Below are 230,686 nucleotides of genomic sequence, written 5' to 3' on the forward strand. Positions count from 1 at the left end.
CATCATCGGTGGCCTGTTCGTCATGGAAACCCTGTCGGTGATCATCCAGGTCTTCTGGTTCAAGCGCACCGGCAAGCGCGTCTTCCTGATGGCGCCGATCCATCACCATTTCGAAAAGCTCGGCTGGACGGAAAGCCAGGTGGTTATCCGCTTCTGGATCATCGCCGTCATCCTCGCCATGGTCGGCCTTTCGACCCTGAAGCTGCGGTAAGAGACTATGATCCCGGTCACCACATTCAGCGGCAAAAAGGTCGCATTGTTTGGTCTCGGCGGATCAGGCCTTGCGACCGCACAGGCGCTGGTTGCCGGTGGCGCGATTGTCACCGCCTGGGACGATAATCCGGACAGCGTGGCAAAGGCTGCGGCTGCCGGGATCGGTAACGGCGATCTCCATCAGGCGAATTGGGCTGATTTTTCCGCCTTCGTTCTGTCGCCAGGCGTGCCGCTGACGCATCCGAAGCCGCATTGGACGGTCGATCTCGCCCATGCCGCCGGTGTCGAGATCATTGGCGATGTCGAACTGTTCGTGCGAGAGAGGCGGGCGCATGCGCCCGATTGCCCGTTTATCGCCATCACCGGCACCAACGGCAAATCGACGACCACGGCGCTGATCGCGCATATCCTGAAATCCAGTGGCCGCGATACGCAGCTCGGCGGCAATATCGGCACGGCGGTGATGACGCTCGATCCGCCAGCGCCTGACCGGTTCTACGTCGTCGAGTGCTCGTCCTACCAGATCGATCTGGCTCCGACGATCAATCCGTCGGCCGGCATCCTGCTCAACCTGACGCCCGATCATCTGGACCGGCATGGTAGCATGGAGCACTATGCTGACATCAAGGAACGGTTGATTGCCGGTAGCGACACGGCAATCGTCGGCGTCGATGACGTTTACACCGAAGCAATCGCCGACCGGGCGACATTGGCCGGTCAGCGGGTCATGCGGATCGCCCGCCACCGCGCGCTTGGCGAAGGACTGTTCGCGGATGGCACGCGTGTCATGCGTGCCGAGGGCGGACTGGCGGCAGAGATTGCCGATCTCGACGGTATCGCCACGCTGCGGGGCAATCACAATGCCCAAAATGCGGCGGCGGCCATTGCGGCCTGCCTGTCCGTCGGCGTTTCCGAAAGCGAAATCCTTGCCGGGCTATCTTCGTTTCCCGGATTGAAGCACCGCATGCAACCGGTTGGCCGCAAGGGCAGCGTCGTTTTCGTCAATGACAGCAAGGCGACCAATGCCGATGCGGCTGCACCGGCGTTGTCGAGCTATGAGCGAATCTACTGGATCGCCGGCGGCCTTCCCAAGGAGGGCGGGATCACGACGTTGGCACCCTTCTTTCCGAAAGTCGCCAAGGCCTACCTGATCGGCGAGGCCGCGCCGGCCTTTGCCGCGACGCTTGGCGAGGCGGTTGCGTTCGAGATTTCCGGAACTCTGGAGCGGGCGGTTGCCCATGCTGCCGCCGATGCGGCCAGCGACACGGCCGAACTATCGGCGGTGATGTTGTCACCGGCCTGCGCAAGCTTCGACCAGTACAAGAACTTTGAAGTGCGCGGCGATGCCTTCGTCAGCCATGTCGCTGCGATCGACGGCGTGACGATGCTGATATGAGGGCGATGGCCCTGACTTTGAGAGATTGGCGCCGGACGCGCCGTTGAAGGGGACGAACAAATGGTAAGCCGTGCCGAACGTGGCCCCGTGGCCGACTGGTTCTGGACGATCGACAGGTTCTTTCTGGCGACCTTCATTCTGTTGATGGGCATCGGTTTCATGCTGTCCTTTGCGGCAAGCCCGGCGGTGGCCGAGCGGCTCAATCTCGACAGCTTCCATTTCGTCAAGCGTCACGCGGCTTTCCTTTTGCCGTCGCTGGCGGTGATGGTCGGCATCTCCTTCATGTCGCCGCGGCAGGTGCGCCGCACGGCGATGATCCTGCTTTTGGCGTCGCTCGCCATGATGGTTCTGGCGCTGTTCTTCGGGGCAGAGGTCAAGGGATCGCGTCGCTGGATCTCGCTGGCCGGCTTGTCGGTGCAGCCGTCCGAATTCATGAAGCCGGCTTTTGTTGTCGTCTGCGCCTGGCTGTTTTCCGAGCATGCCCGCCAGCCGGAAATCCCCGGAAACCTGTTTGCCATCCTGTTGTTCGGCATTGTCGCCGCACTTCTCGTTGCTCAGCCTGACCTTGGTCAGACGATCCTGACCACCGCCGTCTGGGGTGGCATGTTCTTCATGGCCGGCATGCCTTGGCTGTGGATTGTCGTGCTGGGAGGTTCCGCTGTCGGTGGCCTGGTGGTCGCCTATACTGTTCTGCCGCACGTGGCCGGACGTATCGACCGGTTCATGACCGGTGAGGGCGACACGTTCCAGGTGGATACGGCCCTGCAGGCGATCATCCGCGGTGACTGGTTCGGACAGGGACCGGGTGAGGGTGTCGTCAAGCGGATCATCCCTGACAGCCACACCGACTTCATCTTCTCGGTTGCTGCGGAAGAATTCGGTATCGTCTTCTGCATGGTGATCGTGCTGATCTTCGCCTTCCTCGTCATGCGTGGTCTGAGCCATGCGTTTCGCGAGCGCAATGATTTCACCCGCTTTGCCGTTGCGGGCCTGGTGCTGCAGATCGGCATCCAGTCGATGATCAATATCGGCGTCAATCTGCAGTTGCTGCCGGCCAAGGGCATGACCCTGCCGTTGATCTCCTACGGCGGTTCGTCCATGGTGGCGATCTGCGTGACGGCGGGATTCATCCTGGCGTTGACCCGCCATCGTCCGGAAAAGCGCGCTGTCGAGCGTAGCCTGTTTCGTTCCGGCATGGGCGTTCCGGCCGAATAGGCCGATGGAATAAGGACTGAACATGACCAAAGGCATTATCATGCTCGCCGCCGGTGGTACCGGCGGCCATCTGTTTCCGGCGGAAGCGCTGGCGCACGAACTGAAGGCGCTCGGCTACTCCATTCATCTGGTGACGGACAGCCGGGCAGAACGTTTCGCCGGCAAGTTTCCGGCCGATGAAATCCACGTCGTTCCATCGGCGACGATCGGATCGAAGAACCCGTTGAAAGTCGCATCGTCGCTGTGGACGCTCTGGTCGGGTATCCGCGTTGCTGGCCGTCTGATGAAGAAGGTACGGCCGAAGGTGGTCGTCGGTTTCGGCGGTTATCCGACCATCCCACCACTGCTGGCCGCCGTACGTGCCGGCATCCCCTCGATGATCCACGAGCAGAACGCCGTCATGGGCCGCGCCAACAAAGCTTTGGCCAACCGTGTGCGGGCGATCGCCGGAGGGTTCCTGCCTGAAGCCGATGGCCCCTATGCGGCAAAGACGGTGACGACGGGCAATCCGGTGCGTCCGGCCGTTCTGGAGGCCGCGAAGGTTGCCTATCAGCCATCCGGAGAAGGCGAGGAGTTTCGTCTCGTGGTGTTCGGCGGCAGCCAGGGCGCCCAATATTTTTCGAAAAGCGTGCCGACGGCCATCAGTTTGCTCGATGACAATCTGAGGCAGCGGTTGAAGGTGACGCAGCAGGCGCGTGCTGAGGACATGCCGATGGTCGAAGGCTGTGTTGCCAAGCTTGAGATGACCGCCGATATTGCCCCTTTTTTCAACGATATGGCCGAACGGATTGCCAAGGCGCATCTGGTCATCTGCCGCTCGGGCGCCTCGACGGTTTCGGAAATCGCGGTGATCGGACGTCCGGCCATCCTGGTGCCTTATCCCTATGCACTTGATCACGATCAGGCGGCGAATGCGGCGGCGCTGGCTGCGACCGGTGGTGCCAAGGTGATCGCCCAGGCCGAACTTTCACCGGAGAAGCTGAGCAAAATTCTCGCCGGGGCGATGACCAGCCCGGAGAAGCTCGCGACAATGGCGGCAAACGCCAAACAGGCGGGCAAACCCGATGCCGCGCGCTTGCTTGCCGCCATGGTTGAAGCTATTGCCAGCGGTTCGACGATTGCACAGTTCAAGGAAACACGCTCATGAAAATGCCGCAGACAATCGGCCTGGTTCATTTCATCGGTATCGGTGGTATCGGCATGAGCGGTATCGCCGAGGTGCTGCACAATCTTGGCCACAAGGTTCAGGGCTCCGACCAGTCCGACAGCGCCAATGTTCAGCGCCTGCGTGACAAGGGCATCGAGGTTTTCGTTGGCCATAAGGCCGAGAATATCGGTGATGCGGAAGTCGTCGTGGTTTCCACCGCGATCAAGAAGAGCAACCCGGAACTGATCGCCGCGCGTGAAAAACTGCTGCCGGTGGTGCGCCGGGCCGAAATGCTCGCCGAACTCATGCGCTTCCGCAATGCCATCGCCATCGGCGGCACGCACGGCAAGACGACGACGACCTCGATGGTCGCGACGCTTCTCGAGGCCGGTGGTCTCGACCCGACCGTCATCAATGGCGGTATCATCAATGCCTACGGCACCAATGCCCGCATGGGCGAGGGTGAGTGGATGGTGGTCGAGGCCGACGAATCGGACGGCACCTTCCTGAAATTGCCCGCCGATGTTGCCGTCGTCACCAATATCGACCCGGAGCATCTCGATCACTACGGCAATTTCGATGCCGTGCGCGCCGCGTTCCGCCAGTTTGTCGAAAACGTGCCGTTCTACGGCTTTGGCGTCATGTGCCTCGATCATCCCGAAGTGCAAACGATGGTCTCGAAGATCGAGGACCGTAAGGTCATCACGTATGGTGAAAACCCGCAGGCCGACGTGCGCTTTTCCAATATCCGCATGGACGGCGCTACCTCGGTCTTCGACGTCGAAATCCGCCGCCGCCGCACCGGCAAGGTGATCCAGTTGAAGGATCTGCGCCTGCCGATGCCGGGCCGTCACAATGTCTCCAACGCCACCGCCGCTATTGCGGTTGCCCAGCGCCTCGGCATTTCGCCCGAGGATATTGCCAAGGGGCTGGCAGCCTTTGCCGGCGTCAAGCGCCGCTTCACCTTTACTGGCGAATGGAACGATGTTCGCGTCTACGACGATTACGGCCACCATCCCGTCGAGATCAAGGCGGTGCTGAAGGCCGCGCGCGAAGCCTGCCAGGGCCGCGTCATTGCCGTGCATCAGCCACATCGTTTCTCGCGTCTGCACAGCCTGTTCGAGGATTTTTCCGCCTGCTTCAACGAGGCAGATACGATCCTTCTGGCGCCGGTCTATTCGGCCGGTGAAGAGCCGATCGAGGGCATCAATTCCCAGGAGCTCGTCTCCCGCATCAAGGCCGGCGGCCATCGTGACGCGCGCTTCATCGACGGTCCGGAAGCAATCGCTCCGATTGTATCAGCCATTGCACAACCGGGTGACTTTGTGGTTCTCTTGGGGGCTGGCAGTATCACGTATTGGGCTGCGGCACTTCCGAAGGAACTCGCAGGCATTTCAGGAAATTCCGCATGAAACAGGTACACGGAGAAAAATTGCTGGCCTCGCTGGGGGATGGCGTCAAGGAATTGCGCGGACGTTTGACACCGGATGCGCCGATGGACCGCGTCACCTGGTTTCGTGCCGGCGGACTTGCCGAGCTGATGTTCCAGCCGCATGACGCAGACGATCTCATCACCTTCCTCAAGATGCTTCCCGCCGAGGTGCCCGTGATGGTTGCGGGCGTCGGCTCTAATCTTCTGGTGCGCGATGGCGGCATTCCGGGGGTTGTTATCCGGCTTTCCGCTAAGGGTTTTGGCGATGTCGAGCTGGTTTCGGAAACGCGGGTCAAGGCCGGAGCGATCTGCCCCGACAAGAATCTTGCGGCAATGACGCTCGATCATGGTATTGGCGGTTTCGCATTCTACTACGGCATTCCCGGCACGATCGGCGGTGCACTGCGCATGAATGCCGGCGCCAATGGCGGCGAGACGCGCGAGCGCGTTGTCGAGGTGCACGCGGTCGATCGCCAAGGCAACACGCATGTGCTGTCGAACGCCGACATGGGTTACAGCTACCGCCATTCGTCGGCGCCGAAGGGGCTGATTTTCACCCACGCCGTTTTCGAAGGCTACCTTGAAGACAAGGCGAAGATTCGCGCAGATATGGATGCGGTGCGCCAGCATCGCGAAACCGTACAGCCGATTCGCGAGAAGACCGGTGGTTCGACCTTCAAGAACCCGGAAGGCCATTCAGCCTGGAAGCTGATCGATGAGGCAGGTTGCCGCGGTCTGATGATCGGCGGCGCGCAGATGTCGCCAATGCACTGCAACTTCATGATCAACACCGGCCAGGCGAGCGGCTACGAGCTCGAATATCTCGGCGAAACCGTGCGCCAGCGCGTGTTTGAAACATCGGGCATCTCGCTCGAATGGGAAATCAAGCGTGTCGGCACGTTTATGCCGGGCTATGAGGTCAAGGAATTCCTCGGCGAACTGACAGCCTGAGCCGTTGCCAATGAATTGATATGAAGAAGCCGCCGTGGAGTGATCCGCGGCGGCTTTTTGGTGTTTGATGTTTGCTAAGCCTCAGACTTCATCCTTGCCGGAAAGCAGGATGCAGACCAGCGTGATCACGGCTGCTGCGCCGAGATAATAGCCGACATAAGCCATGCCGTAGTTCACCTGCAGCCATGTCGCGGCATAAGGAGCAAGCGAGGCCCCGAAAATGCCGGCGAGGTTGAAGGTGATCGACGAGCCGGTGTAGCGCACGTTGGTCGGGAAGGGGGCCGCAAGCGCCGTGCCGATCAGGCCGTAGGTCAGGCCCATCAAGGCCATTGCAATGATTGCAAAGACGAAGATGGCGGCTTCACCCGATGTCATCAGGATGTTCAGGAAGAACGAGAAGATACCGATAAGCACCGTCGTTACGATCAGCACTTCGCGCCGGCCAAAGCGTTCTGCCAGCTTGCCGGCGATCGGAATGAAGATACCGAACATGATCGAACCGACGATCTGGATTTCCAGTGCATCGAGGAACGGGATCTGCAGAACCTTGACGTTGTAGGAAAGCAGATAGGCCGAACCGATGTAGAACAAGACGAAAGTCGCCAGGGCTACGAAGGTGCCAAGCAGGAGGCTCCGCTTGTGGCTGCGGAACAGTTCCATCACCGGCACCTCGACGCGCTCATGCTTGTCGATGGCCTTCTGGAACGCCGGCGTCTCGGTGATCGACAGACGTACCCAGAGACCGACGGCGATCAGGATGATCGAGGCGATGAACGGGACGCGCCAGCCCCAGCTCAGCAACTGCTCCTGGGTCATCAGGTGCAAAAGCAGCCAGAAGACGCCCGAGGACAGGAACAAGCCAACAGGGGCGCCGAGCTGCGGGAACATGCCGTACCAGCTGCGCTTGCCTTCCGGCGCATTTTCCGTGGCGAGCAGGACGGCGCCGCCCCATTCGCCACCGAGACCGAAGCCCTGGCCAAACCGGCACAGCGCCAGCAGAAGCGGTGCGATGACGCCGATCTGCGCGTATGTGGGGAGCAGGCCGATGATGACCGTCGAAATGCCCATGGTCAGAAGAGCCGCCACCAGGGTCGTCTTGCGGCCGACCCGGTCGCCGAAATGGCCAAACACGACGGCGCCCAGCGGGCGCGCGAAAAATGCGATCGAGAAGGTCGCGAAGGAGGCGAGAAGTGCGGTGGTGGGATCGCTGTTCGGGAAGAACAACGCCGGAAACACCAGCACGGCGGCCGTGGCGTAGACGTAGAAGTCGAAGAATTCGATGGTCGTGCCGACCAGGCTTGCGAGGAGAACGCGGGCTGGCGAATTGAGTGGGCCCTTGTTCAACGGCTCTGCCGTCGGCGACGACGTGGAGAGTGTGTCGCTCATTATCATATGTCCGTCTTGGGAATGTTAGTGCCGTCTTGGGAGGCAGCCGCCCGGCTTTAACGCAGACGAACCGGCAATAAAACCCTTCAAGCGCAACTATCGGCAAGATTTCGGGGTGGATAGATTGTAAAAGTGTCGTCTGAGATGCAGCTTTATCGCCCTCTATTTCGTCAGGTTGATTAAAAATGCCACCTGATGCGCTCCTGGCGTGCTCAATCCTTGACCAGAATCGAATTGTCGCAAATCTTGGGTTGTGCACCCGGTGACCGGGTGCGGCAAACAGGCTGGGGTGCGCATGCGTTTCCTTCAGGGGGTCTGATGGGGCGCTGATGATGCGCATCGGGCACTTTAGGGGCATTTGCTCCGTTTGAAGGGGAAACCATGTTCAAGAAGCTTTCTGCTGAATTTTTAGGAACATTCTGGCTTGTGTTTGGCGGTTGCGGCAGCGCGGTGTTGGCAGCGGCCTTTCCGGACGTCGGCATCGGCCTGCTCGGTGTTTCGTTTGCCTTTGGTCTCACCGTCCTGACCATGGCCTATGCGGTCGGCGGCATCTCGGGCGGCCACTTCAATCCGGCTGTGTCCGTTGGTTTAACGGTTGCCGGCAAGTTTCCTGCCTCTTCGCTTCCCGGCTATATCATTGCCCAGGTGGCGGGCGGCATCGTCGCAGCCGCAGCTCTTTATCTGGTTGCGAGCGGCAAGGCTGACTTCCAGCTCGGCGGTTTTGCGGCCAATGGTTATGGTGAACACTCGCCAGGCGGATATTCGTTGACCTCGGCTCTGGTGATCGAAGTGCTTTTGACCGGCTTCTTCATCTTCATCATCCTGGGGGCCACTCACGGCCGCGTGCCGGTCGGCTTTGCGCCGATTGCCATTGGACTGACATTGACGCTCATTCACCTGATCTCGATCCCGGTCACCAATACATCGGTGAACCCCGCCCGTTCCACCGGTCAGGCGCTGTTTGTCGGCGGCTGGGCGTTGCAGCAATTGTGGCTGTTCTGGCTTGCCCCGATCGTTGGTGCTGCCATCGGTGCCATTATCTGGAAGGTTGTCGGCGAAGACGACTGATACGCTGCCATCCGACATGTTCCGCTTACGAAAGGCCCCGCAGAAATCGCTGCGGGGCCTTTCCGTTTTATCGGCCCCGTCAGCAGCCTTTTTCCTTGCGTTGAGAGTAACACTCTGATTCTAGGCGATGAATCTGAGCGCCGGCATGAATCGGCGGGAAATATTTTACCCATGTCTTGGATAGGGTTAACCAAAGTAAACGGTTCGTTAACCATAATGACGCTCTATGGGGGTGTGCCTGAAAGACGCGACTCGTCTGTGTCAACAAGCTAGGCGCAAGCAGCGATTTGTAAGGCTGGCGTAATGTCGGGGGTTTTTATGAGCAAGCATGTGGCTGTCCTAATGGGCGGATTTTCTTCGGAGCGGCCGGTGAGCCTGTCTTCCGGGGCTGCGTGCGCCGATGCTTTGGAGGCCGAGGGCTACCGCGTCACCCGAATCGACGTCGATCGCAATGTCGCGTCCGTTCTGGCGAATCTGCGTCCCGATGTTGCCTTCAACGCCCTGCATGGCCCTTTCGGTGAGGATGGTACCATCCAGGGCATCCTCGAATATCTTGAGATTCCGTATACCCATTCCGGCGTTCTTGCTTCGGCTCTCGCCATGGACAAGGCGCAGGCTAAGCTTGTTGCCGCTGCTGCCGGTATTCCTGTTGCTGAGGCGCGCGTCATGGATCGCCATGATTTCGGCTCGGCTCATCCGATGAAGCCGCCCTATGTCGTCAAGCCGGTTCGCGAGGGCTCGAGCTTCGGTGTGGTGATGGTCAAGGAAGATCAGTCGCATCCGCCGCAGATCGTTACGTCCAGCGAGTGGCGCTATGGCGATCGGGTCATGGTCGAGCGCTACGTGCATGGCCGCGAGTTCACCTGTGGCGTCATGGGGGATACGGCGCTTGGTGTCACTGAAGTGATACCGCAGGGACACGCCTTCTACGATTACGATTCAAAGTATGTGAAAGGTGGCTCAAAACACGTCATCCCGGCAGATATTTTACCAAATATTTACCAAAAAATACAAACACTCTCAGTCATGGCGCATCAGGCGATTGGATGCCGCGGCGTAAGCCGCTCCGACTTCCGCTTCGACGACCGTTTCTCTGCAGAAGGAGAGCTTATCTGGCTGGAGGTTAACACTCAGCCCGGAATGACTCCCACCTCTCTGGTCCCTGAAATGGCCGTTCATGCAGGCCATACGTTTGGTGAATTCCTCAAGTGGATCGTGGAGGACGCGTCGTGTTTGCGTTGAAGGGCAGGAAAGCAGCAAGAGGACGGGCTCCGCTGGAGGCGGTTGATCTTGATGGTCAGCGCGTTCTGCCGCGGCCGCTGCGCCGTGTTGTGCGTTTCCTTGTCAGTCTTGGAACGGGCCGCATCCACTTCATGCCGTATACCGGCACAGTCTCCGCTGTGGCGTTTTTCGCCGCGACCGGTTTTTATGGCATGTCGCTCGGCGGTCACAGTCAGGATTTTGCCCAGACGACCACCACGGCCGTTGGTTTTGCGATCGAGGACGTCAAGGTGTCTGGCAACGACCAGACCTCGGAAATCGACATCCTGCAGCAACTTGGGCTTGATGGTGCAACTTCGCTGGTTGCCCTCGATATCGGCGTGGCGCGCAAGCTGATCAGCGAAATGCCCTGGGTCGAAGACGTTGCCGTGCGCAAGGTCTATCCGGGCACGATCGAGGTTAGTCTGAAGGAGCGCAAGGCGTTCGGCATCTGGCAGCATGGCACCGATCTGTCGCTGATCGAAAAGAGCGGCAGCGTGATTGCGCCGCTGCGCGACAACAAATTCTCCGAACTGCCACTGTTCGTCGGCCGTGACGCCGAGACGACAGCCGCCGCGTTTTACGCCCGGTTCGAGCAATGGCCGGAAATCAGCAAGCGGGTCAAAGCCTATGTTCGCGTAGCTGGCCGCCGCTGGGATCTGATGCTCGACAACGGCATCACCATCAAACTGCCCGAGCACGATCTGGACCGCGCCATGCAGGTGCTCTCGACGATGGAAGAGGGGCAGCAACTGCTTGAACGTGACATTGCTGCGGTCGATCTGAGGCTGGAGGATCGCACCACGATCCAGTTGACCCCGGAAGCCGCTGCCCGCCGTCAGACTGTTCTGGAAGCCCGCACGAAGTTGTTGAAGAAGCAGGAAAAGGAAGGCCGTACATGAGCATCTTCGGCTCCTCGAATTTTGGGCTGCCGCGTCTGAAGCCGCTTTCTTCCAAGCGGTCGCATGTCGTTTCCGTGCTCGATATCGGCTCGACCAAAGTGGTCTGCATGATCGGCCGGCTGACGCCGCGCGCCGAAAGCCAAATCCTGCCGGGCCGCACCCATTCGATCGAAATCATCGGTATCGGCCACCACAAATCGCGCGGCATGAAGAATGGCGTGATTGCCGATCTCGACGCCGCTGAAAGCGTCGTCCGTCTCGCCGTCGATGCCGCTGAGCGTATGGCGGGGCTGACCATCGACAGCCTGATCGTCAACATTTCTGCTGGCCGTCTGCAAAGCGATATCTACACCGCTTCCATCGATCTCGGTGGCCAGGAAGTCGATTCGGCGGACCTGAAGAAGGTTTTGGCGGCTGCCGGCCAGCAGTCGCTGCGCCAGGACCGCGTCATCCTGCATTCGCTGCCCACGGGCTTCTCGCTCGACGGCGAACGCGGCATCCGGGATCCGCTCGCAATGTTCGGCGATGCGCTGGGTGTCGACATGCACGTGCTGACCGCCGAACGCGCTGCACTGAAGAACCTCGAACTCTGCATCAACCGTGCGCATCTATCGGTCGAAGGCATTGTCGCGACACCGTATGCAAGCGGTCTTGCGGCTCTGGTCGATGACGAGGTTGAACTCGGTTGCGCCGCCATCGACATGGGTGGCGGCACCACGACGATCTCGGTCTTTGCCGAAGGTAAGCTTGTTCATGCCGATGCGATCAGCCTTGGCGGTCACCATGTCACCACAGACCTTGCACGCGGTCTTTCGACCCGCATCGAAGATGCCGAGCGCCTGAAGGTCGTTCATGGTTCGGCACTGCCCAATAGCGCCGACGAGCGCGACATCGTTTCCGTTCCGCCGATCGGCGAGGACGACCGCGATCAGCCGACACATGTGCCGCGCGCACTGGTTTCGCGCATCGTGCGGGCTCGCATCGAGGAAACACTGGAACTGATCCGCGACCGTATCCAGCGGTCCGGCTTCTCGCCGATCGTCGGCAAGCGTGTCGTTCTGACGGGCGGCGCTGCACAGCTGACCGGTCTGCCCGAATCGGCACGCCGGATTCTCGCCCGCAACGTCCGCATCGGCCGTCCGCTCGGCGTTTCGGGATTGCCGGCAGCGGCAAAAGGCCCGGCCTTTTCGACGGCCGTTGGACTGATGATCTATCCGCAAGTCGCGGACATGGAAACACATGCGGCGCAGGGCGGTCTGCTCTCGTCGCTTGCAGGAAACAACAGCCGTATCGCCCGGATGGGTCAATGGCTGAAGGAAAGCTTTTGAGCCCTTCGGCTTCATGCTGACGGGATGCAATACGGGATTTAGTGATTTGGCCGGCTCGGCAAGGCGGCCAGAAACCAGGAAGGAACGGGAACAATGACGATCAACTTGCAAAAGCCGGATATCACCGAGCTGAAGCCCCGCATCACCGTCTTCGGTGTTGGCGGGGGCGGTGGCAATGCTGTTAACAACATGATCACGGCAGGCCTCGAAGGCGTCGATTTCGTCGTCGCCAACACCGATGCCCAGGCGCTGACCATGACCAAGGCTTCGCGCATCATCCAGATGGGTGTTGCCGTGACCGAAGGTCTGGGTGCCGGTTCGCAGCCTGAAGTCGGCCGCGCGGCGGCTGAAGAGTGCATCGATGAAATCATCGATCACCTCAACGGCACACATATGTGCTTCGTCACCGCCGGCATGGGTGGCGGTACCGGTACCGGTGCTGCTCCCGTCGTTGCCCAGGCTGCCCGCAACAAGGGCATCCTGACGGTCGGCGTCGTTACCAAGCCGTTCCACTTCGAAGGCCAGCGCCGCATGCGTCTCGCCGACATGGGCATCCAGGAACTGCAGAAGTCCGTCGACACCCTGATCGTCATTCCGAACCAGAACCTGTTCCGGATCGCCAATGACCGCACCACGTTCGCCGATGCGTTCGCAATGGCCGACCAGGTTCTCTACTCCGGCGTTGCCTGCATCACCGACCTGATGGTCAAGGAAGGCCTGATCAATCTCGACTTCGCGGACGTCCGCTCCGTAATGCGCGAGATGGGCCGCGCCATGATGGGGACCGGCGAAGCATCCGGCGAAGGCCGCGCAATGGCCGCTGCCGAAGCTGCAATCGCCAACCCACTGCTCGACGAGACCTCGATGAAGGGTGCTCAGGGCCTGTTGATCTCGATCACCGGTGGCCGTGACCTAACGCTCTTTGAAGTCGATGAAGCAGCAACCCGTATCCGCGAAGAAGTGGATCCGGACGCCAACATCATCCTCGGCGCGACATTCGACGAAGAACTCGAAGGCCTCATCCGCGTTTCGGTTGTGGCAACGGGTATCGATCGGACCGCTGCGGAGGTGGCCGGTCGCAATGCCGACTTTCGTCCGGTAGCAGCCAAGCCGATCGTTCGTCCGTCCATCGCAATCCCGGCAGCGCCAGTCCAGCAGACGGTTGCCGTTCAGCAGCCGGCTCCGGTTGCCCAGCAGCCAGTCGTTCAGCAGCAGCAGGCCGCCCAGCCGGTTCAGCAGACGAGTGATTCGATTGCCGAAGCCATCCGTGCAGCCGAACTGGAACGCGAACTGTTCCTGTCGATGCCGCGCGGTGGCGCAACTGCGCCGGTTCAGCAGGCTCAGGACGATTTCCGTCCGCAGAGCAAGCTTTTCGCGGGTGCTGCACCGGTTGAACAGCAGCCTGTCGTCCAGGCCGCCGCTCCGGTTCAGCGTGCGATCGAAACGCCGGTTTACCAGCAGCCCGTCGCCCAGGCTCCGGTTCGCCAGGAGCCCGCCGCTCCGGTAATCCGCCAGCAGGCCGAGCAGGTTCGCATGCCGCGCGTCGAAGACTTCCCGCCGATGGTCAAGGCCGAAGCCGAACATCGCGCACAGCCGGTTCAGCAGGAAGAGCGCGGCCCGATGGGCTTGCTCAAGCGGATCACCAATTCGCTCGCACGCCGCGAAGAAGAAAGCCACGATGTGGCTGCCGACATGACCTCCGGTGCGCCGGCCGCTGCCTCGCAGCAGCGACGTCCGTTGTCGCCCGAAGCCAGCGTTTATGCGCCGCGCCGGGCTGCTCCTCTCGATGACCGTGCCCGCGCTGCCTCGCAGCCGCGTGCACATGAAGACGATCAGCTCGAAATCCCGGCGTTCCTGCGCCGCCAGTCGAACTGATTTTTCTACCCACCTTCCTCCTTGCCGAAATGCCCGGGTTTGCGCCCGGGCATTTTTTATGAATTATTGAATTCTTCCAATATCTAAGCACCTTGTGTGCGTCGCGTAACAAAGCGAAAGAAACAGTGATTTGGAATGACGGACCACAGCAATTATCTTCACAATCAGAACTGATGGGACAGCATTGCGATTCTAAACGCGAAAGCTTGCATATTGGACCGGGCGGTGACGGCAAGACCTCGCTTCCCGACGGTGTGGCTTGCGGCTTTGGAAAGCGCACAACTCTTGTCCTATCGAGACATTCGGCGGCAACGCCACGTAGCATTTGAAGGCGATAGGCATGGGACTGGGAATTGGACTGCTTGGATTTCAGACAACGATTGCACACTCTGTAACTCTGAGCGGCACGGGCGTACATTCTGGCGCCGAGGTAGCGATCACCTTTCATCCAGCGGAAGCAGACAGCGGCATCGTTTTTCAGCGCGTCGCCGGTGAGCAGACGATCAGCGAATTCAAGGCGGTCTCTTCGCAGGTCGGCAACACCGATCTCTGCACCATCCTCGGCTTCTCGCCTGCCACCTCGATCGCTACGATCGAGCATGTGATGGCGGCCATCTATGCGCTCGGCCTCGACAATCTTCTGATCGAAGTGCACGGCGCCGAAATGCCGATCATGGATGGAAGCTCCGCGCCGTTCATCGACGCTATCGAGCAGACCGGTATCAAGGCGCTGGGCGTCAAGCGCCGTTATATCCGCATCCTGAAGCCAGTGCGTATCGAATCGGGTGCCTCCTGGTCGGAATTCACGCCCTATGACGGCATGCGCTTCGAAGTAGAGATCGATTTCGATTGCCCGCTGATCGGCCGTCAGGCCTGGAAGGGCGACATTACTCCGGCGGTCTTCAAGACGGAATTGTCGCGCGCCCGCACATTCGGCTTCATGCGCGATGTCGAGCGTATGTGGGCTGCCGGTCGCGGTCTCGGTTCGTCGCTGGAAAATTCGGTCGTCATTGCTGATGACAACACCGTCATCAACATGGAAGGCCTGCGTTACAAGGACGAGTTCGTCCGCCACAAGACGCTGGACGCCGTGGGCGACCTGGCTTTGGCAGGTGCGCCGTTCATTGGCTGCTACCGGTCCTATCGCGGTGGCCACAAGATGAATGCCAACGCGCTGAAGGCGCTGATGAGCGATCCGACCGCCTATGAAATCGTCGAGACAGCAACACAGCGCCAACGCTCTGCGCCGCGGGAAGTGATTGCCGTCAATGCGCCGTAAAGCGCAGCTACTTGTTCCTGAAAGGGAAAATCTGGTCTGATGTTTGATGAGAGCCGGTCTTTTGACCGGCTTTTTCATGACGGGACTGCCACAAAATTGCGTTAATCAATCATCATGACGTTGCGGTCTTGTTGCATCTTGATCTAAAACGCGGTTCATAGGCGGCGGTATTCTTACCGGTGCGGGAGTTGGGATTTACGAATGGTAATTGCAGGCCAGTTTGAATTGAAGAAGATGGCACGTGTTGTTGTCATTACGCTTGCGGCTTGTGCGGGTAGCGTTTTGATCACCGCCTGCCAGAACGATCCCGACATCGACATTACAAAGCTGGCCGCCGAGACAGACCCGCCGGAAGTACTCTACAATCAGGGCCTTGCCAACCTGAACGCGGGCAAGACGACGGAAGCGGCGCGCAAGTTCGACGCGATCGACCAGCAGCATCCCTTCTCGGAATATGCCCGCAAGGCGCTGGTGATGCGCTCCTTCATCAACTACCGCAACGGTCAGTACCAGGACGCTATAAATGGGGCGAGCCGGTACCTGAACCTCTATCCCGAATCCGAAGATGCAGCCTACGCGCAATATATTGTCGGTCTGGCCTATTCGAAACAGATCCCGGCGGTGACGCAGGACCAGAAGCCGGCCTTCAAGACGATCGAGGCGATGCAGGCGGTCATTACCAAATATCCTGATTCCGAATATGTCGAGGACGCGCAAGCCAAGCTGCGCTTTGCCAAGGACCAGCTGGCCGGCAAGGAAATGCAGGTTGGCCGCTACTATCTCGAGCGTAAGGAATATCTGGCCGCAATCACGCGCTTCCGTTCGGTCGTCGAATCCTATCCGAACACCAACCAGGTCGAAGAGGCGCTGGCGCGTCTGGTCGAAACCTACTTCGCCATGGGTATTACCAGCGAGGCGCAGACCGCCGCCGCCATTCTCGGACACAACTATCCTGACAGCCAGTGGTATGCCGACAGCTACAAGCTCCTGCAGACCGGCGGTCTGGAACCGCGTGAAAACGGCAACTCGTGGATTTCGCGAGCAGGCAAGAAGCTTCTGGGCGCCTAGAAACAGGACCCAAGACGAAGAGATTTGAACCGGGATGCTTTCACAGATCTCGATCCGCGATATCGTCCTGATCGAACGGCTTGACCTGTCCTTCGATGCTGGCCTGTCCGTATTGACCGGCGAAACCGGCGCCGGAAAATCCATTTTGCTTGATAGTTTGTCGCTGGCGCTCGGTGGGCGCGGCGACGGTTCGCTTGTTCGCCACGGTGGCGACAAGGGGCAGGTGACGGCGGTCTTCGATGTCGGCATGGGACATCCGGCCCGGCTTCTCGTTCGCGAAAACGGTATCGACGATGACGGCGACCTGATTTTCCGCCGGGTGCAATCGGCCGATGGCCGCACCAAGGCCTATGTCAACGATCAGCCGGTTTCGGTGCAGTTGATGCGCCAGGCAGGCCAGTTGCTGGTCGAAATCCATGGCCAACATGACGACCGCGCCCTTGTCGACACTCACGCCCACCGCACCCTTCTTGATGCCTTCGGTGGTCTTGCCGAGGAAGCGCAGGCGGTGTCCGGGCTTTACCGCATCTGGAAGGATGCCGAGCGGACGTTGAAGAAGCACCGCGACAAGGTCGAGGCAGCTGCCCGCGAGGCCGATTATCTGCGCTCCGCCGTCGAAGAACTCGAAGCGCTGTCGCCACAGGATGGTGAAGAAGACGATCTTGCCGAGCGCCGTTCGCGGATGATGAAGGCCGAGCGCATCGCTGTCGACATCAATGAAGCGAGCGAGTTTCTCAACGGCAACGGTTCACCGGTTCCGCTGATTGCCTCTATGGTGCGCAGGCTGGAACGCAAAAGCCACGAAGCGCCAGGTCTTCTTGAAGAGACTGTCGAGCTTTTGGACGCAGCCCTCAACCAGCTTTCCGACGCCCAGATGGCCGTTGAGGCGGCGCTGCGCAAGACCGAATACGATCCGAAGGAACTGGAGCGTGTCGAGGAGCGGCTGTTTGCGCTGCGCGCCGCAGCCCGCAAATATTCCGTACCGGTGACGTCGTTGCCGGCGCTGGCCGTGCGGATGATCTCCGATCTTGCTGATCTGGATGCCGGCGAAGAAAAGCTGAAGCAGCTGGAAGCTCAACTTGGCCTGACCAAGGGTGCCTTTGACGCGGCAGCCGTGGCTCTGTCGGCCAAGCGTCGCAACACGGCGACGGCACTGTCCGACGCCGTCATGGCAGAGCTTCCCGCGTTGAAGCTCGAGCGTGCCCGGTTCATGGTGGAAGTGACCTCCGATCCCGATGTTGCCGCCGCCGAAGGGATCGATGTGGTCGAGTTCCACGTTCAGACCAACCCTGGCACGCGGCCCGGCCCGATCATGAAGGTAGCATCCGGCGGCGAGCTGTCGCGCTTTCTGCTGGCGCTCAAAGTGGCGCTCGCGGATCGGGGCTCCGCGCCGACGCTCGTTTTTGATGAAATCGACACCGGGGTTGGCGGTGCGGTGGCGGATGCCATCGGCCAGCGGCTCAAGCGGTTGTCGAAAACCGTCCAGGTGCTTTCGGTCACCCACGCGCCGCAGGTGGCAGCGCGGGCCGCAACGCATCTCTTGATTTCCAAGGGGCCTTCGGCGGAAAAGTCCGAAACGATTGCCACCCGTGTGGCCCGCATGGACGACAAGGCCCGTACCGAAGAGATCGCCCGCATGCTGGCGGGGGCCTCGGTGACGGATGAGGCAAGGGCGGCTGCGGCGAGTTTGTTGGCTGGGAATGGGTAGTTCTACCCTCCGGTGAAGGATAGGGAGCATCTTCCCATTCCCCCAAAATTCTCTAAAACGACTCTCAAATCAGGAGTCCCAGCATGTCGACCTTATCCATTGCCGTTGAAGATTTGACGCTTGAAGATGCGGTAACAGAGTTGGAACGGCTGGCGGCCGAACTGGCGCGACACGATGCGCTCTATCACGGCAAGGATGCGCCGGAGATTTCGGACGCGGACTATGACGCGCTGAAGCGGCGCAACGAGGAGATCGAGGCGCATTTTCCGGAGCTGGTGCGGGCCGACAGCCCGTCGCGCAAGGTCGGCGCGGCACCCTCCGGCATTTTTCAGCAGATCACTCATGCGCGGCCGATGCTGTCGCTCGACAACGTGTTTTCCGACGTGGATGTGCAGGACTTCATCGGCAGCGTATACCGGTTCCTCGGGCTTTTGCCGGATAATTCGATCGCTTTCACTGCAGAGCCGAAGATTGACGGCCTGTCGATGTCGCTGCGATACGAAAACGGCAGGCTGGTCAGTGCTGCGACACGCGGCGACGGCACGACCGGTGAGAACGTCACAGCCAATATCCGCACCATCATGGAAATCCCGCAGACCCTGCCGGCCGGTGCGCCTGCAATCGTTGAGGTTCGCGGTGAAGTCTATATGGGCAAGAGCGACTTTCTGGCGCTGAACGCGCAGATGGTTGCCGAGGGCAAGCAGACCTATGTCAACCCGCGCAACACGGCCGCCGGCTCGTTGCGTCAGCTTGATCCGACCATTACCGCCAGCCGCAAGCTGAAATTCTTCGCCTATGCCTGGGGCGAAATTTCGGAGATGCCAGCCGATACCCAGTTCGGCATGGTCGAGGTGTTCAAGCGCTGGGGGTTCCCGGTCAATCCTCTGATGCAGCGTTTGTCGTCGATCGATGCGATTCTTGCGCATTACAATGACATCGGTCTCAAGCGCCCCGACCTCGACTATGATATCGACGGTGTCGTCTACAAGGTCGACCGGCTGGACCTGCAGCAGCGGCTGGGCTTTCGCTCGCGTTCGCCGCGCTGGGCAACCGCACACAAGTTTCCGGCCGAGCAGGCATTTACGACAGTCGAGAATATCGACATCCAGGTGGGGCGTACCGGTGCGCTGACGCCGGTGGCGCGGCTGACGCCGGTCACGGTCGGCGGTGTCGTCGTCACCAATGCGACGCTGCACAATGCCGATTATATCGAAGGCATCGGCAATGGTGGTGAGCGTATTCGGGAAGAGGACCACGATATCCGCATCGGCGATACCGTGATTGTCCAGCGGGCAGGGGATGTCATCCCGCAGGTGCTCGATGTGGTGATGGAAAAGCGCGTAGCAGCGGCGGAGCGCTATCAGTTTCCGAAAGTTTGCCCGGTTTGCGGCAGTCACGCCGTGCGCGAGAGAAACGAGAAGACCGGCAAACTCGATTCCGTCACGCGCTGCACCGGCGGCTTCGTCTGCCGGGCCCAGGCGGTCGAGCACTTGAAGCACTTCGTTTCGCGCAATGCCTTCGACATCGAAGGGTTGGGATCGAAGCAGATCGACTTCTTCTTCGAGGCCGAGGACCCGGCATTGTCGATCAAGACCGCGCCGGACATCTTCACGCTGGAGAAACGGCAGAATGGCTCGACCCTGACCAAGCTCGAAAATATCGACGGGTTCGGCAAGGTCAGCGTCCGCAAACTTTATGATGCTATCAATGACCGGCGCCAGGTGGCGTTGCACCGGCTGATCTACGCGCTCGGTATTCGCCATGTCGGCGAAACCACGGCAAAGCTTTTGGCGCGTTCCTACGGCAGTTACACAGCCTTCGCTGACGCGATGAAGGCGGCCAGCGATATCACCTCGGAGGCGTGGAGCGACTTGAATACGATCGACGGCATCGGTGATGTCGTTGCGCGGGCCATCGTTGAATTCTACAAGGAGCCGCGCAACATGGATGTCGTGTCGCGCCTGCTTGATGAGGTGACGCCGCAGGATGCGGAGGCACCGGTGGCAAGTTCCAGCCCGGTTGCGGGCAAGACTGTCGTGTTCACCGGATCGCTGGAGAAGATGACCCGCGACGAAGCCAAGGCCATGGCCGAGCGGTTGGGAGCCAAGGTTGCGGGCTCCGTGTCGAAGAAGACCGATCTTCTGGTCGCAGGCCCCGGCGCCGGCTCAAAACTGGAAAAAGCCCGCGAACTCGGCGTCGAAACCACCGATGAGGATGGCTGGTTCGTCCTAATCGGTGGGTAATCGCCCTTCCGTTGCCTTAAAATGCTTTCCTCGATCCCCTGTCTTCTCTATGAGGGCTGCCAGATTATGACAGTTTCGTGACAACGCGAAGATAGGTGGATGAACAATGCTGGGTTGGTTTCGCAAGCTGATGCCGCGCGAGGACAAGTTCTTCGAGCTTTTCGAGGCGCATTCGCGCACGGTCGTTGGCGCGGCCGAGGCGATGAAAGCTCTGCTTGCCGGCGAGGGTGATCTTGATGCCCATTGCGACCGGATCATCGCCCTGGAAGACCAGGCTGACGCGATCACCCGTGACGTCCTGCTTGCGGTCCGGCTGAGTTTCATCACACCGTTCGATCGCGGTGACATCAAGGACCTGATCCAGTCGATGGACGATGCCATCGACATGATGCACAAGACGGTGAAGACCATCCGGCTGTTCGAGCAGAAGACTTTTGATCCCGGCATGCGCGAAATGGGCGTTCTGATCATCGATTCTGCCCGGCTGGTTGCCGAAGCCATTCCGCTGCTCGACCGCATCGGCGCCAACGTACCGCGGCTGACCGCCATTGCCGAGGAAGTGACCCGGCTTGAGGGGCGTTCCGATCAGCTGCATGACGAGGGCCTCAAGGACCTGTTCCGCCGCCACGGCACCTCCAACCCGATGGCCTATATCATCGGTAGCGAAATCTATGGCGAGTTGGAAAAGGTCGTCGACCGTTTCGAGGACGTCGTCAATGAAATCAGCGGCATCGTGATCGAGAACGTCTGATGGACGCGACCCTCGCCTTGCCGTTGCTTATCGCCCTGATCGGCGTTGCGCTGTTCTTCGATTTTCTCAACGGCCTGCATGACGCCGCCAATTCGATCGCCACGATCGTCTCGACGCGGGTTCTGCGGCCGCAATATGCCGTCATGTGGGCGGCGTTCTTCAACTTTATCGCCTTCTTGTTCTTCGGCCTGCATGTTGCCGAGACGCTCGGAACCGGTATCATCGATCCGTCCATCGTCACGCCGCAGGTGATCTTTGCCGCCTTGATGGGGGCGATCATCTGGAACATCGTCACCTGGATTTTCGGCATTCCCTCCAGTTCGTCTCATGCGCTGGTGGGCGGGCTGGTTGGTGCGGGCCTTGCCAAGACCGGGGGCGACGCGATCGTTCTGACCGGCCTTCTGAAAACCGTCGGTGCCATCTTCATGTCGCCGATGATCGGCTTCATGCTGGCGCTGCTGCTTGTGCTGATCGTGTCCTGGGTTTGCCTGCGCCAGACGCCGTTTGCCGTCGATCGCAGCTTTCGCGGCCTGCAGTTCATTTCCGCCTCGCTCTACTCGCTCGGCCACGGCGGCAACGATGCGCAGAAGACCATGGGCATCATCGCGGTGCTGCTGTTCAGCCAAGGCTATCTCGGCGACACGTTCTTCGTGCCGTTCTGGGTGGTCATCACCTGCCAGTCGGCCATGGCGCTCGGCACACTGTTCGGCGGGTGGCGGATCGTCCACACGATGGGCTCGAAGATCACCAAGCTCAATCCGATGCAGGGGTTTTGCGCGGAAACCGGCGGGGCGATCACCCTGTTTGCCGCGACATGGCTGGGTATTCCGGTCTCGACCACGCATACGATTACCGGCGCCATCATTGGTGTCGGTGCGGCACGACGCGTCTCGGCAGTGCGCTGGGGGCTGGCGGGCAACATTCTGATCGCCTGGATCATCACGTTGCCAGCGGCAGCGCTGATCTCCGCGCTGTTCTATTTCGCGGTGGGGCTGCTCTAGTCGGCGAGGCGATTGACCATAGCCGTCGAAAGGCGGCTATGGCTTCCCGATCGCAAATTCGGCGCGACACCCGCCGCCAAATAGTATCCTATGGGGCAGGCGGTCAAAGAACTGCCGGTGTCAACCAGAACCCGAGGAACACGCAAGCGATGAAACTGGCCACTCTGAAAGACAGTACCCGCGACGGCAAACTCGTCGTCGTTTCCAAGGATCTGACCCGCTGCTCGGAAGTCGGCCATATCGCCCGCACCCTTCAAGCCGCGATCGATGACTGGGCGCACGCCGGACCCCGGCTGGCGCGGGTTGCCATTGGCCTCGAGACCGGCGCGCAGCCCACCATGCGGTTTCATGAACACGACGCTGCTTCACCGTTGCCGCGCGCGTTTTTCTGGGCTGGCGGCTCCGGTGGTTTTACCGGCCCGCGCGATCCCGTCACGATCAGGGAGGGGGCTTCGAAACTGTCCACGACCGCTCAACTCGCCGTCATTGTCGATGACGTGGGTGTGCAGGCGGATGCCGAGGCGGCAAAGCAGGCTGTTCTTCTCATCCTGCTCGCCAACGATGTTTCGGCTGATGGTGCCGGTGCTGTTTCGTCGTTTTCGCCGGTGGCAGTTACGCCGGACGAACTGGACGAAAGCGCGGATCTTTCCTTGCTTGTTCGTCTCAACGGCAAGCCGGTCGAGGGTGGCAAAGGCAGCGTGAAGGACAGTGCCACCGCTGTGGCAGCGGCTGCAGGTAAGCGGCCGCTGATCGCGGGTAGCATTGTTGCAACCGGCTCCTGCCTCGTCACCTCGGCCCTGTCTTTGGGCGACGTCGTTCGCGTCGAGATGAACGACCGTACGGGGCATTCTATTTTCGGTGCGATCGAGCAGACGGTCGAAACCCGCAGCAAATGAAGGGGCGGGCTCCGGGGCAACCGGAGCCTGTTTCTCTTCGTGACAATTCCTGCCTTCAATTCTTGAATTGTCTTTTTGCACTGCACACGTTAGGAAAGCCGCGCCGGGTTTCATGCGGATGCTCGCAGCGAAAACCGGCAAGGCCAGCCGCCGTGAACAAGGTGGCATGCTTGCGGATTGGAGGATCCCGAGATGGAAACAATCACAACCATTGCCGATCTGCGCGCCCGCCTGAGCGGCCATCGCCGCGCCGGAAAAACCATCGGTCTCGTTCCGACCATGGGTTATCTGCATGTCGGCCACACGGAACTGGTCGCCCGCGCCCGCGCGGCAAACGACATCGTCGTCGTCAGTCTGTTCGTCAATCCGCTGCAGTTCGGCGCCAATGAAGACCTGACCAAATATCCGCGCGATCTTGCTCGTGATCAGGCGATGCTGGTTGAAGGCGGCGCTGACTTTCTCTTTGCACCCGGTGTGAGCGATATGTATCCGCGGCCAATGGAAACGGTCGTCGATGTGCCGACGCTTGGCAGCGAGCTGGAAGGCTCGGTTCGCCCCGGACATTTCGCTGGTGTCGCCACGGTCGTTACCAAGCTGTTCAATATCGTCCAGCCGGATCGTGCCTATTTCGGCGAGAAGGATTTCCAGCAGTTGCAGATCATCCGCCGCATGGTCGAGGACATGGCGCAGCCGGTCGAGGTGGTCGGCGTGCCGACGGTGCGCGAAGCCGATGGTCTCGCCTGCTCGTCGCGCAACGTCTACCTGACGCCGGCCGAACGGGCGGCTGCGGCAATCGTGCCGAAGGCGCTCGATGAGGCCGAACGGCTGATTGCCGGTGGCGTGATGGATGTGGCAGCACTTGAAAAGGCAGTAGGCGATTTCATCGCATCCGAGCCTTTGGCAAAGCCCGAGGTGGTCGCTCTGCGCGACCCCGAAACCCTTCATGAATTGACGGAAATCAGCGAGAAACCGGTTCTTCTGTTGCTTTTTATCCGCTTCGGGAGCACCAAGTTGCTCGATAACCGGGTTTTCAGCCCAAAAACCGCAAAATTTGCAAAGGTGGCATAAGCATGAGTGTACAGGCAGTAAAGCGGCGCCTGAGCCCCGGCAATATCGAAGCATTGAAGGGCGAGCGGCCGATCGTCAGCCTGACGGCCTATACGACGCCGATTGCGCGATTGCTGGATCCGCATGTGGACTTCATGCTGGTTGGCGATTCCCTCGGTATGGTTCTCTACGGTCTTGATTCGACCGTCAGCGTGACCCTTGATATGATGATCGCTCACGGCCAGGCCGTCATGCGTGGGTCCGAAAAGGCCTGCGTCGTCGTTGACCTGCCGTTCGGTTCCTATCAGGAATCCAAGGAGCAGGCGTTCAAGAGTGCCGCCCGCATTCTCAAGGAAACCGGCTGCAGCGCCGTCAAGCTCGAAGGCGGCGCGGAGATGGCGGAAACCGTCGATTTCCTCACCCAGCGTGGTATTCCGGTGCTCGGCCATGTCGGCCTGATGCCGCAACTCGTCAATACGATGGGCGGTTACCGTTCGCTCGGCCGCAACGACAAGGAAGCAGCCAAGATCAGGCGCGACGCAAAGGCCATCGACGATGCCGGTGCCTTTGCAATTGTCGTCGAAGGTACGGTCGAGCCCCTGGCACGCGAGATTACAGAAGCGCTACGCGCGCCGACCATCGGTATCGGCGCATCGCCAGCCTGCGATGGCCAGATACTCGTGACCGACGACATGCTCGGTATTTTCAGCGATTTCAAGCCACGTTTCGTCAAGCATTTCGTCGAACTCGCACCGCAGATGTCAGCCGCTTTCGAGGCCTATGCCAACGAGGTCAAGGCGCGGACGTTTCCCGGCATCGAGCATACGTTTCAGGTCAAGCGCTGAGGCGTTGAAGGACGGGCCGGGCGTTGCCCCGGCTTCCGTCTGATCAGAAATTTGGATCACTGCATCAATCTTATTGAATTGTTCGATAGGTCCGCCGGACCTATCTGTGCGTTCCATCATGAACGCATCTCGGCACGTGTGACCTAGCCGATGGCTGCCGTCACTCCGGAAAGTTTCCTTCAATGACAAAAGATGATTTCTGGCAGGGCGTTCGTGGCGGGTTTCCCGTCATGGTGTCCGCCGCGCCCTTCGGGGCACTGTTCGGAGCGCTGGCGGTCGATAACGGGTTTTCCGTTTTCGACGCGGTGTTCATGAGCGCCACGGTTTATGCCGGTGCCAGCCAGATGGTTGGCCTGGAACTGTTCGGTCACAATGTTCAGCCCTGGCTGATTGTCCTGTCGATATTCGCCGTCAATTTCCGTCATATTCTTTATTCAGCGTCGATCGCCCGGCATATCCGCCATTTCTCCGGACTGCAGAAGTTCTTTGCTTTCTTCCTGCTGGTCGATCCGCAATATGCCGAGACGGAAAAGCGGGCGGAGCGCGGCGAGCCGGTGACTTTTGCGTGGTATCTCGGGTTCGGGATGATCATCTATCTGCCCTGGCAGATCATGACGCTGCTTGGCGCGATCTTCGGGCAGATGATCGGCGATCCGAAGGCCATCGGTCTCGATGTGTTGCTGCCGATCTATTTCATGGGGCTGGTTCTCGGGTTCCGCAAGCGCGACAACTGGCTGCCGGTCGTTGCGGTCAGCTCGCTGGCTTCGATTGCGGCCATGCATGTCGTCGGCTCGCCCTGGCATGTCAGCATCGGCGCTATCGCCGGTATCCTGCTTGCCGCCTGCATGCCGCTGTCGAAACGGCATGAGGAACCGGTGACGTTGGAGCATGAGGTCTGATCATGGATAATGCAGAACACATGCACCTGATCTACGTGATCCTCGCTGCGGCTGTTGCGACGTTTCTCACCCGCATCGGCGGCTATGTGATGATCACGCAGATGAAACGTATCCCGCCGCGCATGGAAGCGGCGTTGAACGCGGTGCCGGCAGCCGTGCTATCGACACTGGTTGCGCCCGCCTTCCTCTCCGGCGGCTGGGACGTGGCTGTGGCCATGCTTGTCGCTCTGGCCGTGGGTTTGCGCTACTCATCGCTCTGGATGCTGCTGGCTGGCTGGCTCGTCGTCATGGCGATCCGGCATCTGCTGGTCTAGTAAAAAGGCCCGCTCCTTGCGAAGCGGGCCGGATTTTTTTAGCGATTGAGCGGTGCCGTCGCCGCTTTCAGCCAGGTTTGCGCCGCCTCATCCGAAATCAACGGCAAGAGCTTTTCCTGCGTTTCCTGGTGGTACGCGTTCAGCCAGGACAGTTCCTCGTCTGTTAGCAGGGCCGTAACGACCAGGCGGCGATCGATCGGGCAGAAGGTGAGTGTTTCGAAGCCCAGCATAGGCAGGTCGCCGCCCTCGATTTCGGTGGCCGCAAATACGTGCATGAGATTCTCGATGCGGATGCCGAAGGAGCCGGGGCGGTAGTAGCCGGGCTCGTTGGAGAGAATCATGCCGGGCAGCAGTTCCTGCATCGAGGCGCGGGAAATGCGCTGCGGACCTTCGTGGACCGACAGATAGGAGCCAACGCCGTGGCCGGTGCCATGGGCGAAATCGGCGCCCGCCTTCCACAGGGCAATGCGCGCCAGCGGATCGAGGTCGATGCCGCGCGAGCCTTTCGGGAAGCGGGCAACGCTGATGGCGATCATGCCCTTCAGGACCAGCGTGAAGAAGCGGCGCTGCACGTGCGGTACGGTGCCGATCGCGACGGTGCGGGTAATGTCTGTGGTGCCGTTGACATACTGGCCACCCGAATCGATCAGGAACATGGTGCCATCGGCGATGGTAAGGTCGCTTTCGGTGGTAACCCGGTAATGCATGATCGCCGCATGCTCGCCAGCGCCCGAAATGGTGTCGAAGGAAACATCCTTCAGCGGGTTCTGCATCCGCTGGCCGACAGCCGCGCGGCAGGCTTCGAGCTTTTCAACGGCAGCGATCTCGGAGATCGTCCCCGGCTGTGTCTGGTCAAGCCAGGCGAGGAATTCGACCATCGCGGCACCGTCCTGCAGATGGGCGCGGGCCGAGCCTTCAAGCTCGGCAATGTTCTTGCAGGCGCGGGGCAGGCGGGCAGGGTCGATGGCTTCGATGATCGTACCACCGCTGACGCGGATGCGTTCGGCCAGCGCGAAAGGTGCATGGTCTGGATCGATCATGATCGTCTTACCGGTTGCCGCAAGGGCTGCGACCTTGTCGTCGAAGGAAGACGGTGCCTCGAGGCTGGAGAGTTGGGTGAGGTAGGCTTCCTCCTCGATCCCGGCCTTGCGCTTGTCGAGGAACAGTTCGGCCGTTGCATCAGCATGGACAATGGCACGGGCGAGGGGATGTGGCGTATGTGGCACGTCGCTGCCGCGGATATTGAAGGTCCAGGCGATCGACGATGGATCGGTCAACACGACAGCGTCGGCACCGGCCTTGGCGATCTCTGCCGCCATTGCTGTCAGCTTGTCCTTGGCAAGAATGCCGGAATGATCGAGCGGCTGGATCTTGACGCGGCCAAGCGGTGCGGCCGGCCGGTCCTTCCACTGGCGATCGAGAGGATTGTGGTCGAGGAAGACCAGCGAACCGCCGAGCCCTTCCAGGGCCTTTTCCAGCTTGCGGACTTCGGCACCCGTATGCAGCCACGGATCGATGCCGAGGCGGAAGCCTTTTTTACCATTGTGTTCCAGCCACAGATGCGGCGGTTCGCCGACGAGGTCCCCACCGGTGAAAACACTGCCGTCGACCTGCTCCTTGAGTTGCGTGACGTAGCGGCCATCCACAAAGACAACCGCTTGACTTTGCGTCACGAGAACAACGCCGGCGGAACCGGTAAATCCGGTGAGCCAGGACATGCGTTCGGCCGATGCAGGCACGTATTCGCCCTGGAATTCGTCCGCGCGCGGAACCAGAAAGCCATCGACGTTCAGGGCGGCAAGCGCGGCGCGCAGCGCATTGACACGCTCCTTGCCAAACTGAGGTGTGGAAGTGACTGCGAAAGACTGGAACATGGATTTTTCCTGCGATGGGAAGGAGCCGGGACCGGGATCGCGCTATGCGAGGCAGATCGATTCCTCAAGAGGGTGCGGACAGTCTAGCGGAAACAACCAGCGCTGCGAAAGCCCGTCTTTCTTGCCTAGTTTTTGTTGAACGATTTTTCCGTGTTGTGGAACGTATGCAGCATGTGCATGGCACCCATGCTGCAATGCGGCTAGACCTGCTTTCAAAATAGTCTATAAACCCACTCAACGAACACGGACGCAAATCTGTTGTTCACGCGAATGCCGAAAGGCAAGAGCTGCACGGTCTGAACATGGTTGGTCATCCTTCTCCTCCTCCCTCCCGGGTGGCCAATTTCAGACTGTGAAGAGTCCGCTTGAGCGCTCCTCCTCCTCAAGCTCGCGGACATGACCGGCTTGCCGGTCAGCGGGCGGTGCTTCGGCATCGCCTTTGTATTGAAAAACCCGCTTGTCCATGACGGACAGGCGGGTTTTCCTTTTTAAGGCTTTAGAAAACCCTCCGTCACGGACGGTCAAGATGAATCGTCACCCAGCCGTTGCGCCAGATGGTGCGGACATGGCGCAGGTGCTGGCCGTTATAGGCCGACAGCACCTTCCAGCGTTGTGACGCAAGAATGCCTGAAAGAATGACCGAACCACCCGGTGCCAGATGGCTGGCGAGCTGCGGTGCCATCTTGATCAGCGGACGCGCCAGGATATTGGCGATAATCAGGTCGAACGGACCGTGCTGTGCAAAGGCCGGCGAGTGGAAGCCGGGCGCGGTGATCGTGGTAACGCCGGTGGCGATGCCGTTGCGCTTGACATTCTCGGCGGCGACGCGCGTGGCGATCGGGTCGATATCGGTTGCCAGAACCGGGACGGGCTTGATCTTGCGGGCGGCTATGGCCAACACACCGCTGCCAGTGCCCAGATCGAGCGCGTTGCGAACTTTACGGGCGCGCATGACGGTTTCGATCACTTCAAGGCAACCCGCCGTCGTGCCGTGATGACCGGTGCCGAAGGCCTGGCCGGCGTCGATCTCGATAGCGATATCGTTCGGCTTGACCTTGTCGCGGTCATGGGATCCGTGCACGAGGAAACGTCCGGCGCGCACCGGCGACAGGCCCTCCAGCGATTTGGCAATCCAGTCGACATCCGGAATGACTTCCCGCTCGATCACCGCATCCGGGAACTGATCTGCGAGAACCCCTGCAAAGCGCACCCGCATTTCATCTTCTTCGTCGAAGTCAATATAGAGCGAGGCTTCCCAGATATCCTTCTTCTCGTCCATTTCCATGGTGGCGATGGCATAGCCTTCGTCCTCGAAGGCATCGGTCATCAAATCCAAAACGACTTCCGAGAGCTTTTCGGTCGTGGTGATGAAGAGGCGCAGGTCGGCCATGTCTTTGTCCTTGTCGGCAAGTGCTTGCCGTCGGGGCGGCTTGCGGCGCTCTAGCATGCCGGGCGATGCGAGGTAAAGCGCAGCGCCTATTGCGCGCCGGGAATCCAGGGGGGAGGCGGGGTGTCCTGACCGGCAGCATTGCGCAGAAAGGCAGTCGAAACGCTGGGAAGGTGATCGACCAGTGGCAGCAGGCGCGAGCGCAGTCCTGTCAGGACCGGGTTTTTCAGCGTGATGAAGGCCGTATTGCGCCGGGTATCCTTGAGCACGGTTTTGACCGCCGGAATCCGCAGGCTGGAATATTCCTGTTCGCGGCCTTCCGATATCAGAAAGGCAAGCCAGCAGGCGTCCTCGATGCCGAGATTCATGCCGCGTGCGCCAGCCGGTGAATGCACATGGGCGGCGTCTCCGGCCAGAAATACATGGCCACGGCTCATGGTTTCGACGTGGCGGAAGCTGATCCGGAATTCGGAACTCCAGGTTCGCTCCAGCACCATCGCTGGATGTTCGATGCGGGTTTCGAAATCTGCGTCCGTTGAAAGGTAGCGCAGTGTATCCTCGTTCACTGGTAACCGGCCGAGCACGCCGGGATTGAGGAAATTCAGTTCGATGAAACCGGTGTCGACCGGCTGTGCATAGCGATAATCCGCGAGGAAAAAACGGCTTTCGATGGCATTGCCCGGAAAGCCAAAACCAAAGGCTTTGCGCACGGCTGAATGGGCGCCGTCCGCGCCGACCAGCACGTCCGGCTCGGCCGTTTCGACCCGGCCGTTGGCATGCTGCAGGGTGATTACCGGCTTTTCGACGTCGCCGGACACAGTGGTGAGTTCGGTCGACCATTCCGGAAAGATGCCGAATGCTGACAGTCTTTGCAGCAGCAGCCGTTCCGTTTCGCCCTGGGCCAGGATCTGGATTGGGCAATAGCGGCTGCGGAAACTTTCTGTCTCGACCGTCGCCAATGGTTTGCCGGCGGCCAGTATCTTGAATTTCGTAAGTCGCCTGGCCTTGGCAAGGATCAAAGCGCTGACGCCAGAGGCTTCCAGCAGTGTCAGGGTCCTGGCATTGACGCCAAGCGCGCGGCTTTCGTGGATGGGGGTTGGCCCGGCCGCCTTTGCCACGATACGGGATTTCAGGCCCCGCCGCGCCAGTTCGAGTGCCAAGGTCAGCCCGGTTGGGCCGGCCCCGGCGATCAGAATGGACTTTTCGCTGCGCTCACCCATCAGGCCCTCGTGGCGACCCTTTATCTCTTGGTCAGGTTTTCCAGTTTCTTGACTGCGGTTTCCGGATTTTCCTCATAGGCGATCGTGCCGCTGAACTTGCCTTTGGAATCGAGCAGGAACACCGATGCAGTATGATCCATCGTATAGTCGCCGCCAGGGTTCTTTTCGTCCAGCGGAACTTTCTTGGCATAGACCCGGAAACCCTTGACCATTTCCATGACCTGGGCCGGCGGACCGGAAATGCCGGTGATGCGCTTGGAGACGTTGGAGACATACTGCCCGAGGACTTCCGGCGTATCGCGTTCCGGATCGACGCTGATGAAATAGGCCTGCAGTTTGGTGCCGTCGGGATCGACCTTTTCCAGCCAGCCGTTCAGCTCGAACAGGGTGGTCGGGCAGACTTCCGGGCAATGGGTGAAGCCGAAGAACAGGGCTGTCGGCTTGCCGGTAAAGGCTGCCTGCGTGATCGGTTGTCCGGTCTGCGAAACCAGTTCGAAGGGTACCCCGAATGGACCGGCGGCGATCTCTTCCTTGCCGGTGGTCATCTGATAGCTGATCCAGCCAAGTGAAGCTGCGACGACGGCAACGGCCGCCCAAAGAACGATGCGAAGTGTTTTCATGATGATGTCCGCTCAAAACCTGCCAAATATCGCTGTTCAGATAGCGGTTTGGTTCTGAGGTTGCAAAAGATTACGCCGCTAGCGTCAAAATGCGGCAGGCTTCGTCAGAAACACCAGGACATGCCGTTTTCGGCCATCGTGAGCAAAATTTCCGGCCCCTGGACGATCCATCCGATAAAGGCGGCAAGGCACAGGAGCAGGAAAACACCACCAATAGCGGCGATCATCAGGTTCTGCGGCTGTTTCCTGGCTTCGTCATGCATGCCGAGATGATATCCTGCCAACGCCAATTTTGAAAGTCGTTTCGCCAAGGGGCGGCAATGCGCCGCGAGGCCTGCCAGAGCTATTTTGCCCAAGAATTCGGCAATCATTTTAGCAAAAGTTTAATTTGTGTTTGCCATGTTCTAGGCGCGTGAAGGGGTGCCTATCCCTTGCTGACATGACGTCGCCGGTTTTTATCCAGTCCGGTCCTGCGCATCAACGCTCTCCCGAATTTGTGCGCTCACCGCTGCATTCAAGAACTGGATCAATGCCGCATGATGTCTCCTGCAATGATCGATCGCAAACTTTCCCTCAGCCAGCGGCTGGCCACGCTGGGGCTCGCCGCCTTTGTCGGCTTCGGTTCGATGCTCGCCGTCGGCTGGTATGAAAATTCACGGGTGGATCAGGCGTTGGACCGCGCGATCGTTGCCCAGAACGCGATCAAGAATGCCAGCACCATGCGGCTGACAAGCGTCGAGCTGACGCTGGTGGCGATGGATGTGATCGTTGATCGTGGCGATCGCCAGGTGTCGCAGGAGCGCCAGAAGCTGATTGCTGATTCGATCGCGGTGCTGGAGGCCGGAAAACCGGCGGCGATGGAGTTGGCCGCCTCGGTCGGCAAGCCAGAGATCATGGCGACGTTCGATGCTGATCTCACCGAGATGACCAAGGTCATTCAGACCGATTTGAAGAAGATGGTCGAGGACGGTGCAGCGCCGGAAGCGTTCGATGCGGTCGATGATGCGATTGATGGGGCGGGCGAGCGCATGACCATGTCGCTCGGCAAGCTCTACGATGAGGCGGGGATTGCGCTTGGCGCCCGTGTCGCCGAAGCAACGGTACGGTCGGCTCAATCCATCCAGTTGCAGCTCGCGCTTGGGCTTCTCGCCATGGCGTCGCTCCTGGCGCTGCTTTGTTTCCACGGCAACATTCTTCGCCGGGGTGTCTTTGCTATCCGCGACAGCATGCAGCGGATTCTTGGTGGCGATTATCAGGCGGCTGTTGAAGCCGTGAGACGCGGCGATGAAATTGGCGAGATGGCGCGTTCGGTCGAGATGTTCCGGGCTGCTGCCGTCGAAAAGCGCGAACTTGAGCAGGCAGCGGCGGCAAGCCGGACTGAAAACGAGATCGAGCGTGAAGCGCGCGAAGCTGCCAGTGCTGAAGAGGCGCGCCAAGTTCAGCGCGCAGTCACCGCACTGGGGCAGGGGCTCAACCGCCTGTCCGATGGAAACCTGACCGCGACGATCGATCAGCCCTTCCGCCACGACCTGGAGACACTGCGCCGGGACTTCAACCACACAGTCGAGAAGCTTCAGGGCGTCTTGTCCAACGTTCAGGAAAACAGCAACTCGATCCAGTCGAACAGCCGGCAGATGCGTGGTGCGGCCGACGATCTCGCCAAGCGGACCGAACAGCAGGCTGCCTCGCTGGAAGAAACATCCGCGGCGCTCGACCAGATCACCGTGACTGTGCGCACCGCCACGCAGCGCGCCGAAGAAGCGAGCCAGATGGTCGGCGAAACCCGCAGCAATGCCGAGGAATCCGGCCGTATCGTCCGCGAGGCTGTCGAAGCCATGGCCCGGATCGAGAACGCCTCCTCCGAAATCGGCAAGATCATCAATGTGATCGACGAGATCGCCTTCCAGACCAATCTGCTTGCGCTGAATGCCGGTGTCGAGGCAGCACGCGCCGGCGAGGCGGGCAAGGGGTTTGCTGTCGTCGCCCAGGAAGTGCGCGAACTTGCCCAGCGCGCGGCTGGTGCTGCCAAGGATATCAAGGTGCTTGTCGGCCGTTCCAGCAGCGAAGTCGGCACCGGCGTCAAGCTGGTGCAGGCAACCGGCGAGGCGCTTGGCCGGATCGGCACCGATGTGGCGCGGATCAACGGGCATATGACGTCGATCGTCAATGCCGCTCGTGAGCAGTCGGTCGGCCTGCAGGAAATCAACACGGCGATCGGCCAACTCGATCAGATGACCCAGCAGAATGCTGCCATGGTCGAACAGACCAATGCTGCCAGCCATACGTTGGCACAGGACGCTGAAGGTCTGACCGTTCTGATCGGCCAGTTCCAGCTCAGCGGTGCGTCTGCCCGCCCCATTCCCCAGCCTATTCGCGTCGCCACGCCAGCGACAGCGCGTCCAGCACCATCTCCCGCCAAAGCCCTGATGGGCAAGCTGGCGGGTGCCTTCAACAGCCCCGCGTCATCCGTGCCGAAGGCATCGGGTTCCGCCGAAAATTGGGAAGAGTTCTGATCATGTCAAACGCAATCAAGCAGTCCGGTGCCTATCTGGAAATCGTCTCGTTCCACCTGGGCGATCAGGAATTCTGCATCGATATCATGGCGATCCGCGAAATCCGCGGCTGGGCGCCGGTCACCCCTATGCCGCACACGCCGCCATACGTTCTTGGCCTCATCAACCTGCGCGGCGCGGTGATCCCGGTCATCGACATGGCCTGCCGTCTCGGCATGAAGATGACGGAGCCGTCGGAGCGCTCGGCGATCATCGTCACTGACATTGCCGGCAAGCTGGTCGGTCTCCTGGTCGAACAGGTCTCCGACATGATGACCATCAAGAGTGAGGCCTTGCAGCCGGCGCCGGAAATTATTCCAGAAGCACAGCGTGCCTTCTGCCGCGGCATCGTGGCGCTGGAAAAGACCATGGTCTGCTTCCTCAATCTCGATACGGTCATCGCCGACGAACTGGCGCAGGCCGCTTAAACAAGCCACGCTGAATGGAACAAGGACGCCATCCGTGAACCGGGTGGCGTTTTTTGGCGTTTGGACAGGCGGTACGACTTGCGAAACGCGTTACCTCATTGTGCGCTTTAGCCGTTGCGAATAGCATGTCTGCGCGAAGCCTAATTTCAGGAGATGACCCGTGAGATGCCTGCTGCTCGTCGATATCCAGAACGGTTTTTGTTCAGGAGGAAACCTTGCGGTACCTAATGGTGAGGAGGTCGTGCCGATCATCAATCGGCTGATCGCCGAAGGCCAATATGATCTCGTCGTCGCCTCGAAGGACTGGCACCCGGCCGATCATGGCAGTTTCGCATCGCAGCACCCGGGCAGCAAGCCCTTCGACACGGGCACGCTCAGCGGCAAGCCGCAGGTGCTTTGGCCGGATCATTGCGTCCAGGGAACCCTTGACGCAGACTTCCATCCCGGCCTCAATATTGCGGGCATCGACCACGTGCAGCGCAAGGGCGAAGATCGCAACGTCGACAGCTATTCCGCTTTTCGCGACAATGATCAGTCGGCGCTAACAGGACTTTCGGATTATCTCACGCGGGCGGGTGTTGGCACGCTCGATATCTGCGGTCTAGCGACTGATTATTGCGTCAAGGCTTCGGCGCTTGATGCCAAGGCGCTGTTGCCCGCTGTCAGCGTCCGCTTCATTGCCGATGCAAGCCGCGGCATCGATGCGGCCGGTGTTGAAGCTGCGATTGACGAGATGAAGGCCGCGGGCGTTCACGTCATCGCATCCAGGGACGTTTTCGCAAAGGAGTAGAATCGACTATTTCGGCGTACCGTTTGTCCAGGTAACCGGCTGCTCAAACAGCGGAATGGTGGAGATCGACATCTTGGCGGAGCCATCGGTCAACTCTCTCGAATGGGCGAGATAAATCAGCGTGTTGTTCTTCTTGTCGTAAACGCGGGTGACCACCAGCTTCTTCCAGACGAGGGAGAGACCCTCGCGGAACACTTCCTCGCCTCCCTGGCCAAGCTCGATGTCGCCGATCGTCACCGGACCGGTCTGGCGGCAGGAGATCGAATTGTTGGAGGGATCCTCGAACCAGTTGCCGTTCTTGAGGCGATCGATGACGCTGCGGTCGAAATAGGTGACATGGCAGGTGATGCCCGCGACCTTGGGATCGCTGACTGCATCGATGGTAATGTCATTGCCGAGCCAGTCGACGCCGACTTCCCCGACCGTTTCGGCTTGCGCGGAAAGACCGGCGAGGCTTGTCGCGAGAAAAGCGCAGGCGCTGATGAAGCGGATGGGAAGTGGCATTGTTGGTTCTCCGGATACGATGCCACTGAAATAGGATAGGCAGCCGCCAATGCAAGCGGCCTGCGCGCATATCAACCCGTGCTAGAAAGCGGTTGGCCCGGTCCTATGGCAGCGCGCATCTGGGCTGCGGCGCCGGCAAGGGCGCGGGCGCTGGCAACAGATGCGGCATGAAGGCTTCCGGCCATGCTCAGCCCGTCACGTCCCAATGCCTTTGCCTCATAAAGTGCCACGTCCGCCTGTACCATGGCATCGGACAACGAGCCGCCGGGATCGACCATGGCTATGCCGATGCTGACCGTCAGGCCAATTTCCAAGTCACTGTTGGTCTGCACGGGGGTCGTTCTGACAGCGGTGCAGATCGCCTCGGCAATCTCCGCCACCTCCAACCGGCCAGCGCCGGCAAGGGCGATACCGAATTCTTCGCCGCCCAGGCGCCCGAGGATACCCCGGCCTGCCAATGTCGCGTGAGCGATCCGGGTGAAGTGGACAAGGGCTGCGTCTCCACCGGCATGCCCATGAAGGTCATTGATCTGCTTGAACCTGTCCAGATCCAGCAGCATGAACGCCGTCTGCTGCCGGGATCCCGTGGCCGCCGCAAACATGCGCTCGAACGCGGTCATGAAGGCGCGGCGTGACAGGGCACCGGTCAGGTCGTCATGGGCGATCATGTGGCGGAGATTGGTGATCATCCAGCCATGCAGCATCAGGATGATGCCCAGAAAGAACAGCGGCATGATCAGCAGGCGTGCCGCAAGGAAGGCTGTCGCCCACATCGGCGGAGCAAGCATACTGTTCACAAGGTCGAAGCCGGTCATGGCCGTTACGACCCGAAAGGCATGAAGGAGAGCGACCAGGAAAGCCATGACGCAGCAAAACAGCATGTATGGTGCGATCGCCCGTTCCTCTGGCCAATGGCGCAGGATGGTCGCGCCGATGAGAACGCAGATGAGGCTCAAAAGCCCGTTGCCGATCACGATGCGTGCCAGGTGACTATGAGCGCCGTGGCTGAAGAACAGTAGTGCTGCGGAGACACCTGCAAGGCTGACGGCGATCAGCCATGCTCCGGGGAGCGTGCAGCCCAGGAACTGCCGAAAGCCGCTGAGCATCACAAGTCCGGCGGCGACTATCAGTATCCCGCCGGCTACCGTGTGAAACCACACAGGAACGATGCTGGCCGTCAGGGCCACAGATGCCGCAAGTGCTGTCAAAAAACACGCTGCACTGAAGCTTGCGACCCCCGGCACGCCGGTTTTGCGCAGCGACAGGAGCACGGGAAATGTGACCAAAAGGGAAATGACTGCAATAGCGGAAAGAAAGCTCATAGGCGCGGATTCCTGCCGGGTGGTGCTCAAAAAAGTTTGGTCCGGTGAAGCGGATAAGGCCAAATTCGTAGTCTCAGCGACTTAATTTTTTTAATCGAAAATCGCAGCAATTTTAATCAGTCCGGCAATAGGGTGCAATTTCCACGGGTATACGTTGCGTGAAGCGGGAAATGCCTCCGGGCTCCTCAAATCCAGGCTGCCCCGATGTTCCGTCAGGCTCCAAAACGCCCCGGCGGCAGGGGATAGAGGAAAAATCCAGCGCGTAAGAAACGGGTGGCGCGAATGCGCAACTCAAAGGATAACTGTGACCCTAAGCTGCAGAAATCGCCATGCCGAAGGCGGCGCCGTCTCCTCGTTCCAGGCGGCCTGGATCACGCATGTTGCCGGGCCAGGAGCAGGCTGCTGCCGATAAAAACCACGGATCATGTGAGCGTCTCCTTATTCTCGCCAAAAATAAAAGCTCTGAGACCGGACGCAAATGCAGTTTTTTGAGCTTCAGGTTGAACGCAGGCGTTGATGCGCCGGAGTTCCAACTGATTGCCAGACCATGATGTCCTGGGCGGGGAGGGTTGTCCTCATCGCTTTTTTGCCTGCGGCAGGTGCCGCTCTCCTGTGCCCACCATGCTCCCTGATTTTCTTGGAGCCCGTGTAAAGGAATTGGTTACCATACTTTGTCATTCTTTTGATCGACCGGCAGGCCCCGGCAAGCGCGCAATTTGGCGCAAACTGGGCTTTGGACCGGCCTCGGCGGCAATGTGCCTTGTTGCTCTCCGATTGAGTAATGCGTTTCGGGTAACGAGTATCATGGCGTTTGCAGCAGAAAAATGCAGTCATCCCGCATCTTCCGGCCGACCGGGCGCGCGTTCCAGGCCGTTGTCGCGTTTGCTCGCGGGGGCGACCGTTACCGGCATCGGCATTGCCGCTTCCATATGGATGGTCGCGACTTTCGCGGCGATGCAGGGCATGGGCTCGTCACTGCCGTCCAACAAAGGTCCGCGGCTTGAGGCTTCATTGGGGCTCAAACCGATCATCCACGCCACCCCGCAACAGCGTGTTGTACATCTTTCCAAGTTTTCGCGGATCACCGTTCTGCCGCGTATGAATCTCGTCGCCACGGCGGTTCCGCAAAAGAGCCTGGCCGCAATCGCGATGGCCAAGCCCGCTGTGGATTTTGCCGAAAAGACGCAGGTTCTGGCGCTGGCGACGGCTGCTGCGGCCAGAGGCGATGCGATCATTACCGGCTCGACGCCGGTCACGGCCAACGCGCTTGTCGAGACCGTGTCATTGAAAGAACAGGGACTTGGCAAGCCCTTCAGTCTGGTCATGCCGGAACCGGCATCGTCGCTGAACGGCATGCTTCCTGATCTCGGACCGGTGCCATTGGCGAAACCGCGCGGCATCGCCGATGCCGTCCGCAAGTCCGATGACAAGGCAACGAAGCCGGCAGCCAAGGAGCTTGCCTACGCCAAGCCTGATTTGCCGATGGACGACGACAACGAGGTTCGTCCGTCGTTCCGCGGCAAGCGAGGGGTGGCCTACTATGACATCTCGGCCGGCGTCGTCTACATGCCGAACGGCGAGAGGCTGGAAGCGCATTCCGGTATCGGCAAGATGCGCGACAATCCCGATTACGTTCACGTCAAGATGAAGGGGCCGACACCGCCCGGAACCTACAAGGTGACGATGCGCGAGTCGCTCTTTCATGGTGTCGCCGCAGTTCGCCTGACCCCGGTGGATGGCGTCGCGCCGCATGGCCGTGACGGCCTGCTCGCGCACAGCTATCTCCTGAGAAACCGCGGCGATTCCCATGGCTGCGTCGCCTTTGAGGAATATCCCCGCTTCCTGAAGGCGTTCAAACGCGGCGAGATCACTCATATGGTCATCGTCAAGAGCATGAAGGGTTTCTCAGCTCCCAAGCGCACCTTTGCTTCGCTGTTTTCCAAGGGCGCGTAGACCGGCGCGCTTCGATTTTCGGCAAAATCTGACGATACGCATCCAGGCCGCGAAATCTGAATGGTTTCGCGGCCTGGATGCGTTTTATCACACCATCCCCTCGCCAACGGTTTCACACACAGGGCCAGCCCAGCTTTGCCCCTCGTTTCTACGCCTCCATCTACCCATTACAGACCGAAAGACATGTCATTTAAGATATGCTAATATAAGGTATTGGGAGGGGGAAATGTTTGCTCCTTATCGAGTAGGCGTCATTGCGTTTGGTTTGCTGGCCTTCGATGTTGCGCCATTGAAGGCTGTTGAGTCGATCGGCAAGGCGGTTGAAATCAAAACTGCCGTGACGGGCACGCGTGGCGACCTGTCAATCAACGACCCGGTGTTCCAGGACGAGCGGATCCGAACGTCAAAATCGGGCCTCGGCCAGTTTATCTTCCGGGACGGGACCAAGCTCGCGGTTGGATGGGGCTCATCCGTCGTGGTCGATAAATTCGTTTTCGACGGCTCCAATTCCGTGAAGAAGCTGACAATCAAGGCTGCCAAAGGGACTTTTCGCTGGGTCAGCGGAAAATCCAACCACACAGCCTATGAAATTTTGACGCCGGCCGGGACGATCGGCGTGCGAGGAACGGCCTTCGATTTCTATATCGGTGGGGATGGGACGACGGCCGTGGTGCTGCTCGGCGGCGCGGCGAGTTTTTGTGGGGCGGGTGGTTGCCGGCAGTTGATGCGGCGTTGCGATTACGTCGTCGCCAGACGCAGCGGTGCCGTGACCGATGTCCGCCGGGTTGATCGCGGCATCTTTACCACACTTGGCACCACCAAGGCTCTGCCATTCCTGTCCGGCAGTCAAAAGCTTACCGCCAGCGGCGGTTACGGCGGTTGTGGTCTTGCGAGAGCGGTCGATATCAAGCCGAACGATGTTCCCAAGCAAGTGCGACCAACGCCCAAGGAGCAAAAACCGGACCGCGACAAGCCAGATCGTGATAAACCGGACAAGGATAAACCGGACAAGGACAAACCAGACCGGGACAAGCCGGATCGTGATAAGCCAGACCGTGACAGACCGGATCATGACAGACCCGACCATGACAGGCCGGATCATGACCGTAACCACGACAAGAACGATAGGGGCAATGGCGATCGTAACGAGCCTGACAGGCCCGGTAACCGATGACCAATGGCGCTATGACGGGGCCAGGACGACTGGGACCGGATATTCAGCGGGTAGGGCTGGAGGACGGTATTTCCGGGGCGCCACTTGCGTAGATGGGGCCATCGTCTTCCTTTTGAGCCGCGCTGTGCGAAAAATGTTCGGTCCGGCGTGAGATGCGGCGATAGAACTCTGTCAAATTGACCGGTAGTACAGTTGCCTTCACTTTTGCGGCCTGCAGGAGTTTTCGTATGACCGGGGACTTGGACGCCAGTGCTTCGATCATCTGCAGATGGATGCTTTTCAGATCGTGAAACTCTGCGGAGGCGGCGACACGGTCGTCGCCGATCACCGCGAAGGTGCGCGTCCTTGTACTCTTGCCCTTGAGCGGCAAAGCGCCGGCTTCCAGCAAGGCATAATGCGACGCGCGATCCGCGGTGCTCTCCGAGATGAGTATGTCGAAACAGACCTCCTTGCAGGCTGTTTCAATACGCGCTGTGACGTTGACGGTATCGCCAACGGCGGAATAGTTGAAATGCGTCTCCGCGCCCATATTGCCGACGCAGGCGAGGCCGGTATGAATGCCTATGCCAATACCAACGGTCCGCTCGAGTCCAAATCCGAAGGCGTCCTCGGCATTGAGACGGGCAAGGGTCTCCCGCATACCCAGCGCCGCACGGACCGCTTTCCCAGGATGATCGGTGACATCGACGGGTGCATTCCAGAAAGCCATGATCGAGTCGCCGATAAACTTGTCGAGCGTGCCTTCGTTGGCGATGACGTGACGGCTTAGCGCGTCAAGAAAGGTGTTCAGGAAGCCGACGACTTCGGCGGGCGTCAACCGTTCGCTGATCTCGGTGAAATTTCTGACATCGACAAACATTACCGTCAGTTCCCGGTCATCGCCGCCAAGACGTAGGGCGTTCTGGGTGTGCTCGATGCGATAGAGCAGTGATGGGGAAAGGTAGTGACCGAAGGCCAGCCGGACTTCGCGCCGCTCCCGGTCTATCACCAGAAACCGGAATGCCGTTGCGGCGAAATGCGTGATGGAGCCGCTGACAATGGGTGCCAGCGGGTCGAAGAGAAGCCCGCCATAGATGAATGCACTCCATGATGCGGCAAGAGCGAGCGCTGTGATCGAAAGGCCGCAGGCCAGCGCAATTGCCGGACTGAGAAAGGTGGTCAGGAAAACCAGCAGGCTGCCCGCCACCGCGATAGACAGGATTTCAAGTCCATCGGCCCAATCGGGGCGCGACAGAAAATGCCCTGACAGAATCTGCTCAACGATCTGGGCTTGAAGCGAGACACCAGGGACATTTTCGCCGAGCGCCGTTGTTCTTATGTCCTGAAGGCCGGCGGCGGACGTGCCCACGAAGATGATGCTGCCGTTGATCTTGGCTGCTGTCCCTTCCGGGATATCGCCGTCAGCCAGCAGTTCCCGCGTTGAAATATAGCGGCCGGCATTGTCAGGCGTGACATGGAGCCACAATTCTCCCGCGGCGGTCACCGGAACGACGAAGTCGCCAATCTTGATCCTGGTTATCGTGTCGGGCACATCGGCCGCATCTGCGAGCAGATAGGTGGAGGCGCCCTGGGCGACGCGCAATGCTTCCAGTGCAAGGTTTGGATAGAGTTGTTCGCCGTCGCTGAGCAGCAAGGGTACGGTGCGCACCACCGACGACGGGTCGCCGGGCGTCAGGCTGATATGCCCGAGACCTGCGGCATTGGCCTCAAGTTGCGGCCGCAGCGGCGTTGAACCGAGGATTTGCGGGGGTGCATTGAACGGCGGCTCACCGGTAAAGGCAAAGCCGGCCTTCATTTCGGGGCGGCTGTTTCCTTTGTTCGACAGTGCAAACCCGAGCACGACGGGTTTCCCGGCAATCGCTTGCGCGAAAATTTCGTCATTGTCCGGCAGTCGCGCAAGCAGCGACGGGTCGATCCCCGCGATGTCGCGAATGACGGTGCGGGGCGAAAGACGGTCGGGCTCTGAAAAGAGGATGTCAAAGGCGATCGCAGAAGCGCCCATGGCGGAAAGGCGGACGACCAGCTTAGCCATCCGATCCCGTGGCCACGGCCACTGGCCGAACTCCTCAAGCGAAGCTTCGTCTATGTCCAATACATGAACCGGCATATCCTGAAAGGTACGCGGCGCGATGCGCTGATATTCATCAAATGCGACTTCGCGGGCCTGTCGCAGCAGCGGCGGGTCGCTTGCCCGCAGGATCGTAAGGATCGCGACAATCACCAGACCGACAATGACGCCAATTTGCTGCGCGCGTGTCATGACTATGCCATCCACCCCTAAGACCGGTTGAACTTAGCACAAGCGATGACAATGGGGAAAACAGGCATATCTGGCTTTGGGAGTGCCTCCTTATGAGACAGCGGGTCAGCGCGCCCGTGTGCGCAAGGTTGGGGAATTGCCACCGCGAGCACCGTGCTTTAATCCCGTCTACACTCTCTGGGGGTGGCTTTCATGCGAATCAATGCGATCACGAATTGGGCCTACGGCGTGACAGTCGTCCTGACCGTGCTTTCGGGCGGCGCTTTCATCCTGTCCACCAACAGTGCCAACGAGGAGCGGTTGGCGGTCGAAGAGCATCTGGCGCTGGATACGCTCGCGGAAGAATTGGCGCTCGGGGCCGAGGAGCGAAGCGACGAAGCCCGTCTGTATGTCATGCGCGGTGACGAACGCCATCTGGAAGCGTTTCACGCGAAGGAAGGCGAGGAGCGCCGCCGTGAGGCGGCGATCAAGAGTATCAAGGAACAGGGCGCCTCATCCGCAGAACTGGCAGCGCTTCAAGAGGTCGAGCTGGATGCCGAGGCACTGGACAAGATCGAGGCTGCCGCTATTGGCACCTATCGCAACGGCGATCAAGCGGCAGCACGGGAGGCACTCTTTGGTGCTGAACATGAACGCCTGCAGACGGATCTGCTCGATAGTGTCGGGCGGTTTCGCGATCTGACCGGGGCCCGTACCGGCGCTGCGCTGAATGCTGCGCGGTTACGAAGCGACTGGTTCGGTGTCGTCGCCAAGACGATGCTGGGGCTGACGGCGGCACTGTTCCTCGGTGTTCTCTATTTCGTCCTCAAGCGCCGCATCGCCATGCCGCTGACGCGTATGACCGGTATCGTTACACGGCTGGCAAAGCAGGATTATGCCGTGGACGTTCCGCTGGATCAGCGCCGCGATGAAATCGGCGAAATGAACGAAGCCATCCATATTTTTCGTGCCAATGGGCTGGAACGCGACCGGCTGGATGCGGAGAGCCGGCTCGACCAGCAGACCAAGGATTTGATCCTGCAGATGATGCACCGGCTGCAAGCTTGCCAAACGCAGAGCGAACTGGCCGACGTGGTGGCGCGGTTCGCACCGCAGATATTTCCCAATCTCGCCGGTCACCTCTATGTCTTGAACGAAAGCCGGACACTGCTGTCGACCGTTGGAAGCTGGCTCGATCCGCAGCAATCGGCAGCATCCTTTGCGTCCAGCGCCTGCTGGGGACTGCGGCGGGGCCGTCCGCATCTGAGCAACCGCGGTCACAGCGACATTGCCTGCCAGCATCTCGAGGAGACCAATGTCGCCGGTCTTTGCGTACCGCTGACGGCGCAGGGCGATACGATCGGGCTTCTGTATTTCGAGGAGCGTTCCGGGGCGGTGACGGACGTCGAAACCTCACGCCTCTATCTGGAGCTGATTGCAGAAAACATCGGCCTTGCCGTTGCCAATCTTCAATTGCGCGAGAAGCTCACCCATCTTGCCGTGCGCGATGCGCTGACGGGGCTGTTCAACCGGCGCTGGCTGGATGAGACCCTCAACCGCCACGCACGCGAGGAGGCAACCGATCCGCTGGCCTGCCTGATGATCGATATCGATTATTTCAAGCGCTTCAACGACGAGTTCGGGCATGATGCCGGCGATGTCGTCATGCAATATGTGGCGCAGATCGTCATCGACACGGTGGGGGAATCCGGTAGTGCCTACCGCTTTGGCGGCGAGGAATTCACCGTGCTCCTGCCGGGGATGACTGAGGCGGCAGGCTTCGAATTTGCCGAACAGCTAAGGACCAGGATCGCGACGGCGCCCTTGTCGCACCGCGGCCGAATCCTAGGATCGGTGGCCGTTTCCATCGGCGTTGCATCCGCTCCCGCAGGCGGAACGGTGCCGACATTGCTGACGCGGGCAGATGCAGCGCTCCTGAATGCCAAGGCGAGCGGGCGCAACATGACGGTATCGGCCGGAAAATTGATCCTGGGCGACATGCAGGATTCCGCGTAGAAGCAGCTTATCTGTCACAGGCTTTCTTCACGCCGTTAGGCGGCCTGCAAAACGCCTGCCAGGCGTGGCGTTCACCTCTAAACGCAAAAACACTTTCAAAAAAAACGCATACAGTCAAAAATCGTTGGCCCGCTATGGTTTCACAACGTGCATTCGGGAGAAATGCATGGAAGCACGAACGTATTCTGGGAGGAGTGGTTTTGCTGCAGAGAAATGTTGAAACTGCACCCTTGGTGAGGCCCGAAGACGAACGGCTGGGGGCTGGCGCGACTGTGGTCTATGGACTGCAGCATGTGTTGACCATGTATGGCGGTATTGTCGCCGTGCCGTTGATCGTCGGGCAGGCCGCCGGTCTTTCACCAGCTGAAATCGGCCTTTTGATCACCGCATCGCTGTTCGCCGGTGGTCTTGCAACGCTGCTCCAGACGATCGGCCTGCCGTTCTTCGGCTGCCAGTTACCGCTGGTGCAGGGCGTTTCCTTTGCCAGTGTCGCGACCATCGTCGCGATCCTCAGCGGTGGCGGCGAGGCGGGCGGGCTGCCGGCGGTGCTCGGTGCCGTCATGGTCGCATCGTTTGTAGGTTTGCTGATCACGCCAGTGCTGTCGCGGATTACGAAGTTCTTTCCGCCACTGGTCAATGGCATTGTCATCACCACGATCGGGCTGACGCTGATGCCGGTGGCGGCCAATTGGGCGATGGGCGGAAACCGCAATGCGCCCGATTTTGGCAGTATGTCCAATATCGGCCTTGCGGCGCTGACGCTGTTGGTCGTGCTGTTGCTGAGCAAGCTTGGCAGTGCCTCGATTTCGAGATTGTCCATCCTGCTTGCGATGATCATCGGGACGATCGCCGCCGTGTTTTTCGGCATGGCTGATTTCTCCAAGGTTGGAGACGGGCCGATTGTTGCCCTGCCGTCGCTGTTTCACTTCGGCCTGCCGGTGTTTCATCTGGCTGCTGTGATTTCGATGTTGATCGTCGTGATGGTCATTCTGGTGGAGACTTCAGCCGATATTCTCGCTGTCGGTGAAATTATCGAGACGAAAGTGGATTCAAAACGGCTTGGCAACGGGTTGCGCGCCGACATGCTGTCGAGCCTGATCGCGCCGGTGTTCGGTTCGTTCACACAGAGCGCCTTTGCCCAGAATGTCGGACTGGTGGCCGTGACGGGCGTGAAAAGCCGTTATGTCGTCGCGGCTGGAGGTCTCATCCTGGTGACGCTCGGTCTCTTGCCGGTGATGGGACGGGTGATCGCCGCCATTCCGCCGTCCGTTCTCGGCGGCGCAGGTATCGTGTTGTTCGGCACGGTGGCGGCAAGCGGCATCCGGTCGCTCTCCAAGGTCGATTATAACAACAACATGAACCTGATCATCGTTGCCACCTCGCTCGGTTTCGGCATGATCCCGATCGCCGCACCGCATTTCTACCATCAGTTCCCCGGCTGGTTCGAGACGATCTTCCATTCCGGCATCTCGTCCTCGGCGATCATGGCGATTTCGCTCAACCTGTTGTTCAATCATTTCCGGACGGGAAATTCGGACCAGCAGTCCGTCTTCGTGGCGGGAACGGAACGCAGCCTGCGGTACCAGGATATTTCGGAGCTGCACGACGGCGACTATTTTCAAGGTGGCAAGCTTTACGATGCCAAGGGCAACGAAGTGCCGGTTATGGCGCAGCCGGGAGGGGCGCACGGGCATTAGGCCAGCCGGTCAGGTTTTTGAGCGGCCTTGCTTCAAGAAAGAAGCGGGCCGCGCTCTGCCGATATGGATCCTCGGGCTTGACCCGAGGATCCATTCCGAATCATGATTGCAACCATGGCGGGCTATGTCTACATCGTCACCAATCACAGGCGAGGAACGCTTTACATCAGTGTGACTTCCGATCTCGAACGCCGTATTTTCCAGCATCGAGAAGCGATGACACCTGGGTTCACCGCCAAATATGGCTGCAATCAACTCGTCTGGTACGAAGAACATTTATCCATCGGCACTGCGATCCAGCGCGAGAAATCGCTCAAGCGCTGGTACCGGCAGCGGAAGATAGAATTGATCGAGGCGATGAATCCGGACTGGCGGGATTTGTATCACGAGCTTTGGTAGGTTTGGGCGTGGATCCTCGGGGCTAGCCCGAGGATGACGGACTTGGTGTAGTCTGCGAAGATACTCAGTGTAGCCGCGGAGTTGATGAACTTGGTTGAGCCAGCGGATAGTGGACTGGTCGGTCCGGGTGCCGTTCAAGCTACCGCATCCCCAAAGCAGTCATCCTCGGGCTAGACCCGAGGATCCACCCCCACGCCTATCGGTCACACCTTCTCTACAAACCCGTCGAGCACCCGCTTCTGTCCGGCCCGATCAAAGTCAATCGTCAGCTTGTTGCCTTCGATCGCCGCAATATTCCCATTGCCGAATTTGATGTGAAACACCCGGTCGCCGACGGAGAATTTCGAGGGTTCATCGACCTTCGACTTGGCGATCAGTTCGCCGTCGATGGTACGGGCTTTGGGGCCACTTTCGCCGTAACCGATACGCTCGATGGACACGCCGGAGCGGTTGCCCCAGTTGTCGCGGGTGGCGTCGGTCTTGTTGGCCTGGGCGCGTTTCCAGCCGGGGGTGGAATAGGTGTTGGCGAACGGCTCCTGCTTGTCGAAGCGCGACTGGCCGTAGCCGCCGCGATTGTAGCCGCCGTAGGACTGTTCGGCTTCAGAGACTTCGACATGGGCCGTCGGCAGTTCGTCGAGGAAGCGTGAGGGCAGCGTCGATTGCCACAGGCCATGGATGCGGCGGTTGGAGACGAACCAGATATGGCAGCGGCGTTTTGCCCGGGTCAGGCCGACATAGGCAAGGCGGCGTTCTTCCTCGAGACCGGAACGGCCACCTTCGTCGAGCGCACGCTGGTGTGGAAACAGGCCTTCCTCCCAGCCGGGCAGGAAGACAGTCTCGAATTCCAGTCCCTTGGCTGAATGCAGCGTCATGATCGAGACCGCGTCGAGTTCGGCATTCTGCTCGACATCCATCACCAGCGCGATGTGCTCGAGGAAGCCGCGCATGCTCTCGAACGCTTCCATCGAGCGGACGAGTTCCTTCAGGTTTTCCAGTCGGCCCGGCGCTTCGGCGGATTTGTCGTTCTTCCACATATCCGTATAGCCGGACTCTTCGAGAATGGTTTCGGCGAGCTCGGTATGCGGTGTGTTTTCAAGCAACCCCTGCCAGCGCTGGAACATCGAGACGACGTCGAACAGCGACTTTCGGGGCTTGGGCTTCATTTCATCGGTTTCGATGATATCAGCCGCGGCCGCCAGCATCGGGATATCGCGCTTGCGGGCATAATCGTGCAGGGCGCGCACCGTCGTGTCGCCAAGGCCGCGCTTGGGCGTGTTGACGATACGCTCGAAGGCAAGATCGTCGGCCGGTTGGCAGACGAGACGGAAGTAAGCGAGCGCATCGCGGATTTCGAGGCGTTCATAGAAGCGCGGGCCGCCGATGACGCGGTAATTCAGGCCGAGCGTGACGAACCGGTCTTCGAACTCGCGCATCTGGAAAGAGGCGCGCACCAAGATCGCCATGTTGTTGAGCGGATGCTTGGTGCGCTGGAGTTGTTCGATCTCCTCGCCGACGGCGCGGGCTTCCTCTTCGGAATCCCAGGCGGCGTGGACCTGCACCTTGTCGTCGTTGGGATCGACGCGGTCAGTGAACAGCGTCTTGCCGAGGCGGCCTTCATTGTGGGCGATCAAATGGCCGGCGGCACCGAGAATATGTTCGGTGGAGCGATAATTGCGCTCGAGCTTGATCACCTTGGCGCCCGGAAAATCCTTCTCGAAACGCAGGATGTTGTCGACCTCGGCACCGCGCCAGCCATAGATCGACTGGTCGTCGTCACCAACGCAGCAGACGTTCTGCGGCACGCCCTTCGGCCGTTGGGCGAGCAGTCTCAGCCACATATACTGAGCGGTGTTGGTATCCTGGTATTCGTCGACGAGGATATAGCGGAATTTGTCGTGGTATTCGCGCAGGATATCCGGATTGGTGCGGAACATGCGGATCGGATGCAGCAAAAGATCGCCGAAGTCGCAGGCGTTCAGCGTCATCAGCCGGGCCTGATAGGCCGCATAGAGTTCGCGGCCCTTGCCATTGGCAAACGAGCGGGCGTCGCCTTCGGGGATTTCGGCAGGGCCAAGGCCCTTGTTCTTCCAGCCATCGATCATCTGGGCGAACTGTTTGGCAGGCCAGCGCTTGTCATCAATGCCATCGGCCTGGATCAACTGCTTGACCAGCCGCACGACATCATCGGTATCGAGGATGGTGAAGGAGGATTTCAGGCCGACCAGTTCGGCATGGCGGCGCAGGAGCTTGACGCCGATTGAGTGGAATGTGCCCATCCACGGCATGCCTTCGACGGCGCCACCGACGAGAACGCCGACACGCTCCTTCATCTCGCGGGCGGCCTTGTTGGTGAAGGTCACGGCGAGGATCTGAGAGGGGAAAGCGCGGCCGGAGGCGAGGATATGGGCGATGCGGGTGGTGAGCACGCGGGTCTTGCCGGTGCCCGCACCAGCCAGCACCAGAACCGGGCCGTCCAGCGTTTCCACGGCTTCGCGCTGTTCCGGGTTGAGGCCGGAAAGATAATCGGGCGCACGGTGCTGGTCCCGGGCGGCCATGGCACGCGCAGCGATGCCGCTAGCAGGGGCAGGCGGGGCCGGTTGCGGGCTCAGGCCACGCTGTGGACGCGGCGCCGGTTCCTCATCAAAGAAGGGAATATCGTCAAAACCATTGCTCATGCGGCTCAATGTAGTGATTCGGAGCCGAAAGGCCAGAATTCCGTTCTGCTTTTATTCCAGAATGTCCAGCTTGCCTGTGGAGACAACCGCTTTTTGGCCGCGATCAGGGTCGATGATCGGCATCGAAGGTTGGATCGACGGGGAGCTGCAGAGCGGTCGCGAGCTGGTTGGTCTTGGCGGCCAGGGCGATGACACGCAGCAGATCGGCGTGCTGTTCGGCCGTCATGCCCTTGGCTTTGGCGGCTGCCGTATGCGAATGTGCACAGTAGCCGCAGCCATTGGTGACGGAGACGGCGATGTAGAGCATCTCTTTCACGAGCGGATCGAGCGCCGACGGCGTTGCCATCACGGCTTTGACCTCGGCCCAGGTGGTTTCGAGCAGATCGGCATCGAAGGCGAGATAGTGCCACATATTGTTGATGAAATCGGATTTGCGGGTCGCGCGGATGTCGTCGAAGACGGCTTTGACGCGAGGATTGGATTCCGAATCGTGGTGTTTTGCGATGGTGCTCATGAGGCCCTCCGATCAGCCAAGGTTAGAGCCGCGAGGACGTGCTGTCGAGCGCCGGGAAGGGCGCGAGGGACCGAAAAGGGCTTTTGTTACAATTGCGTAATGAAGGCATTCTAGCATTGCCTGCAATGCAGCAAAAAGGGATAGTTGCCGCAGGAACGGGGTTCGCGCGCCAGTGTGGCCGAAACCCGCTTAATCAATTGGAGTTTTGCATGCGGCTTTGGAAGCAGCTTTTGATCTGCCTGGTCATTCTTGCCGTCGGCCTTGGCGTCTGGGTTCGCTTCGTGCCGGGTGCCACTGCAATGCTGGCCAAGGTGGGCGTGCCCGAGCAATTGCTGGCTTATGTCGCGAAACCGGCGGACGGTGCCAAGCAGGGTGAAGCACAAGGGCAGGCTGGCCGGAGCCAGGGGCGCGGTCAGGGCGGTGGTGCGCCGCTTGTCGTCACCCAGCCAGCCGATACGGCTGTTGTCAACGATCGGCTGAATGCCATCGGCACCGGCGAGGCCATCCTGTCGGTCAGCGTCACACCGCTTGCGACCGGTAATCTGACGGAAATTCTGGTGAAATCCGGCGACCGCATCGAAAAGGGGCAGGTCATCGCCAAGCTTGACAGCGACGAGCAGAAGATCGCTGCCGCGCAAGCCAAGGTCGCCCTTGATAGCGCCCGTGAAAAGGTCGAGCGCAACCGCAAGCTTGGCAATGCCGTCTCGGTTGCCATCCTGCGTGAAGCCGAATTTGCCATGCAGGCGGCTGAGCTTGCGCTGCAGACGGCGGAACTCGACCTGAAGCGCCGCGACATCGTTGCACCTTCCGGCGGTATCGTCGGTATCATCACTGCCCATCCCGGGGACTATGTCACCACCTCGACGCCGATCGCCGTGGTTGATGACCGTTCGCAGATTCTCGTCGATTTCTGGGTGCCGGAGCGGTTTTCGACCAAGGTCTCGGTTGGCCAGGATATTTCGGCTACTGCCATCGCGCTGCCGACCTCGGAGCTTTCGGGCGTCATCGACGCGATCGACAACCGTGTCGATCAGGCGAGCCGGACGCTGCGGGTCCGGGCGCGGATCGACAATCCCGATGATACGCTGCGGGCCGGCATGTCATTTTCGGTGTCGGTTCGGTTTCCCGGCGATCACTATCCGACGGTCAATCCGCTGGCGATCCAGTGGAGCGCCGACGGATCCTTCGTCTGGCGTGTCGAAGATGAGAAATCGCACCGTGTTCCGGTCAAGATCATCCAGCGCAATTCCGACAAGGTTTTGGTCGATGCAAAACTGACCAAGGGCGATGATGTTGTGGTCGAGGGCGTGCAGCGGTTGCGTGATGGCGGCACCGTTCGCCTTGCCGGAGAGCCGCGCCAACAAAAGCAGAAACCACAGCAGAGTGATCAGGAACAGAAGATCTCCGAGGCGGAGACTGCGAAATGAGTGGCGGTTCGCAGCATAAGGGTGCGGGTAGTACAGCTGGCTTCACGGCACTTTTTATTCGTCGGCCGATTTTTGCGCTTGTCGTTAATACCTTGATCATCGTCGCGGGTCTTGCCGCGTTGAACGGTATTGAAATCCGCGAATTGCCACAGGTGGACCAGCCGGTGGTCTCGGTCAGTACCCACTTCGACGGTGCCTCACCGGAAACGGTGGACCGCGAGCTGACGTCGGTGATCGAAGGCGCGGTTTCGCGCGTGCAGGGCATCAAGGATATTTCCTCGACGTCGCAATATGCGCAAAGCCGCGTGACGTTGCAGTTTTCCGACACGACGGATATCGGCCAGGCTTCCAACGATATCCGCGATGCACTTGGCCGGGTCAGCAACCAGTTGCCGGAGGATGCCGACGAGCCGCGCATCGTCAAGGCCGATGCCGACAGTCAACCGATCATGCGCCTGGCGCTGACGTCTGACACGCTGTCGATGGAAGATCTGACGCTTTTGGCCGAAAACGAGATTACCGACCGGCTTGCCGCCGTCGAGGGAGTCGCCGATGTGCAGATCAACGGCGATCAGGAAAAGATTTTCCGCATCGACATCAATCAGTCGAAGCTTGCCAGCCGTGGCCTGACGGTTGCCAATTTGCGCTCAGGCCTTGCCAGCGCGTCGCTTGACGTGCCGGCGGGGTCTTTGACCAGCGCCAATCAAGACATTTCGGTGCGCGCCACCGCCGACCTGCAAACGCCGGAACAGTTCGAAAACCTCATCCTCGGCGACAATGTCCGTCTCGGCGATATCGCCACGGTGACGCTCGGCCCGGACATAGGCACGTCGTCATTGCGCTCGGACGGTCGTCAGGGCATCGGCCTTGGTATCATCCGGCAAGCGCAGTCGAATACGCTCGATATTTCCGAGGGCGTGAAGCGGACCGTGACGACCATTGCCGAAATCCTGCCGGCAGGCACGCAGCTCAAGGTCACCAGCGATGATGCGGTGTTCATCGAAGGGGCGATCCACGAAGTCGAAATCGCACTGGTTGCATCGGTGATCATCGTGACGCTGGTCATCTACATGTTCCTGCTCGACTGGCGGGCGACGCTCATCCCGACGCTGACCATGCCGATCGCACTGATCGGCACCTGTGCGGCGATCTACCTGGCCGGCTTCTCGATCAATATCCTCACGCTTCTCGCCATCGTTCTGGCAACGGGACTGGTGGTGGACGATGCGATCGTGGTCCTGGAAAACATCGTGCGGCGGCGGGGCGAGGGCATGGGGCCGCGGGCTGCCGCCGTGCTTGGAACGCTCGAAGTGTTCTTTGCCGTTATCGCCACCACGGCGACGCTTGCGGCCGTGTTCGTGCCACTGTCATTCCTGCCGGGACAGACCGGCGGGTTGTTCCGCGAATTTGGCTTCGTGCTGGCTTTTGCCATCCTCCTATCAGCCTTCGTGTCGCTGACGCTCTGCCCGATGCTGGCATCGCGTATGCTGAAACCGCATGCCGAGAACCGTGGCCATACCGGTTTCATGGGCCGGATCGGTGCGCTCGCGGCAGCCTTCTACAAGCGCACGCTTCGCGCCTGTCTCAATTCGCCGCTGATCGTCTTCATGGTCGCGATCATGGTGACGGCGGCCGGTGGTGGCGCCTTTACGCTGTTGAAATCCGAGCTGACGCCGACCGAGGACCGGTCGCGCATCATGGTGCGGATCCAGGCGCCACAGGGCGTATCGCTGGAGTATACCCAGGCCCAGATGCGCCGGGTCGAAGATGGCCTAAAGCCGTTGGTCGATAATGGCGAGATTGCCAATGTCTTCTCCGTGTCCGGCCAAGGTGGCTCGGTCAATACCGGCTTCATGGTGCTGACGCTGGCGCCCTGGGGCGACCGCGACCGCACGCAACAGCAGATTTCCGCCGATATTACCAAGATAACCGCAAATATTCCGTCGATCCGCGCCTTCCCGATTCAGCCGAACAGCCTTGGTATTCGCGGTGCAGGCAATGGCCTGCAGGTGGCGTTGGTTGGTAACGATTACGCGAAGCTGGGTGACGCGGCGTCCAAGCTGGTGCGGCAGATGGAAGACAGCGGCCGCTTCGAAAACGTCCGGCTGAACTACGAGGCCAACCAGGCGCAGCTGTCGGTAACGATCGACCGCGAAAGGGCATCCGATCTCGGTATCGATATTGTCGGCCTGTCGGCGGCGCTGCAGGCCATGCTCGATGGCAATAGCGTGCTCGACGTCTATGTCGATGGCGAAGCCTACCCGGTCAAGCTGTTGTCGACGACCAATCCGGTCAATGACCCGACCGACCTGCAAAACATCTTCCTGAAGACCGGTGACGGCAAGATCGTGCCGATGTCGACCATTGCTACCGTCGAGGAAAAAGCCGTTGCGCCGCAATTGTCGCGCGAACAGCAGCTTCGTTCCGTGTCGCTGTCGGCCGGGCTCACCTCCGGCATTGCGCTCGGCGATGCGTTGACGATGGTCGAACAGATGGCTGAGCCGTTGCTGCCGCCGGGATCGCGCGTTGTACCGCTCGCCGAAGCCGCGACCCTGGACGAAAATGCCAACGGCATGTTTGTGACCTTCGGGTTTGCGCTTGTCATCATCTTCCTGGTGCTGGCCGCGCAGTTCGAAAGCCTGATCAGCGGTCTGATCATCATGTCGACCGTGCCGCTCGGGCTCGCCTGCGCCGTATTCGCCATGTTGCTGACCGGCAATACGCTCAATATCTACAGCCAGATCGGGCTTGTGCTGCTGGTCGGTATCATGGCGAAGAATGGCATACTGATCGTCGAATTTGCCAATCAGTTGCGCGACCGGGGCGAGGATCTGCGCTCCGCAATCGAGAACGCGGCCAATATCCGGCTGCGCCCGGTGATGATGACAATGATCGCCACTATCGTCGGTGCCGTGCCGCTGGTGCTGGCAAGCGGAGCCGGTGCCGAGGCCCGCGTGGCGCTGGGCTGGGTTCTGGTCGGTGGTCTCGGGCTTGCAACCGTCGTGACGCTCTATCTGACACCGGTCGCCTACCTGGTCATCGCCCGGTTTACCAAGCCGCATGTCGATGAAGAGCGGCGACTGCAGAGCGAGATGCAGCATGCCGAGACGTTGCAACTGGCGGAAGCTGCGGAATAGGTGTTCGGCGGTGGCCAGCACGGTCACCGCCAACTTCCCCATCTTGCGCCCAAGGACGGCTAGGCTATTTTTCCCCTGTGTCCGGACTGTCTCACTTTGTCGCAATTCTTTGCTAAACCCGCTACGTAGCGGATGAGGTTCTGGACAAAGTGATTCCGATTTGCACAGTAGAGCGTTGAAATCTAAGAATTTCCACGATGCTGAGCGGTCGTTCGGGGAAGAGATATGGCGCTGAAAGCGATCAGGGCGGGCAGCCGCAACGAAACCGGTATTCATGCAGCATTGCCGCTGATGGCTGCGCGGTTCGGTGATCGATTCCAGACTGGGCAAGCCATTCGTGCCCAGCATGCCCATACAACCACCTATATTCCAGCGCAGTTGCCTGACGCCGTCGTTTTTCCGGAGAGTTCGGAAGAGGTCGAAGCGATTGTCGCCATTGCCGTTGAGCATGGCGTTCCGTTGATCGCCTTCGGTACCGGTTCGTCGCTGGAGGGCCATATCAACGCGCCACATGGCGGCATCAGCGTCGATATGAGCCGCATGGACAAGGTGCTGGAGGTCAATGCCAGCGACTTCGATTGTACCGTCCAGCCGGGTATCACACGGGAGGCGTTGAACGTCTATCTGCGCGATACCGGCCTGTTTTTTCCGATCGACCCCGGTGCCAACGCCTCGATCGGTGGCATGGCATCGACGCGCGCTTCGGGCACCAATGCGGTGCGGTACGGCACGATGAAGGACAATGTGCTGGCAGTGACTGCGGTCACGGCCGGCGCCAAGGAAATCCGCACCGCACACCGCGCCAAGAAGTCGTCGGCAGGTTACGATCTCACCCGCCTGTTCGTCGGCTCTGAGGGCACACTTGGCATCCTGACCTCGGTCACGCTGAAACTGCAGGGTATTCCCGAACTGATCGCCGGTGGGGTGTGTTCGTTTCCGTCGGTTGGTGACGCCTGCAACACGGTGATCCTGACGATCCAGTCGGGTATTCCGGTAGCGCGCATCGAACTGCTCGACGCCTTGCAGATGAAAGCCAGCAATGCCTATTCGGGGCTGTCCTTTCCCGAAGCGCCGACATTGTTTGTCGAATTTCATGGAAACGCGGAAAGTGTCGCACTGCAATCGAAGCAGTTTGCCGAGATTGCCGCTGAATTCGGCAGTTCCGAATTCCAGTGGACCGCCAATACCGAGGAGCGCAATGCGCTGTGGAAAGCGCGGCACAACGCCTATTGGGCACAGAAGAGCCTGGCGCCGGGGCTGGCTATCCTGTCCACCGATGTCTGTGTGCCGATTTCCCGGCTTGCCGATTGTGTCGAGGCGACCCACGAAGACATTGCCGCGCATGGCCTCATCGCCCCGATCGTCGGCCATGCGGGCGATGGTAATTTCCATGTCGGGCTGCTGTTTGATGACAAGGATGATGCCGATATTGCCAAGGCGGAGGCTTTTGTCGCGCGCCTGAATGCGCGGGCTCTGGCCATGGATGGCACCTGCACAGGTGAACACGGCATTGGCCAGGGCAAGATGCCGTTTCTCGAAGCCGAACTTGGAGATGCGCTGGATTTGATGCGGCAGGTGAAGCGCGCGCTCGATCCCGGCAATATCTTCAATCCCGGCAAGATTTTTGCCATGTGAAAACGGCGGGTGGGTGTTAAGGAGTGGTAGGTGCCAAGAACGGCGCTAGCTTCCTCGGTCGAATGGGATAGGATTTTCAACTGGTGCTTTCGCGAATTCTGGTCTTTGTCGGTGGTCTTCTGGTCGTGGCGCTGTTTGCCGCGCTGATTGCGCCTCTGTTCGTGGACTGGACCGACTTCCGCAAGGATTTTGAACGCGAGGCAAGCCGGATCATGGGTAAGCCTGTTGTCGTTCACGGCAGCGTCGATGCCCGCCTTATTCCGTTTCCCTCGGTGACGCTCAACGACGTCCGTGTCGGCCAATCTGAAACCGGCGAGCCACTGATCCAGGTCGCGCATTTCTCGATGGATGCGGAACTTGCGCCCTTTCTTTCCGGCGAAGCGCTGATCTTCGACATGCGGCTGGAGCAGCCCAAGGCGAAGATCAGGTTGCTGCCCGATGGTACGCTCGATTGGGCGCGGGGGCGCAAGGCGTCCATTCCCGCCAAGACCGTGATCCTTGAAAACGTCGCCATCACCGGTGGCCAGATCGATTTTATCGACGAACAGACCGGCCGTACCCGGCATGTCACCGGGCTGGAGGCTGATCTCTCGGCCCGTTCGCTGGCCGGTCCGTGGAAAATGGAGGGCCGTGCTGCGCTTGATGGCGAAGCCGGCAGTTTTGCGTTTTCCAGTAGCGCAGCCGATGAAACCGGCACGCTTGGCCTTCGCTCGCGGCTGACGCCGGATAAGCGGCCTTTCGGTGTGGAACTCGACGGCGACCTGAAGATCGTCGATTTCAAGCCGGTCTATCAGGGCAAGTTCACCCTGACGGAAAACAAACCGGCGGAAGCGCAGAAGCCGCAGGACCAATCGGCAGCGCTACGGGTGACGGGCGGGTTCGAACTCACCAATGAACGCATCCGTGTTCCGGACTACCGGCTGGAAATCGGACCCAAGGACGATCCCTATCTGGTCACCGGCGAGGCAACGCTCGATACCGGCAAGGAGCAGGAATTCCTGCTTCTGGCCGACGGTCAGCAGATCGATGTCAGCCGCATCGGCAATGCGGGTGCCGCCGGAAAGACTGGCCGGGACCCGGCAATTTCGGTGCGCCAGCGGCTTGCGGCGATCATGGCGATCGCAGCCGATATTCCGATCCCGCAGGTGCCGGGAAGGGCGAGTTTGAAGCTGCCGGCAATCGTTGTCGGCGATACGACCGTACGCGATGTGCGCCTTGACCTGCGGCCTGACGGGGCAGGCTGGATGGTGGACAATGCCGTTGGTCAACTGCCCGGCCGCACGCAATTTGAGGCAAAGGGACGGCTGCAGCTGACAGGGGTGCGTGCCTTTCGCGGTGAGATGCTTGTCGCGTCCAATCAACCCTCCGGCCTTGCATCCTGGCTTGCAGGCTCTGTCGATCCAGCCATCCGCAAACTGAAGACTGCCGGTTTTTCGGCGACGGTGAACCTGACCGACATATTGCAGCAGTTCGAACGGCTGGAAGTTGCAGCCGGTCCCGCCGTGCTGCGCGGCCGTATCGAGCGGCAGGCGCTGGAGGGCGTGCCGCCAAACCTGTCATTGCAACTCGCAGGCAACAGTATCGATCTGGAAGCACTGCAGGCGCTGGCTGGCCTCGTGGCAGGAGACGCGTCCACCGCGACCCTTCTGTCGCACACGATCGCGGCAGACCTTTCGGCGGAGAAGTTCTCGGCGTTCGGCGAGGATGCCAGCGACGTGCAGCTGGTGGCGACGCTGAAGAATGGCCAGCTGCAGGCCGAACGCGTATCGATCGGCAATATCGCCGGCACGCAGCTTGCCCTGTCCGGACGGATGAGCGGCGAGATGACCGCGCCGGTGATTTCGGCCAAGATGAAGCTGGCATCGCCGGACCTTACACCGTTTCTGAAGATGATCGAGCGGCATGCCGAAGCGCACCCGGCATTGGAACGGCTGGTGAAGAGCGGTCCCTATTACAGCAATGCGGCACTGGACCTGACGCTGTCGGCGGGCAGCCAGGACGGCAAGGCACCGGTGACGTTCGGTATTGTCGGCTCAGCCAACGGCACCAAGATCGCCGCCAATTACCAGGCGCCCGATATCGCTCAGGCGCTTGCCGGGCAGGGCATCCTCTTGGAGGCGACGATGGAAAATCCGTCGGCGCCGGTTCTTCTCGGGCAGGCGGGTTTTGATCCGCTGCCGTTCGATGCCGATGAGAATGCCATTCTGTCGGTAAAGCTGCAGGGCACTGACGGCCAGAAAGCCAATGCCGGTCTGACCTTCACGACGGCGCGCACGGCACTTTCGGCGAACGGCGATATTGATCTTTCGCGCGACAATTTCCTGTCGGGTCAATCGAAGATCTCGCTGGAAAGCCAGGATTTCGAGCCATTCCTGCTGCTGCAGGGAATTGGCCTGCCACAAATGGGAACCGGCTTGCCGCTGGCACTGAAGGCAGATGTCGCCACGACGGCCGATGCGGTGACCTTTTCGGCAATCGAGGGCAAGGCGGATGGCAACGCATTTTCCGGCACGTTTGCTGTCGACCGGAAAACGCCGGGCAAGGCGACGGGACAGATTGCACTCGACACGCTGGATATGGCCTGGGTCGGCGAAGGTATCCTTGGCGCCGTGCAGGATGGCGCCAGCGGGGATTTGTCTGAACTGCCTGTGGTCCAGCCGGCCTGGAGCGGGTTTGATGTCGCAGTCGATATCTCCGCCAAGCGCTTCTGGCCTGGCGTCTATGGGGCTGTCTCCGACATGTCGGGCAAGCTTGCCTGGAAGGGCGACCAGATTTCGATCGACACGATTGCCGGCAACTGGCTGGGCGGAAAGATCGAAGGCCGTCTGCTGCTCGGAAATGGCGATGGCTCCGGCTTCTTCCAGACGCGGCTCAACCTCAAAGATGGCGACCTCGCGGCTGCTGTCTGGAAAACCGGCGGCGCAGCCGTTGCCGAGGGGAAGTTTGACCTGACGCTTGCGCTTGAGGCATCCGGCAAGACGGCGAAAGCCATGGCTGAATCTGCCAGCGGTTCGGGGACGGCGACGTTACGCGACACTGTCGTGCACGGCCTGAACAGCGCAGTGCTGCCCGATATTATGGCGGCCGCGGACAGGATCGAGGGCGATATCACGCCGGCATCGGTGAAGCCACTGGCCGAGAAGCTCGTGCTTTCCGGGCAGACGGCCCTGGGTGCGGTGCCGGTGCCGTTCAGCATCGCCGGCGGCACGTTGCGGGCTCAGAACGTGACTGCGGGCGATGCCGCTGCCAATCTGTCTGGAAATCTGGAAATCAGTTTTCCCGATGAGCGGATGACTGGCGGTGTCACGGTCGATTTCCGCCCGGGCGAGGAAGCGTTGACGGGCGCAGAAGCACAGGTGAGCCTTGATTATGCCGGGCTCCTGCATTCGCCTGGCCTGACCTTCGACGCAACCGACCTGTCCAACTTCCTGTCGCTCAGAGCGTTCGAGCGCGAGCGCCGCCGTGTCGAGACGCTGCAGGCAAACGTGCTTGAAAAGCAGCGGCTGCGCCGGGAAGTGGCGCTCTACAAGGCCAATGCCGCCGAGCGTGAGGCGGCACGCCTGCGGGCGGTTGAGGAGCAACGCCGGCGCGCGTTGGCCGCGAAGGAGGCCGCGCGGCAAAAAGCGGAAGCTGACAAGAAGGCGGCCGAGGAGGCTGCGCGAAAAGCCGAAGAACAGAAAAGCCAGAACCTGCCGCCGTTCGATCCGACAGGCGGCGTGATCCGGGGCGAGGAACTCAGCGCGCCGCAGGATGGCACGACGCCCGCCGAACAGCCTCCGGTCATCCAGACACCGCAGCAAGGGCTTAATTTCGAAGTATTGCCGGGTGTGCGGCCACAGTAAATTTGCAATGGCACTGACAGGCGAGGCGGCGCCGATGCCTGGCTCACCGCCTGCTGGCTTTGATCCAGGTCAGGACATAAACCCTGAGCGCCGAGGAAAGATTGCTCTCGGCTGCGCGTCCATCATCGATCTCGGCAATCAACTGCGCAAGCGGGATTTGGCGGTCTTCGGCGATCGTCTTCAGTTCCTGCCAGAATGGTTCCTCCAGCGAGAAGCTGGTGCGGTGGCCATGCAGTGTCGCCGAATGCTTGCGGATCACAATGCGCCTCAGAAGTTGAATCACATCCGTCTGAAAGTGATTCCGGAAAATGGGCTTATCTGTTGATTTTCAAACGGATTGTGGGTTTTCGTGCGGGCGAGGCGGTTACTTCCCGTTGTCCGGTTCCGCCGGTGTCTCGCGCTTTCCCTGGTCGAGCGCTTTATTGGCCTTGTCGTTGAGCGCCTTGGTCAGTTGCTTTTCGGCTTTCGTCCGCCCAAAGGAAATCCGGTTCTGATCCGCCGACTTGTCCTTCTCCGTCCGCGCCTTTTGCTTGCGGAACTGACGGAGATTAACGACGTCGCCGGTCATGATGAGCCTGTCCGAAGTTGGGTTTTCAGTTCTTCTTGCGGAAGGAATCCAGTGAAACCACCGATCCGCCTTCCTTCTTGCCGTCATCGCCGGTCTTGCCAGCGTCTCCAGCATTGGCTTCGGTATCCTGCTCGCCGGATTTTTCTGCGGCTGCGACAGGGTAGGCGGTGATTTCAGCGGTCTCTTCTTCGTCGAAGGCCGCGACATCGAATTCAAGCTCGAAGTTGACGGACGGATCGTAGAAGCCGCGGATCGCGTTGAACGGGATCACCAGCTTTTCCGGCGTGTCCGAGAACGACAGGCCGATTTCGAACAGCGTTTCGGTGACCTTCAGGTCCCAGAACTGATGCTGCACGACGATTGTCATCTGCTCGGCATACTTGGCCTTCAGATGCTGGGAAATGCGCACGCCGGGCGCGCCGGTGAGGAAGGTGATGAAGAAATGATGGTCGCCGGGAAGGGCACCGGTGGCTGCGACTTCGATCAGGACCTTGCGAATGACGCTGCGAAGCGCATCCTGCGCCAGAATGTCGTAGCGGATATGGTCTTGGCCCATAAGATCCCCGTCTTTCTTGTAACTCAACTCTGTCACACTTATGCCATTTGCTCTGTACGCAGGAAAGTCCTGATATACGAGTCATTTGCATCATTTATAGATCATTTCAAGGCAGCCGAGAAGGCGGCGTCGAGCGGGAGAGGAATGGTGTCAAGGTGGGAGAAGTGGAGGTTTCTGTTGCCAGGTACCTCCGAACCCCGCCTTACGGTGCGAACCGGAAGGGCTTGATTTGAAGTGTCACACTGCGATTAAGCAGCGAGACGAGCTTCCGCATAGTTGTCGTTTGCAACTACAATTTTAGCCCGATAACGGTGGTACAATGCCGAGCAAAAAGTCGATCTTTACACCCTTGTCGATCCTATTTCGCCCCCATCAAAAGCCGGTCTGTCGTCTGTGGCACTGAAGCCGTTTCGACCGGTTTTTGGTGGAGGCGCCGGGTACCGCCCCCGGGTCCAATAGGTTTATTTCATCGCCTGTTTATCGCCATAGCCGCCCGAAGACGGCAACTGTCATATAGGTCTTAAACTGCGCCAAGAAAAGGGCCTTTTCGAAAATACAATCGGCCTTTGCACGCATCGGGGCCAGATGATCCTTGACATGCTCGCCAAGCGTGAAAAAACTCGTGTAGCGTCCCTTTAATCAAGAAAAGGACGCGGCCTGAAGCCAAACCGTGTGAGGAGACACCATGACGGATTATCTCGCAGATGTGAAAAAATACGACAGCGCCGCCGACGAAGCCGCCGTGAACAAGATCGTCAAGCATCTGGGTATCGCATTGCGCAACAAGGATTCCTCGCTTGTTTCTGCTTCCGATCCGACTGAACTCGACCGGGTCAAGGAAAAATGGTGCGGCAAGAAACTTGGCGTTACCGGTCCGGACGCCGACGCAGCTGTTGATGCCGTGGCCAAGACGATGGCCGGGGATCGTTCGAAGTCGCGTGTGACCTTCTACTACCTGGTGGCAAAACACCTCGGCAAGCTCGCGACGCTTTGATCGTTCGCGCTTTTTGATGAGCCGTGCCTGGGGAAACCCGGGATTTACCGATTGGTTCGCCGCCGCCTTGCGCCTATTTTACCGCAAAACGAATCGGCGGCGGACCCTATGAAACAGTATCTCGACCTCTTGCGTCACGTGATGGAGACCGGCTCGGACCGCGGCGACCGCACGGGCACAGGCACGCGCTCCATCTTTGGCCATCAGATGCGTTTCAATCTGGCTGACGGTTTTCCAGTCCTGACGACCAAGAAGCTGCATCTCAAGTCGATTATCCATGAGCTGCTGTGGTTCCTGAAGGGCGATACCAATATCGCCTATCTCAAGCAAAACGGCGTCCACATCTGGGATGAATGGGCCGATGCGAACGGCGATCTCGGACCGGTCTACGGTTACCAGTGGCGCTCCTGGCCAACCCATGACGGCCGGCATCTCGATCAGATCGTTGCCCTCGTCGAAGGCCTGAAGAAAAACCCGAATTCGCGCCGCCATATCGTCTCGGCCTGGAACCCGGCGCTGATCGAAGAAATGGCGCTGCCGCCGTGCCATTGCCTGTTCCAGTTCTATGTGTCCGACGGCAAGCTGTCCTGCCAGCTCTACCAGCGCTCGGGCGACGTGTTCCTCGGTGTACCCTTCAATATCGCTTCCTATGCGCTTCTGACCTTGATGGTGGCGCAGGTCTGCGATCTCCAGCCGGGCGATTTCGTCCATACGTTCGGCGACACGCATATCTATCACAACCATTTCGACCAGGTTCGCGAACAGCTGTCGCGGACGCCGAAGGCATTGCCGAAGATGGTCATCAATCCGGATGTGAAGGACCTGTTTTCCTTTCGTTTTGAAGACTTTGAGCTGGTCGGCTACGAACCGGATTCACATATCAAGGCACCGGTTGCGGTGTAACCGCAATGATGACACTGTCACGGCACAGGATGACTTGAGGTTGAACGGTCGAGGAGGACCCCATGCTGACGTTGATCCATGCGCCCCGGTCGCGTTCATCGCGCATCATCTGGCTGCTTGAGGAACTGGGGGCGGACTACGAGATCCGCTATGTCTCCATTCGCCGCTGGGATGGTTCGGGCGGGCCGGACGAGAACAATCCGCATCCGCACAAACAGGTTCCGGCGCTTCTTTATAACGGCGCGCTGATCACCGAATCGACGGCGGTCGTCCAGTATCTGACTGAACTCTACCCGCAGTCGGAACTCGGCCGCGCGCCCGGCCATCCGGAGCGCGGTGCCTATCTGTCCTGGCTTGCCTATTATGCGGGCGTGATAGAGCCGTCGGGCAGCGCGTTTCTCTCCGGTGTTGCCGCCGGTCATCCGCCGCTTTTGAAGGTTTACGAGGGCATGTGCCTGCATGTCATCGAGACACTGACGAAGCAGCCTTTTCTACTGGGCAACAACGCGAGCGCCGTTGATCTGTTGCTGGTCAGCGCGCTGACCTGGATGCGCAAGTTACTGCCGGACAGTGCGGTGGTCGATCAATATATTCAGTCGATGGTAGGACGGCCGGCGCTTGCGCGCGCCCGTGCCGTTGACGTCAAGCCGGATGGATTTCATGACTGAGCCGAAAGTTAGCATTGTTGTCGCAGTGTCCGCCAATGGCGTGATCGGCAGGGACGGTGGGTTGCCGTGGCATCTGCCCAGCGACCTCAAGCGTTTCAAGGCTCTGACACTTGGAAAGCCGGTGATCATGGGGCGAAAGACGTGGGCCTCGATCGGACGGCCGCTTCCTGGGCGCCCCAATATCGTCATCAGCCGGGACGCGCATTTCGCGGCCGCGGGGGCTGTCGTCGTTCAATCGCTTGAGGCGGCGCTTGGTGAAGCGCGCCGGCTGGCAGTCGATCTTGGCATCGATGAGGTCTGCGTGATCGGCGGCGGGGAGATTTACCGTCAAGCGATTGATCGCGCCGATCTCCTGCATGTGACCACGGTCGCCGCCGAGGTCGAGGGCGATACCCGGTTTCCCGCGATCGACCCCTCTGTTTTCGAAAAGATCGTCGATGAACCCTTGCCGCAGGGCGAGAAGGATAGCCACGCCATGCATTTCTCCACCTGGCGGCGGAAAAGCTGAGCATTGCTAACTATTTTGCCGGATTTACGGTGAAGTTGGATGCGTTGCGTTGAAAGCCGTTCTGGACATACCTATAACGGATTTACGTCATGGCCCGCGGCATGTCCGCGGGGCATTGATCTCGGAATTTTTCTATAGAAGAGGTATGAATGCCCTGGAGCAATCAGAACGGCGGCGGCGGTGGTCCTTGGGGCGGCGGCAGCGGCGGCGGTGGAAACAAGGGCCCTTGGGGCCAGGGGCCGAACCGGCCGCGTGGCGGCGGCGGTGGCCGTGGCAATGGTGGCCCTCCGGATCTCGAGGAAATTTTTCGCCGGGGACAGGACCAGCTGAAGGGCGTGGTTCCGGGTGGTTTTAACGGCGGTGTCGTCGCTATCATCGGCCTGCTGATCGTCGGCTTCGTGCTGATGAATTCGATCTATACGGTCCAGCCGGACGAGCGTGGCGTCGAAATGCGGTTCGGCAAGCCCAAGGAAGAGATTTCCATGCCGGGCCTGCACTATCATTTCTGGCCGCTTGAAACGGTCGAAATGGTCAAGATCACCGAGCAGCAGCAGAATATCGGCAGCCGTTCAGGTGCTGGCGACCAGTCAGGTTCGGGCCTGATGCTGACCGGCGACCAGAATATCGTCAACGTTCAGTTCTCCGTCCTGTTTTCCGTGACCGATCCGAAGGCCTATCTTTTCAACGTCGAGGATCCGTCCGATACGTTGCAGCAGGTTGCCGAAAGCGCCATGCGCGAGGTCGTCGGCCGCCGTCCGGCACAGGACATTTTCCGCGATAACCGTCAGGCAATCGCAGCCGACGTCAAGACGACGATCCAGGCGACGATGGACACCTACGGCGCTGGCGTTTCCGTCAACACGGTCGCCATCGAAGACGCAGCACCGCCGCGCGAAGTGGCCGATGCGTTCGACGAAGTGCAGCGCGCCGAACAGGACGAAGACCGGTTCGTCGAAGAAGCCAACCAGTATGCTAACCAGGTGCTCGGTAAGGCCCGCGGTCAGGCAGCCCAGTTGCGTGAAGAAGCGGCAGCCTACAAGGACCGTGTCGTCAAGGAAGCACAGGGTGAGGCGCAGCGCTTCATCTCGGTCTACGACGCCTATGCCAAGGCTCCCGATGTAACGCGCAAGCGGCTCTATCTCGAAACAATGCAGAGCGTTCTCGGCAAGTCCAAGAAGGTCATTCTCGACGAGAAGAACGGCCAGGGCGTGTTGCCCTATCTGCCGCTCAATGAAATCGTCAAGCCCGCGCAGTCGGGAGGGGCTCAGTAATGACCAATCGTCTTCCTTATATCCTCATTGGCTTGGCACTCGTGCTGATGGCCGTCTATTCGTCCGTGTTCATCGTCAACCAGCGTCAGCAGGCAATCGTCGTGCGTTTCGGTCAGATCAAGGACGTCAAGACCGAACCCGGTCTTTACTTCAAGCTGCCGTTCGCCTTCATGGATGCCGACCGCGTTCAGTATGTCGAAAAGCAGGCCCTGCGCTTCGACCTCGACAACATCCGCGTTCAGGTCTCCGGCGGCAAGTTCTATGAAGTCGATGCCTTCGTGATCTACAAGATCGCCGATGCCCGCCGCTTCCGCGAAACCGTGTCCGGTGATCGTGCATCGGCCGAATCGCGCCTTCGCACCCGTCTCGACGCTTCGTTGCGCCGGGTCTACGGTCTGCGTGGCTTTGAATCGGCACTTTCCGAAGAGCGTGCATCGATGATGCGTGAAGTTCGGGCCGATCTGAAGAGTGATGCCGAATCGCTCGGCCTCAATATCGAGGATGTTCGCATCCAGCGCACGGATCTGACGCAGGAAGTCTCGCAGCAGACCTTCGAGCGGATGAAGGCGGAACGTCTGGCGGAAGCCGAACTGATCCGCGCCCGTGGTAACGAAAAGGGCCAGACCCGTCGCGCCGTTGCTGACCGTCAGGTTGTCGAGTTCGTTGCCGAAGCGCAGCGTGATTCGGAAATCCTGCGCGGTGAAGGCGAAGCCGAACGGACCTCGGTGTTTGCCGATGCCTTCGCCCGTGATCCGAAGTTCTTCGAGTTCTATCGGTCGATGACGGCTTACGATCAGGCAATTGGCAGCCCTGATACGACGCTGGTTCTGTCCCCGGACTCGGAATTCTTCCGTTATTTCAATAGTTCAGATGGTGCATCCGCTCCATCTGCCACTCAGCCCGCTGCAGGAAACTGATCTGCGAAATGAGTGACTTTCTGACGGGAATTGCTTTTTTCCTGATCATCGAGGGGCTAGTGTACGCACTGGCCCCTTTGGTTTTGGTGGAAATGGCAAAGCGTTTGCCCCATATACCAGAGCAACAGTTGCGGCTGTTCGGGCTCGTATCCGTCGTTATCGGCGTCGCACTTGTCTGGATGGTGCGAGGATAAGACATGACACAGAAATTGCTCATTCGATTGGTGGACGCAGAGTATGCGATCACAAGGCTTAACATCGGAACGCCGCTGCCGGATTGGCTGCCGGGAGCCGGTTTCTGGGCCGTCTCAAGTTCACGTGAGGAGATGACGCTTGTTTGCCGGGCAGCGCGCATTCCTTCCAATGTTCAGTCATCCGGCGGCTGGCGCTGCTTCCGCATCGAACAACACTTCACCTTCGATGTCCCGGGCATTCTTGCTTCCGTGCTGAACCCGCTTTCAGAAGCCGGCGTTGGCATCTTCGCCAATTCCACCTTCAGCACCGATTACATTTTCATCATCGGTTCCGATCTCGACAAGGCTGTCGCAGCGTTGAAGGCACATGGTCACGAACTGATGAATTGACGGCTTGGGGCTTAGCATTGAAACGCTAACGAAAAGATGACTGGACGCGTCCCAAATCCGCCTTATCTTCGAACAGATTCTGCGCCAACTTGCACGGCATAGAGGTTGACGAAAAGCCAACCTCGCAGCGGTGACCGTCCGCATGACGAACATTTTTTGACGGCCGTTTTGCAGCGGCTCGCCTTCCCAAATCGAGAGGACCCCATGGGCTTGTCCATCCGCGCTTCCTTCTTCCGGTCCGTGACGCTCGCTGCAAGCGCTGCTCTGCTGATGAATTCCGTACCGGTCCTGTCCGTGGCGCATGCTCAGACCAAGGCGCCGGCAGCGACGCAGCAGGGCCCGGAATCCGTTGCCGATCTTGCAGCGGGCCTGCTTGATGCGGTCGTCAATATCTCGACTTCGCAGAAGGTGAAGAACGATGACGAGGCGCCGATGCCGCAGGTGCCGGAAGGGTCTCCATTCCAGGATTTCTTCGACGAGTTCTTCAAGGGGCAGAGCGGCGAGGGCGGTGGCCGGCAGCGCACCGTCGATTCTCTTGGTTCCGGCTTCGTCATCGACCCATCGGGCATCATCGTCACCAACAATCACGTGATCGAGGGCGCCGACGATATCGAAATCAATTTCGCCAATGGCTCCAAACTCAAGGCCAAGCTGATCGGAACCGATACCAAGACCGACCTTGCTGTCTTGAAGGTCGAGCCGAAGAAGCCTCTGACGGCCGTGCCGATCGGTGATTCCCGGCAAATGCGGATTGGCGACTGGGTGATGGCGATCGGTAATCCGTTCGGTCTTGGCGGTACAGTGACGGTCGGCATCATTTCGGCGCGCGGCCGCAACATCAATGCCGGCCCTTACGACAATTTCATCCAGACAGATGCGGCGATCAACAAGGGGAATTCCGGCGGTCCGCTCTTCAACATGAAGGGTGAGGTCATCGGCATCAATACAGCGATCATTTCGCCCACCGGCGGCTCGATCGGCATCGGCTTCTCGGTTCCGACGGAACTTGCCAGCAACGTCATTTCCCAACTCAGGGAGTTTGGCGAGACCCATCGCGGGTGGCTTGGTGTGCGCATTCAGCCGGTGACAGGCGATATCGCCGAAAGCCTGAAGATGGACACGCCAAAGGGTGCACTCGTCGCCGGGATCATCAAGGGCGGCCCGGTCGATGGTGGTGCGATCAAGACGGGCGACGTGATCCTGAAGTTCGATGGCCGCGATGTCGTCGAGATGCGTGATCTGCCGCGTGTCGTCGCCGAAAGCCCGGTCGGCAAGGCTGTCGATGTGGTGATCGTGCGCGATGGCAAGGAGATGACGGTCAAGGTGACGCTCGGCCGCCTGGAAGACGGCGAGAACCTGGCCGAAGCCGAAGCGGCCAAACCTTCGGAGACCGGGGAAAGCACGGATCAGAGCGAACCGCCTGCGGCCGAACTTCCCGCGTCGGACGTGGTTCTCGGCATGAAACTTGCCGTACTCGATGCCGATAGCCGCAAGACCTACGGAATTTCCGAGGACGTCGAAGGCGTCGTCATCGCCGAGGTTCAGCCGCAATCGGCCGCCGCCGAACGGCGCATCGCATCCGGTGACGTGATCGTCGAGATCGGCCAGGAAGCGATGAAGACACCGGAGGATGTATCGTCAAGGGTCGAGGAACTGAAGGCGGATGGCCGGCGCAATGCCCTGCTGATGATCGCCAACAAGACCGGTGAACTGCGGTTTGTCACGGTGCGGATGGAGTAGGCCGTCCCCCGCAAGGGATGATGAATTTGGAGGCGGGCCGAAAGGTCCGCCTTTATTGTGTCAGCCACTGCTCACGGCTCAGCGCGTAGACCACGTGCTGTTTGAGATGCGGTGCGGTATCGGGCACGCGCGGATGCTCGAAATCGCGGGCGGGATCGCGGTGCAGGCCGATGCGTGTCATCACCGCCGTCGAGCGCGCATTGTTCTTCACCGCAAAGGAGACGATTTCGGCAAGGCCGTGTTCATCGAAGCCATGCCGGAGTATCGCTTTTCCGGCTTCGGTGACAAAGCCCTGGCGCCAGAAACGCACGGCCAGCCGCCAGCCGATCTCGACCGTGCCCTGTGGCAGGAAGGGGGCGAGGTCAGTGCGGGCCAAACCGAGAAAGCCGATCGGCTCATCGGTGTCCTTCAGTGCCAGTGCGAAAAAGCCCAGTCCGGTCTCGCTGATCCGCTGCCGCGCTTCGTCCATCAGAGCATCGGATTCTTCCCGCGGGCGCTGGCGTGGAAAGAATTCCATCACCTTCGGGGCGGCATTGATTTCGGCAAACAGGGGACGGTCGCTTTCCAGCCAGTTGCGGATGCGTAGGCGATCTGTTTCCAGGATAATCATCGAATGAAATCCGTCTTGCGATAACCCTGGATATAGAGGAGGGCTGTCAGATCGCTGTGGTCGATGCGGATCTTGACCTGGGAAGAAACGACCGGCTTGGCATGCAGGGCAACGCCCGCGCCAGCCAGATGCAGCATGCCGAGATCGTTGGCGCCATCACCGACGGCAAGAGCGTCAGCTGTGGAAATGCCGAGCTTAGCGGTGATGTCGACCAGCGCATCCACCTTGGCCTGCTTGCCGAGGATCGGCTCTGCGACGGCACCGGTAAGGTGTCCGTCTTTTTCCATCAGGATGTTGGCGCGATTTTCGTTAAAGCCAAGCGTTGCGGCAATCGGGCCGGTAAAGACAGTAAAGCCGCCGGAGACCAGGGCGGTGTAGTAGCCCTTGGCTTTCATGGTCGCCACCAGTTCAAGACCGCCGGGGGTCAGTGTGATGCGCTTTTCAATGACATCGCCGACGACGGTGAGCGGCAGGCCCTTGAGCAGGGCGACGCGCTCGATCAGAGCAGGCTTGAAGGCAATCTCGCCGTTCATCGCCCGAGCGGTGATCGCTGCGACCTTGTCCTTCAGGCCGGCCTCTGCTGCAAGTTCGTCTATGCATTCCTGGCCGATCATGGTGGAATCCATGTCGGCGATCAGCAATTTCTTGCGGCGCGTCTCGGCGTTCTGGACGATGACATCAATGGGAGCGTCGCCGACCACGCCACGCAGCAGCGCTTCCTGCCAGTCCGGATTGGCGCCGTCCTTCAGTGCGATATCGCAGGCAACGCCATCGGCCAGCCAGTAGAGGCCGGATGCATCAACGGCGGCTGCGGCCTCTTCGGCGAGCGCTGTGGTCAGAACGGGATTTGACGGATTGGCAACAAGCGTGGCAACGAAGGCCATGATGAAAAACCTTGAGATTGGACAGGATGCAATCCTGATAACCGGGCCGACTGCCAGCGGCAAGTCCGCTCTCGCCGTTGCGCTGGCGAAACAGCATAATGGTGTGGTTGTGAATGCCGACAGCATGCAGGTCTACGACACCTTGCACGTGCTCACCGCACGTCCGTTCGAAACCGACATGCAAGGCGTTGTGCATCATCTCTATGGGCATGTTCCGGTATCGCAGCACTATTCGACCGGTGAATGGTTTCGCGATGCCGTGGAGGTGTTGCAAGCTGTTCGTAGCGCGGGGAAAATTCCTGTTTTCGTCGGCGGAACCGGGCTTTATTTCAAGGCGCTCACCGGTGGACTGTCAGATATGCCGCCGGTACCTGAAACGATACGCGACGATGTGCGCCGCCGCCTGCTGACAGAGGGGCCGGAGGCTCTCCATGCGATATTAACGGAGAGGGATCCGGAAACCGCTGCAATTCTGCGACCGGGCGATGGGCAGCGCATCGCACGTGCGCTGGAAATATTCGAGGCGACCAGCCAGTCCATCCGGGTTTTCCAAGCGCGCCAGGGGCCTGTGGCCATTGATCTCGAACGCGCCATGAAAATTGTCGTGCTGCCGGAGCGGGCATTGCTGCGGCAGCGGATCGACCGGCGCTTCGCTGGCATGCTGAAGAGTGGTGCGGTCGAGGAAGTCGAGGCTCTTCTGTCGCTCGACCTGAAGCCGGAAATGCCGGCGATGAAGGCCATCGGCGTGCCGCAGATTGCCGCATTTTTGTCTGGCACGATGAGCAAGGCGGAGGTGATCGAAACATCATCGGCCGCAACACGGCAATATGCCAAACGGCAAATGACTTGGTTTCGCAATCAGCTGGACGAGAGCTGGCAACGCTGGGACCCGGCGGGCGCCTGAGCCCCGCAGGGTATTGGTGTTACTTGCGGATGATGCTGCTCAGCGGTTTTTTCAGCAGGCTCTCGCGCAGCGATGGACGTGGTGTGTCCGGGTGCGGTTGCGCGAAGCTCGGGGCAGGGCGGGGTGGCGCTCGATAGGGATCAGAACGTGGCGGCGTTGCCGGTTCCTCCGACAGGAGTTGGCTGCGGATCTGGTTGAACCGTTCAAGTTGCGGATTGGGTGGTTCATTGCGCGGCAGCATGGCAGGGTTGTAAGGTTGCGACGCCGCCGCTTCCTGGTCTGCTGCAAGGTCAGCGTCAAAGGCACGGATGTCGCGAAGATCGTCATCCACCGGGGCAGCATCCTGTTCCTGTCCGGCGAGGCTTGCCGTATAGGCGTTCTGGAAGCTCGAAATATCCGGCCCATTCATGGCGCGCATGCGTGAGACGACGTTGCGCAGGTCGACGGTGTCGGGGGTTTCGTCCGTAACCTTGACGGCGACACCGTTGGTTTTCGGCAGGCTCTTTTCATCGACGCGGGTAAAGCGCATGCGCATCGGCACGGCGACGGCCTCACCGAAGGCGATCGCTTCGCCATTGCCGATCGAAGAGATGAAGCTGGTGGTCGAAATTGACGAATTGGGGATCGCCGAACGGATGATTTCCTGGTCGCGGTCGTTGGAAAGCCGCATGGCAAAGACCGTCGAACACTGCGACAAGATGGTTGGGTCAAGCTCGCCCGGACGCTGGGTGATGATCCCCAGAGAGACGCCGTATTTCCGGCCCTCCTTGGCAATGCGGGCGATGGCCTGACGGGTTGGAACGAAACCCAGGCTGGCATCGGCCGGGACATAGCGGTGCGCTTCTTCGCAGACGACCAGCATATGAACGCCGCCATTGCTCCAGAGCGCGATTTCAAACGCCATGCGGCAGAGCACGGAGGCGACCGAGTTGACGACCTCCGACGGTATGCCTGCGAGCTGAAATGTCGTGACCGGCCGTCCTTCGCCTGGAATCCGGAATATCTTGGCGATCGTTTCAAGGATCGTGTCGGTGATCGTGTTCGAGGAAAACATGAAATTGTAGCGCGGATCATTGATCGCGCCGATCACTTTCACTTTCAACGACCGCAGATACGGCTTGTCGTTGCGGCCTTCGAGGCGTCCGATACGCTCGTCGATCATCGCCAGCAGATCGGCCATGCGGTAGGGAACCGGCGTATCGGCAGTGATCGAGCTTTTTTCGCTGGTGCGGCGCGCCAGACCGGAATCCGTCGAACCTTTGAAGGCTCTTTTGGCTTCCGGAATGACATCGCGCAGGATATCGAGTTCTTCGGGAACGGGCGGACGTCCGCGAAAAATCACCTCGGCGACTTCTTCGAGCTTCATCAGCCAGAAGGGCAGGTCGAGATTGTCGGTATCGATGACCACGGCAATATCGGGAAAGGCAGCGGCGAATTCGTTGTGCGGATCGAGGATCAGCACGCGCAACTTTGGATCCGACGCTATGGCCTTGTGCAACAGCAGGCTGACGGCCGTGGATTTGCCGACGCCGGTCGTCCCGACAATGGCAAAGTGCTTCGACAGCATCGAAGGAACATGGATGGAGGCGTCGAGACTTTCGTCCTGAGTCAGCTTGCCGATGACGCAGGTATCATTCTTGCCGGTGTCATAGATACGGGCAAGGTCGGCCGAGCGGATGCGGTGGGCAATAGCGCCGAGATAGGGGTATTGGGTGATGCCGGCGGAGAACTCTTCGCGGCCGTTTGCACTGAGATGGACTTCGCCCATCAGTTCCACTTCGATGCGGAACGTATTGTCGAGTTCTTCGCCCCATTCGTTGGTGGCTGTCTGCATTGAATAGACGAGAGCGACCACGCGGTTTTCGCCGACCGTGATGGAGATCAGCCGGCCGACGGACCATAATTCGGTGAGTGAAGTTTCGCCGTTTTCGGCAATGGCTGAAATCGTCGCCCGCGAGCCGCTGCACGCAACAACGCGGCCGAGGAAACGGTTGCCCCGTTTCAAGGCATCGCGTCGATCCTGCTCTCCGGCGCTAATCGAAGATTGAAGCTCAATGTTTCGCAATAGGAAACCTCTGGTGACGAGTGTGCCATATTATAGGAAGGGATTTAACAAGTTGTTTCTTGGGTTTGTGCGTGTTTTCGTCGGTGTTGGCACGTCATGGTTGTTTTCGGGAAAGACGTTGACGGAGCAGATATTTCTGTTTATTTATCCCGCCCATGATCAATATCGCAGTTATTCTTGTGGTGGGACGGCGCATGGGCAGGATGGTGTAACCATCCGGCGATAGCCACCCATGCGCAAAACACGAGGCCCTCAAGGGGCCTTTTTTTATGCCTTCAAACACGATACTCACAGCCAAAACGCGAACATGGACGGAAACAGGCCAATGAGCGGTACAGACAACCAGACGCAAGCGAACCAGATGACAGGGGCGGAAATTGTTCTTCAGGCACTGAAGGACAATGGTGTGGAGCATATTTTCGGTTATCCGGGCGGTGCTGTCCTGCCGATCTATGACGAAATCTTCCAGCAGGACGATATTCAGCACATCCTCGTTCGCCACGAGCAGGGCGCCGGCCACATGGCCGAAGGTTATGCCCGCTCGACAGGCAAGGTTGGCGTTTTGCTGGTCACCTCCGGCCCCGGCGCCACCAATGCTGTTACGCCGCTGCAAGATGCGCTGATGGACTCGATCCCGCTGGTCTGCCTGACCGGCCAGGTTCCGACATCGCTGATCGGCTCCGACGCTTTCCAGGAATGCGACACTGTCGGCATCACGCGGCCGTGCACCAAGCACAACTGGCTGGTCAAGGACGTCAACGAATTGGCCAGTATCATCCATGAAGCGTTCCGCATCGCCCAGTCCGGCCGTCCCGGCCCGGTCGTTGTCGATATTCCGAAGGATGTTCAGTTCGCTACCGGCACCTACACGCCGCCGTCGGCGTCGAAGGTCCAGAAAAGCTACCAGCCGAAGCTTCAGGGCGACATGCGCCAGATCGAGCAGGCAATCGAGATGATGAAGGGCGCGCGCCGCCCGGTCATCTATTCCGGCGGCGGCGTCATCAATTCCGGCCCGGAAGCTTCGAAACTGCTGCGCGAACTGGTCGAACTGACCAACTTCCCGATCACCTCGACACTGATGGGATTGGGCGCCTATCCGGCTTCCGGCAAGAACTGGCTGGGCATGCTCGGCATGCATGGGACGTTCGAAGCCAATATGGCGATGCACGATTGTGACGTCATGGTCTGCATCGGTGCCCGTTTCGACGACCGTATCACCGGCCGTCTCAATGCCTTTTCGCCGAACTCCAAGAAGATCCATATCGATATCGATCCGTCGTCGATCAACAAGACGGTGCGCGTCGACGTTCCAATCATCGGCGATGTCGGCAATGTTCTGGAAGACATGGTTCGCGTCTGGCGGGCTTCGGCCAAGGATGCCGACAAGGCGCGTCTGACCGAATGGTGGGAAGGCATTGTCCGCTGGCGTGGCCGCAACTCGCTCGCCTATAAGATGAACGACGACGTCATCATGCCGCAATATGCCATTCAGCGTCTGTACGAGCTGACCAAGCATCGCGACACCTATATCACAACGGAAGTTGGCCAGCACCAGATGTGGGCGGCGCAGTTCTTCGGCTTCGAGCACCCGAACCGCTGGATGACCTCGGGCGGCCTCGGCACCATGGGCTACGGCTTCCCGGCGGCGATCGGCGTCCAGGTCGCCCATCCCGATGCGCTCGTCATTGACATTGCCGGCGATGCCTCGATCCAGATGTGCATCCAGGAAATGTCTTGCGCCGTACAGCATAACCTGCCGGTGAAGATCTTCATTCTCAACAATCAATACATGGGCATGGTCCGCCAGTGGCAGCAATTGCTGCACGGTAACCGCCTGTCCAATTCCTATACCGAAGCCATGCCCGATTTCGTCAAGCTCGCCGAAGCTTATGGCGGCGTCGGCATCCGTTGCGACAAGCCGGCTGATCTCGATGCTGCCATTCAGCAGATGATCGACAGTCCGGCGCCGGTGATCTTCGATTGCCGCGTTGCCAATCTTGCCAACTGCTTCCCGATGATCCCGTCGGGCAAGGCGCATAACGAGATGTTGCTGCCGGACGAAGCCACGGACGAAGCGGTCGCCAATGCGATCGACGCCAAGGGCCGCGCTCTGGTTTGATGGAATAGGAAAAGGATACGATCATGAACGCACATCTTCAGCCGACCGGCTCCGCCTATTTCATCGCCAAGGAAACAGAGAAGGCGGAAAACCATACGCTTTCGGTCCTCGTCGACAACGAACCGGGCGTCCTTGCCCGCGTCATCGGGCTGTTTTCCGGCCGTGGCTACAATATCGAAAGCCTGACGGTTTCCGAGACCGAGCACCAGTCGCACCTGTCGCGCATCACCATCGTGACGCGCGGCACGCCGCACGTTCTGGAGCAGATCAAGGCGCAGCTGGAGCGCATCGTTCCGGTCCACCGCGTCGTCGATCTGACGGTTCGCGCCGCCGAACTCGGCCATGACCGGCCGATCGAGCGCGAAGTGGCTTTGGTCAAGGTTTCGGGCGAGGGTGAGACCCGGGCGGAAACGCTGCGCCTTGCCGACGCCTTCCACGCCAAGGTGATCGACGCGACGCTCGAGCACTTCATCCTCGAAATCACCGGCAAATCCTCCAAGATCGACCAGTTCGTGGCGATCCTGAAGCCGCTCGGCGTGCTTGAAGTCTGCCGCACCGGTATCGCGGCGATGAACCGCGGTCCGCAAGGCATGTAACGGGCTACGAATATGATTGAAAAAGGGCGCCGCGAGCGCCCTTTTTCAATTCAGCCAACCAGCCACTCAGATCATTTCCAGCGGTATTTTTTTGCCTGGTGGCGGGAACGCTTTGTCGAGGATAGCAAGATCCTCAGCAGTCAGTTGAACTTCAACGGTTGCGCGGTTTTCGCGCACCCGTTCCGGCATTGCGGTCTTGGGAATGACAATCACCCCGGGGTTGCGGATCAGGAAGGCAAGTGCGACCTGTGCTACGGTTGCCTGATGCGCCTTGGCAATGTGGATGAGATCGGGATGGCGTATCAGCCGGCCTTCGTCGAGCGGCGAATAGGCCATGACCGGCACCCCTCGGGCCTGATTGTCCCGCAGGAGATCGTATTCGATGCCGCGGCGGGCCAGATTATAGAGAACCTGATTGGCCGCGACATTGCCGCCATCGGGTACACCGAGAAGCTCCTCCATATCGTCGGCATCGAAATTGGAGACCCCCCAGGCGCCGATCTTGCCGGATTGGCGCAAGGTCTCGAAAGCTTCGACAGTTTCCGCCAGGCGGTAGCGGCCGCGCCAATGGAGGAGGTAGAGATCGATATGGTCGGTACCGAGCCGTTTGAGGCTGGCTTCGCAGGCCTTGATCGTGCCGTCGCGGCTGGCATTGGTGGGCAGCACCTTGCTGACGATGAAGGCATCGCTGCGGCGGCCCTTGACCGCTTCCCCGACAATCCGTTCGGCGCCGCCATCGGCATACATTTCGGCGGTATCGATCAGCGTCATGCCGAGATCAAGGCCATGGCGCAGGCATTTCGCTTCCTCGGCGGCGCTCGCCTTGCGTTCGCCGATATGCCAGGTGCCCTGACCGATCACAGGGACGGCCTTGCCGGAGGGGAAAGATGTGGTCGGTATTGCGTCTTGCATGACATTCCTCGTTCGGCAGTGCTTTCTTGCCATTGTTAGGAAGGCTCAATGTCTCATTTATGGCGCGTACCGGAATGGCAAAGGCCTTGGGGGAAAAGAAAGAATGAGGGTCTGCTTCTTGTCACCGTGACAAGTTTCAGATGGTGTTTGCTAATAGGTCAATTAACCTGACCTAAATATCGGGAGGACTTCATGCAGGCCGACACGCTGCTGGCGCTGTTTCTTTTTGCGTTCACGACATCAATCACGCCAGGCCCGAACAACATGATGCTGTTTGCGTCAGGCGTCAATTTCGGGTTCTCCCGTACCATTCCGCATATGCTGGGCATCGGCGCCGGCTTCCTGTCACTGTTGATCGCGGTCGGTCTGGGGCTCGGCGCTTTGCTGCATTCCGTCCCGATGCTCTATACAGGGTTGAAGTTTGCCGGCGGCGCGTATCTGGTCTGGATCGCCTGGAAGATCGGCACGTCGCGGACGCTGTCGGAAGGCAAGGCGGGGGCGGCGCCGATGACCTTCCTGCAGGCAGCGGCGTTCCAGTGGATCAATCCAAAGGCCTGGGTGATGGCCGTGACTGCGATGGCGACCTACACGAGCGAGCAGGCTTATCTGGCGAGCGTCCTGATCGTCGGCGTCATCTTCGCGATCGTCAATGTTCCCAGCGTTTCGACTTGGGCCGGTTTCGGTTCGGCGCTTCGGCAATGGCTGTCCGAACCGGCCCGGTTGAAATGGTTCAATATCACTATGGCGGTCTTGCTCGTTCTCAGTCTTTGGCCGATGCTGCGATAGCGGGTGAAGCATGGCCTATTTCCAGGCCGGATGAGGATGCGGGCATGTCGGATGTTGTTGCCTCGATCACTATCGGCACCGCCTTCATTGCCGGCGCACTTGCTATCGTCTTCGGTTGTTATTTCGCGGCGCGCAACTTGCTCAATCCCGGCCTGGAAGGGGATAGGACCCACGATGCGGCAGCGACCGTCGCGGTGCGCATCGCTGCCTTGCACGGTCTCATCCTTGCCCTAGTCTACGCGCAGGAACTCGACGACTACAAAGGTATCCGTAACAATCTGATGGAAGAGGCTGTGGCGATATCGGATGTATACAACGACGCAGGGCGATATGGCGGGCCGGTGGTCGCACCCATTCAACGCGGTCTATCCAGCTATGTGGCGACTGTTGTCGGCGAAGAGTGGGATATGCTCGGGCATCGTCAAGGGCTATCTCCCAAGGCGTGGATCGAATGGAATGGTGTTTATGACCGGCTGCTCGACCTGGTGCCGGAAACGGACCGCCAGCGCTATCTGGTCAACCGGATGCGTGACCGCGCCACGTCGATTGCGCGCTTCCGCCAAATTCGCGAAGAGACGGCGGCGGGCGGATTTGGCGGGATGTTCTGGGCGCCCGCGTTGATCGGCCTTTGCCTGCTGTCCATCCCCTTCTACGTCTACCGTCCGACCCGAACACATGTATTTCTGCTGTCGATTTTTGGCGCCTATTCCGGTGTCGTCCTCTTCTTCATTTTTGCCTTTTCGAATCCGTTCGAGCAGCCTGGAAAGTTGGACCCCGTGGCATTTGAAAACCTGTTGCGCGGTGACGTTGGAAAGAGCCTGCCGCCCGCTGCACTGACCGGAGAACTCACGCCATGACACCTGAGAACGACATGCACGACCATGATCATGATCATGACCACGACAATCATTTCTCCGAAATGCAGGCCCGGGTGAAGGCGCTTGAAACCGTGCTGACGCAGAAGGGGCTGATCGATCCGGCGGCGATCGATGCGATCGTTGAGACCTATGAGACGAAGATCGGCCCGCGCAACGGCGCCCGCGTCGTGGCAAAGGCCTGGAGCGAGCCGGATTTTGCCGACTGGCTGCGCAGGGACGCGACAGCCGCGATTGCCAGCCTCGGCTATACCGGGCGCCAGGGCGAGCATATGCGCGCGGTGTTCAACACGCCGGAAACCCATAACCTTGTCGTCTGCACCCTGTGTTCCTGCTACCCGTGGTCGGTGCTCGGCCTGCCACCGGTCTGGTACAAAGCGCCGCCCTACCGCTCGCGGGCAGTGATCGATCCACGTGGTGTGCTGGATGAATTCGGCGTGGCGCTGCCCGAAGGGCAGAAAATCCGGGTTTGGGATTCGACGGCTGAGCTTCGCTACATCGTCATCCCGCAACGTCCGGCCGGTACCGAAGGTCTCGATCAGGATGCGCTCGCCGATCTCGTCACGCGCGATTCAATGATCGGCACTGGCTTGGCCAAACCGGCTGGAGAGGCGCTATGAACGGCGCACAGGACCTTGGCGGGCAGCATGGTATGGGGCCGGTGGCGTCGGAGAAGGACGAGCCGTATTTCCATGCCGAATGGGAAAAGCGGGCACTCGGCCTGACACTGTCTTGCGGTGCCTTTGGCGCCTGGAATATCGATGAGAGCCGGCATGCCCGGGAAAGTCTGCCACCAGCCACCTATCTTTCGGCCAGCTATTACGAAATCTGGACCCGTGGCCTGGAAACCCTGTTGAAACGGCACGGGTTCGTTTCCGCCGCCGAACTGGCTGCCGGGCAGATGCTGGAAAAGGGCAGGGAACCGAAGCGAATTCTGACGGCAGACATGGTGCCTGGCGTGCTTGCCAAAGGCGGACCGTGTGATCGCCCGGTGCCGGACGGCCCGCGATTTGCCGCCGGAGACCGGGTGCGGACGAAAAACTTCAATCCCGAGACCCATACAAGGCTGCCGCGCTATGCCCGCGCCAAACATGGCATTGTCGAGGTGGTGCAGGGCTCGTTCGTTTTTCCGGACGACAACGCCCATGGCAAGGGCGAGAACCCGCAATGGGTCTATACCGTGGTTTTCGACGGGGAGGAAATCTGGGGCGAGGGTGCAGACCCGGAGCTGACAGTATCGATCGATGCCTGGGAGAGCTATCTTGAACGCGTTTGAACTGACCCTCAGCGGATCCCCGGAGCTCCCGAAATCGAACGAAGGCGATCCGGTTTTTTCGGAGCCCTGGCAGGCGGAAGCTTTTGCCATGACGGTGCGTCTGCATGAGAAGGGCGTATTTTCCTGGAGCGAATGGGCCGAGGCCTTGTCGCATGAGCTCTACAAGCCGGGCCGGCGGGCGGATGCGAGCGATTATTTCGATTGCTGGGTCGCGGCTCTGTCACGCCTCGTCACCGAACTGTCGATCACCTCAAGGGAACAGCTCGATGACCTGACGGAAAGCTGGCATAGGGCCGCGGAGGCAACGCCGCACGGCAAACCTATTCTTCTGGAAAACGATCCGAAGCGCTGAGTAGGGACTTCAACGGCTTGATCAGGGCAGGTTGTTTTCACATCCTGCCCTGTTTCGAGAGCGCCGTCAGGTCTCGAACTGCCGGTAACATTCCTCGGCGATTTGTTGCAGCTTGCTGCGGTTGACTTCGCCGGTGACGGCGTATCCGATACTGCCGTCGATCCAGTAGAAGGTTTCCAGAGAGCCTGCGGATTCGAAACGGAAGCTGGTTTCGGCATTTTCCGGGTTTTTGCCGAGTAGAACCGTCAGCCGCTGGCCGGCAGTGTCCTGATACATCAGCATCGCGCCTGCCTTGCCGTTGACCGGCAATAGCCTGCCGCCGACAAGGGAAAATCCGAGTCCCTTGAGGTCCGGGGCAACCAGCTTGTAATCCAGGCGCTTGCCGAGCCAGGTAACCAGATGATCCTCCTGATCGGCTCCGACTTCGACGGGGTGGCGTTTTTCGCTGGCATAGACAAGGAACGCCGTCTTGGATTGATCAGGCAGGCTGTCGATCGCAGCAGCAGTTTCGACCGTCACTGCCGTCCCCAGCAATTTCTCGCCATAGACACCCGCCGCGGCGCCCGACAGGAAGAGCGTCAACGAAGCGGCAACGAGGGCGGCCCTGCGCCACAAAGACGGCGATGATGTTGCAACAACCGCTGTTGGGGTGTTCAGCAGCGTGCGATCGCTTTCCGTCACTTGGGCATAGCCTGAGAATGCGGCCTTTAATTCGGCCGCCTGTGTCTGCCATTGGCGGACCTCGGCTTCGTCTTCCGGATGACGGTTCAGCCAGAGTTCAATCTCGCGCCGGCGCCCTTCGTCGAGAAGGCCGTCGACATAGGCGTGCAGATCAGCTTCGGTGACCGGTTTGTGATCGTCTGTCATTTCGGTCTCCGGAGTGTCACGATGTTGTTCTCGGCCAGATGCGCGGCCATCTGACGGCGTGCACGCGACAGGCGGGACATGACGGTGCCGATCGGGATCGCCAGCATGTCGGCGACGTCCTGATAGCCGTAGCCCTCGACGACCACGAGCATCAACACTGAACGATGGTCAGGGCTCAGCGCATTCAGTGCCTTCTGCAAGCGGGTCTTTTCCAGGGGATCGCCCGAAACGTCGTCGGCCGTCAGTCCCAGCGTTTCGTCAAACTCGACCGACGGATGCTGGCTGACGTGGCGGTGCCGGTCGCGGTAGAGATTGGTCATGATGGTAAATGCCCATGCACGAAGGTTGACGCCGCGCCATTGGCCGCGGCGGACCAGCACCTTTTCAACGCAATCCTGCAGGAGGTCCTCGCCGTCGCTGTCGGATTTGGCCAGACTGCGGGAATAGCGCCGCAGCGACGGCACCAGCGACAGGATCTGGTTTTCGAAAGTCTCTGTGGAAGGGGGATTTACCCCCTTCGCACGGGCGTCCTGATCAGGGGCGTGCGGCATCCCAGACCTTTCCTACGCCGTCACCGGTGGCGTCGCCCTTTTTCGCGTCCTTGACCCAGAAGTAGAGCGGCATGCCCTTGAGAGCCCATTGTTTCTTGCCATCCTTGCGCTCGACCAGCGTATAGTCGCCATCGGCTGCAGCGGAACCTTCCGCCAGGTACGGCGGCCAGTTGGTGGCGCATTTATCATAGCAGTAGGATTCGCCCTTTTCATCCTTCTTGTAGGTGTAGAGCGTCATGCCGTTTTCAGCTGCAACGACCTTGCCCTTGTCGGTCTCGACGGTCTGGACCGGTGGGGCGGCAAAGGCTGAGGCGGCGGACATCAGGCAAAACGCGGTTGCAAGCGGCAAAAATCTCATTGGATGTGTCCTCTCTGGAGTTCCCGTTCGAACCGCCGTTCAGCCGGTTCGAACATAAGACACATGAGGGCCACTTCTTATTCCCGCTTCAGGCGCAAAAATTATCGCGGCCGTATTGCTTTTGAAGCGACGAAGCGGGCAAGCGAGGGGCCAATTGCCATGATCATCAGCAACCGGGCTGTCTGCAGTGCCATGACGAAAGGCACGTCGACATTGCTGGAGGCGGCGATGATGGCGATCGAGTCCATGCCGCCGGGACTGCTGGCAAGATAGGCCGTCAGCGGATCAATGCCTGCAGCGTGCACGAGAATATAGGCCAACAGGCCGGAAAACCCGATCAGGACGAGGATTGAGATGACCGTCGGTACCAGCGCGCGGCGGGCATGGGCAAGGATCGGACGGGTAAAGCCGAGCCCGATGTTCCAGCCGAGCATGGCATAGCTCAATGCCAGCAGCCATTCGGGGATTTCGATCACCAGCAAACCGCTGACGCTAAGCGCCGAGCCGAGCAGAAACGGCACCAGAAACACACCGGCGGGGATGCGCAGCCATTTACCGAGACAGCCACCCACAAGCGCAAGCGCCAGGGTCTCAAGAAACGGTACGAGGTGGATCGGCCCGAACCAGACGATTTCGGGTCCCGGGCCATCTATCCCAGCCCAGTAGCGCGCCACGATCGAGGCTGCAGCGGCCACGAAAACGACGCGCAGATATTGCATGAAGGCGACCAGCCGGACATCGGCGCCATAGGCGTCGGCCATGACCAGCATCGAGGTGGCAGCGCCCGCCGACGAACCCCAGATTGCCGTGGTGCCGGGCAGGATGTTGAGCTTGCTGATGACGAAGCCGCTGAGCGTACTCATGGCAATGACCGAGAGAACAACGGCGAGGAAGAGCGGCCAGTTTGAAAAGAAGGTCGCCAGAATGCCGGGACGGATGGTTTCGGCGATCATCGTGCCGATCAGCGCCTGCGCGCAGAGAAAGGCCGGGCGCGGCAGCCTTATGGTGCCGCCATTCATGCCGACGATGGCACCCGCTACCATCGGTCCCATCAACAGGGCTGCCGGAATGCCGGTCAGTTCGAGCGCGGCTGCGAGGATTGCGGAGAGAAGAAGCAGAAAGCCCCATTGCATCGGGGTCGTCCATCGGCCGATGCCCGCGGCCACGGAAGCGGACGGGTCTTCGGAAGGTTCAGGCGTCACGTTGGGCACTTTCGAATTGCAGAGGAGGCAGCGCGCCGGGGAGAGGCGGGCGGAGCAACTATTATCACGGGTTATCGCGCCGCGATATGCGTAGGGTGTGGCATTTTCTTGCGGTATCCTGCACTTCAAAGGGAAATTTTGATCCGGGTGGCGGCAAGCTGAACCGCCGATCAACGCGGCGGGGCGCGACAGGCGGCCCCGAATCGGGCAATAGAACAAACATGGAATTCGCACCGCAACAGGATGAGGCCCTCAAGGCCGTTTCACGCTGGTTGAAGGAAGGGCGCTCGCCGCTGTTCCGGCTTTTTGGCTATGCCGGAACCGGAAAGACGACGCTTGCCCGGCATTTCGCCGAGCATGTCGATGGTGATGTTCTCTTCGCGGCCTTTACCGGCAAGGCGGCGCAGGTGCTGCGCTCCAAGGGCGCAAAGAACGCCAAGACCATCCATTCGCTGATCTACCGTCCGCGCGGCGAGGAGGAAGTGTCGGACGAAGAGACCGGCAAGACCTCGATCGCGCCGATGTTCTCGATCAACCGGCAGTCTCCTGTCGCCAAGGCGGCGCTGATCATCATCGATGAATGCTCAATGGTCGATGAGGCGCTCGGCCGCGACCTGATGAGTTTTGGCACGCCTATCCTGGTGCTTGGCGATCCCGGCCAGCTGCCACCGGTCTCGGGTGGCGGTTATTTCACCAATGAGGAACCGGATTATCTGCTGACCGACATTCACCGGCAGGCGCGTGACAACCCGATTATCCAGCTTGCCATGCATGTGCGCGAAGGCAAGGAGATCATGCACGGCGACTACGGCTCGACGGCGAGGATCATCTCCAAGAACGAGGTGACGCAGGAGCTGGTGCTTGGCGCCGATCAGGTCTTGGTGGGGACCAACAAGACCCGCCGCCGCTACAATACACGGCTGCGTGAATTGAAGGGCTTTACCACCGAATATCCGCAATCGGGTGACAAACTCGTCTGCCTGCGCAACGACCCCGCCAAGGGCCTGCTCAACGGCTCGCTGTGGCAGGTGATGACCTCGTCCAAGGAAACAGTGAAGCCCGGCATCAACCTGATGATCCGCCCGGAAGACGACGACATGGATCGGGGGGCGGCCAAGATCAAGCTCTTGAAAACCGCCTTTGAGGATATCGAAGGGGAGATTCCGTGGTCGACGCGCAAGCGTTACGACGAGTTCGATTATGGCTATGCGCTGACGGTGCACAAGGCACAGGGCTCACAGTGGAACAATGTGGTCCTGTTCGATGAAAGCTGGGCTTTTCGCGACACCCGCGAGCGCTGGCTCTACACCGCGATCACGCGCGCGGCCGAGACACTGACAATTGTCCGCTGACACCTATTCGGCGGAAACAAATCCCATCAGCACAGCCTTGGCGACGGCCTGAAAGCGGTTATGACCGTTGAATTTGCGGATGATATCCGATTCAAGCGTCAGGACGGCAGTCAGGTCCATATCCATCATCGTGGCGATCCGGTTTGCCGGATAACCTTCAGCCATGAACACAAGGCACTTTGTCTCGATTGGTGAAAGATGGATGGGGGGCAGGGCGGTGCGCTCTGGATTGTCGCCGTCGGCGGCTGATTCCAGAAGTTCGCTGATCCGCTGCATCTGGCGTCGAAGGATAGACTGCTGAGCAGCGAGTTCCCGTTTTCGCGCGTGCAATGCGTCCTCAAAAATCCGAGCCGCATCCTGCTGACTGGCTGCGGCATTGAGGGCTGCCATCAAATCCTGGATGGTTACGATCGGCATGTCTATTTCGCGGCAGGCATTGATGACGGTCATGCGCCGGATGTCGTCCAGCCCGTAGACACGCATCGGCCCCATTCTATCCGCCGATAGCAGGCCCTTTTCCTCATAGAAATGCAGAGTCCGGTGGGTGACGCCGAAGGCATCCGCCATGTCAGCGATACCGACATGGCTATCCGCTATGGTTCCCGGCAACGGAAGGTGGGGAAGGAAACCGGACGGCTGCCGGCTACCGGATGGAGAAGGATGTGTCTTTCCCTGTTCTCGCATGCTTTGACATAACCCCGCTGGTTAACCTGCGGGAGACATCTCCTGAAGACGGCACTTCGCCTGTGGCGCATCACGATACGCCGCGTGTCCCCTCGGCTGCTCCTCGATGTCATGCACGCCATCCCGGCGGGAAGGATACTCGCAACCATCGTGCTTGCCTGATGAGCGACCAGGCTTTCTCCCACTTGCACAGATAGAATACACGTGCGGCGCGAAGATGAACAGCTAGTAACTTTAGGGATGGAATCTAATATTTCTCAACGGCCTCTGGCGTTTCGCATTGAGGAATACTGTTTTTCGGCGCAATTCATGACGGCTTTTGTTCAGGCGACTACAGGGCGCCCAAATTACCGGATAAGAGTCAGGGGCAGGGCGCCGGCGTTGATCACGAACTTCAGCTTGCGCTGATGATTGATCGACAGTTTTTCCTGGCAGGACTTGGCTTCCTGGAAAGCCTCGCGGGTCTGCTGGTGGCGGTACGCGTCAGTCAGCGCCATGCATTCCATCAGCGGGCTGTCGATTTGCGCTGCACTGGCATAGCGGAAAATATTGCCGTCCGAGGCCAGAACCTTGGCCGCGAGCGCAAGGCTTTCATAAAGAATATCGGCTTCGCTGCTCAACCGCGCGCCATCGATGACCTGGTCGTAGAGAATGTCCGAAGACGCGTCGTTCTTGATCAGGACACGAAGTCCTGCCGGTGATTTCTGCGGTAGAATGGATACGGTGAAAGCGAGTGGATCGGAAACCGGACGCTTCGGCCGCTGCCACAGCACGGCACCTGGCACTGCTGCGATCGTGCGATAATGCGAGGCGGCATTGCGAAACGCATCGGCAAAGCGGCCGGCCGTTCCGCTACGCGGCCATTGTGAGCGAACCGTTATTTTCGGCAGATCATCGGCGAACTTGCGTTCAAGCACCGCGCCGTGCAGGCTCGATTGCGCCGGGATGTTGACGCTCATGGCCGGTGATGACAACGGCACGAAAATCAGAAGTGGCAGTACCGACAAGACGGCCAGTGGTGAGGACAAGGGAGCAGGCAACCAGGAAAAGCGTCTGTTCGCCGCCCGGCGTGGCGGCGTTGCGGCGCGCCCTGAATCTGACTGCTGGGTCTCTGACGTCCGCTGGCGCCTGTATTCGGGGACATAGGTCCCCTTCGGAATATCGATGCGCCAGGGATCCTGAGTGCCTTCACCGGTATAATAGGCTGACAGCAATTTTCGCAGCTTGCCGGCATGGACACGCACCAGAGGGTCGCTATCGGCATTGAAGGCCTGCGGCCGATCGAAGACGTCAATACCGATCGTGTAGCCCTTCAACTGATGGCCCGTACCTTCCATCTCCTTGTCGACGACATATTTGAGAAAGGCACGCAGACGCTCGGAGCGGGAAAAAAGAACGCTCGAAAGCACGCCGTCAAGGGCTTGGCGGATTGCTTGATCGTCCGGTCTCGCGTGCTGCGTCATCATCGTGTTCTCCCCGAAAATACCATCGAGAGCAGCGCTTTCCTATCAGGAGCGAGTGGCGATTGGATTATGTCGAGGCAAAAACGAGGGTTCATTGGTTCCGGCTTGGATGATTCGATGGGTTTTCAGTACTGCCGCTCACCATTCGGGAGTATGGCCTGTACTGTGAGTCTCTATTAGATCGAAGTTTTATCAGTTTGTCAGGTACTGCACTCATTTAACGTGAGTTTTGTCTGAAATAAAGGCGTTGAACAGTCTCCAGACGAATATTGTAACGGAGACGCTTTCTCTGGTGCAGATTTGTTGCGGGGGGGCGGATGAACCGCTAGAAAAGGGCGCCGTAACGACGACGGTATCCTTGGAAGGTGCTGAAATGGCTGCGAAACTCTCCGTGAACCTGAATGCGATCGCGATGCTGCGAAACCGCCGCGATCTTCCGTGGCCGTCCGTTACCGGACTTGGGCAGATTGCGCTAGAGGCGGGTGCAAGTGGTCTGACGGTGCATCCGCGGCCCGACCAGCGGCATATCCGTTTTTCCGATCTGGCGCCCATCCGCGCGCTGATCGACGATCTCTATCCTCAGACCGAATTCAACATGGAAGGTTTTCCGAACGAGGAGTTTTTGCAGCTCGTCGAGCGTCATCAACCGGAGCAGGTAACGCTGGTACCCGACGATCCGGCGCAGGCGACGTCGGACCATGGTTGGGATTTCCGCAAGAACCACAATCTGCTCGGCAATGTCGTCGGACGTTTGAAGAAGGGCGGTTTTCGCGTCTCGCTGTTTGCCGATGGTGATCCGGACCTTGAAGCGCTGACGATCGCCCGGGAAACCGGCGCCGACCGGATCGAGCTTTACACCGGACCTTATGGCGGGTGCTACGACGATCCCGAGCGTGGTGCGGTTCTTTTGGAGGAACTGGGCAACACCGCCGACCTCGCTGCGACCTTAGGCCTCGGGGTCAACGCCGGCCATGACCTGACGGTAGCCAACCTGCCGGCGCTGGCGGCACGGATTTCCAATCTGGCCGAAGTTTCGATCGGCCATGGCCTGACCGCAGATGCGCTGGAATACGGCATGGCGGAAACCGTCCGCCGCTTCTGCCGCGCCTGTGGCCAGGACGTTTGATCGCCATTTGAAGTGGCAAAAAGGGCTCCGAAAGGCGGAGCCCTCTGTTCTTTAACCGAGCAATGCCGCTTTGCTGGCGGTCAGGAAATCTTCGAGCGTGGTCAGTTTCTGGCCCGAGAGCTTGCCTGCATCGTCTGTCACCATGGCGATGTGCCCTTCGCGCGTGTTGGTGTCGAACGACACGACGACGGGGATGATGAAGCCCGGAAGGCCTGCTGCTTTGAGGCCGCCCGCCAGCTGGTCGTCGGTCACATGGACGACTTCCAGCGGCTTGCCGGTAACTTTCGAGACGAGGGCGGCGATTTCATCAACCGTATGCTTCGTTTCACCGGTCAGCGTATAGGTCTTGCTTTCGGCCGAGCCTGACGCGAGCGCGTTTGCCGTCGCCTTGGCGATGTCGCCGCGGGCGATATGGGCGAGCTCTCCCTTGCCGGATGCGCTGTACCATTTGCCTTCGGAAAGTGCATGCGGCAGAGCCATGAACAGGTTCTCCATGTACCAGCCATTGCGCAGGATCGTGTAGGCTATGCCGGTCGCCTTGATCGCATTCTCCGTGCCGAGATGGTCCGGCGCGAAGGGGATGACCGAGGCTTCCGGATTTGGCATCGAGGTATAGAGGATATGCTTGACCCCGGCGCGCTTGGCGGCGGCGACGGCTGCGAGGTGCTGGCGCAGGCGCTTGCCCGGCTCGTCGAGGGCATCGGTGGAAATGATCAGGATGCGGTCGGCGCCCTTGAAGGCTGCATCGAGCGAGGCTGCATCATCGAAGTTTGCGGCACGGGCCTGGACGCCTTTTGCTGCATAGTCCGCGAGTTTTCCGGTATCGCGGCTGGTGGCGATGATATCGGCCGGTGCGACCTTGCCGGAGGCGAGCAAATCGTCGAGCACGAGGCGGCCGAGATTGCCGGTCGCGCCGGTGACGAGAAGAGTTTCGGACATGTTGATTCCTTTGCTTGTCAAATGACGTCGGTTTGTTGCCGAAGCATCCCGTTTGAGATATGGTTCCTAAATGAGACCTTCTCTTAATTCGTCATCGGCGGATCGATGTAAAGGAGGCAGTTTTTTATGCGGTGGTTACAAAAAGGATACCGGGTTCCATGAACAAGATGACCGGCAAGACTGAGGGCGAGCGCGTCATCGTCGTGATGGGCATGGCGTTTTCACAAGCCGACTGTCCGGTGCGTGATGTCATCGACAACATCGGTGGCAAATGGAATACGCTGATGATTCAGGCGTTGGGCGAGGGGCCGATGCGGTTTTCCGCATTGCGCCGGACCATTCCGGATATTTCGCAGCGCATGCTGACCCAGACGCTGCGGGATTTGCAGCGCGACGGTTATATCAGCCGGGAAGTGTTTCCGACCCAGCCGCCCAGCGTCGAATACAGCCTGACCCCGCTTGGTCAGTCGTTTCTGGTGCTGGTCAAGGGGTTGGTCGACTGGTCGATGCAGCATCATCAGGCGATCCGGGCCGCCCGCGCCGAATATGACGCGGTGGCATAACGGCACGGCAGCTTTATCCGCTGGACTGTCCGTTGCGCCCGCTGGTAGAGATGCCGTCTGAGACTATACCCGGATAGGCATGGATGAAACAGCTCGATATTGGCGTGGTCGGGGCCGGGCCGGCAGGATTGGCCGCGGCGTTGTTTCTTTCGCGGGCCGGTCATCGAGTTGAAATTCTCGAACGCTTTGAGACCGCCGCCCCCGTCGGTTCCGGCCTTTTGATGCAGCCGACAGGACTGACTGTTCTCGCCACTCTTGGCCTGTTTGATACCATCCAGTCACTCGGTAACCGGATCGACCGGCTGCACGGCGCCGACGCGATCAGCGGGCGGACGGTTCTGGACGTGCGCTATGATGCGACACCGGGAGGGCGCTATGGCCTTGCGGTGCAGCGGGCGGCTCTGTTCAATACGTTGCATGATGCGGTGGTGGCCGATGGCATCATCACGCGCACGGCAACCCATATCACCGCGACCGAACAGCGTGCTGATCGCGTGATATTGCAGGATGCGACGCGACGGGCGGCGGGCGATTACGATCTGGTCATCGATGCCAGCGGCGCACGTTCGATGCTGGCTGCCGGTTCGACCTCGGCGCCAGCCATTCGCGACCTCACCTATGGCGCCTTCTGGGCGACGCTGGATGGAGCGGGTGCGGTCTATGACCGCACCGCGCTGTCGCAACGTTACGACCAGGCCAGGGTGATGATCGGTCTATTGCCGGCAGGCCGCGCGACGGTCGGTGATCCGGATAAGGTGGCGTTCTTCTGGAGCCTGAAGATCGCCGATGTCGAGGCGGTCAAGGCAGGCGGGCTCAATCGCTGGAAGACGGTAATTGGCGACTATTGGCCGGAATGCCAGCCGTTTCTCGACCAGATCCATGATTGGGACCAACTGACTCTGGCACGTTATGCTCATCGGACCGCACTGCCGCCCTATAGCGGCAATGTCGTCTTCATTGGTGACAGTGCTCATTCGACCAGCCCGCAACTGGGACAGGGCGCAAACATGGCTCTACTTGATGCGGCAGCGCTCAACCATGCGCTGGCCAACTCCGCCGATATCCCCTCTGCACTGACGGCCTATGCACGCGCCCGGCGTAATCATGTGCGGCTGTTCCAGATGCTGTCGCTCGCCTTCACGCCATTCTACCAGTCGGATTCAGCCGCGATTGCCTGGGTGCGCGACCGGCTCGTCTCGACCATTGCCAAGCTGCCGCCGATGCCCGGGCTTTTGGCCGCGATCGTTGCGGGCACCGTGATCGATCCGTTCAAATCCGCCGGTTTGACGGAGTACGGCTGGCTTTCCCTGCCGTATCACGCTGGCGGTGTCACGCCGGCAGTTGCCGCCGTCAGATCCAGCGCCCAGGTCTGACCGTTCAAATCCTTGCCGAACGAATGGTGCGCCTCTTCCTTTTCGAGTGTGAACCCGGCAGCGACATAGATGCGACGCGCAGCGCTCAGGATATCGTTGGTCCAGAGTTCAAGACGCCGGTAACCACAGTCTCTGGCAAAACCGATGCATTCGTTGACCAGCTTTGAACCGAGACCATGTCCACGCGCTGCCGCATCGACGTGCAGAAGGCGAAGCTTAGCCGTGTCTTCGGTGCTGCCTTTGACGAGAAAAATGCTGCCCAGGAACGTACCGTTGCGTTCGGCAATCCAGCAGCGTTCGCGGGCGGGGTCGAAATTGCGGATGAAGGCGGCGCAGATTTCCGCGACCAGCGCCTCATACTCACCGTTCCACCCATAGGTTTCGGCATAGGCCTTTGCCTGGCTGGAGATCACCATGCCCATGTCGCCGATCTGATGCGGCCGAATGGTGACGGGGGCAGGAGTGTCGCCGGACAGCAGGGTCTGTACAGACGCCATGGCTGCGCCCAGGTCCCGGCGGCCATTTTCGGTAATCGGTTCCAGAAGGGCGACGATGCGCTGGCGCGAGCGCTGTGCCAGATCGGTGGCAACACCCCGGCCGCGCAGGGTCAATTGCAGCAGGCGGCCACGGCCGTCAGCCGGATCTCGCATCGTTTCGAGAAGGCCGGCATCGCTGAAGGATTTTAGCATGCGGCTGAGATAGGCCGGATCTAGCGAAAGCTCCTCCGTCAGCCGGGACGCCGAGGTGGTACCGTGGGCCGCGAGTTCATAGATGACGCGTGCCTCGGTGAGCGTATAGGGCGTCTCCATGAAGGCGCGGTCGAGAACGCCGATTCGGTTGGTATAAAACCGGTTGAAGGCGCGGATCTGCTCGATCTCGTCATCGCCGATATCGGCAAAGGCTTGGTATGATGGTGTGAGGTGTGACATGGCATTCTCCTTGGGATGCCATGATCGCAATTTAATTGACTGAGTCAAGTATTTTCGAGTGGACCTCAGGCGGCCCGTTTGCCGCTTTGCGAAACGCCTTCAAGTGCGAATTCGACGGCCGCTTCGGCATGGATCGCAGTGGAATCGAAGCCCGGCAGTGGCAGGTTCTTCGGATCGAGGATCAGGCATATTTCGGTACAACCAAGAATGATGGCATCGGCGCCATCGCTTTTTGCCCGTTCGATCACGGCCATAAGTGCCTGCCGCGAACTGTCGAGAACCGAGCCTGCGCACAGTTCGTTGAAGATGATGTCGTGGACGAGCATCCGATCTTCAGCATTCGGAACCATGATATCCAGACCGTCTGCGGCCATACGGCTGGTATAGAAGCCGTGTTCCATCGTGTAGCGCGTGGCAAGCAGCAGCGGCCGTTTGATGCCGGCGGCCTTCATCAAGGCGGCCGTTTCGTCGATAATGTTGATCAGCGGCACGGTAATTGACGCCTGAACCTCATCGGCGATCAGGTGCATCGTGTTGGTGCAGATCACTACGCAAGACGCGCCCGCCGCTTCCAGGCCCTGGGCCACTTCGGACAGACACTTGGCGGCGTCGTCCCAGCGGCCGGACTTCTGCATGTCGACGATGGTCTGAAAATCGACAGAATGCAGCAGGACTTCGGCAGAATGCATGCCGCCCAGCCGTTCGCGCACGGCCTCGTTGATCATCCGGTAATAGATTGCCGAGCTTTCAAAGCTCATTCCACCGATGAGGCCGATCTTGCGCATGATGCCGTTCCCTGTGTTTGTTGATGCCGTGATTGTCGCCGAAGCGGCGCCGAAAGAGTTCGCTTTGTTGGATGATACCCCGATATTTTGCGCGTATTTTTTGCACGCGTTATATTCTTGACGCAAATATTTCCTGAGTGTTCCGTTGAGATGAGGAGAATAGGGCGTGCTGGACGAAAGGGACCGGAAGATTCTGTCTTTGCTGCAGGAAGACGCCGGCCTGTCGATTTCCGCCTGTTCGCACCCTATCCAGCGCCTGGATGAGACCGGTTGTGTCGCTCCCCGGATCGCTGTTCTCGATCGCGCCAAAATGGGTGTGCCGACCACGGTCTATGCCCTGATCAAGATGGCCCATCATGCCGACGACTGGATCGGCACCTTCCGCAAGGTGATTACCGATATTCCCGAGATTGTCGTGGCGCACTGGCTGACCGGCAATTGCGATTATATTCTCAAGGTGCTGCTGCCGCGTGTCGAGCACTATGACGTGATCTACAAGCAGATCGCCCGCAAGGTCGAGCTGTTGGACGTCTCGGCTTCGATCTCGATGGAAATCCTCAAGAGTGGCATGGCCTTGCCGGTGGAGTATGCGCGCTAGGTGAAGGCGGTGAATGCGCCGTCACCTAGCGCAGAGGTGCCATGCCGAAAGCGCAGTTGTGTATCGGCTGCGGCAGCGTAGAAATTGTACCCGAAACAGGAGATACGATCATGCCGCACGAAAACCTGCACCATGTCGTTGTCGTCGGTGGCGGGTTCGGTGGCCTGCAGCTGGCCAAGGATCTCAAGGGCGCGCCCGTCAGGATCACCCTGATCGACCGGCGCAATCATCATCTCTTCCAGCCGCTGCTCTATCAAGTGGCAACCACCCTTCTGGCGACCTCCGAAATTGCCTGGCCGATCCGCCGGGTGTTTCGCGACCGGCCGGAGGTCACCACGCTTCTGGCCGAGGTGGACAGTGTTGATCCGGCGGCGAAGACGCTGGCGCTGAGGGGCGGCGAGAGCATTGGCTACGATACGCTGGTGTTGGCAACCGGGGCGACGCATGCCTATTTCGGCCGGGACGAGTGGGAACCGGTCGCGCCGGGTCTGAAAACACTGGAAGACGCCACCACCATTCGCCGCCGCCTGCTTTTGGCTTTCGAGCAGGCCGAGATGGAAACCGATCCTGACGCACGGGCCGCCCTTTTGACCTTCACCATCGTTGGTGCAGGACCGACCGGCGTCGAGCTCGCGGGTATCATTGCCGAGCTGGCGCATGTCACCCTGCCGCAGGAATTCCGCAACATCGATACGCGCAAGACCCGGGTGATTCTCGTCGAGGCGGGGCCGCGGGTGCTGGCGGGTTTTGCCGAGGAGCTATCGGCCTATGCGCAGACTGCGCTCGAAAAGCTTGGTGTCGAGGTTCATCTCGGTGAGCGGGTAACGGACTGCACGGCACGCGGCGTCATGATCGGCGAACGTTTTATCGGCAGCCGCACGATTGTCTGGGCGGCCGGTGTTCAGGCTTCGCCGGCCGCTGAATGGCTCGGCGTTACTGCAGACAGGGCGGGCCGCGTCATTGTCGGGAAAGATTTGAGCGCACCGGGCTTTCCTGATGTCTTTGTCGTTGGCGACACCGCCTCCGTCGTTCAGGATGATGGCAGACCGGTGCCGGGCATCGCGCCCGCAGCCAAGCAGCAGGGCGCCTATGTGGCAAAGGTCATCAAGGGGCGGTTGGCGCAAAAACCGGCGCTGCCACCTTTCCGTTATCGTCATCAGGGCAGCCTTGCGACCATCGGGCGCCGGTCGGCGATCATCGATTTCGGCCGGTTCAAGCTGAAGGGTGCCTTGGCATGGTGGATCTGGGGGATCGCCCATATCTACTTCCTCATCGGTACGCGCAGCCGCTTCGTCGTCGCCTGGAGCTGGCTGTGGATCTATCTGAGCGGTCAGCACACGGCGCGGTTGATCACACAGAAGGAAACGCTGCAGCTTGCTTCGCCGAATGGTGGCAAAGCCGGATAAACCTGATCCGGATATGTAACCGTGCTACTTGCGGCCATCCGGTGATGGACGGCCGCAAGCAATCGGCCATTACGGAATGATCCGCTGGGCCCGCATCTCGCGAAACACCGACAGGAACATCTCGTCGGTTTGCACATAGTCATGAAACCCCAGCCGCCGTGCCTTGGTGCCGTCGGCAAAGAAATCATAGTTCCAGCTGAACACCGCATCGCCGAACCCCCAGGAGGAGACGGCCTCATAGGGATGATCGGCGAGCCCGTATTTCTCCTTCATCCTGGACCAGAGCGCTGCCTTGTCCGCCATCACCACGTTGAGAGACATCGGCAGTGGCGCTGCCGTCTCCATCTCGAAGAACCGGGCGATCTTTGGCCACATCTCGTTCCAGCGGAACAGGTCGCCATTGGTGATGTTGAAGGCCTGATTGGCGCATTGCGGATTGGTGGCGGCCCAGACCGTTGCCCTCGCCAGAAGGCCGGCGTCGGTCATTTCCAGCAGCGTATCGTAAGCGCCGGGTTTGCCGGGAAAGCGCAAGGGAAGCCCGAGTTCCTTCGACATCGACGCATAGAGACCGATGACCATCGCCAAGTTCATCGGATTGCCGGTGGCAACGCCGATGACGACGGAAGGCCGCAGCGCTGACCAGGTCCAGGATTTTCCCTGCTGTTGCTTCTGCAGAAAGGCCTGCTGGTCCATGTTGAATTCGGGCGGCATGTGATTGTCTTCGTCTTCGCGCGCTGGCGTCTTGAAGGGGCCGAGATGGGCGCCATAGACCTTGTAGCCCTGCATCAGGCTGACATGGGCAAGGTTTGGCGCCACCTTCTCGACAGCCGTGACGACGTTGACCAGCATGGCGAGATTAGGCTCGACCAGTTCGGCCCAGGTCGGGCGGTCCTGATAGGCGGCGTAGAAAATGTGAGTCACTTCTGAGAGATCGGCGAGTTTGTTGAAGCAATCTGCCGGGTCGAGCAGGTCGACGGAAATGTGCCGGATCTTACCGGTCGATATGCCGCCGCGCCGAGAGAGGCCGATGACGGACCAGTCTTCCAATGTTTCCAGATGGCGGGCGAGATTGCCGCCGATGACGCCCTGGGCGCCGACGATAAGGGCTGTTTTGTGCTGGTTCATGACAGTCTCCTGATGTGTATGTGCATCAGATATGGACGCGCACCGATTTGAGAACTAGACAACGATAAGGCACAGGATTTGTGAGGTGAGGGCACAATGGCGCGGCTGGATATCAATCGCTCCGGCGAGATGGAAGTATTTGTCCGGGTGGTCGATCTCGGTGGCTTTTCGGCTGCCGCCCGCGATTTCGCCATGACGCCTTCGGCGGTGAGCAAGTTGGTGACCCGGCTGGAAAACCGGCTGAACGCGCGGCTGGTCAACCGCTCGACCCGCAAGCTGCAACTGACGCCAGAAGGTTGCCGCTATTACGAACACGGTGTGCGAGTGCTGGCCAAACTGGATGAAGCCGAGCGCGCGGCTGCTAATGACGACAGCCCAAGTGGCCGCATTCGTGTCAGCACCAATGTCCCGTTTGGCCGCCATCTGCTGTTGCCGGTTCTGCCTGATTTTTTGGCGCAGTTTCCGGATGTGTCATTCGACCTGGTGCTGACCGATCATGTCGTCGATCTCATGGAGGATCGCACCGATATCGCCATCCGGGCAGGGCCGCTGAAGAGTTCGGCGCTGATGGCGCGAAAATTGGGTACGGTGAAAATGCATATCGCCGCGGCACCTGCCTATCTCGCGCGCAAGGGGCTGCCCAAACATCCGGACGATCTGGCAGGGCACAACCTGCTTGGCCCCAAATATGTCCGCGCCAGCGGCGGCTGGCCATTTTCCGTTGACGGTGCCGATCTGACGGTCAAGCCGGCCGGCAGCATTCAGGCAAGCGACGGTGAAGCGTTGCGGGAATTGGCGCTGGCCGGTGCAGGATTGGCACGGCTCGCCGGTTTTCAGGTACGGGACGATTTCAGCCGCGGCACGCTGGTTCCGGTGCTGGAGAGTTACACGTCCTCAGACAGCGAGGAGGTTCACGCGATCTTTCTCGGCCAGGGTGGCCATATGCCGGCGCGGGTGCGGGTATTTCTCGATTTCCTCGCCGAGCGGTGCCGTGTGGGCTGAGTTTTAGGCAACGCCGTCGCTTGCAACCCCGGGCGCTACGGTCGAGAGGGCAATCGCGGCGGCCGTTGCGATGACGTCAAAGCGCATGGTGTCATCTTCTGCCGCCGATCAATTGTTGATGCTGATCACCGCCCAGTGGGATGAACTGCAATCGCTGTTTTCACAGACATTGCTCATCCAGACCGCGCCATCCGCCAGCATGACGCCGTCGCTGTTGACGAAGAGCTGGCTGTAGGTCTGGCCTGCAACGGCGTCGCGCGTATCTTGCGTTACCAGCGTGTCGAAATTCTCGATAAAATCATCGGCGCTCTGGATTTCATAGCTTTCGCCATTCGCCGCCACTCGCAGCGGATATTCGGCAAGCCCGGCGATCGTTGCTGCGTCGCTGTTGCCCATCGCTTCCACGAGGCTGAGCAACGGCTCGTTCAGATCTCCGGCATTGCCATGCAGGGATTCAATCCTGTTGTAGACGTCTTCATCGGACTGAGCGGCGGCAGTGATTGGGAACAAGGCAAGGGCGGACGACAGGAGCAGGGCGGCAATATGCAGGCGGGGCATGAAAACTCCGGGATATAGGGTGTCTGAAGCCGCACACTAACCGACCATATGTTGAAACGGAACGGGATCGGATTGCGTGGAGGTGTCCATTTTTGGTGCTGGTATCCGTTATTATCTCAACGTTTGATGGGGCATCGATATTCGCGAGGTGCAAGGTTTGTTTTCGGGTATCTCCGAGTGTCGAAATCTCTTTCCTGTGGGCTTGACCGGCTCCCGGCTTTGCGGCATAAGCGGCGAACCGTACCGTACGGTACTGTTATTGGAGACGATTTCGTGCAGCTTGCCGCCCACCCACATCAGCCGGATTATTCGCCGCGCCAGAACGACGTTCTGGACAGCGCGTTGCGTCTGCTGGTCGATGGTGGCGAAAAGGCGCTGACGACGGCGGGCGTGGCACGCGCCGCCAACTGCTCGAAGGAAAGCCTGTACAAATGGTTCGGCGATCGCGATGGGCTTTTGTCGGCAATGATCGGCTTTCAGGCGAGCAAGGTCCGCACATTTGATGATACCGCCGAAACACTGACGGCCGAGACGTTGCAGGAGCATCTGGTGCTGTTTGCCCGTGATCTGCTGGAGGTTCTGGCTGGCGATGTGTCGCTGGCGCTGAACCGTCTGGCGATCGGGCAGGCGAGCCGCGATGGCTCCAAGCTTGGCTCCATGCTGCAGGAGCGCGGCCGCCGCCAGATCGGCAAACGGGCCGGCGCGCTTTTGGAAGCAGGGCGTTACGCTGGGCTTCTGGTGTTCGAAGACCGCGACGACGCCTATGATACGCTGTACGGCCTGATCGTCTCCGATCTGCATCTGCGCATGCTGCTCGGTGAAGACAGCGGCCGCATGGCCAAGGATTTCGGCCGCAGGGCAGAGAAGGCAGTGTCTGCCTTCCTTCGCCTCTACGGCAGTGAAAAGAGTTCGGCGTAGCCTCAAGGGCAGCCGGAAGAGTTTTAGAAGACAAGCAAAGGGAAGGAAATTACAATGCGCGTCTATTACGATCGTGATGCTGATCTCAACCTCATCAAGTCCAAGAACGTCGTTATCGTCGGTTACGGTAGCCAAGGCCGCGCTCACGCGCTGAACCTGAAGGATTCGGGCGCCAACAACGTCGTCATCGCTCTGAAGGCCGGTTCGCCGACGATCAAGAAGGCCGAAGCCGATGGTTTCAAGGTCATGACCGTTGCCGAAGCCGCCAAGTGGGGCGACCTGTTGATGATGGCGACGCCTGACGAACTCCAGGCCGACATCTACAAGGCCGACATCGCCGGCAACATCCGTGACGGCGCAGCCATCGCTTTTGCCCACGGCCTCAACGTTCATTTCGGCCTGATCGAGCCGAAGGATACGCTCGACGTCGTCATGATCGCACCGAAGGGCCCTGGCCACACGGTTCGCGGCGAATACCAGAAGGGCGGCGGCGTTCCTTGCCTGGTTGCCGTTGAGAAGAACGCATCCGGTAACGCGCTTGACCTCGCTCTCTCCTACGCCTGCGGCGTTGGCGGCGGCCGTTCGGGCATCATCGAGACCAACTTCAAGGAAGAGTGCGAAACCGACCTCTTCGGCGAACAGGTCGTTCTCTGCGGCGGTCTCGTTGAGCTGATCCGCGCCGGTTTCGAAACGCTGGTCGAAGGCGGCTATGCGCCGGAAATGGCTTACTTCGAGTGCCTGCACGAAGTGAAGCTGATCGTCGACCTGATTTATGAAGGCGGCATCGCCAACATGAACTACTCGATCTCCAACACGGCCGAGTGGGGCGAATACGTCTCGGGTCCGCGCATCATCACAGCTGAAACGAAGGCTGAAATGAAGCGCGTTCTCACCGACATCCAGACCGGCAAGTTCACCTCCGACTGGATGCAGGAATACCGTTCGGGAGCAGCCCGGTTCAAGGGCATCCGCCGCATGAACGACAACCACCAGATCGAAGAAGTCGGCGCCAAGCTGCGCGGCATGATGCCATGGATCGGCAAGAACAAGCTGGTCGACAAGGCCAAGAACTAATATTTGCTGCAGAGCAAAATTAGCGCATTGCACTTGCGTAATACTGAAGAGGCCGGGACATTTCTCCCGGCCTTTTTCGTGTCCGCAAGTAATATTTGGAACATTATCGCTTTTGGAGTATTCTATCTATGAGGAGGATACTGCGATGACAACGTTCTTCTACCATTTTGCCATTTTTGATGCTTTCATCGTCGGGGCCATCGTGCTGCTCGTCGGCTTGAGCATGTTTGGACATCACGAAGCCTGACGGCTTCACCCGGAAACGCTTTGGTCCGGATGGGCACATTGATAGCGGTAGAATCGATCGCGGCAACAAACGCGCCAGACGATCAGAGTGCGATGTGCTTTGGGTTGCGCCACCTTCAATGGGGACATTCGCCGCATTTTCGCGGTTTTTCAACGTCTTTCCAAGTCAGCGCTTTTGAGCAGAAAGTGCATCTTCTCATCAAAGTATAGGTCAGCATTATTGACTTAATAAGCTTGGCATGATGTGCTCCGTAAAAAGCATAATCTGAGGAAACTTCCATGCTCGATTGGGAAAATATCTTCGCGACGCGGTCTTCACGGATGCGCGCCTCGGAAATCCGCGAACTGTTGAAACTGCTGGACCGGCCGGACATCATCTCCTTTGCCGGTGGTATCCCGGATCCGGCGCTGTTTCCGGATGAAGAATTCAAGGCCGCCTATGCCGAAATCTTCGGCGGACCGACGGTCAGTGCAGCGTTGCAATATTCGGTCAGCGAAGGTTATCTGCCGCTGCGTCAATGGCTCGCGGGCCGCATGGCCGCCATCGGCATTCCCTGCGAGCCGGAAAACATCCTGATCACCTCGGGCTCACAGCAGGCGCTCGATTATCTCGGAAAGCTGTTCCTGTCGCCCAACGATACGGCGCTGGTTACCTGGCCGACCTATCTTGGCGCGTTGCAGGCATTCAATGCCTATGAGCCGTCCTACGACCAACTGTCGCCAGCCGGCAACCGTACGCCGCAGGCCTACCGCGATGTCGCCGCGCAAGCGGGTGGACGGGTAAAATTCGCCTATATGTCTGCCGAATTTGCCAATCCGACCGGAGAAACGCTCGATCTGGCTGCACGTGAAAAGGTTCTCGATCTCGCTGAGGAACTCGACATTGCCGTGATCGAGGACGCTGCCTATCAGTCGCTGCGTTACGATGGCGAAGCTGTTCCGCCGATGCTGGCGTTGGAAATCGCCCGCAAGGGTTCGATCAACGAGACCCGGACGATCTATTGCGGCAGCTTCTCCAAGACGTTGGCACCCGGCCTGCGCGTCGGTTTCGTGGTTGCGGCCATGCCGATCATCCGCAAGCTGGTGCTGATGAAGCAGGCTGCCGACCTGCATTCCTCGACCATCAACCAGATGGCCATCTGCCACGTTGCCGAACGCGGTTTCGATGCACAGGTCAACAAGATCCGTGCCGTTTACAGCAAGCGACGCGACGCGATGCTGGCAGCACTCGCAAAATACATGCCGAAGGGCGTCAGCTGGACGGTCCCGGAAGGCGGCATGTTCGTCTGGCTGACCTTGCCCACCGGCATGGATGGAGCCGATCTTCTGGCAAAATCGCTGGTTTCGGCAAAGGTCGCCTTCGTGCCCGGTAAGGCGTTTTTTGCCGATGGCTCTGGCGCCAACACCCTTCGCGTCAGCTTCTCCTGCGCCGACGAGGCGATGATCAAGGAGGGGATTTCCCGCCTCGGTAGCCTGATCGGCGAAGAAGCCGCAGTGCTTGCCGCCTAATTATGAGAAGCTCTGCTGCGGGTTTGAGGCAGAGATAGAGATCGTGCGATAAAGAGCAGTTGCGTGGCTGTTTTAAGCTGCGTGGCTGTTCTAAATGCCGGGTTGGATACCCCACAATTTGTCGCGCAAGTCACGATCGGACAAAATTGCGTCGTTCAACCGGTCGAGACCCACTTGGCCGACAAGTGTTTTACGGCCTGACAAAAGCGAGACACCGAGCCCCGCACTTCCATTCGGCAGTGTGTAGCCGAGAGCCTCCAGGAGGGTCGGGTAAGCATCGACCATTGTCGCAGCAGTTGCATTCAAACTCGGGGTGATCCCATCCTTGAGGATGATGAAGGTGTTTCGGCGCTCCTTACTCTTCAATTGACGGAAGATTTCGTTGCGCATGGCAAGGTGGTCGCTCTGGACAACGACAACGGTGTTCTCAAGCAGGCCAGCCTTGGCCGCTTTGTCGATAAAAGCTTCGGTGAGCTTGTTTGTGCAGTAGAACGCCTGCAGTGTTTGATTTGGAAGCGACATGACGTCAGCATCGGCGAGGCAACTGCGCGAGATGTAGCCTTTGGGGCTATGCCCTCCAATTGTCGTCACCGTTAAACCAAAGGGTTTTTTTCCGCTGGAAAGAGTCGTGATTTCCTTGAATGCGGCATCGAACAAATCCTCGTCGTCGATTCCCCAAGGATTGATTCGCATTCCGAACGTGGTGACTGGTGTTGGGTAATGTGCGCCAATTTCTCCATATCCAAGACCCTTGTGATAATTGTGTGCAGCCACAAATCCATCGGTGCCTGCGAACTCCAGCATTGCGCCTTTCATGAACGTCAGCGCGTAGCCATCGCGCGCTAGAATATCGCTGAGGCACACGGCCTCTGGAAGCAGGGCGTTGACATGACCAAAGTCATTGCGGTCGATCGTGCCCAGACCAAGCAGAGGCGTGCCGCAGTAACTGGCGACATGACCGGCTAGCGTCCAGTTTGTTTTTTCCGATTCAGTGATACCGGTGGCGGAGAACCCAAGGGCTTCCAAACGTTTCAAAGGCGTCGACGTCTTTCCAAAAAGGCTTTCATCCCAAAGGGTTCTTTCAGTACTTTCAAGATAAATATGGATGAGATTTGGTTGCCGGCCTTGCGGCTTGATTGCCATTGATGGTTCGCTGAAATGGTGTATCAGGCTCAACTGATCTGACGCGTACGCGCGCATCAGATAGTTGCCAATGCCAAAGGTAAAGGGATTGAATACAAGAAGCGGAACAGCAATCAGACCACCAAACATCTGCATTCGACGATGACCACGCGCGGCCTGCCGCCAGCAAACATAAATCAGGGCGAACGGGAGCATTTCTAGCAGAATCTGGAAAGCGACCGAAATCATGACGCCTTTTGATTCCATCTCATATTGAAAGTGAAACAGAATGGGTGCGGGGGAGAAGTGGCCGAAAATCTGGATGAAAACGCACCAGATCATCAGCATCGCCACCGGGATAAGTGGAAGCCACCATCCTATGGTCGGATGTCCGTTTGCAAATCGGCGGCCAAAGCCCAGCGCTAGCAGGATCAGAAATGAGGTGGGAACCCGTAAAAGATAAGATTCGGGTCTTCATCAACAACCTTCAAGGCGATGTTCAAGACGGCAATTGTAAAAATTGCCGCCCAGATCATCCAATAGGAACGGGTAGGCTCGGATCGATCTGATCCCCACAGCTTGAGCATTATGAAATTTTCCGCAATCTCAGATGGTCTTTATGTTGCGGGAATGTATGTGGTGATTACTAACGATAGGTTGAAATTTCAACCGGAAATATTTCGTTGAGCGGAGAGGTGGTAGAATGTAACAGCCCAGGCTGCTCTGGCGCAGGATACGGCAGGCGTGATGTTCGGCCTGCCCTAACGCCGCATTGGAGTCGGCCCGGTTTCTCCTGATGCTGATAAGCCCACACTGGATGAGAAAGCCGTCGATATACCAGTCCTTTCGTCGCTAGTCCGCCGATACTTAGTCTCCATCTGCGAGGCAGGCGATCGCCGCCTCGTAGATCACGTCCGGCAAAACTTCGAATGTATAGGGCATGTGGACGCGCTCCCATTTCTGATGGTAGTCGCGTCCCCATGGCCCGATATTGACCACCGGGTAGGACAGAAGCCCGTCCGGTGCCTTGTCGGTGAACGCCGAGCAGGGGGTGTTGCCAGACAGAAGCTCAGTCTGTCCAGCCGCCGGACGGTGGCCGAAGAAGCTCATGTCCGAGATGCCGGCGAAGAACTGTTTGGCTTTGATGCTTGTCCCATGCCGGTTCGCGCAGGTTTCGGCGGCGGCCATGATGTTTCGTTCGAAGATTGTTCCCTGATCCCCGGCACTGTCCAGATGCACGCGCGGATAGTGCAGAGTCGAGAACCCGACAATAACCAGCGGTCCTTCGAGACCGGCTTCCGTCAGCGTCGCTGCGACGATCTGACGGGTGATCGAGAGCGGGTCTTCACCACTCGCCAGGGATTGATCGAGCGCCTTCAGACGGCTGGCGGCAGCCTCTCCGCCGTGGGAGACCGCGAGTTCGTATAGCTCGGCGTAAGTAAGGATCTGTCCCTCATGTCTTTCCGCGCGGCCTGAGCCTTGACGCTCGAAGAAGGCCTTAGCATTCCTTTCCTGAGCATCGAGCGCTGTGCGCATGGCGGATGCGGCAAGCACTTGGAATTCGGACAGAACATCTTCCGGTGTGCGTCGGTGTGTCAGCCAGTTGAACGACAGCCAGACATGGGCCGGTGTCGTCACTTCATAACCGTGGCGCACGTCCTTTGCCTCGAGGCAAACCGGCGCCGGTGAAATTTCGCCATGCGCCTCGTCACAAAGGGTGCTGTTGGTTTCCATGGCTCGCATGATCTCGGCGCTGATCAGATGGGCGCTGACGCCATCGAAGGCATAACCGGCATGGGTGGGGCGGCCGGCGACGAAGGCAAAAGGCGAGAATTTACCGACCGAGCCGAGATAGACGGCGCGGCCTTCTTCGCCATCACCGTCATCGCCGCTGGCATCCAGATTGATGCCGCCGATAATGTCGATGTCGAATTTTTCCGCGATCGCGGGCAGGGCGTCACGCAAGGCCCGCATGCCGCGCGAACGGTTCTCTTCATCCGGCGTCGCAACGAACAGCAGATTGCCGGGCGCGTCAGCCAGTTCGGCAAAACGCTCCAATGCGGCGATGCCGGCGGCAAGGCCGCTCTTCATGTCGAGCAAGCCACGGCCAGCCAGGAAGTCGCCGCTCACGAGATCGGTCAATGCCTTGTCTTCAGCCGGATTGCGGGTTTTGGCCGTCAGTTCGTCGATCAATGCCTTTGTCAGCGCCTCTGGCTCACAGGCAAGCGATACCAGCGAACTGTAGTTGGCAATCGATACGGTATCGAAATGGCCTGCGAGAACCAGGCAGCGCCGGCCCTTGCCACGCACCAGCGCCAGCACGTTTTGCCGGGCGGGAGTGCCGTGGCTGTCGAGCGCCAGCAGGTTTTCCGGGTTCTGGCGGAAATAGGGTGTAGCGCCAAACAGCGCCATCAAGCGGCCCGAGAACGCGGCTTCGCCATCGCTTTCCGTGACGCTCGGCCACCGGGTCATTTCGATGGAAAGCTCGCCGGTCCGTGACAGGCTGTTGCGGAGAGGTGAGCGGTCGGCAGACGGCATTTCGGGCGATCCTCTAGCGATTCGAATAGACCCCGGCGAAGAGGTTGACGAACTCTAGCGGGCGGCTCGATGAAGCGAAATGGCAAGATTATGGAAATTTGCTTGATATTTTTGACGAAATGACAGGATATGTTGGCATAATGATCAATGGATTGATGTCATGGACAGTACCGACCGCCGTTTGCTGGCGATCCTCAGAACCGACGGCCGGGCCTCGATCTCGAAACTGGCCGAGCTGTTGAAAATATCACGCGGCACGGTGCAGAACCGCATCGACCGGTTGACTGCCGAGGGCGTCATCGCCGGCTTCACCGTGCGGATCGCCGCAGCCGAGGACCCGCACGCGGTCCGCGCCGTCATGCTGATCGAGATCACCGGCCAGAAAACCGTTTCGGTGGTCAAGACGTTGCGCGGTATCGCGGAAATTCGTGCCTTGCATACGACCAACGGTGCCTGGGATCTGGTTGCCGAAATCGAAACGGAGAACCTTGCCGAATTCGATCGCGTCCTGCGCCATGTCCGGGCGCTGGAGGGGGTGTCCAAGTCGGAAACCAGCCTGTTGCTGACAACGATTTGAGGCTGGGCCCTCCTATGCGTATGGCCCCAGCAGCGACAGGTCGGCTTCTCCCAATCTGTCCTTGGCGGTGCGGACTTGATGCCAGTAGGGATAGAGAACCGGCGGCGCGCTGACCTTGTCGAGACGTTCGCGCTCCTCGGCGGTCAGGACAAGTTCGGCGCTGGCAAGATTATCCTTGAACTGTGCTTCAGTCCGGCCACCGATGATGACGGAGGTAACGCCCTTGCGGCCAATCAGCCAGGCGAGCGCCACCTGAGCACCCGAGACATTGCGGCTTTCGGCTATATCGACGAGAACATCGACGATATTCCACAGGCGGTCCTCGTCACGGATCGGCGGTTCGTCCCAGCCGGCCAGTTGGCGCGAGCCTTCCGCTGTCTTGTCGCGCCGGTGCTTGCCGGAGAGCAGGCCGCCAGCCAGCGGGCTCCAGACAAGCACCCCAAGGCCTTGATCGATCGAGATCGGCAAAAGCTCATATTCGGCGTCGCGCGATTCCAGCGTGTAGTGGATCTGCTGACTGACGAAACGCTGGCGGTGGTCTGCCGCACTGACGCCAAGCGCCTTCATGATATGCCAGCCCGAGAAATTCGAGCAGCCGATATAGCGGACCTTGCCCTGGCGCACGAGCATATCGAGCGCGTCCATGGTTTCTTCCAACGGGGTCTGACCATCCCATTCATGCAGCTGGTAAAGGTCGATCACATCGGTCTTCAGGCGCTTCAAGCTCGCTTCGCAGGCGCGAACGAGATGATGGCGCGAAGAGCCCGCATCGTTCGGGCCGTCGCCCATCGGGAAACGGGCCTTGGTTGCGATCAGCACACCGTCCTTGCGATTTGCGCCCAGAATCTCGCCAATGATTTCCTCCGAAACACCTTGCGAATAGACGTCGGCGGTATCGATCAGATTGACGCCGGCATCCAGAGACATATCGACAAGTTTCCTGGCCTCATTGACACCAAGATCACCGACGGTCTTGGCCCAGCCCTTGCCGCCGAAGGTCATGGTGCCGACGGTCAGCGTCGAGACCTTGAGGCCGGATCGGCCAAGAAGACGATATTCCATGATGATTTCCCGATTTGTTTGGCGTGCGGAGCGTCAGCTAAGCTAGCGGCTGGCCATCAAAAAGAAAGGGGCGGCCGGACGGCCACCCCTTGATTTTGCGGACTTGGTTCAATCCCTTGCTAGCACGATGATGCGGTCGGCGGCGGTATAGAGCAGCTTTTCCGATTTGGGCGGATTGACGGTCACACCGCCCAAACGGCGCTGATCGGCATCACCTTCCCGCTGGCGGCGATAGCCGATCGCGATCTCGCCGCGCCGCAGGGCGGCAAGGCAAATGGTGTAAAAGGTGATGGGTTCGCCGATGGCGACATAGTCGCTGACCGGGCGCATGTAGATTTCCGACCCGTCCTCATCAAGAAGCTCGTCGAAAATCGCAGCCATGCGTTCGTTTTCGGAAGCCTGCGCCAGCATCAGGCTGACCAGCTTGTTGCTGACGACGAAATCGTCGGCGCGGGTGACTTCGGCCAGTTCCCGGTTGCGCACGTCAGTCATCTCGCTGACGACGCTGATGTGGCGGCCGGCGTGTTCGGCGATCTTGCGCAACTGCAGCAGCGTCACCAAAGTGCGGGTATCGGCCGGCTGCGGCGCCATGTGATCGCTGTAACCGAGAACGAGGACGTGATCGTAGCTTGGAATATCCAGCGCATCGAGTTCGGTGCGGTTGCTGGTGTCGATGACGCGGTAGTCGACCGACATGTTGCCGTTTGCTACCCGAAGTGCGGCGATTTCCTTCTCAAGCTCCGGCGTGTCCGCTGCAATCGTCAATAGTGAGTCGGGCGCGACGTAGCGCGAAAGTTCGAACGAGATGATCGGGCCGCGACGATTCCAGCCGAGAAGCAGGGTTCGTTCCGGGCCTTGTTCGCGCATTTCCGCCGGAAGGATGGCATCTTTTTCGATATGGATTTCGCTGCCCCCGAATTTGATCGCGGCATCGTCCTCGGCGATGATGACGGCGCTTTCGCCGGGCTTGAAGATACGGCCGGGCGGCGGGTTGAGATGCACCTTGCCGTCCTCGTCGCACAGACCGATCAGCGACGATGTCTCGTAGGCCATGACAGCGGCAGCAAAACTCTTGCCGGTGATATCCGGTTGTTCCAGCGTATAGATCTCGCAGCCGTCGAAATCGAGAAGCTCGGAATAGACCGCGCTCAAGCCCGACTGGCGGCTGGAATGCACGACAATGCGGGAAATCAGATCATCGGCCAGAATGAGCTGCAGCTCGTTGCCACCGACGATGCGGGCAACTTCGGCGTTCTTGCTGTCGCGGATTTCCGCCGCGATCTGGTAGGGCTTGGCACGGCGATTGGGGGCGTTCACCAGTGCCAGCACGCTCTTGATCACTTGCGAGTCCGGATCGTCGCCTTCGGGCGACAGGACGATCACGGAACGCGAGGTTTCCGGATTGACGATGTTCAGGTCGTAGAGATCAGTCGGGTCGCCGCTACGGCAGATGATCTTGGTGTTCTTGAGGTTGGCCACTTTGGTGGCGATCTCGTCCTCCATCTCCACCTTGTCCTTGTGGGCCATGATGACGATGCGCGGCTTCTTTCGACTGGTATTGGCGATGACCAATTCGGAAATCACGTCGAAGATCGATGGCGACCAGTTCAGAATGATCGTGTGATCGTTTTCCAGCACCTGCGAGCGGCCCTTGCGTAGGTCGTCCAGCTTGTTTTCAAGGCCCGAACTCAAAACGCCGATCAAGGCCGAGAACACGAAAATGCCGGCGATGGTGACGAAAAGCGAGACGCCGCGAAAGCTCCAGCCGAGATCGCCGCCCATCGTGCCGGCATCCATGGTGCGCATCAGCGATTCCCAGGCGCCTTCGATGAAACTGACTGGCTGACCGCCCTCCGGGGCAATCTGGGTGAGCGCCAGGAACGCACCGGCGATGATGATGACGACCAGCGATATGATTGCCAGCCAGCCGATCAGCGCGATCGACCCGCCGGCCATGCTCTTATCGAACTCATAGCGCAGCCGCGCGCCCCATGACGTTGTCTTGCTCATAATTTCCCCTTAGCCCCGCCATATGCGCTTCGAGCGGATCGCAGATATTTCTAATATATTCAACAGCTTTAGACGGCCGGGTGCCAATGCACCCAGTAATGTTCATCTGGCAATCCGGCTATCTATCGACATCACGCTTGGGGTCGGCTGTTTATTCTCCGCCCGCTGCGCCGGAAGTGTCATATGGCTGTCAATTGCCGCAACTATCCATCACCCCATCTGTTCACTTGGGATTAAGACGATGAAGACGTTGCTCGGTGCGTTCACTGCACTTGTTGCCGCCAGCCTGATTGCCGTTTCGGCCCATGCCGAAAATCTGGTGCTCTACACCAGCCAGCCGAACGAAGACGCCCAGGCGACAGTCGATGCCTTCAAGGCCGCCAATCCTGGCGTTGACGTCGAGTGGGTGCGCGATGGCACGACCAAGATCATGGCCAAGCTGATGGCCGAGATCGAAGCCGGCAATCCTGTTGCCGACGTGCTTCTGATTGCCGACACCGTGACGCTGCAGCGGATGAAGGAAGCCGGCCAGCTCCTGAACTACAAGTCACCGGAAGCTGCCAATTATGACACGGCGCTCTACGATGCCGATGGCGCCTATTACTCGACCAAGATGATCACCACCGGTATCATCTATAACACGTCGGCATCGATGAAGCCGGCCGGCTGGAAGGATCTTACCAAGCCAGAGGCCAAGGGCCTGATGACGATGCCGAGCCCGCTGACCTCGGGGGCTGCCCTGATCCATGCGCAGACGCTGACGGGTATCGATGGTTTCGGCTGGGACTATTACAAGTCTCTTGCCGAAAACGGCGCCACCGCTTCGGGCGGCAATGGCGGTGTGCTGAAGGCCGTCGCCACCGGCGAGAAGGCCTATGGCATGGTTGTCGATTTCATGGCCATCCGCGAAAAGGCCAAGGGCGCACCGGTCGAGTTCGTCTTCCCGGCTGAGGGCGTCAGTGCCGTGACCGAACCGGTCGCGATCCTGAAGACCGCCAAGAATGCCGATACGGCCAAGAAATTCGTCGATTTCCTCCTGTCTGAACCCGGCCAGCAGGTTTCCGTCAAGCTCGGCTACATCCCGGCCCGCAACGGTGTAGCGCTCCCGGAAGGCTTTCCGGCCCGTGACAGCATCAAGGTACTGCCGATCGATGCGGCTGCCGCCGTCAAGAATTCCGACGGCGATCTGAAGACGTTCTCCGGTATCTTCGGGACCAACTGATCAATTCTCATGCCCAGATCGTCCGCCAATCGAAGCAGCCAGCCAGCCTGGCTGCTTCCTTTCGTCATCATTGCCGTCTGCCTGTTGAGCGGGCTGCCGCTTGCACGGCTGCTTTATGCCGGTTTGCGGTTTTCGATCGAGGGGAAGGCCACCGGCCTCTTTTCCGAGCCTTCGACCTGGTTTGCCATTCGCAACACGCTAACGACCGCGACCGGGGGCATGCTGATTGCCGTTCTGCTCGGCGCCACTTTTGCGTTTATCGTCACACTTACCGATATCCGCGCAAAGGGTTTCTTCAGCTTTGCCTTCGTGCTGCCGATGATGATCCCGCCGCAGGTAACGGCGCTCGCCTGGGTGCAGATGTCAGGTCCGGCCAGTCCGCTCTTGAAGACACTCGGCATTGCGCCGCCGCTCGGCAGCCCGCAACCGCTTTACTCGCTTGGTGGTATCGCGCTGCTTTTGGGTGTCCAGCATGCGCCGCTGGTGTTTCTCGCTTTGAAGGCGGGACTTGCTGCCTTGCCGCGCGATGGCGTCGAGGCGGCACGCCTGGCCGGTGCCTCGCCGATGCGGGTGTTTCACGACATCATCTTTCCACTGGCGGTACCCGGCTTGATTGCGGGTGCGGCGATTGCCTTCGTTTCCGGCGTCGGCAATTTCGGCATTCCGGCCATTCTTGGAATTCCCGCATCGATTTTCGTCCTGCCGACGTTGATCTATAGCCGCCTTTCGAGTTTCGGGGCAGGCACGTTTGCCGAAATGTCGCAACTCTCCATGGTGATCGCCGTCATCGCCGGGCTTGGCCTCGTTGTCCAGCAACGGGCGCTGAGGGGCAGGGATTACCGCATCATCGGTCTTTCCGGCGAGAACGCTGCCTTTTCGTTCGGCCTCTGGCGCGTTGTTGCTGAAGCCGGACTTTCGGTCGTCCTGTTCGTTGTTCTCGTGGCGCCGGTCGCAGCACTGGTCGCCAGTTCGCTGGTGCCTGCCTATGGCGTGCCGTTGAATTTTCAGACCATGTCGCTCCATGCCTATAGCGAAATCCTGTTTCGTCAGTCGGTTACGCTGACAGCGTTTGCCAATTCGCTGTTCCTGGCCGGGACGACGGCGTGCGGGCTGCTGCTGTTTACTGTTTTAACCGCCTATCTGCTGACCCGCCGTCCGGGAAAACTGGCCGATATCATCACCGGCCTGATCGAAATTCCCTATGCCCTTCCGGGCATCGTTCTCGCCGTCGCCTTCATCCTGTTGTTTGCAGCTCCGCTGCCTTTGGTGAACGTGTCGATCTACGGAACGATCTGGATCATCCTGATCGCTTATTTTTCCAGCTTCTTTGCCGTCAGCTTGAAGCCGGTGGCCAGTGCCTTCCTGCAACTCGATCCGTCGCTGGAAGAGGCGGCCCGGCTTTTCGGCGCAGGCTTTTTCCGCCGCCTGCGCGACATTCTCGTTCCGCTGATTGCACCGGCGGCGGGCGCTTCCGTTATTCTCGTCTTCCTGATTGCCTGCAGCGAATTGACAGTTTCGGCACTGCTCTGGTCGGCGGGCACGCAGACGCTCGGGGTGGCAATCTTCAATCTCGACGACAGTGGCAGCTCCGATCTGGCCTCGGCCCTGTCGGTACTGGTCGTCACCATGGTGGTCATCCTGATGCTGCTTCTGGAACTGCTGGCGAAACACCTTCCGAAGGGCGTGCTGCCATGGCGCAATTGATCCTCAATCACCTCAGCAAGGATTTTGGCACAGGCCGGGCGGCGGTCTCCGATGTGTCCCTGACCGTGCGCGACGGCGGTTTCCTGGCGCTGCTCGGACCATCCGGCTGCGGTAAGACGACGGTGCTTCGCATGATCGCCGGTTTCGAACAACCGACCGATGGTTCGATCGTGCTGGGTGAACGCACGCTGGCGGATGCCAGTGGGGCGTTGCCTCCGGAAAAGCGCAACATGGCGATGGTGTTTCAATCCTATGCGCTCTGGCCGCACATGACTGTGGCGCAGAATGTCGGTTATCCGTTGAAAGTTCGTGGCATCACCGCCGCCACCTGGCAATCCCGCGTCAAGGATGCCCTGTCGGTCGTCCGGCTTGAAGAGTTTGCCGATCGGCGTCCGGCTGATCTTTCCGGCGGCCAGAGACAGCGCGTGGCGCTGGCCCGCTGCCTCGTCACCTCGCCGGACGTGGTGTTGCTGGACGAGCCGCTGGCCAATCTCGATCGTCACCTGAAGGCGGCGATGGAGGAGACCTTCCGCGAATTCCATGCCCGTTCCGGGGCGACGATGATCTACGTCACCCACGATCAGGGTGAGGCGATGGCGCTGGCGACCGACATTGCCGTGATGTCGGAGGGGCGGTTGATGCAGGTCGCGTCGCCGCAGGACATTTATGCCCGGCCGGAAGGAAGGGTCGTCGGCGGCCAAGTCGGGCAGGGGGCCATTCTTGATCTGGCGCTGCCGGATCATGGCCCGCGCCTGCTGTCCTGGTCGGTGATCGAGGTCGCCTTCCACCAGACAGCAGGGCCGAGCCGTCCGGTCCTCGTGCGCCCCGAACACGTCGTGGCCGATCCCGAGGGCGTCATGCTGCAGGTGACATCCTGTGTGTTCGAGGGCGAACGATTTTCTCTGTCGCTACGCACGGCAGGCGGGCAGCATCTCCGCGCCTACTCCCCGCATGCCCTCGACTGCGGTGTGCTGCAGCCGTTCGTCATTCGCCAGGGTTGGATGCTCTGAGGTTTCGGTTGGCGCCCAGGGGGCAGCGGATTGCTTTGGGGAGAAAGGCATTCGACTTTTGTCACCGATTGGCTAAAGTCGCCTCAATTGCATACGGAAATTGTTGATGACCCTTCGCCTTGCCACCTTCAATGTCGAAAACCTGATGAGCAGGTTCGATTTCTCCGGCTTTCGCAACCACCTCAAGCAGGATCGCGTTCTCAGGCTCTTCGACGTCAAGAACGAGGCAGAATATCAGCGGCTCGAGGAAGCCCGCACCATCGCCTATACCGATGACACGCGGCAGATGTCGGCGCTCGCCATTGCCGATTGCGATGCCGATATCCTCTGCCTGCAGGAGGCCGACAACATGGTGGCGCTGCAGGCGTTCGAATACGGCTATCTCTTTCGTATGGTCGGCAATGGCTACCGGCAAAAATACCTGATCGAGGGTAATGACAGCCGTGGCATCGATGTTGCCGTTCTGGTGCGGGAGGAAACCCGCGATGGCCAGAAGATCGAATGCGTCGATGTCAAATCGCACGCCGGCGTCACCTATGCCGATTTCGATCTTTTCAATGATGCTTTGGCGTCGACCAACGTGCCCGGCGATCGAATTTTCAAGCGCGATTGCCTGGAACTGGATTTCCGGATCGGCGGCCGGCCGTTCACGCTGTTCGTCGTTCATTTCAAGTCGATGGGGCCGGCGCGCGACGGGCTGGATGGGCGCTCGGCGACGATGCCGGTGCGGGCGGCCGAAGCCGCTGCTGTCCGCCGCATCGTCGAAAACCGGTTCGGAGCGGATAATCTGGATAACAAGATGTTCGCCATCTGCGGCGACATGAATGATTATCAGGAACGCGTCGATGTGCTCGGCGACCGGCGCAACGGCTATAGTTTCGTGCCACGGCAGGAGACGCAAAGCGCGCTTGATGTGCTGAGCCATGACGGCTTTGTCGAAAATGTCATGCGCCGGCGCCCGGAACTCGACCGCTGGACGCTGTTTCACAGCCGCGGGCCGGAGGAACGGCATCTTTGCCAGCTCGACTATATCTGGCTGTCGCAGGCTCTCGCCCAGCGTAACCCAGCCAGCGTGCCGGAGATCATCCGGGGCGGCCAGCCTTTCCGGACGATCTTTCCGCAAGGGCAGGAGGTCGAGCGCTATCCCAGAACCGGCTGGGACCGGCCGAAAGCCTCCGACCATTGCCCTGTCGTCATCTCCCTCAATGTGTGAAATTTCCGAGGCACGATTTTATGCCGCAACTGACCAGCACAACCTCTGAATGGCCCGATGAAGGCGTGATTTTTCCCGTGACCAGCATCAATGTGCGCGTCAGCGGCGCGCCGCATCCCTATTGCCTTTCCCATCAGACAGAGGTCGCTGCCAATTGGGAACGGGAGGTTGCTGCAAATCCCGCCTTGTTTGACGGCCGTATGTTGCTGATGCGAAAGGTTGAGGTGACGAACGGCGCGTTGTCGGGCGAGTGCCACATCGTTCCCTTCTCTGCGTTTTTGCTGTGGCGCAAAACTAAGCCGGCCGGGGCGGCCCTCCATCTGTTCGGCTTGCCGGTGATCGTGTCCTCCGACGGTGCCGTCATCGCCATCCGCATGGGGCAGCACACGGCCAATCCCGGCCGTGTCTATTGTGCTGCGGGGTCGCTCGATCCGGATGATGTCCGGGATGGATATTGCGATATTGACGGCAACATGGCGCGCGAGGTGCTGGAGGAGACTGGGCTGTCACTGTTGGACGCCACGCGTGTATCCGAATTTCACGGATTGCACAGCCAGGGCGTCGTCACGGTTTTTCGCGTCTATCATTTTTCCGAGACTGCGGCGGAACTGATCGAGCTTATCGATGCCCATATCGTTGCCGACCCGGAGCCGGAAATCGACGCCGCTCTTGCTATCCGCACCGCCGATCCGGGGCAACATGCCTATCCTGCCTTCATGCCACCGGTCCTGAAATGGGTTTTCAACACGATACGGTGATGCTTTTGCGCTTGCCGCCAGCTATCTGCCATGCAAGGTCTGATGGCTGAAAACAGCAAAGGAGATCCTCGTGGCGCGTCGCTATGCAATCTACGACGTTTTCACCGCCAACAGGCTGGAGGGAAATCCGCTCGCCGTTGTCTTTGACGGCGATGGCCTGAGCGATGCGGCGATGCAGGCAATTGCCGGCGAATTCAATCTGTCGGAGACGGTGTTTCTGCTGCAACCGCAGAAAGCCGGGCATGCTGCAAAGCTGCGGATTTTCACGCCCGGCTATGAATTGCCCTTTGCCGGTCATCCGACAGTGGGTGCTGCCATCGCGCTGGCCGAAGCCGGGCGCTCTTCTGAAAACGAAGACTATGACCTCGTGCAGATGCTTGAGGAAAATGTCGGTCCGGTGCGTTGCGCCGTGCGTGGCAGGCCAGGAGAGGCTACTTTCGCCGAATTCGACGTGCCGCGCAAATCGGTGCAGCTCGACGCCAAGTTCGACCGGCAGGCGATTGCCGATGCATTCAGCCTGAAGGCAACGCAGATCGGGTTTGAAAACCACGTGCCTTCGTTCTGGAGCGCTGGTGTTCCATTCGTGATGATTCCTGTTCACGATGTCAGCGCGGCAGGTGCTGTGGAGTTCGATCCAGCCTTGTGGGAGCAGATCACCCCGATTGCCGAGGGCCGGCTCGCTGCCGCCTACATCTATTGCCGTGGCGGCGTCAATCATGTCGCTCGCTTCCATACGCGGATGTTCGCGCCGGCCATGGGCATTGTCGAGGACCCGGCGACGGGTGCCGCCGTTGCCGCCTTTTCCGGTGCCATCCACTGTTTTGACAGGCTGATCGACGGGCATCACCCGTTCCTGATCGAACAGGGCGTGGAGATGGGGCGTCCATCGCTGCTGCACCTTCACATCGACGTCTCCGGCGGGGAAATCGGCACGGCCCGGATCGGCGGGCAGGCGGTGAAGATTGCGGCTGGTGAACTTTATCTTTGAAAAACAGCCTCTAAACAGCTCACACAGATTTTTTTGAGAAATCCGAAAGAAAATCGCCCGAGGAACTAGACAAGCCCTGCGAACCCCATTATACGCCGCATCACACCACAGCAATGTGGTTCTAGAGGCCGCAGACGAAGCGGTTCTGGCGGGTGATTAGCTCAGTTGGTAGAGCAGCTGACTCTTAATCAGCGGGTCGTAGGTTCGAACCCTACATCACCCACCATCTCTCTTTTGAGATCAATGAATTACGTTGATTTCCTTTATCATAAGATAAGTCGCGTATACACCGCCTAATGCTCATTAGAGCACGAATGGTAAGTCTCTGTTTCTCCCTACTGTTTTCTTTCCACGTCAACAGATTTGTGGGTAACGATGTGGCGCGCGAATTCGAACCGCCGCTCCGTGTGGAGGCGGGATGTAGCTGGGGTCTTTGCGATCGTTAAAGGCCAAGCTTCGGCGCAAGATGGCTGCGCAGGTCGCTGTAGCACTTTTGGACCTTCTTGAACGAGTCTGGCATGACATCGTTCACCGCCCGAAAGAGAATTTCCGCAGCGTCATCAATGATGCGGTCGCCGCCGGCTCTTCCGCTGTAGGTTTCCTTGTAAGGGTCTTTTCCATCATTGACGGCTTTTTCAAAAGTCCGAATGAAGTAACTATACCACGTCTCAGATTTAACGGGGTCAAGGGGACTGGCGGAATTCAGGTAATGCTCATACGCGAAAACGTACATCGAGAACAATTGCTTGAATTCGGACGGTTTTTTCGAACTCTTCGGGAAAGGATTTTGAGGCATTACGTGGTCTCTGAGACCCTTGATCAGCGTCGCAGCCTCAGTCCGGTCCATCAGGTTCCGCGGCCGCTCTATCCGGAGCAATTCTACAACCTTCCGGACGTCGCCACGCTCTTCCAGCAGTGCTGCCGCTTCCTGAAACTTGGCAATATAATCCCGGTGAATCCTCCCCAGTAGCTCGTAGGATGGGGTGACATGATCTTTGAAGAACGCTTGTCGTCGTGCCTGTGGTATTCCAACCGCACTGAGAACCAGCTTGATACCCTCAAACAACGCTCCAATTTCAAATCCGCTCATTGCCATTTACCTCCCGTAGGTTACCCCAGTAAGAGAGGGGCCAGCCGTCCAGTTCCTTCACTTCGGAAGGGACAACGTGACTGCCTACCTCAAGTGAATAATCGTAGAAAATAAGGTCACCCCTGCTGTCGATGCAGACATGAAGTTCGTCGAAAACCCTGAATGGTATCGACGCAGATGTCCCGTCTTCCCATTCAATCGCCAGTTGGTGTTCCTGAATCGAATACAGGAAATAACCTTGAGTAAAATTCGGAGCGATGTCGCGAAAACCCCATGAAGCAAAACTCCAGTAACCTTCGCCACTCGGGTCGAATAGGAGGCGAACCAATGTCCTGGTGAAGGTGTAGCCAACGAGCTGCCAGTCACAAGCTAACACCTGAAGGCGTGCTTTCTCATCGTCAATTATCGGAACAGCAGGCCTCGCAATTTTGGGACACGCGGAAGGATCAAGAACGTCCCATCCTCCAGTGCCGTCTGGCCGGACGAGTTTCTTTTGGTTTCGGTAGTTCGCGGGAACAAAGCCGAAGCGGTTCATGTATCCAAGGATGATCCTCTCGTCGCCGGTGACGGAAAGCCGCGATTGCCCGTCCTCTGGACGTCTTAACCAGAGCAGTTCGACACACGGAATGTGCCAATCGTCGCACACAGGACCGATCCTCCCATCGGAATTGTCGTAAACACAAGATATGCCATGATGTGACCGAAGTCATTTCGTCCATTGAGACTGTGTGTCACCTTCGAAAGAATGAGCAACTCAAGACAATCACTGATTATGTAGCTGCGACTGAAACCCTGCGGCAGCTATATCAAGGGCGATCTGGCTTTCGGATACGATCAATCTCGCTCGCGAGCGATGCTCTTAGGGGTAAGGTTGCATCCTTGCTGTCCGGTAAGGTTGGCTATTCTGGATGCAGCGCTCACAAGAGACCGCGCTCGCAATTACCCAGGAAAGTGCGACTTTCTGCGGTCCGCCGCGATTTGTTTGTTGGCGCGCCATACATCGGGCCGCTGGTTTTCAGCCAGCGGCCGATCGAAGACCTTGATGCCGCCTCAGACGGCGACGCGCACGATCAGTTTGCCAAAATTCTTTCTGTCGAGAAGACCGATGAAGGCGTTTGGCGCGTTTTCCAGCCCTTCAACGATGTCTTCCCGGTATTTCAGCCGGCCATCGGAAATCCAGGCTGAGGCTTCCCGGTAAAAATCGGGGCGTTGATCTGCGAATTCGCGCTGGATGAAGCCTCTGATGGTCAGGCTCTTGCGCAAGATGGCCCGCATGACGGCCGGGAGTTGGTCCTGTGTACCGGCGGCCGAACCTGCTTCGTTGTAATGCGCGATCAGGCCGCAGACCGGGATGCGGGCGAAATCGTTGAGGAGGGGAAACACCGCGCTCCAGACGTGGCCGCCGACATTTTCGAAGTAGACGTCTATACCATCAGGGCAGGCGGCTGCGAGTTCATCGGCGAAATTGCTCGAACGGTGGTCAATCGCCGCGTCAAAACCAAGCTCGCCGCGCACATAGTCGCATTTCTCACTTCCACCGGCGATACCGACAGCGCGGGCGCCAAAAATCCGGGCGATCTGGCCGACGGCTGACCCGACGGCACCGCTTGCGGCAGCGACCACGACGGTTTCTCCGGCCTTCGGTTTGCCGATATTGCGCAATCCGGCATAGGCGGTGAAGCCGGGCATGCCGAGAATGCCGAGCGCCGTTGTCACCGGAGCCTGCTGCGGGTCGAGTTTTCGCAGGTCGCTGCCATTCGAGATCGCATGGCTCTGCCAGCCGGAATGGGACAGGACGATATCGCCCGGATTGTAAGCAGCGTTGCGCGACCGCAGCACCCTTGCCACCGTACCGCCCTCTATGACCCCACCGATCTCGACCGGCTTGGCATAGGATTTGGCGTCGTCCATGCGCCCGCGCATATAAGGATCAAGGGAAAGATAGAGGATTTGCAGAAGCACTTCGCCTTCTGCGGGATCGGCAATCACCTTTTTCTCCAGCCGGAAATTTCCCGATTCCGGCTTGCCGGACGGCCGCGACGCAAGGACGATGCGGGTAGAGGTGAACTGGTCGGACATTGGTCTATCCTCACTTCTTCGAATATAAAATGTTTGTTTCAATTGGTTAGCGGATCTTGATCGTACCGCCTCCGGCGTTTCAGGCGAGGTGACTTTTTCTCCATACCTCACGCCAAAAAGAATGGCGTTTCTTATAAATCATTTTGTCTACTGATTTTATAGACTAAGTTTTCCAACTTAGCGAAGGGATCAGTGGCCCATGCCCTACCTCCTCAGTCTTCTGGACAAGAGCCCAATCGAAGAGGGCGGTACTGCTGCGGATGCCTTGCGCACCACGGTCAGGCTCGCTCAAAGGGCCGAAGAGCTTGGTTACCACCGTTTCTGGGTCGCCGAGCATCATAGCATGGCCAATCTCGCAAGTTCAGCCCCGGAAACGCTGATTGCGTATCTGCTGGCCAAGACGGCGAGGATCCGTGTTGGGTCAGGCGGGGTCATGCTTCAGCACTACAGCGCCTACAAGGTTGCCGAGACCTTCAACCTTCTGGCCTCGCTTGCCCCGGGCCGTGTCGATCTCGGCGTCGGCAAGGCGCCGGGCGGCTTTCCGCTCTCGACCCGTGCGCTTCAGGCCGGTGTTGATCCATCCGGAAAGCCGGACTTTGCCGAGCAATTGTCCGGCATCAATACCTATCTTGCCGCCGATCCCGCTTCCGAAGGTCCACATGCGACCCCGTTTCCGCCCGCGCCGCCGGAGCGCTTCCTGCTTGGCGCCAGTGTTGACAGTGCCGAGCTTGCCGCAGCCAAGGGCTGGCGGCTGGTTTTTGCGGGGCAGTTGAACGGCGATCCGGAAAATCTCCGCAAGACCTTTGACGCCTATACACGCGCCAGCGGCAAGACGCCGATCCTGGCGCTTGCCGCCTATGCCGCAGAAGACGCTGATGTGGCGCGCAAGGCTGTAAGCGATCTGCGCATCGTCAAGGTTTTCCTCGTGGACGGCAGAAGCGTTAATGTCGGCACCGAGGAGCAGGCCGCTGAATATGCGCGGCAGGCCGGCGTCGCCATCGACAGGCTCGAATCCAAGGCACCGAGCGTACTGCACGGCACCGCCGCCGAGGTGCGGGCGCAACTCGATGACCTGCACAGCCGCTACGGCATTTCCGAATTTATCATCGAAACGCCGGCGCTTGCCGCTGCCGAGCGCCTCGCCTCGATCGAACGTCTCGCCAAGGAACGGCTGTCTCTCGCCGCTTGATATCGACAAAAAGGATTTCTCCGATGGTTCAGAAACACATTCCGTTCGGCATCATGCTGCAAGGTCCCGGTGGCCATATGAACGCCTGGAAACACCCGAGCGGGCCAGCCGATGCCAGCGTCAACTTCGAGTTCTTCGTCAACACCGCCCGCCGGGCAGAGGCCGCAGGCATTGCTTTTGCCTTCGTTGCCGATGGGCTCTACATCAACGCACAGTCCATCCCGCATTTCCTCAACCGGTTCGAACCGATCTCCGTCCTCTCTGCTCTGGCTGCTTCAACCTCGAAAATCGGCCTCGTCGGCACCGTCTCCACCTCCTATAGCGACCCTTTCACCGTCGCCCGTCAGTTTGCCACGCTCGATTTGATCAGCGGCGGTAGAGCAGGCTGGAATGCGGTGACGACGCCGCTCGAAGGATCGGGCCGCAACTACAGCCGCGAGCATCCCGAACACGAGTTGCGCTACGAGATCGCCGACGAATATCTCGATGTTGCCAAGGGGCTGTGGGATTCCTGGGATGACGACGCCTTTGTCCGTAATCGGGAGACCGGTGTCTATGCCGATACGGCGAAACTGCACACGCTTGGTCACAAGGGTCGCTTTTTCCGCGTCGAAGGTCCACTGAATATCGGCCGCTCGAAACAGGGCCAGCCGGTTATTTTCCAGGCGGGTGCGTCCGATTCTGGCATCAGGCTCGCCGGTAAACATGCCGATGCCGTCTTCACCAATGGCGGGCCGATCGAGGACGCCAAGGTTTTTTACAAGCAGGTCAAGCAGAGCACGATCGCGCAGGGGCGGCGTGCGGCCGAGATCGGCCTCTATCCGGGCATCGGGCCGATAGTCGGCGCAACGACGGAGGAGACGGAACGGAAATACCAGGCGATCCGCAATCTCGTCACCATCGAGGAAGCGTTGCTCTATCTCGGCCGGTTTTTCGATCATCATGATTTCAGCGTGTACCCACTGGACGAGGCCTTTCCGGATATCGGCGATATCGGCAAGAACAGTTTTCGCGCCACCACCGACCGGATCAAGAAGACGGCGCGTGAGAAAAACCTCACCCTGCGCGAAATTGCCCTTGATGCGGCCACGCCGCGGACGACTTTCATCGGCACTGCCGAGCATATCGCCGACGAGATCATCCGCTGGGTCGAGGAGGGGGCTGCCGACGGTTTCATTCTCGGGTTCCCGGTGATTGCCGAAGGGCTCGACGATTTCGCCACCCATGTCCTGCCGATCCTGGAACAGCGTGGCTATTTCAATCCGGCGCTCGAGGGCGCGACACTGCGGGATCATCTGGGACTCGAATACCGCGAAAGCCGCTATGCAGCCCCCACGGAAAACGTCGAACGTGGAAAGGCGGTCGGCGCCTGAGGCGCCGGGAGCGGCCATGAACATCATCGCACAGACCCAACGCCTGAACGATCCGGTAGAGCAAGGCATCGCCGCCTATCTCGACGAGATCATCGCGCTTCGCCACGACCTCCATCAGTATCCGGAGCTTGCCTTCCAGGAGCGGCGGACCAGCAAGCTGATCACTTCGCATCTGTCCTCCTGGGGATACGATGTCACCACCGGCATCGCCGGAACAGGTGTTGTCGCAACGTTGAAGCGTGGCGCTGGCGAACGCCGGATCGGCATCCGGGCCGATATGGATGCCCTGCCGATCGAGGAGGCAACTGGGCTTGCCTATGCCAGCAGCAATCCGGGTGTCATGCACGCCTGCGGCCACGATGGCCATACGTCCATTCTCCTAGCCGCCGCCCGTTATCTTGCTGAAAGCTCAACGTTCGACGGAACGCTTCACCTGATCTTCCAGCCGGCCGAGGAAATCGGCGCCGGTGCCCGCAAGATGATTTCGGAAGGACTGTTCGAGCGCTTTCCGGTCGATGCGATCTTCGGGCTGCACAATTGGCCCGGTGTGCCGCTGGGTCAGTTCGGCTTTGTCGCCGGGCCGGCGATGGCATCCGTCGATCAGGCGAAGATCCGCATTGTCGGCAAGGGCGGTCATGGGGCAGAGCCGCACCGCGCTATCGATCCGGTGCTGGCCTCCGCATCCTTCATCACGGCGCTGCAGAGCGTGGTCTCGCGCAATGTCGATCCGCAGGAAATGGCAGTGGCGACAGTCGGCTCTATCCACGCGGGCTCGGCCTCCAATGTCATTCCGGAGAGCGTCGAGCTGAAACTCACCATGCGCGCCTTTACCGAAACCGTTCGCCAGCAGTTGCAGGAACGCATTCCGGCGCTGGCGCGGGCGCAGGCGGAGAGTTTTGGCGCCGTCGCTGATGTGGATTACAGGCTGGGTTTCCCGGCGCTGATCAACCACCGCGAAGAGACCGATTTTGCACGCAGTGTCGCACTCGCCACTTTCGGCCCGGCAAGGGTGGAGGAGGGGTTCAAGCCGCGCACGGCGAGTGAGGATTTCGCCTTCATGCTGCAGGAAAAGCCCGGCAGTTACCTGTTCGTCGGCAATGGCGACACAGCGCCCCTGCACAGCGCCCATTACGATTTCAACGACGCGATCATCGCGCCCGCCGCCCGCTACTGGGTGCGCCTGGCGGAAGCTTTTCTCAACTAGATCTCAACAGCCACAGTTTGAACAGGAATGGCGAAAATGAGCGATACGTTTGTCTACACCACGCCGCTTGATCCCCGCGCAAAACCGCTGATCGATGAACTGACCTACGAGTACGACAGCCGTTACGGATCGTATTTCAGCGCCGCCGGTGCAGTCGAAGAGATGAACCGCTATCCGGCCGAAGCTTTTGCGCCGCCGCATGGGAATTTTCTGCTGCTTCAGCGCAACGGGGAGACGATCGGCGGCGGTGCCTTCAAATATTATGACGAGCGCACCGTCGAGTTCAAACGCATCTGGACACGCTCCGACCTGCGCCGTCAGGGCCTTGCCGTCAAGGTTTTGATCGAACTGGAGGAACAGGCGGCGCGTCAGGGATTTTCCCGCATCTACCTGACCACCGGCTTTCGCCAGCCGGAGGCCGTCGGCCTCTATCTGAAATACGGTTACACGGCGCTGTTCGACGTCGATGCCGACCCGGAAATCTACAAGTCTCTGCCCTTTGAGAAAGAGATCGGCCATCTCGCGGTCGCGGGGCTGCCGGGGGCCGTGGCAGCGGAGCAACCGTTCCCGCGTGCAGCCGGACAGCGCTGAGCAATCAGAAATTTCACCACTTACTAGGGGGCAGCAGATGGCGCTCACGTCAGATTTCGCAGGCATCGAGCCAGGCCGTAGAGCGGCCGGGCACAGCCAGGACTATTCGCGCTACCGGATTATTCCCGCGCGCCATCCCGGAAGGCTGGTGGGTACCGTATTCGCCGGCCTCGTCATTGCTGCAATTCTCTATTCGACCTTCACCAACCCGCGCTGGGGCTGGAATGTCTTTGCCGAATGGTTCTTTGCCGAACCGGTTCTGGCGGGTCTCGGCCGGACGTTGTTGCTGACGGCGCTGGCAACCGTGTCCGGCTCGGTGCTGGGGACGGCACTGGCGCTTGCCCGGGTGTCGAAATCGCCGTTGTTGTCCGGCCTCTCATGGGGCTATGTCTGGCTGCTGCGCTCGATCCCGCTGATCGTGCTGCTGCTGGTTCTCAACAATCTCGGCTACCTCTACGAGACGATCAAAATCGGCGTACCATTCACCGATGCGGTCCTGTTCAATTATCCGACCGTGCAGTTGCTGACGCCGTTTGCCGCCGCCTTCCTCGGGCTTACGCTGAACCAGTCTGCGTTCTTTTCGGAAATCGTCCGGGGTGGCATCCTGTCCGTCGATCAGGGCCAACTTGAAGCCGCCGCCGCCCTTGGCCTGCCGCGCCGCCGCCAGGTGTTCCGCATCGTCCTTCCGCAGGCGATGCGCTCGATCCTGCCGACCGGCTTCAACGAGATCATCGGTCTGGCGAAAAGCACGTCGATGGTCTACGTGCTTGCTCTGCCGGAGCTGTTCTACACGGTGCAGGTTATCTACCGCCGCAACCTTGAAGTCATCCCGCTCTTGATGGTGGCGACGGCCTGGTATCTGGTGATCATGACCGTGCTGTCAATCGCCCAGCACTATATCGAGCGGTACTTTTCCAAAGGCGCGGTGCGCAATCCGGTGCCTCTGCCTTTCCAGGCGTTCTTCACTCGCTTTCGCCAGCCACTGCCGCGGCAGGTCGCCGGTGCAAGCGCCCCGACCGTCCGCAAAACCGGTTTTCGCGATGCGCCTTTATTGAGAGCCGGTGCTACCGTCCGCATCCATGGCATTTCGAAAAGTTTCGGTGCCTTGAAGGTGCTGGATGCGATCGACCTGACACTTCCGGCAGGAAGCGTCACCGCTATTCTCGGACCGTCCGGCTCCGGCAAGTCGACCCTGTTGCGCGCTATCAACCATCTGGAACGTGTCGATAGCGGCTTCATCTCCGTCGACGGTGATCTTGTCGGCTATCGCCAGAACGGCGAAACGCTCTACGAACTGAAGGAAAAGGATATTCTGAAAAGCCGTGCCGACATCGGCATGGTGTTCCAGAACTTCAATCTCTTCCCGCATCTGACCGTGCTGGAAAACCTGGTTGAAGCGCCCATGCAGGTCCGGGGGACGGATCGCGCCGAGGCCGTCGAGCTGGCGCGGGAGCTTCTTTCCCGCGTCGGCCTGACGGACAAGATCGATGCCTATCCCCGCCAGCTTTCCGGCGGCCAGCAGCAGCGTGTTGCCATCGCTCGCGCCTTGGCGCTGAAGCCGAAGGTGCTACTGTTCGACGAGCCGACATCGGCGCTTGACCCGGAGCTGGTCGGCGAAGTGCTTGATGTGATCAAGGAATTGGCCCGTACCGGAACGACACTGGTGATCGTCACCCACGAAGTTGGGTTTGCCCGCGAAGTGGCCGATACGGTGGTGTTCATGGAGGGCGGCCACATTCTGGAGGTCGGCCCACCGGCCCGGATCTTCAATCAGCCGAACCATCCGCGTACCCGCGAATTCCTCGCAAAAGTTCTCTAGCAGATTTCCGGCCGCCTAAGCGTACGGGATGGGACTGACATCAACTGCAACCATAAGATGAAAATGGAGACGGGACACATGACATTCTTACACAATGCTAAACTTCTGATGGCAGGCGCCGTTACGATCGCGGCCCTTGGGCTGGGCTCCGCACATGCGGCCGAGAAGTTCGACCTGAGCCCGGATATTTCCAAGCGGGTTCGTGCCGAAAAAGACGAAGCGGCGATCAAGGCGATCGCAAGCGACTTCAAATTCGTCACGCCGGGCAAGCTCACCGTTGCCATCAATGCCTGGGATCCGCCGATCGCCACCTATGCTTCGGACGCCAAGACGGTTGTTGGTGCCGATCCGGACCTCGCTTCGCTTCTGGCGGATTCGTTGGGTCTTGAGCTCGAACTGGTCTCCGTTGCCTGGGCAGACTGGCCGCTCGGTGTTGCCTCCGGCAAATATGACGCGGTCATCAGCAATGTCACGGTGACCGAAGAGCGCAAGGAGAAGTTCGATTTCTCCACCTATCGCAAGGATGTGCTGGGCTTTTACGTCAAGGCCGACAGCAAGGTCACCGAGATCAAGGAGCCGAAGGATGTCGCCGGGCTGAAGGTGATCACAGGGGCGGGCACCAATCAGGAAAAGATCATTCTTGAATGGGACCGCCAGAACGTTGCAGCGGGTCTCGCGCCGATCGAGGTGCAATATTACGACGACCGTGCGGCCGCCGAACTGGCGCTGCAGTCCGGCCGCGCCGATGTCGAGTTCAATCCGAACGCAACGCAGGCCTATAGCGCCTCGATCAAGAGCCAGACCAAGCTCGTTGGCATCGTCAGCGGTGGCTGGCCACTGGCGGCCGACATCGCGGTCACGACCCGCAAGGGCGCCGGTCTTGCCGATGCGGTGACGGTGGCGATCAACGACCTGATCAAGAGCGGCAAGTATGGCGAAGTGCTGAAGCACTGGAGCCTCGAAGCCGAAGGTGTCGATCAGTCCTACACCAACCCAGCCGGCTTGCCGAAGAGCGGTTCGTAAAACGGTACGAGGCGGCCCGGTGCTACCTGTGGCGCCGGGCCGGACAATCCATGGAGACAATGACAATGAGTGATAGACCCGCTTTCCGGACGTTCCTGATCAGCGCACTTGCCTCGACGCTGACATTTTTCGGCGTGGCTCAAGCGGACGAGGTATTCGACCTCAGCCCCGAACAACCGGCCCGCATCCGGGCGGAAAAGAATGATGCCGCCATCGCCGCGATCTCGAAGGATTTTGCCTTTGTCTCGCCCGGCAAGTTCACGGTCGCGGTCAGTCCCGGCGGGCCGCCGCTCGCGACCTATGCGACCGATGCAAAGACCGTTGTCGGGGCAGACCCGGATTATGCCTCCGCCATTGCCGATAGTCTGGGACTTGAACTGGAACTCGTTCCAGTTGCCTGGATCGACTGGCCGCTTGGCCTGGCATCCGGCAAATACGATGCCGTGATCTCCAATGTTGGCGTCACCGAGCAGCGCAAGGAGAAGTTCGATTTCTCTACCTATCGCCAGGGCCTGCACGGTTTCTTCGTCAAATCCGATAGCCCGATCAGTGCGATCAAGGAGCCGAAGGATGTCGCGGGTCTGCGGATCATCGTCGGTGCCGGCACCAACCAGGAGCGCATCCTGCTCAGATGGAATGACGAGAACGTCGCTGCTGGGTTGAAGCTGCTGGAGTTGCAATATTATGACGACGAGGCGGCGAGCCTCCTGGCGGTATCGTCGGGCCGGGCCGAGGTCATCGTCCAGCCGCATGCGCAGCTCGTTTACATTGCTGCACGCGATCACAACATCAAGCGCGTTGGCACCCTGAGCGCCGGCTGGCCGGATCGTTCCGACGTGGCTATCACCACGAAAAAGGGCAGTGGGCTGGCGGACGCCTTAACGGTCGCCACCAACGGGCTGATTGAGAAGGGTGTTTACGCCGGGATTCTTGATCATTGGCACCTCGCTGAGGAAGCCCTGCCAAAATCGCAAACCAATCCGCCCGGTCTGCCGAAATCGTGAAGCCAAAAAATCGAAGGAAGACACGATGAGCAGCATCGCCATCAACCATATCGGCTTTCTGACGCCGGGCAATTATCCCGCCGGTGATCCGTTGTCCGGATTGGAAAAGACGCTGAAGCTTCTCGAATATGGCGAGGAGATCGGTTTTCAGAGCGCCTGGGTGCGCCAGCGGCATCTGGAGCCTGGCATTTCGTCGGCGACCGCGTTTCTGGCGGCGGCAAGCCAGCGCACCAGCCGCATCCAGCTCGGGACGGCGGTTATTCCGATTGGTTATGAAAGTCCGTACCGGCTTGCAGAGGATCTTTCGACGGTCGATGTTCTCTCGCGCGGACGGCTGAATGTCGGATTGAGTGCCGGCCGACCGCTGCATGCCGACCTGATCGCGCCGCTGGTGTTCGACGGTGATTGGGAAAAGTTCGACTTCTCCCACGAACGGGTGCTGCGCTTCGCCGATAACCTGAAGAGTAATCCTGTCGGTGACGAAACAACCGTCATCAAGACGCCCTTCGGACCGCAGCGGCCCCGCCTGCAACCTCATGCCAGGGGGCTGACCGACCGCCTCTGGTATGGCGGCGGTTCGCTACGCTCGGCCGCCTGGGCCGGGCGTAACGGTTTTAATCTTCTGATCGGCAATGTCACGACCGGTGAGGAGACCGATGATTTCTTCGTCGCGCAGTCGCGGCAGCTGGCGGCCTACTGGGAGACCGGCGGGCTCGGCAGGCGTGTCGGGCTCGGGCGTGTCATCATTCCCACTGACAGCGCCGATGCGCAGACCCGCAAGCGTTATCTCGACTATGCGGCGGGGCGAAACGAACGGACGCTGACCCCGCAAGGCGAGCGCCGCACACTCTATGCCCGCGACATTGTTGGTACGTCTGAAGACATTCTGGAGCGGCTGTTTGCCGACCCGATCCTGCCGCATGTCAGCGAACTCAGGCTTGAGCTTCCCTATGAATTCGAAGACGCGGAGTACTGCCAGATTATCCACGACTTTGTCAGCCTTATTGCGCCCCGGCTCGGCTGGATCAACGGCGTTGACCGGCAGAGGCGGACGGCCTGATCAAGGCACAGGTTTTTTCCCATCTCGATACACAGGAATAGCAGGCATTGACCAAAACAATTGAGTACTTCTTCTCCATCGGCTCGCCATGGTCTTATATTGGCTTTGACGCATTTGTTGACCTTGCGGAAAAGAACGGTGTCGAGATCAAACCCTATCTGACGACCGTCGTGGAAGAGAATGGCGGGATCTTTTCACGCAACCGTCCGCAAGTGCGGCGCACCTACTGGATGCGTGATCTGAAGCGCTGGGCGGGCGTGCGGGGTAAGACGCTGATCCTTGAGAACCGTCCGGAGTTGAGCGATCCGGCACCCGCTTCGCTGATCATCATCGCTGCCTATCTCGATGGCAAGGACTGGATCAGCCTGACCCGCACGCTGCAGCATGCCTTTTGGGGGGAGGCAAAGGATATCGGACAGCCGCAAGTCCGCGAAGCAATCGCAAATGCGGCAGGATTTGACGGCGCGGGCCTCCTGCAACGGCAGGCGGATGAAGACGTGCGGGCGAAATGGGCCGCTGACCGCGTACATGCGCTGGAAAGTGGCGTGTTCGGTTTCCCGACATTCCTTTACGACAGTGAGATTTACTGGGGGCAGGACAACCTGCCGTTTCTGGAGCGCCATGTCGCTGGCGACAGACCTTAGCCGCATGAGAATTCGGATCGGCTGACGCCTCCCGGATCGCCGCCAACGAAACGCGGGACAGCTGAGCGGCAACGGCCGTATGCCAAGCAAAGATCGGACCTCATCCGCAATTGCGCGGGCGGCTGCGTTTCCTCATCCCCCGCGTCGGCGTGGCGGCGTAAGCTCGCTGAACTTTACGAGCGGATCAGATAAACCTTCGTTTTCTAGACAAGTTTTCGCCAGGAAGCTTGTTGTTCACGCCGAACTGGCTAAAAGGAGCGGGATCAACCAAGCGCACTTGTCTTGAGAGACGATGGCGCCACTTTCCGTATCCGGCTGTTCGCTTCGCGGTTGAACGCCGACCAGGGACCCGACATCATGCGCGATCTCGTCGCCCGCTTCTTTTCCTATTACCGGCCGCACCGGCGCCTGTTCCTGCTGGATTTCTCCTGCGCGGTGACGTCCGGCTTGCTGGAGCTGGGTTTCCCCATCGCCGTCAAGCTGTTCATCGATGTGCTGTTGCCGACCGGGCAGTGGGGTTATGTCGCGGCGGCTTCGGCTGGCCTGATGCTGATCTATCTCGTCAATGGCGGGTTGATGGCTGTTGTCACCTATTGGGGCCATATGCTCGGTATCAATATCGAGACCGAGATGCGCCGCAAGGCGTTCGACCACTTGCAGAAACTGTCCTTCGGCTATTTCGACAACCAGAAGACCGGCCATCTTGTCGCGCGGCTGACCAAGGATCTCGAGGAAATCGGCGAGGTTGCCCATCACGGGCCGGAAGACGTGTTCATCGCCATCATGACGCTGATCGGGGCGTTTCTCCTGATGTTCTCGGTCAATCCGAAGCTGGCGTTGATCACCGCCCTCGTGCTGCCGCTGACGGCGTGGCTGACGACACGATACGGTGGCCGGATGACCCGCAACTGGCAGGCGCTCTACAATCGTGTCGGTGATTTCAATGCCCGCATCGAAGAAAATGTCGGCGGCATCCGCGTGGTGCAGGCGTTTGCCAATGAAGACCATGAGCGCGGGCTGTTCGAGAAGGACAACCAGCGTTACCGCAAGACCAAGCTTGATGCCTACCGGATCATGGCCGTCTCGACGACGCTAAGCTATCTCTCCATGCGTCTCGTCCAGATGGTCGTGCTGGTGGCCGGCAGCTACTTCGTTCTGAATGGCGAGCTGACGGCCGGTGGCTTCGTCGGGTTCCTGCTGCTGGTCGGTGTGTTCTTCCGTCCGGTCGACAAGATCAATTCGGTCATCGAGACCTACCCAAAGGGTATTGCCGGTTTTCGCCGCTATGTCGATTTTCTCGATACGCGTCCGGATATCGCCGACAGGCCGGGTGCCCGCGATGTCGCCGGGCTGAAGGGCAATATCCGCTATAACAAGGCGAGTTTCGGTTATCGGGAATCGAAGGCGATCGTCAAGGATTTGAGTATCGACATCCGTGCCGGCCAAACGGTGGCTTTCGTCGGCCCCTCGGGTGCCGGTAAGACGACGATCTGTGCCTTGCTGCCGCGTTTCTATGAGGTGACCGGTGGTTCCATCACCATCGATGATATCGACATTCGCGATATGAGCCTGCGGTCGCTTCGCAATCATATCGGCATCGTCAGCCAGGATGTTTTCCTGTTTGCAGGCTCCCTGCGTGAAAACATCGCTTATGGCCGGCTGGATGCCACCGAGGCGGATATTGTCGAGGCGGCCCGCAAGGCGCGGCTTGAAGGCGTCATTGCCGACCTGCCACAGGGGCTCGACACGGTTGTCGGCGAACGCGGTGTGAAACTGTCAGGCGGCCAGAAGCAGCGCTTAGCGATCGCTCGCATTTTCCTGAAGAACCCGCCGATCCTCATTCTCGACGAAGCGACATCGGCGCTCGACACCGAAACCGAACGTGCCATCCAGCAATCCTTGGCAGAGTTGTCGAAGGGACGAACCACGTTGGTGATCGCCCATCGGCTGGCAACGATTACCCAGGCTGACCGCATTCTCGTCGTCAACGAGGGGGCGATCGTTGAAGACGGAAGCCATGCTGAACTCCTGAGCATGAACGGGCTTTATGGCCGCCTCAGCCAGATGCAGGCCGGGTAGGACGCGCCGCGCACGGGAACCTTGGCGGCGGTCGGGCGTTGTGTCCACTGTTCAACAAGGAGAAGAACATGCGGTGGATTTCAAAGCCTTTACTCGCGGGGGCGATGCTTCTGACGGGAGCCGGCTTCGCTTCGGCCGGTATGATGGCAACGACGGCGACGGACCTGACGGTCTATTCCGGACCGGGCGCGGACTATCCCTCCGTTGGTATCGCCACGCGCGGCAGCTCTGCTGCCCTTGACGGATGCCTTGAAGGCGAAAGCTGGTGCCGTATCGACGTCAACGGTTTGCGCGGTTGGGTTTACGCACAGGAATTGACGGTCGATTATGACGGTGCGCCCGTTGTTGTCCAGGAACGCCGTGCCGATCTTGGTGTTCCGGTGGTGAGCTATGAAAAGACCGTGGTCGTCGATGGCCCTGCTTCGCCGGCACCTGGCGATGAACTGTTGGGCACCGTCGATAGCAGCGGCGCAATTATCCCGCCGCCGGAAGTGCGGACCTATATCGATGGCGCGCCGACGGAAACAGTTACGTATGACGGTGACATCGTCGTCGGAGCCACGCTCCCCGGTGACATGGTGATCACGCAGGTGCCGAATTACCAATACAGCTATGTGCGCATCAACGATCGGCCGATGCTGGTCGATCCGCAGAGCCGCCGGATCGTTTATGTCTACGAGTAACCAGAGCGCAGAACGGGCCGCGGAAAACGCGGCCCGGTACAATATTGTTCCGGCGCGGGGATCGTCATGACCTCGCGCACGCTTATGATTGCTGTCATTGCACTGATTGTCGGTTCGATCCTGAGTATCCTCGCCGTTCAGTATTTCTCGCCAAACGAAGGTGCCAATAGCACCGTGCCACCCGACCCACTGACGGTCGCACCGGAAAATGCTGCCGAGGAGACGAAATAGGTCGGAAGCCTAGCATTATTGAGGGCTCGCCCAGCCTTATGCCCCGATTGCAAAATCCCGCCGCAGGGCTGCCTCACACGCTCTGGTCAAAGCCGCGGGGTCGCGTTCTCCACTCTGATAGAGCCGGACAATGGCAGCGGCACAGATTTGCATGTCCGCGTCTGAGCCCGTGGTCTGATGCGTTTTGCAAAACTGCTCGAAAACCTGCCGCAGCGCGTCGATATCCTCACTGCAAAGCGCATCGGCCTGCGGATTGAAATATGCCATTGTTGTTCCTCCTTTGAGGATGGACCTGCTGTCCGGGTACGGTCATTGCTGAAAGCGTGGCCGTGATGCCTGCAGTGTAGCGCGATTTGAGTTTGGCGCTATTCACTAAGACATGTGTGCCGCCGCCCCGATAGTTTTTTTCGTCAGGCAACCTTTTGCGTTTTCATGCTTTTTCCCCAGACAAGGGAAAATGCTATGGCCGCGTTCTACTTCAAGGTAATCGACAATGACGGCACAATTCCGGCCGATGATGCTTTCGATTTTCCGGATCTCACCGCAGCGATCCGCCAGGCCAAGATCGTACTGGCTGAAATGGCTCTCGACGGATTGCCGGAGGATCCGGTCAAGGCTCTGGAGATCGAGGTGCTCAATGCCGATCACAGGCCAGTCGTCAGGATGAAGCTGGAATTGCAAATCCTGTGGTCTACCGGGTGAACGCCGCGGTTCCGGTATTTTCTGCTTCGATTGCCTGTACGGCTTTCAGTATCGCCGGAACAACGAGCTGCGCCCCTGAAGCGGACGGGTGATCATCGTCGATATAAAATACCTTCTCCGCACTCAGGCTGTTGATGCAGCGATCCTTGATGAAGCTGTTGCAGAAGGTATCGGCGGGGCGCACGCGGAACAGGTTGGGATGGGAGAGCGCATCGAAGGCTGCGATGACTGCACCGTTTCGTTGCTGGTAGCGATCGTAGCTTGTGCTGAATTCGAGATTGCTGACACCGGACATCGCGCTTTTTGCAACGACGTCCGGAACGTTCCATCCGGCCTCCGGGAGGGGGTAGACGAGCACGACGTTATGGCCGGTGGCGAGATAGGCTTGGATGTCTGCCACATATTGCTTCAGCACCCGCGCCTTGCGCGCCGGGTCATCCTGCTTGGCCTGTTCATCAAGCCGGTCGAACAGATCGACATAAGTGGGTTGTAGCGATTCGATGCCACCTTCACCATTGTCAAAGGGCGTTCCCTCGACATAGAGGCTCCAGCGGCTGGCCATGATGATGGTTTGCATGCCGCTCGTGCGGATGTAATCCTCGATGCCAGTGAAAAACGGGTTGCAGCGAAACTTGTATTTCGGATTGGATACGTAGAACCCGGAAAAGCCGACACAGGCTGAATGCGCCATCACATAGAGATCGATATTGGCCGCATCAAAGCTGCGCAGAGCTTCGCCGCCAAGGGCGCCGGCATGCGAATCGCCGATCAGGATCGTCTTGCTGCTGGCCGAGTGTTTGGTCAGGCATTGCCGGACAGGATGGGGCAGGGAGGCTTCGCCCTTATCGAACAGGCAGGTATCCATGACGGGATCGTGATGTTCCTGCTCGGCAAGGGCTGTCAGCGCGGCTTGCGGCAGGCGAAACTGCAGGCCGTTGCTTGATGTGCCGTAGAAACCGATGCTTATGAAAAGCAATGCCGCGATACCGCTGGTAGTGAGAATGCGGGCGGGTGTCGGCAGAAGCCGCGCCGTTCCTGTGGCGCGGAACGGCGTTTCGACAAACCGCCAGGACAGGTAGGCGAGGCCAATGGAAGCAAGGGCGAGGAAACTCATCAGAACCAGCGATGGTTCCGTGATGCTGCGGATACGCGCGAAAGCAAAAACCGGCTGGTGCCAGAGATAGAGGCTGTAGCTGATCAACCCGATGCCCACCATCGGGCGGGTCGAGAGCAGCCGCGCGGTCAGGGTGCCTTGCGCGCCAAAGAGGATGATCAGGACCGCACCCATAACGGGGACGAGTGCATAGAGTGAGGGAAAAGGCGTCGTCTGATCATAATCGAAGATGGAGAAGATGATGATGGCCAGTCCGGCGAGCGACAGGGTGTTGCTCCTGTACTGTTTGCCGCCAGTCAGCAGGAAGGCGCAGAGCGAGCCCGCCAGTAGTTCCCAGGCGCGCGTGTTCGGCAGGTAGAAATTGGCCGTCTCGAAATTGATCGAGCCGTATTGGGCAAGCAGGAGGCTGGCCAGGGCCACGGCGCTGATGGCGATGATCAGTGCCCGCCGTCCGAAACGCCACAGCGCCATGACAAACAGCGGGAACAGCATGTAATACTGCTCCTCAACGGCAAGGCTCCAGGTGTGCAGCAGCGGCTGTTCTTCCGATGCGGCCGCGAAATAGCCGCCGCTTTGGTGCCAGAAAAAGAAATTGGAGGCGAACAGGCAGACGGCGATGATGCTGCGGGCAAAGCTTGCCATCTGCTCTGGCAGCATCCACACCCAGGCGAACGGCAGGCAGCATAAAAGTACGAAAAACAGCACGGGCAGGATGCGGCGAGCGCGGCGCTCGTAGAATTTGAGCAGCGAGAAATGTCCCTTGTCGCGTTCTGCGATGATGATCGAAGTGATCAGATACCCGCTGATGACGAAGAAAATATCGACGCCGACAAAGCCGCCACTGAACTGTTGAAAACCGGCATGAAATAGCACCACAGGTATAACAGCGACGGATCTGAGCCCGTCGATTTCGCGGCGATAGTTCATGGCTGGCCCCGGCGAGATCCAAATGCTGGATGGTTTCGCAGGATGCGACTGCTTGATGGCAAGGATCAAGTCCGTCTTTCGAAAAAGAATGAAAAACCAAGAACATATGTTAGCAGGAGAGGCTTTTAGGCAGCACTAGGCGCCGCTGGGTGCCTCTCGCTGTGGCGTTAAATCCCTGCGGCAGGTGCCTAAGAGCAGTTGCTGCTAAAACTGGCGGGACTTTGCTGCTGCAGGCCCCGCCAGATTTGTCGTCTTCAGTCGCGGAACAGTTTCCAGCGTGTCGGCCGGAAAGCGATGCGCGAATGGTCGGATGTGACTTTTTCTGGCGGCAGTTCGATCTCGACCTTGCTGTTGGCGGCGCCGATGTCGAGTTCGACATGACGTGTTCCGGCAACGCGGCGGGTCATGGCGACGAGACCCGCGATGCAGCCACCGTTACCATCGAGAAGCTCGATATCATGCGGGCGGAAATAGAGCTGGGCCGGACCGTCAGCCTCACCCAGTGCACTGACGCCGATCGAATGCTCCTTGATCCAGAGTTGGCCGTTTTCGACCCGCACGCGCAGGATGTTGGACTCGCCGATAAAGCCGAAGACGAAGGGTGAATTCGGTGTGTCGTAGATTTCATCCGGTGTGCCGATCTGTTCAATCTTGCCCTTGCTCATCACGACGACGCGGTCGGCGAGTTCCAATGCCTCATCTTGATCATGGGTGACGAAAACCGTCGTATGGCCGGTGCGGTCATGGATTTCGCGCAGCCAGCGGCGCAACTCCTTGCGCACCTGCGCGTCGAGTGCACCAAAGGGCTCGTCAAGCAAAAGGACATTGGGTTCCACCGCCATCGCACGGGCGAGTGCTACGCGCTGGCGCTGGCCGCCTGATAGCTGAGCCGGATAGCGTTTTTCAAGGCCGCTGAGTTGAACGAGGTCGAGCAGTTCGAGCGCGCGCTTGCGGATCTCATCTTTGGAGGGCCGGCGGCCGGCCGGGCGGATCGTCAGGCCGAAGGAGACATTGTCGAGCACAGTCATGTGGCGGAACAGGGCATAGTGCTGGAACACGAAACCGATATTGCGCTGCTGGACAGTCTTGCGAGACGCATCTTCGTTGCCGAAATAGACGGTGCCTTCGGTCGGGCTTTCCAGGCCTGCAATCAGCCGCAGCAGCGTCGTCTTACCGGAGCCGGAGGGCCCAAGCAGGGCAATCAATTCGCCCGAACGGATATCGAGCGAGACGTCGTTCAGCGCCGGAAAGCGGCTGAATTCCTTGCGTATGTTTTGAACGCGAACTTCCATATGGACTTGACCTTTCAGTGCCGACGGCTCGCCGCGATCTGGGCGCTGTACTTCATTTCAAGCAGCGACTTCAGAACGAGGGTGAGGAGCGCCAGCAGGGCGAGAAGCGTTGCAACGGCAAAGGCAGCAACGAAATTATATTCATTGTAGAGAATTTCCACCTGCAGCGGCATGGTATTGGTCAGTCCGCGGATATGTCCGGAAACGACGGAGACTGCGCCGAACTCGCCCATCGCCCGGGCATTGCACAGCAGGACACCATAAAGCAGGCCCCATTTGATGTTGGGTAGCGTGACATACCAGAAGGTCTGCCAGCCGCTTGCACCGAGTGACAGGGCTGCTTCCTCGTCGCTGGTTCCCTGTTCCTGCATCAGCGGGATCAGCTCTCGGGCAACGAAGGGGAAGGTGACGAACACTGTCGCAAGCACAATGCCGGGAACAGCAAACAGGATCTGTATGCCGTGGCTTTGCAGCCATGGTCCAAGCAGGCTGTGGGAGCCGAACAGGAGGACGAAGACCAGACCGGAGATGACCGGCGAAACCGAGAAGGGCAGGTCGATCAGGGTGGTGAGGAACGCCTTGCCCTTGAATTCGAATTTGGCAATCGCCCAGGCTGCGGCAACGCCGAAAACCAGATTGAGCGGCACGGCGATGACGGCTACGAGCAGCGTCAACTCGATCGCTGCAAAGGTTTCCGGGTCCGACAATACGGTGAAAAATTCGCCGGGGCCGTTGCGCATGGCTTCCGTAAACACCGCTGCGAGCGGCAAAACGAGAAACAGCGCGACGAAACAGAGCGCAATGCCGATCAGGCCGTAACGCGCAAACCGGCTTTCGGAGGTGGCGACCCGGACCAGTTCAGTGTTTCCGGTGCCGGTGGTTGTAGCATCATGCGCCATAGCCGTACCTCTTTCTGCTCCAGGCCTGGATCATGTTGATGATCAGCAGCATGGCAAATGAGATGATCAGCATGACGGCGGCGATGGCGGTTGCGGCCGGATAGTTGAATTCTTCCAAGCGAATGACGATCAAGAGAGGGGCGATTTCCGAAACGTAGGGCAGGTTGCCCGCGATGAAGATGACCGAGCCGTATTCACCGACGCCACGGGCAAAAGCCAACGCAAATCCGGTCAACACCGCTGGCGCAAGGCCCGGCAGAAGCACGCGGCTGATGGTCTGGAAGCGATTGGCGCCCAGCGTTGCTGCGGCCTCTTCCACTTCCTTGTCGATTTCTTCCATGATCGGCTGCACGGTTCTGACGACGAAGGGTAAGCCGACGAAGACGAGCGCGAAGACAATGCCGATGGGCGTGAAAGCGATCTTGATGCCGAGCGGTGTCAGAAGACTGCCGATCCAGCCGTTCGGAGCGTAAAGTGTTGTCAGCGCGATACCGGCAACGGCGGTGGGCAATGCGAAGGGCAGGTCGACCATGGCGTCGATGACACGCTTGCCCGGAAACCGGTAGCGCACCAGCACCCAGGCAAGGATGACACCGAAGACGACATTGATAAGGGCCGCGACAAAAGCGGTGCCGAAACTTATGCGTAGCGCGTTGATCGTGCGCTGGTCCGTGGCGAGTGTCCAGAATGTACCCCAGCCCAATGCGCTGGAGCGCCAGGCAAGGCCGGATAGAGGAATGAGAATGATGAGTATGAGCCATGACAAAGTAACGCCGAGCGCCAATCCGAATCCCGGAATGACGCTCGGCTGCCTGAATTGCCACAGCGGAGCTGTGCGTGCGGTCATGTAGTTTTATTGCCCCGGCTTGTAGATCTGGTCAAACAGTCCACCGTCCCCAAAATATTTTGGCTGAGCTTCCTTCCATCCGCCGAATTCGTCAATAGTGACGAGCTTCACATCGGCAAATCGCTTGATGTCATTCGGATCGGCGACTTCCGGCTTGAAGGGGCGATAGTAATGTTTTGCCGCAATCTTCTGGCCGACATCCGAATAGAGGTACTGCAGATAGGCTTCCGCCACTTTGCGCGTGCCCTTGGCATCGACATTGCCATCGACCAGCGCCACCGGCGGTTCAGCCTTGATCGAGATGGATGGCGTAATGATGTCGAAATTGTCCGGGCCGAGCTCTTCGAGAGAGAGATAGGCCTCATTTTCCCAGGCAAGCAGAACGTCGCCAAGGCCACGCTGTACGAAGGTCGTGGTCGAGCCACGTGCGCCGGTGTCGAGGACCGGGACATGTTTGAAGAGTTGCGTCACATATTCCTGCGCCTTGGCATCGTCGCCACCATTGGCGGCACGCGCCCAGGCCCAGGCCGCCAAGAAGTTCCAGCGGGCACCACCCGAAGTCTTCGGATTCGGCGTGATAACCTGGATGTCATCCTTGACCAGATCACCCCAGTCCTTGATGCCCTTCGGGTTGCCCTTGCGCACGAGGAAGACGATGGTCGACGTATAAGGCGCGCTGTTGTTGCCGAATTTGGTCTTCCAGTCCGCCGGAATCTTGCCGGTTTCCTTGGCGATGGCATCGATATCGGCTTCGAGCGCCAACGTCACCACGTCAGCTTCCAGTCCGTCGATCACCGCGCGAGCCTGCTTGCCCGATCCGCCATGTGACGCCTGAATCGTCACCGTTTCGCCCGTATCCGTCTTCCACTTTTCAGCGAAAGCCGCATTGAAATCCTTGTAGAGTTCGCGCGTTGGGTCGTAGGAGACATTGAGAATGGTCGTATCGGCAAAAGCAACGCCGAGCCCGCCGATCTGGATGCTGGAGGCGAGAAGTGCCACCGTAATGAATCTCGTGAGTTGTTTCGCTCGCATGCCTACCTCCGTTGTTAGCAGGTATACTCTATTCATTAGGTGGAATATTATAACGCAGAACTTTCCTTTTCCTAGATCAGCCGGAGAAAGTCCTGCCCTCGGCAGGGGCCAATATCGAAATCATTTGCCTCAAAATGGCCATGATGAGCGCCTTCGCGAAACGACGTTACCACGCCAGCGCCGATCTAGGAACGTCAATCATACGGGAATCCGATGAAGCCTCGGCGCCGCGCGACCAGCTTGAGCGACCGGTCGGGCATGACCACGTAGGTCTCTTCGATCCGCTCGCCATAGGGGCCGTAGAAGTTATTGTGCAGGGTGCTTCCAATCGGTGCTTTCCTCAGCTTGGTACGAGGTTGGCCGCCATAGGTAATGCTGCCGGGGATCGGCTCCGGCCCGCGATAGGATCCATCATAGGATTGCGTCTCGACGCAGGATGCAAGAAACAGGGCGGCAAGGGCCGCAACGATCATTTTTTTCATTGTCGAACTCCCAACCGGGATCACCGGATCCCTTCCGTCTTTGACATAACGTTTCTGTACTGATTTTCCAGCCAGTGCATTCAGGCTGCCTATTTACTGCGAGACCGGTACACCGGATCTCACGGGTGACAGGCGAGGCTCCCTGAATGCCCGCAAATGAATGCTCGTAAATTGGCAACATCGAACAGTGGGTTCTCAGGAGAGATGTCATGGCAAATGCGCGCGAAGGTGTTATTCGCCGTGGTAACGCCGAAATTGCATGTGAAACAGGCCGCCAGCACGATAGCCGAGCGATAACGTCTCGCAGCGCTGGTGCGGGATTGAATAAGGAAAGAAACTATGGCGGACGCCGTCGATATATGCGCACCGGAAGATGTCCTGTCGTTCTGGTTCGGCGAGTTGCAACCGCAGGACTGGTTCAAGCCACATCCGGCACTCGATAGCCAATGCGAACAGCGTTTCCGGTTGACGCATCGGGAATTGGCGCGCGGGGTACCGCCGGAATGGCGTGCCACGCCGATGGCCCGGCTTGCCACCATCGTTCTGTTCGATCAGATGCCGCGCAACATGTATAGAGGAACACCGCTGGCCTTCGCGACCGACGGTCTGGCCTTGCGGGAGGCATCACTCGCGCTCGAGGCGGGAGCGGATCGGGGCCTCTCCGTTGATCAGTGCGTCTTTCTCTATCTTCCGTTCGAACATTCTGAAAACCTTGTCGATCAGACGCGATCGGTGGCGCTTTTCACCGATCTGGGTGATGCCAATTATCTGGATTATGCCATTCGTCACCGCGAGGTTATCCGCCAGTTTGGCCGGTTCCCACACCGCAACGCGATTTTGGGACGTGTGTCTACGCCGGCGGAAGTGACGTTTCTCTCTCAACCCGGGTCAAGTTTTTAACTTCTCGGGGAAAGCCGATTTTGCATCTGGCCGCGGGCCGGCTTATGGAGCGCCAAACTGTCCGCGCCGCGTCCTGATTCTGTTTCAGGGTGCGTCTGCCGGAAAAGGGATATGTAATTGCCGATGATGTCGAAACTCTTTGCCGCCTTTCTATGTTTGTGGATGTTTACCGCATCGGGTGCCGTCATGGCACAGGAGCAGGCCGCCAAGCCCGCGCCGCAACCGGCCGCTGCGGTGGCGAGCCCACAGGCGCAGGCTGCCGAGCAGTTGGAAGTGGCGCGCAAGAACCTCGCAAGGCTTGCCGATCAGATAAAAAATGCCGCCGATGACGATAGTCGTCTCGCCGAGTTGAAGGTCGAGGTTGATGCGGCGACCAAGCAGATCATAGCGATATCGGTCGCCACCCGTCCGCGCTTAGACGAAATCAAGGCGCGGCTTGCCGAATTGGGCGATCCGCCAGCGGAAGGCGCGCCGCCGGAGACGGATGTCGTTACGCAGGAGCGCAAGCGTCTTCTTGCAGAGCGCGGCGAAATCAACGCCCTGACGGGAACGGCTGAGGACCTGTCGGTTCAGGCAACCAAACTGTCCAACGGCATTACGGCCACCAGGCGCGCGCTGTTCAGTAATACCCTTCTTAAGCACACCGACATCAATGGGCCGATGGTGATGGATGCGATCGCCTCCCTCTCGCTGGAGCGGCAAGCCTTTACCCGGACAGTTGGGAGTTGGTTGACGTTCGCCTGGAATTTCAAACGCTTACAATTGCTGTCGGCCTTGTTTCTCTCGCTCTGTGCAGCACTTGTCCTGCTTGCCGGCATGCGGAAGCTGTTTTTTCCATTGATCCATCGTGAACTTCTCAGCGAAGAGCCGGGCTACATTACCCGGCTGTCGGTGGCGTTCTGGTCGACGATGATTCCCACATTGGCAATGGGCGCTTTTGCCGCGACCAGTTATTTTTTCCTTCAGGTTTTCAAGGTGCTGCGGCCGGATATTGCGCCGATCATCTCGGCTATATTGGCAATTTCCGTCGTGCTGGTGTTTGTCTCGACGCTGTCAAACGCGGTTCTGGCGCCAAAGCAAAATACCTGGCGGCTGGTGCGGGTTTCCGATCATGGGGCCCGCCTGCTGGTCTTGTCGATCTTTGCCATGGCACTCGTCAACGTGCTGGACTATGTGGCGGGGACGATCAGCGAGGTTATGGGTTCGCCCGTCGTCTTCACTGTCGTCAAGAGCCTGATTGCTACGATCATCATCGGCCTGATCCTCATGGCGATGTCGCTGATCAAGCCGATCGTTCCGGCAGGTGAAACGCTGGACGGTCAGGGCAGGCCATGGCCACGAGCGGTCAAGCTGCTGTTCGTTCTGACCGGTATAGCGCTGATCCTCGCGACACTGGCGGGCTACGTCGGTCTCGCTCGCTTCATCGCCACCCAGATTGTCATCACCGGCGCCATCCTGGTGACGATGTATATTGGCATCCTGACCGGCAAGGCCGTTGCCAAGCAAAACGCGCTCGCCGATACGGTCGTTGGCCGCTATCTCGAAAAGCGGTTTGGACTGGAACAGGTTGCGCTCGACCAGACCGGTTTGGCCGCTGGACTAGGCATCTACATGCTGGTGGTCCTGTTCTTCATTCCGCTGATCATGTTGCAATGGGGTTTCCAGATCGCCGATATCGAGGCGTGGGCGTACCGCATTTTCACTGACATCAACATTGGCAGCATCAAGATCTCGATCGTTGGCATCCTGGCCGGGATACTGCTGTTTGCTGGTGGATATGTCGTCACACGCTGGTTCCAGCGTTGGCTCGACGGCAATGTGATGGCGCGCAGCCGCGTCGATACGGGGGTGCGAAACTCCGTCAAGACCGGCATCGGCTATCTCGGAATCGGCCTAGCCGGGCTCATCGGCGTTTCAGCGGCAGGGTTTGACCTGTCGAACCTTGCGCTTGTCGCCGGTGCCCTGTCTCTCGGCGTTGGTTTCGGCCTGCAGAACATTGTTTCCAATTTCGTCTCAGGGCTCATCCTTCTTGTCGAGCGGCCATTCAAGGTGGGAGACTGGGTGGTGACAGGAACCACCGAAGGTTTCGTCAAGCGCATCTCGGTTCGCGCAACCGAGATCGAGACATTCCAGCGTCAGACGATCATGGTGCCGAACTCGCTGTTCATCAACGCCTCGGTTGGCAACTGGACGCACAAGAACAAGCTTGGCCGGTCGGATATCCCGGTGACCGTCAGCTATAACAGCGCGCCGCGGCAGGTGATGGACACGCTGCTGCAAATTGCCGGCGATCATCAACTGGTGTTGAAAAACCCGGCCCCACAGGCTGTCTTCGCCGCCTTCGGCGATTCGACCATGACCTTCGAATTACGGGTCTACCTGGCGGATATCGTCAACGGCAACGGTGTCCGCAACGATCTCCGGCTGGCGATCTATGAACGGTTCAAAGAGGAAGGTCTCGGCGCACCCTTTCCCAAGGAGGAACTGGAGCCGGAGTCATTGCCGCCAGGTCCGGAATCCGACGCTGCGGCCCTGCAGGCGGAGAATGCTGGCCCTGCCACGATAACGCCGCTACCTGTGGAAGCCTTCAAGCGCAGTGGAACGCAGCGGCGGCCCCGGCGGGTTACCATCGACGGGGCTGCTGAAAAGGATTGAAATCCCACCTGCAGAGAAACAAGAGCGATGGTTGACAAGTGTCAGCCATCGCAACTGTGCCGGTGATGTGGGCTTCTCCGTCGTGAAGCCTGCCTGCTCGCGGATCTCTACGATTTGCGCCCAAGACGCCTCTGGTCGTGCAGCATGATGATTATGTCGTAGACAGGCTCTAGTGTCAGCGGCGCAAACTCTAAAATCCGTTTTCAGTATTCAATCAGGGTCGTGGGCAATGGCAGAATTTCCGCAAAAGGCGAAGGTCGTCATCATCGGTTTGGGTGGCATCGTGGGCGCGTCGATCGCCCACCATCTCATCGAGCGCGGATGGGACGATATCGTGGGTATCGACAAGTCGGGCATCCCGACCGACATCGGCTCGACGGCGCATGCGTCGGATTTTTGCTACACGACGAGCCACGACTTCCTTTCGGTCTGGACGACCCAATATTCGATCGATTTCTACGAGAAGATGGGCCACTACGCGCGCATCGGCGGCCTCGAAGTTGCGCGTACAGGCGACGACACCTGGATGGAAGAGATCAAGCGCAAGCTTTCCTCCGCCAAGGCTTTTGGCACCCGCGCGCATTATGTCTCGCCATCCGAAATCAAGGCAATGTTCCCGCTGATCGAGGAAGATCAGGTCATGGGCGGCATGTTTGATCCGGATGCCGGCCTTGTCGTGCCGCGCTCACAGACGGTTGCGGGCAAGCTCGTCGATGCTGCCGAAAAATCCGACAAGCTGCAGGTCTATGGCAACACGCCGGCCAAGTCGTTGATCGTCGAGGGCGGCCGCATCAAGGGCGTCGTCACCCACCGCGGCACGATCATGGCAGATCATGTCATCGTCTGCGCCGGCATCTGGGGACGCCTCATTGCCGAAATGGTTGGCGAAGACCTGCCGGTCATGCCGGTCGACCATCCGCTGACTTTCTTCGGCCCCTACAACGAATTCGAAGGTACAGGTAAGGAAATCGGCTTCCCGCTTTTGCGCGACCAGGGCAACTCGGCCTATATGCGCGACACCGGTGACCCGAAGACCACCGAAGGCGGCCAGATCGAATGGGGGTATTACGAAACCACCAATCCGCGCCTTTGCCACCCGCGCGACATTCTCGAAAAGCATGAGGCGCGTCTGTCACCATCGCAGCGCGATCTCGACATGGAGCAGATTCTTGAGCCGCTCGAGCGTGCCATGGAGCTGACGCCTATCCTCGGTGAACTCGGCTACAATGAAAGCCACTCCTTCAATGGTCTGTTGCAGGTGTCCGCCGGTGGTGGCGCATCCTGCGGTGAGAGCCAGAAGGTGCGGGGGCTCTGGTACTGTGTCGCCATCTGGGTCAAGGACGGCCCTGGTTACGGCAAGTTGATCGCCGACTGGATGACGGACGGACGCACCGAGATCGACCACAACTCGATCGACTATGCTCGCTTCTACCCGCATCAGCTCGAAGAAAAATTCATTGAGGGCCGCACTTACGAAGCCGCGCAAAAGATCTACTTCCCGGCCGTGCACAATCGCGAGCCCTATGCCACCGGCCGCAATATCAAGCGCTCGCCGTTCTACGAACGTGAAAAGCAGCTCGGTGGCTACTTCATGGAACTGGGTGGCTGGGAGCGTGCCCACGGTTATGCCGCCAATGAGCATCTCTTGGCAAAGTATGGCGACAAGGTCCCCGTGCGGGAAAACGAGTGGGACAACCGCCACTTTTGGCGAGTCTCGAATGCCGAGCATCTGGCGATGAGCGAGGATTGCGGCATCGTCAATCTTTCGCATTTCCACATGGTGGATATCGAGGGCCCGGATCATGTCGAGCTGCTGGAGTGGCTGTGCGCTGCGAAAATCGGCGGCGACGGCAATATCGGCAAGGGCATCTACACCCACTTCCTCGATGACGAGGGCATGGTGCGGGCCGACTTCACCGTCATCCGCATGGCCGACCGTTGCCGCCTGATCAACGGTGCCGATGCAGGCCCCCGCGACTTCCACTATATGCGCCGTATTGCGCAAGATCGTGGCCTCAACGTTACGATCACCGATGTGACCGAGAAATTCATCACGATCGGCATCTGGGGGCCGAACGCACGCGATACGCTGAAGAAGGTCGTGGCGGATCCCGCCGGCCTCGATCCGGAAAACTTCGCCTTTGCCGCGATCAAGCAGATCGAAATCGGCGGCAAGCCGGTTACCGCCTTCCGCATCTCGTATGTCGGCGAGCAGGGCTGGGAACTGCATATGAAGTATGAGGACGGCCTTGCGGTCTGGGATGCGCTGCGCGCGACCGGCGTCATGGCCTTCGGTGTCGAGACCTATGCCAACTCGCGCCGCATGGAAAAGAGCCTGCGTCTGCAGAACGCCGACCTTCTCACCCAATACAACCTGATTGAATCGGACCTTGCCCGCCCCAAGGTCAAGGAAGCGGATTTCCGTGGCAAGGCGAAGCATCTGGAATACAAGGCGCGCGCGCATCAGCCCGCCATGCTCTGCACGCTGGTCATGACCGAAAATACCGACAAGGCCGGGGTGAAGCGCTACCCGCTCGGCAATCTGCCGGTCATGGATCCGGAAACCGGCGAAGTCCTCATCGATGAACTCGGCCGTCGATCCTACACGACCTCCATCGCGTTTGGCCCGACCATCGGCAAGAACATCGCACTCGCCTATCTGCCGCACGCCTATTGCCAGGAAGGCCGCAAGCTCAACATCGAGTATTTTGCCGAGACCTATCCGGTCGAGGTCGTCGGGATCGGCTACAAACCGCTTTACGATCCGGAAAACCTGAAGCCGAAGAGCTGATCTTCGTCGGCTTTCAAGACTTGGATATGGCGCATCTATTCATTTGAACGGATGCGCCATTTTTCATGCCGGCGTTTTGGTGCGCATTGCCGTTGCATTCAAAGTGTAGCTTGCGATGAACGCTGGTTATCCAGGCTATTCAGCCCCTATTCAGCCGCCCTGCAATATTTATCATGCAATTTCACTCGTGTGCGTTAGTCTAATGCGGGGTGAAAAAGGCGTCTTGTCTTTTCCGGGACTATCGCCCGGAATTGCAGGGTGCCCAAAAAAGGGGCGGCGCCAAGGCGCTGATTGGCAATGAAAACATTCGTAAGTGCATGGGTTCTGACTGTCATGATGACGCTTCCGGCATGGTCAGCCACCGTGACCAACAAGGATGCCGAGGCTGCGGTGCTTGTCGTCGTCGAGGGCGAAAGCCGAATGGAAGTCGCCATCAGCGCGGGCGGCACGGAATCGATCTGCCCGAGCGGCTGTTTTATCACGACGCCGAGCGGCGACCGCATCGGCCTGCAGGGCGATGAAAACATCGAGATCCAAAACGGCTCCGCCGTCGTCAAATAACATCGCTCCTGATTGGTTCGGCTGTTGGTGCGCACGCCTGTTTGGGTGCGTAGAGGTGCGGTTTTGCCCGTCTTGTTTTGCAGGAATGCAGTCTGCTAATTCAGCGCCGATTAACGACTGAGAAAACCTTTCTGCGTAGCTTGGCCTCGGGGACAATCTTTTCAGATAGGCAATCAATGTCATTTTTTGGCGTGTCCGGAATGTACTATTCCGGTGAATCCTTGCAGCAGCACCGCATCGTGCTCGCCGAGGATTCCAACCTCTTCTCCGCCATGGTCTCCAAGAGACTGAAGGAACTTCTCGACATCGATGTGATCGTCTGCCGCGACTATGACGACCTGCAGTTTTCGATCGAGAATGCCTCCTTTCCGGCGACGCTCGCCATTTCCAACATCAATCTGCCGGGTGCCGAGAACGGCGAGGCGCTGTCCTATCTGATCGATATGAGTGTGCCGACGATCGTCTTTACCGGTACTTTCCAGGAAAGCACCCGCGAGACCATCCTTGCCAAGGATATCGTCGATTATGTCATCAAGGACAGTGTTTTCGCGGTTGATATGCTGGCGGAATCCGTCTGCCGCTTCCTGACCAATCACAAGCACCATGTGTTGATTGTTGACGACAGCCCGACGGCACGCGCGCTCTTGACGACACAGCTGAAGCGCTACAATTTCCGCACCAGTTCGGCTGAGAGCGGAGCTGCAGCGCTTGAATTGCTGAAAAAGCACCCGGATATTGGCCTGGTGATCACCGATTACAACATGCCCGATATTGACGGATTCGAACTGACCCGCCGCATTCGTGGCGCCTATGGTCCGCACCAGCTGCGCATTATCGGCGTGTCTTCTTCCGTAAACCGGCTCTTGTCTGCACGCTTCCTGAAGGCGGGCGGTAACGATTTCATGCTGCGTCCGTTCGTCAATGAAGAGTTTTACTGCCGCGTGAACCAGAACCTTGATACGCTGACCAAAATCCAGACTTTGGGTGCAAAGATCGCAAAGAAAGCCTGAGCATACTATCTTATTGCTAAATTAGAATTTTAGACTGCCGGAAATGTGACATTTTTGTGTTTCCGGCAGCAAAACGTAATCATTCGACCTGATGATTTAACCAAATCGCAAGTGCATGCCAGTTGAATGGAGTGGAGGGACAAGGGGTCTCGCTCTGCTTCGAACAGGGCGACTATCCGCATAACGATAATATTATGAGAGCCAGCGTTTGGTGACAGGAACGCCTGCGGCTCACTATGGGATTGACGAAACGTGAGCTTTCGCAAGGCGCCGGCGCGGGGGAACCATATCCAGAAGCATTCGGGTAAACGAATGCTTCTGGTCGAGGATTCTCGTATGTTCGCGACGGTTCTCAAACACGGCCTGGAAGCCGCGCACGGCGTCGAGGTCACGCATTGCGCCTCCCTGGAAGCGCTTCGCCAAGCTGTTGAAGCGGGCGACTGTGACTATTCGGTCGCCGTTCTAGATCTTAATCTGCCGGATGCGCCCAACTGCGAAGCGCTCGAATATGTAATTTCCCAGAACATCGCCGCGATCGTTTTTACCGGGTCGTTCAACAGCAGCACGCGCGAGGATATCCTCTGCCGCAGGGTTGTCGACTGCGTCATCAAGAGCCAGCCGGATTCGATCAGCCATGTGATCGCAGTCGTCGATCGGGCTCTGACCAATGTCAAAACGAACGTGCTGCTGGTCGATTCCGATCCCGCGTCGCGTGCGGAGCTTTTGGGGCAGCTGCGGCAACAGCAGTTTTGCGTGACGCCGGCGAGCGGCGGAACCGAAGCGTTGCATCTGCTTGATACCAGCGATTGTTTCGATCTGGTCGTCACCGATTTTTCTCTGTCGGACATGTCCGCCTATACGCTGCTTGGCGAAGTCCGTCAGCGATATGGCGAGGATACGCTCAGCGTTATAGCACTTGCTGGCGCGGATGACCGTCAGCATGCGGCACGGTTCCTTCAACGAGGCGGTACCGAATTCATCCAGAAGCCGTTCCTGACCGATGAGTTCAATAGCCGGGTATTTCAGGTTGCCAGCATTCAAAAGCGTATCCAGGCTCTGCATGGCATCGCTGCGCGCGACTATCTCACCGATATCTACAACAGGCGCTATTTTTTCCAGCATGGGCCGCGGCTGGTCGAGCAGTGTTTGCGCCGCGGCGAGACGACCTCGATTGCAGTTCTTGACATCGATCATTTCAAGCGCCTGAACGATACCTATGGCCACGAAGTTGGTGACCTGGTGCTGAAGGCTGTCGCCAAACGGCTGCGTGGCCTAGTCGGAGAGGATCATCTGCTGGCCCGTCTTGGCGGCGAGGAGTTCGGAGTTCTGTTCAACGGGCTTGATGTCGCGGCTGCCAGCGATTTCTGCGAGATGTTGCGGCTCGATCTGGCGCAGGCAAAGGTGATTGCCGACGACGAGGAACTGTCCGTTACCGTGTCGATTGGCCTTGCGACGATCGAAGGGCTTGAAACCTTCGACAACTACCTGAACGCCGCCGACCAGTTTCTTTACATGGCGAAATATGATGGACGGAACCGGATTGTCTCCGAGCTGACCCTGCTCAAATCCATGGCGTCATAAGCTGAAACGGCACCGGCAAGATACCGGCACCGTTCCCTGTCCTGAAATTGCGATTGGCTACCGCGCGGCCTGTAGGGTCAGCTTGCGCTCGGCGCGCTCTTGCTGCGGCGAGCGGTTGTAGAGTTCGCGATAACACTTGGAAAAGTGCGAGGCCGAAACGAAGCCGCAGGCGACCGCCACTTCGACCACCGGCATGGCAGATTGCACCAGCAGGTGGCGGGCGCGATCGAGGCGGATCTCCAGATAGTAGCGGGCAGGGGAACGGCCCATTTCCTGGCGGAACAGGCGCTCGATCTGACGGCGCGACAGGCCCGCGCCGTCGGCGATCTCCAGAAGCGACAACGGTTCAGAGAGGTTGCCCTCCATCAGTTCGATGATCGACAGGACCTTGGCGTTCTGGACGCCGAGGCGGGCGCGAAGCGGAAGCCGCTGGCGGTCATGCGGTCCGCGCACGCGGTCCGTCAGAGCCTGTTCGCAGACGCGGTTGACGAGGTTCTCGCCGAAATCCTGGTCGATCAGGTTCAGCATCATGTCCAGCGAGGCGGTACCACCGGCGCAGGTGTAGATGTTGCTGTCGATTTCATAAAGATCGGCATACACATCGACCTGCGGGAAAGTTTCTGCAAAGCCGGGCAGGTTTTCCCAGTGAATGGCGCAGCGCTTGCCCGTCAAGAGGCCCGCCGAGGCCAGCACATGAGCGCCCGTACAGAGGCTTCCGACCGAGACGCCGCGATTGTAGACTTCGCGTAGCCAGGCATTGACGGACTTGTTGTTGAAGTCCTCGACATAGATGCCGGAACAGACCAGTACCATTGATGGGCGGTTTTCACCGCCGAGAAATTTCCGTTCGTCGGCAAGCGAGGTATTGACCTCCAGGCCAATGCCGCTCGATGACAGCACCTGGGTGCCGTCCGTCGAGGAAAGGCGCCACGTATAAGCCTCGTAGCCGAGCATACGGTTGGCGATGCGTAGCGTCTCGATCGCCGCAGAAAATGGCAGCATCGAGAAGTTGGGCACGAGAAAGAAGACGAGAGATCGCTTTTTGGTCAGTGGCTTGTTCATCGAAGGTCCCATGCGCCGCAGATGTCGCATTTGTCACGTGGAAAAGCCTGAGCGAGCTTTCCTGAATGCGACATTGGCATGGACGCCAGCGACTGGGAAGAAATAAATACCGCGTCTTTCACGTCATGTGCCGCAGAAAGCGGCGAAATGGTCAGAAAACTACCAAAAGCTTCGTTATCCATGACGGAAATGTCGCATTCTGGTCTTGCCTCTCGGAGTTGTACCTCTGGTGTTTGGCGCATTTGCGGATGTGGAGTAGACCGTTTGCGACCCGCATCGGCGGCTGTGAGAGGTGTCGGAAATAGGCCATGCGATTTGCGTTGTTCGCAACAGGCAAAAAGGGCATTCCGCCGTTCTGGCCGAAATGCCCCTTGCTACATAGGATTGACGGTTGTTCGACCTGGCTGACCGCCACAGGCTGTTTTTGCCGGCATCATGTCTTCGATGCAGTACCATTGGTCCTGTCGGCGGAGGGGAAGCCGATGTCCTTCAGCGTATCGTAAGAGAGGCCTGCCAGGGCCCGCTCGGTGCGATAACGCTTCCACGAGGCGACGGCGCGCGCACGCAGGCTGAAGAGAGGCGAGGCGAAGGACGAATGTCTTGCCTTTGCGCTGTGTTCTAAACTGAAGAATGCCATTGTTCTGGTTCCTTTTGACTGGGAGGTATCAAAAGGTCGCGACCATGAGAGAGTAATGCCGGATAGCCACTCATCATTCAATCGAATATAATTGATCTCTTACATCAAATATCATGATGTATGGAGATTGCTGGAATGCCCGTGCGGCCTGGTTGAGAATCCTGGAAGAAACGCCCGCTTGCGGTGATTTTTCTAGGATTTTTCATCGTTTTTTGCGGGGGATCGTCAGCCGGTAATAACCTACTTTGACCGGCAGTCTGTGCAGCCATGGCCGTCTTGACCAGATCGAGAGCCGCCTCCGGCGGTGTTCCCTTCGACATTTCGGTCTTAACGCGCCGCAGCCAGAGTTTTAACTGTGTATCGCTGAAAATTGGACCGGATGTCATTTGTGGGTCTCTGAATCGAATAGAAGAGAATCATGCTCATGTTTTTTACACTGTCAAACCATGTGCTTTTGCTGTGAGATTCTACGGGCGTTTTGTTGCTTCAACTGGTATTTTTCATTGATGATTATCCGTAGTTGAAAATAAGCACTAAAATAGACAACGTTAAAGTGTCAATTGTGACAAGGCTGGAGCCGTATAATGAAACCACAGTCTCATATCGTTGATCTTCTCAATGCTGCTAAATTGATGGCGGATAACCAGTCCAACACCCTGTTGAGCTACATCATCAATATGGCGATGATCGAAGCTTCGACTGGCGCTGGCATCAGGAAGAACGAAGACGGAAAGACTGGCGTTGACGCAGCCTGAAGCTGCTCAATACCGACAACAATCAGGTGGCCATTAAACACCAATAGCCGATGGCTGATACCATCGGGACTTTTGAAGGGCTGGTCGCGAGACTGGCCTTTGTTCGTTTGCAGCAGTTTTGCCGCAGGATCGCCGGCAGTTGCTGCCTGCCGGCGATGGTTGCAGCACGTCAGCACGCCGTGCTGCGTAGCTGGATCAATCCTCTTCCTGGAACACCGCCTCACGCTTGGCCTTGACGGCGGGCAGGAAGACGACGACCAGCACGGCAAGGGCGATCAACAGCAGGATGGCGCTGATCGGCCGTGTAACGAAGGTCGTTGCGTCGCCGCGCGACAGGATCATGGCGCGGCGCAGGTTTTCCTCCAGCAGCGGTCCAAGAACGAAGCCGAGCAACAGAGGTGCCGGTTCGCAGCGCAGCTTGACCAGCGCATAGCCGGCCAGACCGAAGAACGCGACGGCATAAAGGTCGTAGACGTTGGAGTTGACGCTGTAGACCCCGATCGAGCAGAAAGCCATGATGATCGGGAAAAGCACGTAGTAGGGGATCGTCAGCAGCTTTACCCACAGGCCGATGAGCGGCAGGTTCAGCACGACCAGCATCAGGTTGCCGATCCACATCGAGGCGATGATGCCCCAGAACAAGGCGGGTTGCTCGACCGCGACGTTCGGGCCGGGGACGATGCCCTGGATGATCATCGCGCCAACCATCAGCGCCATTACCGGGTTTGCCGGAATGCCAAGCGTCAGAAGCGGGATGAACGATGTCTGGGCGCCGGCATTGTTGGCCGATTCCGGGCCGGCGACACCAGCGATCGCGCCGTGGCCGAACTCCTCCGGTGTCTTCGATATGCGTTTTTCGACCGTGTAGGAGGCGAAGGCAGCAAGAATGGCGCCACCGCCGGGCAGGATGCCGAGCGCCGAACCGATGACCGTACCGCGCACGACCGGCGCAAACATCCGCTTGAAATCGTCCCGGGTCGGCAAAAGGCCGCTGACCTTGGCCATCAGCACGGTGCGGGTTTTCTCACCCTCAAGATTGCGCAGGATCTCGGCAACGCCGAAGACGCCGACGGCGACGGCAACGAAGTTCAGCCCATCGGCATATTCACGGATGCCAAGCGTGAAGCGTGGCGTGCCGGTGTAGATGTCCGTCCCGACCAGCCCGAGCAACAGCCCGAGCGCAACCATCGCCAGCGCCTTGACGATCGAGCCGTGCGCCAGCGCAATCGAAGAAACGAGGCCGACGATCATCAGCGAGAAATATTCCGCCGCGCCGAACTGAAGGGCAATTGCCGTCAATGGCAGGGCGAAGATCGCCACCAGGAAGGTCGAGACCGTTCCGGCGAAGAACGATCCGAGCGCTGCGATCGAGAGAGCGGCACCGGCCCGGCCTTTACGCGCCATCTGGTAGCCATCGATAGCGGTGACAGCGGATGAGGATTCGCCGGGCATGTTGATCAGGATGGCGGTGGTCGAGCCACCGTACTGCGCTCCGTAGTAGATGCCGGCGAGCATGATCAGCGAGGAGACAGGCTCCAGCTGGAAGGTGATCGGCAGAAGCATGGCGATGGTAGCAGTGGCGCCGATGCCGGGCAGAACGCCGATCAAAGTACCGAGCAGCACGCCGATCAGGCAGAAGAGGAGGTTTTCGGGTGAGCCGGCGGTGGTGAAGCCGAGGGCGAGATTGCTGAAAAGTTCCATCGTGATGTCCTACAATCTGACCCAGGGGCCGAAGCGCTGGAAGGGCAGGCCGAGCGCATAGCTGAACACAGCGACCGAAAAGAGCGTCAACGCTGCCGACAGCGCAAGCGCCGTCAGCGGTTTCATGCGCTGCGAAGCAAAGCAGGCGATCAGTGCGGTGAAGAACAGCGACGGCACGAAGCCGAGGCCGCGCACAGTCAATCCGAAAAAGATCGGCGCCGGCAGGATGAACAGCATGCCGCGCCAGGCAATCGGCCCGAGCGGCTCGCCCTCCACACGGGTTGATTGAACAATGATGACGATGCCGAGAAGCGTCAGGATGGCTGCAAGAAACAATGGGAAATAACCGGGGCCCATCTTGAACGCCGTACCGAGTTCAAGCCCGAGGCTTTGATAGATGAAAAAGCCGCCAAGTCCGATGAAGAGCGCACCGCAGAGCGCATTGGTGGTGTCGAAGGATAAGGATTTCATGATGCCTCCTGTGTTTCAGCCCGGCCTCCAGTCCCCACCAGCGTATCGCGTGGCCGTCAAAATGACATTGGGCGGATGCCTCCCCCTTTCAAGAAAGAGGGAGGCGGGAGGGCATAGGACTATCGTGGGCGTGATCAGTCGGCGTATTGGCCGGCGGCTTCGATCACCGGCTTCCAGCGGGCGATTTCGGTCTCGAGTTTGGTCTTCAGGGCGGCCGGTGTCGCTTCGGCTTCCGAAGATGGAACCGTGCCGAGTTCGGCGAAGCGTGCGACGACGTTCGGGTCCTTGAGGGCGACTTGAAGCGCCTTTGAAAGGCGTTCGGTGGCTTCTGCCGGTGTGCCCTTCGGCGCGTAGACGCCGTGCCAGATGCCGACCTGGAAGTCAGCAAGACCGCCTTCGACAGCTGTCGGGACGTCCGGCAGGACCGGCAGACGCGCAGGCGAGGTGACGGCATAGGCCTTGATGGTGCCGCCGACGATCTGCTTTGTGGTGTTGGTGGTTTGGTCGCACATGATATCGACCTGGCCGCCGAGCAAGTCGGTCATCGCCGGGCCGGTTCCCTTGTAGGGGACGGTGACGAGCGGCGTTTCGATGGCGCTCATGAACATCATGCCGCAGAGATGCGAGGCAGCGCCGATGCCGGCATTGGCAACGGTGACCGTGTCTTTGTTGGCTTTGACGTAGTCGATCAGGCCCTTGAGGTCCTTCGGCTCGAAATCCTTGCGGGCGACAATGGTCATCGGCACGTCGGTGACGAGACCAACATATTCGAAGGCGTTCAGCGTGTCATAAGCAAGCTTGCGGTAGAGCGTGGCGCTGGTGGCCATGCCGATATGGTGCAGCAGAACCGTGTAACCATCCGGATCGGCCTGTGCGACGCGGCCAGCACCCAGCGAACCGCCGGCGCCGCCGACGTTTTCAACGACGATCTGCTGGCCGAGATCCTTCGACATGGATTCGGCAACGAGGCGCGCAACCGTATCGGTTGGTCCACCGGCCGAGAAGGGAACGACCATGGTGATCGTGCGGTCCGGATAGGACTGTGCGTGTGCGGAGATGGAAATGAGGGAAACGGCAGCAAGGGCCGTCATGCCAAAGATGGCTGTCAGGGTTTTCATCGAAGTCCTCCCGGATGAAATATGTTGCCAGCCGGCGCAGCTCCTCCCGCGCCGATTCTGGATGCTTTATTTGTGAAGGTGAGCCCTCATGCGGCAACTGTTCCACGCCGGCTTCAGCCGGTTTTTGCAAACAGTGCGGCGCAGCATGGGTAAGTTTGGGGACATACGCCGGAAAGTATGGGTGGATTTCCACCCATTGCGCCGTCAAAGGGCGTAGTCGTCGTCCTCGATGGACAGCTTTTTATCCAAACCGTATTTCTGCATTTTCTCGTAAAGCGTCTTTCGCGATATGCCCAGAAGCTCATAAACGGGCCGCAACGCGCCGCCATGGGCGGCAAGCGCGCTGGCGATGATGCCGCGTTCATAATCGGCGACCTTGTCGGCGAGGCGTTGTTTTTCGGGCTGTACCTGTCCTTCATCCGGCCTCAGGTCGAGCCCGAGGACCAGCCGGTCGGCCGCGTTGCGCAGTTCGCGGACATTGCCCGGCCACGTGCGTTCGGCAATCTCGGTGATCAGGCTCGGCGGCACATCGATATCGCTGCGCACATAGCGGGCGGCGGCCTCTCTGACCAGCTGCAGGAACAGGAGCGGGATATCGGCCTTGCGCTGCGCCAGCGAGGGAACGTGCAGTGTCGCGACATTCAGCCGGTATAGGAGATCGGCGCGAAAACGCCCGGCTGCCACTTCCGCCTCGAGATTGACCTTGCTAGTGGCGACGAAGCGCACGTCGAGCGGTACGATCTCGTTGGAGCCGAGGCGGGTAATCACCCGTTCCTGCAGCACCCTGAGAAACTTGGCCTGCAGGTCGAAGGGCAGGGAGCCGATCTCGTCAAGCAGGATGGTGCCGCCGCGCGCATGTTCGAATTTGCCGTAGCGTGGCCTGATCGCCCCCGGAAAGGCCCCGGCTTCATGGCCGAACAACTCGCTTTCAATCAGGTTTTCCGGCAGGGCCGCGCAGTTGATGGCGATCAACGGGCGGTCGGCGCGGGCGCTGATATCGTGAAGCGCCCGGGCAACAACTTCCTTGCCGGCGCCGGTTTCGCCGATGATCAGCGTATCTGCGTCAGTAGCGCCGATGGCGCGCAGCCGGTAACGCAGGTCGACCATCGCCTGTGTGCGGCCGGGCAGCCGTGCCTCGATATCGTCCCTTTTGCCGGCGACGGCTCGAAGGCGGCGGTTTTCGAGGACGAGGCTGCGCCGGTCGAGCGCGCGGCGGGCAATTGCTGCCAGATGCTGGGCCGTAAATGGCTTTTCCAGGAAATCGTAGACACCTGCGCGCATCGCCTTGACGGCGAGCTGTACGTCGCCGTGGCCGGTCACCAGGATGACCGGGATTTCTGCGTCGACCTCGCGGATGCGCTGTAACAGCGTCATGCCGTCCATGCCGGGCATGCGGATATCGCTGATGACGACGCCGGAAAAGCTGTAGCCGATCAGTTCCAGCACATCCTCGGCGCTGGAAAGCGTATCGACCTCCAGTCCGAACAGGCCGAGCGCCTGCGCGGTGGAGCGGCGCATATCTTCTTCGTCGTCAACCAGCAGAACGCGTGCATCACTCACTCGGCGGCCTCCCGGGCGGCGGTTGCGGCCTCAAGCTCTATGCGAAACATGGCGCCTCCCTCCGGATGATTGGTGACGGAGAGACTGCCGCCGAAGTCCTTGACGATATTGTAGGAGATCGAGAGACCGAGACCCAGCCCCTTGCCGACGCCTTTGGTGGAATAAAACGGGTCGAAGATGCGCTCCACGATCGCACCCGGTACACCCGGTCCGTGATCCCTGATCGTCAGGATAATCTTCCCGTCCTGACGTTCCGCCAGGACATGGATGCGCCGGTCGTCTAGACCTTCGACCGCATCCGCTGCATTGGTGATGATGTTGACGAGGACCTGTTGCAGCCGGACGAAGCCGGCATGGACCATGACGGTGTCTTCGCCAAGTTCGACTTGCAGATCGGCATCGGCGGTCTTCAGGCGGGCGGAGACGATCTCCAGCGTATCGGCGATGACGGCACCGAGCGCCACGGATCCGAGCTTTTCGTTCGGTTTGCGGGCAAAGTTGCGCAGGTGGCGGCTGATCGAGGCCATGCGGTCGATCAGTCCGGAAATACGCCTGATATTGTCGCGGGCCTCGGGTACGCGTTCCAGATCAATCAGCATCGCCGCGCTATCGGCATAGGTCTTGGCAGCGGCCAGCGGCTGGTTGAGTTCATGGGAGAGGGCGGCCGACATCTGGCCGAGACCTGCGAGCTTACCTGCCTGGATCAGGTCCGCCTGCGTCTTTCGCAACTCCAGTTCGGTCAGCCGCCGCTCGGCGATTTCTTCCTCGATGCGCTGATTGACGAGGGCCAGATCGGCCGTGCGCTCCTCGACCCGGTGTTCCAATTCGTTGCGCGCCTCGGCCTGCATGCGCATGCGCTCGGCAAGGCGAGCACGGCGTTGCATGATGATGGCCAGCCCAAGTCCGGCGAGGCCAAGGAAGAGCACGACCGCAATGATGGTGGTTCGTGCCTGGGTGCGAACGGATGCGGTGTCCATCAGCACGTTCACGGTCCAGTCCGCCTCCGGCATATATTGCGACAGGACCAGATATTCCCGGTGTTGCGCGGTGGTCATGGTCATCAGTTCGTGGCCGTCGAGTGTCGAGCGGGTGATCGGTAATGGCGTGATGTCCGCCTCGGCGTAGCGCCGCGATGCCCCGGTCCGTTTCAGACGCTCGCTGTTCAGCGGCAAGGTGCTGGAATAGAGCCATTCCGGGCTGCCGGTCATGAAAACGATACCCTCGGGGTCGGAGACGAAAATCTTGTACTCGCCGCCGCGCCACGAAGCCTCGATGGAGCTGATATCGACCTTGAAGACGATCACGCCTCTAATGCTGCCGGTCACGAGGATTGGCGAGGCGAAAAAGTAGCCGCGCACAAACGAAGTGGTGCCCAGCGCGTAAAAGCGGGATTGTTTGCCCTTGGCAGCATCCTGGAAATAGGGGCGGTAGCTGAAGTTCTGGCCGACAAAGCTTGTTTTCAGATCGTAGTTGCTGGCCGCAATGGTGTCTCCGTCGAGGGTTATGACGTAGATATCGGAGGATTCCAGCAGGCCGTTGATCTCCTTGAGGTAGACATTCGCCGCATCGCGCAACGTCTTGTCATCCGGGTGTGTGATCAGTTCCTTGATATCGTCATGATCGGCGATCAGGGCCGGTAAGGGTTCATAGCGGCTGAGGTGGCCGCTCAGCGCCGAGACTGCAAGGCGCAGAGCTGAGCTTGCCTGCAGCGACGCCTCGTCCATATAGCTGCGCGTTGCCCATGCTCCGCCCTGAAAGATCACGGCAAACAGCACAAACGGCGCAAGGCATAAGGCAGCGAACAAGCGAACTTTCACGGAATAAAGGCTCCTCCCTCGTTTCCGGCCAGTGGCTATGCGCCACCGGCTACGAGTTTAGAGGCCCACGTCGGAGTTTCCAAGGCTTGTTATCGGACTGCCGGCGCTTAGCGCTGTTCCAACGCAATGACTGTACCATCGGAAAAAGCCAGATCCTGTTGTAGACTGGCGGGCAGATGGGCGATTTCGCGTCGCGTTGCCTTGCGCGTTTCCGCGATTTTGCGGGCTTGGTGGCCATGGCTCAACTGCTCCACCAGCGGCGCAAACATTTGGCGCATCGAGAATGTGAAGCCACCGGAGCAAAGCCGAACGGAGGTCGTGTCAACCGGTGTTGTGTCGTGATGCAGGGACATGGGAAGCTCCTTTCGTCGTGTCTTCGATGTTTGCAACTTGACTATCGGCCTCCTTTGAGGTTCAATCAAACGAAATGAAGTGATGTTCTTATTCAGAAAATCTGATCCGTGAGGCTCCCATGAATATGATGCTACGGCATGTCCTTCCGCTTCTCGAACTGGACATCCTGAAAACGTTCGTCGCCATCGCCGAGACCGGAAACTTTACGACGGCCGCCGAAACGGTCTACCGGACCCCATCGGCGGTCTCGATGCAGATTAAGAAACTTGAGGAAATGCTGGGCTGCGTTCTCTTCCTGCGGGATGCGCGTTCGGTATCGCTGACGCCGAAAGGCGAGGTGCTGCTCGGGTTTGCGCGGCGCATGCTGGCGCTCAACAACGAGGCGGTGTCGCGTTTCCTCTTGCCTGACATGAACGGCGTTGTCCGTGTCGGCGCACCGGAAGATATCGGCGAGCGCATCCTGCCTGAAGTGTTAAAGCGGTTTTCCGAATCCTATCCGAACGTCACGGTCGACGTCACCATCGGGACCAGCACCGTCATGCGCAAGCGTGTCGATGAACACCGGATGGACATCGCCATCTTCAACAGCATGGCCGGCGAGAACACCGGCGGCGGCGAAATCCTCGTTTCTGAAAGGCTTGTCTGGGCCGGGACGAAATGCGGAACGGCTCATGCACGCGACCCGCTGCCGATCTCGATGTGGGAAGATGGTTGCGTCTGGCGTGCCGACGCCGTGGAGAAGCTGACACAGTCCGGCCGCAAGTTTCGCGTGGCATTTTTAAGCGCCCATACGACTGGACAGCGCGCTGCCATCCAGGCGGATCTGGCGATTGCGCCACTGCCGCGCTACCTTGTCCAGGGTGATCTCGTGGCGCTTGGCGAAGCCGAAGGCCTGCCGGAGCTTGGTCACTACAATATCGGTCTGCAGGTGGTCGACAATGCTTCGCCACCGGTTCTGGCCGTCGCCGAGCATGTGCGCACCGCGTTCGTCGGATTGCAATAAACGATAGGCAAGGGCGGTGCCTATGCGCCGTCCTTCTTCAGCCAGCGCTGAACGCGGATTTCATCTTCATCCATCCATCGTGTCAACGTTTCGCTGCGGCTTGCGCGCATTTTTGCAAGTTCCGCCAGCGAGCCATTCTCAAAATCTTCGAAAACTTTCGGATGGATATAGGACGAGCGGCAGACCGCGCGGGTGTTGACGAGCCGGGTCGCGACCGTATCCACCACGTCATTGATCTGGCGCTTGATTTGCCTCTGGCTCGGGCCTGGTTCGATCATTGAGAGAGCAGTCGCTGCCATACGGGTAGCACCCCAGGTGCGGAATTGCCGTGAAGAAAAGTCGGCGCCGGAGGCGTCGCGGATATAGGCATTGACGTCCTGTGAGCGGATCGCATGCCGTTCGCCATCCTCATCAAGATACTGAAACAATTGCTGACCGGGCAGTTCCTGCAACATGCGGATCGATTTTGTGATGCGGCGATCGTTGTGGCTGAGCCGCCATTCCTTGCCGGATTTACCCTTGAAGTTGAAGTGGACGCTGGCCCCTTCAATCTTCACATGGCGATTGCGCAGCGTCGTCAGGCCATAGGAGCCGTTCTCCTCGGCATAGGTGGCATTGCCGACGCGGATATAGAGATTGTCGAGCAGCCAGACGATTGTCGCCAGCGCCTTGTCCATGCCCGGCTTGCGCAGACGTAGATCGTTATCGACCTTCTCGCGTATCTTTGGTAGCCGCGCGGCAAAATCCGGCAATTGGGCGAACTTGGTCTTGCCGCGTTCGGCCGACCATTCCGGATGATAGCGATATTGTTTTCGCCCGCGCGCATCCCGCCCGGTCGCCTGCAGATGCGAATGCGGATCGGTCGAGATCAGCACATCGGTATAGGCGGGCGGAATGGCAAGTGCTGCGATCCGATCCAGTTCACTCCGGTCGTCGATCCGCCTGCCGTGGGAATCATAATAGCGAAAGGCGCGTTTGCCCGGCTTGCGGGTAATGCCGCCATCCAGATTGGACAGGTAGACGAGCTCCGGCGGCATTGCCGCCTCCGCGTCATCGTTTTTTCGGGTGCGAGATTGTGTCTGATCCACAGTGACGCAAAAACGCCACCGTGGTCATTTGGTTCCAGCGGCGGTGAGCAGATTCGGGGTGGCTATTCGCGGCTGCGGCGCCTGCGCCGGCCGCCGCCATCTGCGCCATCGTCGGTCAGCACTTTCCGCTCGGGCAGTTTTACCACCGCCGAGAGTTTCGGGAAGGTGTCGACCTTGTTGGGAAGCGCCATCGCATAGACGAAGTGCTCCTGAAACTTTGATTCAAGTGCCGTCTCTATCTTCTCGATTTTGCTGATGGTTTTCTCAATTTCGCGACGGTGGTCGCGGTTGAGCAGCGCCATCAGCGCGCCGGTCCCGGCAGCGTTGCCTACGGCCTTGACCTCGGAGAGATCACAGTCAGGAATGAGGCCGAGAACCATGGCGTATTTCGGATCGATGAAGGAGCCGAACGCACCGGCAAAGCGGATCGTATCGACATGCTCGATCTCGAGCTTTTCCATCAGAAGCTTGATGCCGGCATAAAGGGCCGCCTTGGCAAGCTGGATGGCACGCACGTCATTTTGGGTTACCGTGATGCGCTGGTCGCCATCATGCAGCAGATACGAGAAGGTGCGGCCGTTCTGCAGGATGCGCGGGCTCTTTGCCGCCATGCCACCATCGACGACGCCGTCTTCGGAAATGATGCCGCTGAGATACATCTCCGCCACTACCTCGATGATTGCCGAGCCGCAAATGCCGGTGACGCCGACAGCAGTAGCCGCCTCCGCAAAGCCCTCTTCATCCGACCATTTATCAACGCCGATGACGCGGAATTTCGGCTCCAGCGTTTCCGGATCGATCCGCACCCGCTCGATGGCGCCGGGAGCGGCGCGTTGGCCTGAGGAAATTTCGGCACCTTCAAAGGCAGGGCCGGTCGGCGAGGAGGCGGCGACGACACGGTCCTTGTTGCCGAGCACGATTTCGGCGTTGGTGCCGACATCGACCAGAAGCATCATGCGGTCCTGACGGTAGGGGCCTTCCGCCAGTGTTGCGCCGGCAGCGTCGGCGCCGACATGGCCAGCGATACACGGCAGCATGTAGACACGGGCGCCACGGTTGACGTCAATGTCGATGTCATGCGCCCAGTATTGCAGCGCGCCGGAGACTGCCAGGGCGAATGGCGCCTGGCCCAGTTCGGTCGGGTCTATGCCAAGGAACAGGTGGTGCATGATCGGATTGGCGACAAAGACCATGTCGAGAATGTCGTGGCGATCAACCTCTCCCTCGGCACACACTTTGCCGATCAGGACATTGATGGCTTCGCGAACAGCCTTGGTCATGGCTTCCCGGCCGTCCGGGTTCATCATCACATAGGAGACGCGGCTCATCAGGTCTTCGCCAAAGCGGATCTGCGGGTTGGATGTGCCGGAAGAGGCGACGATGCGTCCAGACAGCAGTGAAACCAGATGCATGGCAATGGTCGTCGAGCCGATGTCGCAGGCGACACCATAAGCTTCGTTCTTGAGGCCCGGCCACAATCCGACGATGAACGGGCGGGAACTGTCCATGTCGCGGTGGATGGCGGCGGTGACACCCCAGTTGCCCTTGCGCAGGATGCCCTGGATTTGCGGGATCAGATGCGGCGCGATCAAAAGATCCTTCCAGCCCCAGTCCTTTTCCAGCATCACCTTCAGCCGGTCGAGGTCGCCGAGCGGCTTGTGCATGTCGGGCTCGTCGACCTCGACATAGCAGAGCTGGACAGCGGCATTGCGCTCGATCACGCGGTCGGTCGCGGCCTTGCGCACCACCTGCGCGTTGATGACGGTATCTTGCGGCACATCGACGACGAGGTCGCCGAGGATTTGCGACGAGCAGGACAGGCGGCGCCCCTCAGGCAGGCCGCGAATACTCTCGTAGCGCTCTTCCTTCGGTCCCTTGACCGAGATGTGGTCGAGCGAGGAGATGATCTTGTGCTTGGCAAAATTGCCTTCCTGCACCGAGACCTGACAGCGGCCGCAGGTTGCCCGGCCGCCGCAGACGCTCTCCACGTAGACACCGAGCGAGCGGGCCGCATCCAGTACCGGCGTGCCGACGGGGAAACGGCCACGCTTGCCGGATGGCATGAAGAGGACGAGGGGATCACTTTTGTTTTCCTGGGCGGACACGGTCAGTTTATTCCTATGCAGTTTGGGCTTTTCGCTTCGGCCTATTCATTGAGCCGCCGCGCATTGGCGCGGACACGGCTGCCATATGGTTTCAGTGCTGCGACTGCAACACGGTCGGAAGCGCCGGCAAGGCCAGCGCAGGTTCCGGTCGCGAGTGCAGCTGCAGCAATCATGCCTTCCTTCACCATCGCGACGTTGACGGCCACGATGCTTTCGGTGGCGGCCGAGAGTTTTTCCGTGATCATCCGGCTGACTTCCGCCGCGCCGCTGGGGGATCCGCTCGAGAGGGCAAAGTCCTGCAGGCGCGAGGATATGACCATCGGAGCCTGGAACCAGAGGCTGGCGAACTCGTCGAGCAGATCGGCACTGAAAAACATCACGTCTCTTTTCTGGCGGTTATTCCGCCTTTGCTTCGGCCGGTTCTTCTGTCCGGGGGCCAGCGCGTCCAGCACGGCCACCGCGGCGGCCACTGGAGGCGCCTGGAGCTGCTGCGGCGGGGGCCGCATGGCCGCCTGCCGGATTGTGATCGCGATAGGTCATGATCCAGGAGCCGCAATTCTGATCGGTCCCGTTCAAGACGTTTGCCGCGCGAACCGCTTCCATTTCCTGCGGACGGCAGGGGTTCATGATCGCCGACGTCATGCCCGCACCGATAACCATGGGGATGAAGCCGGCATTGATGCCGTGGCGATGCGGCAGGCCGAACGAGATGTTCGACAGACCGCAGGTGGTGTTGACTTTCAATTCGTTGCGCAGACGGTGAAGGAGTGCGAAGACCTGACGGCCCGCGTCGCCGAGAGCGCCAATCGGCATGACCAGCGGATCGACCACGATGTCGTGCGGCTTGATACCATAATCCATGGCGCGTTCGACAATTTTCTTCGCAACTGCGAAACGAACGTCCGGGTCCATCGAAATCCCGGTCTCGTCGTTGGAAATGGCGACGACCGGAACGTCATACTTCTTGCAGAGCGGCAGGATCGCCTCGAGTTTCTCTTCCTCGCCGGTCACGGAGTTTACCAGCGGCCGGCCTTTGGCAACCTTCAATGCGGCTTCAATGGCTGCCGAGACCGAGCTGTCGATCGACAGCGGCACATCGACAAGGCCCTGGACGATTTCGAGCGTCTGGACGAGCAGGGCCGGCTCGGTTTCGTTCGGATTGACCGAGGTAACGCCGGCATTGACGTCGAGCATCGTGGCGCCTGCAGCCACCTGTTCCAGCGCGTCCTTTATCACGGTTTCGAAATTGCCGACAACCATCTCGGCGGCAAGCTTCTTGCGGCCGGTCGGATTGATGCGTTCACCGATGACACAGAAGGGCTGGTCGAAGCCGATGATGATTTCGCGGGTGGCGGAAGCAACGATGGTGCGGGTCATGTCTGATCCTTAAGGTCGGTGAGCGCTATCTGATCGGCGCCGGGATGTTTGTCAAAGGCATGGCCTGCCGGCTGGGCCACAATTGTCTGGTGTTCAATGCTGGCGGTGCGCTGCGACGTCGGCCATTTCCTGCTGATTTTCCTGCTTGCCGTCACGGATCGCATCAAGCCGTTCGGCAACGCGGCTGTCACCGGGATTGGCTTCGCGTGTCCACGGTGTGCGGCCCTTGAGGACGCCGGATTCGTGGACGATCTCGGCGACATATTCTTCCTGCCGATAGGCCATGACGTGAACGCCCGACACGCCCTTGATCTCTTTCACCTCGTTGATGATGTCGATGCAGAGCTGCTTGCCTTCCTTCTTCTGGTCCTGCGCGCCTTCCAGCCGCTTGATGATCGCATCAGGGATATGAATGCCCGGCACGTTGTTGCGGATCCAGTTGGCTGTTTTGGCCGAGGCGAGCGGTCCGACGCCGACGAGAATGAAGCATTTTTCGTCAAACCCGAGATCGCGGACCTTGCTCATGTAGTCGCGGAACATCGGCACGTCGAAACAGTACTGGCTCTGGACGAACTGAGCGCCGGCCTCAATCTTCTTGCCAAGCCGGTAAGGGCGGAAATCATAGGGCGGCGCGAACGGGTTGATTGCCGCGCCGAGGAAAACTTGCGGCGGCGTCGTCAGCTTGCGGCCGGAGAGGAATTTCGAATTGTCGCGCATGACGCGCACCGTTTCCAGCAGCGACATGCAGTCGAGGTCGAACACCGGCTTGGCGCCGGGTTGGTCGCCCGCCTGAACGCCGTCGCCGGTCAGGCACATGATGTTGGCAACGCCCATGGCGGCGGCACCAAGCACGTCGCCCTGAATGGCGATACGGTTCTTGTCGCGGCAGGCGATCTGCATGATCGGCGCGTAGCCCATGCGGGTCAGAAGCGCGCAGATGCCGACCGACGACATATGGCAATTGGCGCCGGACGCATCGACGGCGTTGATGCCATCGACCCAGCCTTCGAAGATCGCGGCGCGTTCGTAGACATCTTCCGGATTGGCGCTGTCGGGTGGGTTAAGTTCGGCGGTAACGGCAAATTCGCCGCGGCGCAGCACCCGTTCCAGGCGACCACGTGAGGAATGACCGGGCACGGGATCGAGCGGAAGGTGGCGGCCGAGCGGGTTTTCGTCGAAATGGGCCATGCTCAGGCGTCCTTTGCGGCGGCAGCGGCTTCGCGAGCTTCGGCGGCCTGCGCGGTGACGCGCAGCCAGGACGAGGTTTCGCGCAGGGATTGGTTGACGGGTTTCTGCACGTTCAGGATCGCATCGCCCTTCACCATGTTGCGGGAGCCTTCCCAGGCCTTGACCCAGACGCAAGGCATATCCGGCTCCACTTCACAATTGCCATTGGCGCGAACGCCGCCGCAAGGGCCGTTGCGCAGCTGCTTGGGGCAGTTCATCGGGCAGGACATGCCGGTCGATGACAGAGCGCACTGGCCGCACATGCGACAGTCAAACAGGAGACCCTTGACGTTGCGTTCGATGAACGTGATCGGTGCTTCGACGCGGCTATAACCGATTGCCTTCCACAACGGGTGAAGCAGCAGGAAGACGTCGGCGAACCGGTGGTAGAACCATTCGAAGAACCGCGAATGGCGAACGGCCCACAGGCGGATCGTGTAACTGCGGCGCGAACGGCGATTGGGCGAAACGCCTGACGGTGTATAGGCGCCGGTGGCGGCCTTCTTGGCTGGAGCGGCATTGCCGGGTTTTGCATCAGCCATTGTCTTTGCCGCCGGATTTGACGAGGGCGACCAGCCGCTCCTTGTCATAGGCTGCTTCCAGTTCGGCCGCTGCCTTGTCGGCCTCAAGTTCGAGATCGTCGGAGACCGGAACCGGATCGGCCTTGCGCCATTCCGCCAGATAGTCGCCGCTGTCGGCTGCACCGGTGCGCATGGCGCACATGTCTATCGCTTCGGTAAAGCGCAGGGTTAATTCCCGCTTGGCGGACTTGCGTCCCTGCTTGATGATGACCTGCGCTGGAATATCGCGCCAGTAAACGATAATGCGATCTGCCATATGCCCGAATTCTCCTCTTGCCTGACAATGCGCATCTTGTCTCGCCATGGCTCACCTTGGCACGACGCGCGTCATGCTCAAAAGCGACTTGCCCTCAATGTTGACGATATAACTACCAGATGCCGCGCGTCACGCCATTCCAGAGCCATGTCCAGATCGGCGGATGATACCATTGGCGCGAATTGCCATGTGTTGGCAGGGGCTCGAGATTGCCAGATAACGCATCTTCGACGGCGCGAATGGCAATGCCGGTGGACGCTGCGGTCTGCAGCAGCGGATAGGTGTGCATCGTGTCGTTTTTCGACGGTGTCATGCGCGATTGATATAGAACATCGCCGGTATCGACGCCTGCATCGACCAGATGCACGGTTGCACCGAAATTCGCCTCGTCGTTCTCCACACGCGCCCAGTATCCGCCCATCAGGCCGCGATATTGCGGGGTGATGCCGGCATGGAAATTGATGACCGGGCAGGGCATGGCTGCAAGCGTCGATGCGGACAGCATGCGGCAGCTGACGAGGAATACGACGGCCGGGTGCAGGGCGTTGATCTGTTCGATTGCCTTTGGTGTGTTGATGGAAGCAACGGCAATCACCGGGATGGCCCGTTTTTCGCGATCATCGGCCTCGTACTGTTGTAAAATTTCCGCCGTACGTTTTTCAGTAAAACGCTTGCCGAACTTCGAAGCCACCATCGTGGCAAACTGACCGGCTGCTGTGATCAGACCCAGCTTGCGGATGCGGCGTTTGAGAAAGAGTTTTTTCGATTCGGGCTGTTCCAGCAGAACCGTGACGTTGCCAAAGCGGCTCTCAAGCGCATTGATCAGGATCTGCGGATTGCGTCCGCCAGCAGTGACGATAACGATATGTTGGTTGGCTGCGGAGGACATGCCGGCGATCACTATCCGTCTCAGATGATGAAGGTCAGGATGGCACCGGCAGCAAGGATGACGCTGGCGGCGACGGCAAGGGAGACGATGCCGATCAGGGCGCCTGCGACAAGACCAAGGCCATCGCGCTCGGTATGGGCAAAGCCGATGACGGCAAGCGCGAAGGCTGGTAGCCAGTTGCCGAAGGGAATGGGCAGGAAGATCACCACCGCGAGAATGAGCGCCAAAAGGCCGATCAGCCGTTCGGCAAACCGGCTGCCGAGAAACCAGCCGCGTGGCTTGATTAGGGTCTCGGCGCGCTGCAGCCAGGGCGAGATGCGGTTGACGAAGACGAAGAAGGTGGCGTTGTCGAAGGCATAATCACCCATGCGCTTGGGGAGCCAGATGCGCGGGCCGCGTGAGGCAAACATCTGCCAGGCGATGAAGACCAGCGGCAGACCGAGAATAAAGGTGGCGCCCGGTGGCAGAGGAATGAGGTTGGGAAGGGCAAAGACGACGAGGAAAGCGCCGAAGGAGCGGTCTTCCATGGCACCGGCAAGCTCGCGCAGGGTGATTTTCGAACCGGCGTTGAGCGAAAGATTGCGCAGCAGTTGAGAAAGTTGCTGCGGGTGGTGGCTGTGGGCCGCCGTCCTTGCCGATAGGTTCGTTGCGAAAATGTCCGTCATCCCCGTCACCTTATTATTGTGTTTGTAGGGGGAGTTTGGCGGGCGGTCGTTACGATGCACTTAAATCAAATGCGGCGTTTCATGCAAAATTGAGCGCAAGGCTAACAGATGGTTGCTGGCGGTCAGGCCTGCAGAAGTGCCGGGGTGAGGTCGCCATAACCGGTGAAGCGGTATTCATAGGCCAGTCCCAGCGTCTCGGCGGCCTTGCGGGCCTTTTCCTGCAGTTTTTCGTCTTCGACCTGCGAGAGATAGACGAGTTTCTTGTAGTGGCCGAAATACATGTCGCGCAGTTCCGGATGGCGGTCGAGGCCGAGTGGCTCGATGACGAAGGCGTCGAACTGGCGAGCAAGGAAATCGGTCAGAAAAAAAGACGTGAAATCGTCGTCCCAACCAGCCTCGAAAGCCGCATTGCCGGCAAAGAAGGAAAAACAGTGCGGTCCCGCGATACGCTCGACCTGTTCTTCCTCGCAGAGCTTGTCGAGTAGACCGCCGGTGCCGCAATCGGCATAGGCGACGAAGATGCGACCAAAACCTTCGGCGCGGGCCTTGTCGATAGCGATCTTGATGCCGGGCGTGATCTTGTCCGGGGTGTTGTGCCAGATGGCGGGAAGGCAGGTGAGGTCGATATGTTGGAGCTTATTTGCCTCGCAGACAGCAAGGATTTCGCGGGCGATAGCACCGCAACCAATGACGTGAACTTTTTCCGATTTCGCGCGTTCCATAGCCGAAGATCTTTCTTCCACGTCAATTGAACCTGTCACCCAGCATAAGGAACCCGCGTCATGACAGCAAAGACAATCGCCACCATCGGTCTAGTCCTCTTTTCCATCACGACGCTGGCGTCGTGCGGCAACACCATCCGTGGCATGGGCCGGGATACCGCCAACGCGGTTGATGCGACCCAGGACGCTGGCCGTAGCGTAGAACGTGCTGCCAAATAAGGCTGGTTCCTAAAATAGGAAAACCGGCCGCGCTTTTCATGAGGTCGGCCGGTTTTGCATGGTCAAATCGGTGTTGATCAGGCGCCGGACAGCTGGTTGTGCTTGCGCTTCATGAAGTCCTTTGCGGTTTCGACCGCTACAGCGGCATCACGGCAATAGGCATCTGCACCGACAGCCTTGCCGAATTCCTCGTTGAGCGGTGCACCGCCGACGAGGACGACATAGTCGTCGCGCATGCCCTTTTCCTTCATCGTATCGATCACGACCTTCATGTAGGGCATCGTCGTGGTCAAAAGCGCCGACATGCCGAGAATATCCGGCTTTTCGCGCTCGATGGCGTCAAGATAGTTTTCGACCGGATTGTTTATGCCAAGGTCGACGACGTCGAAGCCCGCACCTTCCATCATCATGCCGACGAGGTTCTTGCCGATGTCGTGGATATCGCCCTTGACGGTGCCGATGACGACCTTGCCCTGCTTCGGTGCGCCGGTGGCGGCGAGCAGCGGGCGAAGGATGGCCATGCCGGCCTTCATCGCATTGGCGGACAACAATACTTCCGGCACGAACAGGATGCCGTCGCGGAAGTCGACGCCGACGATGCGCATGCCTTCGACCAGCGCTTGGGTGAGAACGTCATAGGGAGCCCAGCCGCGCTTCAGGAGGATGTTGGTTCCATCCTCGATCTCTTCCTTCATCCCGTCGTAGAGATCGTCATGCATCTGCTGCACGAGTTCGTCGTCGGAGAGATCCTCGAGAATGATTTCGTCGTCTGCCATGATGGTTTTCCTCGGTTCCTGGCGCTGTCAGGCTCAAACCTCCCCGACGCAGGCACTATACTTAGCTTTGTTGGTTCCAAAAGCTCTTTTCGAAAGCGACGTCGCGTACGATGAAAAACGACGGCAGCGCGATCGTTGACAGGCCATAACGGGCCGGGCTTAACAAAAACAGTGCATTGGCTGCTGTGATCGCCGGAAAATATGGTAACCGCAGTTCCGGCAGGCTAGGTGCCATGCCGAAATCCGGCGGTGTCCCTGGACCAGTCGTCGCGATCGTGTTCGAGTTGCGCCATGCGTTGGCGCATTGAGAACCGTTCGGATGCTGGGGCTTGGTAGCATAGGCTCGACAAGTGCGCAGACGAGGCGCGGGAGAGGATAAAGACATGGTAGATGTAACCGAGCAAACCGAAGAAACCGGCGGACGCCGCTCGCGCGGTGAGGGCCGGGGTGCTGCAGCCCGCCGTGCGTCGCGCACGGGCGGTGGTGCGCCGCCACCGCTTCCTTACATCACCCGAAAGATTCGCGAATACGAGGTGCTCGATGAGGAAGGCCTGGCACTGATCGAGGCCAATGCCGACCTGATCCTCGAAGAAATCGGTATCGAGTTCCGCGACGACGAAGAAGCGCTGGCACTTTGGAAGCAAGCTGGCGCCGAGGTGCGCGGCCAGCGGGTGCATTTCCCCAAAGGACTGTGCCGTCAGTTGCTGAAAACCGCACCGTCCAATTTCACCTGGCATGCACGCAATCCTGAGCGCAACGTTCACATCGGCGGCAAGGCGACTGTGTTTGCGCCGGTTTACGGACCTCCCTTCGTGCGCGATCTCGACGGCCAGCGCCGCTATGCGACGATTGAGGATTTCCATAATTTCGTGAAGCTAGCCTACATGGCGCCGTCGATGCACTCCTCGGGTGGGACCGTCTGTGAACCGGTCGATATCCCGGTCAACAAGCGCCATCTCGACATGGTCTACAGCCATATCAAATATTCCGACAAGCCGTTCATGGGATCGGTGACCGCGCCGGAACGGGCCGAAGACACGATCGCCATGGCGAAGCTGGTGTTCGGTGACGATTTCGTCGAAAACAACTGCGTGACGCTGAATCTCATCAATGCCAACTCGCCCATGGTGTTCGACGAGACCATGGTCGGTGCATTGAAGGTCTATGCACGACACAACCAGGCCTGTGTCATCTCGCCGTTCATTCTTTCCGGAGCGATGAGCCCGGTGACGGTGGCGGGAACTTTGACACAGATTCTCGCCGAAGTGCTGGCCGGTGCCGCATTCACCCAGCTGATCCGGCCGGGCGCACCAGTGCTGTTCGGCACGTTCGCGGCCTCGATCTCGATGCAATCGGGGGCGCCGACCTTCGGCACGCCGGAGCCGTCGCTGGTGTCCTATGGTGCTGCACAGCTTGCGCGCCGTCTCGGCCTGCCGTTCCGCACAGGCGGATCGCTCTGTGGATCGAAGGTTCCCGATGCCCAGGCAGCTCACGAATCGGCCAACACGCTGAACATGACGCTGCTTGCCGGCACCAACTTCGTGCTCCATGCCGCGGGCTGGCTCGAAGGTGGTCTCGTGTCGTCCTACGAAAAGTTCATGATCGACCAGGACCAGCTCGGCATGATGCAGAAAATGGCCGAGGGTGTGGATCTTTCGGAAAACGCGCAGGCGCTCGATGCTATCCGCGAAGTCGGTCCGGGCAGCCACTACCTCGGTTGCGCCCATACCCAGGCCAATTTCCAGACGGCGTTCTACCGCTCGGCGCTGGCTGACAACAACTCGTTCGAACAATGGGAAATCGAGGGCGAAAAGCGTGTCGAGCAGCGTGCTAATGCGCTCGCCCGCAGCTGGCTGGAACATTACGAACGGCCGCCGCTTGATGCCGCGATTGACGCGGCGCTTCTCGACTTCATCGCCAAGAAGAAGGATTCGATGCCTGACGCCTTCACTTGAAGAGAGCCCGAACAAGCCAGGGAGAGAGGCGGAGCGGCGCAAGTAGCAGACTTCATCCAGAATGAGGTCTGGCGCCCACATTACGACAGGCAGGGGCCGAAACCGAAATGACCGGTCCCGTGACATCAAGCGATGTTTTGAGTGAACTCCGTGCAGCGCTTGCGCCGCACGGAGTTTTTTTACGCGGTGTCGTCAACTTTGCCGACGGCGAAACGGTGCCCGTCTTGAAGGACGGGAATGCGGCCGGCAGCGTGGTTTTACTGGGAAATGCCGGCGGATCGATCTGGCCTGCGTTTGAGCACTGGCGTAATTCCTCGCCCGATCGCGGCGGCAAAAACCCGCTCGATGCATGGTCGAAAGCTGTGATCGAGCCGGTGGCCGACGCTTTTGGCGCAACCGCCTATTTCCCCTCGGATGCGCCTTGGCAGCCGTTCCAGCAATGGGCGATGCGGGCGGAAGGCTTGAAATCGTCACCACTCGGCATCCTCATTCATCCACGATACGGACTTTGGCACGGATATCGCGGAGCACTTGCCTTTGCGCAGGCTCTGCCGCCAACCGCGAGCCCCATTTATCCGCATCCTTGCGATCATTGTCCCGATCGGCCCTGTCTCTCCAGCTGTCCGGCACACGCTGTCTTGCCATCGGGGTTTCAGCTGGGGCCGTGCCGGGCGCATCTGGAAACAAGAGCGGGGCAGGCTGGCTGCATGATGGCAGGATGTTTTGCCCGCAATGTCTGTCCAGTCGGTGCTGCCTATCGTTATCCGGCGAAACAGCTGCATTTTCATATGGCTGCCCTCAGTTTATAAAATTCCGGCCTCTATTTTGCTGTTCTCGGACGACAGCGTCGGGCGCGTGTGAAATGAGGTGGGTATGTTTCGTTCCTTGAGTATCGGGTTGGTCATGACCGCATCCATTCTGTCCGCTGGCGAGGAGGAGGCCGCCTGCCGTATGGTGACGCACTTGACGCAAAGTTATGCTGTTTGCAGCTTCGACCCCACCGCCAGTGACATCGGAATCTTTCACCGCGGCCGCGATGGCCAGCCCTATGGCGGCTTTGCGCCTCTTATGCACGATCTGCGGCAGGAGGGTGAATATCTCGAATTCGCCATGAATGGCGGCATGTACGAGCGCGACCTGACATCCGTTGGCCTGCTGGTGACCGACGGTGTCGAGCGCAAGGCAATCGACCAGGGCTATAGCTGGGGTAATTTCTACCTGAAGCCCAATGGGGTTTTCTTCCTTCAGGGTGGCCGGGCAGGTGTCCTGGAAACCGAAGCCTATGTCGATGCGGCGGTCAAGCCGGATTTCGCCACGCAATCCGGGCCGATGCTGGTGATCGACGGGCAGTTGCATCCGGCCTTCCTGCCGAAAAGCGATAGCCTGCAGATTCGCAACGGTGTTGGCGTCGATCAGAAGGGCATGGCTATCTTCGCGATCTCGCTGGAGCCTGTACGTTTCCATGATTTCGCGACCCTGTTTCGCGATCAACTCGGTTGCGCCAACGCGCTGTTTCTGGATGGTTCGATCTCCAGCCTGTTTGCTCCCTCTCTCCAGCGTTACGACAATACCCATCCGATGGGGCCGATCATCGCCGTGACCCGGAAAATCCCGGGATCGTGAAAATATTTTGGTCCGCACCCAAGGATCGGCCAGGACAGAACGTCTCAGTATCAGTTGCAACAAATCCGGGCGGGTGATTTGGACGAGGATCTTATCGAGCGGGCGCAGAAGGGCGATCGGAATGCCTTCGGCTTGCTGGTGGAACGGCACTATGATTTCGTCCATGCGGTTGCCTGGCGCTGGTCCGGCAATGTGGGCGATGCCGAGGATATTGCCCAGACGGTATGCCTGAAGCTGGCGCAGGCGATCCGGGCTTTTCGGGGAGCCAGCCGTTTCCGTACCTGGCTCTATACACTGACCTTGAATGCTGCACGCGACCATCAACGAAGCCAGTTACGCGAAAGGCGCAATGCCGCGAATTTCCTGGCAGACCCGACAAGTGCTGCGGCAAACGATAATCACGACCAGACCGAAGCACTCTGGGAAGCCGTGCGGCAGCTGCCGGATAAACAGGGTGATGCCGTTCTGCTCGTTTATGGCGAGGGCCTGTCCCACGCCGCCGCCGCTGACGTCATGGGCTGCTCGGAGGTAACGATATCGTGGCATGTGCATGAAGCCCGCAAACGGTTGAAAATCCTGCTCGGCAGGGAGACGATGTGATGAACGACGATCTGAAAAATCTCGGCCAGATGACCCCGCCATCGCCTTCACCGGCTGCGCGCGCCCGTGCACTGTCTCTGGCAATGCAGGCGTTCGACGAAAGCGAAAATAATTCGAAAGCCCCCCAAGGAACTACCGATGCCCGGCGTCAAAGCTCCATATTCAACAGGCTATGGAGCCCCATCATGAACAGGAAATTTCTCGCAGGTTCGGCGCTCGCCACGCTCCTGGTGGTGCCCGCTGCCGCTTTTCTCACGCTGGAATTGACGCGGGGCGGTTTGCCGGCAAGTCCGGATGGCCAACAGGTCGAGGTGGCGACTGGTGTCGCATCAAAGGATGCAGAAGCCAAAAAGGCGACGCCGTCAAAACCCAAGAACGATTCGGCTGCAGAGATGCCCGTGGATAGCCTGACGCAGCGGCCTGACGTTGTTACCGGCCAGGCCATTAACGGGGTGACCGCGGAACCGGCGGCACGCGCAACAGCTGATGACGAGGCGGCGGCCTATGCGACACCTCGGCCGGTGGATCAGAAATCGGTGAGTGCCGCCTCGAACCTTGAGCGGCGGACACAGTTTGCAGCCCCATCGCTGACGGTTGCCAACGAATCGATGGCTGCCGGCTCCATGGCGGAGATCATGCCATCCCCCATGACTGCGCCGACGGACACTCTTTCACAACCAGAAGAAAACCGCGACCGTTTCACCGCGGCTGACACCAATCCGGTCAAATCAACGGCCACGGACCCGGTCTCCACTTTCTCGGCGGATGTCGACACGGCGTCCTATTCCTTCGTGCGCAAGTCGCTGATGGCTGGACAGATGCCGGACCGAGACAGTGTGCGCGTCGAGGAGATGATCAATTATTTCCCCTATGACTGGCCAGGTCCGGATAGCAAGGACGCGCCGTTCAAGGCAACGGTCACCGTGCTGCCAACGCCGTGGAATGCCAATACGCGACTGATGCATGTGGGCATCAAGGGCTATGATATTGCGCCGGACGTTGCACCGCGCGCCAATCTGGTTTTCCTGATCGACGTCTCCGGTTCAATGGACGAGCCGGACAAGCTGCCGCTTTTAAAAACCGCATTCCGTCTTCTGGTCGAGAAATTGAAGCCCGACGATACCGTCTCGATCGTCACCTATGCCGGCAATGCCGGTACGGTGCTGGAGCCGACGGCCATCAAGGACAAGGCAAAAATCCTGTCGGCGATCGATACCTTGCAGCCGGGTGGCTCCACGGCGGGTGCGCAAGGGCTGGAGGCGGCTTATGACCTGGCGGAGCGGGCCTTCGTCAAAGGCGGCGTCAACCGGATCATGCTGGCGACGGATGGCGATTTCAATGTCGGGCCATCCAGTGACGAGGAGTTGAAAAAGACGATTGAAGCCAAGCGCAAGAGTGGGATCTTCTTGTCGGTGCTAGGATTTGGCCGCGGCAACTACAATGATGCGCTGATGCAGACACTGGCGCAGAATGGCAACGGCACGGCCGCCTATATCGATACGCTGGCCGAAGCACAGAAATCGCTGGTCGAGGAGGCCGGATCGTCGCTCTTCCCGATTGCCAAGGACGTGAAGTTTCAGGTGGAGTTCAATCCGCAGCAAATCGCCGAATACCGCCTGATCGGCTATGAGACCCGTGCGTTGAAGCGTGAGGATTTCAACAATGACAAGGTCGATGCCGGCGATATCGGTTCCGGCCACCGCGTCACGGCGATCTATGAGATCACTCCCAGGGGAAGCTCGGCAGTTCTCAACGATGACCTCCGCTATGGTTCAAGCCCCAAGGTAGAGGCTGCTGCCAAGCCGTCAGACGAGCTGGCCTTCCTGAAAATCCGCTACAAGCAGCCGGATAGCGACACGAGCAAGCTCATCACGACGCCGGTGACCGAGGGCAATGCGGTGGCGGCGCTCGATCAGGCGGGGCAGGACGTCCGCTTCTCCGTCGCGGTCGCGGCGTTTGGTCAGAAACTGCGGGGAACCGATGCCGTGTCCACCTACAAATACGGATCGATCCTCGACCTGGCATCGGCTGCCAAGGGTGAGGATGCCTACGGCTACCGGGCGGAGTTCCTCAATCTGGTCCGGCTCGCCAGAAGTCTTGGCGGAGAATAGCGCTCGCGAACACCGGAAAGAGCGCCTTCCAGCTAACCGGAGGGCGTTCGCCGGTGAGCCAAGTCGATACACGGCGTATCACTGCAAATTCAGGCTTTTGGATAAGCCTTTTCCAGCCCACCTGAACGGACAAGCCCGATGCGGAACGCCTGATAGGCGGCGTGCTGGCTGGATTTGGCCGCTTCCATCAGACGGATCTGTAGCCGGGCAGGGGCGCTTGAGCCCAGCCATTCGCCAAGCTTTTCGAGTTTGAGGGAATTCAACAGTTTTGCTGCGGACGCAAGGTCGAGCTGGCGGTACAGGCCTTCAATCAGATTTTCATCCTGCGTAGCATTTTCCATCAGCAGCAACAGATAGGCTTTCTCGCCTTCGCCGAGGGCCGCCAGCTTTTCGGCAACGGAATCACGGGCGGGAAACGGGGCGGGTGTACCGTTCATCTCTAGGCTTTCTTCAATTCACAACGGGTCAATCTGGAAAATGATTACCGGCCGAGGCTGGGGCAAAACTGGATTCAGCCGCAAGGTTGGCACAGTCTTGCTGATGCTAATGGAGAATATTCGAATGTGATGGCGGACTGATATTGCCGAATAGGCGTTCGAGTGTTTTTGGAGTGGAGATACCGATGGCCCAGCTTTCGATCTGCATGCCGAGCAACCGGCCGTGGGCAACCTCGCGCAGCGCGATCGAGAGTGCGCTCGCCTATGCTGAGAAAACCGGCGCGCTGCTGATTGTGTCCGACAATTCCCGAGACCCGGAAAAACGCGCGTTTCTTCAAAACCGTTCGCCCAATCTGCTTTACCATTATTCGTCAAGCGAGGATGCGTCAGGTAACGGTCTGGAAGCCCTGTCTTTGGCTGATACGCCGTTCGTGATGCCGATGGGCGACGATGATCACATCCAATTCAGCGCCGATGAAACACCGGTCGATCTTTCATTGCTGCCGGATGATGTTGTCGGCGTCCGGCCGCAAACGCAGATCTGGACGGCAGAGAACGGGGTTTGCCAGACGGAGTGCTATACGGTCGACGCCGCGTCACCAGCGGAACGGTTGCACGAATTCACCCGCAAGGTAATGGGCAATAACAGCATTTATTACAGCATATACCGGACCGGTGCTTTCGTGCCGTTGCTGCGGCTTTTCACGCAGGCACATCCAACCAATGGCGGCTATTGTGACTGGAGCCTGACGTTTGCATTGATCACTGCCGGCAGAGTGGTTCATGATCCATCTCTGATCTACCGGTACGACCTCGGCATATGGGCGACGGAGAACGGGATTGCTGAGGCCACCAGCAATCTTTACGTCAAGGCTGGGCTTCCGGCGGATAGTGAAAAATATGCCGCCCTTTTGCGATTTCTAGACGTGCATGTTTTCGCGATTCGTCCCTCGCTGCGGCTGGCTCCGGCGGAACGTGACGAGGTGCTCCTGATGAACGGCCGTCTTGCCTTGGCGGCATTTCTGCAGAGCGTCCGGACCAATGGCGCAGATTATGACGAGGTGGTGGTCTATCTCGCGGAGCTGATCGAACAGGAGCGGAACATCGAATCGATTTTCCATCTCGCGCTTTTGATGGCCGATTGTATCAAGCCCGGTTTGAAGGATGGCTACATCCGCTTCTTCAAGGCCGCGGCCGCGGCCTGAAAGGTACGCGCCTGAAAAAATCAGGTTGAAACACGAAGGGCCTGAAAATCAGCTGATTTTTCAGGCCCTTCGTGTTGATGACGATGTTCTTCTCAGCCGCGGCGGCGGCCGCGCTCGCGGGCGGGTGCGGATGGACCTTCATTGGCTGTTTTGTTGCGCATCGGGCCGATGCGCTCGACGATGGCTTCGACGGTCGGCCGATCCCCCGGTATATAGGTGTCAAGCGCGACGCGCATGGCTGCCAGATGTTCGCAGGACGTCCCACAGCAGCCGCCGATGATCTTGGCGCCGGCATCGCGGGCAAGGCGGGCATAATCGGCCATCAGCGGTGGTGTGCCGGAATAATAGATTTCCGAACCACGGAATTCCGGAATGCCGCAATTGCCCTTGATGATGATGCTTGCCTCTGGATTGGCGTCCGTCATGTCGAGCAGCGAGGAGAGGATGTCGGAAGCGCCGACGCCGCAATTGGCGCCGGTTGCGACCGGACCACCGCCGATATCCTGGGCAACGGCGAACATGTCCTTCGGGTGCAGACCCATCATCGTCTTGCCGGCCGTGTCGAACGATCCTGTGTAGACGTAGGGAAGCCCGACCTTGACGGCGGCTTCGGCTGCTGCCCTGATTTCATCAGGAGCCGACATTGTCTCGATCCAGGCAACTTCCGCACCACCAGCCTTCAAGCCTTCGATCTGTTCGACGAATGCCTCGACAGCATCTTCGTAGCTCATGGCGCCAAGCGGGATCAGCAGTTCGCCGGTCGGGCCGACGGAGCCGGCGGTGATCACCTTGCGCGGTGCCTTGTCGGCAACGGCACGGGCGATCTCGGCGGCGCGCTTGTTGAGATCGTGAACGCGATCCTGCGCCTGATGCAGTTTCAGGCGATGGCGCGTGCCGCCGAACGAATTGGTCAAAATGATATCGGCGCCGGCATCGACGAAATCCTGATGCAGCTTGGTAATGTTCTCGGGCTTGGATTCGTTCCAGAGTTCCGGTGCTTCGCCCGCTTCCAGTCCCATCGCAAACAACGAGGTGCCTGTCGCACCATCGGCGAGGAGCACGCCCTTTTCGGCGAGCAGGTCGGAAAGCGGATTGGCGTGCACGGTCATGGGGGATCCTGATCTCATCGGGTTTTGCAACCATATAAAGATATCCTTATATGATTGCAAGAGTGTCGCCGTACGATGATCTCAGTCGGCATTGTGCCGCAGGTTGCAGCGTGCTGCCATGTTCAGCCCGAAAACGGCGAGGGCAAGGAGCATCCACATAGGATCGGCGCGGTTGAGGATGAAGGATTCAAGCATGCCGTTGTAGGTCATGAAGATGACGACCATCACGCAGAATTCCGAGAAATTGCGGCTACCTCTGCGGCGGGCGGCGCGGAGGTAGTCGACGAGCGGTTTTACGAAGAGAAGCAGGATCATCACAGCGCCGCCCGGAATGCCGAACGTCAGCAACGCGTCGAGATAGGCGTTGTGGGCCGATACGATGCCACGCACGTCCCAGTCCGCTTCGAAATTGGCCTCCATGCCCCGAATGACCGGCGATTGCCAGAAGCTGGCATAGCCATGGCCAAACCAGGGATGTGCGGCGATGCTCTCGGATGCAAACTGCCAGATCGCATCGCGGCCCGTGAATGTCGGATCGTCCAGCACGGCTGCGGTCATCGCAAGAAAGCCGGGGGAGTAGATTGTCCCGACGGTTAGGCAGGTGACAAGCACTGCGAGACACAGGTGTGAGATGACGATTGCGGCTGGGCTGCGGATGGCGCTGCCGCACAGCACGATACCGATCGCCAATGGCAGGAAGCCGATCGTTGTCTTCGAGCCGGTATGAAGAACGAAGATGACGGCCAGCAGTGTGATGGCCCATCCGCGCAGGCGCGCGCCTGACCGGATGCAGTAGATACCGAACATTGCGAGCACCGAAAAAACCGGGGCCGATACGTTCTTGTGCGAGAGATGGCCGCGCCAGTAGCCGGCGTGCCATGACTCCAACGCGGACGCCTGATGGATCGCTCTTTCGGGCAAGAGCACGAGCGCTGCGTAGTTGATGATGAGCAGCAGCAGCACCGCATTCGCGCAAGCCTCGACAAAGTCTTTCTCGCTGCGCGGTAGGACCAGCACGCCGGCGACCATGAGCATGGCGACGAGGCTGAGGGTGACGCCGCGTGCCGAAGCATTCGGGTCGTAGGACTGCATGCACGAGAAATAGGCGATGGCAAAAACGATCAGCCAACTTGGTGAGATCAGTTGCAGCAGTGTTCGGGGGGGAACGGAGCCCAGCATGAAAAAGACGAACAGCCCGCCCAATCCGAGATAGCCGATCTGGTTGACGACATTGGCCGTGCCCCCACCATCGGCCTCGGAAACAACATCTCCCATGAAGGGATTAAGGGTCAAGATCATGATGAACAGGCCGAAACCCGCAAGAAAGGTCGTTACGACCCGCATTACCACGGCGGCCCCTTCGGGCACCTCTTGCGGTATGGCTATTCTGGCGTCTGCGTTGCGCAAGGCGTAGTGTCCGTGACGGTAAAGATTGCCGTGACCGTCGCCACCCGTCCATTCCCGGAGTGGCCAGCGTCCAGCCACATAACATCAGCCTGTAAACGGGTTTGGCGGCTTGACCGCACAGTGCATTCACATGGTTAAATCGGCGTAAAGATACTTTCGCCGGCAGGTTCATCCTGACGTTGGTGCAGGTATCGCCTGTCAAATTTATTTACCTATCTGGCGGATTTCTGGCGCCGCCGTAGTCCGGTTAACGCAAAATTTCGGGGCGTCGTAGGACGCTTTCTCCATCATTGATGCGCGTTGTGCGTGCATGTTGTACGTAGTGGGTGGAGCCAGCAGGGTCATGATCAGTATCAAAATCCGCAATGAACCTGCGTCCGCAGCAAGCGGCGGTGCAGGCCCGTCTAGAGTTCGGTTTGCTGTTCTTGATTCCTGGCGAGGTATCTGCGCGCTGCTGGTCGCGATGATGCATTTTCCTGCGTCCGGACCACTGTCGGAAAGCCTTATTGTTCGCAATGCCTATCTGTTTGTGGATTACTTTTTCGTGCTGTCCGGCTTCGTCATCGCGCACCGCTATCGTTCCAGTCTTTCCACCCGCGCCGCCTATCTCCGGTTTGCAATCGTGCGGTTTGGCCGCGTGTACCCGCTGCATCTGGCTGTGCTTGCGATTTTCGTCATATTCGAATTGCTGAGGCTGACGGTGCCGGCGTTGCGGGGAGACGGTGCGGCGCCTTTCTCCGACGGCAACAGTCTCAGCGAACTGATCAACAGCCTCCTGCTTCTCAACGGGATCGGAATGGACGTGCGCCTGACCTGGAATAGTCCCAGCTGGAGCATTTCGGCCGAGGTCTGGACCTATCTCCTGTTTGGTCTTGCTGTCCTGTCGTTCGGCCGCCGCCACTGGATTGTCTTCATTCCGGTGATCATCGCCGGGATGGCGGCCATCTATGCCTGGTCACCGAACCATATGGACACGACATGGCATCTCGGCTTTGTCCGCTGCCTCTACGGTTTTTCACTGGGCGCACTGCTCTATCATGTCTTCGGGCCGGTGCTGGTCGCCCGCCATCTGGGTGCGGCCACGCCGCACGTCACATCATTTATTGCAACATGCGTCGAACTTCTGGCGCTGGGCGCCATTCTCGGGTTTGTCGCTCTGGCCGGCAAGGGGCCGGTGAACATTCTGGCGCCCTGGGTATTCGCGCTTGCCATCTGCGTGTTCAGTTATGAGGGCGGTGCGCTCAGCCGCATTCTCAACCGGCCAGTTTTCCTGTGGCTGGGCACGTTTTCCTACGGGATCTACATGGTCCACATTTTCGTTCAGGCCCGCATGATTAATGCCGGCAGCGTCCTCGAGAAAATAACGGGACAGTCATTCGTCGGCGCATTTTCGATCGGGCGGGAAGAATTCTTCGGGTTCGGTATTCGGGGAGCCGCTTTCGGCACGGTCATGACGCTGGCGATGGTCATTCTCGTCGTCGTCACTGCGCTTGTCGCACATTTCGCCATCGAGAAGCCGGGTATTCGTCTGTCGAAAGCGCTGGCGGACAGGATGGGTGGAGCACCGCGCCAGAAAGGGACGGGACAGGCCGGATTGTCCGCCCTGTCCTCCTGATAAGAGTTTTCTTCAAGCTGCTTGCAGCTGATGGCCGATTGGCGTCACCATTGCGGAAATGATCGTGCCAAGATCCAGCGAGCCGACCGGCTTGCCATTGGTATCGACGACATGTGCAACATTCAGGTTGGCGAGGGTCATCATCCGCGCGGCACTTTCGAGCACGGTTCCGATCGCGATGGGCATCCCTTCGGCATTGCCCGAGAGCGGTTTCATGATCGTTTCGACATTGATGACGCGGCCTCGGTTCACTTCCTTGACGAAGGCGGTGATATATTCATCGGCCGGCTTCAGGACGATCTCCTGGCCGGTGCCTTGCTGGATCACCTTGCCGTCGCGCAGGATGGCGATCTTGTCACCCAGCCGAAGGGCTTCGTCGAGATCGTGGGTGATGAACACCACGGTCTTTTTCAGCTCCTTCTGGAGGTCGAGCAGAACAGTCTGCATGTCGACACGGATCAGCGGATCGAGCGCAGAATAGGCTTCGTCCATCAACAGGATGTCGGCGTCGTTCGTCAGCGCCCGGGCAAGACCGACACGCTGCTGCATGCCGCCCGAGAGTTGGTTGGGATAGTGGTTCTCGAAGCCCTTGAGGCCAACGCGCTCGATCCAGCCCTGCGCCCGCTTGCGGCTCTCCGCATCCGGAACTCCCTGGATTTCCAGGCCATAGATTGTGTTCTCGATGATCGTGCGATGCGGTAGCAGCGCGAATTTCTGAAACACCATCGCAGTCTTATGGCGGCGGAATTCGCGAAGGTCGTTTTCATTCATCTTGCAGACGTCGACGCCATCATAGAGCACTTCACCCGCCGTTGGATCGATCAGGCGATTGATGTGGCGGATAAGGGTCGATTTTCCTGAACCTGACAAGCCCATGACAACCATGATGCCGCCGGCGGGCATGGAGATGTTGATGTTCTGCAAGCCCAACACATGGCCATGTTTTTCATTCAGTTCGGTCTTGCCTAGTCCGGCCTTGACCTGGTCGATGAATTCGCGGCCGCGGGGTCCGAAGATCTTGTAGAGGTTCTTCACCTCGATCGCGTGACTAGCCATGGATGACCTCCGAGTGCTTTTGCAGCCGCTTGCCGTAGGCTTGGCTGGTACGATCAAAAATGATGGCGATCGCAACGAGGGCGAAGCCATTGAAGAAACCGACGGTGAAGAACTGGTTGTTGATCGCCTGCAGCACGTTGCGGCCAAGACCGCCGACGCCGACCATCGAGGCAACCACGACCATCGCGAGGGACATCATGATTGTCTGGTTGATACCAGCCATGATGGTTGGAAGCGCTAGCGGCATCTGCACGTTTTTCAGCCGTTGCCACGGCGAAGAACCAAATGCATCAGCTGCTTCCAGCACTTCCTTGTCGACCAGGCGGATGCCAAGGTTGGTGAGGCGGATCATCGGTGGCACGGCATAGATGACGACAGCGATCAACCCGGGAACCTTGCCGATACCGAAGATCATGACGACTGGGATCAGATAGACGAAGCTCGGCATCGTCTGCATGACGTCGAGGATCGGATTGATGATCGACTGGGCGCGCTCGGAGCGAGCCATCAGGATGCCGATCGGGATGCCGACGATGATGGCGATGAACGTACAGACCGTAACCATGGCCAGCGTCACCATCGTGTCGTTCCACAGACCGACAAGGCCGATCAGCAGCATGGAGACGATGGTGCCAATAGTGATCCTGATATCGCGGCTACCATAATAGACAATCGCGACCATGACGGCCAAAATAACGATCCAGGGTGAGCTGACGAACAATTTTTCGAGGTAGTTCAAAAACCATTGAAGCGGCTGGACGAGCGCATCGATGACATTGACATATTCGCGGACGAGGGCCTTGAAGCCGTCATCGACGCTTTTTCGAGCCATTCGGATTGTCGTATCATTGATCGCCGGAAATTTACAAAGCAGATCTGGCAAGTAACTGCATATTGCCATGTCGTTCCCCTTTTTGCCGGAAGTTTTATAGTGCCGGCTGCGTCGACGATGCCTGTTTGAGGCCGCGCGCAGACTTGGGTGGTTTCTTTCCGAACCCCGGCATATCGAGAATGTGACAGCTTTTCGCCCCTGGCGACTATACCGTTTGCGACGATTTTCGTTTTCACATCCGTATCTGATGGAAATACCGGCGGCATTTCATGTCGCCGGTATCGGGATTTGCTGTTTGCCGCGGCGATTTGGCGTGCCGGGTTGGTAGCCGAAAGCCGACAGCGAAATCTGCTCCGCTGCCGCAGGGCAAGCCGTTAGAGGGCTGCCTTAACCTTTTCGGCGACGTCCGGAGCGACCCACTTGGTCCACATGTCCGGATAGGTTTCCAGGAAGTGCTTGGCAGCATCTTCGTTGGTACCCTGGTTATCGGTCATCCAGGCGAGAACCTGGTTGACAGTGCCGTTATCCCATTTGCGGGTCTTGACGTAGTCCATGGCGACGCCAGCCTTTTCGGAAAACGCCTTGGTGACGACGGTGTAGACGTCTGAGGTCGGATAGGAGTTGACCTTCGGATCCGGGCAATCCGGAACCGCTGTGCAGGCGTCCCAGTCAGCCTTGTTGTGCTCGACGCCGAAGCTCAGCCGCGTCATTTGATACTTGCCGAGAATGGCTGTCGGAGCCCAATAATAGCCGAGCCAGCCCGACTTCTTTTCAAAGGCGTTGGAGATCGACCCATCGAGACCCGCTGCCGACCCGGTATCAACCAACTCGAAACCCAGCTTCTCGGCGCCCAGTGCCTTGTAGAGATTGGCCGTCGAAACCTGGCAATTCCAGCCTGACGGGCAGTTGATGACGGCAGCCTTTGAGGGGTCTTCCGGTGCAGGGAAGAGTTCCGGATGCTTCAGCGCGTCCTGAACTGTCTTGATATCCGGGTGCGCGTCAGCGAGGAATTTCGGAATCCACCAGCCTTCGACGCCGCCTTCGCTCAAGAGCGGCGCTGCCTCGATCAAGCGGCCTTCCTTGATGGCGGCATCCAGCGGCGTGCGCACGGCATTGACCCACAATTCCGGCGCCATGTCCGGCTGCGCCTTCTCATTCATGGAGGTGAAGGTCGGCATGGTGTCACCGGTAACGAGCGTTACCGTGCAGCCATAGCCGTTTTCGAGAATGTATTTGTCGACCCAAGCAGCGACACCGGCCGACGCCCAGTTCATTTCGGCAATGCTGACTTCGCCGCATTCTGCGGCTTGAGCGGAACCGGCCAGTGCATAAATGCCGGTAGCGATGATGGTGGAAGCGAGCAGCTTCTTCATGTTTAAGACCTCCCAGTCTTATATGCAGCCAAAATCTTGGGGCCCATCGGGATACTGCATCTCCCGGAAACCCGATCGTTCAGGTTGAAGCAGTCCGGGGGGCTCTTGTGGCAAGGCCGATCTTTCATCCCCGCTGCGACGGTGCTGGAGTTTTTTTGTCTGGCCGCGGAACTCTGTCGCCAGCCATCTCTCTTTTTACCGTTAAGGGCAGCGTAAGTATTCCACAGGAGAAATCAACCTCCGGAATCGTTTTAGGCCATGCGGACGGCATTTGCGGGGTGCCGGAAGGCGCGCGCAAGCTGTTGAATTTTAATGAGCCGGGCAAGATTTTTGTGCAAATGCGCCGCTCTTGAGCGCAAAATTAGCACCGCTTCACACAAGAGTTGCGGAGCGTGTTTTATCCCAGACAAATTGTGTCCCGTATGCGCCTTCACATCGATTTTCATGTGTCGTGAAAAAAAGTGAAAAAAAAGACGGAATTCACCTTTGATTAAGCTCCTGCTAACCATCCGGTAACACTGTCAGGCTAATTGTTTTCCTGCGGCAGGGATACTTGGCCGCCCGGCTGGATTAGGTTTTGCGTCCCGGCCGGAGCGATCTCCGGGTGTATGCCGGAGTGGCCATGTGTAGCTTTGGCAGACCGCACGGTTCCGGAAGGAGCGGGTGCGGTTTTCGCATTTCCGGCGCCTTTCTCGATTGGTTGGCATAAAAAAACCGCGCCGTCCGAAGACAGGCGCGGTTCGAATTGTCAGTCTGGGAGGAGAGTGTGTGTCAGCCGACGCTGCGGGTCCGGATGAAACCGAGCGGGCCGAAGGGGGCGGACATGACCGTGTTGCGGACGCGCGACTGGCTGTCGGGTACCTTCGAATTCCAGGCGATCTGAACGAAATTGGGCTTGCTGAAGATGAACAACATCGGGGTGTGACCTTGGGTGTGGAGCGCCTTTCGCTCCGTGCTTTGATAGTGCTGATATAGTCCTGTTGGGGCGGAATACAACGAGTATTTTCGCCACGATATGTCGCTTTTTGGATGGTTTGCCATGCGTGTCATACAAGCCTTGCGGCAGCCTGAAATATCGCGTGAAAAACGGGTGCGAAAGACGGCAAAAATGCGGCGGAATATGGCTTTTATTGCGGTTGGGGCAATGCTAGAGGATGGGCCATGACAAAGACGATCATGCTCCAGGGAACCGGCTCCGATGTCGGAAAAACGGTACTCGTGGCGGGGCTCTGCCGCATCGCAGCCAATCGCGGCCTGAAAGTCGCTCCGTTCAAGCCGCAGAACATGTCGAACAATGCAGCTGTATCCGACGATGGTGGTGAGATCGGCCGCGCACAATGGCTGCAATCGATGGCGGCGCGCATCCCGTCGTCGGTGCATATGAACCCGGTTCTGCTCAAACCTCAGTCGGAGACCGGTAGCCAGATCATCGTTCAGGGCAGGGTGGCCGGGCAGGCGAGAGGACGCGATTACCAAGCCTTGAAGCCGAAGCTGATGGGCGCCGTCATGGAAAGCTTCGAGGCGGTGCGGTCAGGCACCGATCTGGTGGTGGTCGAAGGGGCGGGATCGCCGGCCGAAATCAACCTGCGTTCCGGCGATATCGCTAATATGGGATTTGCCACCCGCGCCAATGTGCCGGTCGTGCTGGTTGGCGATATTGATCGCGGCGGCGTCATTGCTTCGCTGGTCGGCACGCACACTATTCTGTCTGGCGAAGACCGTGCCATGATCTGCGGCTATATTATCAACAAGTTCCGGGGTGACGTGTCGCTGTTTGACGATGGCATTGCGGCGGTCAACGGTTTTACCGGCTGGCCGTGCTTCGGCGTCGTGCCGTGGCTGAAGAGTGCCGCCCGCCTGCCGGCGGAAGATTCCGTCGTTCTCGAAAAGCTGGCACGTGGAACGGGCAGGGCGTTGAAGGTTGCCGTGCCGGTTCTGTCACGCATCGCCAATTTCGACGATCTCGATCCTCTGGCTGCCGAACCAGAGGTCGATCTGGTCTTTGTGCGGCCCGGTGAGCGCATTCCTGCCGATGCCGGTCTTGTCGTCATACCCGGATCGAAGGCAACAATTGCCGATCTTGCGGATTTTCGGGCTCAAGGCTGGGACCGCGATTTGCAGGCGCATGTGCGGCGTAGTGGCCGTGTCATCGGCATTTGCGGTGGATACCAGATGCTGGGAGACCGGGTCACCGATCCGCATGGTATCGAAGGCAATGTCGGCGAAATCCCAGGGCTTGGCCTTCTGGCAGTCGAAACGGAGATGGCGCCGGAAAAGACGGTGCGCAACAGCAGGGCCCGCTCGGCGATCTACGATGTTGCGCTGGAAGGTTATGAAATCCACCTCGGTCGCACCACCGGCTCCGATTGTAACCGCCCGGCCGTGATTATCGATGGCCGCCCGGATGGCGCGGTCTCGGCAGATGGCATGGTCAGCGGAACTTATCTGCATGGGCTGTTTGCCAGCGACGCTTATCGCGCGGCGCTGCTTAAAAGCTTCGGTATCGAGGGGGGCGGCGAAAACTATCGGCTTTCAGTTGACCGTGCGCTCGACGACGTCGCGGCCGAACTGGAGGCGGTGCTGGATCCGCGCTGGCTGGATGGATTGATGCCGTCCTGACAGGCACGCCTTGCCTCAAATCTCTCCCGATGCCTCGCGCCGCCTGCGGTCCAGCTCTTCGCTGTAGCGGCGCAACGTATGGCTTTCCGTCAAAAGGCCGACGACGCGCCGTTCGATGAGGTTGTTGACCACGGCCAGCGCATCGCTCTCCGTGGTGTCGAACAGGGAGGCCGCCTGCTTGGCATTCATGTTCGGCTGCAGGAAATCGTTGGGAAGTCGGACAAAGCCCGAAAGCCCCTGCTTTTCCTCGCTGGCCTCGATGGGGCTGGCATAGACTTCGGGAACCTGGATGATGCCGGCATATTTCGCGCCATCGACGACGACGACGCGTTGTGTTGATCCGAGCGGAAAATCGCGGCGAAAATCCTCCAGCGTTGCGTGGGCGTCGATGGTGCGGACATCGGTACGCATCAGGCGGCCGACCGTCAGGTTACGGATCCAGCCGACATCATGGGCGCTCCGGATGCTTTCGCCGCGCAGATGAAAACGCCAAGTGGCGAACGAGTAGCCGAAGGTGGTTCTGACCACGAGCGATGAGGTGATCACGGCTGCGAGGACCAGAACGGTGATCGGAAAATCACCGGTGATTTCCAGCGCCAGGAAGGTCATGGTCAATGGCCCGCCGATGACGGCGACCGCCAGCGCGCTCATGCCGACAACGGCATAGATGACCGGTGTCAACGTTGCATGGGCAAAGATGTAGGGCGCAGAAAAGGCAAACAGCTTGCCGAGCAGCGCACCCATAAACAGCGAGGCAAAGAACAGGCCGCCACGAAATCCTGAACCGATCGAGACGGCCGAGGCGAGCGATTTCAGGAGGAACAGACCGATCAACATCGGGATCGCCGGCGAACTGGCGAGATTGAGGTGCAAGGCGCCGTGACCGGCCGAAAGAACCTGCGGTGAGACCAGCGCCAGAAGGCCAACGACGACACCACCAAGCGCAGGCCGCATCGGCGCAGGGATCGAACTGCGGCGGGCAAGACCCTCGACCAGCGAGACACCCTTCATCAACAGGATGCCCATGCCGGCACAGAAGCAGCCGAGCAGCAATGCTGGCAGATAGTCGGCCGGAACGACCGCGCCGAACTGCCCGACATCGATGGTGAAATCACCGGCATAGAGCCATCGGGCGACGAGATTGGCGATCAATGCGGATACGACGACCGGCGTCAGCGACACGATCGTATAGGTGCCGATGATCAGCTCGAACGCATAGAAGGCGCCAGTCAAGGGTGCGTTGAACGCGGCGGCGATGGCTCCGGCGGCGCCACAGCCGACCAGCGTGCGCAGATCCGAGCGGCGAAGCTGCAGCGAAACGCCGAGCTTGGAGGCGATGCCGGACGCAAGCTGGGTGTACCCGGCCTCAAGCCCGACAGAGGCGCCAAAGCCGTTGGAGATCAGGTTCTGGACCGCGACGATGATGCTGTCGGTCAAGGACAGCCGGCCGCCATGCAGGGCGTTGGCCTCGATCGGGTCGACCATTGGCTTTTTACGCCACGACGCCAGAAGAAGCATCACAAGGCCAAGAATGATCCCGCCGACGACCGGCGCGATCAACACCGAGATTTCGCCCCGCAGATCGCTCGCGCTCAACCTTTGTTCGTCGGCAATCCCGAAAATCAGGCTGTGCAGGCGGCTGGATATGATGCTCATCGCGGTCACGGCGAGACCTGACGTGATGCCGACGATCATGCCCGCAACGACCAGGCCGAGTTCACTGCGCCGCGCAAAGGCCCGCATGCGTCCACGGTCAAACAGCAGCGAGAGATAGCCGAGGCGGCGCAGGTCGAATTTGGGTATCATCTTCAGCTTCATTGCCAGGCCATCCAGTCTCCGCGCCGTCCTAGAAGGCATGGCATTGGAGATCAAGTGAAGTCTTGATCACATCACGCTAAACCGAGGTGGCGGAGATAGTGTCGCAATTGACTTGATCCAGGTGAGCGCCTAATCATCAGTCATTGGATGGTTCCCGATATGCTTGTGCATGCCGGGAGTAAATGGGAATGCGACGGGCCGGACCCAAGCCGGGCGTCCTTATCGCAGCCGACCCCGCGACTGTAGAACGGTCAGGGTTCACCATTCGGGAAAGCCGGTGCTTCCGGACTGTCCGCACTCGCGGCAGCGGCGCGCATTGGCCCAACCGGAAAAGCCACTGGAGTGGCATTACGATCAGCCGGGGCCGGACGCCTCTATTGTCTACGAATCGTCCACCTCTTCGTAATGCCCGTCGATTGCGGTCACGCAATCTGGCGCAAACCTCCGGGAAGGCGAGGTGGACCCGTTCGTCCCTTTGGGGACGTGGCGCCGTGAGCCAGGAGACCTGCCATCCTCAAGAGCCCCATCTTAGCGAGGGGCTCGCCCGATCCAGGGAGAGATACTCCCGATGCCAGCACGGAGGTTGTCATGGCTTTATCATCCCGTTCCCCGAACGGCCCGTTTTGCATTGCCGCGCTTTTTCGCTCGCGTGGTCCATTGGTCTGCGTACTTCCCGGCGCGCGCTGAGGCCAGGACCATTCCATGACATCGATACAGTCAGGTAGCGCGCTGATTCTCGGCGGCGCCCGGTCCGGTAAATCCACTTTCGCTGAAAAACTCGTCACGGCGTCGGGTCTGCGCCTGCATTACGTCGCGACAGGAAGAGCCTGGGACGGCGAGATGCAGACAAGGATTGACGAGCATCGCGATCGCCGCGGGCCGGAGTGGCAGACCCATGAAGAGCCGCTTGAGCTTGCCGCCTGTCTGAAGGCGATCGATGCGCCGGATCGCATCATTCTGATTGATTGCCTGACGCTCTGGGTCACCAATCTGATGATGGAGCACCGGGATATCGCGGCGGAATTTGAACGGCTTGCGGCTTATGTGCCGCAGGCCAAGGCCCGGCTGGTTTTCGTGTCCAACGAGGTCGGGCTTGGCATCGTGCCGGAGAACCGCATGGCGCGCGACTTTCGCGACCATGCCGGCCGGCTGCACCAGATCATTGCGGAGATATCCGCTGACGTCTATTTTATCGCGGCTGGATTGCCGCTGAAAATGAAGGGTTGATCCATGACCACTGCTAAAGCCGTCCACGGCAAGATTCCCGCAACCGTCATCACCGGCTTCCTCGGCGCCGGCAAGACAACGATGATCCGTAACATCCTGCAGAATGCGGAAGGACGCCGCATCGCGCTGATCATCAACGAGTTCGGCGATCTCGGCGTCGATGGCGACGTGCTGAAGGGCTGCGGCGCCGAAGCCTGCAGCGAGGACGATATCATCGAGCTGACCAACGGCTGCATCTGCTGCACCGTTGCCGACGATTTCATCCCGACGATGACCAAGCTGCTTGAGCGCGAAAATCGCCCGGACCATATCGTCATCGAGACGTCCGGCCTGGCGCTTCCGCAGCCGCTGATCGCCGCTTTCAACTGGCCGGATATCCGCAGCGAAGTCACGGTCGACGGTGTCGTTACCGTGGTGGACAGCGCTGCCGTTGCCGCCGGGCGTTTTGCCGACGATCACGACAAGGTGGATGCGCTGCGCGTCAACGACGACAACCTCGATCATGAAAGCCCGATCGAGGAACTGTTCGAAGACCAGTTGACTGCGGCCGACCTGATCATTCTCAACAAGACCGACCTGCTCGACTCGACCGGTCTTGCCTTCGTCCGCAATGAAGTCTCGTCGCGCACCAGCCGCAAACCGGCGATGATTGAGGCAAAGAACGGCGAGGTGTCCGCCGCCGTCCTGCTCGGCCTCGGTGTTGGCACGGAAAGCGATATCGCCAACCGCAAATCGCATCACGAGATGGAACACGAGGCCGGCGAAGAGCATGATCACGACGAATTCGACAGCTTTGTCGTCGAACTTGGTGCCGTTGCCGATCCGGCCGGGTTCATCGAAAAGCTGAAGCCGATCATTGCGGAACATGACGTGCTGCGTCTCAAGGGTTTCGCCGATATCCCCGGCAAGCCGATGCGCCTGCTGATCCAGGGCGTCGGTGCCCGCATCGACCAGTATTTCGACCGCCCGTGGGCAGCCGGCGAAGTGCGCCGCACCCGCCTGGTCGTCATCGGTCTGCATGATATGGATGAAGCGGCCGTGCGCGCTGCGATCACAGCGGCGGTTTGATAATGGTGAGCGCGGAGTCGCCCCCTCTGTCCTGTCGGACATCTCCCCCACAAGGGGGGAGATCAGCTGTGGCTGCCTCGCGCTCAAAGCTTTTGGTGCACGCGTCCCGGGGCCGCTCGGTCCCGATCTCCCCCCTTGTGGGGGAGATGTCACGCAGTGACAGAGGGGGGTACGACTGCCCTCGGGGAATGCCATGCATCTCCTTCTAGCCCAAAAGGGCACGATCACCGACGGCGAGGAAGCGATCGATCTCGGCCAGTCACCCGCCGATATCCTTTTTCTGTCGGCCGCCGATACCGAGCTTTCCTCGATTGCCGGGGCACATCGCACACGTGGGGCAAAGTCGAGCCTGCGGGTCGCCAGCCTCCTGACGCTCAAGCACCCGATGTCGGTTGATACCTATGTCGAGCGCACGGCGCGCCATGCCAGGCTGATCATCGTGCGCCCGCTCGGCGGTGCCAGCTATTTTCACTATGTGCTGGAGGCGCTGCATGCGGCTGCCGTCACGCATAAATTCCAGATTGCCGTGTTGCCTGGCGATGACAAGCCCGATCCAGGGCTGGAGCCTTTTTCGACCATTTCCGCCGAAGACCGCAATCGGATGTGGGCCTATTTCACCGAGGGTGGTGCCGGCAACATGGCACGGCTGCTCGGTTATGCGGAGGCGTTGATCGGCGGCTTGGAAAAGCCGGAATCCGCCGCTCCACTGATGAAGGCGGGGATCTGGTGGCCGGGGCAGGGTGTGATCGGGGTTGAGGCTTGGAAAGCGGTGGCCGGGTTTGTCCCGGATATCGCTTCTCAATCGCCAGCCGGCTCCACCGTCGCCATCTGCTTTTACCGCGCACTGGTTCAAAGCGGCGAGACCAAACCCGTCGAAGCCCTGATCGCGGCGCTTTGCGCCGAAGGCATGACCGTTTTGCCGGTGTTCGTGTCCAGCCTCAAGGATGCGGTGTCGATCGGCACGTTGCAGGCGATCTTTGGTGAGGTGCCGCCGGCGGTGGTGATGAATGCCACTGGTTTTGCTGTTTCCGCGCCCGGGGCCGACCGCAAGCCGACCGTGCTGGAGTTTTCCGATGCACCGGTTCTCCAGGTGATCTTTTCCGGCTCCTCGCGTGCTGCCTGGGAGAACTCGCCACAAGGTTTGATGGCACGGGATTTGGCGATGAACGTGGCGTTGCCCGAAGTGGACGGCCGCATCCTGTCCCGGGCCGTCTCCTTCAAGGCTGCGGCCGTCTATGATACCGATGTCGAAGCCAATATCGTCGGCCACGAGCCGCTGGGCGACCGCGTCGCCTTTGCTGCCAAGCTGGCGGCGAACTGGGCGAGATTGCGCCGCGCTGCGCCGTCTGAGCGCCGCGTGGCGATCATCATGGCGAACTATCCCAACAGGGATGGGCGGCTTGGCAACGGCGTTGGTCTCGATACGCCGGCTGGCACGATCGAAGTCATGAAGGCGATGGCTGCTGCCGGTTACGCCATCGATTCGGTTCCCGCCGATGGCGACGCCTTGATCCGGTATCTGATGGACGGGCCAACCAATTCGGCGCGGGTCGATTGCGAAATCCGCGAAACGCTTTCCTTGAATCAATACAACGCCTTCTTCGCGTCTCTTCCCGTCCAGATTCAAGGCGGGGTTGCTGAGCGATGGGGAAGTCCGCAGGATGATCCTTTCTTTCGGGATGGCCAGTTTGCGTTGCCGCTGACGCGTTTTGGACAAACGCTGGTCGGTATCCAGCCGGCCCGCGGCTACAATATCGATCCGAAGGAAACCTATCATTCGCCGGACCTCGTGCCGCCGCATGGCTATCTGGCTTTCTACGCGTATCTCCGCCGCGAATACGGCGCTCATGCCATCGTCCATATGGGTAAACATGGCAATCTTGAATGGCTGCCGGGCAAATCGCTGGCGCTGTCGGAAAGCTGTTATCCGGAAGCGGTGTTCGGCCCTATGCCGCATCTCTATCCCTTCATCGTCAACGATCCCGGCGAGGGTACGCAGGCCAAGCGGCGCACCAGCGCCGTCATCATCGATCACCTGACGCCACCGCTGACGCGGGCCGAATCCTATGGCCCGCTGAAAGATCTCGAAGCGTTGGTCGACGAATATTACGACGCGGCTGGCGGAGACCCGCGGCGTCTGCGGTTGCTCAGCAAGCAAATCCTTGAGCTTGTCCGCGATATCGGCCTCGACCAGGATGCCGGCATTGCTCGTACAGACGCTGAGGACAAGGCGCTGGAAAAGCTCGACGCCTATCTCTGCGACCTCAAGGAGCTGCAGATCCGCGACGGCCTGCATGTTTTTGGCGTGGCGCCGGAAGGGCGGCTGCTGACGGATCTGACGGTTGCTTTGGCGCGTGTTCCGCGCGGGTTGGGCGAGGGCGGTGACCAGAGTCTGCAGCGGGCGATCGCGGCGGATGCTTTTGGAAGAACCCCCTCCCCAACCCCTCCCCACAAGGGGGAGGGACTTAACCCGGCGCTCGGTTTCGGATCCCATAGACCCAGTGTTCTGGGCACCGCTGCTGCTCCGTCCACCAAGGTTGGAGATGGGCAGGCGGACGTGCCGCAGATCAGTCCCTCCCCCCAGTGGGGAGGGGGTGGGGAGGGGATCTTTTCTTTCGACCCGCTCGATTGCGTCCTATCCGATGCGTGGGGAGGCCCGAAACCGGCGATCCTCGCTGAAGTATCCGATGCCCCGTGGCGCACCGCTGGCGACACCGTCGAGCGTGTCGAGTTGCTGGCCGCCAAATTCGTCTCCGGCGAATTGGTTTGCCCTGACGACTGGAGCGCCACCCGTGCTGTCCTGGAGGAAATCGAAACTCGCCTCAAACCTTCGATCACCCAATCCGGCGCCGCCGAAATCGCCGCTCTGATGACCGGCCTGGATGGCCGTTTCGTCGCGCCTGGCCCCTCCGGCGCGCCGACGCGCGGCCGACCCGATGTCTTGCCGACGGGGCGCAATTTCTATTCGGTAGACAGCCGTGCCGTGCCGACGCCGGCCGCGTTCGAACTTGGCAAGAAATCGGCGGAACTGTTGATCCGCCGTTACCTGCAGGATCATGGCGACTGGCCGACATCGTTCGGGCTGACAGCCTGGGGCACATCGAACATGCGCACCGGCGGCGACGATATTGCCCAGGCGATGGCGCTGATCGGCACGAAGCCGGTCTGGGACATGGCGTCGCGCCGTGTCACCGGCTACGAGATCGTGCCGCTGGCGATGCTCCGCCGTCCGCGTGTCGATGTCACCTTGCGGATTTCCGGCTTTTTCCGTGATGCCTTTCCCGAGCAGATCGCGCTGTTCGATACGGCGATCCGCGCCGTCGGTGCGCTCGAGGAGGACGATGCCGACAACATGATTGCCGCGCGCATGCGGGCGGAAACCAAACGGCTGGAAGCTGCCGGTGTCTCCACGAAGGATGCGTCACGGCGTGCCTCTTACCGCGTTTTCGGCGCGAAGCCTGGCGCTTATGGTGCCGGATTGCAGGCGCTGATGGACGAGGGCGGCTGGAATAACCGCGCCGATCTCGCCGACGCCTATCTCACCTGGGGAAGCTATGCCTATGGCGCCGGGGAAGACGGCAAGGCCGAGCGCGGGCTCTTGGAAGCGCGGCTGAAGACCGTCGAGGCCGTCGTCCAGAACCAGGACAACCGCGAGCATGATCTGCTCGACAGCGACGATTATTACCAGTTCGAAGGCGGTATGAGCCTGGCCGTCGAGCAGATGGCCGGCACGCGCCCGACGATCTATCACAACGACCATTCCCGCCCGGAAAAGCCGGTGATCCGCTCGCTGGAAGAAGAGATCGGCCGGGTGGTGCGCGGCCGCGTCGTCAATCCGAAATGGATCGATGGCGTCATGCGCCACGGCTACAAGGGCGCCTTCGAAATCGCCGCGACGGTCGATTACATGTTTGCCTTTGCCGCAACGACAGGCGCTGTCCGCAGCCATCATTTCGAGGCCGTCTACCAGGCCTATGTGATGGACGAGCGCGTCCGCCAGTTCATGGAGGACAAGAACCCGGATGCGTTGCGCGAAATGACCGACAAGCTGATGGAGGCGATCGATCGCGGCCTCTGGTCGCCCCGTTCGAACTCCGCCCGGTTCGAACTGCAAGGCCTTTCGGCGGCGGCGGAATAACGGCGTTTCACCAATGAAAGAACGAATGAATTCGGAGAGGACAGACCATGAGTGAAGACGACGTACAGACAACGGATACAGGCCCCGTCCAAGACGAGGCACGCCATGCGATCAAGATGGCGAAAAAGAAGACGGCGCGCGAAAAGATAATGGCGACGAAGACGGACCAGAAGGGCCTGATCATCGTCAATACCGGCAAGGGCAAGGGCAAGTCGACGGCCGGTTTCGGGATGATCTTCCGCCACATCGCCCATGGCATGCCATCGGCCGTTGTCCAATTCATCAAGGGTGCCTGGGAAACCGGTGAGCGCGACCTGATCGAAAAGCATTTTGGCGATGTCTGCCAGTTCTATACGCTGGGCGAAGGTTTTACCTGGGAAACGCAGGACCGTTCGCGCGATATCGCCATGGCCGAAAAGGCGTGGGAAAAGGCCAAGGAGCTGATCCGCGACGAGCGCAATTCCATGGTTCTGCTCGACGAGATCAACATCGCTTTGCGCTATGATTATATCGATGTCGCCGAAGTCGTACGGTTCCTGAAGGAAGAAAAGCCGCACATGACCCACGTCGTCTTGACCGGCCGCAATGCCAAGGAAGAGCTGATCGAGGCTGCGGATCTCGTCACCGAAATGGAACTGATCAAGCATCCGTTCCGTTCCGGCATCAAGGCGCAGGTCGGCGTCGAGTTCTAGGCGGCTCTACTCATGAGCTGCTTACCAGCCAAGCCAGATCCGGACCGGATGGCCCGGATCGGCCAGAAGCTTGATCGCCAGCGCGATGCAAGTGATGACGAGAAGTGGCTTGATGATTCTGGCGCCGTTCTTCATGGCGAAGCGCGACCCGACCTGAGCGCCGGCAAACTGGCCGACGCCCATCAAAAGGCCGACCTTCCAGAGGATCACCCCGTATAGCCAGAAGACGATGAAAGCGCCGATGTTGGAGCCGAAGTTGAGGAACTTCGTATGGGCGGTCGCCTTCAAGACGCCGAATCCTGCAAGGGCAATGAAGGCGAGCATGAAAAAAGAACCCGTGCCCGGCCCGAAGACGCCGTCGTAAAAGCCGATTGCTGGAACCAGCGTCATCGAAAACAGGAAGGGTGTCATCCTCTGCGCCTTGTCGGCGTCGCCAAGGCTTGGCTTGACGGCGAAGTAAAGGGCGATTGCAACGAGCAGGAACGGCAGGACGGCCTTCAATACGTCGCCCGGCACCACGGTTGCAAGGATCGCTCCCACCGCTGCTCCGAGCGCAGACATCGCTGCCATCGGCATTTGTTCACGCAGATTGACATGGCCATGCCGGGCATAGGCGATGCTTGCCGAGCCGGAACCGAACAGCGACTGCAGTTTATTGGTCCCCAATGTTTCGAGCGGCGGAATGCCGGCAATCAGCATGGCGGGGATGGTGATCATGCCGCCGCCGCCGGCGATCGAATCGATAAACCCGGCGAGAAAGGCAGCGGCGAACAAAAAGACGAGGAGCTGGGGAACAAGATCGTGCACGGGAGACTCGTGAGAGATGGGCAATTCAGCCTTGTTTGTCAGAGGTTGCCCGGAAAAGCAAAGAATGCCTGACAGTTGCCTCCAACAAGCCGGAGCATTTCGAATCGTGACGCTCCCGGCTCTTCGAATGACGCAATCCGGTTTGACCGGGCAGGTGGGCTCCGGTAAACAGGAGGCACGTGCGACGGTGCCCATCACGGTGGGCTGAAAAAGCGTCCGGTGCGGCCGACCCAGTCAGGGGGCTTCATCCGGTGCTGTCCAGACCGCTTCGATAGCCTTTGGTTATCGAAGGCCCCGGCGCATCTTGATTGTGCGGCTCGGGAGGCCCGTCTTGTGATGCATCTGGATATCGGCGATCAGCCAGTTCATCGGCCACTCGTGCTTGGCCTTGGCTGCGAGCGTGGCACGCCATGCGACGAAGTGATCCGGCTTGCCGAGGAGGCTCTGGCGGTCGCCGGCATCGATCGGCATGAGCTTACCGGTATTGCCTCGCTGGATAGCCGTGTGGCGGAACCGGCGATGATTGCCGCCGCCCGGCATTTTTCCGTTCCCTTTGTTGTCTTCGATGCCGGAACGCTGGAGGCTCAGACCGCGCGGCTACAGAACCCGTCGGAGATCGTCTTTTCCCTAACGGGTTGTCACGGCGTTGCGGAGGCAGCCGCCCTTGCTGCGGCGGGCCCGTCCGGCGCGCTGATCGTCCCGAAGATCAAGTCGCCTCATGCAACAGCAGCAATTGCGCGTAGGGTATTTTCTGAATCAGATCAGGATGTTGCTGCCGGATGCCGGCAAAGTGATTCCATATCTTCACCTGCCGGTTCACTGCGCCTCATGTCTGCGGCATCAGGAGTGGCGCCATGACCAATCCATTGTTTTCCGGTCTGCCCGAACTTGCGCCGGGCTCGGTCTGGCTGGTCGGCGCGGGTCCCGGTGATCCCGGTCTCTTGACGCTGCATGCTGCCAATGCGCTGCGTCAGGCCGATGTCATCGTCCATGATGCGCTTGTCAATGCTGATTGCCTGAGCCTGGCAAAGTCGGGCGCCGTTCTCGAATTTGCCGGAAAGCGCGGTGGCAAGCCATCGCCGAAGCAGCGCGATATTTCGCTGCGGCTGGTCGAGTTGGCTCGGCAGGGCAAGCGCGTGCTGCGGCTGAAGGGCGGCGATCCCTTCGTCTTCGGGCGTGGCGGCGAGGAGGCGCTGACGCTGGTCGAACACGGCATTCCATTCCGTATCGTGCCGGGCATTACCGCCGGTATCGGCGGGCTCGCCTATGCCGGTATCCCGGTGACGCATCGCGAGGTCAATCACGCCGTGACATTCCTCACGGGCCATGATTCCTCCGGGCTCGTTCCTGACCGCATCCACTGGGAAGGGATCGCCAAAGGTTCTCCTGTGATCGTCATGTATATGGCGATGAAGCATATCGGCCAGATCGCCGCCAATCTGATGTCTGCCGGGCGTTCGCCGGACGAGCCAGTCGCTTTTGTTTGCAACGCCGCTACACCCGAGCAAACGGTGCTGGAAACGACGCTGGCGCGCGCCGAGGCCGATATGATCGCGTCCGGACTGGAGCCGCCCGCCATCGTCGTCATCGGCGAAGTGGTGCGCCTGCGTGCGTCGCTCGACTGGCTGGGCGCATTGGGCGGCCGGGTTCTGACATCCGATCCGCTGTCGAGCCGGGCTTTCAAGGACCCGGCATGAGCGGTCTGCTGATTGCGGCGCCATCGTCCGGCTCCGGTAAGACGACGGTGACGCTCGGACTGATGCGGGCATTGCGCGATCGCGGTATCGCCGTGGCTCCCGGCAAGGCCGGGCCGGATTACATTGATCCGGCCTTCCATGCGGCCGCAAGCGGCAGAGCCTGCTTCAATTACGATCCTTGGGCCATGCGTCCGGATCTGTTGCGTGCCAATGCTGCCATGCAGGCTGCTGATGGCGATGTGTTGATTGTCGAGGCCATGATGGGGCTGTTCGATGGGGCGGTCGACGGGACTGGTTCGCCCGCCGATCTGGCGTCGCTGCTTGGTCTTCCGGTTGTTCTGGTGGTCGATTGCGCCCGCATGTCGCAGTCGGTGGCTGCTCTCGTGCGCGGCTATGCGTCCCATCGCGACGATGTCCATGTGGCCGGGGTCATCCTCAACAAGGTTGGCAGCGACCGTCATGAAATGATGCTGCGCAATGCGGTGGATACCATCGGCATGCCGGTTCTTGGCGTTTTGCGGCAGGATAATGCTCTGAAGCTGCCAGAACGTCATCTCGGTCTCGTACAAGCCGGGGAGCATGGTGGACTGGATGTATTCATCGACCATGCCGCAATGCAGATCGAAAAGGGCTGTGATCTGGATGCGATCCTGTCACTGACCAGGTCAGAATCTCCGCGACAGAGGGCTGCGCAAGTTTCACCGCTGAAACCGCTCGGCCGGAAAATCGCCATCGCCCGCGATATTGCCTTTGCATTCTCTTACGAACATCTCCTGTCCGGCTGGCAGCGTGCCGGTGCCAAGCTGACATTCTTCTCGCCGCTCGCCAACGAGGTGCCTGCAGATGATGCCGATGCCGTTTATCTGCCGGGCGGCTATCCCGAGCTTCATGCCGGGGTATTGTCCGATGCAGGGCAGTTCAAATCGGGCATGACAGCGGCCCGGGATCGAGGCGCCCGGATTTTCGGCGAATGCGGCGGCTACATGATGCTGGGTGAGGGGCTTGTCGCTGCCGATGGCAAGCGCTACGAAATGCTCGGTTTTCTACCGCTCGAAACCAGCTTTGCCGAACGCAAGCGGCATCTGGGTTACCGGCGGATCACTCCGCTCGATGCCAGTTTTTTCGATGGTCCACTGATGGCGCATGAATTTCACTATGCCACGATCCTGTCGGAGGGCGCTGCCGACCGGCTGTTCGATACGGCTGACGCCGCCGGGGAGCCGCTTGGACCCGCCGGACTGCGGCGAGGGCAGGTTGCGGGCTCCTTCATGCATCTCATCGACATGGCCTGCTCTGCATGACCGCGCCGATCGTGCATGGCGGCGGTATTACCGAGGCGGCGGCGTCGTTTGGTGGCAACCCGCAGGACTGGCTGGACCTGTCGACCGGCATCAATCCCAATCCTGTGATGCTGCCCGACATCCCGATCCATGCCTGGCACAGGCTGCCGGACCGTCATCTGGTGGACCGCGCGCGCAATGCGGCTGCCCGCTATTATCGTAGCAGCGATATCCTGCCGCTTCCTGTTCCCGGCACACAATCGGTTATTCAGCTGCTGCCGCGCCTTGTTGCGCCGGGCAGGCGCATCGCCATTTTCGGACCGACCTATGGCGAATATGCGCGTGCTTTCGTCAGTGCCGGTTTTGCGGTCGATGAAATCTCGACGCCCGCTCAGGTGACGCCGGATCATGGGCTGGTGGTGCTGGTCAATCCCAACAACCCGACCGGACGCGCTGTCCTGCCTGCTGATATCGCAGGCATGGCACAGCAGATGAAAGCTTATGGCGGGTTGCTGCTTGTCGATGAGGCTTTTGGCGATACCGAACCGCATCTGAGCGTCGCCGCGCAGGCCGCAAGTAACGATAATCTCATTGTCTTCCGCTCCTTCGGCAAATTCTTCGGCTTGGCAGGGCTGCGGCTTGGTTTCGTCATTGCGGCGGAACCGATTCTGTCGGCATTTCAGGAATGGCTTGGCCCTTGGGCCGTATCAGGACCGGCACTGGTGGTGGCGGCAGACCTGATGGATGGCGACACACAGCCGGTTCGATCGCAGATTTCGGCGCGCAAGCAGGGCCTCGATTCTGTCTTGCGGCAAGCCGGGCTGACGATCATCGGCGGCACGCCGCTTTTCACCCTGGTGGAGCACCAACGCGCGCCGGAACTGCATGAACATCTCTGCCAGGGGCGGGTTCTGACGCGAAAATTCGGCTATGCGCCATCGTGGCTCAGGATTGGACTTGCACCGGATACGGCAGGCGATACACGTTTGGCGGATGCCTTGAGCAGTGTGCACCTCGCCTGAACGGACTTTTCGATGTCGACCGGAATTCTGCTTGCCCTGATCGCCGCTCTTCTGCTTGACCGGGTCGTTGGCGACCCTGATTGGCTCTGGCGCCGTCTTCCGCACCCTGTCGTTCTATTTGGCGCAATGATCGGCTGGTGCGACCGGACCTTCAACCGCAAGCGCCTAGGCGAGGAGGCTCTGCGGATCAGCGGTGTTCTGGTCATTGCCGTGTTGTTGCTGTGGAGCCTTTTTTGCGGCTGGCTGCTGCACAAGCTGTTCATGCAGATCGGGATTTTCGGCTGGTTGCTCGAAATAATCGTTGTCGCGGTGTTCTTGGCGCAAAAAAGTCTCGCCGACCACGTGTCGCGGGTGGCCACGGGTCTTCGCACCGGTGGGCTGGAGGGTGGCCGCAAAGCGGTGTCGATGATCGTCGGGCGTGATCCCGAGACACTTAACGAACCGGCCGTATGCCGCGCCGCCATCGAAAGTCTGGCGGAGAATTTTTCCGACGGCGTTGTTGCCCCGGCCTTCTGGTATGCACTGCTCGGCCTGCCCGGCTTGCTGGCCTACAAGATGCTCAACACCGCCGATTCCATGATCGGTCACAAGAGCCCGAAATATCTGCATTTCGGCTGGGCTTCGGCGCGTTTCGACGATCTCGCCAACATCCCGGCAGCGCGGTTGTCGATCCTGCTGATCGCGGCTGGCGCAGTCTTGGCCAAGGGACGGCGCGCCGCCCGCAATGCCATCGGCATTGCACTGCGTGACCACGGACTGCATCGTTCGCCCAACTCCGGCTGGCCGGAAGCCGCGATGGCGGGGGCACTCGATGTGCAGCTGGCAGGCCCGAGGATCTATGCTGGTACGCTGGTCAATGAGCCGATGATCAACGGAGCCGGCCGGGCGGTTGCAACGGTAGCCGATGTCGAGACCGGCGTTTCCATATTCTACGGTGCCTGCGCGTCACTTGCAGTTTTGGCGGTGATTGCAGCCCTGGTCGGCAGTATAGTCTAAGCGCGTTACTCGGATTTAAAAAACCATCCGCCCTCGTTAACGCCGAATTTTCCAATTGTCTTAAACGTCTATCATTGCAAAGGCTGTAAAGTTTGTCTCGTGTTGGGACGCCAGTAAAAATTCGTATTACGGAGAGGATTTTTCATGCGTAAATTCTTCGTCGCCTCTTTGGCACTCTTGTTGATGCAGTTTCATTCGCCGTCTGCCTTCGCTGCCAATCTTGTTGCAAGGATCAGCCTTTCTTCTCAAACCATGACTGTCTCGCAGAATGGTTTCGTACGGTATCGCTGGAAGGTTTCTACCGCGCGCAAAGGCTATGTGACGCCGCAGGGCAGCTGGAGCGCCAAATGGCTTTCGAGAGATCATCGCTCGCGCAAATATGACAATGCGCCGATGCCTTATGCGGTGTTTTTCAACGGTGGCTATGCGGTGCACGCGACCTTTGACGTGAAGCGCCTCGGCCGTCCGGCTTCGCATGGCTGTATCCGCCTGCATCCGGAAAATGCCGCCGAGTTCTTCGCGCTGGCTAGCGAGTATGGCTTGAAGAATACCAAGATCGTCGTTACCCGCTGACCGGCAAAGGCCGTCGTTCCGGGACTGGCAGGGATGCCAGCCCCAGAGCTGTTTTCAGCCTCAATTCAGGTCGATAACGATCTTGCCGAAGGCGCCGCGGTCAAGGTGGTCGAGGGCAAGGTGCAAGTCTTCCAGCGGATAGCGGGCATCGATGACCGGCTTGATCCCGGTCTGATCGATGGCGCGGGCGAAATCTTCAAGAGACCGCCGGTGGCCGACGCTGATCCCTTGGATGATGGGCGATTTCAGCAGCAGTGGCCCTGCCGGTCCGGCAACGTCGAAACCCTCGAAAACGCCGATGACCGAAATTCTCCCATGCACGGCAACGGCACGGATCGATTGCCCGAGGTTGGGGCCGCCAGCGATTTCCAGAATATGGTGGGCGCCTTCATCGCCGGTGAGCCTGTAGACGGCCTCAACCCAGTCCTCCTTGCTGCTGTTGACGCCATGATCAGCACCGAGCGCTTTTGCCCATGTTTCGTCTCCTGCTTTCTTGGTTGGTTCAAGCGATGAGATGACGCTAGCATTGCGTTTCGTTCTCCAGTGGCGATATGATTTCCACGTATTGGTTCCTTGAGGGCTACAAAAGATATGAGTGATCGTTTGACTGGCGTTTCCGTCTTCGTCGAGGCGGTGGAGGCGGCGAGTTTTTCCGCCGCCGCCCAGAGGCTCAACCTGTCGCGCTCAGCGGTCGGCAAGACGATTGCCCGGCTGGAAGAGCGGCTCGGCGCCCGGCTGTTCCATCGCACCACGCGCAGCCAGACGGGAACGGAGGATGGCCAGGCGTTTTACGAACGCTGCCTGCGGGCGCTCGAGGAGTTGCGGGAAGGCGAGGCCATGCTCGAATCAGGACGCAAGGAAGTGGCGGGACGATTGCGGGTTTCCATGCCCGTGCTGTTCGGCCGCCGCTGCGTTGCGCCCATCCTGCTGAAACTTGCCAGCGAGCATCCGAAGCTGGAGCTCGATCTGAATTTCACTGATAGCCGGGTCGATATCCTGGAAGACGGATTTGATCTTGCCATCCGCAACGGTCCGCTCGGCGAATGGCCGGGGCTGATGGCGCGGCGGCTGGCGTACCAGCGTATGACCGTCTGCGCCTCGCCGGATTATCTGCGTATCCACGGCGCGCCAGGAACCCGGGAGGAGTTGCGGGATCACCATGCGATCCTCTATGCCCGCTCCGGCTACATCCGCTCCTGGCTCTTTCCGGTCGACGGCGGCCCGGACGCTGAAGTCCTGCCGCCTTCGCGCATGCGTTTCGATGATTTGGAGATGATTGCCGATGCCGGGGTTTCCGGGCTCGGGCTCGTCTGGCTGCCCTGCTGGCTCGTTCAGGACAGGCTCCGCGACGGCAGTCTTGTCCGGCTTTTTGCCAATGAGCGCCGCCTGTCATTCGATTGCCATGCGGTCTGGCCGCAGACCCCGCATCTGCCGTTGCGCGTCAGGCTGGCGATCGATGCTTTGGCTGCTGATCTCCCGGCTGCAACGGGCCTTTGAGGCCGGTATTGCGGGCTTGGCTTGATGTTTGGGCAACACCGCCGCCATAAATGCAACTCTTGCGCCCAAGGCCATTGGCTTTTCAGCCGTATTTACCTATAGGTTCGCCAAAACATGTATTCTAAAGAGGTATGCGCGTGACAGCTACATTCGACAAGGTTGCCGACATCATTGCGGAAACGAGCGAAATCGACCGGGAGACGATTACGCCGGAAAGCCACACCATTGACGATCTCGGCATTGACAGCCTGGACTTCCTCGACATCGTCTTTGCGATCGACAAGGAATTCGGCATCAAGATCCCGCTTGAGCAGTGGACGCAGGAAGTCAACGAAGGCAAGGTTTCGACGGAAGAATATTTCGTCCTGAAGAACCTCTGCGCCAAGATCGACGAACTGAAGGCCGCCAAGGGCTGATGACGATATCGCGCGTTTGACACGCGCGAACACGTGCATGAGTGATAGCAATGCCGCCTGTCGCGTGGACCGCGCTTGACAGGCGGCATTTGCGTTTTTACTTGACGGTCGCATGATCGCGATACCGGACCTGTTCGGGCGGGGTCATGCGGATTTGAAATCCGGAGTGTTCGGGCGCTGTTTCCCAAAGCGCCGTGCTCTGGGCCAAGCTGGATTTGCTCCTGATGCTCCTTGAATATTTTCAGATGATCGATCGGGTCGAGACGGTTGATCTTAACGCCAAGACGCTGACGGCGCGTTCTGTGGTTCCGGCAAAGAGCCCTGTTTTCGAGGGTCATTTTCCGGGTTACCCGCTGGTCCCCGGTGTTCTTTTGATCGAGACGATGGCGCAGGCCTGCGGTTTTCTGGTGCTCGCCGCCACGGATTTCGCCGCCATGCCGTTCCTGATGTCGGTCGATAGCGCCAAGATGCGCACCTTTGTCGAGCCGGAAGCCGTACTCGATATCGAAGCCTTCCTCGAACATGACGGGTCCGGCTTTGCCGTCGTGAAGGCAAAAATCACCTCGCAGGGCAAGAAGGTCTGCGATGCACAGCTGAAACTGCGGACCATGCCGTTCGATCAGGTGCCGCTCGGCCCGATCGTCAAGAAGCGTGCCGAAGAGGTGGGCTTGATGGCTGCAATAGCGGCTTCAGCCGCGACGGGGGAATGACGATGAGCAAATCCGCCAATGATGTTGTGATCACCGGTGTCGGCATCGTCACCAGCCAGGGTGTGGGCACTGAAGTGCATACCGCGCTTCTGACTGCTGCGGAAACTCCGGCCGTCCGTGTCGAGACGGAACGCTTCGCGCCGTATCCGGTGCATCCGCTTCCGGAAATCGACTGGTCTCAGCAGATTTCCAAGCGTGGCGACCAGCGGCAGATGGAAAACTGGCAGCGCCTTGGCGTCTTCAGTGCCGGTCTGGCGCTGGACGATGCCGGTTTCAAGGATGACCTGGACGCTTGCGGCAGCATGGACATGATCGTGGCAGCCGGGGGCGGGGAGCGCGACATCAATGTCGATTCGCTGATCGTCGATGAGGCCCTGAAGCGCAATGACCGCGAACAGTTGCTCAACGAGAAGCTGACGACGGAACTGCGCCCGACACTGTTTTTGGCCCAGCTTTCCAATCTGATGGCCGGCAACATCTCCATCGTCCATAAGGTCACGGGCTCTTCGCGCACCTTTATGGGTGAAGAGGGTGCTGGCATTTCGGCGATCGAAACCGCCTTTGCCCGCATCAAGGCCGGACAGTCGACCCATACACTGGTCGGCGGCGCGTTCTCGGCCGAACGGCTCGACATGATCCTGTTGATCGAAGCGATCCAGGGCCATGCGCTCGGCGGTTATCAGCCGATCTGGTCGCGCAAGCCGGAAAACGGCGGCGGCATGATCACCGGTTCGGTCGGTGCGTTCCTGATGCTCGAATCCCGCGAACATGCTGAGGCACGCGGCGCCCGCATCTATGCAACGATCGATTCTGTCGGTGGAGATCGTGGTAGCCGCGACGGGGATCGCCTCGAGCAGCGCCTGCAATATTTGATGGCTCCCTCTGCAGACGCCGATCCGTCGCGCACCGTGGTCTTTTCCGGCACGACCGGTTTTCCGGATCTTGCCGCGCGTGAGAAGGCGTTTCTCGATGCGCAGTTCCCCAAGGCTGCCGTGCGTGCCTATGGCGGGCTTGTCGGTCATGCGCTGGAATCACAGTTTCCGCTCGGCCTGGCTTTCGCGGCTCTCTCGCTTGGAGCTGGCGCCAAGGTGCCGCCATTCGCCCCGGATGGTGAAGCCCTTATGGAAAAGCCAGCAACGACGGCCATCGTCACGACGATCGGCCATGCGCGCGGCGAAGGTATCGCCGTGCTTTCGGCAGAAGAATAAGGAGCGGCAGATATGACCAGCGCTTACAAGGATCATCTCGGCCGCCCGCTGATCGCCGTTACCGGCATGGGGGTCATCACCTCGCTTGGCCAGGGCGTCGAGGACAACTGGAAGGCGCTGACCTCAGGCGTTTCCGGTATTCACAAGATTACCCGGTTCCCGACCGAGGGGCTCTCGACCAGAATCAGCGGAACCGTCGATTTTATTGATTTGCCTGCGGAAAACGCCGTCGAGCGGTCCTATGCCTTTGCCCGCGAAACGACAGCGGAAGCTTTGGCTCAGGCCGGTATTTCCAGCGATTTCAATGGGCCGCTGTTCCTGGCTGCGCCGCCCATCGAGCCGGAATGGAGCGCCCGCTTCGAACTGGCCGACCGTTCGCGGCCGTCGCAGAAGCCGGGCGATGCCTATGATCGCTTCCTTGCCGCCATGCGTGACCGCGCGGATCCGGTGTTTCACGAGGCGGCATTGTTCGGCGCCATTTCCGAGCGCCTGTCCGATCGTTTCGGAACACGCGGACTGCCGGTAACGTTGTCGACCGCCTGCGCATCGGGTGCAACAGCCATCCAGCTTGGAGTTGAGGCGATCCGCCAGGGCCGCACCGACCGGGCCTTGACCGTCGCTACCGATGGTTCCGTCAGCGCCGAGGCGCTGATCCGCTTTGCGCTTCTGTCGGCTCTTTCGACCCAGAACGACCCGCCGGAACGGGCCTCGAAACCCTTCTCCAAGGATCGTGACGGTTTCGTCATTGCCGAGGGTGCGGCAACGCTGGTGCTGGAATCGCTGGAAGCAGCAGTCGCGCGCGGCGCAAAAATCTACGGCATCCTGAAGGGCTGTGGCGAAAAGGCCGACTCGTTCCACCGCACACGGTCTTCGCCGGATGGCGGCCCCGCAATTGCGACGATCCGCGCAGCGCTTGCCGATGCGGGCCTCAACGAGGGCGACATCGGCTATATCAACGCCCATGGCACATCGACGCCTGAAAACGACAAGATGGAGTATGGCGCGATGCTGTCGGTGTTCGGCGAAGCACTGCCGTCCATTCCGGTGTCGTCGAACAAGTCGATGATCGGCCACACCTTGACCGCCGCAGGCGCTGTCGAGGCCGTGTTCTCGCTGCAGACGATCCTCACCGGCACGGTTCCACCGACGATCAACCATCAGAACCCCGATCCGTCGATCATTCTCGATGTCGTACCGAACGTGAAGCGGGATGCGCAGGTTAGTGCTGTCCTGTCGAACTCCTTCGGCTTCGGCGGCCAGAACGCCAGCCTTGTCATGGCTGCTGAACCGGCCTAATCGGACATCATGTTTTTTCGAGGCTAGGATGCCTCGGGCTCAAGGACTTATATCATGCGCGCTTTGCAACTGGTCGACGACCGCAAGCTGGAAATCACCGATCTTCCCGAACCGGAAGCCCCGGGTCCGGGCGAGGTCACGCTCCGCGTCAAAGCCGTTGCGCTCAACCATATCGACGTCTGGGGCTGGCGCGGCATGGCTTTTGCCAAGCGCAAGATGCCGCTGGTGATCGGCGCTGAAGCGTCCGGCGTGGTCGATCAGATCGGCCCGGGCGTGTCGAACGTCCTGCCGGGACAGCTCGTTTCGATCTACGGCGCGCGCACCTGTGGCCTCTGCCGTCCGTGCCGCGAAGGCCGCGACAATCTCTGCGAACATGTCGGCGGCGTCCATGGTTTCCATCTCGATGGCTTTGCCCAGGAAAAGGTCAACCTGCCAGCGCGCCTGCTCGTTCCGGCCCCTCCGGGCGTCGATGCGGTGGCTGCGGCAGTCGCGCCGGTGACCTTCGGCACCGTCGAGCACATGCTGTTCGACAATGCCAAGCTTGAGCCGGGCGAAACGATCCTCATTCACGCCGGCGGTTCCGGCATCGGCTCGGCAGCCATCCAGCTGGCCAAAAAGATCGGCTGCACCGTCATCACCACGGTGGGCTCAGACGACAAGATCGAGAAGGCCAAGGCGCTCGGCGCCGATCACGTCATCAATTATCGTAAGGACCGTTTCGAGGGTGTGACCCGCAAGCTGACCAAGAAGAAGGGCGTCGATGTCGTCTTTGAACATGTCGGCAAGGACACGTGGGCTGCGTCGATGTTCGTCCTGAAGCGGGGCGGCCGTCTTGTCACCTGCGGTTCGACCTCCGGGGTTTCCACCGAAATGAACCTGATGATGCTTTTCCAGCAGCAGTTGAAGCTGCTCGGCTCCTTCGGCTGCCGCATGGAGAACATGGCCGACGCCATGCAGAAGATGGCGCGCGGGCTCGTTCACCCCGTCATCGACACCGAGGTCGGTTTTACCGAGATCGACAAGGCGCTCGAGCGCATGGAAACACGTCAGGTCTTCGGTAAAATCATCCTGCGGATGGACTGAACACCGTGCGCATGCTGATCACACGACTGGTTCTTGCCGCGCAGCGTTTTCGCCAGTGGTCGATCGCCCAGTTCGTCTTTCTGTTGCTGGGAACGCTCAAGCTGTTTCCGGCCAGAGGGGCCATCGAGTTCTCTGCCCGCTTCACAAGCTGGCTTGGGCCGAAACTGAAGCATCGTCACAAACTGACGATGACCAATCTTCGCAATGCTTTTCCTGAGAAGAGCGAGGCGGAGATCGAGGCTATTGCACTGGAGAGCTGGGGCAGTATTGGCCGGCTTGCCGCAGAATATGTATTTTTGGACGAGCTTTTCGATTTCGATCCGGCAAACCCGAAGCCTGGCCGTATTGAAGTGTCCGGTATCCCGCTGTTCCTGGAACTGCGCGACAACCCGCGCCCGTTCATCGTCTTTACCGCCCATACCGGTAATTTCGAGCTTTTGCCGGTGGCAAGTGCTGCCTTCGGGCTGGATGTCACTGTGCTGTTCCGGCCGCCGAACAATCCTTATGTTGCCGACAAGGTCTTCGATTTCCGCAAGCAGCGCATGGGCAATCTGGTTCCCTCGCATGCCGGATCTTCCTTCACGCTGGCACGCAAGCTTGAGGCGGGCGGCGCTGTCGGTGTTCTGGTTGATCAGAAGTTCCGCAAGGGGCTGATGACAAAATTCTTCGGCCGTGATGTGCGCACCAATCCGCTGCTGGCCAAGCTGGTGCGGCAGTTTAATTGCGAGGTCTATCCGGCCCGCTCCATCCGGTTGCCTGATGGACGTTTCCGCCTTGAGCTGGAGCCGGCGATTGAAATCCCGCGCAAGCCGGACGGCGGTGTCGATGTCAATGCGACAGCACAGTTGCTGAACGACAAGGTCGAGAGCTGGGTGCGCGAGTATCCCGGGCAGTGGCTCTGGTACCATGATCGCTGGCACATCAAGAAACATTTGAAAGACTGAGTATGTAGCGTCGCTTTCCGCTATGTAGAGCTGGCGGTCGGCGCAACTTCGTGACAAGTACATACGAACAGTTGAGTCTCTGTCTGTTGTCGGCGCATGCAGATTGCATCGTGTGATCAGTAATGGCTTGCAAGTACCGCCGGTGTCGGGAGAAGCCGCTGCGCGGCCCAGTGCGTTTTATATCGGTTGCCTAAAATAAGTTCACCGGAAACGTTTCAGGTGATTTTTCAGGTGTTGAACACCATCATTTTGGGTGTAAACTTCAGGTATTACTATAGGACGATTGCAAGCGCTTCGGGTTTGTAAAATAGCGCCTTCAATCGATTTATTTTTTGATTGCGTTCAATTTTCCTGAGCTTTTCACGCTTAAACGGAAAATTGAGTGGGGAGTGGGGTGGAAATTGAAGGCACTGATCGAGCTCTTCTGGTTCAAATATTCTCAGCTGCAATATGCGGTGAAATCCGGTGATGATCTGCTGATCAGCATTCTTGATCGCGAGATCGAGCCGGTTCTTACCACAATTTACGAGGAGAAGGCCGAGACCGTCGCTGATGCGCGCCTGCAGTTCCAGTTCGTCCTTGATCTCCTGCGCAAGGAAGCCGACGATGTGTCAAGCGTGCTGCGCCAACGCGATGTCCTGCAGACGCTGGCCGACCGTTATTTTTCCGCTGGCGGCAGCGAAGCCGCTGAAAAGCCGTGGATGTCACCACCTCCGACGGCTGCAGCCCTCAAGGGCCGGGCAGACGAAGGGTTTCTCAATGAAGCGATCCTCGACTGTTTGCCGGACCGTGTCGCGGTGATCACGCCGGATTACCGCTATCTCTATACCAACCCCGTCAATGCGGCCCGGCTGGAAGAACGGCCGATGGACCTCGTCGGCCGCCATATCGTCGAGTTCGTCGGCATCCAGCGCTTCGAGCAGCGGGTGAAGCCCAATCTCGACAAGTGTTTTTCCGGTGAGCTGGTCGATTACACCTTCGCGAAGGATGTCGGGAACCGCACCGTCGTGGTGCGCTGCCGGATGACGCCCTGCATGTCGGGCACGGGCAAGGTCATCGGTGCCATTCTGGTGCTGCAGGAAATCGCCGACCGCCGCCGTTCGATCGCGGCCTGATGGCGAAAGGCGAGGGTGGTTGCCCTCGCTCACCGGTCTTTCACTGTTACTTGTCCGACCAGACAGCCAGTTCGTAACCGTCCGGATCCTGGAAATGGAAGCGTCTTCCGCCCGGGAAGGAAAATGTCTCGACGACGATGCGAGCGCCTTGTGCTTCGAGCCTGGTCTGGGTTTCGGCGAGATCATCGGCATAGAGAATGATCAATGGGCCGCCGGGCTTTGGTGTTCCCGTGGTCAGGCCGCCGGTCAGCCGCCCATCGGTGAATTCGCAATATTGCGGGCCGTAGTCCGTAAATGACCAGCCGAATGCTGCGCCATAAAATGCCTTCGAGCGTGCAATATCCCTCACCGCGAACTCGATATTATCGATCTGGCGGTCGGTTCCCTTCTGTCCCATGTTGGTCATTCCTTATGTTTCCAGCTGTGCTTTCAATGCGTTGAGGTCCTTTTTAACCCAATCGGCATCGCCGTCGAATTGTTCCTTGCTCATGCCGGGCTGCCTGAGCAGCGTGAACAAGACTTCCGCGCCGCTGCCGTTCGGCACGACACGCAGAGCATTATGGACCTGGATGCCCGTTTCCAGCGTGACGAGGTGGTCGAGCACGCCGAGATCGTTGCGGGGTGTGAAGCGGACGCGGGCATTGCCGAGCGCGCCGCTTGCCACCCACTCGTCGCCGTCCGGCTCCAGCCCGGCGGCAAGACCGGATGCCCATGATGGCATGTTTTCCGGGTTGGCCGCGTAGGCATAGACGTCGCGCCAATTCCTCTCGATACTGATATGAATGATTTTCGCTTCCATCACGGCCACACCACCTTCTCCTTTTTTGCCGCTTGCGACCATGCGATGGCCGAACGCGAAAAGATTGAACAAAACGGACAATCACGCCACAAGCTGCTGCCGGATTTCGGCAGGGGGCAGACCGGCCAGTGCCTGCACCTCGCGGCACATATGTGCCTGATCCGCGTAGCCTGCCTCAAGTGCCAGGATGGACATTGGCTGCCATTGGTTTGCTTTCAAAAGCGAAAGAAACCGTTGGAAACGCAGAATCCGGCCGAGTGTCTTGGGCCCGTAGCCGAAATGATCGAGGCAGCGTCGCCGCAACGTCCGTTCGCCATAGCCAAGCGCCCGCGCGAGAGCTTCGACCGTCTGCGGGCGTTCTCTGCCCTTGCGTGAAAGATATTCGAAGGCGTGGAGCGTATCGTCTGAAGGTGTTGTGACCTGAGCGGCTCGCTGCGTGAGGAAATCTTGCAACAATGCCAACCCCTCCACGGTGGACCCCGTTTCCGACAGGCGTTCATGAAGCTCCCGGCCATCGGCTCCCCACAGATCTGAAAGCGCTACCGTTTCGCCGGTGATTTCGGCGATCGACAGGTTTAGCCATCTGGCGGCGGCACCCGGCTGAAAGCGAAAGCCAACAACGGTTTCGCCCGCTTGTAGCGGCGGGAAGGCTGCGGTTCTGTCTGGACCGGCGACGAAAAGCCCGCGGCTGGACCAGAGAATATCGCTGCACCCATCCGGCACGACCACGACGACATTGTCGAAATCGGCGGGCAGGTGATGGAGCCACGTGCACCGGAAATGCGACGCGAGTGCCGCCGGCGGCGCCTGTTCGCTGTAGCGCCCCACAGACGCGGCGATGGCCATGTTTTCTTGTCCGATCCTCACGCATGTCCTCCCTGGCCGGCCCGGCAAAGGTGATTTCCCGATGCGACCTGTCAGCACGGCAAACCTACTCCAGTGCAGCGGAAAAGTATCACTTTTGACAACAATCACTTGTCGTTAATCGATTTGAATGCCAAAACTCCCTCAGCATCCGCAGGGCGTATTCAGGCCTCCATGGCCGAAAAAAATCTCCCTGCAAGTTCAATCTGGTGAAGCCGTGTGCAAGCCCCGCCGGGCTTTGGCACCTTCACTGTCCAACGGAGGCACATACGTGGCACAGGCAGAAATCGGCCTTATCGGTCTTGGTGTTATGGGATCGAATCTGGCGCTCAACATTGCCGAAAAGGGCAACAAGATCGCAGTCTTCAACCGCACGGTCGAGGCAACGCGGAAATTCTATGCCGAAGCGGGCAGCCTGCAAAGCCAGATCGTACCGTGCGAGACCATCGAGGAGTTCGTTGCTGCCATCCGCCCGCCGCGGCCGATCATCATCATGATCAAGGCCGGCGAACCGGTCGATCAGCAGATGGAATTGCTCAAGCCCTATCTTGAGAAGAACGACATCATGATCGATGCCGGCAACGCCAATTTCCGCGACACGATGCGCCGCTTCGACAATCTCAAGGACAGCGGCCTGACCTTCATCGGCATGGGCGTTTCCGGCGGCGAAGAGGGCGCGCGTCATGGCCCGTCCATCATGGTCGGCGGCAAGGAAGACTCCTGGAAGCGTGTCGAGAAGGTGCTGACCTCGATCGCTGCAAAATACAACAACGATCCGTGCGTCGCCTGGCTCGGCGAAAATGGTGCAGGTCATTTCGTCAAGACCATCCATAACGGCATCGAATATGCCGACATGCAGATGATCGCCGAAATCTATGGCATCCTGCGCGACGGGCTGAAGATGAGTGCCACCGAGATCGGGGAAGTCTTTGGCGAATGGAACAAGGGCCGCCTCAATTCCTACCTGATCGAGATCACCGAGACGGTTCTGAAGGCCGCTGACCCGATCACCGGCAAGCCGATCGTCGATCTCATCCTCGACAAGGCCGGCCAGAAGGGCACCGGCAAGTGGTCGGTGATCGAGGCGCAGAACATGGGCATTCCGGCGACAGCTATTGAAGCTGCTGTTGCGGCCCGCAGTATCTCGTCAGTCAAGGGCGAGCGCGAAGCGGCAGAAAAGGTGCTTGGTCTGCCGAATGTCGGCGAATTCAAGGTTGCCGACAAGGCTGCCTTCCTCAAGGATCTCGAAAGCGCGCTTCTGGCTGCCAAGATCGGCGCTTATGCGCAAGGGTTCGCGGTCATGGCGGAAGCCTCGCGCGAGTTCAACTGGAACCTGCCGATGCCAACGATCGCCAAAATCTGGCGCGCAGGCTGCATCATCCGCTCGGTCTTCCTCGACGAGATCACCACGGCCTTCACCAAGGATCCGACGGTTGCCAATCTGATCGTTACGCCGGCTTTCTCCGCGATGGTCAAGGAAACCGACGGCGCGCTTCGCCGTGTCGTGTCTGCAGCGGTTCTCGGCGGTCTGCCGGTTCCAGCCCTTGCTTCGGCGCTCGGCTATTTCGACAGCTACCGCCGCGGCCGCGGTACGGCCAATGTCATCCAGGCGCAGCGCGACTTCTTCGGCGCACACGGTTTCGACCGCATCGATGGTGCCGATTCCCATCACGGTCCATGGGGCAGCGGCCTCAACGCCTGATGATCCGTCGATCGGAGAGATAAAACTGGAACGGCCGCTGTTGATCAGCGGCCGTTCTGCTTTCTGGGTCGTGTCTTGAGATCGCTCAGTTCTGCAGGACGGGGAAACTCAGCGTCTGCAATTCGGCCGAGGGCTGGCCTTCGATACGGGCGATCACCGCTTTTGCCAGTTCGCGTCCGGCAAGCCTGAAATCTTCCCTGAGTGTGATGACCTCCGGCCTTAGCCATTGCAGGAAGTCGTTCGATTGCTTTGAGACCATGTCGACGTCCCGAGCGAGCTTCAGTCCTGCCGCTTCGATCCCGGCGACCAGTGCCACGGCACCGCCGCCGCTACCGGAGATCACGCCGTCGGGCGCACCGGGCGCACGCATAACTGCTTCGCAGGCGGCGCGGATGTCCGCCAGGCTGTTATCCAGGTCGACCGTGTTGAACGGAACAGATGTCGCGCCGAAATCCCGAAGGCCGCGCTCGAAGCCGGTGCGCATGTGCATATGGTAGGTCAGCGATGGCGGCGGGTGTAGCAGCATGACCCGCCGCCTGCCGCGCTCGACCAGCATGCGCACGGCATCGTAGGCGAAGCGCTCGTTGTCGAAGTCATGGAAGGGATGGACGTGGCCCATTTCCGTGCGGCCATGCGTGCCAAAGGGAAAGTTGCGCTCCATCATCAACGCGACACGTGGATCTTTTGGTTCCGTCCGCGAAATGATCACGCCGTCTGCCGCTCCGGTATCCAGTACATAGCGCACAGGATCGAGCGGATCGCTCCGTGCGCTGTAGGGCGTGATCACGAGGTGATATTGGGTGGCGGCGAGGATTTCAGAAATACCGACAACCATCGGGCTCGTCAGACCGATGAATTCCTCTTCCAGGCTGAGGATCAGGCTGATGACATTGGTTTTTCCCGTCCGCAGACGCACACCGGCCCGGTTGGGATGATATCCGACCTGGGCCGCGACCAGCCGGACGCGCTCCTTGGTCTCGGCGCCAATATCAGGCGCGTCCTTCAGCGCCCGGGATACCGTCGTGATGCCAAGTCCGGTCATGAAGGCAATCGTCTTCAAGGTCGGGCGTTCATTCGGCGAAGGCGGCACCGAGGCCGGTCGGCTCTTATGTTTTTCGTCCATTCCCCGCCCATCGCTTTCCAAAGTCAGGCAGTTATGCCGCAAGGGGCAGAGTCTGCCTGCTGTCGCCCCCACAGGCTCGCCAGCCTTATATACGATTCATGACACAGGGGCACCCAGGCGTCGGTTCTCCCCTCTGTTCAAAATCTGTAACGATACAGTTGTCTTGTCGAGCGATTTTTTAGTTTTTATATGTGAGCTCACCGAAAGGTTGAATCCTGCGCCGCGGCATATTTCCCGTGCGTTTGCGAGACATGTTTCCCCGCGGGTTCGGAAAGAAAACCCGGATAATGGATCATATATCTCTATTTATTGCCGATTTTGTTCAAAAATGCACCGCAGAAAAGCGAGGGATGCAGGTCTTTCTTGTATGAGGATATGCAATCAAGGATTGTTTTTGGTTTTTACCTTGAATTATGCGTTGTGGTGGTTGCGTCTGCTAATCGATTGAACTAAGTTTTTACGGTAACGTTACAGTGAGGGAGGAAAACTCATGAAATTGCGTTTGTTGGCTGCTGCATTGGCGGCAACAGTCGTGCTTCCACTGGGCATCGCTAACGCGGCCGATCTGGAAGTGACACATTGGTGGACGTCCGGAGGTGAAGCTGCGGCCGTTGCGGAACTGGCTAAGGCATTCGATGCCACCGGCAATCATTGGGTCGACGGTGCGATCGCCGGTTCTGGCGGTACAGCGCGGCCGATCATGGTCAGCCGCATCACCGGCGGCGATCCGATGGGCGCCACCCAGTTCAACCACGGCCGTCAGGCCGAAGAGCTGGTTCAGGCTGGTCTGATGCGCGACCTGACGGATGTCGCGACCAAGGAAAACTGGAAGGGCATCATCAAGCCGGCGAGCTTGCTCGACAGCTGCACGATCGACGGCAAAATCTATTGCGCGCCGGTGAACATTCATTCCTGGCAGTGGTTGTGGCTTTCCAATGCCGCGTTCAAGACGGCTGGCGTCGACGTGCCGAAGAACTGGGATGAATTTGTTGCCGCCGCTCCGGCGCTTGAAAAGGCTGGTATCGTTCCGCTCGCGGTTGGCGGTCAGCCCTGGCAGGCCAACGGTGCGTTCGGGGTGCTGATGATCGCTATCGGCGGCAAGGATGTCTACCAGAAAGTCTTCTCCGACAAGGATGCCGAAGCAGCCGCTGGTCCGGAAATGGTCAAGGTGTTCAAGGCCGCCGACGACGCCCGCCGCCTGTCCAAGGGCACCAACGTCCAGGATTGGAATCAGGCGACCAATCTGGTCATCACCGGCAAGGCCGGCGGACAGATCATGGGCGACTGGGCGCAGGGCGAATTCCAGCTCGCCGGCCAGAAGGCCGGTACCGATTACACCTGCCTGCCGGGCCTCGGCGTCAACGAAATCATCTCGACCGGCGGCGATGCCTTCTATTTCCCGCTCCTGAAGGATGAAGAAAAGTCCAAGGCCCAGGAAGTGCTGGCATCGACGCTTCTCAACCCGGCAACGCAGGTTGCTTTCAACTTGAAAAAGGGCTCCCTGCCGGTCCGTGGCGACGTTGATCTCGCCGCCGCAAACGACTGCATGAAGAAGGGCCTTGATATTCTTGCCAAGGGCAATGTCATCGTCAGCACCGATCAGCTGCTTTCGGCTGACAGCCAGAAGCAGATGGAAGATCTCTTCTCCGAGTTCTTCGCGACGCCGACCATGACGCCGGAAGATGCACAGAAGCGCTTCGTCGATATCATCGCCGCAGCCGACTAACGGGACCAGTCTCTGTGGAAGGCCGGCTCCTAGTATGGGCCGGCCTGAAGCCCGGCCGATTTTGTTCCGGGTTTCGTCACGTCCTCAAAAATACGCGATCCAGGGGAGGGTTGACCTATGACGGGCCAAGCGAACGCCGGCCGGCCAAACCAGTTGCTGCGCAATCTGCATGCAAAGATTGCCTCAATTCCGATGATACTCACCGCCGTCGTCATCTTTCTCGGCGGCACGCTCTGGACGGTGTTTTACTCTTTCACCAATTCCAAGCTCCTGCCGCGGCTTTCCTTCGTCGGGCTTGATCAGTACGAGCGCCTGTGGGCGGCTCCCCGCTGGCTCGTTTCTATCCAGAATCTGGCCATTTATGGTGTGTTTTCGCTGATTTTCAGTCTTGTCATCGGTTTTCTGCTGGCAGCGCTGATGGATCAGAAGATCCGCTTTGAAAACACTTTTCGCACGATCTTTCTCTATCCTTTCGCCTTGTCCTTCATCGTCACCGGCCTTGTCTGGCAGTGGATTCTCAATCCAGAATTCGGGATTCAGTCCGTTGTCCGTTCGCTCGGCTGGAGCACTTTCACTTTCGATCCGCTCTATAATCCCAACATCGTCATTTACGGCATCCTGATCGCCGCGCTCTGGCAGGGCACGGGCCTTGTCATGTGCCTGATGCTCGCTGGCTTGCGCGGCATCGATGAAGACATCTGGAAGGCCGCACGTGTCGACGGCATCCCGATGTGGAAGACCTATCTCTTCATCATCATTCCTATGATGCGCGCCGTGTTCATTACCACGCTCGTCATCATCGCCAGCGGTATCGTGCGCGTCTACGATCTTGTCGTGGCGCAGACCAGCGGCGGTCCGGGCATCTCGTCGGAAGTTCCGGCAAAATATGTCTACGACTACATGTTCCAGGCGCAAAACCTCGGCCAGGGCTTTGCCGCCTCGACCATGATGCTGATCACCGTCGCCATCATCATCGTCCCCTGGGCCTATCTCGAATTCGGAGGACGCAAGCGTGGCTGAGGTCGTAACTCTCAACAATCCGTCCGCGAAGGTAAGCAGCGCGACCAAACCGGTTGCAGGGCCTCGGGGCAAGAAACCCCGCCCGCTGCTGTCGCCGCGCAACATCATGATCTATGGCGCGCTGCTGTTTGCCGCGGCCTACTACCTGCTGCCGCTCTATGTGATGGTCGTCACCTCACTGAAAGGCATGCCGGAAATCCGGCTGGGCAATATCTTTTCGCCGCCGCTGGAAATCACCTTCGAGCCCTGGGTCAAGGCATGGGCAACCGCCTGCACCGGGCTCAATTGCGACGGTCTTTCGCGTGGCTTCTGGAACTCGGTACGCATCACTATTCCCTCGACCGTCATCTCGATCGCAATCGCCTCGATCAATGGATATGCGCTGGCCAATTGGCGCTTCAAGGGAGCGGACCTGTTCTTCACGATCCTGATCGTTGGTGCGTTCATCCCTTATCAGGTGATGATCTATCCGATCGTCATCGTTCTGCGCGAAATGGGCCTCTACGGGTCGCTGACCGGCCTGATCATCGTTCATACGATCTTTGGCATGCCGATCTTGACGCTGCTGTTCCGCAACTACTTCACGGCGCTGCCGGAGGAACTGTTCAAGGCGGCGCGTGTCGATGGGGCAGGCTTCTGGACGATCTATTTCAAGATCATGCTGCCCATGTCGCTGCCGATCTTCGTGGTGGCGATGATCCTGCAGGTGACCGGCATCTGGAACGACTTTCTGTTCGGCGTCGTGTTCACCCGGCCGGAATATTATCCGATGACCGTCCAGCTCAACAATATCGTCAATTCCGTCCAAGGCGTGAAGGAATACAACGTCAACATGGCGGCAACCATCCTGACCGGTGCCGTGCCGTTGATCGTCTATTTCGTCTCCGGACGGCTTTTCGTCCGTGGCATCGCCGCCGGCGCAGTGAAAGGGTGATTGCATGACCATCAACAGCGTATCGGTCAGGGATCTGTCTTTGAGCTTCGGTGCTGTCACCGTGCTTGAAACTCTCAATCTCGACGTCAAGGACGGCGAATTCCTGGTTCTTCTGGGATCTTCCGGCTGCGGAAAATCGACCCTTCTCAACTGCATTGCCGGCCTTCTCGATGTTTCCGACGGCCAGATCTTCATCAAGGACAAGAACGTCACCTGGGAAGAACCGAAGGACCGCGGCATCGGCATGGTGTTCCAGTCCTATGCGCTCTATCCGCAGATGACGGTGGAGGGCAATCTCTCCTTCGGCCTGAAGGTTGCCAAGCTCTCTCAGGCAGAGATCGACAAGCGCGTGGCGCGGGCCGCAGAAATCCTCCAGATTCAGCCGTTGTTGAAGCGCAAGCCCTCCGAACTTTCGGGCGGCCAGCGGCAGCGCGTGGCGATTGGCCGGGCACTGGTGCGCGACGTCGATGTCTTCCTGTTTGACGAGCCCTTGTCCAATCTCGATGCCAAACTGCGCTCCGAACTGCGCGTCGAAATCAAGCGGCTGCATCAGTCGCTGAAGAATACGATGATCTACGTCACCCACGACCAGATCGAGGCCCTGACGCTGGCCGACCGGATCGCCGTCATGAAAAGTGGTGTCATCCAGCAGCTTGCCGATCCAATGACGATCTACAATTTCCCGGAAAACCTGTTCGTGGCGGGTTTCATCGGTTCGCCGTCGATGAATTTCTTCCGCGGCGAAATCAAGGACAGGGGTGGCCGTAAGGTCGTCGAGATCAACGGTGTCGATTTCTCGATGGACGCCTATCCGACCCGTGGCCCGCTGGAGGCCGGACGCAAGGTGGTGCTCGGTGTTCGTCCGGAACATGTCAGGGTCGATGAGCCCGGCGAAGAAATCCATGCCGCCGTCGTTGATATCGAAGAGCCGATGGGAGCCGACAATCTCCTGTGGCTGAAGCTTGCCGGCCAGACAATATCGGTGCGCATTGCCGGTGCACGCCGCTATGCACCGGGCAAGGCGGTCAAACTCAGCTTCGATATGTCGATGGCATCTGTCTTCGATGCGGCGACGGAAAACAGAATTTGATCACTGAATCATCGGGATGGCCGCAAGGATGGGTGGCCGTCACGTCCGAATGAATGATGCCGGTACCTGCGGGGCTGGCGGCGAATGGATTTCCACAATGTCTGCTCTTGCCTTTTCCGCTCCTGTCACGATCGATCTCTCCGGTGACTGGCGGCTTGCTTCGTCCGACAACAGCCACGCGCTGACCATCGCCATTCCCGGCGATGTTCATAGCGCCTTGCAGGCGGCTGGCGTGATCGCCGATCCCTATGCGGGCCGCAATGAGGACGATGTGCAATGGGTGGCCCACAAGGATTGGGTGCTGGAAAGGCAGTTTCATATTGATGAGGCCGAATTGCCGGGCAACTGGTATCTCGACATCGAAAGCCTCGATACCATCGCCGACGTCTATATCAACGACCAACTGGTGCTGAAGGCTGACAACTGCTTCCGGCGCTACCGCCCAGATGCGGGTCCGGCCCTGAAGGCGGGCGAAAACACGTTGCGCGTTGTCCTCTACTCCTCGATTGCCGCAGGTGCTGAGCGGCAGGCTGCCCAGCCATTCTACATTCCCTATTCGACCGGCAATTCGCCGATTGCCAATGGCAACATGCTGCGCAAGCCGCAATGCCATTTCGGCTGGGACTGGAACATCGCCATCGCACCGCTCGGCATCTACGGTACGATTGCGCTCAGGAAGCTCGATACGGCCCGTATCGAGCACGTGACGACGCGGCAGGTTCCGCAAGTCGGCGGGGCGATCGATCTTCATGTCACAGTAACTGTGTTTGCCAAGGAGCCCGGTGTCGCCGGTCTCGATTTCGCACTGGATGAACAGCGCGAGCATCTGGATTGCGCCGTCAATGCCGGTGAAACCCGGATCACCCAGGTCTTTACCGTCGAGAATCCGAAACTCTGGTGGCCTGCCGGCAGTGGTGAACAGGCGTTGTCACAGTTGACGGTCGCACTGCAGGGCGAGACCGTTACCCGCCAGATCGGCTTTCGCACTGTCGAATTGCTGACCGACAAGGATGCGGCCGGCAGCCGGTTTGCCTTCCGTGTCAACGGTCGGGAAATCTTCTGCCGGGGTGCCAACTGGATCCCGGCTGATGCGCTGGTTTCCCGCGTCACCCGGGAGGGTGTCGAGGACCTGCTGCAGTCAGCCTTCGATGCCAACATGAACATGATCCGCATCTGGGGCGGCGGCTTTTACGAACCGGACTGGTTCTACGATCTGTGCGACCGGCTCGGCATTATGGTCTGGCAGGATTTCATGTTCGCCTGCAACCTCTATCCATCGACGCCGGATTTCCTCGATAATGTCGCCGCCGAGGTCGATTATCAGGTCAAGCGCCTGTCCTCGCATCCCTCGATCGTGCTGTGGTGCGGCGATAACGAACTGGTCGGCGCGCTGACCTGGTTCGAGGAAAGCCGCAGGGATCGGGACCGTTACCTGGTCTCCTATGACCGGCTGAACCGCGTCATCGAGACCGGCATCAAGACGGCGGCACCCGAGGCGATCTGGTGGCCGTCGAGCCCGTCGGTCGGGCCGCTGAATTTCGGCGATGCCTGGCATGCCGATGGTTCCGGCGACATGCATTATTGGTCGGTCTGGCACGAAAACAAGTCGTTTGACAATTACCGCACCGTGCGGCCGCGCTTTTGCTCGGAGTTCGGCTTCCAGTCCTACACCTCGATGCCGGTCGTGCGGCAATTCGCTGAGCAGAAAGACCTGAACGTCGCGTCTCCGGTGATGGAGGCGCATCAGAAGAATGCCGGTGGCAACGAGCGTATCGCCGCCACCATGTTCCGCTATTTCCGCTTCCCGAAGGATTTTTCCAACTTCGTTTATCTGAGCCAGATCCAGCAGGGTTTGGCGATCCGAACGGCGGTCGATTTCTGGCGGTCGCTGAAGCCACATTGCATGGGCACGCTCTACTGGCAGCTCAACGATACCTGGCCGGTCGCCTCCTGGGCCAGCTTGGACTACGGCGGCAACTGGAAGGCCATGCACTACATGACCCGCCGGTTCTTTCAACCTGTGGCCGTCGCTGCCATCCCGTCCGATGACGGCAAGAGCATCCGCTTTTCGATGGTCAACGACACAGCAGCGCCGGTTACCGTCGAGCTTCAAACCTTCGTCGTCTCGCTCTCGGGCGAAAAGCATCCGCTGATGGCGGCGGCCGGGACCTGCAGTCCCGATCGCGCCGATACGCTGATGACGATAGCGGCATCGGATATTCCAAAGAACTCTTTGCTGTTCTGGTCCTTCGAGGCCTCGAACGGCATGCGCGGCGAGGGGCATCATGTGCAGAGCACTTACAAGGTGCTCGATCTTGAACCCTCCGGTCTCTCCATCTCGGCAATACCGGCTGGCGACGGTTCCTACGGTGTGACCGTCTCGGCCACCGGTCTTGCTTTGCATGTGATGATCGAGGCCGATGTCGAAGGCCGCTATTCCGACAACGCCTTCGACCTGACGGCGGGTGAGAGCCGTATCATCCGCTTTACCCCAAGGGAGCCGTTGACCTCTGCACCGGTCTTTACCGGCTACGATCTGCAATCCTGCCAGGGCAATGGATAGGAGGCCTCTATGCTACGAAGCGAAGTCAATGCCATTATCCAACGAAGCGATGTTTTCATGCGCCAGCACGGTTTCGTCCTGCCGCCTTTCGCCTATTGGTCGCCGGAGGAGCTGAAGACCCGGGTCGGATCGGACACCCCGTCGATCCGCGATACGCGGCTTGGCTGGGATATCACCGACTACGGCAAGGGCCGGTTCAGCGAGTTCGGCCTTGTGCTGTTCACCCTGCGCAACGGTTCGGCTGCAGCGCTCGCCCATGGCCGCGGCATGCTTTATGCCGAAAAGCTGATGATTACTGCAAAAGATCAGGTCAATCCGCTGCATCGGCATGCGGTCAAGACCGAGGACATCATCAATCGCGGTGGCGGCACGCTGGTGCTGCAGATGTACAATTCGCTGCCGGATGGCAATGTCGATGAAACCAGCGACGTCGTGGTTGCCACCGACGCCCGCCTGCGCACGCTGAAGGCAGGCGCTCTCTTGAAACTGTCGCCCGGCGAAAGCGTCACGCTTTTGCCCGGCAATTGGCACGCCTTCTGGGCGGAGGACGCAGACGTATTGATGGGGGAGGTTTCCACCGTCAACGACGATCTGACTGACAATTATTTCCGCGAGCCCGTCGGCCGCTTTTCCGCCATCCAGGAAGATACCAAACCGAGCCATCTCTTGGTGTCTGACTATGACACCTGGCTCTCATAATCGATCCCAAGGAGGAATTTCCATGCAGACCGTCAGCTTCCAGCTTTACAGCGCCCGCAATTTCCCGCCGCTTGCCGATGTCCTGAAAACAGTCGGCGCTGCCGGCTATAAGCAGGTCGAAGGATATGGCGCGCTCTACGCCGCACTCGACGATGCGGCCCTTGCCGCGCTGAAAGCCGACATGGACAAAAGTGGCGTAACGATGCCGTCCGCGCATTTCAGCCTTGATCTGCTCGAGACCGATCCGGCGCGCGCGCTGCACATCGCCAAGACGCTCGGCATCAAGTCGATCTATTGCCCGCATATCACCGTCGAACAGCGTCCAACCGACGCGAACGGCTGGAAAGCTTTTGGCGCACGCCTGGAAAAAGCCGGCAAGCCGTTCCGTGATGCCGGTCTCGATTTCGGCTGGCACAACCATGATTTTGAGTTCGTGGCGCTGCCGGACGGATCGATCCCGCAGGACCATATCTTTGCCGGTGGACCGAACCTCTCTTGGGAAGCGGACATTGCCTGGGTCATCCGTGGCGGTGCCGATCCCTTTGCCTGGATCGAGAAATACGGCAAGCGCATCACGGCCGTGCACGTCAAGGATATCGCCAAGGCTGGCGAAAATGCCGATCAGGATGGCTGGGCCGATGTCGGCCACGGCACCGTTGAATGGGCAAGATTGTTCAAGGCGCTGTCTGCGACGCCTGCCAAATACTACATCGTCGAGCACGACAATCCCAAGGACTACAAGGCGACGGCCGAGCGTTCGATCGCGTCGATCAAGACCTACTGAAAGAAAGACAGCACCATGACACGAGAACTTGGCGTCGGCATCATCGGATGCGGCAACATCTCCACCACCTATTTTAAGCTTTCTCCGCTCTTCAAGGGCATCAAGGTCATCGCCTGTGCCGATATCAACCCGGCCGCCGCAGAAACACGCGCGTCAGAATATGACGTCAAGGCGCAGACCATCGAGGAGCTGCTGGCCAATCCGGAGATCGACATCGTCGTCAACCTGACGATCCCGGACGCGCATTTCCCGGTTTCCAAGATGATCCTCGAAGCTGGAAAACACGTCTATTCGGAAAAGCCGCTCGTCCTTTCGCTGGAGCAGGGCGAGCAGCTGCGCGGTATTGCCACCGCCAACAACCTCAAGGTCGGCTGCGCCCCGGATACGTTCCTCGGTGGTGCCCATCAGCTGGCGCGTGACTATATCGACCAGGGCAAAATCGGCCGCGTTACATCCGGCACTTGCCATGTGCTCAGCCCCGGAATGGAGATGTGGCATCCCAACCCGGATTTCTTCTTCCTTCCCGGCGGCGGCCCGATCCTCGATCTTGGCCCCTATTACATCGCCAACCTCATCAACCTCATAGGTCCGGTCAAACGCGTGGCGGCCCTGACCTCGATGGCCAATCCGACACGCACGATCACCAGCGAGCCGCGCAAGGGCGAGGTCATTCCGGTCAAGACCCCGACCAATATTCACGCGCTGCTCGAGTTCCAGAACGGCGCCACGATTACCTTGTCGGCAAGCTGGGATGTCTGGTCGCACAACCATGCCAATATGGAGCTTTACGGCACCGAAGGCTCACTGTTCGTCCCGGACCCGAATTTCTTCGGTGGCACGGTCTCGGCCAGCGGCCGCGACAAGGATATCCAGCCGCTGGAAACTTGGGACCATCCCTTCGGTGTGCCCAATCAGGAGCACAAGCAGGGCATGATGGCCAACTACCGGACCGCCGGTCTCGCCGACATGGCGAATGCCATTCTTGAAGGCCGCGACGCGCGCTGCTCGCTGGAGAGGGCTTTGCACGGCGTCGATGTTATGGTCTCGATCCTGAAATCGGGCGAAGAGAGCCGGTTTGTCGAGCTGACAACGACCTGCACCCAGCCGAAGGCGCTCGGGATCGAGGAGGCGAAGGCGCTGCTTCGGGATGCCGGGTAGATACGAGACTGATCAGAGTGTTGGCAGCGAGATGCGCTGCCAACACCGCGCTCTAATGTTGCGCAAGTCCCTGTACGGGGCTGTTTGCGTCCAATCCGGTCACAGACGGTTCTTTTTGCAAGGGCGGGTTAAGTTCGTCGTAAGACCATGCACGTATAAACCAGAAGTGCAATCTGGGATGTATGTATGCGTATCGAGACACTGTTTTGGGGTGCCGTTGTCGTCGCTAGTTGTGCTGTCCTCATCCACCGCTATATCGGCAGGCGGACACATAACCAATTCCTGCTGAAGGCACCTGATGCCTACGAGGTCATCCGGACAAAATTCGTCTCCGGTGCCCGTGCGGCTTCACATGGCGACGATGTCGAGCTTGGCATGTTGACCGCCATTGAAACCTTCACTGAAACGAGGAGGGGAAACGCACCTCCGGTCTTTGCCGATCTCTCCAAGCGCGAGAAGCGGTTTGTCGAACTTGTTCATCTCACGGCAGCGCTGCCTGACCCGGAGTTTAAGCGCATGCTCCGGCGCCTTACAAAAGCGGAACAGCAAACGTTTGGGCCGCTACGCGGCCTTTCGCATTCAGCACAACCTCTTCAGTCCCGTATTCAGAGTATGCGAGAGCGGCTTGAGATGCCCAGGAATCCGCAGACCGGGCAAAAACCTGTCGCTGAAGCGAACCACGGCACGGATCAACTTTCCCCGCGATTTGATTCCATGCCGATCTCCAGCGTTGTCGAATGGCTGAAGATGGAAGCCCCGCGCGATCCGGACATGTGGCACCTGCTAACGAACCTGAACTGGGACTATGAAGAGATTTTTGACATTCTCGCGTGGGTCGTCAGTCAGCCGGAATGCGATGCGTCCACGGCGATTGTCATTCTCCACCTCATGAATGCTGATGTCACGATGGAACAGGCTTCCGGAGGGAAACGATGGAGCACATCCTCCGATTTTGATCCATCAACAAGTGCGCAGGTGAAGCTTCTCGCCATGATCGGTAGACGATCGGAAGACGATAGCTTTGTGCGTCACGAGTTGGCGCCAGACCCGCTCAGCAGCGGTGAGAACAATAGCGCGCTTCTTGCGATGATGATGGACGAAAAACAGAGGATAGAGGCGGAGGACCGAAATGTGCCTTTTCCGCTGCCGGTCAAACTGTTGTCGAAGCCGGTCCTCACAACCGGCCGCCTGCCGCGCACGGACTTTCAAGTCAACGACGATCGGCTTTACTGGCCAGAGGCTATGAAGACGGCCGGTTAATCACCGATCGAACGTGCGTCTTGAAACTGTGCGCAACGGCCTGATTACCGATTTCGATTCTCCTGCTTATGCGCTAGAGCTTAACTCTATCAGGTTTCCGTGGTGCGCTCCGGAAACCTTTCTGTTTATGGGGTGGCGGAACCCTTCCGTCACTGAGACCCGATCGCGGAGGTACAACAATGAGCTGGCAACCGGCGGATAATCGCTACGAGACGATGAAATACAACCGCTGCGGCAAGACGGGGCTAAAACTGCCGGCGATTTCGCTCGGCCTGTGGCACAATTTCGGCCATGACACGCCGCACGAGCGCAAGCTCGACATGTGCCGCACGGCGTTCGACCTCGGCATCACCCATTTCGACCTCGCCAACAATTACGGCCCGCCTCCGGGCTCGGCTGAAACCGCATTCGGCGAAATTCTGCGCACCGATTTTGCCGGTCTGCGCGACGAGCTGATCATTTCCTCCAAGGCCGGCTACGACATGTGGCCGGGTCCGTATGGCGAATGGGGCAGCCGCAAGTATCTGATCGCCTCCTGCGATCAAAGCCTTGCCCGTATGGGCCTCGACTATGTCGACATCTTCTATTCGCACCGATTCGATCCCGACACGCCCCTGGAGGAAACCTGCGGCGCGCTCGATCATATCGTCCGCTCGGGTAGGGCGCTCTATGTCGGCATTTCCTCCTACAATTCGCAGCGCACCCGGGAAGCCACCGCGATCCTCAAGGATCTCGGCACGCCGCTGATCATCCACCAGCCAAGCTATTCGATGCTCAACCGTTGGATCGAGGATGATGGCCTGGTCGATACGTTGGAAGACCTCGGCATCGGCTCGATCGTGTTTTCGCCTTTGGCGCAGGGCATGCTGACGACCAAATATCTCGGCGGTATCCCAACCGACAGCCGGGCGGCACAGAACCACTTTCTCAAGAAGGATTTCATCCGTCCGTCGATCATCGACAATATCCGCAAGCTCAACGAGATCGCCGAGAAGCGCGGCCAGACGCTGGCGCAGATGGCGATCGCATGGGTCTTGCGCGGCGGCCGTATCACGTCGGCGCTGATCGGTGCCAGCCGGTCTTCGCAGATTGTCGATTGTGTTGCAGCCCTGAAGAACGACACGTTTACGGCGGAAGAACTGGCGGCGATCGACGTTTATGCCAAGGAAGCCGACATCAACCTGTGGGCTTCGTCGGCGGAGCGCGATTAAGCGTCCGATCTCTACATTATCAAACAAAAGGCACCGGATTGGAAGATCCGGTGCCTTTTGCATTCAGGGCCTGAGTCTAAGCCGGATAGACCCGCGGACGGCGAATCTCGACAAAACCATGTGCATCAGCCCGGAACGGAAATTCCGGAGCTGCGTCGAACTCGATGGGCTGACCATCGACCGTCAGCGCCAGAACGCGCCTGGAATCAGGCCGGTCGATGACGCGGGCGATGGTGGCCTGGATACCGTGGCCATCTTCGCGCCAAGTGACGTCGGCGGGCCTGAAGAACAGTTCTGCCGGACCATCGGCGATATCGGGTGCATCGAAGGTGACATTCTGGATCTGGGCCTTTTCACCCGACACCGTAACCTTCAGGCGATTGGCATCGCCGAGAAAATTCATGACGAAAGCACTGGCGGGGGCGCGGCAGACCTCTTCCGGTGTCCCGGTCTGAACGATCTTGCCTTTGTCGAGAATGACGACGCGGTCGGCGAGGTCGAGGGCCTCGGCCTGGTCATGGGTGACGAACAGCGTGGTGATGCCGAGTTCGTCGTGGATCTTGCGCAGCCAGCGGCGCAGGTCACGCCGCACATTGGCATCGAGCGCGCCAAACGGTTCGTCGAGCAAAAGCACCTTCGGATCGACGGCGAGTGCGCGGGCCAGCGCGACGCGCTGCCGCTGACCGCCGGAAATCTGGGCGGGAAACCGGTCCTGCAGGCCTTCCAATTGGACAAGGCGGAGCAGGTGTTCGACCCGGCTGGAAATTTCGGCGGCCGAGCGCCTGGTCTTCGAGACCTTCATGCCGAACGCGATGTTCTCGCCGACCGTCATATGCGGGAAAAGCGCATAGTGCTGGAAAACGAAGCCGACGCCGCGGTGGCGTACCTCGATATCGGTGGCATTCTCGTCACCAAAATAGATGGCGCCGCCATCGGGAAACTCCAGGCCCGCAACCATGCGCAGGATTGTTGTCTTGCCGGAACCGGAGGGGCCGAGCAGGGCGACCAGTTCACCGCTTTCGATATCCAGTGAGACGCCGTGCACGGCGCGGAACGTGTCGAATGTCTTGACGACGGTGTCGAGGCGGATTTTCACGGTGTGGTCTCCGAAATATCAGGTGCTGTGCCGGCAAGCGACGGGCGGCGCACGCGGCCAGCGCCCCGGCGCTCAAGCGCCACCTTGGCAATCAGGGTAACGACGGCGAGCGCCGCAAGAATCGAGGCGGCGGCAAAGGCGCCAACGGCGTTATAGTCGTGATAGAGCAGTTCGATATGCAGCGGCAGCGTATTGGTCTGGCCGCGAATATTGCCCGAAACCACAGAAACGGCGCCGAACTCGCCCATGACCCGCGAATTGCAGAGAATGACGCCGTAGAGCAGTGCCCATTTGATGTTCGGCAACGTCACGAAGAAGAAGGTCCGCCAGCCGCTGGCGCCGAGCGAGGTTGCAGCTTCTTCCAGGTCACGGCCCTGTGCCTGCATCAGCGGAATGAGTTCGCGGGCGACGAAGGGCGCGGTGACAAACATGCTGGCAAGCACGATGCCGGGTAGGGCGAAGAGTATTTTGACATCGGCCGATTGTAGCGCCTCGCCAAACAGGCCCTGTAGCCCGTAGACGAAGAGATAGGCGACACCGGCAACGATCGGCGAAACCGAGAACGGGATCTCGATGACGATCAGCAGCAGGCGGCGTCCGGGAAAATCGAACTTGGTGATCGCCCAGGCGGCGGCCACACCGAAGGCGGTGTTGATGGGCACAGCGATCAGTGCCGTCATCGCCGTCATCAAAATCGCATGACGGGTGTCGGAATTGGCGATGGTCTTGCCGAAATAGGCGATGCCCTTGGAAAAGGCCTCGTAACCGATGACGGCCAGCGGTGCGATAATGATCAGCGCCACTAGCGCCAGCACAACGGCGATCATCGTGTTGCGGAAGACCGGTGCATCGCCGATCCGCGGGGGACGTCTGGTTTTGGCCATGATCAACCCTTCACCGTGTAGCGCAGGGCACGCGCCTGCAGGAGGTTGGTAACGGCAAGCATCGTGAAGGCGGCGATGAGCATCACCGAGGCGATCGCGGCGGAGGCCGGATAGTCGTATTCTTCCAGCCGGATGAAGGCGAGAAGTGCGGTGATTTCCGTCTCAAACGGCTGGTTGCCGGCAATGAAGATGATCGCCCCGAACTCGCCGAGGCTACGGGCAAACGACAGTGACAGTCCGGCGAGCAGCGCTGGCGCCAGTTGCGGCAGGATCACCCGCAGGAAAATCTCCATGTCGCTGGCGCCCAGCGTCTGACCGGCTTCCTCGAGCGCCGGATCAAGCTCCTCCAAAACCGGCTGAACCGTGCGGACGATGAAGGGCAGACTGGTGAAGGCCATGGCGATGATGATGCCGAGCGGCGTATAGGCCACCTTGATGCCGATTGCGGCAAGCGGCGCCCCGAACCAACCGTTCGAGGCAAACAGCGTCGTCAGCGCGATACCGGCAACGGCGGTCGGCAATGCGAAGGGCAGGTCGACCAGGGCATCGACGAAGCGGCGGCCGGGGAAGCGGTAGCGGACGATGACCCAGGCGAGCGCCAGGCCGAACACCAGGTTGAACAGCGTCGCAGCCAGCGCGCAGAGAATGGTGATCCGGTAGCTGGCAACCGCCCGCTCTGACGAGACGATCCGCCAATAGTCTTCCGGTCCAAGGCTTGCCGCCTTGAAGATCAGTGCGCCGAGCGGCAGCACCACGATGATTGCGACATAGACGAGGGTAATGCCGAGCGTCAGGGGCAAGCCTGGAAGAATGCGCCGTGCCAAAAACGTGCCCCTTGAGAATTGGGTTGAAATGAAAAATCGAATTTGAAAACAACGGGGAGGCCGCGCTGGACGTTCGTCCGGCGCGGCCTGCGTTTTTCACACAATCGGATTGGGATCAACGATTTCCGTAGATTTTATCCAGTGCAGCGCCTTCGGCAAACTGCTCTTCCTTGATCTTGCCCCAGCCGCCAAAAACGTCTTCCACCTTTAGCAGGCGAATTTCGGGGAACTGATCCTTGAACTCGGCAGCGACCGCGGCGTCGTTAACGCGGTTGCCGTTCTCGGCCAGAATCTTCTGGCCTTCCGGCGTGTAGAGGAAATCGAGATAGGACTTTGCCAGATCGCGGGTGCCGTTCTTGTCAACGACCTTGTCGACGATGGCGACCGGGAATTCCGCGAGCAGGCTGACCGACGGCGTGACGATGTCGAACTTGTCTTCGCCGAATTCCTTGGCAATGCCCTTGGTTTCGGCTTCGAAGGTGATCAGCACGTCACCGGTTTCGCGTTCGACGAATGTCGTCGTCGCGGCGCGTCCACCAGTGTCGAATACCGGAACATTGTCAAAGATCTTCTTGACGAATTCCTCGACCTTGGCCGGGTCGTTGGCGAATTTTTCCTTCGCGTAGGCTGTGGCTGCCAGATAGGTGTAGCGGGCGTTGCCGGATGTCTTCGGGTTCGGGAAGATCACCTTGACGTCGTCGCGCACCAGATCGTCCCAATCCTTGACGCCCTTCGGATTGCCTTCTCGCACCAAGAAGGACGGGAAGGAATAGAACGGCGACGCATTGTTGGCGAAATCGCTCTTCCAGTCGTCCGAAACGAAGCCGCCCTTCACCAAGGCATCGACATCCGTCACCTGGTTGAAGGTAACGACATCGGCTTCCAACCCTTCGAGGATGGCGCGGGCCTGCTTGGAGGAGCCACCATGCGACTGGTCGACGGTGGCGCCAGGATGGGCTGCGACGAAAGCTTCGTTGACCTGTTCGAACAGTTCGCGGGAAATATCGTACGACGCATTGAGCAGCTTGTCGGCGGCAGCAGCCGGAAGGGTCAAGGCGGCGAGCGCGGCACCGATGAGCAAAAGACGTTTCATGAAAGACTCCCCGAGATATGATTTCGGCCGGAGCATAGGGCTGCCACAACGGCATGCCGAGGAACCCTTCTGTGAATGTTTCCATGCTATTGAAAAAATATTGCGGCAAAATCCACAACGACGAAACGCCCGCCCGCCGGCATGAAGAAATCATTCTATCCTGGTTTCTTTATATTAGATGATTTCAATGGATTGACGAGCTATCTTCATGTCCGCCTGGCGGTGATGGATGAGGCGGGACGAACGTTGCGTAAGTCTCTGCAAACATTGATCGTTGGCATTAGACAAAAGTCGAAGGTTGCCTCTTTCCCGCATGGCTGGACATGAGGGGGTGAGCGTGTAAGCTGCCAGCGGAGGCATAGGATTTCGTACGAAATCCTATGCCTGTTTTAAGTGGATTCCAGATTGCGCATGTCCGTTTGAACCGGCCGATATCAGCCGGTGCGGTTTGCGCCCGCGGGGAGGAGCAGCACCGGCAAAGCCGGGCTGTCCGCGACAACAGAGGAGAGAACATGGATCGCCGTCTATTCATC

At 59.4% G+C, this 230,686-nt stretch carries 211 protein-coding genes, 1 tRNA gene, 1 other RNA gene, 2 pseudogenes and 1 riboswitch (2 of these 216 running past the window's edge); of the genes and pseudogenes, 130 read left to right on the forward strand and 85 right to left on the reverse strand.

Annotation, left to right across the window (positions count from 1 at the left end):
- The 6 genes in view from mraY to murB are tightly spaced (at most 60 nt apart) and all read left to right on the forward strand, a layout consistent with a single transcriptional unit that may run on beyond the window.
- Positions 1–211, forward strand: the end of a protein-coding gene (mraY, locus tag ASD36_RS20615) for a phospho-N-acetylmuramoyl-pentapeptide-transferase (RefSeq protein ID WP_037096333.1). Its footprint begins 890 nt before the window's first position; only the last 211 of its 1,101 coding nucleotides appear in the window; the start codon falls outside the window, past its left edge; the stop codon is at positions 209–211.
- A 6-nt stretch (positions 212–217) separates the two neighbouring features.
- Positions 218–1,609, forward strand: a complete 1,392-nt coding sequence (murD, locus tag ASD36_RS20620; protein WP_060506742.1) for a UDP-N-acetylmuramoyl-L-alanine--D-glutamate ligase — start codon at positions 218–220, stop codon at positions 1,607–1,609.
- Between the two features lie 60 nt (positions 1,610–1,669).
- Positions 1,670–2,824, forward strand: coding sequence for a putative lipid II flippase FtsW (gene ftsW / locus ASD36_RS20625; protein WP_060506743.1), 1,155 nt, complete (start codon positions 1,670–1,672; stop codon positions 2,822–2,824).
- Between the two features lie 22 nt (positions 2,825–2,846).
- Positions 2,847–3,971 (forward strand): undecaprenyldiphospho-muramoylpentapeptide beta-N-acetylglucosaminyltransferase, encoded by a 1,125-nt coding sequence (gene murG / locus ASD36_RS20630; RefSeq protein ID WP_060506744.1) that lies wholly within the window; start codon positions 2,847–2,849, stop codon positions 3,969–3,971.
- A complete protein-coding gene (gene murC / locus ASD36_RS20635; protein ID WP_060506745.1) occupies positions 3,968–5,383 on the forward strand; it encodes a UDP-N-acetylmuramate--L-alanine ligase in 1,416 nt (471 codons plus the stop codon). Before murG ends, murC begins: the two co-directional genes overlap by 4 nt.
- Positions 5,380–6,354 (forward strand): UDP-N-acetylmuramate dehydrogenase, encoded by a 975-nt coding sequence (gene murB, locus ASD36_RS20640; RefSeq protein WP_060506746.1) that lies wholly within the window; start codon positions 5,380–5,382, stop codon positions 6,352–6,354. Before murC ends, murB begins: the two co-directional genes overlap by 4 nt.
- 81 nt (positions 6,355–6,435) lie before the next feature.
- On the opposite strand, the gene ASD36_RS20645 is transcribed toward murB, so the two are convergent.
- On the reverse strand, positions 6,436–7,740 hold the full coding sequence (locus tag ASD36_RS20645; protein WP_060506747.1) for an MFS transporter: 1,305 nt from the start codon (positions 7,738–7,740) through the stop codon (positions 6,436–6,438).
- A gap of 381 nt (positions 7,741–8,121) precedes the next feature.
- Between ASD36_RS20645 and aqpZ the strand changes: the two genes are divergently transcribed.
- From aqpZ to ASD36_RS20725, 16 genes are all read left to right on the forward strand, one after another.
- A complete protein-coding gene (gene aqpZ / locus ASD36_RS20650; RefSeq protein ID WP_060506748.1) occupies positions 8,122–8,808 on the forward strand; it encodes an aquaporin Z in 687 nt (228 codons plus the stop codon).
- A gap of 303 nt (positions 8,809–9,111) precedes the next feature.
- On the forward strand, positions 9,112–10,050 hold the full coding sequence (locus tag ASD36_RS20655; protein WP_060506749.1) for a D-alanine--D-alanine ligase: 939 nt from the start codon (positions 9,112–9,114) through the stop codon (positions 10,048–10,050).
- The gene (locus ASD36_RS20660; protein WP_060506750.1) at positions 10,038–10,970 is read left to right on the forward strand and encodes a cell division protein FtsQ/DivIB; all 933 of its coding nucleotides are present in this window, start codon (positions 10,038–10,040) and stop codon (positions 10,968–10,970) included. Before ASD36_RS20655 ends, ASD36_RS20660 begins: the two co-directional genes overlap by 13 nt.
- Complete coding sequence (gene ftsA / locus ASD36_RS20665; protein WP_060506751.1) at positions 10,967–12,298, forward strand: cell division protein FtsA; 1,332 nt, start codon at positions 10,967–10,969, stop codon at positions 12,296–12,298. The genes ASD36_RS20660 and ftsA overlap by 4 nt, the downstream gene beginning before the upstream one ends.
- A 93-nt stretch (positions 12,299–12,391) precedes the next feature.
- Positions 12,392–14,173 (forward strand): cell division protein FtsZ, encoded by a 1,782-nt coding sequence (gene ftsZ, locus ASD36_RS20670; protein WP_060506752.1) that lies wholly within the window; start codon positions 12,392–12,394, stop codon positions 14,171–14,173.
- Between the two features lie 346 nt (positions 14,174–14,519).
- Positions 14,520–15,452, forward strand: coding sequence for a UDP-3-O-acyl-N-acetylglucosamine deacetylase (gene lpxC / locus ASD36_RS20675; RefSeq protein ID WP_060506802.1), 933 nt, complete (start codon positions 14,520–14,522; stop codon positions 15,450–15,452).
- A 201-nt stretch (positions 15,453–15,653) separates the two neighbouring features.
- Complete coding sequence (locus ASD36_RS20680; protein ID WP_060506753.1) at positions 15,654–16,520, forward strand: outer membrane protein assembly factor BamD; 867 nt, start codon at positions 15,654–15,656, stop codon at positions 16,518–16,520.
- Between the two features lie 34 nt (positions 16,521–16,554).
- Positions 16,555–18,228: a DNA repair protein RecN gene (gene recN, locus ASD36_RS20685; RefSeq protein ID WP_060506754.1), complete on the forward strand. Its 1,674-nt coding sequence runs from the start codon at positions 16,555–16,557 to the stop codon at positions 18,226–18,228.
- 83 nt (positions 18,229–18,311) lie between these two features.
- Entirely contained in the window at positions 18,312–20,471 is a 2,160-nt protein-coding gene (gene ligA / locus ASD36_RS20690) for an NAD-dependent DNA ligase LigA (RefSeq protein ID WP_060511780.1), read from the forward strand.
- A gap of 106 nt (positions 20,472–20,577) precedes the next feature.
- The gene (locus ASD36_RS20695; RefSeq protein WP_060506756.1) at positions 20,578–21,222 is read left to right on the forward strand and encodes a DUF47 family protein; all 645 of its coding nucleotides are present in this window, start codon (positions 20,578–20,580) and stop codon (positions 21,220–21,222) included.
- The gene (locus tag ASD36_RS20700; RefSeq protein WP_060506757.1) at positions 21,222–22,223 is read left to right on the forward strand and encodes an inorganic phosphate transporter; all 1,002 of its coding nucleotides are present in this window, start codon (positions 21,222–21,224) and stop codon (positions 22,221–22,223) included. Before ASD36_RS20695 ends, ASD36_RS20700 begins: the two co-directional genes overlap by 1 nt.
- 149 nt (positions 22,224–22,372) lie before the next feature.
- The gene (locus tag ASD36_RS20705; protein ID WP_060506758.1) at positions 22,373–23,119 is read left to right on the forward strand and encodes a fumarylacetoacetate hydrolase family protein; all 747 of its coding nucleotides are present in this window, start codon (positions 22,373–22,375) and stop codon (positions 23,117–23,119) included.
- Between the two features lie 192 nt (positions 23,120–23,311).
- Positions 23,312–24,187: a pantoate--beta-alanine ligase gene (gene panC / locus ASD36_RS20710; protein WP_060511782.1), complete on the forward strand. Its 876-nt coding sequence runs from the start codon at positions 23,312–23,314 to the stop codon at positions 24,185–24,187.
- A 2-nt stretch (positions 24,188–24,189) separates the two neighbouring features.
- Entirely contained in the window at positions 24,190–25,011 is an 822-nt protein-coding gene (gene panB, locus ASD36_RS20715) for a 3-methyl-2-oxobutanoate hydroxymethyltransferase (protein WP_060506760.1), read from the forward strand.
- A gap of 182 nt (positions 25,012–25,193) precedes the next feature.
- On the forward strand, positions 25,194–25,910 hold the full coding sequence (locus ASD36_RS20720) for an AzlC family ABC transporter permease (protein WP_060506761.1): 717 nt from the start codon (positions 25,194–25,196) through the stop codon (positions 25,908–25,910).
- Between the two features lie 2 nt (positions 25,911–25,912).
- Positions 25,913–26,224, forward strand: coding sequence for an AzlD family protein (locus ASD36_RS20725; protein ID WP_060506762.1), 312 nt, complete (start codon positions 25,913–25,915; stop codon positions 26,222–26,224).
- A 38-nt stretch (positions 26,225–26,262) separates the two neighbouring features.
- On the opposite strand, the gene ASD36_RS20730 is transcribed toward ASD36_RS20725, so the two are convergent.
- The 6 genes from ASD36_RS20730 to ASD36_RS20750 form a co-directional block, all read right to left on the reverse strand.
- Complete coding sequence (locus ASD36_RS20730; protein ID WP_060506763.1) at positions 26,263–28,098, reverse strand: aminopeptidase P family protein; 1,836 nt, start codon at positions 28,096–28,098, stop codon at positions 26,263–26,265.
- Positions 28,099–28,443: 345 nt separating this feature from the next.
- Positions 28,444–28,623: a hypothetical protein gene (locus tag ASD36_RS30730; protein ID WP_156393892.1), complete on the reverse strand. Its 180-nt coding sequence runs from the start codon at positions 28,621–28,623 to the stop codon at positions 28,444–28,446.
- Positions 28,610–29,488 carry a 50S ribosomal protein L11 methyltransferase gene (locus ASD36_RS20735; protein WP_060506803.1) on the reverse strand — a complete coding sequence of 293 codons (879 nt, stop codon included), beginning with the start codon at positions 29,486–29,488 and terminating at the stop codon, positions 28,610–28,612. Before ASD36_RS20735 ends, ASD36_RS30730 begins: the two co-directional genes overlap by 14 nt.
- 86 nt (positions 29,489–29,574) lie before the next feature.
- The gene (locus tag ASD36_RS20740; protein ID WP_060506764.1) at positions 29,575–30,705 is read right to left on the reverse strand and encodes an NAD(P)/FAD-dependent oxidoreductase; all 1,131 of its coding nucleotides are present in this window, start codon (positions 30,703–30,705) and stop codon (positions 29,575–29,577) included.
- Positions 30,706–30,725: 20 nt separating this feature from the next.
- A complete protein-coding gene (locus tag ASD36_RS20745; RefSeq protein ID WP_060506765.1) occupies positions 30,726–31,325 on the reverse strand; it encodes an SCO family protein in 600 nt (199 codons plus the stop codon).
- 104 nt (positions 31,326–31,429) lie between these two features.
- Positions 31,430–31,696 (reverse strand): hypothetical protein, encoded by a 267-nt coding sequence (locus ASD36_RS20750; protein ID WP_060506766.1) that lies wholly within the window; start codon positions 31,694–31,696, stop codon positions 31,430–31,432.
- A gap of 168 nt (positions 31,697–31,864) precedes the next feature.
- Between ASD36_RS20750 and ASD36_RS20755 the strand changes: the two genes are divergently transcribed.
- The 3 genes from ASD36_RS20755 to pncA all read left to right on the forward strand — a co-directional run bounded on the left by ASD36_RS20755 (position 31,865) and on the right by pncA (position 35,095).
- Positions 31,865–33,838 carry a methyl-accepting chemotaxis protein gene (locus ASD36_RS20755; protein ID WP_112834599.1) on the forward strand — a complete coding sequence of 658 codons (1,974 nt, stop codon included), beginning with the start codon at positions 31,865–31,867 and terminating at the stop codon, positions 33,836–33,838.
- Positions 33,839–33,840: 2 nt separating this feature from the next.
- Positions 33,841–34,305, forward strand: a complete 465-nt coding sequence (locus ASD36_RS20760; RefSeq protein ID WP_037096270.1) for a chemotaxis protein CheW — start codon at positions 33,841–33,843, stop codon at positions 34,303–34,305.
- Positions 34,306–34,465: 160 nt separating this feature from the next.
- On the forward strand, positions 34,466–35,095 hold the full coding sequence (gene pncA, locus ASD36_RS20765) for a bifunctional nicotinamidase/pyrazinamidase (RefSeq protein WP_060506768.1): 630 nt from the start codon (positions 34,466–34,468) through the stop codon (positions 35,093–35,095).
- Between the two features lie 6 nt (positions 35,096–35,101).
- Here pncA and ASD36_RS20770 read toward each other — a convergent pair whose 3' ends face one another.
- On the reverse strand, positions 35,102–35,599 hold the full coding sequence (locus ASD36_RS20770) for a CreA family protein (protein ID WP_060506769.1): 498 nt from the start codon (positions 35,597–35,599) through the stop codon (positions 35,102–35,104).
- A 71-nt stretch (positions 35,600–35,670) separates the two neighbouring features.
- Complete coding sequence (locus ASD36_RS20775) at positions 35,671–36,921, reverse strand: GGDEF domain-containing protein (RefSeq protein WP_060506770.1); 1,251 nt, start codon at positions 36,919–36,921, stop codon at positions 35,671–35,673.
- 804 nt (positions 36,922–37,725) lie between these two features.
- On the opposite strand from ASD36_RS20775, the gene ASD36_RS20780 reads away from it, so the two are divergent.
- Together ASD36_RS20780 and ASD36_RS20785 are read left to right on the forward strand one after the other, a co-directional pair.
- Positions 37,726–38,874, forward strand: a complete 1,149-nt coding sequence (locus ASD36_RS20780) for a DUF2778 domain-containing protein (protein WP_060506771.1) — start codon at positions 37,726–37,728, stop codon at positions 38,872–38,874.
- A gap of 226 nt (positions 38,875–39,100) precedes the next feature.
- The gene (locus ASD36_RS20785; RefSeq protein ID WP_060506772.1) at positions 39,101–40,048 is read left to right on the forward strand and encodes a FecR domain-containing protein; all 948 of its coding nucleotides are present in this window, start codon (positions 39,101–39,103) and stop codon (positions 40,046–40,048) included.
- Between the two features lie 43 nt (positions 40,049–40,091).
- Here the strand turns inward: ASD36_RS20785 and ASD36_RS20790 are convergent, their stop codons facing one another.
- Entirely contained in the window at positions 40,092–42,308 is a 2,217-nt protein-coding gene (locus ASD36_RS20790) for an adenylate/guanylate cyclase domain-containing protein (protein WP_060506773.1), read from the reverse strand.
- Between the two features lie 192 nt (positions 42,309–42,500).
- Here ASD36_RS20790 and ASD36_RS20795 point away from each other — a divergent pair, with 192 nt between their 5' ends.
- From ASD36_RS20795 to ASD36_RS20805, 3 genes are all read left to right on the forward strand, one after another.
- On the forward strand, positions 42,501–44,303 hold the full coding sequence (locus ASD36_RS20795; RefSeq protein ID WP_060506804.1) for a diguanylate cyclase: 1,803 nt from the start codon (positions 42,501–42,503) through the stop codon (positions 44,301–44,303).
- Between the two features lie 200 nt (positions 44,304–44,503).
- Positions 44,504–46,000 carry a nucleobase:cation symporter-2 family protein gene (locus ASD36_RS20800; protein WP_244482382.1) on the forward strand — a complete coding sequence of 499 codons (1,497 nt, stop codon included), beginning with the start codon at positions 44,504–44,506 and terminating at the stop codon, positions 45,998–46,000.
- Between the two features lie 114 nt (positions 46,001–46,114).
- Positions 46,115–46,399 carry a GIY-YIG nuclease family protein gene (locus tag ASD36_RS20805; RefSeq protein ID WP_060506806.1) on the forward strand — a complete coding sequence of 95 codons (285 nt, stop codon included), beginning with the start codon at positions 46,115–46,117 and terminating at the stop codon, positions 46,397–46,399.
- A gap of 203 nt (positions 46,400–46,602) precedes the next feature.
- On the opposite strand, the gene ASD36_RS20810 is transcribed toward ASD36_RS20805, so the two are convergent.
- The gene (locus tag ASD36_RS20810; RefSeq protein ID WP_060506807.1) at positions 46,603–49,074 is read right to left on the reverse strand and encodes a UvrD-helicase domain-containing protein; all 2,472 of its coding nucleotides are present in this window, start codon (positions 49,072–49,074) and stop codon (positions 46,603–46,605) included.
- Positions 49,075–49,177: 103 nt separating this feature from the next.
- On the reverse strand, positions 49,178–49,588 hold the full coding sequence (locus ASD36_RS20815) for a carboxymuconolactone decarboxylase family protein (protein WP_060506774.1): 411 nt from the start codon (positions 49,586–49,588) through the stop codon (positions 49,178–49,180).
- A 209-nt stretch (positions 49,589–49,797) separates the two neighbouring features.
- Between ASD36_RS20815 and ASD36_RS20820 the strand changes: the two genes are divergently transcribed.
- From ASD36_RS20820 to ASD36_RS20835, 4 genes are all read left to right on the forward strand, one after another.
- A complete protein-coding gene (locus tag ASD36_RS20820; RefSeq protein WP_060506775.1) occupies positions 49,798–51,015 on the forward strand; it encodes an efflux RND transporter periplasmic adaptor subunit in 1,218 nt (405 codons plus the stop codon).
- Positions 51,012–54,152, forward strand: coding sequence for an efflux RND transporter permease subunit (locus ASD36_RS20825; protein ID WP_060506776.1), 3,141 nt, complete (start codon positions 51,012–51,014; stop codon positions 54,150–54,152). Before ASD36_RS20820 ends, ASD36_RS20825 begins: the two co-directional genes overlap by 4 nt.
- A gap of 225 nt (positions 54,153–54,377) precedes the next feature.
- Positions 54,378–55,787, forward strand: a complete 1,410-nt coding sequence (locus ASD36_RS20830; RefSeq protein WP_060506777.1) for an FAD-linked oxidase C-terminal domain-containing protein — start codon at positions 54,378–54,380, stop codon at positions 55,785–55,787.
- Positions 55,788–55,870: 83 nt separating this feature from the next.
- On the forward strand, positions 55,871–59,629 hold the full coding sequence (locus ASD36_RS20835) for an AsmA-like C-terminal region-containing protein (protein WP_082512323.1): 3,759 nt from the start codon (positions 55,871–55,873) through the stop codon (positions 59,627–59,629).
- 43 nt (positions 59,630–59,672) lie between these two features.
- Here ASD36_RS20835 and ASD36_RS20840 read toward each other — a convergent pair whose 3' ends face one another.
- The 4 genes from ASD36_RS20840 to ssrA form a co-directional block, all read right to left on the reverse strand.
- Complete coding sequence (locus tag ASD36_RS20840; protein ID WP_060506809.1) at positions 59,673–59,900, reverse strand: ribbon-helix-helix domain-containing protein; 228 nt, start codon at positions 59,898–59,900, stop codon at positions 59,673–59,675.
- A gap of 93 nt (positions 59,901–59,993) precedes the next feature.
- Positions 59,994–60,197, reverse strand: coding sequence for a DUF4169 family protein (locus tag ASD36_RS20845; RefSeq protein ID WP_060506778.1), 204 nt, complete (start codon positions 60,195–60,197; stop codon positions 59,994–59,996).
- A 25-nt stretch (positions 60,198–60,222) separates the two neighbouring features.
- Positions 60,223–60,753, reverse strand: a complete 531-nt coding sequence (locus ASD36_RS20850) for an SspB family protein (RefSeq protein ID WP_060506779.1) — start codon at positions 60,751–60,753, stop codon at positions 60,223–60,225.
- 163 nt (positions 60,754–60,916) lie between these two features.
- Positions 60,917–61,296, reverse strand: a transfer-messenger RNA (tmRNA) gene (gene ssrA, locus ASD36_RS20855).
- Positions 61,297–61,438: 142 nt separating this feature from the next.
- Between ssrA and ASD36_RS20860 the strand changes: the two genes are divergently transcribed.
- The 9 genes from ASD36_RS20860 to ASD36_RS20900 all read left to right on the forward strand — a co-directional run bounded on the left by ASD36_RS20860 (position 61,439) and on the right by ASD36_RS20900 (position 68,338).
- On the forward strand, positions 61,439–61,747 hold the full coding sequence (locus ASD36_RS20860; protein WP_060506112.1) for a DUF2853 family protein: 309 nt from the start codon (positions 61,439–61,441) through the stop codon (positions 61,745–61,747).
- Positions 61,748–61,855: 108 nt separating this feature from the next.
- Entirely contained in the window at positions 61,856–62,650 is a 795-nt protein-coding gene (locus tag ASD36_RS20865) for a thymidylate synthase (protein WP_060506113.1), read from the forward strand.
- A gap of 62 nt (positions 62,651–62,712) precedes the next feature.
- Positions 62,713–63,318: a glutathione S-transferase gene (locus ASD36_RS20870; RefSeq protein ID WP_060506114.1), complete on the forward strand. Its 606-nt coding sequence runs from the start codon at positions 62,713–62,715 to the stop codon at positions 63,316–63,318.
- On the forward strand, positions 63,311–63,826 hold the full coding sequence (locus tag ASD36_RS20875; RefSeq protein ID WP_060506308.1) for a dihydrofolate reductase: 516 nt from the start codon (positions 63,311–63,313) through the stop codon (positions 63,824–63,826). The genes ASD36_RS20870 and ASD36_RS20875 overlap by 8 nt, the downstream gene beginning before the upstream one ends.
- Positions 63,827–63,975: 149 nt before the next feature.
- Positions 63,976–65,097, forward strand: coding sequence for an FtsH protease activity modulator HflK (gene hflK / locus ASD36_RS20880; RefSeq protein WP_060506115.1), 1,122 nt, complete (start codon positions 63,976–63,978; stop codon positions 65,095–65,097).
- A complete protein-coding gene (locus tag ASD36_RS20885) occupies positions 65,097–66,014 on the forward strand; it encodes a protease modulator HflC (protein ID WP_060506116.1) in 918 nt (305 codons plus the stop codon). The genes hflK and ASD36_RS20885 overlap by 1 nt, the downstream gene beginning before the upstream one ends.
- An 8-nt stretch (positions 66,015–66,022) precedes the next feature.
- A complete protein-coding gene (locus tag ASD36_RS20890; RefSeq protein WP_037096230.1) occupies positions 66,023–66,208 on the forward strand; it encodes a DUF2065 domain-containing protein in 186 nt (61 codons plus the stop codon).
- 3 nt (positions 66,209–66,211) lie between these two features.
- Positions 66,212–66,598 carry an ACT domain-containing protein gene (locus tag ASD36_RS20895; RefSeq protein ID WP_060506117.1) on the forward strand — a complete coding sequence of 129 codons (387 nt, stop codon included), beginning with the start codon at positions 66,212–66,214 and terminating at the stop codon, positions 66,596–66,598.
- Between the two features lie 210 nt (positions 66,599–66,808).
- A complete protein-coding gene (locus ASD36_RS20900; protein ID WP_060506309.1) occupies positions 66,809–68,338 on the forward strand; it encodes a DegQ family serine endoprotease in 1,530 nt (509 codons plus the stop codon).
- Positions 68,339–68,390: 52 nt separating this feature from the next.
- On the opposite strand, the gene ASD36_RS20905 is transcribed toward ASD36_RS20900, so the two are convergent.
- On the reverse strand, positions 68,391–68,948 hold the full coding sequence (locus tag ASD36_RS20905; protein WP_060511786.1) for a GNAT family N-acetyltransferase: 558 nt from the start codon (positions 68,946–68,948) through the stop codon (positions 68,391–68,393).
- Positions 68,945–69,832 carry a phosphoserine phosphatase SerB gene (gene serB / locus ASD36_RS20910; protein ID WP_060506119.1) on the reverse strand — a complete coding sequence of 296 codons (888 nt, stop codon included), beginning with the start codon at positions 69,830–69,832 and terminating at the stop codon, positions 68,945–68,947. Before serB ends, ASD36_RS20905 begins: the two co-directional genes overlap by 4 nt.
- Here serB and miaA point away from each other — a divergent pair.
- The gene (gene miaA, locus ASD36_RS20915) at positions 69,831–70,736 is read left to right on the forward strand and encodes a tRNA (adenosine(37)-N6)-dimethylallyltransferase MiaA (RefSeq protein WP_060506120.1); all 906 of its coding nucleotides are present in this window, start codon (positions 69,831–69,833) and stop codon (positions 70,734–70,736) included. The two genes, serB and miaA, sit on opposite strands and share 2 nt — an antisense overlap.
- Positions 70,737–70,755: 19 nt before the next feature.
- Here miaA and ASD36_RS20920 read toward each other — a convergent pair whose 3' ends face one another.
- Positions 70,756–72,801 carry an ATP-binding protein gene (locus tag ASD36_RS20920; protein ID WP_060506121.1) on the reverse strand — a complete coding sequence of 682 codons (2,046 nt, stop codon included), beginning with the start codon at positions 72,799–72,801 and terminating at the stop codon, positions 70,756–70,758.
- Between the two features lie 325 nt (positions 72,802–73,126).
- Between ASD36_RS20920 and ASD36_RS20925 the strand changes: the two genes are divergently transcribed.
- Together ASD36_RS20925 and ilvN are read left to right on the forward strand one after the other, a co-directional pair.
- Positions 73,127–74,920, forward strand: a complete 1,794-nt coding sequence (locus ASD36_RS20925) for an acetolactate synthase 3 large subunit (RefSeq protein ID WP_060506122.1) — start codon at positions 73,127–73,129, stop codon at positions 74,918–74,920.
- Positions 74,921–74,943: 23 nt separating this feature from the next.
- A complete protein-coding gene (ilvN, locus tag ASD36_RS20930; RefSeq protein WP_037096209.1) occupies positions 74,944–75,516 on the forward strand; it encodes an acetolactate synthase small subunit in 573 nt (190 codons plus the stop codon).
- Positions 75,517–75,582: 66 nt separating this feature from the next.
- Here the strand turns inward: ilvN and ASD36_RS20935 are convergent, their stop codons facing one another.
- Positions 75,583–76,428: an aldo/keto reductase gene (locus ASD36_RS20935; RefSeq protein WP_060506123.1), complete on the reverse strand. Its 846-nt coding sequence runs from the start codon at positions 76,426–76,428 to the stop codon at positions 75,583–75,585.
- 192 nt (positions 76,429–76,620) lie between these two features.
- Here ASD36_RS20935 and ASD36_RS20940 point away from each other — a divergent pair, with 192 nt between their 5' ends.
- From ASD36_RS20940 to ASD36_RS20960, 5 genes are read left to right on the forward strand one after another with little or no spacing between them, the layout of a single operon-like run.
- Complete coding sequence (locus ASD36_RS20940) at positions 76,621–77,214, forward strand: LysE family translocator (RefSeq protein WP_060506124.1); 594 nt, start codon at positions 76,621–76,623, stop codon at positions 77,212–77,214.
- The gene (locus tag ASD36_RS20945) at positions 77,196–78,071 is read left to right on the forward strand and encodes a hypothetical protein (protein ID WP_244489861.1); all 876 of its coding nucleotides are present in this window, start codon (positions 77,196–77,198) and stop codon (positions 78,069–78,071) included. The genes ASD36_RS20940 and ASD36_RS20945 overlap by 19 nt, the downstream gene beginning before the upstream one ends.
- Positions 78,068–78,709, forward strand: a complete 642-nt coding sequence (nthA, locus tag ASD36_RS20950) for a nitrile hydratase subunit alpha (RefSeq protein WP_060506126.1) — start codon at positions 78,068–78,070, stop codon at positions 78,707–78,709. Before ASD36_RS20945 ends, nthA begins: the two co-directional genes overlap by 4 nt.
- A complete protein-coding gene (nthB, locus tag ASD36_RS20955; RefSeq protein WP_060506127.1) occupies positions 78,706–79,365 on the forward strand; it encodes a nitrile hydratase subunit beta in 660 nt (219 codons plus the stop codon). Before nthA ends, nthB begins: the two co-directional genes overlap by 4 nt.
- Positions 79,334–79,717: a nitrile hydratase accessory protein gene (locus ASD36_RS20960; RefSeq protein WP_060506310.1), complete on the forward strand. Its 384-nt coding sequence runs from the start codon at positions 79,334–79,336 to the stop codon at positions 79,715–79,717. The genes nthB and ASD36_RS20960 overlap by 32 nt, the downstream gene beginning before the upstream one ends.
- Before the next feature lie 66 nt (positions 79,718–79,783).
- Here ASD36_RS20960 and ASD36_RS20965 read toward each other — a convergent pair whose 3' ends face one another.
- The 4 genes from ASD36_RS20965 to ASD36_RS20980 all read right to left on the reverse strand — a co-directional run bounded on the left by ASD36_RS20965 (position 79,784) and on the right by ASD36_RS20980 (position 82,626).
- Positions 79,784–80,584 (reverse strand): anti-sigma factor, encoded by an 801-nt coding sequence (locus ASD36_RS20965; RefSeq protein ID WP_060506128.1) that lies wholly within the window; start codon positions 80,582–80,584, stop codon positions 79,784–79,786.
- Positions 80,581–81,135 carry an RNA polymerase sigma factor gene (locus ASD36_RS20970; protein ID WP_060506129.1) on the reverse strand — a complete coding sequence of 185 codons (555 nt, stop codon included), beginning with the start codon at positions 81,133–81,135 and terminating at the stop codon, positions 80,581–80,583. The genes ASD36_RS20965 and ASD36_RS20970 overlap by 4 nt, the downstream gene beginning before the upstream one ends.
- Positions 81,119–81,493, reverse strand: coding sequence for a hypothetical protein (locus tag ASD36_RS20975; protein WP_060506130.1), 375 nt, complete (start codon positions 81,491–81,493; stop codon positions 81,119–81,121). Before ASD36_RS20975 ends, ASD36_RS20970 begins: the two co-directional genes overlap by 17 nt.
- Before the next feature lie 101 nt (positions 81,494–81,594).
- The gene (locus tag ASD36_RS20980; RefSeq protein ID WP_082512291.1) at positions 81,595–82,626 is read right to left on the reverse strand and encodes an AbrB family transcriptional regulator; all 1,032 of its coding nucleotides are present in this window, start codon (positions 82,624–82,626) and stop codon (positions 81,595–81,597) included.
- A gap of 290 nt (positions 82,627–82,916) precedes the next feature.
- Between ASD36_RS20980 and ASD36_RS20985 the strand changes: the two genes are divergently transcribed.
- Positions 82,917–84,047 carry an ATP-dependent RecD-like DNA helicase gene (locus tag ASD36_RS20985; RefSeq protein WP_060506131.1) on the forward strand — a complete coding sequence of 377 codons (1,131 nt, stop codon included), beginning with the start codon at positions 82,917–82,919 and terminating at the stop codon, positions 84,045–84,047.
- A gap of 3 nt (positions 84,048–84,050) precedes the next feature.
- Here the strand turns inward: ASD36_RS20985 and ASD36_RS20990 are convergent, their stop codons facing one another.
- Both ASD36_RS20990 and ASD36_RS20995 read right to left on the reverse strand, forming a co-directional pair.
- Complete coding sequence (locus ASD36_RS20990) at positions 84,051–84,614, reverse strand: MerR family transcriptional regulator (RefSeq protein WP_244482343.1); 564 nt, start codon at positions 84,612–84,614, stop codon at positions 84,051–84,053.
- Between the two features lie 464 nt (positions 84,615–85,078).
- Positions 85,079–86,197, reverse strand: a complete 1,119-nt coding sequence (locus ASD36_RS20995; protein ID WP_060506133.1) for a hypothetical protein — start codon at positions 86,195–86,197, stop codon at positions 85,079–85,081.
- A gap of 370 nt (positions 86,198–86,567) precedes the next feature.
- Here ASD36_RS20995 and ASD36_RS21000 point away from each other — a divergent pair, with 370 nt between their 5' ends.
- Positions 86,568–87,320: a pyridoxine 5'-phosphate synthase gene (locus ASD36_RS21000; RefSeq protein ID WP_060506134.1), complete on the forward strand. Its 753-nt coding sequence runs from the start codon at positions 86,568–86,570 to the stop codon at positions 87,318–87,320.
- 51 nt (positions 87,321–87,371) lie between these two features.
- Here the strand turns inward: ASD36_RS21000 and ASD36_RS21005 are convergent, their stop codons facing one another.
- On the reverse strand, positions 87,372–88,259 hold the full coding sequence (locus ASD36_RS21005) for an SDR family oxidoreductase (RefSeq protein WP_060511788.1): 888 nt from the start codon (positions 88,257–88,259) through the stop codon (positions 87,372–87,374).
- Between the two features lie 158 nt (positions 88,260–88,417).
- Between ASD36_RS21005 and ASD36_RS21010 the strand changes: the two genes are divergently transcribed.
- Positions 88,418–88,822: a helix-turn-helix domain-containing protein gene (locus ASD36_RS21010; RefSeq protein ID WP_060506136.1), complete on the forward strand. Its 405-nt coding sequence runs from the start codon at positions 88,418–88,420 to the stop codon at positions 88,820–88,822.
- An 83-nt stretch (positions 88,823–88,905) separates the two neighbouring features.
- On the forward strand, positions 88,906–90,195 hold the full coding sequence (locus tag ASD36_RS21015) for an NAD(P)/FAD-dependent oxidoreductase (protein WP_082512280.1): 1,290 nt from the start codon (positions 88,906–88,908) through the stop codon (positions 90,193–90,195).
- Here the strand turns inward: ASD36_RS21015 and ASD36_RS21020 are convergent.
- Positions 90,138–91,124, reverse strand: a complete 987-nt coding sequence (locus ASD36_RS21020; RefSeq protein ID WP_060506137.1) for a helix-turn-helix domain-containing GNAT family N-acetyltransferase — start codon at positions 91,122–91,124, stop codon at positions 90,138–90,140. The genes ASD36_RS21015 and ASD36_RS21020 overlap by 58 nt on opposite strands.
- Positions 91,125–91,189: 65 nt before the next feature.
- Entirely contained in the window at positions 91,190–91,909 is a 720-nt protein-coding gene (locus tag ASD36_RS21025; protein WP_060506138.1) for an aspartate/glutamate racemase family protein, read from the reverse strand.
- Positions 91,910–92,075: 166 nt separating this feature from the next.
- On the opposite strand from ASD36_RS21025, the gene ASD36_RS21030 reads away from it, so the two are divergent.
- Positions 92,076–92,507: an Lrp/AsnC family transcriptional regulator gene (locus ASD36_RS21030; RefSeq protein ID WP_060506139.1), complete on the forward strand. Its 432-nt coding sequence runs from the start codon at positions 92,076–92,078 to the stop codon at positions 92,505–92,507.
- Positions 92,508–92,617: 110 nt separating this feature from the next.
- A complete protein-coding gene (locus ASD36_RS21035) occupies positions 92,618–93,913 on the forward strand; it encodes an NAD(P)/FAD-dependent oxidoreductase (RefSeq protein WP_060506140.1) in 1,296 nt (431 codons plus the stop codon).
- Positions 93,914–93,982: 69 nt separating this feature from the next.
- On the opposite strand, the gene ASD36_RS21040 is transcribed toward ASD36_RS21035, so the two are convergent.
- Positions 93,983–95,038: an SDR family oxidoreductase gene (locus ASD36_RS21040; RefSeq protein ID WP_060506141.1), complete on the reverse strand. Its 1,056-nt coding sequence runs from the start codon at positions 95,036–95,038 to the stop codon at positions 93,983–93,985.
- 96 nt (positions 95,039–95,134) lie between these two features.
- Between ASD36_RS21040 and ASD36_RS21045 the strand changes: the two genes are divergently transcribed.
- On the forward strand, positions 95,135–96,040 hold the full coding sequence (locus ASD36_RS21045; RefSeq protein WP_060506142.1) for a LysR family transcriptional regulator: 906 nt from the start codon (positions 95,135–95,137) through the stop codon (positions 96,038–96,040).
- A gap of 108 nt (positions 96,041–96,148) precedes the next feature.
- On the opposite strand, the gene ASD36_RS21050 is transcribed toward ASD36_RS21045, so the two are convergent.
- Positions 96,149–96,598 (reverse strand): hypothetical protein, encoded by a 450-nt coding sequence (locus ASD36_RS21050; RefSeq protein ID WP_060506143.1) that lies wholly within the window; start codon positions 96,596–96,598, stop codon positions 96,149–96,151.
- A 273-nt stretch (positions 96,599–96,871) separates the two neighbouring features.
- Here ASD36_RS21050 and ASD36_RS21055 point away from each other — a divergent pair, with 273 nt between their 5' ends.
- From ASD36_RS21055 to ASD36_RS21065, 3 genes are all read left to right on the forward strand, one after another.
- Entirely contained in the window at positions 96,872–97,516 is a 645-nt protein-coding gene (locus ASD36_RS21055; RefSeq protein WP_060506144.1) for a TetR/AcrR family transcriptional regulator, read from the forward strand.
- Positions 97,517–97,570: 54 nt separating this feature from the next.
- Positions 97,571–98,590: a ketol-acid reductoisomerase gene (ilvC, locus tag ASD36_RS21060; RefSeq protein WP_060506145.1), complete on the forward strand. Its 1,020-nt coding sequence runs from the start codon at positions 97,571–97,573 to the stop codon at positions 98,588–98,590.
- 525 nt (positions 98,591–99,115) lie between these two features.
- Entirely contained in the window at positions 99,116–100,345 is a 1,230-nt protein-coding gene (locus ASD36_RS21065; protein WP_060506146.1) for a PLP-dependent aminotransferase family protein, read from the forward strand.
- A 90-nt stretch (positions 100,346–100,435) separates the two neighbouring features.
- Here the strand turns inward: ASD36_RS21065 and ASD36_RS21070 are convergent, their stop codons facing one another.
- A complete protein-coding gene (locus ASD36_RS21070; RefSeq protein WP_060506147.1) occupies positions 100,436–101,815 on the reverse strand; it encodes a sulfatase-like hydrolase/transferase in 1,380 nt (459 codons plus the stop codon).
- Positions 101,816–102,334: 519 nt separating this feature from the next.
- A complete protein-coding gene (locus ASD36_RS21075) occupies positions 102,335–104,005 on the reverse strand; it encodes a M20/M25/M40 family metallo-hydrolase (protein WP_060506148.1) in 1,671 nt (556 codons plus the stop codon).
- Between the two features lie 160 nt (positions 104,006–104,165).
- Here ASD36_RS21075 and ASD36_RS21080 point away from each other — a divergent pair, with 160 nt between their 5' ends.
- Positions 104,166–104,582: an Lrp/AsnC family transcriptional regulator gene (locus ASD36_RS21080; protein WP_060506149.1), complete on the forward strand. Its 417-nt coding sequence runs from the start codon at positions 104,166–104,168 to the stop codon at positions 104,580–104,582.
- A gap of 12 nt (positions 104,583–104,594) precedes the next feature.
- On the opposite strand, the gene ASD36_RS21085 is transcribed toward ASD36_RS21080, so the two are convergent.
- Entirely contained in the window at positions 104,595–105,644 is a 1,050-nt protein-coding gene (locus tag ASD36_RS21085; protein ID WP_060506150.1) for an aldo/keto reductase, read from the reverse strand.
- Positions 105,645–105,752: 108 nt separating this feature from the next.
- Positions 105,753–107,654, reverse strand: a complete 1,902-nt coding sequence (locus ASD36_RS21090) for a hypothetical protein (RefSeq protein ID WP_060506151.1) — start codon at positions 107,652–107,654, stop codon at positions 105,753–105,755.
- A 241-nt stretch (positions 107,655–107,895) separates the two neighbouring features.
- Between ASD36_RS21090 and ASD36_RS21095 the strand changes: the two genes are divergently transcribed.
- The 7 genes from ASD36_RS21095 (at position 107,896) to ASD36_RS21125 (ending at position 114,775) form a co-directional block, all read left to right on the forward strand.
- Positions 107,896–108,876, forward strand: a complete 981-nt coding sequence (locus tag ASD36_RS21095) for an ABC transporter substrate-binding protein (protein ID WP_060506152.1) — start codon at positions 107,896–107,898, stop codon at positions 108,874–108,876.
- Between the two features lie 9 nt (positions 108,877–108,885).
- On the forward strand, positions 108,886–110,580 hold the full coding sequence (locus ASD36_RS21100) for an iron ABC transporter permease (RefSeq protein WP_060511791.1): 1,695 nt from the start codon (positions 108,886–108,888) through the stop codon (positions 110,578–110,580).
- Positions 110,568–111,590 (forward strand): ABC transporter ATP-binding protein, encoded by a 1,023-nt coding sequence (locus ASD36_RS21105; RefSeq protein WP_060506154.1) that lies wholly within the window; start codon positions 110,568–110,570, stop codon positions 111,588–111,590. The genes ASD36_RS21100 and ASD36_RS21105 overlap by 13 nt, the downstream gene beginning before the upstream one ends.
- Before the next feature lie 106 nt (positions 111,591–111,696).
- Positions 111,697–112,803, forward strand: a complete 1,107-nt coding sequence (locus ASD36_RS21110; RefSeq protein ID WP_060506155.1) for an endonuclease/exonuclease/phosphatase family protein — start codon at positions 111,697–111,699, stop codon at positions 112,801–112,803.
- 20 nt (positions 112,804–112,823) lie between these two features.
- Positions 112,824–113,561, forward strand: coding sequence for a hypothetical protein (locus ASD36_RS21115; protein ID WP_060506156.1), 738 nt, complete (start codon positions 112,824–112,826; stop codon positions 113,559–113,561).
- A 70-nt stretch (positions 113,562–113,631) separates the two neighbouring features.
- A complete protein-coding gene (locus ASD36_RS21120; RefSeq protein WP_060506157.1) occupies positions 113,632–114,549 on the forward strand; it encodes a PhzF family phenazine biosynthesis protein in 918 nt (305 codons plus the stop codon).
- Between the two features lie 150 nt (positions 114,550–114,699).
- Positions 114,700–114,775 (forward strand) — tRNA-Lys (locus ASD36_RS21125).
- Positions 114,776–114,991: 216 nt separating this feature from the next.
- On the opposite strand, the gene ASD36_RS21130 is transcribed toward ASD36_RS21125, so the two are convergent.
- The 3 genes from ASD36_RS21130 to ASD36_RS21140 all read right to left on the reverse strand — a co-directional run bounded on the left by ASD36_RS21130 (position 114,992) and on the right by ASD36_RS21140 (position 117,718).
- The gene (locus ASD36_RS21130) at positions 114,992–115,639 is read right to left on the reverse strand and encodes a hypothetical protein (RefSeq protein ID WP_060506158.1); all 648 of its coding nucleotides are present in this window, start codon (positions 115,637–115,639) and stop codon (positions 114,992–114,994) included.
- Positions 115,626–116,285 carry a hypothetical protein gene (locus ASD36_RS21135; RefSeq protein ID WP_060506159.1) on the reverse strand — a complete coding sequence of 220 codons (660 nt, stop codon included), beginning with the start codon at positions 116,283–116,285 and terminating at the stop codon, positions 115,626–115,628. The genes ASD36_RS21130 and ASD36_RS21135 overlap by 14 nt, the downstream gene beginning before the upstream one ends.
- Before the next feature lie 404 nt (positions 116,286–116,689).
- The gene (locus ASD36_RS21140; protein ID WP_060506160.1) at positions 116,690–117,718 is read right to left on the reverse strand and encodes an NADP-dependent oxidoreductase; all 1,029 of its coding nucleotides are present in this window, start codon (positions 117,716–117,718) and stop codon (positions 116,690–116,692) included.
- A gap of 199 nt (positions 117,719–117,917) precedes the next feature.
- Here ASD36_RS21140 and ASD36_RS21145 point away from each other — a divergent pair, with 199 nt between their 5' ends.
- The 13 genes from ASD36_RS21145 to ASD36_RS21210 all read left to right on the forward strand — a co-directional run bounded on the left by ASD36_RS21145 (position 117,918) and on the right by ASD36_RS21210 (position 131,320).
- Positions 117,918–118,907, forward strand: coding sequence for an MsnO8 family LLM class oxidoreductase (locus tag ASD36_RS21145; RefSeq protein WP_060506161.1), 990 nt, complete (start codon positions 117,918–117,920; stop codon positions 118,905–118,907).
- 23 nt (positions 118,908–118,930) lie between these two features.
- Complete coding sequence (locus tag ASD36_RS21150) at positions 118,931–120,280, forward strand: LLM class flavin-dependent oxidoreductase (protein WP_060506162.1); 1,350 nt, start codon at positions 118,931–118,933, stop codon at positions 120,278–120,280.
- A 16-nt stretch (positions 120,281–120,296) separates the two neighbouring features.
- Positions 120,297–121,484 (forward strand): M20 aminoacylase family protein, encoded by a 1,188-nt coding sequence (locus tag ASD36_RS21155; RefSeq protein WP_060506312.1) that lies wholly within the window; start codon positions 120,297–120,299, stop codon positions 121,482–121,484.
- Between the two features lie 36 nt (positions 121,485–121,520).
- Positions 121,521–122,075 carry a GNAT family N-acetyltransferase gene (locus ASD36_RS21160; RefSeq protein WP_060506313.1) on the forward strand — a complete coding sequence of 185 codons (555 nt, stop codon included), beginning with the start codon at positions 121,521–121,523 and terminating at the stop codon, positions 122,073–122,075.
- A 37-nt stretch (positions 122,076–122,112) separates the two neighbouring features.
- Complete coding sequence (locus tag ASD36_RS31730; RefSeq protein WP_082512281.1) at positions 122,113–123,894, forward strand: amino acid ABC transporter permease/ATP-binding protein; 1,782 nt, start codon at positions 122,113–122,115, stop codon at positions 123,892–123,894.
- Positions 123,895–123,972: 78 nt separating this feature from the next.
- Entirely contained in the window at positions 123,973–124,917 is a 945-nt protein-coding gene (locus ASD36_RS21175; protein ID WP_060506163.1) for an ABC transporter substrate-binding protein, read from the forward strand.
- A 65-nt stretch (positions 124,918–124,982) separates the two neighbouring features.
- Positions 124,983–125,921 (forward strand): ABC transporter substrate-binding protein, encoded by a 939-nt coding sequence (locus tag ASD36_RS21180; RefSeq protein WP_060506164.1) that lies wholly within the window; start codon positions 124,983–124,985, stop codon positions 125,919–125,921.
- Positions 125,922–125,946: 25 nt separating this feature from the next.
- Positions 125,947–126,981: an LLM class flavin-dependent oxidoreductase gene (locus ASD36_RS21185; protein WP_060506165.1), complete on the forward strand. Its 1,035-nt coding sequence runs from the start codon at positions 125,947–125,949 to the stop codon at positions 126,979–126,981.
- Between the two features lie 47 nt (positions 126,982–127,028).
- Positions 127,029–127,625, forward strand: coding sequence for a DsbA family protein (locus ASD36_RS21190; RefSeq protein ID WP_060506166.1), 597 nt, complete (start codon positions 127,029–127,031; stop codon positions 127,623–127,625).
- Positions 127,626–127,982: 357 nt separating this feature from the next.
- Complete coding sequence (locus ASD36_RS21195) at positions 127,983–129,704, forward strand: ABC transporter ATP-binding protein (RefSeq protein ID WP_060506315.1); 1,722 nt, start codon at positions 127,983–127,985, stop codon at positions 129,702–129,704.
- 68 nt (positions 129,705–129,772) lie between these two features.
- Entirely contained in the window at positions 129,773–130,387 is a 615-nt protein-coding gene (locus ASD36_RS21200; protein ID WP_060506167.1) for a DUF1236 domain-containing protein, read from the forward strand.
- 66 nt (positions 130,388–130,453) lie between these two features.
- Positions 130,454–130,618 carry a hypothetical protein gene (locus ASD36_RS30735; protein ID WP_156393893.1) on the forward strand — a complete coding sequence of 55 codons (165 nt, stop codon included), beginning with the start codon at positions 130,454–130,456 and terminating at the stop codon, positions 130,616–130,618.
- A gap of 462 nt (positions 130,619–131,080) precedes the next feature.
- Entirely contained in the window at positions 131,081–131,320 is a 240-nt protein-coding gene (locus tag ASD36_RS21210; protein ID WP_060506169.1) for a hypothetical protein, read from the forward strand.
- Here the strand turns inward: ASD36_RS21210 and ASD36_RS21215 are convergent.
- From ASD36_RS21215 to ASD36_RS21240, 6 genes are all read right to left on the reverse strand, one after another.
- Positions 131,310–133,361, reverse strand: coding sequence for an acyltransferase family protein (locus ASD36_RS21215; protein WP_156393894.1), 2,052 nt, complete (start codon positions 133,359–133,361; stop codon positions 131,310–131,312). The two genes, ASD36_RS21210 and ASD36_RS21215, sit on opposite strands and share 11 nt — an antisense overlap.
- Before the next feature lie 254 nt (positions 133,362–133,615).
- On the reverse strand, positions 133,616–134,653 hold the full coding sequence (locus ASD36_RS21220) for a sulfate/molybdate ABC transporter ATP-binding protein (RefSeq protein ID WP_060506171.1): 1,038 nt from the start codon (positions 134,651–134,653) through the stop codon (positions 133,616–133,618).
- Positions 134,654–134,667: 14 nt separating this feature from the next.
- The gene (gene cysW, locus ASD36_RS21225; RefSeq protein WP_060506172.1) at positions 134,668–135,552 is read right to left on the reverse strand and encodes a sulfate ABC transporter permease subunit CysW; all 885 of its coding nucleotides are present in this window, start codon (positions 135,550–135,552) and stop codon (positions 134,668–134,670) included.
- Positions 135,542–136,399: a sulfate ABC transporter permease subunit CysT gene (gene cysT, locus ASD36_RS21230; RefSeq protein WP_060506173.1), complete on the reverse strand. Its 858-nt coding sequence runs from the start codon at positions 136,397–136,399 to the stop codon at positions 135,542–135,544. Before cysT (ASD36_RS21230) ends, cysW (ASD36_RS21225) begins: the two co-directional genes overlap by 11 nt.
- Positions 136,400–136,405: 6 nt before the next feature.
- Positions 136,406–137,431, reverse strand: a complete 1,026-nt coding sequence (locus ASD36_RS21235; protein WP_060506174.1) for a sulfate ABC transporter substrate-binding protein — start codon at positions 137,429–137,431, stop codon at positions 136,406–136,408.
- A gap of 194 nt (positions 137,432–137,625) precedes the next feature.
- Positions 137,626–137,913: a hypothetical protein gene (locus ASD36_RS21240; RefSeq protein WP_060506175.1), complete on the reverse strand. Its 288-nt coding sequence runs from the start codon at positions 137,911–137,913 to the stop codon at positions 137,626–137,628.
- A gap of 339 nt (positions 137,914–138,252) precedes the next feature.
- On the opposite strand from ASD36_RS21240, the gene ASD36_RS21245 reads away from it, so the two are divergent.
- From ASD36_RS21245 to ASD36_RS21270, 6 genes are all read left to right on the forward strand, one after another.
- Positions 138,253–138,813 (forward strand): DUF924 family protein, encoded by a 561-nt coding sequence (locus tag ASD36_RS21245; RefSeq protein WP_060506176.1) that lies wholly within the window; start codon positions 138,253–138,255, stop codon positions 138,811–138,813.
- Between the two features lie 123 nt (positions 138,814–138,936).
- Positions 138,937–141,468, forward strand: coding sequence for a mechanosensitive ion channel family protein (locus tag ASD36_RS21250; RefSeq protein WP_060506177.1), 2,532 nt, complete (start codon positions 138,937–138,939; stop codon positions 141,466–141,468).
- 229 nt (positions 141,469–141,697) lie between these two features.
- Positions 141,698–144,259: an FAD-dependent oxidoreductase gene (locus ASD36_RS21255; protein ID WP_060506178.1), complete on the forward strand. Its 2,562-nt coding sequence runs from the start codon at positions 141,698–141,700 to the stop codon at positions 144,257–144,259.
- A gap of 297 nt (positions 144,260–144,556) precedes the next feature.
- On the forward strand, positions 144,557–144,820 hold the full coding sequence (locus ASD36_RS21260) for a hypothetical protein (RefSeq protein ID WP_060506179.1): 264 nt from the start codon (positions 144,557–144,559) through the stop codon (positions 144,818–144,820).
- A gap of 176 nt (positions 144,821–144,996) precedes the next feature.
- On the forward strand, positions 144,997–145,830 hold the full coding sequence (locus tag ASD36_RS21265; protein ID WP_060506180.1) for a response regulator: 834 nt from the start codon (positions 144,997–144,999) through the stop codon (positions 145,828–145,830).
- 336 nt (positions 145,831–146,166) lie between these two features.
- Positions 146,167–147,411 (forward strand): diguanylate cyclase, encoded by a 1,245-nt coding sequence (locus ASD36_RS21270; RefSeq protein WP_162246397.1) that lies wholly within the window; start codon positions 146,167–146,169, stop codon positions 147,409–147,411.
- Positions 147,412–147,468: 57 nt separating this feature from the next.
- Here ASD36_RS21270 and ASD36_RS31550 read toward each other — a convergent pair whose 3' ends face one another.
- The 5 genes and pseudogenes from ASD36_RS31550 to ASD36_RS30745 all read right to left on the reverse strand — a co-directional run bounded on the left by ASD36_RS31550 (position 147,469) and on the right by ASD36_RS30745 (position 149,496).
- Complete coding sequence (locus ASD36_RS31550) at positions 147,469–147,681, reverse strand: helix-turn-helix domain-containing protein (RefSeq protein ID WP_244482351.1); 213 nt, start codon at positions 147,679–147,681, stop codon at positions 147,469–147,471.
- Positions 147,682–147,981: 300 nt separating this feature from the next.
- Positions 147,982–148,503: pseudogene (locus ASD36_RS31560) on the reverse strand (DJ-1/PfpI family protein); the annotation flags it as partial.
- Positions 148,470–148,655 carry a hypothetical protein gene (locus ASD36_RS30740; protein WP_156393895.1) on the reverse strand — a complete coding sequence of 62 codons (186 nt, stop codon included), beginning with the start codon at positions 148,653–148,655 and terminating at the stop codon, positions 148,470–148,472. The pseudogene ASD36_RS31560 and the gene ASD36_RS30740, both read right to left, overlap by 34 nt.
- A 251-nt stretch (positions 148,656–148,906) precedes the next feature.
- Positions 148,907–149,110, reverse strand: a complete 204-nt coding sequence (locus ASD36_RS21285) for a DUF1127 domain-containing protein (protein WP_060506183.1) — start codon at positions 149,108–149,110, stop codon at positions 148,907–148,909.
- 104 nt (positions 149,111–149,214) lie between these two features.
- Positions 149,215–149,496 (reverse strand): hypothetical protein, encoded by a 282-nt coding sequence (locus tag ASD36_RS30745; RefSeq protein ID WP_156393896.1) that lies wholly within the window; start codon positions 149,494–149,496, stop codon positions 149,215–149,217.
- 198 nt (positions 149,497–149,694) lie between these two features.
- On the opposite strand from ASD36_RS30745, the gene ASD36_RS30750 reads away from it, so the two are divergent.
- Positions 149,695–149,865 (forward strand): hypothetical protein, encoded by a 171-nt coding sequence (locus ASD36_RS30750; protein ID WP_156393897.1) that lies wholly within the window; start codon positions 149,695–149,697, stop codon positions 149,863–149,865.
- Positions 149,866–150,060: 195 nt separating this feature from the next.
- Here ASD36_RS30750 and ASD36_RS21295 read toward each other — a convergent pair whose 3' ends face one another.
- The 6 genes from ASD36_RS21295 to ASD36_RS21320 form a co-directional block, all read right to left on the reverse strand.
- Positions 150,061–151,566, reverse strand: coding sequence for a tripartite tricarboxylate transporter permease (locus ASD36_RS21295; protein ID WP_060506185.1), 1,506 nt, complete (start codon positions 151,564–151,566; stop codon positions 150,061–150,063).
- A 9-nt stretch (positions 151,567–151,575) separates the two neighbouring features.
- Positions 151,576–152,037, reverse strand: coding sequence for a tripartite tricarboxylate transporter TctB family protein (locus ASD36_RS21300; RefSeq protein WP_060506186.1), 462 nt, complete (start codon positions 152,035–152,037; stop codon positions 151,576–151,578).
- A 134-nt stretch (positions 152,038–152,171) separates the two neighbouring features.
- Positions 152,172–153,155, reverse strand: coding sequence for a tripartite tricarboxylate transporter substrate-binding protein (locus ASD36_RS21305; protein ID WP_060506187.1), 984 nt, complete (start codon positions 153,153–153,155; stop codon positions 152,172–152,174).
- Between the two features lie 204 nt (positions 153,156–153,359).
- A complete protein-coding gene (locus tag ASD36_RS21310; protein WP_060506188.1) occupies positions 153,360–154,715 on the reverse strand; it encodes a sigma-54 dependent transcriptional regulator in 1,356 nt (451 codons plus the stop codon).
- Positions 154,712–156,532 carry a sensor histidine kinase gene (locus ASD36_RS21315; protein WP_060506189.1) on the reverse strand — a complete coding sequence of 607 codons (1,821 nt, stop codon included), beginning with the start codon at positions 156,530–156,532 and terminating at the stop codon, positions 154,712–154,714. Before ASD36_RS21315 ends, ASD36_RS21310 begins: the two co-directional genes overlap by 4 nt.
- A gap of 107 nt (positions 156,533–156,639) precedes the next feature.
- Entirely contained in the window at positions 156,640–156,885 is a 246-nt protein-coding gene (locus tag ASD36_RS21320) for a hypothetical protein (protein WP_060506190.1), read from the reverse strand.
- A 119-nt stretch (positions 156,886–157,004) separates the two neighbouring features.
- Between ASD36_RS21320 and ASD36_RS21325 the strand changes: the two genes are divergently transcribed.
- Positions 157,005–157,889, forward strand: a complete 885-nt coding sequence (locus ASD36_RS21325) for a LysR substrate-binding domain-containing protein (RefSeq protein WP_060506191.1) — start codon at positions 157,005–157,007, stop codon at positions 157,887–157,889.
- A gap of 20 nt (positions 157,890–157,909) precedes the next feature.
- Here the strand turns inward: ASD36_RS21325 and ASD36_RS21330 are convergent, their stop codons facing one another.
- The 10 genes from ASD36_RS21330 to ASD36_RS21375 all read right to left on the reverse strand — a co-directional run bounded on the left by ASD36_RS21330 (position 157,910) and on the right by ASD36_RS21375 (position 166,820).
- Positions 157,910–158,926 carry a DNA topoisomerase IB gene (locus ASD36_RS21330; protein ID WP_060506192.1) on the reverse strand — a complete coding sequence of 339 codons (1,017 nt, stop codon included), beginning with the start codon at positions 158,924–158,926 and terminating at the stop codon, positions 157,910–157,912.
- Between the two features lie 113 nt (positions 158,927–159,039).
- A complete protein-coding gene (locus ASD36_RS21335) occupies positions 159,040–161,040 on the reverse strand; it encodes an ASKHA domain-containing protein (RefSeq protein ID WP_060506193.1) in 2,001 nt (666 codons plus the stop codon).
- An 83-nt stretch (positions 161,041–161,123) separates the two neighbouring features.
- On the reverse strand, positions 161,124–161,459 hold the full coding sequence (locus ASD36_RS21340; protein ID WP_060506194.1) for a hypothetical protein: 336 nt from the start codon (positions 161,457–161,459) through the stop codon (positions 161,124–161,126).
- A 19-nt stretch (positions 161,460–161,478) separates the two neighbouring features.
- Positions 161,479–162,459 carry a methyltetrahydrofolate cobalamin methyltransferase gene (locus tag ASD36_RS21345; protein ID WP_060506195.1) on the reverse strand — a complete coding sequence of 327 codons (981 nt, stop codon included), beginning with the start codon at positions 162,457–162,459 and terminating at the stop codon, positions 161,479–161,481.
- Between the two features lie 93 nt (positions 162,460–162,552).
- Entirely contained in the window at positions 162,553–163,647 is a 1,095-nt protein-coding gene (locus tag ASD36_RS21350; protein ID WP_060506196.1) for a methylenetetrahydrofolate reductase, read from the reverse strand.
- 2 nt (positions 163,648–163,649) lie between these two features.
- Positions 163,650–164,228 carry a methylenetetrahydrofolate reductase C-terminal domain-containing protein gene (locus ASD36_RS21355; protein WP_060506197.1) on the reverse strand — a complete coding sequence of 193 codons (579 nt, stop codon included), beginning with the start codon at positions 164,226–164,228 and terminating at the stop codon, positions 163,650–163,652.
- Positions 164,221–164,523 (reverse strand): virulence factor, encoded by a 303-nt coding sequence (locus tag ASD36_RS21360; protein WP_060506198.1) that lies wholly within the window; start codon positions 164,521–164,523, stop codon positions 164,221–164,223. Before ASD36_RS21360 ends, ASD36_RS21355 begins: the two co-directional genes overlap by 8 nt.
- A gap of 112 nt (positions 164,524–164,635) precedes the next feature.
- The gene (locus ASD36_RS21365; protein WP_060506317.1) at positions 164,636–165,412 is read right to left on the reverse strand and encodes a formyl transferase; all 777 of its coding nucleotides are present in this window, start codon (positions 165,410–165,412) and stop codon (positions 164,636–164,638) included.
- 20 nt (positions 165,413–165,432) lie between these two features.
- Positions 165,433–166,077 carry an exopolysaccharide biosynthesis protein gene (locus ASD36_RS21370; protein ID WP_060506199.1) on the reverse strand — a complete coding sequence of 215 codons (645 nt, stop codon included), beginning with the start codon at positions 166,075–166,077 and terminating at the stop codon, positions 165,433–165,435.
- A 122-nt stretch (positions 166,078–166,199) separates the two neighbouring features.
- Complete coding sequence (locus ASD36_RS21375; RefSeq protein WP_060511793.1) at positions 166,200–166,820, reverse strand: DUF1638 domain-containing protein; 621 nt, start codon at positions 166,818–166,820, stop codon at positions 166,200–166,202.
- Positions 166,821–166,859: 39 nt separating this feature from the next.
- Here ASD36_RS21375 and ASD36_RS21380 point away from each other — a divergent pair, with 39 nt between their 5' ends.
- Positions 166,860–167,018: an entericidin A/B family lipoprotein gene (locus tag ASD36_RS21380; protein ID WP_060506201.1), complete on the forward strand. Its 159-nt coding sequence runs from the start codon at positions 166,860–166,862 to the stop codon at positions 167,016–167,018.
- 77 nt (positions 167,019–167,095) lie between these two features.
- Here ASD36_RS21380 and ASD36_RS21385 read toward each other — a convergent pair whose 3' ends face one another.
- Positions 167,096–167,794: a B12-binding domain-containing protein gene (locus ASD36_RS21385; protein WP_060506202.1), complete on the reverse strand. Its 699-nt coding sequence runs from the start codon at positions 167,792–167,794 to the stop codon at positions 167,096–167,098.
- A 61-nt stretch (positions 167,795–167,855) separates the two neighbouring features.
- Entirely contained in the window at positions 167,856–168,029 is a 174-nt protein-coding gene (locus tag ASD36_RS30755) for a hypothetical protein (protein WP_156393898.1), read from the reverse strand.
- Between the two features lie 148 nt (positions 168,030–168,177).
- On the opposite strand from ASD36_RS30755, the gene ASD36_RS21390 reads away from it, so the two are divergent.
- The 5 genes from ASD36_RS21390 to ASD36_RS21410 all read left to right on the forward strand — a co-directional run bounded on the left by ASD36_RS21390 (position 168,178) and on the right by ASD36_RS21410 (position 174,083).
- Positions 168,178–169,749, forward strand: coding sequence for a trimethylamine methyltransferase family protein (locus ASD36_RS21390; protein WP_060506203.1), 1,572 nt, complete (start codon positions 168,178–168,180; stop codon positions 169,747–169,749).
- Positions 169,750–169,856: 107 nt separating this feature from the next.
- Positions 169,857–170,558, forward strand: a complete 702-nt coding sequence (locus tag ASD36_RS21395; protein WP_060506204.1) for a hypothetical protein — start codon at positions 169,857–169,859, stop codon at positions 170,556–170,558.
- Positions 170,559–170,652: 94 nt separating this feature from the next.
- Positions 170,653–171,372, forward strand: a complete 720-nt coding sequence (locus ASD36_RS21400) for a phosphodiester glycosidase family protein (protein ID WP_244482345.1) — start codon at positions 170,653–170,655, stop codon at positions 171,370–171,372.
- A gap of 78 nt (positions 171,373–171,450) precedes the next feature.
- Positions 171,451–171,972 carry an RNA polymerase sigma factor gene (locus tag ASD36_RS21405; RefSeq protein WP_060506206.1) on the forward strand — a complete coding sequence of 174 codons (522 nt, stop codon included), beginning with the start codon at positions 171,451–171,453 and terminating at the stop codon, positions 171,970–171,972.
- Entirely contained in the window at positions 171,972–174,083 is a 2,112-nt protein-coding gene (locus tag ASD36_RS21410; protein ID WP_060506207.1) for a von Willebrand factor type A domain-containing protein, read from the forward strand. Before ASD36_RS21405 ends, ASD36_RS21410 begins: the two co-directional genes overlap by 1 nt.
- Positions 174,084–174,172: 89 nt before the next feature.
- Here ASD36_RS21410 and ASD36_RS21415 read toward each other — a convergent pair whose 3' ends face one another.
- Positions 174,173–174,520: a hypothetical protein gene (locus tag ASD36_RS21415; RefSeq protein ID WP_060506208.1), complete on the reverse strand. Its 348-nt coding sequence runs from the start codon at positions 174,518–174,520 to the stop codon at positions 174,173–174,175.
- Positions 174,521–174,705: 185 nt separating this feature from the next.
- On the opposite strand from ASD36_RS21415, the gene ASD36_RS21420 reads away from it, so the two are divergent.
- Positions 174,706–175,725, forward strand: coding sequence for a hypothetical protein (locus tag ASD36_RS21420; protein ID WP_060506209.1), 1,020 nt, complete (start codon positions 174,706–174,708; stop codon positions 175,723–175,725).
- A 92-nt stretch (positions 175,726–175,817) separates the two neighbouring features.
- Here ASD36_RS21420 and bmt read toward each other — a convergent pair whose 3' ends face one another.
- Positions 175,818–176,834: a betaine--homocysteine S-methyltransferase gene (bmt, locus tag ASD36_RS21425; protein ID WP_060506210.1), complete on the reverse strand. Its 1,017-nt coding sequence runs from the start codon at positions 176,832–176,834 to the stop codon at positions 175,818–175,820.
- Between the two features lie 81 nt (positions 176,835–176,915).
- Positions 176,916–178,319, reverse strand: coding sequence for an O-antigen ligase (locus tag ASD36_RS21430; protein ID WP_156393899.1), 1,404 nt, complete (start codon positions 178,317–178,319; stop codon positions 176,916–176,918).
- Between the two features lie 265 nt (positions 178,320–178,584).
- Here ASD36_RS21430 and ASD36_RS21435 point away from each other — a divergent pair, with 265 nt between their 5' ends.
- Positions 178,585–179,856, forward strand: coding sequence for an acyltransferase (locus ASD36_RS21435; protein WP_060506212.1), 1,272 nt, complete (start codon positions 178,585–178,587; stop codon positions 179,854–179,856).
- 12 nt (positions 179,857–179,868) lie between these two features.
- Here the strand turns inward: ASD36_RS21435 and ASD36_RS21440 are convergent, their stop codons facing one another.
- The 3 genes from ASD36_RS21440 to ASD36_RS21450 all read right to left on the reverse strand — a co-directional run bounded on the left by ASD36_RS21440 (position 179,869) and on the right by ASD36_RS21450 (position 183,117).
- Positions 179,869–180,912: a glycine betaine/L-proline ABC transporter ATP-binding protein gene (locus ASD36_RS21440; protein WP_060506213.1), complete on the reverse strand. Its 1,044-nt coding sequence runs from the start codon at positions 180,910–180,912 to the stop codon at positions 179,869–179,871.
- Entirely contained in the window at positions 180,905–181,813 is a 909-nt protein-coding gene (locus tag ASD36_RS21445; RefSeq protein ID WP_060506214.1) for a proline/glycine betaine ABC transporter permease, read from the reverse strand. Before ASD36_RS21445 ends, ASD36_RS21440 begins: the two co-directional genes overlap by 8 nt.
- 305 nt (positions 181,814–182,118) lie before the next feature.
- The gene (locus ASD36_RS21450; protein ID WP_060506215.1) at positions 182,119–183,117 is read right to left on the reverse strand and encodes an ABC transporter substrate-binding protein; all 999 of its coding nucleotides are present in this window, start codon (positions 183,115–183,117) and stop codon (positions 182,119–182,121) included.
- 107 nt (positions 183,118–183,224) lie between these two features.
- On the opposite strand from ASD36_RS21450, the gene ASD36_RS30760 reads away from it, so the two are divergent.
- On the forward strand, positions 183,225–183,470 hold the full coding sequence (locus ASD36_RS30760; protein ID WP_156393900.1) for a hypothetical protein: 246 nt from the start codon (positions 183,225–183,227) through the stop codon (positions 183,468–183,470).
- Between the two features lie 418 nt (positions 183,471–183,888).
- Here ASD36_RS30760 and ASD36_RS31050 read toward each other — a convergent pair whose 3' ends face one another.
- Positions 183,889–184,032: a hypothetical protein gene (locus ASD36_RS31050; RefSeq protein ID WP_112834591.1), complete on the reverse strand. Its 144-nt coding sequence runs from the start codon at positions 184,030–184,032 to the stop codon at positions 183,889–183,891.
- Positions 184,033–184,278: 246 nt separating this feature from the next.
- Here ASD36_RS31050 and ASD36_RS21460 point away from each other — a divergent pair, with 246 nt between their 5' ends.
- Positions 184,279–185,736, forward strand: coding sequence for a cobyric acid synthase (locus ASD36_RS21460; protein ID WP_060506217.1), 1,458 nt, complete (start codon positions 184,279–184,281; stop codon positions 185,734–185,736).
- Between the two features lie 15 nt (positions 185,737–185,751).
- Here the strand turns inward: ASD36_RS21460 and ASD36_RS21465 are convergent, their stop codons facing one another.
- On the reverse strand, positions 185,752–187,542 hold the full coding sequence (locus ASD36_RS21465) for a chloride channel protein (protein WP_060506318.1): 1,791 nt from the start codon (positions 187,540–187,542) through the stop codon (positions 185,752–185,754).
- Positions 187,543–187,685: 143 nt separating this feature from the next.
- A riboswitch (cobalamin riboswitch) is annotated at positions 187,686–188,082 on the forward strand.
- Positions 188,083–188,256: 174 nt separating this feature from the next.
- Here ASD36_RS21465 and cobU point away from each other — a divergent pair.
- The 4 genes from cobU to cobO all read left to right on the forward strand — a co-directional run bounded on the left by cobU (position 188,257) and on the right by cobO (position 194,679).
- Positions 188,257–188,781 carry a bifunctional adenosylcobinamide kinase/adenosylcobinamide-phosphate guanylyltransferase gene (gene cobU, locus ASD36_RS21470; RefSeq protein ID WP_060506218.1) on the forward strand — a complete coding sequence of 175 codons (525 nt, stop codon included), beginning with the start codon at positions 188,257–188,259 and terminating at the stop codon, positions 188,779–188,781.
- A gap of 3 nt (positions 188,782–188,784) precedes the next feature.
- Positions 188,785–189,849, forward strand: coding sequence for a cobalamin biosynthesis protein CobW (cobW, locus tag ASD36_RS21475; protein WP_060506219.1), 1,065 nt, complete (start codon positions 188,785–188,787; stop codon positions 189,847–189,849).
- A gap of 193 nt (positions 189,850–190,042) precedes the next feature.
- Positions 190,043–193,987, forward strand: a complete 3,945-nt coding sequence (cobN, locus tag ASD36_RS21480) for a cobaltochelatase subunit CobN (RefSeq protein WP_060506220.1) — start codon at positions 190,043–190,045, stop codon at positions 193,985–193,987.
- 47 nt (positions 193,988–194,034) lie between these two features.
- Complete coding sequence (cobO, locus tag ASD36_RS21485) at positions 194,035–194,679, forward strand: cob(I)yrinic acid a,c-diamide adenosyltransferase (RefSeq protein ID WP_060506221.1); 645 nt, start codon at positions 194,035–194,037, stop codon at positions 194,677–194,679.
- A 21-nt stretch (positions 194,680–194,700) separates the two neighbouring features.
- Here the strand turns inward: cobO and ASD36_RS21490 are convergent, their stop codons facing one another.
- Positions 194,701–195,486: a TSUP family transporter gene (locus ASD36_RS21490; RefSeq protein WP_060506222.1), complete on the reverse strand. Its 786-nt coding sequence runs from the start codon at positions 195,484–195,486 to the stop codon at positions 194,701–194,703.
- 336 nt (positions 195,487–195,822) lie between these two features.
- Here ASD36_RS21490 and ASD36_RS21495 point away from each other — a divergent pair, with 336 nt between their 5' ends.
- The 6 genes from ASD36_RS21495 to ASD36_RS21520 all read left to right on the forward strand — a co-directional run bounded on the left by ASD36_RS21495 (position 195,823) and on the right by ASD36_RS21520 (position 201,054).
- Positions 195,823–196,344 carry a cobalamin biosynthesis protein gene (locus tag ASD36_RS21495; RefSeq protein ID WP_060506223.1) on the forward strand — a complete coding sequence of 174 codons (522 nt, stop codon included), beginning with the start codon at positions 195,823–195,825 and terminating at the stop codon, positions 196,342–196,344.
- Positions 196,341–197,183 carry a uroporphyrinogen-III C-methyltransferase gene (gene cobA / locus ASD36_RS21500; RefSeq protein WP_060506224.1) on the forward strand — a complete coding sequence of 281 codons (843 nt, stop codon included), beginning with the start codon at positions 196,341–196,343 and terminating at the stop codon, positions 197,181–197,183. The genes ASD36_RS21495 and cobA overlap by 4 nt, the downstream gene beginning before the upstream one ends.
- Positions 197,180–198,484 (forward strand): cobyrinate a,c-diamide synthase, encoded by a 1,305-nt coding sequence (locus ASD36_RS21505; RefSeq protein ID WP_060506225.1) that lies wholly within the window; start codon positions 197,180–197,182, stop codon positions 198,482–198,484. Before cobA ends, ASD36_RS21505 begins: the two co-directional genes overlap by 4 nt.
- Complete coding sequence (gene cobD, locus ASD36_RS21510) at positions 198,481–199,485, forward strand: threonine-phosphate decarboxylase CobD (RefSeq protein ID WP_060506226.1); 1,005 nt, start codon at positions 198,481–198,483, stop codon at positions 199,483–199,485. Before ASD36_RS21505 ends, cobD begins: the two co-directional genes overlap by 4 nt.
- Before the next feature lie 12 nt (positions 199,486–199,497).
- A complete protein-coding gene (gene cbiB, locus ASD36_RS21515) occupies positions 199,498–200,481 on the forward strand; it encodes an adenosylcobinamide-phosphate synthase CbiB (RefSeq protein WP_060511795.1) in 984 nt (327 codons plus the stop codon).
- Between the two features lie 144 nt (positions 200,482–200,625).
- A complete protein-coding gene (locus ASD36_RS21520; RefSeq protein WP_060506228.1) occupies positions 200,626–201,054 on the forward strand; it encodes a L,D-transpeptidase in 429 nt (142 codons plus the stop codon).
- A 60-nt stretch (positions 201,055–201,114) separates the two neighbouring features.
- On the opposite strand, the pseudogene ASD36_RS21525 reads toward ASD36_RS21520, so the two are convergent.
- Positions 201,115–201,525: pseudogene (locus ASD36_RS21525) on the reverse strand (zinc-binding dehydrogenase); the annotation flags it as partial.
- A gap of 120 nt (positions 201,526–201,645) precedes the next feature.
- Here ASD36_RS21525 and ASD36_RS21530 point away from each other — a divergent pair.
- The 8 genes from ASD36_RS21530 (at position 201,646) to ASD36_RS21565 (ending at position 209,323) form a co-directional block, all read left to right on the forward strand.
- Positions 201,646–202,551: a LysR family transcriptional regulator gene (locus ASD36_RS21530; protein ID WP_060511797.1), complete on the forward strand. Its 906-nt coding sequence runs from the start codon at positions 201,646–201,648 to the stop codon at positions 202,549–202,551.
- Between the two features lie 131 nt (positions 202,552–202,682).
- Positions 202,683–202,967 carry an acyl carrier protein gene (locus ASD36_RS21535; RefSeq protein WP_112834592.1) on the forward strand — a complete coding sequence of 95 codons (285 nt, stop codon included), beginning with the start codon at positions 202,683–202,685 and terminating at the stop codon, positions 202,965–202,967.
- Between the two features lie 224 nt (positions 202,968–203,191).
- Complete coding sequence (locus ASD36_RS21540) at positions 203,192–203,677, forward strand: 3-hydroxyacyl-ACP dehydratase FabZ family protein (RefSeq protein ID WP_060506319.1); 486 nt, start codon at positions 203,192–203,194, stop codon at positions 203,675–203,677.
- 2 nt (positions 203,678–203,679) lie between these two features.
- Positions 203,680–204,885, forward strand: a complete 1,206-nt coding sequence (locus ASD36_RS21545; protein ID WP_060506231.1) for a beta-ketoacyl-ACP synthase — start codon at positions 203,680–203,682, stop codon at positions 204,883–204,885.
- Positions 204,886–204,897: 12 nt separating this feature from the next.
- Positions 204,898–206,181 (forward strand): beta-ketoacyl-ACP synthase, encoded by a 1,284-nt coding sequence (locus tag ASD36_RS21550; protein ID WP_060506232.1) that lies wholly within the window; start codon positions 204,898–204,900, stop codon positions 206,179–206,181.
- A 54-nt stretch (positions 206,182–206,235) separates the two neighbouring features.
- Entirely contained in the window at positions 206,236–207,264 is a 1,029-nt protein-coding gene (locus ASD36_RS21555; protein WP_060506233.1) for a zinc-binding dehydrogenase, read from the forward strand.
- Positions 207,265–207,275: 11 nt separating this feature from the next.
- The gene (locus ASD36_RS21560) at positions 207,276–208,208 is read left to right on the forward strand and encodes a lipid A biosynthesis lauroyl acyltransferase (RefSeq protein ID WP_060506234.1); all 933 of its coding nucleotides are present in this window, start codon (positions 207,276–207,278) and stop codon (positions 208,206–208,208) included.
- Positions 208,209–208,597: 389 nt separating this feature from the next.
- Positions 208,598–209,323: a PAS domain-containing protein gene (locus ASD36_RS21565; protein WP_244489862.1), complete on the forward strand. Its 726-nt coding sequence runs from the start codon at positions 208,598–208,600 to the stop codon at positions 209,321–209,323.
- A gap of 46 nt (positions 209,324–209,369) precedes the next feature.
- Here ASD36_RS21565 and ASD36_RS21570 read toward each other — a convergent pair whose 3' ends face one another.
- The 3 genes from ASD36_RS21570 to ASD36_RS21580 all read right to left on the reverse strand — a co-directional run bounded on the left by ASD36_RS21570 (position 209,370) and on the right by ASD36_RS21580 (position 210,989).
- Positions 209,370–209,720: a VOC family protein gene (locus ASD36_RS21570; protein WP_060506320.1), complete on the reverse strand. Its 351-nt coding sequence runs from the start codon at positions 209,718–209,720 to the stop codon at positions 209,370–209,372.
- 12 nt (positions 209,721–209,732) lie between these two features.
- A complete protein-coding gene (locus ASD36_RS21575; protein ID WP_060506321.1) occupies positions 209,733–210,131 on the reverse strand; it encodes a polyketide cyclase in 399 nt (132 codons plus the stop codon).
- A gap of 72 nt (positions 210,132–210,203) precedes the next feature.
- The gene (locus ASD36_RS21580) at positions 210,204–210,989 is read right to left on the reverse strand and encodes a helix-turn-helix domain-containing protein (RefSeq protein WP_156393901.1); all 786 of its coding nucleotides are present in this window, start codon (positions 210,987–210,989) and stop codon (positions 210,204–210,206) included.
- Between the two features lie 268 nt (positions 210,990–211,257).
- On the opposite strand from ASD36_RS21580, the gene gndA reads away from it, so the two are divergent.
- Positions 211,258–212,688: an NADP-dependent phosphogluconate dehydrogenase gene (gndA, locus tag ASD36_RS21585; RefSeq protein WP_060506237.1), complete on the forward strand. Its 1,431-nt coding sequence runs from the start codon at positions 211,258–211,260 to the stop codon at positions 212,686–212,688.
- 85 nt (positions 212,689–212,773) lie between these two features.
- Here gndA and ASD36_RS21590 read toward each other — a convergent pair whose 3' ends face one another.
- Positions 212,774–213,811, reverse strand: coding sequence for a LacI family transcriptional regulator (locus ASD36_RS21590; protein WP_060511799.1), 1,038 nt, complete (start codon positions 213,809–213,811; stop codon positions 212,774–212,776).
- A gap of 490 nt (positions 213,812–214,301) precedes the next feature.
- On the opposite strand from ASD36_RS21590, the gene ASD36_RS21595 reads away from it, so the two are divergent.
- The 10 genes from ASD36_RS21595 (at position 214,302) to mgrA (ending at position 226,256) form a co-directional block, all read left to right on the forward strand.
- Positions 214,302–215,537 (forward strand): ABC transporter substrate-binding protein, encoded by a 1,236-nt coding sequence (locus ASD36_RS21595; RefSeq protein ID WP_060506239.1) that lies wholly within the window; start codon positions 214,302–214,304, stop codon positions 215,535–215,537.
- A gap of 117 nt (positions 215,538–215,654) precedes the next feature.
- The gene (locus ASD36_RS21600) at positions 215,655–216,557 is read left to right on the forward strand and encodes a sugar ABC transporter permease (RefSeq protein ID WP_060506240.1); all 903 of its coding nucleotides are present in this window, start codon (positions 215,655–215,657) and stop codon (positions 216,555–216,557) included.
- A gap of 106 nt (positions 216,558–216,663) precedes the next feature.
- Entirely contained in the window at positions 216,664–217,491 is an 828-nt protein-coding gene (locus ASD36_RS21605; protein WP_244482353.1) for a carbohydrate ABC transporter permease, read from the forward strand.
- 10 nt (positions 217,492–217,501) lie between these two features.
- Positions 217,502–218,581, forward strand: a complete 1,080-nt coding sequence (locus tag ASD36_RS21610) for an ABC transporter ATP-binding protein (protein WP_112834602.1) — start codon at positions 217,502–217,504, stop codon at positions 218,579–218,581.
- A 97-nt stretch (positions 218,582–218,678) separates the two neighbouring features.
- A complete protein-coding gene (locus tag ASD36_RS21615; protein ID WP_060506322.1) occupies positions 218,679–221,144 on the forward strand; it encodes a glycoside hydrolase family 2 protein in 2,466 nt (821 codons plus the stop codon).
- Positions 221,145–221,153: 9 nt separating this feature from the next.
- Positions 221,154–221,843: a D-lyxose/D-mannose family sugar isomerase gene (locus ASD36_RS21620; RefSeq protein ID WP_060506243.1), complete on the forward strand. Its 690-nt coding sequence runs from the start codon at positions 221,154–221,156 to the stop codon at positions 221,841–221,843.
- 22 nt (positions 221,844–221,865) lie between these two features.
- Positions 221,866–222,627, forward strand: a complete 762-nt coding sequence (locus ASD36_RS21625; protein WP_060506244.1) for a sugar phosphate isomerase/epimerase — start codon at positions 221,866–221,868, stop codon at positions 222,625–222,627.
- A 15-nt stretch (positions 222,628–222,642) separates the two neighbouring features.
- Positions 222,643–223,785, forward strand: a complete 1,143-nt coding sequence (locus ASD36_RS21630) for a Gfo/Idh/MocA family oxidoreductase (RefSeq protein ID WP_060506245.1) — start codon at positions 222,643–222,645, stop codon at positions 223,783–223,785.
- Positions 223,786–223,971: 186 nt separating this feature from the next.
- Positions 223,972–225,045, forward strand: a complete 1,074-nt coding sequence (locus ASD36_RS21635; protein ID WP_060506246.1) for a DUF4274 domain-containing protein — start codon at positions 223,972–223,974, stop codon at positions 225,043–225,045.
- A gap of 179 nt (positions 225,046–225,224) precedes the next feature.
- Complete coding sequence (gene mgrA / locus ASD36_RS21640) at positions 225,225–226,256, forward strand: L-glyceraldehyde 3-phosphate reductase (protein ID WP_060506247.1); 1,032 nt, start codon at positions 225,225–225,227, stop codon at positions 226,254–226,256.
- A gap of 76 nt (positions 226,257–226,332) precedes the next feature.
- Here mgrA and ASD36_RS21645 read toward each other — a convergent pair whose 3' ends face one another.
- The 4 genes from ASD36_RS21645 to ASD36_RS21660 form a co-directional block, all read right to left on the reverse strand.
- Positions 226,333–227,352 carry a sulfate/molybdate ABC transporter ATP-binding protein gene (locus ASD36_RS21645; protein ID WP_060506248.1) on the reverse strand — a complete coding sequence of 340 codons (1,020 nt, stop codon included), beginning with the start codon at positions 227,350–227,352 and terminating at the stop codon, positions 226,333–226,335.
- Entirely contained in the window at positions 227,349–228,236 is an 888-nt protein-coding gene (gene cysW / locus ASD36_RS21650) for a sulfate ABC transporter permease subunit CysW (RefSeq protein ID WP_060506249.1), read from the reverse strand. The genes ASD36_RS21645 and cysW (ASD36_RS21650) overlap by 4 nt, the downstream gene beginning before the upstream one ends.
- 2 nt (positions 228,237–228,238) lie before the next feature.
- A complete protein-coding gene (gene cysT, locus ASD36_RS21655) occupies positions 228,239–229,060 on the reverse strand; it encodes a sulfate ABC transporter permease subunit CysT (protein ID WP_060506250.1) in 822 nt (273 codons plus the stop codon).
- Between the two features lie 115 nt (positions 229,061–229,175).
- Complete coding sequence (locus ASD36_RS21660) at positions 229,176–230,153, reverse strand: sulfate ABC transporter substrate-binding protein (protein ID WP_060506251.1); 978 nt, start codon at positions 230,151–230,153, stop codon at positions 229,176–229,178.
- A gap of 512 nt (positions 230,154–230,665) precedes the next feature.
- Here ASD36_RS21660 and ASD36_RS21665 point away from each other — a divergent pair.
- On the forward strand, positions 230,666–230,686 hold the 5' end (the start) of the coding sequence (locus ASD36_RS21665; RefSeq protein ID WP_060506252.1) for a TRAP transporter substrate-binding protein. The gene runs 1,086 nt beyond the window's last position; 21 of the gene's 1,107 nt are visible here — the first part of the coding sequence; the start codon lies at positions 230,666–230,668; its stop codon lies off the right edge, out of view.

This window comes from Rhizobium sp. Root1334 (genome assembly GCF_001426665.1).
In the GTDB taxonomy this organism is placed as follows: Bacteria; Pseudomonadota; Alphaproteobacteria; order Rhizobiales; family Rhizobiaceae; genus Pararhizobium.

Coding starts and splice junctions, on each gene's coding strand:
- murD (WP_060506742.1), top strand. CDS start 218: ATGATCCCGGTCACCACATTCAGCGGCAAAAAGGTCGCATTGTTTGGT.
- ftsW (WP_060506743.1), top strand. CDS start 1,670: ATGGTAAGCCGTGCCGAACGTGGCCCCGTGGCCGACTGGTTCTGGACG.
- murG (WP_060506744.1), top strand. CDS start 2,847: ATGACCAAAGGCATTATCATGCTCGCCGCCGGTGGTACCGGCGGCCAT.
- murC (WP_060506745.1), top strand. CDS start 3,968: ATGAAAATGCCGCAGACAATCGGCCTGGTTCATTTCATCGGTATCGGT.
- murB (WP_060506746.1), top strand. CDS start 5,380: ATGAAACAGGTACACGGAGAAAAATTGCTGGCCTCGCTGGGGGATGGC.
- ASD36_RS20645 (WP_060506747.1), bottom strand. CDS start 7,740: ATGAGCGACACACTCTCCACGTCGTCGCCGACGGCAGAGCCGTTGAAC.
- aqpZ (WP_060506748.1), top strand. CDS start 8,122: ATGTTCAAGAAGCTTTCTGCTGAATTTTTAGGAACATTCTGGCTTGTG.
- ASD36_RS20655 (WP_060506749.1), top strand. CDS start 9,112: ATGTCGGGGGTTTTTATGAGCAAGCATGTGGCTGTCCTAATGGGCGGA.
- ftsA (WP_060506751.1), top strand. CDS start 10,967: ATGAGCATCTTCGGCTCCTCGAATTTTGGGCTGCCGCGTCTGAAGCCG.
- ftsZ (WP_060506752.1), top strand. CDS start 12,392: ATGACGATCAACTTGCAAAAGCCGGATATCACCGAGCTGAAGCCCCGC.
- ASD36_RS20680 (WP_060506753.1), top strand. CDS start 15,654: ATGGTAATTGCAGGCCAGTTTGAATTGAAGAAGATGGCACGTGTTGTT.
- recN (WP_060506754.1), top strand. CDS start 16,555: ATGCTTTCACAGATCTCGATCCGCGATATCGTCCTGATCGAACGGCTT.
- ligA (WP_060511780.1), top strand. CDS start 18,312: ATGTCGACCTTATCCATTGCCGTTGAAGATTTGACGCTTGAAGATGCG.
- ASD36_RS20695 (WP_060506756.1), top strand. CDS start 20,578: ATGCTGGGTTGGTTTCGCAAGCTGATGCCGCGCGAGGACAAGTTCTTC.
- ASD36_RS20700 (WP_060506757.1), top strand. CDS start 21,222: ATGGACGCGACCCTCGCCTTGCCGTTGCTTATCGCCCTGATCGGCGTT.
- ASD36_RS20705 (WP_060506758.1), top strand. CDS start 22,373: ATGAAACTGGCCACTCTGAAAGACAGTACCCGCGACGGCAAACTCGTC.
- panC (WP_060511782.1), top strand. CDS start 23,312: ATGGAAACAATCACAACCATTGCCGATCTGCGCGCCCGCCTGAGCGGC.
- panB (WP_060506760.1), top strand. CDS start 24,190: ATGAGTGTACAGGCAGTAAAGCGGCGCCTGAGCCCCGGCAATATCGAA.
- ASD36_RS20720 (WP_060506761.1), top strand. CDS start 25,194: ATGACAAAAGATGATTTCTGGCAGGGCGTTCGTGGCGGGTTTCCCGTC.
- ASD36_RS20725 (WP_060506762.1), top strand. CDS start 25,913: ATGGATAATGCAGAACACATGCACCTGATCTACGTGATCCTCGCTGCG.
- ASD36_RS20730 (WP_060506763.1), bottom strand. CDS start 28,098: ATGTTCCAGTCTTTCGCAGTCACTTCCACACCTCAGTTTGGCAAGGAG.
- ASD36_RS20735 (WP_060506803.1), bottom strand. CDS start 29,488: ATGGCCGACCTGCGCCTCTTCATCACCACGACCGAAAAGCTCTCGGAA.
- ASD36_RS20740 (WP_060506764.1), bottom strand. CDS start 30,705: ATGGGTGAGCGCAGCGAAAAGTCCATTCTGATCGCCGGGGCCGGCCCA.
- ASD36_RS20745 (WP_060506765.1), bottom strand. CDS start 31,325: ATGAAAACACTTCGCATCGTTCTTTGGGCGGCCGTTGCCGTCGTCGCA.
- ASD36_RS20750 (WP_060506766.1), bottom strand. CDS start 31,696: ATGATTGCCGAATTCTTGGGCAAAATAGCTCTGGCAGGCCTCGCGGCG.
- ASD36_RS20755 (WP_112834599.1), top strand. CDS start 31,865: ATGTCTCCTGCAATGATCGATCGCAAACTTTCCCTCAGCCAGCGGCTG.
- ASD36_RS20760 (WP_037096270.1), top strand. CDS start 33,841: ATGTCAAACGCAATCAAGCAGTCCGGTGCCTATCTGGAAATCGTCTCG.
- ASD36_RS20770 (WP_060506769.1), bottom strand. CDS start 35,599: ATGCCACTTCCCATCCGCTTCATCAGCGCCTGCGCTTTTCTCGCGACA.
- ASD36_RS20775 (WP_060506770.1), bottom strand. CDS start 36,921: ATGAGCTTTCTTTCCGCTATTGCAGTCATTTCCCTTTTGGTCACATTT.
- ASD36_RS20780 (WP_060506771.1), top strand. CDS start 37,726: ATGGCGTTTGCAGCAGAAAAATGCAGTCATCCCGCATCTTCCGGCCGA.
- ASD36_RS20785 (WP_060506772.1), top strand. CDS start 39,101: ATGTTTGCTCCTTATCGAGTAGGCGTCATTGCGTTTGGTTTGCTGGCC.
- ASD36_RS20790 (WP_060506773.1), bottom strand. CDS start 42,308: ATGACACGCGCGCAGCAAATTGGCGTCATTGTCGGTCTGGTGATTGTC.
- ASD36_RS20795 (WP_060506804.1), top strand. CDS start 42,501: ATGCGAATCAATGCGATCACGAATTGGGCCTACGGCGTGACAGTCGTC.
- ASD36_RS20805 (WP_060506806.1), top strand. CDS start 46,115: ATGGCGGGCTATGTCTACATCGTCACCAATCACAGGCGAGGAACGCTT.
- ASD36_RS20810 (WP_060506807.1), bottom strand. CDS start 49,074: ATGAGCAATGGTTTTGACGATATTCCCTTCTTTGATGAGGAACCGGCG.
- ASD36_RS20815 (WP_060506774.1), bottom strand. CDS start 49,588: ATGAGCACCATCGCAAAACACCACGATTCGGAATCCAATCCTCGCGTC.
- ASD36_RS20820 (WP_060506775.1), top strand. CDS start 49,798: ATGCGGCTTTGGAAGCAGCTTTTGATCTGCCTGGTCATTCTTGCCGTC.
- ASD36_RS20825 (WP_060506776.1), top strand. CDS start 51,012: ATGAGTGGCGGTTCGCAGCATAAGGGTGCGGGTAGTACAGCTGGCTTC.
- ASD36_RS20830 (WP_060506777.1), top strand. CDS start 54,378: ATGGCGCTGAAAGCGATCAGGGCGGGCAGCCGCAACGAAACCGGTATT.
- ASD36_RS20845 (WP_060506778.1), bottom strand. CDS start 60,197: ATGACCGGCGACGTCGTTAATCTCCGTCAGTTCCGCAAGCAAAAGGCG.
- ASD36_RS20850 (WP_060506779.1), bottom strand. CDS start 60,753: ATGGGCCAAGACCATATCCGCTACGACATTCTGGCGCAGGATGCGCTT.
- ASD36_RS20860 (WP_060506112.1), top strand. CDS start 61,439: ATGACGGATTATCTCGCAGATGTGAAAAAATACGACAGCGCCGCCGAC.
- ASD36_RS20865 (WP_060506113.1), top strand. CDS start 61,856: ATGAAACAGTATCTCGACCTCTTGCGTCACGTGATGGAGACCGGCTCG.
- ASD36_RS20870 (WP_060506114.1), top strand. CDS start 62,713: ATGCTGACGTTGATCCATGCGCCCCGGTCGCGTTCATCGCGCATCATC.
- ASD36_RS20875 (WP_060506308.1), top strand. CDS start 63,311: ATGACTGAGCCGAAAGTTAGCATTGTTGTCGCAGTGTCCGCCAATGGC.
- hflK (WP_060506115.1), top strand. CDS start 63,976: ATGCCCTGGAGCAATCAGAACGGCGGCGGCGGTGGTCCTTGGGGCGGC.
- ASD36_RS20885 (WP_060506116.1), top strand. CDS start 65,097: ATGACCAATCGTCTTCCTTATATCCTCATTGGCTTGGCACTCGTGCTG.
- ASD36_RS20890 (WP_037096230.1), top strand. CDS start 66,023: ATGAGTGACTTTCTGACGGGAATTGCTTTTTTCCTGATCATCGAGGGG.
- ASD36_RS20895 (WP_060506117.1), top strand. CDS start 66,212: ATGACACAGAAATTGCTCATTCGATTGGTGGACGCAGAGTATGCGATC.
- ASD36_RS20905 (WP_060511786.1), bottom strand. CDS start 68,948: ATGATTATCCTGGAAACAGATCGCCTACGCATCCGCAACTGGCTGGAA.
- miaA (WP_060506120.1), top strand. CDS start 69,831: ATGATGAAAAACCTTGAGATTGGACAGGATGCAATCCTGATAACCGGG.
- serB (WP_060506119.1), bottom strand. CDS start 69,832: ATGGCCTTCGTTGCCACGCTTGTTGCCAATCCGTCAAATCCCGTTCTG.
- ASD36_RS20925 (WP_060506122.1), top strand. CDS start 73,127: ATGAGCGGTACAGACAACCAGACGCAAGCGAACCAGATGACAGGGGCG.
- ilvN (WP_037096209.1), top strand. CDS start 74,944: ATGAACGCACATCTTCAGCCGACCGGCTCCGCCTATTTCATCGCCAAG.
- ASD36_RS20935 (WP_060506123.1), bottom strand. CDS start 76,428: ATGCAAGACGCAATACCGACCACATCTTTCCCCTCCGGCAAGGCCGTC.
- ASD36_RS20940 (WP_060506124.1), top strand. CDS start 76,621: ATGCAGGCCGACACGCTGCTGGCGCTGTTTCTTTTTGCGTTCACGACA.
- nthA (WP_060506126.1), top strand. CDS start 78,068: ATGACACCTGAGAACGACATGCACGACCATGATCATGATCATGACCAC.
- nthB (WP_060506127.1), top strand. CDS start 78,706: ATGAACGGCGCACAGGACCTTGGCGGGCAGCATGGTATGGGGCCGGTG.
- ASD36_RS20960 (WP_060506310.1), top strand. CDS start 79,334: ATGCCTGGGAGAGCTATCTTGAACGCGTTTGAACTGACCCTCAGCGGA.
- ASD36_RS20965 (WP_060506128.1), bottom strand. CDS start 80,584: ATGACAGACGATCACAAACCGGTCACCGAAGCTGATCTGCACGCCTAT.
- ASD36_RS20970 (WP_060506129.1), bottom strand. CDS start 81,135: ATGCCGCACGCCCCTGATCAGGACGCCCGTGCGAAGGGGGTAAATCCC.
- ASD36_RS20975 (WP_060506130.1), bottom strand. CDS start 81,493: ATGAGATTTTTGCCGCTTGCAACCGCGTTTTGCCTGATGTCCGCCGCC.
- ASD36_RS20980 (WP_082512291.1), bottom strand. CDS start 82,626: ATGCAATGGGGCTTTCTGCTTCTTCTCTCCGCAATCCTCGCAGCCGCG.
- ASD36_RS20985 (WP_060506131.1), top strand. CDS start 82,917: ATGGAATTCGCACCGCAACAGGATGAGGCCCTCAAGGCCGTTTCACGC.
- ASD36_RS20990 (WP_244482343.1), bottom strand. CDS start 84,614: ATGGCGGATGCCTTCGGCGTCACCCACCGGACTCTGCATTTCTATGAG.
- ASD36_RS20995 (WP_060506133.1), bottom strand. CDS start 86,197: ATGATGACGCAGCACGCGAGACCGGACGATCAAGCAATCCGCCAAGCC.
- ASD36_RS21000 (WP_060506134.1), top strand. CDS start 86,568: ATGGCTGCGAAACTCTCCGTGAACCTGAATGCGATCGCGATGCTGCGA.
- ASD36_RS21005 (WP_060511788.1), bottom strand. CDS start 88,259: ATGTCCGAAACTCTTCTCGTCACCGGCGCGACCGGCAATCTCGGCCGC.
- ASD36_RS21010 (WP_060506136.1), top strand. CDS start 88,418: ATGAACAAGATGACCGGCAAGACTGAGGGCGAGCGCGTCATCGTCGTG.
- ASD36_RS21015 (WP_082512280.1), top strand. CDS start 88,906: ATGAAACAGCTCGATATTGGCGTGGTCGGGGCCGGGCCGGCAGGATTG.
- ASD36_RS21020 (WP_060506137.1), bottom strand. CDS start 91,124: ATGTCACACCTCACACCATCATACCAAGCCTTTGCCGATATCGGCGAT.
- ASD36_RS21025 (WP_060506138.1), bottom strand. CDS start 91,909: ATGCGCAAGATCGGCCTCATCGGTGGAATGAGCTTTGAAAGCTCGGCA.
- ASD36_RS21035 (WP_060506140.1), top strand. CDS start 92,618: ATGCCGCACGAAAACCTGCACCATGTCGTTGTCGTCGGTGGCGGGTTC.
- ASD36_RS21040 (WP_060506141.1), bottom strand. CDS start 95,038: ATGAACCAGCACAAAACAGCCCTTATCGTCGGCGCCCAGGGCGTCATC.
- ASD36_RS21045 (WP_060506142.1), top strand. CDS start 95,135: ATGGCGCGGCTGGATATCAATCGCTCCGGCGAGATGGAAGTATTTGTC.
- ASD36_RS21050 (WP_060506143.1), bottom strand. CDS start 96,598: ATGCCCCGCCTGCATATTGCCGCCCTGCTCCTGTCGTCCGCCCTTGCC.
- ilvC (WP_060506145.1), top strand. CDS start 97,571: ATGCGCGTCTATTACGATCGTGATGCTGATCTCAACCTCATCAAGTCC.
- ASD36_RS21065 (WP_060506146.1), top strand. CDS start 99,116: ATGCTCGATTGGGAAAATATCTTCGCGACGCGGTCTTCACGGATGCGC.
- ASD36_RS21070 (WP_060506147.1), bottom strand. CDS start 101,815: ATGCTGATGATCTGGTGCGTTTTCATCCAGATTTTCGGCCACTTCTCC.
- ASD36_RS21075 (WP_060506148.1), bottom strand. CDS start 104,005: ATGCCGTCTGCCGACCGCTCACCTCTCCGCAACAGCCTGTCACGGACC.
- ASD36_RS21080 (WP_060506149.1), top strand. CDS start 104,166: ATGGACAGTACCGACCGCCGTTTGCTGGCGATCCTCAGAACCGACGGC.
- ASD36_RS21085 (WP_060506150.1), bottom strand. CDS start 105,644: ATGGAATATCGTCTTCTTGGCCGATCCGGCCTCAAGGTCTCGACGCTG.
- ASD36_RS21090 (WP_060506151.1), bottom strand. CDS start 107,654: ATGAGCAAGACAACGTCATGGGGCGCGCGGCTGCGCTATGAGTTCGAT.
- ASD36_RS21095 (WP_060506152.1), top strand. CDS start 107,896: ATGAAGACGTTGCTCGGTGCGTTCACTGCACTTGTTGCCGCCAGCCTG.
- ASD36_RS21100 (WP_060511791.1), top strand. CDS start 108,886: ATGCCCAGATCGTCCGCCAATCGAAGCAGCCAGCCAGCCTGGCTGCTT.
- ASD36_RS21105 (WP_060506154.1), top strand. CDS start 110,568: ATGGCGCAATTGATCCTCAATCACCTCAGCAAGGATTTTGGCACAGGC.
- ASD36_RS21110 (WP_060506155.1), top strand. CDS start 111,697: ATGACCCTTCGCCTTGCCACCTTCAATGTCGAAAACCTGATGAGCAGG.
- ASD36_RS21115 (WP_060506156.1), top strand. CDS start 112,824: ATGCCGCAACTGACCAGCACAACCTCTGAATGGCCCGATGAAGGCGTG.
- ASD36_RS21130 (WP_060506158.1), bottom strand. CDS start 115,639: ATGAGCGGATTTGAAATTGGAGCGTTGTTTGAGGGTATCAAGCTGGTT.
- ASD36_RS21140 (WP_060506160.1), bottom strand. CDS start 117,718: ATGTCCGACCAGTTCACCTCTACCCGCATCGTCCTTGCGTCGCGGCCG.
- ASD36_RS21145 (WP_060506161.1), top strand. CDS start 117,918: ATGCCCTACCTCCTCAGTCTTCTGGACAAGAGCCCAATCGAAGAGGGC.
- ASD36_RS21150 (WP_060506162.1), top strand. CDS start 118,931: ATGGTTCAGAAACACATTCCGTTCGGCATCATGCTGCAAGGTCCCGGT.
- ASD36_RS21155 (WP_060506312.1), top strand. CDS start 120,297: ATGAACATCATCGCACAGACCCAACGCCTGAACGATCCGGTAGAGCAA.
- ASD36_RS21160 (WP_060506313.1), top strand. CDS start 121,521: ATGAGCGATACGTTTGTCTACACCACGCCGCTTGATCCCCGCGCAAAA.
- ASD36_RS31730 (WP_082512281.1), top strand. CDS start 122,113: ATGGCGCTCACGTCAGATTTCGCAGGCATCGAGCCAGGCCGTAGAGCG.
- ASD36_RS21175 (WP_060506163.1), top strand. CDS start 123,973: ATGACATTCTTACACAATGCTAAACTTCTGATGGCAGGCGCCGTTACG.
- ASD36_RS21180 (WP_060506164.1), top strand. CDS start 124,983: ATGAGTGATAGACCCGCTTTCCGGACGTTCCTGATCAGCGCACTTGCC.
- ASD36_RS21185 (WP_060506165.1), top strand. CDS start 125,947: ATGAGCAGCATCGCCATCAACCATATCGGCTTTCTGACGCCGGGCAAT.
- ASD36_RS21195 (WP_060506315.1), top strand. CDS start 127,983: ATGCGCGATCTCGTCGCCCGCTTCTTTTCCTATTACCGGCCGCACCGG.
- ASD36_RS21200 (WP_060506167.1), top strand. CDS start 129,773: ATGCGGTGGATTTCAAAGCCTTTACTCGCGGGGGCGATGCTTCTGACG.
- ASD36_RS30735 (WP_156393893.1), top strand. CDS start 130,454: ATGACCTCGCGCACGCTTATGATTGCTGTCATTGCACTGATTGTCGGT.
- ASD36_RS21210 (WP_060506169.1), top strand. CDS start 131,081: ATGGCCGCGTTCTACTTCAAGGTAATCGACAATGACGGCACAATTCCG.
- ASD36_RS21215 (WP_156393894.1), bottom strand. CDS start 133,361: ATGAACTATCGCCGCGAAATCGACGGGCTCAGATCCGTCGCTGTTATA.
- ASD36_RS21220 (WP_060506171.1), bottom strand. CDS start 134,653: ATGGAAGTTCGCGTTCAAAACATACGCAAGGAATTCAGCCGCTTTCCG.
- cysW (WP_060506172.1), bottom strand. CDS start 135,552: ATGGCGCATGATGCTACAACCACCGGCACCGGAAACACTGAACTGGTC.
- cysT (WP_060506173.1), bottom strand. CDS start 136,399: ATGACCGCACGCACAGCTCCGCTGTGGCAATTCAGGCAGCCGAGCGTC.
- ASD36_RS21235 (WP_060506174.1), bottom strand. CDS start 137,431: ATGCGAGCGAAACAACTCACGAGATTCATTACGGTGGCACTTCTCGCC.
- ASD36_RS21240 (WP_060506175.1), bottom strand. CDS start 137,913: ATGAAAAAAATGATCGTTGCGGCCCTTGCCGCCCTGTTTCTTGCATCC.
- ASD36_RS21245 (WP_060506176.1), top strand. CDS start 138,253: ATGGCGGACGCCGTCGATATATGCGCACCGGAAGATGTCCTGTCGTTC.
- ASD36_RS21250 (WP_060506177.1), top strand. CDS start 138,937: ATGATGTCGAAACTCTTTGCCGCCTTTCTATGTTTGTGGATGTTTACC.
- ASD36_RS21255 (WP_060506178.1), top strand. CDS start 141,698: ATGGCAGAATTTCCGCAAAAGGCGAAGGTCGTCATCATCGGTTTGGGT.
- ASD36_RS21260 (WP_060506179.1), top strand. CDS start 144,557: ATGAAAACATTCGTAAGTGCATGGGTTCTGACTGTCATGATGACGCTT.
- ASD36_RS21265 (WP_060506180.1), top strand. CDS start 144,997: ATGTCATTTTTTGGCGTGTCCGGAATGTACTATTCCGGTGAATCCTTG.
- ASD36_RS21270 (WP_162246397.1), top strand. CDS start 146,167: ATGTTCGCGACGGTTCTCAAACACGGCCTGGAAGCCGCGCACGGCGTC.
- ASD36_RS31550 (WP_244482351.1), bottom strand. CDS start 147,681: ATGGGCCGTTCCCCTGCCCGCTACTATCTGGAGATCCGCCTCGATCGC.
- ASD36_RS30740 (WP_156393895.1), bottom strand. CDS start 148,655: ATGGATAACGAAGCTTTTGGTAGTTTTCTGACCATTTCGCCGCTTTCT.
- ASD36_RS21285 (WP_060506183.1), bottom strand. CDS start 149,110: ATGGCATTCTTCAGTTTAGAACACAGCGCAAAGGCAAGACATTCGTCC.
- ASD36_RS30745 (WP_156393896.1), bottom strand. CDS start 149,496: ATGACATCCGGTCCAATTTTCAGCGATACACAGTTAAAACTCTGGCTG.
- ASD36_RS30750 (WP_156393897.1), top strand. CDS start 149,695: ATGAAACCACAGTCTCATATCGTTGATCTTCTCAATGCTGCTAAATTG.
- ASD36_RS21295 (WP_060506185.1), bottom strand. CDS start 151,566: ATGGAACTTTTCAGCAATCTCGCCCTCGGCTTCACCACCGCCGGCTCA.
- ASD36_RS21300 (WP_060506186.1), bottom strand. CDS start 152,037: ATGAAATCCTTATCCTTCGACACCACCAATGCGCTCTGCGGTGCGCTC.
- ASD36_RS21305 (WP_060506187.1), bottom strand. CDS start 153,155: ATGAAAACCCTGACAGCCATCTTTGGCATGACGGCCCTTGCTGCCGTT.
- ASD36_RS21320 (WP_060506190.1), bottom strand. CDS start 156,885: ATGTCCCTGCATCACGACACAACACCGGTTGACACGACCTCCGTTCGG.
- ASD36_RS21325 (WP_060506191.1), top strand. CDS start 157,005: ATGAATATGATGCTACGGCATGTCCTTCCGCTTCTCGAACTGGACATC.
- ASD36_RS21330 (WP_060506192.1), bottom strand. CDS start 158,926: ATGCCGCCGGAGCTCGTCTACCTGTCCAATCTGGATGGCGGCATTACC.
- ASD36_RS21335 (WP_060506193.1), bottom strand. CDS start 161,040: ATGCCATCCGGCAAGCGTGGCCGTTTCCCCGTCGGCACGCCGGTACTG.
- ASD36_RS21340 (WP_060506194.1), bottom strand. CDS start 161,459: ATGTTTTTCAGTGCCGATCTGCTCGACGAGTTCGCCAGCCTCTGGTTC.
- ASD36_RS21345 (WP_060506195.1), bottom strand. CDS start 162,459: ATGACCCGCACCATCGTTGCTTCCGCCACCCGCGAAATCATCATCGGC.
- ASD36_RS21350 (WP_060506196.1), bottom strand. CDS start 163,647: ATGGCCCATTTCGACGAAAACCCGCTCGGCCGCCACCTTCCGCTCGAT.
- ASD36_RS21355 (WP_060506197.1), bottom strand. CDS start 164,228: ATGGCTGATGCAAAACCCGGCAATGCCGCTCCAGCCAAGAAGGCCGCC.
- ASD36_RS21360 (WP_060506198.1), bottom strand. CDS start 164,523: ATGGCAGATCGCATTATCGTTTACTGGCGCGATATTCCAGCGCAGGTC.
- ASD36_RS21365 (WP_060506317.1), bottom strand. CDS start 165,412: ATGTCCTCCGCAGCCAACCAACATATCGTTATCGTCACTGCTGGCGGA.
- ASD36_RS21370 (WP_060506199.1), bottom strand. CDS start 166,077: ATGACGGACATTTTCGCAACGAACCTATCGGCAAGGACGGCGGCCCAC.
- ASD36_RS21380 (WP_060506201.1), top strand. CDS start 166,860: ATGACAGCAAAGACAATCGCCACCATCGGTCTAGTCCTCTTTTCCATC.
- ASD36_RS21385 (WP_060506202.1), bottom strand. CDS start 167,794: ATGGCAGACGACGAAATCATTCTCGAGGATCTCTCCGACGACGAACTC.
- ASD36_RS30755 (WP_156393898.1), bottom strand. CDS start 168,029: ATGGCACCTAGCCTGCCGGAACTGCGGTTACCATATTTTCCGGCGATC.
- ASD36_RS21390 (WP_060506203.1), top strand. CDS start 168,178: ATGGTAGATGTAACCGAGCAAACCGAAGAAACCGGCGGACGCCGCTCG.
- ASD36_RS21395 (WP_060506204.1), top strand. CDS start 169,857: ATGACCGGTCCCGTGACATCAAGCGATGTTTTGAGTGAACTCCGTGCA.
- ASD36_RS21400 (WP_244482345.1), top strand. CDS start 170,653: ATGACCGCATCCATTCTGTCCGCTGGCGAGGAGGAGGCCGCCTGCCGT.
- ASD36_RS21410 (WP_060506207.1), top strand. CDS start 171,972: ATGAACGACGATCTGAAAAATCTCGGCCAGATGACCCCGCCATCGCCT.
- ASD36_RS21415 (WP_060506208.1), bottom strand. CDS start 174,520: ATGAACGGTACACCCGCCCCGTTTCCCGCCCGTGATTCCGTTGCCGAA.
- ASD36_RS21420 (WP_060506209.1), top strand. CDS start 174,706: ATGGCCCAGCTTTCGATCTGCATGCCGAGCAACCGGCCGTGGGCAACC.
- bmt (WP_060506210.1), bottom strand. CDS start 176,834: ATGACCGTGCACGCCAATCCGCTTTCCGACCTGCTCGCCGAAAAGGGC.
- ASD36_RS21435 (WP_060506212.1), top strand. CDS start 178,585: ATGATCAGTATCAAAATCCGCAATGAACCTGCGTCCGCAGCAAGCGGC.
- ASD36_RS21440 (WP_060506213.1), bottom strand. CDS start 180,912: ATGGCTAGTCACGCGATCGAGGTGAAGAACCTCTACAAGATCTTCGGA.
- ASD36_RS21445 (WP_060506214.1), bottom strand. CDS start 181,813: ATGGCAATATGCAGTTACTTGCCAGATCTGCTTTGTAAATTTCCGGCG.
- ASD36_RS21450 (WP_060506215.1), bottom strand. CDS start 183,117: ATGAAGAAGCTGCTCGCTTCCACCATCATCGCTACCGGCATTTATGCA.
- ASD36_RS31050 (WP_112834591.1), bottom strand. CDS start 184,032: ATGTTGTTCATCTTCAGCAAGCCCAATTTCGTTCAGATCGCCTGGAAT.
- ASD36_RS21460 (WP_060506217.1), top strand. CDS start 184,279: ATGACAAAGACGATCATGCTCCAGGGAACCGGCTCCGATGTCGGAAAA.
- ASD36_RS21465 (WP_060506318.1), bottom strand. CDS start 187,542: ATGATACCCAAATTCGACCTGCGCCGCCTCGGCTATCTCTCGCTGCTG.
- cobU (WP_060506218.1), top strand. CDS start 188,257: ATGACATCGATACAGTCAGGTAGCGCGCTGATTCTCGGCGGCGCCCGG.
- cobW (WP_060506219.1), top strand. CDS start 188,785: ATGACCACTGCTAAAGCCGTCCACGGCAAGATTCCCGCAACCGTCATC.
- cobN (WP_060506220.1), top strand. CDS start 190,043: ATGCATCTCCTTCTAGCCCAAAAGGGCACGATCACCGACGGCGAGGAA.
- cobO (WP_060506221.1), top strand. CDS start 194,035: ATGAGTGAAGACGACGTACAGACAACGGATACAGGCCCCGTCCAAGAC.
- ASD36_RS21495 (WP_060506223.1), top strand. CDS start 195,823: ATGCATCTGGATATCGGCGATCAGCCAGTTCATCGGCCACTCGTGCTT.
- cobA (WP_060506224.1), top strand. CDS start 196,341: ATGACCAATCCATTGTTTTCCGGTCTGCCCGAACTTGCGCCGGGCTCG.
- ASD36_RS21505 (WP_060506225.1), top strand. CDS start 197,180: ATGAGCGGTCTGCTGATTGCGGCGCCATCGTCCGGCTCCGGTAAGACG.
- cobD (WP_060506226.1), top strand. CDS start 198,481: ATGACCGCGCCGATCGTGCATGGCGGCGGTATTACCGAGGCGGCGGCG.
- cbiB (WP_060511795.1), top strand. CDS start 199,498: ATGTCGACCGGAATTCTGCTTGCCCTGATCGCCGCTCTTCTGCTTGAC.
- ASD36_RS21520 (WP_060506228.1), top strand. CDS start 200,626: ATGCGTAAATTCTTCGTCGCCTCTTTGGCACTCTTGTTGATGCAGTTT.
- ASD36_RS21530 (WP_060511797.1), top strand. CDS start 201,646: ATGAGTGATCGTTTGACTGGCGTTTCCGTCTTCGTCGAGGCGGTGGAG.
- ASD36_RS21535 (WP_112834592.1), top strand. CDS start 202,683: ATGCGCGTGACAGCTACATTCGACAAGGTTGCCGACATCATTGCGGAA.
- ASD36_RS21540 (WP_060506319.1), top strand. CDS start 203,192: ATGCTCCTTGAATATTTTCAGATGATCGATCGGGTCGAGACGGTTGAT.
- ASD36_RS21545 (WP_060506231.1), top strand. CDS start 203,680: ATGAGCAAATCCGCCAATGATGTTGTGATCACCGGTGTCGGCATCGTC.
- ASD36_RS21550 (WP_060506232.1), top strand. CDS start 204,898: ATGACCAGCGCTTACAAGGATCATCTCGGCCGCCCGCTGATCGCCGTT.
- ASD36_RS21555 (WP_060506233.1), top strand. CDS start 206,236: ATGCGCGCTTTGCAACTGGTCGACGACCGCAAGCTGGAAATCACCGAT.
- ASD36_RS21560 (WP_060506234.1), top strand. CDS start 207,276: ATGCTGATCACACGACTGGTTCTTGCCGCGCAGCGTTTTCGCCAGTGG.
- ASD36_RS21570 (WP_060506320.1), bottom strand. CDS start 209,720: ATGGGACAGAAGGGAACCGACCGCCAGATCGATAATATCGAGTTCGCG.
- ASD36_RS21590 (WP_060511799.1), bottom strand. CDS start 213,811: ATGGACGAAAAACATAAGAGCCGACCGGCCTCGGTGCCGCCTTCGCCG.
- ASD36_RS21595 (WP_060506239.1), top strand. CDS start 214,302: ATGAAATTGCGTTTGTTGGCTGCTGCATTGGCGGCAACAGTCGTGCTT.
- ASD36_RS21600 (WP_060506240.1), top strand. CDS start 215,655: ATGACGGGCCAAGCGAACGCCGGCCGGCCAAACCAGTTGCTGCGCAAT.
- ASD36_RS21605 (WP_244482353.1), top strand. CDS start 216,664: ATGATCTATGGCGCGCTGCTGTTTGCCGCGGCCTACTACCTGCTGCCG.
- ASD36_RS21615 (WP_060506322.1), top strand. CDS start 218,679: ATGTCTGCTCTTGCCTTTTCCGCTCCTGTCACGATCGATCTCTCCGGT.
- ASD36_RS21620 (WP_060506243.1), top strand. CDS start 221,154: ATGCTACGAAGCGAAGTCAATGCCATTATCCAACGAAGCGATGTTTTC.
- ASD36_RS21625 (WP_060506244.1), top strand. CDS start 221,866: ATGCAGACCGTCAGCTTCCAGCTTTACAGCGCCCGCAATTTCCCGCCG.
- ASD36_RS21630 (WP_060506245.1), top strand. CDS start 222,643: ATGACACGAGAACTTGGCGTCGGCATCATCGGATGCGGCAACATCTCC.
- ASD36_RS21635 (WP_060506246.1), top strand. CDS start 223,972: ATGCGTATCGAGACACTGTTTTGGGGTGCCGTTGTCGTCGCTAGTTGT.
- mgrA (WP_060506247.1), top strand. CDS start 225,225: ATGAGCTGGCAACCGGCGGATAATCGCTACGAGACGATGAAATACAAC.
- cysW (WP_060506249.1), bottom strand. CDS start 228,236: ATGGCCAAAACCAGACGTCCCCCGCGGATCGGCGATGCACCGGTCTTC.
- ASD36_RS21660 (WP_060506251.1), bottom strand. CDS start 230,153: ATGAAACGTCTTTTGCTCATCGGTGCCGCGCTCGCCGCCTTGACCCTT.